Origin of the sequence: Lysobacter dokdonensis DS-58 (genome assembly GCF_000770795.1) — a bacterium.
Taxonomy (GTDB): domain Bacteria; phylum Pseudomonadota; class Gammaproteobacteria; order Xanthomonadales; family Xanthomonadaceae; genus Noviluteimonas; species Noviluteimonas dokdonensis.
Genome location: NZ_JRKJ01000002.1, coordinates 225570 through 450947, shown reverse-complemented (window position 1 = coordinate 450947; position 225378 = coordinate 225570). Strand labels below are relative to the sequence as shown.

General features: G+C 66.2%; 215 protein-coding genes and 3 pseudogenes (2 of these 218 running past the window's edge). 135 read left to right on the top strand and 83 right to left on the bottom strand.

All coding sequences use genetic code 11. The annotated features are described in order from the left end of the window. Positions 1-710, top strand: the 3' portion of a protein-coding gene (locus LF41_RS02510; protein ID WP_036165213.1) for a putative Na+/H+ antiporter. Its footprint begins 535 nt before the window's first position; 710 of the gene's 1245 nt are visible here — the last part of the coding sequence; its start codon lies off the left edge, out of view; it ends in the stop codon at positions 708-710. A 504-nt stretch (positions 711-1214) separates the two neighbouring features. Here LF41_RS02510 and LF41_RS02505 read toward each other — a convergent pair. Further along, positions 1215-2222 carry a LysR family transcriptional regulator gene (locus tag LF41_RS02505; RefSeq protein WP_338037840.1) on the bottom strand — a complete coding sequence of 336 codons (1008 nt, stop codon included), beginning with the start codon at positions 2220-2222 and terminating at the stop codon, positions 1215-1217. Here LF41_RS02505 and LF41_RS02500 point away from each other — a divergent pair. From LF41_RS02500 to LF41_RS17175, 16 genes are all read left to right on the top strand, one after another. After that, on the top strand, positions 2209-3192 hold the full coding sequence (locus LF41_RS02500; RefSeq protein ID WP_036165208.1) for an aldo/keto reductase: 984 nt from the start codon (positions 2209-2211) through the stop codon (positions 3190-3192). The two genes, LF41_RS02505 and LF41_RS02500, sit on opposite strands and share 14 nt — an antisense overlap. 23 nt (positions 3193-3215) lie before the next feature. Continuing rightward, positions 3216-4196, top strand: coding sequence for an aldo/keto reductase (locus LF41_RS02495; protein WP_036165206.1), 981 nt, complete (start codon positions 3216-3218; stop codon positions 4194-4196). Positions 4197-4205: 9 nt separating this feature from the next. Continuing rightward, entirely contained in the window at positions 4206-5033 is an 828-nt protein-coding gene (locus LF41_RS02490; protein WP_036165203.1) for an SDR family oxidoreductase, read from the top strand. A 17-nt stretch (positions 5034-5050) separates the two neighbouring features. Continuing rightward, a complete protein-coding gene (locus LF41_RS02485) occupies positions 5051-5461 on the top strand; it encodes a (R)-mandelonitrile lyase (RefSeq protein ID WP_036165200.1) in 411 nt (136 codons plus the stop codon). A 15-nt stretch (positions 5462-5476) separates the two neighbouring features. Then, positions 5477-5767 carry an alcohol dehydrogenase catalytic domain-containing protein gene (locus LF41_RS17180; protein ID WP_237577584.1) on the top strand — a complete coding sequence of 97 codons (291 nt, stop codon included), beginning with the start codon at positions 5477-5479 and terminating at the stop codon, positions 5765-5767. Further along, positions 5742-6509: a zinc-binding dehydrogenase gene (locus LF41_RS02480; protein WP_237577582.1), complete on the top strand. Its 768-nt coding sequence runs from the start codon at positions 5742-5744 to the stop codon at positions 6507-6509. The genes LF41_RS17180 and LF41_RS02480 overlap by 26 nt, the downstream gene beginning before the upstream one ends. A gap of 90 nt (positions 6510-6599) precedes the next feature. Then, positions 6600-7082 (top strand): hypothetical protein, encoded by a 483-nt coding sequence (locus LF41_RS02475; protein WP_036165197.1) that lies wholly within the window; start codon positions 6600-6602, stop codon positions 7080-7082. Further along, positions 7079-7828, top strand: coding sequence for a DUF1828 domain-containing protein (locus tag LF41_RS02470; RefSeq protein ID WP_036165194.1), 750 nt, complete (start codon positions 7079-7081; stop codon positions 7826-7828). The genes LF41_RS02475 and LF41_RS02470 overlap by 4 nt, the downstream gene beginning before the upstream one ends. Before the next feature lie 493 nt (positions 7829-8321). Then, positions 8322-9554 carry a tyrosine-type recombinase/integrase gene (locus tag LF41_RS02465; protein WP_036165192.1) on the top strand — a complete coding sequence of 411 codons (1233 nt, stop codon included), beginning with the start codon at positions 8322-8324 and terminating at the stop codon, positions 9552-9554. 65 nt (positions 9555-9619) lie between these two features. Beyond that, on the top strand, positions 9620-10000 hold the full coding sequence (locus LF41_RS16610) for a hypothetical protein (protein ID WP_152599850.1): 381 nt from the start codon (positions 9620-9622) through the stop codon (positions 9998-10000). Between the two features lie 106 nt (positions 10001-10106). Further along, a complete protein-coding gene (locus tag LF41_RS16605) occupies positions 10107-10613 on the top strand; it encodes a hypothetical protein (protein ID WP_152599849.1) in 507 nt (168 codons plus the stop codon). A gap of 90 nt (positions 10614-10703) precedes the next feature. Then, the gene (locus tag LF41_RS02455) at positions 10704-10946 is read left to right on the top strand and encodes a helix-turn-helix transcriptional regulator (RefSeq protein WP_036165187.1); all 243 of its coding nucleotides are present in this window, start codon (positions 10704-10706) and stop codon (positions 10944-10946) included. Between the two features lie 3 nt (positions 10947-10949). Continuing rightward, on the top strand, positions 10950-12197 hold the full coding sequence (locus LF41_RS02450) for a hypothetical protein (RefSeq protein ID WP_152599848.1): 1248 nt from the start codon (positions 10950-10952) through the stop codon (positions 12195-12197). A gap of 340 nt (positions 12198-12537) precedes the next feature. Beyond that, on the top strand, positions 12538-13245 hold the full coding sequence (locus LF41_RS15950) for a hypothetical protein (protein WP_152599847.1): 708 nt from the start codon (positions 12538-12540) through the stop codon (positions 13243-13245). Then, positions 13242-14549, top strand: a complete 1308-nt coding sequence (locus tag LF41_RS02440; RefSeq protein WP_052116051.1) for a replicative DNA helicase — start codon at positions 13242-13244, stop codon at positions 14547-14549. The genes LF41_RS15950 and LF41_RS02440 overlap by 4 nt, the downstream gene beginning before the upstream one ends. Positions 14550-14558: 9 nt before the next feature. Beyond that, on the top strand, positions 14559-15062 hold the full coding sequence (locus tag LF41_RS17175; RefSeq protein ID WP_237577580.1) for a hypothetical protein: 504 nt from the start codon (positions 14559-14561) through the stop codon (positions 15060-15062). A gap of 5 nt (positions 15063-15067) precedes the next feature. Here the strand turns inward: LF41_RS17175 and LF41_RS02430 are convergent, their stop codons facing one another. Beyond that, positions 15068-15274: a hypothetical protein gene (locus tag LF41_RS02430; RefSeq protein WP_036165178.1), complete on the bottom strand. Its 207-nt coding sequence runs from the start codon at positions 15272-15274 to the stop codon at positions 15068-15070. Positions 15275-15354: 80 nt separating this feature from the next. Here LF41_RS02430 and LF41_RS17325 point away from each other — a divergent pair, with 80 nt between their 5' ends. The 7 genes and pseudogenes from LF41_RS17325 to LF41_RS16370 form a co-directional block, all read left to right on the top strand. Next, positions 15355-15750 (top strand): HGGxSTG domain-containing protein, encoded by a 396-nt coding sequence (locus LF41_RS17325; RefSeq protein ID WP_425599459.1) that lies wholly within the window; start codon positions 15355-15357, stop codon positions 15748-15750. Between the two features lie 644 nt (positions 15751-16394). Further along, positions 16395-17003, top strand: coding sequence for a hypothetical protein (locus tag LF41_RS02420; RefSeq protein ID WP_152599845.1), 609 nt, complete (start codon positions 16395-16397; stop codon positions 17001-17003). A gap of 159 nt (positions 17004-17162) precedes the next feature. Beyond that, positions 17163-17585 (top strand): hypothetical protein, encoded by a 423-nt coding sequence (locus LF41_RS02415; protein ID WP_036165172.1) that lies wholly within the window; start codon positions 17163-17165, stop codon positions 17583-17585. Between the two features lie 70 nt (positions 17586-17655). Further along, on the top strand, positions 17656-18573 hold the full coding sequence (locus LF41_RS15945) for a hypothetical protein (RefSeq protein WP_052116050.1): 918 nt from the start codon (positions 17656-17658) through the stop codon (positions 18571-18573). A gap of 142 nt (positions 18574-18715) precedes the next feature. After that, positions 18716-19210 carry a hypothetical protein gene (locus LF41_RS02405; protein WP_036165170.1) on the top strand — a complete coding sequence of 165 codons (495 nt, stop codon included), beginning with the start codon at positions 18716-18718 and terminating at the stop codon, positions 19208-19210. Further along, complete coding sequence (locus LF41_RS02400; protein WP_152599844.1) at positions 19207-19689, top strand: hypothetical protein; 483 nt, start codon at positions 19207-19209, stop codon at positions 19687-19689. The genes LF41_RS02405 and LF41_RS02400 overlap by 4 nt, the downstream gene beginning before the upstream one ends. 977 nt (positions 19690-20666) lie before the next feature. Beyond that, positions 20667-20834, top strand: a pseudogene (locus tag LF41_RS16370) (HupB); the annotation flags it as partial. Positions 20835-20916: 82 nt separating this feature from the next. Here LF41_RS16370 and LF41_RS02390 read toward each other — a convergent pair. Next, entirely contained in the window at positions 20917-21330 is a 414-nt protein-coding gene (locus LF41_RS02390; protein ID WP_036165165.1) for a hypothetical protein, read from the bottom strand. A 435-nt stretch (positions 21331-21765) separates the two neighbouring features. Here LF41_RS02390 and LF41_RS02385 point away from each other — a divergent pair, with 435 nt between their 5' ends. Continuing rightward, positions 21766-22197: a hypothetical protein gene (locus tag LF41_RS02385; protein ID WP_152599843.1), complete on the top strand. Its 432-nt coding sequence runs from the start codon at positions 21766-21768 to the stop codon at positions 22195-22197. Between the two features lie 1427 nt (positions 22198-23624). Here the strand turns inward: LF41_RS02385 and LF41_RS16600 are convergent. After that, positions 23625-24026: a hypothetical protein gene (locus LF41_RS16600; RefSeq protein WP_152599842.1), complete on the bottom strand. Its 402-nt coding sequence runs from the start codon at positions 24024-24026 to the stop codon at positions 23625-23627. Positions 24027-24299: 273 nt separating this feature from the next. Here LF41_RS16600 and LF41_RS02370 point away from each other — a divergent pair, with 273 nt between their 5' ends. Continuing rightward, entirely contained in the window at positions 24300-24494 is a 195-nt protein-coding gene (locus tag LF41_RS02370; RefSeq protein ID WP_036165157.1) for a hypothetical protein, read from the top strand. 99 nt (positions 24495-24593) lie between these two features. Here LF41_RS02370 and LF41_RS02365 read toward each other — a convergent pair whose 3' ends face one another. The 4 genes from LF41_RS02365 to LF41_RS02350 all read right to left on the bottom strand — a co-directional run bounded on the left by LF41_RS02365 (position 24594) and on the right by LF41_RS02350 (position 28191). After that, a complete protein-coding gene (locus LF41_RS02365) occupies positions 24594-25208 on the bottom strand; it encodes a tyrosine-type recombinase/integrase (protein WP_036165155.1) in 615 nt (204 codons plus the stop codon). 113 nt (positions 25209-25321) lie between these two features. Then, entirely contained in the window at positions 25322-26851 is a 1530-nt protein-coding gene (locus LF41_RS02360; protein WP_052116049.1) for a sensor histidine kinase, read from the bottom strand. A gap of 213 nt (positions 26852-27064) precedes the next feature. Beyond that, entirely contained in the window at positions 27065-27319 is a 255-nt protein-coding gene (locus LF41_RS02355; protein WP_036165153.1) for a hypothetical protein, read from the bottom strand. Between the two features lie 683 nt (positions 27320-28002). Continuing rightward, positions 28003-28191: a hypothetical protein gene (locus LF41_RS02350; protein WP_036165152.1), complete on the bottom strand. Its 189-nt coding sequence runs from the start codon at positions 28189-28191 to the stop codon at positions 28003-28005. Positions 28192-29656: 1465 nt separating this feature from the next. Here LF41_RS02350 and LF41_RS16595 point away from each other — a divergent pair. Next, a complete protein-coding gene (locus tag LF41_RS16595; protein WP_152599840.1) occupies positions 29657-30049 on the top strand; it encodes a hypothetical protein in 393 nt (130 codons plus the stop codon). A gap of 170 nt (positions 30050-30219) precedes the next feature. On the opposite strand, the gene LF41_RS02340 is transcribed toward LF41_RS16595, so the two are convergent. Together LF41_RS02340 and LF41_RS02335 are read right to left on the bottom strand one after the other, a co-directional pair. Then, positions 30220-30957 (bottom strand): hypothetical protein, encoded by a 738-nt coding sequence (locus LF41_RS02340; RefSeq protein ID WP_152599839.1) that lies wholly within the window; start codon positions 30955-30957, stop codon positions 30220-30222. Between the two features lie 164 nt (positions 30958-31121). Next, positions 31122-32015: a hypothetical protein gene (locus LF41_RS02335; RefSeq protein WP_152599838.1), complete on the bottom strand. Its 894-nt coding sequence runs from the start codon at positions 32013-32015 to the stop codon at positions 31122-31124. 366 nt (positions 32016-32381) lie between these two features. Here LF41_RS02335 and LF41_RS02330 point away from each other — a divergent pair, with 366 nt between their 5' ends. The 4 genes from LF41_RS02330 (at position 32382) to LF41_RS02315 (ending at position 34551) form a co-directional block, all read left to right on the top strand. Then, positions 32382-32645 carry a hypothetical protein gene (locus LF41_RS02330; RefSeq protein ID WP_036165142.1) on the top strand — a complete coding sequence of 88 codons (264 nt, stop codon included), beginning with the start codon at positions 32382-32384 and terminating at the stop codon, positions 32643-32645. Between the two features lie 455 nt (positions 32646-33100). Further along, positions 33101-33472 (top strand): hypothetical protein, encoded by a 372-nt coding sequence (locus LF41_RS02325; protein ID WP_036165139.1) that lies wholly within the window; start codon positions 33101-33103, stop codon positions 33470-33472. A 116-nt stretch (positions 33473-33588) separates the two neighbouring features. After that, positions 33589-34083 (top strand): DUF2262 domain-containing protein, encoded by a 495-nt coding sequence (locus LF41_RS02320; protein ID WP_036165136.1) that lies wholly within the window; start codon positions 33589-33591, stop codon positions 34081-34083. Between the two features lie 192 nt (positions 34084-34275). Next, on the top strand, positions 34276-34551 hold the full coding sequence (locus LF41_RS02315; protein WP_036165133.1) for a hypothetical protein: 276 nt from the start codon (positions 34276-34278) through the stop codon (positions 34549-34551). 157 nt (positions 34552-34708) lie between these two features. Here the strand turns inward: LF41_RS02315 and LF41_RS02310 are convergent, their stop codons facing one another. Then, the gene (locus LF41_RS02310) at positions 34709-35356 is read right to left on the bottom strand and encodes a hypothetical protein (RefSeq protein WP_152599837.1); all 648 of its coding nucleotides are present in this window, start codon (positions 35354-35356) and stop codon (positions 34709-34711) included. 310 nt (positions 35357-35666) lie between these two features. On the opposite strand from LF41_RS02310, the gene LF41_RS02305 reads away from it, so the two are divergent. Continuing rightward, positions 35667-36782, top strand: coding sequence for a DUF1254 domain-containing protein (locus tag LF41_RS02305; RefSeq protein WP_084073237.1), 1116 nt, complete (start codon positions 35667-35669; stop codon positions 36780-36782). A 280-nt stretch (positions 36783-37062) separates the two neighbouring features. Next, positions 37063-37440 (top strand): hypothetical protein, encoded by a 378-nt coding sequence (locus LF41_RS02300; protein ID WP_036165126.1) that lies wholly within the window; start codon positions 37063-37065, stop codon positions 37438-37440. A 66-nt stretch (positions 37441-37506) separates the two neighbouring features. On the opposite strand, the gene LF41_RS02295 is transcribed toward LF41_RS02300, so the two are convergent. From LF41_RS02295 to LF41_RS02280, 4 genes are all read right to left on the bottom strand, one after another. Continuing rightward, positions 37507-37761 carry a hypothetical protein gene (locus LF41_RS02295; protein WP_036165123.1) on the bottom strand — a complete coding sequence of 85 codons (255 nt, stop codon included), beginning with the start codon at positions 37759-37761 and terminating at the stop codon, positions 37507-37509. Positions 37762-38903: 1142 nt separating this feature from the next. Then, on the bottom strand, positions 38904-40298 hold the full coding sequence (locus LF41_RS02290; RefSeq protein WP_036165120.1) for a choice-of-anchor Q domain-containing protein: 1395 nt from the start codon (positions 40296-40298) through the stop codon (positions 38904-38906). Between the two features lie 476 nt (positions 40299-40774). Beyond that, positions 40775-41713 carry an FG-GAP repeat domain-containing protein gene (locus LF41_RS02285; protein WP_036165118.1) on the bottom strand — a complete coding sequence of 313 codons (939 nt, stop codon included), beginning with the start codon at positions 41711-41713 and terminating at the stop codon, positions 40775-40777. Between the two features lie 15 nt (positions 41714-41728). Continuing rightward, entirely contained in the window at positions 41729-42208 is a 480-nt protein-coding gene (locus LF41_RS02280) for a hypothetical protein (protein WP_036165115.1), read from the bottom strand. Between the two features lie 110 nt (positions 42209-42318). Between LF41_RS02280 and LF41_RS02275 the strand changes: the two genes are divergently transcribed. Continuing rightward, positions 42319-44262 carry a winged helix-turn-helix domain-containing protein gene (locus LF41_RS02275; protein ID WP_036165112.1) on the top strand — a complete coding sequence of 648 codons (1944 nt, stop codon included), beginning with the start codon at positions 42319-42321 and terminating at the stop codon, positions 44260-44262. On the opposite strand, the gene LF41_RS02270 is transcribed toward LF41_RS02275, so the two are convergent. Together LF41_RS02270 and LF41_RS16590 are read right to left on the bottom strand one after the other, a co-directional pair. Next, the gene (locus tag LF41_RS02270; RefSeq protein WP_052116048.1) at positions 44214-46412 is read right to left on the bottom strand and encodes a TonB-dependent receptor; all 2199 of its coding nucleotides are present in this window, start codon (positions 46410-46412) and stop codon (positions 44214-44216) included. The two genes, LF41_RS02275 and LF41_RS02270, sit on opposite strands and share 49 nt — an antisense overlap. A 77-nt stretch (positions 46413-46489) precedes the next feature. Further along, positions 46490-46933 carry a hypothetical protein gene (locus tag LF41_RS16590; RefSeq protein WP_036165109.1) on the bottom strand — a complete coding sequence of 148 codons (444 nt, stop codon included), beginning with the start codon at positions 46931-46933 and terminating at the stop codon, positions 46490-46492. A gap of 168 nt (positions 46934-47101) precedes the next feature. Here LF41_RS16590 and LF41_RS02260 point away from each other — a divergent pair, with 168 nt between their 5' ends. Beyond that, the gene (locus LF41_RS02260; protein WP_161786907.1) at positions 47102-48559 is read left to right on the top strand and encodes a S41 family peptidase; all 1458 of its coding nucleotides are present in this window, start codon (positions 47102-47104) and stop codon (positions 48557-48559) included. A gap of 77 nt (positions 48560-48636) precedes the next feature. Beyond that, a complete protein-coding gene (locus LF41_RS02255; RefSeq protein ID WP_152599836.1) occupies positions 48637-48972 on the top strand; it encodes a hypothetical protein in 336 nt (111 codons plus the stop codon). Positions 48973-48985: 13 nt separating this feature from the next. Here the strand turns inward: LF41_RS02255 and LF41_RS02250 are convergent, their stop codons facing one another. The 8 genes from LF41_RS02250 to LF41_RS02215 form a co-directional block, all read right to left on the bottom strand. Beyond that, positions 48986-49432, bottom strand: a complete 447-nt coding sequence (locus LF41_RS02250) for a YbbD-related protein (RefSeq protein ID WP_161786906.1) — start codon at positions 49430-49432, stop codon at positions 48986-48988. Positions 49433-49501: 69 nt separating this feature from the next. Next, the gene (locus LF41_RS02245; RefSeq protein WP_036165101.1) at positions 49502-49831 is read right to left on the bottom strand and encodes a hypothetical protein; all 330 of its coding nucleotides are present in this window, start codon (positions 49829-49831) and stop codon (positions 49502-49504) included. Positions 49832-49975: 144 nt separating this feature from the next. After that, on the bottom strand, positions 49976-50569 hold the full coding sequence (locus LF41_RS02240) for a DUF938 domain-containing protein (RefSeq protein WP_036165740.1): 594 nt from the start codon (positions 50567-50569) through the stop codon (positions 49976-49978). 485 nt (positions 50570-51054) lie between these two features. After that, positions 51055-51615, bottom strand: a complete 561-nt coding sequence (locus LF41_RS02235; protein ID WP_036165098.1) for a DUF6985 domain-containing protein — start codon at positions 51613-51615, stop codon at positions 51055-51057. Between the two features lie 63 nt (positions 51616-51678). Then, positions 51679-52119 carry a hypothetical protein gene (locus LF41_RS16585; protein ID WP_152599835.1) on the bottom strand — a complete coding sequence of 147 codons (441 nt, stop codon included), beginning with the start codon at positions 52117-52119 and terminating at the stop codon, positions 51679-51681. After that, a complete protein-coding gene (locus LF41_RS02225) occupies positions 52116-52763 on the bottom strand; it encodes a DUF2306 domain-containing protein (protein WP_052116046.1) in 648 nt (215 codons plus the stop codon). The genes LF41_RS16585 and LF41_RS02225 overlap by 4 nt, the downstream gene beginning before the upstream one ends. A gap of 43 nt (positions 52764-52806) precedes the next feature. Further along, on the bottom strand, positions 52807-53187 hold the full coding sequence (locus tag LF41_RS02220) for a RidA family protein (RefSeq protein WP_036165092.1): 381 nt from the start codon (positions 53185-53187) through the stop codon (positions 52807-52809). A gap of 70 nt (positions 53188-53257) precedes the next feature. Then, positions 53258-54334 carry a hypothetical protein gene (locus tag LF41_RS02215; RefSeq protein ID WP_036165089.1) on the bottom strand — a complete coding sequence of 359 codons (1077 nt, stop codon included), beginning with the start codon at positions 54332-54334 and terminating at the stop codon, positions 53258-53260. 139 nt (positions 54335-54473) lie between these two features. Between LF41_RS02215 and LF41_RS02210 the strand changes: the two genes are divergently transcribed. From LF41_RS02210 to LF41_RS02200, 3 genes are all read left to right on the top strand, one after another. Then, on the top strand, positions 54474-55391 hold the full coding sequence (locus tag LF41_RS02210) for a transporter (protein WP_202594006.1): 918 nt from the start codon (positions 54474-54476) through the stop codon (positions 55389-55391). After that, positions 55388-56017 carry a carbonic anhydrase gene (locus tag LF41_RS02205; protein WP_052116044.1) on the top strand — a complete coding sequence of 210 codons (630 nt, stop codon included), beginning with the start codon at positions 55388-55390 and terminating at the stop codon, positions 56015-56017. Before LF41_RS02210 ends, LF41_RS02205 begins: the two co-directional genes overlap by 4 nt. 83 nt (positions 56018-56100) lie before the next feature. Beyond that, entirely contained in the window at positions 56101-56868 is a 768-nt protein-coding gene (locus LF41_RS02200; protein ID WP_052116043.1) for a DUF3667 domain-containing protein, read from the top strand. Between the two features lie 4 nt (positions 56869-56872). Here LF41_RS02200 and LF41_RS02195 read toward each other — a convergent pair whose 3' ends face one another. Continuing rightward, the gene (locus LF41_RS02195) at positions 56873-57376 is read right to left on the bottom strand and encodes a YybH family protein (RefSeq protein WP_084073230.1); all 504 of its coding nucleotides are present in this window, start codon (positions 57374-57376) and stop codon (positions 56873-56875) included. 75 nt (positions 57377-57451) lie between these two features. Here LF41_RS02195 and LF41_RS02190 point away from each other — a divergent pair, with 75 nt between their 5' ends. From LF41_RS02190 to LF41_RS02170, 5 genes are all read left to right on the top strand, one after another. Next, positions 57452-58390, top strand: a complete 939-nt coding sequence (locus tag LF41_RS02190) for a LysR family transcriptional regulator (protein WP_036165076.1) — start codon at positions 57452-57454, stop codon at positions 58388-58390. Continuing rightward, positions 58387-59538 (top strand): sensor histidine kinase, encoded by a 1152-nt coding sequence (locus LF41_RS02185; protein ID WP_084073229.1) that lies wholly within the window; start codon positions 58387-58389, stop codon positions 59536-59538. Before LF41_RS02190 ends, LF41_RS02185 begins: the two co-directional genes overlap by 4 nt. 66 nt (positions 59539-59604) lie before the next feature. After that, on the top strand, positions 59605-60372 hold the full coding sequence (locus tag LF41_RS02180; RefSeq protein ID WP_036165073.1) for a histidine phosphatase family protein: 768 nt from the start codon (positions 59605-59607) through the stop codon (positions 60370-60372). After that, on the top strand, positions 60369-61232 hold the full coding sequence (locus tag LF41_RS02175; RefSeq protein WP_036165070.1) for an NAD(P)H-hydrate dehydratase: 864 nt from the start codon (positions 60369-60371) through the stop codon (positions 61230-61232). Before LF41_RS02180 ends, LF41_RS02175 begins: the two co-directional genes overlap by 4 nt. After that, the gene (locus LF41_RS02170) at positions 61229-61954 is read left to right on the top strand and encodes a DUF72 domain-containing protein (RefSeq protein ID WP_036165067.1); all 726 of its coding nucleotides are present in this window, start codon (positions 61229-61231) and stop codon (positions 61952-61954) included. The genes LF41_RS02175 and LF41_RS02170 overlap by 4 nt, the downstream gene beginning before the upstream one ends. A gap of 9 nt (positions 61955-61963) precedes the next feature. Here the strand turns inward: LF41_RS02170 and LF41_RS02165 are convergent, their stop codons facing one another. Next, complete coding sequence (locus LF41_RS02165; RefSeq protein WP_036165064.1) at positions 61964-63991, bottom strand: peptide-N4-asparagine amidase; 2028 nt, start codon at positions 63989-63991, stop codon at positions 61964-61966. A gap of 236 nt (positions 63992-64227) precedes the next feature. Here LF41_RS02165 and LF41_RS02160 point away from each other — a divergent pair, with 236 nt between their 5' ends. Beyond that, positions 64228-64698 carry a GNAT family N-acetyltransferase gene (locus tag LF41_RS02160; protein ID WP_036165062.1) on the top strand — a complete coding sequence of 157 codons (471 nt, stop codon included), beginning with the start codon at positions 64228-64230 and terminating at the stop codon, positions 64696-64698. Here the strand turns inward: LF41_RS02160 and LF41_RS02155 are convergent. The 6 genes from LF41_RS02155 to LF41_RS02130 all read right to left on the bottom strand — a co-directional run bounded on the left by LF41_RS02155 (position 64693) and on the right by LF41_RS02130 (position 71828). Beyond that, on the bottom strand, positions 64693-65460 hold the full coding sequence (locus tag LF41_RS02155) for an anti-sigma factor (RefSeq protein ID WP_036165059.1): 768 nt from the start codon (positions 65458-65460) through the stop codon (positions 64693-64695). The genes LF41_RS02160 and LF41_RS02155 overlap by 6 nt on opposite strands. Beyond that, positions 65457-66029 carry a sigma-70 family RNA polymerase sigma factor gene (locus LF41_RS02150; RefSeq protein WP_036165056.1) on the bottom strand — a complete coding sequence of 191 codons (573 nt, stop codon included), beginning with the start codon at positions 66027-66029 and terminating at the stop codon, positions 65457-65459. Before LF41_RS02150 ends, LF41_RS02155 begins: the two co-directional genes overlap by 4 nt. 92 nt (positions 66030-66121) lie before the next feature. Further along, on the bottom strand, positions 66122-67231 hold the full coding sequence (locus LF41_RS02145; RefSeq protein ID WP_036165053.1) for a HupE/UreJ family protein: 1110 nt from the start codon (positions 67229-67231) through the stop codon (positions 66122-66124). Continuing rightward, positions 67228-68331 carry a hypothetical protein gene (locus tag LF41_RS02140; RefSeq protein ID WP_036165050.1) on the bottom strand — a complete coding sequence of 368 codons (1104 nt, stop codon included), beginning with the start codon at positions 68329-68331 and terminating at the stop codon, positions 67228-67230. The genes LF41_RS02145 and LF41_RS02140 overlap by 4 nt, the downstream gene beginning before the upstream one ends. Before the next feature lie 2 nt (positions 68332-68333). Beyond that, a complete protein-coding gene (locus LF41_RS02135; RefSeq protein WP_202594005.1) occupies positions 68334-70283 on the bottom strand; it encodes a TonB-dependent receptor in 1950 nt (649 codons plus the stop codon). A 177-nt stretch (positions 70284-70460) separates the two neighbouring features. Continuing rightward, the gene (locus LF41_RS02130; protein WP_052116089.1) at positions 70461-71828 is read right to left on the bottom strand and encodes a DUF4331 domain-containing protein; all 1368 of its coding nucleotides are present in this window, start codon (positions 71826-71828) and stop codon (positions 70461-70463) included. A 132-nt stretch (positions 71829-71960) separates the two neighbouring features. Here LF41_RS02130 and LF41_RS02125 point away from each other — a divergent pair, with 132 nt between their 5' ends. Beyond that, complete coding sequence (locus LF41_RS02125; protein ID WP_036165044.1) at positions 71961-72752, top strand: isocitrate lyase/PEP mutase family protein; 792 nt, start codon at positions 71961-71963, stop codon at positions 72750-72752. Between the two features lie 9 nt (positions 72753-72761). Here the strand turns inward: LF41_RS02125 and LF41_RS02120 are convergent, their stop codons facing one another. The 4 genes from LF41_RS02120 to LF41_RS02105 all read right to left on the bottom strand — a co-directional run bounded on the left by LF41_RS02120 (position 72762) and on the right by LF41_RS02105 (position 75665). Further along, a complete protein-coding gene (locus LF41_RS02120; RefSeq protein ID WP_036165040.1) occupies positions 72762-73298 on the bottom strand; it encodes an SRPBCC family protein in 537 nt (178 codons plus the stop codon). Beyond that, positions 73295-73633 carry an ArsR/SmtB family transcription factor gene (locus LF41_RS02115; RefSeq protein WP_036165037.1) on the bottom strand — a complete coding sequence of 113 codons (339 nt, stop codon included), beginning with the start codon at positions 73631-73633 and terminating at the stop codon, positions 73295-73297. The genes LF41_RS02120 and LF41_RS02115 overlap by 4 nt, the downstream gene beginning before the upstream one ends. Before the next feature lie 69 nt (positions 73634-73702). Further along, on the bottom strand, positions 73703-74503 hold the full coding sequence (locus tag LF41_RS02110) for a hypothetical protein (RefSeq protein ID WP_036165035.1): 801 nt from the start codon (positions 74501-74503) through the stop codon (positions 73703-73705). Between the two features lie 112 nt (positions 74504-74615). Then, a complete protein-coding gene (locus LF41_RS02105; RefSeq protein ID WP_036165033.1) occupies positions 74616-75665 on the bottom strand; it encodes an NAD(P)-dependent alcohol dehydrogenase in 1050 nt (349 codons plus the stop codon). Positions 75666-75810: 145 nt separating this feature from the next. Here LF41_RS02105 and LF41_RS02100 point away from each other — a divergent pair, with 145 nt between their 5' ends. Together LF41_RS02100 and LF41_RS02095 are read left to right on the top strand one after the other, a co-directional pair. Further along, a complete protein-coding gene (locus LF41_RS02100; RefSeq protein ID WP_036165031.1) occupies positions 75811-77394 on the top strand; it encodes an arylsulfatase in 1584 nt (527 codons plus the stop codon). After that, complete coding sequence (locus LF41_RS02095) at positions 77391-78179, top strand: transporter (RefSeq protein WP_036165029.1); 789 nt, start codon at positions 77391-77393, stop codon at positions 78177-78179. Before LF41_RS02100 ends, LF41_RS02095 begins: the two co-directional genes overlap by 4 nt. Here the strand turns inward: LF41_RS02095 and LF41_RS02090 are convergent. Next, positions 78176-79744: an arylsulfatase gene (locus LF41_RS02090; protein WP_036165027.1), complete on the bottom strand. Its 1569-nt coding sequence runs from the start codon at positions 79742-79744 to the stop codon at positions 78176-78178. The genes LF41_RS02095 and LF41_RS02090 overlap by 4 nt on opposite strands. Before the next feature lie 140 nt (positions 79745-79884). Here LF41_RS02090 and LF41_RS02085 point away from each other — a divergent pair, with 140 nt between their 5' ends. From LF41_RS02085 to LF41_RS02075, 3 genes are read left to right on the top strand one after another with little or no spacing between them, the layout of a single operon-like run. Next, on the top strand, positions 79885-80253 hold the full coding sequence (locus tag LF41_RS02085; protein WP_036165025.1) for a hypothetical protein: 369 nt from the start codon (positions 79885-79887) through the stop codon (positions 80251-80253). Next, positions 80253-80510: a DUF5985 family protein gene (locus LF41_RS02080; protein ID WP_036165022.1), complete on the top strand. Its 258-nt coding sequence runs from the start codon at positions 80253-80255 to the stop codon at positions 80508-80510. The genes LF41_RS02085 and LF41_RS02080 overlap by 1 nt, the downstream gene beginning before the upstream one ends. A 13-nt stretch (positions 80511-80523) precedes the next feature. Then, entirely contained in the window at positions 80524-80772 is a 249-nt protein-coding gene (locus LF41_RS02075; protein WP_202594004.1) for a DUF5985 family protein, read from the top strand. 21 nt (positions 80773-80793) lie between these two features. Here LF41_RS02075 and LF41_RS02070 read toward each other — a convergent pair whose 3' ends face one another. The 5 genes from LF41_RS02070 to LF41_RS02050 form a co-directional block, all read right to left on the bottom strand. Then, entirely contained in the window at positions 80794-82776 is a 1983-nt protein-coding gene (locus tag LF41_RS02070) for a S9 family peptidase (protein ID WP_052116041.1), read from the bottom strand. An 88-nt stretch (positions 82777-82864) separates the two neighbouring features. Then, positions 82865-83698, bottom strand: a complete 834-nt coding sequence (locus LF41_RS02065) for a MurR/RpiR family transcriptional regulator (RefSeq protein ID WP_036165015.1) — start codon at positions 83696-83698, stop codon at positions 82865-82867. After that, positions 83698-84795 carry a dipeptide epimerase gene (locus tag LF41_RS02060; protein ID WP_036165013.1) on the bottom strand — a complete coding sequence of 366 codons (1098 nt, stop codon included), beginning with the start codon at positions 84793-84795 and terminating at the stop codon, positions 83698-83700. The genes LF41_RS02065 and LF41_RS02060 overlap by 1 nt, the downstream gene beginning before the upstream one ends. A 19-nt stretch (positions 84796-84814) precedes the next feature. Then, complete coding sequence (locus LF41_RS02055) at positions 84815-86224, bottom strand: C40 family peptidase (RefSeq protein ID WP_036165010.1); 1410 nt, start codon at positions 86222-86224, stop codon at positions 84815-84817. A gap of 10 nt (positions 86225-86234) precedes the next feature. Then, positions 86235-87386: a DUF819 family protein gene (locus LF41_RS02050; protein WP_036165007.1), complete on the bottom strand. Its 1152-nt coding sequence runs from the start codon at positions 87384-87386 to the stop codon at positions 86235-86237. Between the two features lie 148 nt (positions 87387-87534). On the opposite strand from LF41_RS02050, the gene LF41_RS02045 reads away from it, so the two are divergent. The 4 genes from LF41_RS02045 (at position 87535) to LF41_RS02030 (ending at position 93999) form a co-directional block, all read left to right on the top strand. Next, a complete protein-coding gene (locus tag LF41_RS02045; RefSeq protein WP_084073225.1) occupies positions 87535-89010 on the top strand; it encodes a transglutaminase-like domain-containing protein in 1476 nt (491 codons plus the stop codon). Continuing rightward, positions 89007-91943, top strand: a complete 2937-nt coding sequence (locus LF41_RS02040; protein WP_338037839.1) for a TonB-dependent receptor — start codon at positions 89007-89009, stop codon at positions 91941-91943. Before LF41_RS02045 ends, LF41_RS02040 begins: the two co-directional genes overlap by 4 nt. Positions 91944-92014: 71 nt before the next feature. Further along, complete coding sequence (locus tag LF41_RS02035; protein ID WP_036164999.1) at positions 92015-93565, top strand: serine hydrolase domain-containing protein; 1551 nt, start codon at positions 92015-92017, stop codon at positions 93563-93565. Between the two features lie 44 nt (positions 93566-93609). After that, positions 93610-93999, top strand: coding sequence for a hypothetical protein (locus LF41_RS02030; RefSeq protein WP_036164996.1), 390 nt, complete (start codon positions 93610-93612; stop codon positions 93997-93999). A 21-nt stretch (positions 94000-94020) separates the two neighbouring features. On the opposite strand, the gene LF41_RS02025 is transcribed toward LF41_RS02030, so the two are convergent. Next, complete coding sequence (locus tag LF41_RS02025; protein ID WP_052116039.1) at positions 94021-94428, bottom strand: ExbD/TolR family protein; 408 nt, start codon at positions 94426-94428, stop codon at positions 94021-94023. Positions 94429-94814: 386 nt separating this feature from the next. On the opposite strand from LF41_RS02025, the gene LF41_RS02020 reads away from it, so the two are divergent. After that, a complete protein-coding gene (locus LF41_RS02020; protein WP_036164993.1) occupies positions 94815-95924 on the top strand; it encodes a right-handed parallel beta-helix repeat-containing protein in 1110 nt (369 codons plus the stop codon). 83 nt (positions 95925-96007) lie between these two features. On the opposite strand, the gene LF41_RS02015 is transcribed toward LF41_RS02020, so the two are convergent. Beyond that, positions 96008-97405: a hypothetical protein gene (locus tag LF41_RS02015; protein ID WP_052116038.1), complete on the bottom strand. Its 1398-nt coding sequence runs from the start codon at positions 97403-97405 to the stop codon at positions 96008-96010. Between the two features lie 137 nt (positions 97406-97542). On the opposite strand from LF41_RS02015, the gene zwf reads away from it, so the two are divergent. The 6 genes from zwf (at position 97543) to LF41_RS01985 (ending at position 103506) form a co-directional block, all read left to right on the top strand. Next, positions 97543-99003, top strand: a complete 1461-nt coding sequence (gene zwf / locus LF41_RS02010) for a glucose-6-phosphate dehydrogenase (RefSeq protein WP_036164990.1) — start codon at positions 97543-97545, stop codon at positions 99001-99003. Next, complete coding sequence (gene pgl, locus LF41_RS02005) at positions 99003-99704, top strand: 6-phosphogluconolactonase (RefSeq protein ID WP_036164987.1); 702 nt, start codon at positions 99003-99005, stop codon at positions 99702-99704. Before zwf ends, pgl begins: the two co-directional genes overlap by 1 nt. Next, the gene (gene edd / locus LF41_RS02000) at positions 99704-101536 is read left to right on the top strand and encodes a phosphogluconate dehydratase (protein WP_036164984.1); all 1833 of its coding nucleotides are present in this window, start codon (positions 99704-99706) and stop codon (positions 101534-101536) included. The genes pgl and edd overlap by 1 nt, the downstream gene beginning before the upstream one ends. After that, complete coding sequence (gene glk / locus LF41_RS01995; protein WP_036164981.1) at positions 101533-102516, top strand: glucokinase; 984 nt, start codon at positions 101533-101535, stop codon at positions 102514-102516. The genes edd and glk overlap by 4 nt, the downstream gene beginning before the upstream one ends. After that, the gene (gene eda, locus LF41_RS01990) at positions 102513-103166 is read left to right on the top strand and encodes a bifunctional 4-hydroxy-2-oxoglutarate aldolase/2-dehydro-3-deoxy-phosphogluconate aldolase (RefSeq protein ID WP_036164977.1); all 654 of its coding nucleotides are present in this window, start codon (positions 102513-102515) and stop codon (positions 103164-103166) included. The genes glk and eda overlap by 4 nt, the downstream gene beginning before the upstream one ends. A 94-nt stretch (positions 103167-103260) precedes the next feature. Then, entirely contained in the window at positions 103261-103506 is a 246-nt protein-coding gene (locus tag LF41_RS01985) for a hypothetical protein (protein WP_036164974.1), read from the top strand. Positions 103507-103581: 75 nt separating this feature from the next. Here LF41_RS01985 and LF41_RS01980 read toward each other — a convergent pair whose 3' ends face one another. Further along, positions 103582-106353, bottom strand: a complete 2772-nt coding sequence (locus LF41_RS01980) for a TonB-dependent receptor (RefSeq protein ID WP_036164973.1) — start codon at positions 106351-106353, stop codon at positions 103582-103584. Between the two features lie 162 nt (positions 106354-106515). Here LF41_RS01980 and LF41_RS01975 point away from each other — a divergent pair, with 162 nt between their 5' ends. After that, positions 106516-109143: an alpha-amylase family glycosyl hydrolase gene (locus LF41_RS01975; protein WP_161786905.1), complete on the top strand. Its 2628-nt coding sequence runs from the start codon at positions 106516-106518 to the stop codon at positions 109141-109143. A 25-nt stretch (positions 109144-109168) separates the two neighbouring features. Further along, a complete protein-coding gene (locus tag LF41_RS01970; protein ID WP_036164970.1) occupies positions 109169-110584 on the top strand; it encodes a sugar porter family MFS transporter in 1416 nt (471 codons plus the stop codon). On the opposite strand, the gene LF41_RS01965 is transcribed toward LF41_RS01970, so the two are convergent. Together LF41_RS01965 and LF41_RS01960 are read right to left on the bottom strand one after the other, a co-directional pair. Beyond that, entirely contained in the window at positions 110585-113449 is a 2865-nt protein-coding gene (locus LF41_RS01965; RefSeq protein ID WP_237577577.1) for an alpha-1,6-glucosidase domain-containing protein, read from the bottom strand. 119 nt (positions 113450-113568) lie between these two features. Beyond that, entirely contained in the window at positions 113569-115179 is a 1611-nt protein-coding gene (locus LF41_RS01960) for an alpha-glucosidase (protein WP_036164967.1), read from the bottom strand. A 158-nt stretch (positions 115180-115337) separates the two neighbouring features. Here LF41_RS01960 and LF41_RS01955 point away from each other — a divergent pair, with 158 nt between their 5' ends. The 3 genes from LF41_RS01955 to LF41_RS01945 are packed head-to-tail and all read left to right on the top strand — an operon-like array spanning position 115338 to position 120754. Further along, entirely contained in the window at positions 115338-117467 is a 2130-nt protein-coding gene (locus LF41_RS01955) for a glucosidase family protein (RefSeq protein WP_152599834.1), read from the top strand. Positions 117468-117488: 21 nt separating this feature from the next. Next, the gene (locus tag LF41_RS01950; protein WP_036164963.1) at positions 117489-119009 is read left to right on the top strand and encodes an MFS transporter; all 1521 of its coding nucleotides are present in this window, start codon (positions 117489-117491) and stop codon (positions 119007-119009) included. A gap of 56 nt (positions 119010-119065) precedes the next feature. Further along, positions 119066-120754 (top strand): alpha-amylase family glycosyl hydrolase, encoded by a 1689-nt coding sequence (locus LF41_RS01945; protein WP_052116088.1) that lies wholly within the window; start codon positions 119066-119068, stop codon positions 120752-120754. Here the strand turns inward: LF41_RS01945 and LF41_RS01940 are convergent, their stop codons facing one another. Then, the gene (locus LF41_RS01940) at positions 120755-121552 is read right to left on the bottom strand and encodes a hypothetical protein (RefSeq protein ID WP_036164960.1); all 798 of its coding nucleotides are present in this window, start codon (positions 121550-121552) and stop codon (positions 120755-120757) included. It lies immediately after the preceding gene. 17 nt (positions 121553-121569) lie between these two features. Continuing rightward, complete coding sequence (rnr, locus tag LF41_RS01935; RefSeq protein WP_152599833.1) at positions 121570-124017, bottom strand: ribonuclease R; 2448 nt, start codon at positions 124015-124017, stop codon at positions 121570-121572. Positions 124018-124097: 80 nt separating this feature from the next. On the opposite strand from rnr, the gene LF41_RS01930 reads away from it, so the two are divergent. The 9 genes from LF41_RS01930 to LF41_RS01890 all read left to right on the top strand — a co-directional run bounded on the left by LF41_RS01930 (position 124098) and on the right by LF41_RS01890 (position 131468). Beyond that, positions 124098-125147: a LacI family DNA-binding transcriptional regulator gene (locus tag LF41_RS01930; RefSeq protein WP_036164958.1), complete on the top strand. Its 1050-nt coding sequence runs from the start codon at positions 124098-124100 to the stop codon at positions 125145-125147. Between the two features lie 156 nt (positions 125148-125303). Then, positions 125304-127655 carry an autotransporter domain-containing protein gene (locus tag LF41_RS01925; protein WP_036164956.1) on the top strand — a complete coding sequence of 784 codons (2352 nt, stop codon included), beginning with the start codon at positions 125304-125306 and terminating at the stop codon, positions 127653-127655. 18 nt (positions 127656-127673) lie between these two features. Continuing rightward, positions 127674-128525, top strand: a complete 852-nt coding sequence (locus tag LF41_RS15940; RefSeq protein WP_052116034.1) for a helix-turn-helix transcriptional regulator — start codon at positions 127674-127676, stop codon at positions 128523-128525. A gap of 29 nt (positions 128526-128554) precedes the next feature. Beyond that, positions 128555-129601 carry a serine hydrolase domain-containing protein gene (locus LF41_RS01915; RefSeq protein WP_084073219.1) on the top strand — a complete coding sequence of 349 codons (1047 nt, stop codon included), beginning with the start codon at positions 128555-128557 and terminating at the stop codon, positions 129599-129601. Positions 129602-129665: 64 nt separating this feature from the next. Then, positions 129666-129884 (top strand): hypothetical protein, encoded by a 219-nt coding sequence (locus LF41_RS01910; protein WP_036164954.1) that lies wholly within the window; start codon positions 129666-129668, stop codon positions 129882-129884. 29 nt (positions 129885-129913) lie between these two features. Further along, positions 129914-130186, top strand: a complete 273-nt coding sequence (locus LF41_RS01905; RefSeq protein ID WP_036164952.1) for a hypothetical protein — start codon at positions 129914-129916, stop codon at positions 130184-130186. A gap of 135 nt (positions 130187-130321) precedes the next feature. Further along, positions 130322-130666, top strand: coding sequence for a hypothetical protein (locus tag LF41_RS01900; RefSeq protein ID WP_036164951.1), 345 nt, complete (start codon positions 130322-130324; stop codon positions 130664-130666). An 8-nt stretch (positions 130667-130674) separates the two neighbouring features. Then, a complete protein-coding gene (locus LF41_RS01895; RefSeq protein ID WP_152599832.1) occupies positions 130675-130944 on the top strand; it encodes a hypothetical protein in 270 nt (89 codons plus the stop codon). Positions 130945-131030: 86 nt separating this feature from the next. Further along, a complete protein-coding gene (locus LF41_RS01890) occupies positions 131031-131468 on the top strand; it encodes a DUF4124 domain-containing protein (protein WP_036164947.1) in 438 nt (145 codons plus the stop codon). Between the two features lie 11 nt (positions 131469-131479). On the opposite strand, the gene LF41_RS01885 is transcribed toward LF41_RS01890, so the two are convergent. Genes LF41_RS01885 through LF41_RS01875 form a run of 3 tightly spaced genes read right to left on the bottom strand, consistent with a single transcriptional unit; the run spans position 131480 to position 132732 of the window. Further along, positions 131480-132007, bottom strand: coding sequence for a hypothetical protein (locus tag LF41_RS01885; protein WP_036164945.1), 528 nt, complete (start codon positions 132005-132007; stop codon positions 131480-131482). Between the two features lie 52 nt (positions 132008-132059). Continuing rightward, on the bottom strand, positions 132060-132431 hold the full coding sequence (locus LF41_RS01880) for a VOC family protein (protein WP_036164943.1): 372 nt from the start codon (positions 132429-132431) through the stop codon (positions 132060-132062). A gap of 25 nt (positions 132432-132456) precedes the next feature. Next, complete coding sequence (locus LF41_RS01875; protein WP_036164941.1) at positions 132457-132732, bottom strand: TFIIB-type zinc ribbon-containing protein; 276 nt, start codon at positions 132730-132732, stop codon at positions 132457-132459. 117 nt (positions 132733-132849) lie between these two features. Here LF41_RS01875 and LF41_RS15935 point away from each other — a divergent pair, with 117 nt between their 5' ends. Further along, positions 132850-134430, top strand: a complete 1581-nt coding sequence (locus LF41_RS15935) for a CPBP family intramembrane glutamic endopeptidase (RefSeq protein ID WP_084073217.1) — start codon at positions 132850-132852, stop codon at positions 134428-134430. Positions 134431-134440: 10 nt separating this feature from the next. On the opposite strand, the gene LF41_RS01865 is transcribed toward LF41_RS15935, so the two are convergent. Beyond that, entirely contained in the window at positions 134441-134845 is a 405-nt protein-coding gene (locus LF41_RS01865; RefSeq protein ID WP_036164939.1) for a hypothetical protein, read from the bottom strand. A gap of 224 nt (positions 134846-135069) precedes the next feature. Here LF41_RS01865 and LF41_RS01860 point away from each other — a divergent pair, with 224 nt between their 5' ends. Next, a complete protein-coding gene (locus tag LF41_RS01860; protein ID WP_036164937.1) occupies positions 135070-135786 on the top strand; it encodes an SOS response-associated peptidase in 717 nt (238 codons plus the stop codon). 3 nt (positions 135787-135789) lie between these two features. On the opposite strand, the gene LF41_RS01855 is transcribed toward LF41_RS01860, so the two are convergent. Continuing rightward, complete coding sequence (locus LF41_RS01855) at positions 135790-136713, bottom strand: hypothetical protein (protein WP_036164935.1); 924 nt, start codon at positions 136711-136713, stop codon at positions 135790-135792. 149 nt (positions 136714-136862) lie between these two features. On the opposite strand from LF41_RS01855, the gene LF41_RS01850 reads away from it, so the two are divergent. From LF41_RS01850 to LF41_RS01835, 4 genes are all read left to right on the top strand, one after another. After that, positions 136863-138551: a cation:proton antiporter domain-containing protein gene (locus LF41_RS01850; protein ID WP_036164933.1), complete on the top strand. Its 1689-nt coding sequence runs from the start codon at positions 136863-136865 to the stop codon at positions 138549-138551. A gap of 7 nt (positions 138552-138558) precedes the next feature. After that, positions 138559-139644: a zinc metalloprotease gene (locus tag LF41_RS01845; RefSeq protein WP_152599831.1), complete on the top strand. Its 1086-nt coding sequence runs from the start codon at positions 138559-138561 to the stop codon at positions 139642-139644. Positions 139645-139698: 54 nt separating this feature from the next. Further along, positions 139699-141093, top strand: coding sequence for a pyridoxal phosphate-dependent decarboxylase family protein (locus tag LF41_RS01840; RefSeq protein WP_036164929.1), 1395 nt, complete (start codon positions 139699-139701; stop codon positions 141091-141093). 105 nt (positions 141094-141198) lie between these two features. Continuing rightward, complete coding sequence (locus LF41_RS01835) at positions 141199-141573, top strand: YciI family protein (protein ID WP_036164926.1); 375 nt, start codon at positions 141199-141201, stop codon at positions 141571-141573. Here the strand turns inward: LF41_RS01835 and LF41_RS01830 are convergent. Then, positions 141570-143651 (bottom strand): TonB-dependent receptor plug domain-containing protein, encoded by a 2082-nt coding sequence (locus LF41_RS01830; RefSeq protein WP_036164924.1) that lies wholly within the window; start codon positions 143649-143651, stop codon positions 141570-141572. The genes LF41_RS01835 and LF41_RS01830 overlap by 4 nt on opposite strands. Before the next feature lie 141 nt (positions 143652-143792). After that, on the bottom strand, positions 143793-144272 hold the full coding sequence (locus tag LF41_RS01825; protein WP_036164921.1) for a VOC family protein: 480 nt from the start codon (positions 144270-144272) through the stop codon (positions 143793-143795). A gap of 125 nt (positions 144273-144397) precedes the next feature. Here LF41_RS01825 and LF41_RS01820 point away from each other — a divergent pair, with 125 nt between their 5' ends. After that, complete coding sequence (locus LF41_RS01820) at positions 144398-144664, top strand: DksA/TraR family C4-type zinc finger protein (RefSeq protein WP_036164919.1); 267 nt, start codon at positions 144398-144400, stop codon at positions 144662-144664. A 12-nt stretch (positions 144665-144676) separates the two neighbouring features. Then, positions 144677-145687 (top strand): alpha/beta hydrolase, encoded by a 1011-nt coding sequence (locus LF41_RS01815; protein ID WP_052116032.1) that lies wholly within the window; start codon positions 144677-144679, stop codon positions 145685-145687. Here LF41_RS01815 and LF41_RS01810 read toward each other — a convergent pair. Beyond that, positions 145650-146138 carry an NUDIX hydrolase gene (locus LF41_RS01810; RefSeq protein ID WP_036164916.1) on the bottom strand — a complete coding sequence of 163 codons (489 nt, stop codon included), beginning with the start codon at positions 146136-146138 and terminating at the stop codon, positions 145650-145652. The genes LF41_RS01815 and LF41_RS01810 overlap by 38 nt on opposite strands. Positions 146139-146147: 9 nt before the next feature. Then, positions 146148-146585 (bottom strand): response regulator, encoded by a 438-nt coding sequence (locus tag LF41_RS01805; RefSeq protein ID WP_052116031.1) that lies wholly within the window; start codon positions 146583-146585, stop codon positions 146148-146150. Positions 146586-146706: 121 nt separating this feature from the next. Between LF41_RS01805 and LF41_RS01800 the strand changes: the two genes are divergently transcribed. Together LF41_RS01800 and LF41_RS01795 are read left to right on the top strand one after the other, a co-directional pair. Beyond that, the gene (locus tag LF41_RS01800; protein ID WP_036164913.1) at positions 146707-146910 is read left to right on the top strand and encodes a hypothetical protein; all 204 of its coding nucleotides are present in this window, start codon (positions 146707-146709) and stop codon (positions 146908-146910) included. Positions 146911-147005: 95 nt separating this feature from the next. Further along, complete coding sequence (locus tag LF41_RS01795) at positions 147006-147446, top strand: hypothetical protein (RefSeq protein WP_036164911.1); 441 nt, start codon at positions 147006-147008, stop codon at positions 147444-147446. A gap of 6 nt (positions 147447-147452) precedes the next feature. Here LF41_RS01795 and xth read toward each other — a convergent pair whose 3' ends face one another. Continuing rightward, positions 147453-148310, bottom strand: a complete 858-nt coding sequence (gene xth, locus LF41_RS01790) for an exodeoxyribonuclease III (protein WP_036164908.1) — start codon at positions 148308-148310, stop codon at positions 147453-147455. Next, positions 148310-149353: an MBL fold metallo-hydrolase gene (locus tag LF41_RS01785; RefSeq protein ID WP_084073213.1), complete on the bottom strand. Its 1044-nt coding sequence runs from the start codon at positions 149351-149353 to the stop codon at positions 148310-148312. The genes xth and LF41_RS01785 overlap by 1 nt, the downstream gene beginning before the upstream one ends. A gap of 507 nt (positions 149354-149860) precedes the next feature. Here LF41_RS01785 and LF41_RS01780 point away from each other — a divergent pair. Both LF41_RS01780 and LF41_RS01775 read left to right on the top strand, forming a co-directional pair. Further along, entirely contained in the window at positions 149861-150955 is a 1095-nt protein-coding gene (locus LF41_RS01780) for a right-handed parallel beta-helix repeat-containing protein (RefSeq protein WP_152599830.1), read from the top strand. A gap of 309 nt (positions 150956-151264) precedes the next feature. Then, positions 151265-152584, top strand: a complete 1320-nt coding sequence (locus tag LF41_RS01775; protein WP_036164901.1) for a DEAD/DEAH box helicase — start codon at positions 151265-151267, stop codon at positions 152582-152584. Between the two features lie 72 nt (positions 152585-152656). On the opposite strand, the gene LF41_RS15930 is transcribed toward LF41_RS01775, so the two are convergent. From LF41_RS15930 to LF41_RS01760, 3 genes are all read right to left on the bottom strand, one after another. Next, positions 152657-154603, bottom strand: a complete 1947-nt coding sequence (locus tag LF41_RS15930) for a M56 family metallopeptidase (protein WP_052116030.1) — start codon at positions 154601-154603, stop codon at positions 152657-152659. Then, positions 154596-154985, bottom strand: coding sequence for a BlaI/MecI/CopY family transcriptional regulator (locus LF41_RS01765; protein WP_036164899.1), 390 nt, complete (start codon positions 154983-154985; stop codon positions 154596-154598). Before LF41_RS01765 ends, LF41_RS15930 begins: the two co-directional genes overlap by 8 nt. Positions 154986-155087: 102 nt before the next feature. Next, positions 155088-155936 (bottom strand): NAD-dependent protein deacetylase, encoded by an 849-nt coding sequence (locus LF41_RS01760; RefSeq protein WP_036164896.1) that lies wholly within the window; start codon positions 155934-155936, stop codon positions 155088-155090. Positions 155937-156013: 77 nt separating this feature from the next. Between LF41_RS01760 and LF41_RS01755 the strand changes: the two genes are divergently transcribed. The 15 genes from LF41_RS01755 to LF41_RS01685 all read left to right on the top strand — a co-directional run bounded on the left by LF41_RS01755 (position 156014) and on the right by LF41_RS01685 (position 170987). Continuing rightward, positions 156014-157219 (top strand): low temperature requirement protein A, encoded by a 1206-nt coding sequence (locus LF41_RS01755; RefSeq protein WP_036164893.1) that lies wholly within the window; start codon positions 156014-156016, stop codon positions 157217-157219. Positions 157220-157280: 61 nt separating this feature from the next. Beyond that, on the top strand, positions 157281-158744 hold the full coding sequence (locus LF41_RS01750) for a M61 family metallopeptidase (protein ID WP_036164890.1): 1464 nt from the start codon (positions 157281-157283) through the stop codon (positions 158742-158744). 199 nt (positions 158745-158943) lie between these two features. Then, entirely contained in the window at positions 158944-159225 is a 282-nt protein-coding gene (locus LF41_RS01745; RefSeq protein WP_036164887.1) for a hypothetical protein, read from the top strand. 126 nt (positions 159226-159351) lie between these two features. After that, positions 159352-159714, top strand: coding sequence for a YciI family protein (locus LF41_RS01740; RefSeq protein WP_084073209.1), 363 nt, complete (start codon positions 159352-159354; stop codon positions 159712-159714). A 20-nt stretch (positions 159715-159734) separates the two neighbouring features. Continuing rightward, positions 159735-161177, top strand: a complete 1443-nt coding sequence (locus tag LF41_RS01735) for a DHA2 family efflux MFS transporter permease subunit (RefSeq protein ID WP_036164884.1) — start codon at positions 159735-159737, stop codon at positions 161175-161177. Positions 161178-161298: 121 nt separating this feature from the next. Next, complete coding sequence (locus tag LF41_RS15925) at positions 161299-161937, top strand: GspH/FimT family pseudopilin (protein ID WP_052116029.1); 639 nt, start codon at positions 161299-161301, stop codon at positions 161935-161937. Between the two features lie 8 nt (positions 161938-161945). Beyond that, positions 161946-162431 carry a type IV pilus modification protein PilV gene (gene pilV, locus LF41_RS01725; protein ID WP_036164881.1) on the top strand — a complete coding sequence of 162 codons (486 nt, stop codon included), beginning with the start codon at positions 161946-161948 and terminating at the stop codon, positions 162429-162431. Next, positions 162428-163456 carry a PilW family protein gene (locus LF41_RS01720; protein WP_036164879.1) on the top strand — a complete coding sequence of 343 codons (1029 nt, stop codon included), beginning with the start codon at positions 162428-162430 and terminating at the stop codon, positions 163454-163456. The genes pilV and LF41_RS01720 overlap by 4 nt, the downstream gene beginning before the upstream one ends. Then, positions 163453-163974, top strand: a complete 522-nt coding sequence (locus LF41_RS01715; protein WP_036164876.1) for a pilus assembly PilX family protein — start codon at positions 163453-163455, stop codon at positions 163972-163974. The genes LF41_RS01720 and LF41_RS01715 overlap by 4 nt, the downstream gene beginning before the upstream one ends. A 14-nt stretch (positions 163975-163988) precedes the next feature. Further along, the gene (locus LF41_RS15920) at positions 163989-167603 is read left to right on the top strand and encodes a PilC/PilY family type IV pilus protein (RefSeq protein WP_052116027.1); all 3615 of its coding nucleotides are present in this window, start codon (positions 163989-163991) and stop codon (positions 167601-167603) included. A gap of 6 nt (positions 167604-167609) precedes the next feature. Next, the gene (locus LF41_RS01705) at positions 167610-168011 is read left to right on the top strand and encodes a type IV pilin protein (RefSeq protein WP_052116026.1); all 402 of its coding nucleotides are present in this window, start codon (positions 167610-167612) and stop codon (positions 168009-168011) included. Between the two features lie 7 nt (positions 168012-168018). Further along, entirely contained in the window at positions 168019-168411 is a 393-nt protein-coding gene (locus LF41_RS01700) for a type IV pilin protein (RefSeq protein WP_036164874.1), read from the top strand. A gap of 46 nt (positions 168412-168457) precedes the next feature. After that, a complete protein-coding gene (locus LF41_RS01695) occupies positions 168458-169726 on the top strand; it encodes an RNA polymerase sigma factor (protein WP_036164870.1) in 1269 nt (422 codons plus the stop codon). Between the two features lie 35 nt (positions 169727-169761). Further along, positions 169762-170370 carry a GIY-YIG nuclease family protein gene (locus LF41_RS01690; RefSeq protein WP_036164866.1) on the top strand — a complete coding sequence of 203 codons (609 nt, stop codon included), beginning with the start codon at positions 169762-169764 and terminating at the stop codon, positions 170368-170370. Then, the gene (locus LF41_RS01685) at positions 170367-170987 is read left to right on the top strand and encodes an HD domain-containing protein (protein ID WP_036164861.1); all 621 of its coding nucleotides are present in this window, start codon (positions 170367-170369) and stop codon (positions 170985-170987) included. Before LF41_RS01690 ends, LF41_RS01685 begins: the two co-directional genes overlap by 4 nt. On the opposite strand, the gene LF41_RS01680 is transcribed toward LF41_RS01685, so the two are convergent. Further along, complete coding sequence (locus LF41_RS01680) at positions 170984-172147, bottom strand: hypothetical protein (RefSeq protein ID WP_152599828.1); 1164 nt, start codon at positions 172145-172147, stop codon at positions 170984-170986. The genes LF41_RS01685 and LF41_RS01680 overlap by 4 nt on opposite strands. An 81-nt stretch (positions 172148-172228) precedes the next feature. On the opposite strand from LF41_RS01680, the gene LF41_RS16850 reads away from it, so the two are divergent. The 8 genes and pseudogenes from LF41_RS16850 to LF41_RS17320 all read left to right on the top strand — a co-directional run. Next, positions 172229-172384 (top strand): hypothetical protein, encoded by a 156-nt coding sequence (locus LF41_RS16850; RefSeq protein ID WP_161786903.1) that lies wholly within the window; start codon positions 172229-172231, stop codon positions 172382-172384. Between the two features lie 84 nt (positions 172385-172468). Continuing rightward, positions 172469-174208 carry a M1 family metallopeptidase gene (locus LF41_RS01675; protein ID WP_036164855.1) on the top strand — a complete coding sequence of 580 codons (1740 nt, stop codon included), beginning with the start codon at positions 172469-172471 and terminating at the stop codon, positions 174206-174208. A gap of 67 nt (positions 174209-174275) precedes the next feature. Further along, positions 174276-174881 (top strand): alpha-ketoglutarate-dependent dioxygenase AlkB family protein, encoded by a 606-nt coding sequence (locus tag LF41_RS01670; protein ID WP_036164852.1) that lies wholly within the window; start codon positions 174276-174278, stop codon positions 174879-174881. After that, the gene (locus LF41_RS01665) at positions 174878-176176 is read left to right on the top strand and encodes a DUF763 domain-containing protein (protein ID WP_036164849.1); all 1299 of its coding nucleotides are present in this window, start codon (positions 174878-174880) and stop codon (positions 176174-176176) included. The genes LF41_RS01670 and LF41_RS01665 overlap by 4 nt, the downstream gene beginning before the upstream one ends. Beyond that, positions 176173-176325, top strand: a complete 153-nt coding sequence (locus LF41_RS16845) for a hypothetical protein (protein ID WP_161786902.1) — start codon at positions 176173-176175, stop codon at positions 176323-176325. The genes LF41_RS01665 and LF41_RS16845 overlap by 4 nt, the downstream gene beginning before the upstream one ends. 34 nt (positions 176326-176359) lie before the next feature. Then, a complete protein-coding gene (locus tag LF41_RS01660) occupies positions 176360-177940 on the top strand; it encodes a protein adenylyltransferase SelO (RefSeq protein ID WP_036164846.1) in 1581 nt (526 codons plus the stop codon). A gap of 20 nt (positions 177941-177960) precedes the next feature. Next, positions 177961-179539: pseudogene (locus LF41_RS01655) on the top strand (ATP-binding cassette domain-containing protein); the annotation flags it as partial. Positions 179540-179607: 68 nt separating this feature from the next. Continuing rightward, a pseudogene (locus LF41_RS17320) lies at positions 179608-179838 on the top strand (ABC transporter ATP-binding protein); the annotation flags it as partial. Positions 179839-179841: 3 nt separating this feature from the next. On the opposite strand, the gene LF41_RS01650 reads toward LF41_RS17320, so the two are convergent. After that, positions 179842-180288, bottom strand: a complete 447-nt coding sequence (locus LF41_RS01650; RefSeq protein WP_036164840.1) for a barstar family protein — start codon at positions 180286-180288, stop codon at positions 179842-179844. Next, positions 180285-180734 (bottom strand): guanyl-specific ribonuclease, encoded by a 450-nt coding sequence (locus tag LF41_RS01645; protein ID WP_036165672.1) that lies wholly within the window; start codon positions 180732-180734, stop codon positions 180285-180287. Before LF41_RS01645 ends, LF41_RS01650 begins: the two co-directional genes overlap by 4 nt. A gap of 64 nt (positions 180735-180798) precedes the next feature. Here LF41_RS01645 and LF41_RS01640 point away from each other — a divergent pair, with 64 nt between their 5' ends. Both LF41_RS01640 and LF41_RS01635 read left to right on the top strand, forming a co-directional pair. Further along, positions 180799-181326 carry a 2'-5' RNA ligase family protein gene (locus LF41_RS01640; protein ID WP_036164836.1) on the top strand — a complete coding sequence of 176 codons (528 nt, stop codon included), beginning with the start codon at positions 180799-180801 and terminating at the stop codon, positions 181324-181326. Between the two features lie 44 nt (positions 181327-181370). Beyond that, positions 181371-181967, top strand: a complete 597-nt coding sequence (locus LF41_RS01635) for a YdeI/OmpD-associated family protein (protein WP_036165671.1) — start codon at positions 181371-181373, stop codon at positions 181965-181967. A 4-nt stretch (positions 181968-181971) separates the two neighbouring features. Here LF41_RS01635 and LF41_RS15915 read toward each other — a convergent pair whose 3' ends face one another. Beyond that, positions 181972-183006 carry a YbaY family lipoprotein gene (locus LF41_RS15915; protein ID WP_052116025.1) on the bottom strand — a complete coding sequence of 345 codons (1035 nt, stop codon included), beginning with the start codon at positions 183004-183006 and terminating at the stop codon, positions 181972-181974. Between the two features lie 46 nt (positions 183007-183052). Further along, positions 183053-184816 carry a M14 family metallopeptidase gene (locus tag LF41_RS01625; protein WP_036164833.1) on the bottom strand — a complete coding sequence of 588 codons (1764 nt, stop codon included), beginning with the start codon at positions 184814-184816 and terminating at the stop codon, positions 183053-183055. An 85-nt stretch (positions 184817-184901) separates the two neighbouring features. Between LF41_RS01625 and LF41_RS01620 the strand changes: the two genes are divergently transcribed. The 14 genes from LF41_RS01620 (at position 184902) to LF41_RS01555 (ending at position 201651) form a co-directional block, all read left to right on the top strand. Beyond that, positions 184902-185558 (top strand): glutathione S-transferase family protein, encoded by a 657-nt coding sequence (locus tag LF41_RS01620; RefSeq protein WP_036164829.1) that lies wholly within the window; start codon positions 184902-184904, stop codon positions 185556-185558. Positions 185559-185561: 3 nt separating this feature from the next. Next, positions 185562-186179 (top strand): rhomboid family intramembrane serine protease, encoded by a 618-nt coding sequence (locus tag LF41_RS01615; RefSeq protein WP_036164827.1) that lies wholly within the window; start codon positions 185562-185564, stop codon positions 186177-186179. A 63-nt stretch (positions 186180-186242) separates the two neighbouring features. Next, entirely contained in the window at positions 186243-186881 is a 639-nt protein-coding gene (locus LF41_RS17080; protein ID WP_202594003.1) for a hypothetical protein, read from the top strand. Between the two features lie 16 nt (positions 186882-186897). Further along, positions 186898-187215: a GNAT family N-acetyltransferase gene (locus LF41_RS01605; RefSeq protein ID WP_036164823.1), complete on the top strand. Its 318-nt coding sequence runs from the start codon at positions 186898-186900 to the stop codon at positions 187213-187215. 11 nt (positions 187216-187226) lie between these two features. Continuing rightward, entirely contained in the window at positions 187227-187940 is a 714-nt protein-coding gene (locus LF41_RS01600) for a pseudouridine synthase (RefSeq protein WP_036164820.1), read from the top strand. Between the two features lie 256 nt (positions 187941-188196). Next, on the top strand, positions 188197-188406 hold the full coding sequence (locus LF41_RS01595; RefSeq protein ID WP_036164817.1) for a cold-shock protein: 210 nt from the start codon (positions 188197-188199) through the stop codon (positions 188404-188406). 178 nt (positions 188407-188584) lie between these two features. Next, on the top strand, positions 188585-189412 hold the full coding sequence (locus tag LF41_RS01590; RefSeq protein WP_052116085.1) for a DUF3298 and DUF4163 domain-containing protein: 828 nt from the start codon (positions 188585-188587) through the stop codon (positions 189410-189412). A 17-nt stretch (positions 189413-189429) separates the two neighbouring features. Beyond that, on the top strand, positions 189430-190575 hold the full coding sequence (gene cfa / locus LF41_RS01585; RefSeq protein WP_036164815.1) for a cyclopropane fatty acyl phospholipid synthase: 1146 nt from the start codon (positions 189430-189432) through the stop codon (positions 190573-190575). A 93-nt stretch (positions 190576-190668) separates the two neighbouring features. Next, complete coding sequence (locus LF41_RS01580; protein WP_036164813.1) at positions 190669-195021, top strand: DEAD/DEAH box helicase; 4353 nt, start codon at positions 190669-190671, stop codon at positions 195019-195021. A gap of 324 nt (positions 195022-195345) precedes the next feature. Continuing rightward, a complete protein-coding gene (locus LF41_RS16360) occupies positions 195346-197070 on the top strand; it encodes a DUF6531 domain-containing protein (RefSeq protein WP_338037842.1) in 1725 nt (574 codons plus the stop codon). Continuing rightward, the gene (locus LF41_RS01570) at positions 197067-197483 is read left to right on the top strand and encodes a hypothetical protein (RefSeq protein ID WP_036164810.1); all 417 of its coding nucleotides are present in this window, start codon (positions 197067-197069) and stop codon (positions 197481-197483) included. The genes LF41_RS16360 and LF41_RS01570 overlap by 4 nt, the downstream gene beginning before the upstream one ends. A 37-nt stretch (positions 197484-197520) precedes the next feature. Then, entirely contained in the window at positions 197521-199749 is a 2229-nt protein-coding gene (locus tag LF41_RS01565) for an RHS repeat protein (RefSeq protein WP_161786901.1), read from the top strand. Then, on the top strand, positions 199746-200315 hold the full coding sequence (locus LF41_RS01560) for a hypothetical protein (RefSeq protein WP_036164808.1): 570 nt from the start codon (positions 199746-199748) through the stop codon (positions 200313-200315). Before LF41_RS01565 ends, LF41_RS01560 begins: the two co-directional genes overlap by 4 nt. A 427-nt stretch (positions 200316-200742) precedes the next feature. Beyond that, positions 200743-201651, top strand: coding sequence for a hypothetical protein (locus LF41_RS01555; protein ID WP_036164806.1), 909 nt, complete (start codon positions 200743-200745; stop codon positions 201649-201651). Here the strand turns inward: LF41_RS01555 and LF41_RS01550 are convergent, their stop codons facing one another. Beyond that, positions 201652-203937, bottom strand: coding sequence for an FdhF/YdeP family oxidoreductase (locus LF41_RS01550; RefSeq protein ID WP_036164803.1), 2286 nt, complete (start codon positions 203935-203937; stop codon positions 201652-201654). 157 nt (positions 203938-204094) lie between these two features. Here LF41_RS01550 and LF41_RS01545 point away from each other — a divergent pair, with 157 nt between their 5' ends. Then, the gene (locus tag LF41_RS01545; RefSeq protein WP_036164799.1) at positions 204095-204373 is read left to right on the top strand and encodes a hypothetical protein; all 279 of its coding nucleotides are present in this window, start codon (positions 204095-204097) and stop codon (positions 204371-204373) included. A 53-nt stretch (positions 204374-204426) separates the two neighbouring features. Here LF41_RS01545 and LF41_RS01540 read toward each other — a convergent pair whose 3' ends face one another. Next, positions 204427-206664, bottom strand: coding sequence for a M3 family metallopeptidase (locus tag LF41_RS01540; protein WP_036164796.1), 2238 nt, complete (start codon positions 206662-206664; stop codon positions 204427-204429). A gap of 176 nt (positions 206665-206840) precedes the next feature. Between LF41_RS01540 and LF41_RS01535 the strand changes: the two genes are divergently transcribed. Both LF41_RS01535 and LF41_RS01530 read left to right on the top strand, forming a co-directional pair. Continuing rightward, the gene (locus LF41_RS01535) at positions 206841-207272 is read left to right on the top strand and encodes a CBS domain-containing protein (protein ID WP_036164793.1); all 432 of its coding nucleotides are present in this window, start codon (positions 206841-206843) and stop codon (positions 207270-207272) included. A gap of 43 nt (positions 207273-207315) precedes the next feature. Then, complete coding sequence (locus LF41_RS01530) at positions 207316-207798, top strand: glutathione peroxidase (RefSeq protein ID WP_036164790.1); 483 nt, start codon at positions 207316-207318, stop codon at positions 207796-207798. On the opposite strand, the gene LF41_RS01525 is transcribed toward LF41_RS01530, so the two are convergent. Beyond that, positions 207738-208928 (bottom strand): acyltransferase family protein, encoded by a 1191-nt coding sequence (locus LF41_RS01525; protein ID WP_036164787.1) that lies wholly within the window; start codon positions 208926-208928, stop codon positions 207738-207740. The genes LF41_RS01530 and LF41_RS01525 overlap by 61 nt on opposite strands. Positions 208929-209082: 154 nt before the next feature. Here LF41_RS01525 and LF41_RS01520 point away from each other — a divergent pair, with 154 nt between their 5' ends. Continuing rightward, positions 209083-209964, top strand: a complete 882-nt coding sequence (locus LF41_RS01520) for a LytTR family DNA-binding domain-containing protein (protein WP_237577574.1) — start codon at positions 209083-209085, stop codon at positions 209962-209964. Here the strand turns inward: LF41_RS01520 and LF41_RS01515 are convergent. Then, positions 209961-211064 carry a GGDEF domain-containing protein gene (locus tag LF41_RS01515; RefSeq protein ID WP_036164784.1) on the bottom strand — a complete coding sequence of 368 codons (1104 nt, stop codon included), beginning with the start codon at positions 211062-211064 and terminating at the stop codon, positions 209961-209963. The two genes, LF41_RS01520 and LF41_RS01515, sit on opposite strands and share 4 nt — an antisense overlap. A gap of 214 nt (positions 211065-211278) precedes the next feature. Here LF41_RS01515 and LF41_RS01510 point away from each other — a divergent pair, with 214 nt between their 5' ends. Beyond that, positions 211279-211914, top strand: coding sequence for a DUF6177 family protein (locus tag LF41_RS01510; protein WP_036164781.1), 636 nt, complete (start codon positions 211279-211281; stop codon positions 211912-211914). After that, positions 211911-212324, top strand: coding sequence for a hypothetical protein (locus tag LF41_RS01505; RefSeq protein WP_036164779.1), 414 nt, complete (start codon positions 211911-211913; stop codon positions 212322-212324). The genes LF41_RS01510 and LF41_RS01505 overlap by 4 nt, the downstream gene beginning before the upstream one ends. Positions 212325-212329: 5 nt before the next feature. Here LF41_RS01505 and LF41_RS01500 read toward each other — a convergent pair whose 3' ends face one another. Further along, positions 212330-213139 (bottom strand): ferredoxin--NADP reductase, encoded by an 810-nt coding sequence (locus tag LF41_RS01500; RefSeq protein WP_036164777.1) that lies wholly within the window; start codon positions 213137-213139, stop codon positions 212330-212332. A gap of 57 nt (positions 213140-213196) precedes the next feature. Next, entirely contained in the window at positions 213197-214879 is a 1683-nt protein-coding gene (locus tag LF41_RS01495) for an ABC1 kinase family protein (protein WP_036164775.1), read from the bottom strand. Positions 214880-214955: 76 nt separating this feature from the next. Between LF41_RS01495 and LF41_RS01490 the strand changes: the two genes are divergently transcribed. Further along, positions 214956-215492 carry a DUF488 domain-containing protein gene (locus LF41_RS01490; RefSeq protein ID WP_036164772.1) on the top strand — a complete coding sequence of 179 codons (537 nt, stop codon included), beginning with the start codon at positions 214956-214958 and terminating at the stop codon, positions 215490-215492. A gap of 18 nt (positions 215493-215510) precedes the next feature. Here the strand turns inward: LF41_RS01490 and LF41_RS01485 are convergent, their stop codons facing one another. From LF41_RS01485 to LF41_RS01465, 5 genes are all read right to left on the bottom strand, one after another. Then, complete coding sequence (locus LF41_RS01485; protein ID WP_036164768.1) at positions 215511-216974, bottom strand: efflux transporter outer membrane subunit; 1464 nt, start codon at positions 216972-216974, stop codon at positions 215511-215513. 22 nt (positions 216975-216996) lie between these two features. Further along, positions 216997-220155, bottom strand: a complete 3159-nt coding sequence (locus tag LF41_RS01480; protein ID WP_036164767.1) for an efflux RND transporter permease subunit — start codon at positions 220153-220155, stop codon at positions 216997-216999. A gap of 90 nt (positions 220156-220245) precedes the next feature. Beyond that, positions 220246-221436, bottom strand: a complete 1191-nt coding sequence (locus tag LF41_RS01475; protein WP_084073204.1) for an efflux RND transporter periplasmic adaptor subunit — start codon at positions 221434-221436, stop codon at positions 220246-220248. Next, entirely contained in the window at positions 221414-222310 is an 897-nt protein-coding gene (locus tag LF41_RS01470; protein WP_052116023.1) for an SDR family NAD(P)-dependent oxidoreductase, read from the bottom strand. Before LF41_RS01470 ends, LF41_RS01475 begins: the two co-directional genes overlap by 23 nt. Further along, positions 222307-222576, bottom strand: a complete 270-nt coding sequence (locus tag LF41_RS01465) for a hypothetical protein (protein WP_036164765.1) — start codon at positions 222574-222576, stop codon at positions 222307-222309. The genes LF41_RS01470 and LF41_RS01465 overlap by 4 nt, the downstream gene beginning before the upstream one ends. 142 nt (positions 222577-222718) lie before the next feature. On the opposite strand from LF41_RS01465, the gene LF41_RS01460 reads away from it, so the two are divergent. Beyond that, positions 222719-223771, top strand: coding sequence for a LysR family transcriptional regulator (locus LF41_RS01460; RefSeq protein ID WP_036164763.1), 1053 nt, complete (start codon positions 222719-222721; stop codon positions 223769-223771). On the opposite strand, the gene LF41_RS01455 is transcribed toward LF41_RS01460, so the two are convergent. The 3 genes in view from LF41_RS01455 to LF41_RS01445 are tightly spaced (at most 29 nt apart) and all read right to left on the bottom strand, a layout consistent with a single transcriptional unit that may run on beyond the window. Continuing rightward, complete coding sequence (locus tag LF41_RS01455; RefSeq protein WP_036164760.1) at positions 223768-224184, bottom strand: GFA family protein; 417 nt, start codon at positions 224182-224184, stop codon at positions 223768-223770. The two genes, LF41_RS01460 and LF41_RS01455, sit on opposite strands and share 4 nt — an antisense overlap. Further along, on the bottom strand, positions 224181-225341 hold the full coding sequence (locus LF41_RS01450; protein ID WP_202594002.1) for a PQQ-dependent sugar dehydrogenase: 1161 nt from the start codon (positions 225339-225341) through the stop codon (positions 224181-224183). The genes LF41_RS01455 and LF41_RS01450 overlap by 4 nt, the downstream gene beginning before the upstream one ends. A gap of 29 nt (positions 225342-225370) precedes the next feature. Then, a protein-coding gene (locus tag LF41_RS01445; protein ID WP_036164759.1) for an ABC transporter ATP-binding protein crosses the window boundary here: on the bottom strand, positions 225371-225378 show its final stretch. 1852 nt of this gene lie beyond the right edge of the window; the window shows 8 of its 1860 coding nt (coding positions 1853-1860); its start codon lies beyond the right edge, outside the window; it ends in the stop codon at positions 225371-225373.

The window sequence follows — 225378 nt, the reverse complement described above, 5'->3', positions numbered from 1 at the left end:
CCCTGAGCGCCTACGCGGCCCCACCGATCCTCATGGTTGCCAAGACGTGGGACTGGGACACCGGATTCATGCTGGCGAACTTCGGTTGGAAGGCCACGCTGGCCGTGATCGTCAACGCGACGCTCGCGACGCTGGCCCTGCGCAAGCACCTCCCGGACCAAACGATGCGCGACGACGAGACACTCCCTGTGTCAGTCGTCCTCGTGCACTTGTGCCTGCTCGCAGGCATCGTGGTGAGCGCGCACCACGCGGTTGTCTTCATTGGGCTGCTGTTGCTGTTCTTGGGCTTCGCGCAGGCCTACGACCGCTTCCAGAACCCCCTCATCCTCCGGGAGGCGCTGCTGGTCGGCTTTTTCCTTGCCGGCCTGGTCGTCCTGGGAGGCCTGCAACGCTGGTGGCTGCAGCCGACCATCGCCGGGCTGGATGACGTGTCCCTCTTCCTAGGGGCGATCGGGCTCACCGCGATCACCGACAACGCGGCCCTAACGTACCTGGGCTCGATCTCCGGAATCGTGGGCGACGCGCGGTATTGGTTGGTCGCGGGTGCGGTCGCGGGCGGTGGCCTGACCGTTATTGCAAACGCGCCCAACCCAGCCGGGGCGTCTCTCTTGAAGAAGGGGTTTTCCGACGAAACGATCAGTGCCACCGGATTGCTTGCAGGTGCCTTGCTACCAACAGGGTTGGCGGCGCTCGCATTCGTGCTGCTTTGAAGCCGCCGTGAAAACACAGCAACCGGATAATTGGCGCCCGATATTGGTCGAAAGCGGACATCTGGCCGGCGTCCAAATATCAGCAGAGCCGTCCGTGCGCCAAACGTACCTTCACCCCTAGCCGGCGGGCGTGGCGTTTTAGCGCTGCGGCAGCGCGCGACCAAGGGCAGCCCAACTAGCCTTCTGCGGCATCGCCGGTCACGCGATCGTGTGCCCTCTTGTCAAGTCTGACGCTTTTTGATCTCGAGGATGCGGCGGCGCCGCTTTGCCAAGCGCAGGTCCCGTGACCGGAAGACACCCCGGGTCTCATGCTTTGGGATGGCCGGTGGCCAGTATCCGCTCCCGACCTCGACCCGTAAGATGTCCTCATGAGCCGCCCCAAGGGGGAATGGGCCTAAGTACCGGGCCATCGAAAATTTCGTGGCAAGCATGGGCCCGACGCATCCTCCGCCATCAGCGCAGTTTCACTGCACGCCGTCCGCGGCACGCGCATCCGAACGTCCCCTAGCCCTGATGGCGAAGCGCATCGACCACAAGCGAGAACGCGAGCGACGGCTGGCGACGACTCGGGTAATACAGGTGGTAGCCCGCAAACGGTTCGCACCAGTCTTCCAGCACACGCACCAGTCGGCCGTCGGCGATCGCCGGCGCCGCCATCTCCTCCATGAGGAAGGCGAGCCCGATGCCACGCACGGCGGCGTCCAACGCGACGATCGAATCGTTGACCACCATCGGTCCCTCCACGCGCACGTTGACGTCGCGGCCGCCGCGCGAGAACTCCCAGGCGTACAGGCCACCGCGCGTGGGCAATCGCAGGTTGATGCAGCGGTGTGCGGTGAGGTCCTGCGGGGTCTGCGGGATGCCGTTGCGCTTGAAATATTCGGGCGAACCCACCAGCGCCTGGCGGAGGTCCGGACTAATCCGCACCGCGATCATCTCGTTCGCGAGCTGCTCGCCCAGGCGCACGCCAGCATCGAACCTGTCGGCGACGATGTCGACCAACGTCGCGTCGAGGTCCAGCTCGACGTGGATGTCTGGGTATTCGGCCATCAGGCCCACGAGCGCAGGCAACAGCACCGTCTGCGCGGCGTCCCGGCTGGTCGTGATGCGCACCAGTCCTGCTGGTTTCTCCCGCTGCTCGCCGATGGCCCCGATCTTGGCGTCGATGTCCTGCAACGCGGGCTTCAGCGTCGCGATCAGTTCTTCACCAGCGGCCGTGGGCGAAACGCTGCGCGTGCTGCGGGCGAGCAGGCGCACCCCTAGGCGGGCCTCCAATCGCCGCACGGTATGGCTGAGCGACGACTGCGACGTCCCCAGCTTGGCCGCTGCCTTCGTGAAGCTGCGCTCCTCGGCGACCGCAAGGAAAGCGACGAGATCGGAGAGGTTCTGCCGCTCCATTGATGAATCCTGAGCATAGGGCCAATCGGGTTTTACCACTTTATCAATATGGGTGGCGAGCGAATGATGGCAGCCCCCGAACGAACGGAAAGCCCGCCGCATGAAGACCCGCAAGCTTGGCGAATTGGAAGTGTCCGCCCTTGGCCTGGGATGCATGGGCCTGAGCTTCGGCTTCGGCCCTGCAACTGACAAGCGCGAAAGCATCGCCTTGATCCGCTCCGCGTTCGATCGCGGTGTGACGTTGTTCGACACGGCGGAAGGCTACGGCCCGTACACGAACGAAGAACTCGTCGGCGAGGCGCTTCAGCCGATCCGCGATCGCGTCATTGTTGCCACGAAGTTCGGGTTCGACATCAACGACAAGAACGAGATGGTCGGGTTGAACAGCAAGCCGGCGCACATCCGCGACGTCGTGGATGCGTCCTTGCGCCGCCTGCGCACCGACCACATCGACCTGCTGTACCAGCACCGCGTCGACCCCTCCGTGCCGATGGAGGACGTCGCAGGTGCCGTGCGCGACCTCATCGCGGCAGGCAAGGTGAAACACTTCGGCCTTTCGGAAGCGAGCGTCGAGAACATCCGCCGCGCGCATGCGGTCCAGCGAGTCTCGGCGCTGCAATACCACTACTCGCTCTGGATGCGCGAACCGGAGGCCGAGTTGCTGCCGCTGTGCGATGAGCTCGGCATCGGCTTCGTTCCGTGGGGCCCGTTGGGTCAAGGATTCCTGACTGGCAAGATCACGCGCGAGACGAAGTTCGACGCGACCGACCTGCGCTCCACGTTCCCCCGGTTCACGCCGGAGGCGTTGGAGGCCAACTTCGTCGTTGTCGACTTCCTGAAGGAGATGGCGTCCCGCAAGCACATCACGCCGGCGCAGATTGCCTTGGCGTGGCTGCTGGCGCAGCGTCCGTGCATCGTCCCGATCCCGGGCGCGCAGAAGATCGAGCACCTCGACGACAACCTGCCGGCCGCCGAGCTCGCACTTAGCCCCGCTGACATGCAGGAGATTGATAGCGCGTTTACCGGCATCGACCTGGTCGGCGCGCCGCTCTCGGCCGCACTGACTGCCGCCATCGATCGCTAATCCAACATTTCAGGAGAATTGAAATGCAGACCCGCAAACTCGGGGCCCGCGGTCCCGTCGTTTCCGCACTCGGATTTGGTTGCATGGGACTGAGCTATGGCTACGGCCCCGCCGTCGACAAACAGCAGGGCATTGCCCTGATCCGCGCGGCGTTCGAGCAAGGTGTCACCTTCTTCGACACCGCCGAAGCGTACGGCGCTGCCAACGAACAGTTGGTAGGCGAGGCCGTTGCGCCGTTCCGCGAAAACGTGGTGCTCGCGACGAAGTTCGGGTTCCGCGATGGCAACACAAAGCTGGGCCTCGACAGTCGACCGGAGCGCATTCGGGAGGTTGCCGAAGAGTCGCTAAAGCACCTGCGCACCGACTGCATCGACCTGTTCTACCAACATCGCGTCGATCCGGCAGTGCCGATGGAGGAGGTGGCCGGCACGATCAAGGACCTGATCGTCGAAGGCAAGGTCAAGCACTTCGGGTTGTCCGAAGCAGGTGCAGAATCGATTCGCCGCGCGCACGTCGTGCAGCCCGTGACGGCGCTGCAAAGCGAATACTCGCTGTGGTGGCGGCAGCCTGAGCAGGAAATCCTGCCGCTGTGCGAGTCGCTGGGCATCGGCTTCGTCCCGTTCAGCCCGCTCGGCAAGGGGTTTCTCACTGGGAAAATCGACGAGACCACCCCATTCGGCGAAGGCGATTTCCGCAACGTTGTCCCGCGCTTCTCGCCGGAGGCTCGCCAGGCCAACCAAGCGCTTGTTGATCGTCTCGGCACCATCGCCGCTGACCGACAGGCCACGCCCGCGCAGATCGCCTTGGCTTGGCTGCTGGTGCAGAAGCCCTGGATCGTGCCGATTCCCGGCACCACGAAAGCGCATCGTTTGACGGAAAACCTCGGCGGCGCCGACCTCACGTTGACGCCATCCGACCTGCGGGAGATTGACTCGTTGCTGTCGAACATGCAGGTGCAGGGCGAACGTTATCCCCCGCAACTCGCTGGCCTTGTCGGCAGGTAAGGAGCCCAAATGAAGAATGTCATCGTCGTTATCGGCGCAGGATCGATTGGGCAAGCGATCGCGCGGCGCGTCGGCGCCGGCAAGCATGTGCTGCTGGCGGACCTCCGCGAAGAAAATGCCAAGGCGGCTGCCAAGGTCCTCGGCGACGCTGGCTTCGAGTCCAGCACCGCGGTGGTCGATGTTTCATCCCGCGCGTCGGTGCAGGCCCTGGTGGACACGGCCACTGCGCTGGGCGAAGTCACCGGCGTCATCCATGCCGCCGGCGTTTCGCCATCGCAGGCCCCGCCCGCGACGATCCTGAAGGTCGACCTGTACGGCACGGCGCTGTTGCTCGAACTGTTCGGAAACGTCATCGCGCGTGGCGGTGCCGGCGTCGTCATTTCGTCGCAGTCGGGTCATCGGCTCGCAGCGTTGACGCCGGAGCAGGACAAAGCGCTTGCGACGACACCCGCCGACGCACTGCTCGACCTGCCGATGCTGGCGCCGGCGGAAGTCACCGATCCCTTGCATGCCTACCAGATATCCAAGCGCGGCAACTCGCTGCGCGTGATGGCAGAAGCCGTGCGGTGGGGCAAGCGCGGCGCGCGCATCAACACGATCAGCCCCGGCATCATCATCACGCCGTTGGCGCGCGACGAGCTCACCGGGCCGCGCGGGGCCGGCTATCGCCGCATGCTCGATCTCTCCCCCGTCGGTCGCGCCGGAACGCCTGACGAGGTTGGCAACGTCGGTGCGCTCTTGATGGGCGCGGACGGCGCGTTCATCACTGGCAGCGACTTCCTCATGGATGGCGGCGTGACCGCCAGCTACCGCTACGGCGAACTTGCGCCGCAGTAAGTCTTTCGGAGAAATACATGCACATCGATCGCAACGGCTCGCTGCCCTCCGTCAAAGGACCCGCCGAATACTTCACCGGCAACGTCCGCATCGACATGCAGTTCCAGCGCAGTGGCGAGTCCCGCGTCGCTGGTGCATTCGTCACGTTCGAGCCGGGTGCGCGCAGCGCCTGGCACACGCATCCGCTCGGGCAAACGCTGATCGTCACGTCCGGCATGGGCTGGACGCAATGCGAAGGTGGGCCGATCGTCGAGATCAACGCCGGCGACATCCTGTGGTGCCCGCCCAACCATCGTCATTGGCACGGCGCGACGCCGACCACGGCGATGACGCACATCGCCATCCAGGAAGCGTTCGATGGCAAGGTCGTCGACTGGATGGAGAAGGTGACCGACGCCGAATACAACGCCGGTCCTGCCACCCCCTGATTTGAGGAAAGCACCATGCGCGCAACCGTGATGTACAAGGCCGGCGACGTCCGGATCGAGAATGTTCCCGATGCGAGCATCGGCAGCCCCACTGACGCCGTCGTGCGCGTCACGCGCGCATGCATCTGCGGCAGCGACCTGTGGCCATACAAGGACCTGCAACCTGTCGAAGGCGGCCGTCGCATGGGCCATGAGGCGATCGGCATCGTGGAAGCGGTCGGCGCCGAAGTGCGTCGTATCAAGGTCGGCGACTTCGTGATCATGCCGTTCGCGTTTTCGGATGGCACCTGCGATTTCTGCCAATGAAGGCTTGCACACCTCGTGCGTGCACGGCGGCTTCTTCGGCGGCCAGGCAGACGGCGCGCAGGCTGAAGCACTTCGGGTGCCCCGGGCGGACGGCACGTTGTATGCGTTGCCCGGTGGCGGCGACGAGGCGCTGACCGCATCGCTGCTCAGCCTTTCCGACGTCATGGGCACCGGCCACCATGCCGCGCTCAGCGCGCGCGTCGGACCCGGTAAGCGCGTTGCCGTGATCGGTGATGGCGCGGTGGGTCTATGCGGCGTCATCGCCGCGAAGCGCTTGGGCGCGGAGCAGATCGTCATCATGGGCCGACACGCGGATCGCATCGCGCTGGCGAAGTTGTATGGCGCGACGGACGTCGTCAGTGAGCGTGGCGAAGCCGCGGTCGCCCGTGTGCGTGAACTGACTGGCGGATTCGGCGTGCACTCCGTGCTTGAGTGCGTCGGTAGCGCGCAGTCGATGCAGACGTCGTTGGACATCGTGCGCCCCGGCGGTGCCATCGGTCGCGTCGGCGTGCCGCATTACGACGCAATCCCGTCGGCGCAGCCCGCGTTCTTCGCCAACGTCACCGTGAGTGGCGGACCCGCGCCAGTGCGCGCCTACATCGAAGAGCTATTGCGGGACGTGTTGGAAGGTCGCATTGAGCCGGGCCGCGTCTTCGATCGCATCGTGGGACTTGATGGCGTACCTGATGGGTATCGAGCCATGGATGCTCGCCAGTCGATCAAGGTGATGGTCAAGCCGTAAATCAGGCGTCGGGGTCACGATGGCCCCCCTCGGGCGCCGCCTTACCCAGAGGTCCCACGCTAATATGGGTAGCCGCAGGGGAGGTGTCCCATGGGTTGGCTGGACGAATGCCGCGATAAATGTCGCCAGGTCAAGTTCCTCTCCGAGCACATGGAGTGGGACGAGAAGTCGAACCATCTCGGGTCGCTGAAGGCTACGAGCCAACTGCTTGACGAAAGTCGCACGTCGATTCCCGGTCTTTACTTCAAGGGGGTCTACAGCTCGAAGCCTGTGACGGGCGACGTTTATTCGTTTGCGCTCATGGCGCTGCAAGGTCGGGAACACCACCGAGTTTTCATGCTCGAAGTCTATCCACCGCATGTCGTCTCCCATCGAGGTAAGACCGAATGGTTGATGGGACCTCACCTGCATCTGGGCGATGAGCGGCTCGAACAGGTCACGCGCGCCGTGCACGGGAACATCAACAGTGTTTCGATCACGCGCTGGATCGAGCGCTTCCGACGTCATGCGCAGGTGCGCGACAATGGTGGAATCCGCCTGACTCACCCACTTAGCGACACGTTGTTCGGATGAGCGCCCTCGACTGCCAGTGGTTCGGTGCCAGCAACGGATGGCACTGCAAGAAGATCGAAGGGCGGGCAGAGGAAACTCTGTACGTCAGCACGCCGGTGCTGCTCGCAGACGGGAAGCCGCTGGATTTCTACCTCATCAAGCGCGGCGCCGCGTTTATGTTCACGGATGATGGGCTGACGCTTTTCGCGTTGCAGAACAACGGCATGGAGATCGATAGCCGTCGACACTTGAAGGGTTTGGAGTCTGTCACCACTCGAATGGGATTCGAGATCGGGTTGAATGGCGCTATCGAGGCCGTAATCCCGGAAGGTCAAGTCGCTTGGTGGATGGGCCGCGCCCTACGAATGTTCTGCGGCATCGCTGACTGGCAAGCGGAGCGATTCGAGCAGCACGATGAAGACTTCAGCCTCACCGACGAGGTGGAGCGGTTGCTCAAGATCAAGGCGCCGAATCGAAAGCTGACCATCAACCCGCGTGTGAAGCTCAAGGGCCTGGACTACAGCTTCGACTTCCTTTGGGGCGAAACCTATGTCGATGCGATCTCGCCAACGGCGCAATCGGTCAGCGCTCGACTGCGAAAGGCGATCCTAGCTACACAGGGGGACGACGACATCGGACTGCTGTTCATCCTCGATGACCGCTTCGACAGGGATCGAGCCGATAGGGAGTTGCCCGTCCTTGGCCAGGTCGCTCAGACCGTTCGGCTTTCCGACTTCGCGGAGCATTACGCCGTCGTCTCGGATTGAGGCCCCAAGGGCGAGGCGTCTTACAGGCCCCATCTTTTCCGACTGCTACCCCGGTGCTACCCGAGGCGTAGGCGAGCCGGAAAAAGAAACGCCCCGCCTAGGCTAAAACCCAAGCGGGGCGCGGTATTCGCATGGTGGCCGGGGAGGGAATCGAACCCCCGACACTTCAATCCCTTGGGGTAGGAACGTCATCGACGCACGCGTCCAATGGATTGCAGGGCGATTCTGGGGGAATCGCTGGGGGCATATAGTAGGAGGTTGGGCAGAATGCTCGCGTTTGCGGGTACGAAAGTGCAGGTTCGAGTCCTCTCCCGGGCACCAAACAATAGTCCGACGCCGTCCACCGCAGTCCGACGAATCCTCAAAAACCCCGCCGAAACGCGGGGTTTTTTGTTGCCTACCGTCCGTCGGCGTCCGTAGAAGTACTGTAGAAACCACGGGTAGAAGGGGGTAGAAGGTAGGGTACCCCGGTTGGAAGAACCATTTCTCCAACATGGCAACAAGGCTGTCCGATCTGCGCATTCGCAACGCCAAGCCGGGCCCGAAGCCCTACAAGATTTCGGGTGGCCGCGGCTTCTGCATCTGCGTGATGCCGGACGGCGCGAAGTACTTCCGGCTGCGCTACCGGTACGCCGGTAAGGAAAAAATGATCAGCCTCGGCGTCTACCCCGAGGTGTCGCTCAAGGAGGCGGAAGCCGGCGCCTCTCACGCCCGCTCCCTGCTGCGACAGGGGGTCAACCCGTCCGAGGATCGTCGGGAGAAGAAGCTTGCTCTTCGCCAGGCCGAGCGGCACACCTTCGCTTTCGCCTCATCCCTCTGGGTTGAGCACAACACCCCTCGCTGGAAACCGGCGACGGTGGAGAAGGTCCAGCAGTACCTAGACAAGGATCTGCTCCCCTCCCTTGGTCATCGCCCCCTGGGCAACATCTCGCCAATGGAGCTTGGTGCGGTGCTCGAGCGCATCGAGAAGCGCAAGGCATTGAACGTCGCCAAGAAGACCAGGCAGTGGCTGAGCGCGATCTATGGCTTTGCGATCGCCAAAGGGCTGACGTCTAGTAATCCTGCCATCCATCTCCGCTCGATCGCGCTGTACCAGCCTGAGCCCAAGAACCACGCACACGTGACGATTGAAGAACTGCCGAAGTTCCTCCGTGCGCTCGATGGCTACCGCGGGTCAGAATTCGTGAAAACCTGTGCGTGGCTTGGTCTTTGGACGGCGAACCGTCCTGGCGTCACGCGCTCGCTGAAGTGGAGCGAGCTCGATCTCGAGGAAGAGCTTTGGATCATCCCTAAAGGAAGGGAAGGCATGAAGCGTGGTTACCAGCACGTGACGCCCTTGCCGCGGCAAGCCATCGAAGCACTCCGACAGTTGCATCCGCTCACCGGGAAGTACGAGTACGTTTTCATCGGCCGCAACGACTGGCGCAAGCCATTGAGTGATGGGGCAGTCGCTGGCCTGATGAAGGCAATCGGCTACGGCGGAAAGCAGACCGCGCATGGATTCCGACATCTAGTGAGCACCGCTCTTAACGAGAAGGGCTACGACCCAGACTGGGTAGAGCGCCAACTCGCGCACGGAGACCCGGACGAAATCCGCGGCACGTATAACAAGGCGGTCTACTTGGATCAGCGGCGCAAGATGATGCAGGAATGGGCCGATTATCTGGACGAAGCGCTGCGCGGTTCGCCGCAGAAAGTGCAGAAGAAATCCGGCGGGGCCGGATAAGCGGTGCGGCGGGGTGGTAGGCACCCTGCCGCACCTGACCACAAACGTTCCACTGGAGAACGCTCATGGCTATTACGAAGCATAACGAAATCAACGAGCTGATGAATTTGGCATTCGGATACGACTGGATCGAGCTTGGGATGACGTCTGATACGACCGGGCTTGAGGCTGCTGCGAGTTACAGCCAGAGCGTAGCTGAGAATTGCTTCAGAGCTCGAGATACGCTGGATGCCTACAGACTCGGCATTGAAATTGATTCTGACGAATGGGATTACACGATTAATGTGGTGTCTAAGCTTTTGGGAGAAGCAGGATCGATCGCGTTGCACGTGGAAAGAACATCGAGCACTTTCCTGCGAGCCCCCGCTCTGCAAACTGAATTGCAAAGGTCCGCGGAGCGTCATGCAGCACGTTTATCTGGCGATAAAGAGGCTATCCAGGGTTGAAGTAAGAGCGCCCGCTGAGGTTGCGGGAGCGCCAACCTATTCGCCGAACCTAGCGACGCTCGTTTGCGATAGCGAGTGTCGCTAACAAAATAAGGATGCGACTCGAATGACCAAGTCAGTTCGGAATTTTAGCGACTGTACGGCTGATTCAATACTTGAATTGAATGAGGCGGTAAAGTTTGTCTGCGACCGGATCAGACGCGATGATGAAAGGGATCGCAATGCCGAATGGCGCGCGCGTGCGTGGTTGCGCGAGACATGGCCTGGAGCAAAATCCTTCCAACTTGGCGACCTCATTGATCGCGCATTGAAGAGGAATGATGAGTGGCGCGCGGCATTCGAAGCGTGTGACGGGAAATGGCGAGATCCAGCCAAGGCGACAGTCGCAGCCACGCTTGGCGAAATGACGCTCAGGGCCGAGGCGCACCAAGTGCTCCACACGTTTGAGCAATCGCAAGCTGCACTTGATGACGCCTTGGTACGGCTCGCGGCCGCGGAGGCCGAAAAGGTCGAATTGCGCAGTGCGGTCGCCACGTACAAGACAAAGGAGGCGGAACGAGCGTCGGAAAGCGAATCGCAGAGAAAAAAGGCAAAGCGGGAGAGAAAAGTGTAGAGCCCGAAATTAGCCATCGAGATTTGCGGCTCTACAAGTATCTCTGCTCCTGAATCAATCACGGCCGCCCATGGCCGCAGGAGCACGAACGTGGCTGCACTCCCTGAATGCGGATTCGTCCGCCTCAGCTCGATCATTGGTGACCGGAAGGCCGACCCACCGATCCCGGCAATGATCCCGATCAGCAAGTCCGCTTGGTATGCCGGCATCAAGGCGAAGAAGTACCCCCAACCATCGCATGCGCTCGGCCGCGTATCGGTTTGGAACATCGAAGACATCCGACGTCTGATCGCGGAAGCGTCGCCGGGCGCCGCCAATGAGCAGGAGGGCTGAACCATGGCCCTCAATCCCATGAAGCCGGACGAATCAACCATGGCCCAGCGCCTCGGTGCGACCACGCGCCGCATCACCGAAGCCGTGGGGCAGGTGCGCGACACCGCGCTCATGCGGCCGTTGCAGGCCCTCGACCAGGCGCACGCCTCCGCCCAGCAGGCCGCAGGCAACTTCGTGCGCGATTTCGGTGCCTCGTACACCGCAGGCAAGCCCGTCACTGCACCTCCTTCCTTCGGTTCCTCGCGACGTGCGGCCTCAGCCCTGAACGCCGGCGCATCAACGCCTACGGGAGCGGGCTCCACCCCGAGCGGCGGAGCCCCGACACCGCCCCGCCCGAACTTCGCCGGCGCGCAAGGCAACTTCCGCCTCTTGCCACTGCCCGCGCTGCGTCCCGGCGATGCGAACACCTTCACCGGCGCCAACGGCGTCACGCAGGTCGTGCAGTCCTCGGTCGCGGCTCCCGTGTCCCGTCCGGCCTTCACCGCGCCGAGCATCGCACCGGTGGACGTTCCCGGCGTCACGGGCCAGTCCGAGTCGACGGCTCAGCGTGCCGGGCGCGAGGCGAGCATCAGCGAGATCGGCAGCCAGTTGTTCCAGTTGCGCGGCAAGAACACCCGCTCCGCGCGCGACGTCTCCAGCGACCTGATCCGCACGCAAGCCGATCTGACGAACACGGCGGGCAACCAAGCTGTTGCGTTGAAGGCAGCCAATAGCGAAGCACAGACACGCGCGAGCCTAGCGGCGTTGGACCGGCAGGGCGTGAACGACCTCGGCGTGACCGCAGTGCGGGCGGACAACGAACGCGCATCACTGCTCGACGCCGGTGATACCGAGCGCGAGCGCATCAAGCACGAGCGTCCGTCCCTTCTCCGCGATCGCGACGGTGGGTACCTGCTAGTGAATCCCGCTCAAGGGGTAGCGCGGCCTGTTCTCTCCAACGGTCAGCAGGTACGCGGCCTCGTAGAGGGTGCAATCACGCCTGTTGATCGCCTCGCGAGCCTGCAGGAGGAACTCGCGGCCTCGCAGCAGTCGCTGGCTCCAGACGCCGTGCGCATCGAAGCGTTGCAGCGGCAAGTCGATCAAGTGCGCGCTGGAACTTCAGGCAACGCCACACCTAATCCGATTCGTCCCGGCTCGTATGAAGAGTTCTTGGCGAAGGCGAGGGCGGTGAACCCGAGGGCGTCCGACGCGGACATCAGGGCGTACTACGACAAGACCTACGGCGGTGGACGCAAGGAAGGTGCACCTTGAGCCGCAGAAAAAGCAAAACCGCGGGGGTAGGAGCCCGCGGTTTTGAGAGACAACAAATTGTCGCACTGCACGCGAAATTTACCACAGCCCGGCGGCGGCGCAAGCATCGCCCCCGCCCGTTGCCGACGGGCCTTCTTCGTGCGCGAGAAGCTGTCGACGGGCGGTTGCCGCCGGTCACCCAGCACGACATTCGCACGCACGCGCGCCTGGTGGCTCGTCGGCGCTTACAGGACGAACAGTGGCGCCGAGAGCGTGGCTACCCGTTCTGCTGACCCTCCTTGCCGGTCTGGCGGCGCATGAGTGCTGCCGGAGCGGCATCTACCGATTTCGAGGCATGTGCATGGCCCGCATTCGAACCATCAAACCAGAGTTCCCGCAGTCCGAAAGCATGGGCCGGGTGTCACGCGACGCCCGACTCCTCTTCGTGATGTTGTGGCCGATCTGCGACGACCACGGGAGGACTCGCGCAGGCTCGCGAATGCTCGCGAGGACTCTTTTCCCGTACGACGACGGAGAAGAAGGGCTGGTTCGCACGACGGGCTCCGATGTGAGCGCCTGGCTCGACGAACTGGAGGGCGAGAACTGCATTCGCCGCTACGAAGTGGACGGTTCGCAGTACCTGGAGATCTGCAACTGGTTGAAGCACCAGAAGATCGATAAGCCGAGCAAACCGCAATTCCCCGACCCCTCGGGTACGACTCGCGACACTTCCGCGACTCCTCGCGAGGATTCGTCGTTGGAAGGGAAGGGAAAGGAAGGGAAGGGAAGGGAGACATCGGAAAAGTCTCCATCGGGTGAATCGAGGAAGCGCAAAACGTCCGTCCCCGCCAACTTCGGAATTTCTGACCGGGTGCGGAAATGGGCGAGTGAGAGAGGATTCACTCGACTCGAAGAACGCCTCGAACACTTCGTTGGCCAGGCAAGGGCGAAGGGCTACGCGTACGTCGACTGGGACGAGGCGCTGATGAACGCCGTCAGGGACGACTGGGCGAAGCTCGGGAACGCTCCGCAGGCGTCACCTGCTTCGTTGCCGGAACTCCGCGCATGAGCCGCGCTGACGCTCTCCTGCTGGTCGAGCAGCAGTTGCTCCACACCGTCCTGGTCAAGCCGTCGTCGCTGGCGGAGATGTCGCTGCAGGCGAGGCACTTCACGACGGAAGCCTTCGCCGAGCTGTGGGAGTACATCACCCGCCACAACGTCGAGGGTAGTCCCGCGGACTTCATCGTTGTCGGCGAAGCCGCCGAACGCGATGGACGACTGGCGATTCGAGACCTGGCCTTTCGCCTGGCTTGCGACAAGGACCTCATCGCCTGCAGCAATCCTGCCTACCAGTCGAAGCTTGTAATCGAGGGCTGGCGGTCTCGCGAAGCCTGGCGGGTCGCGGACGAACTTCGTGCGTCAGCGGCTCGGCGCGAAGAGGGCGCTGTCGATCAAGCGATCTCTCAGCTCATGGGTCTCTTCGCGGACGAACGCGATTGCGAGCACACAGCCAAAAGCGCCATGTCCGCAGCATGGGGACAGGTCCTGGCAGCCCATGAAGCCGGTGGCGCGCTAATCGGAGTCCCAACCGGTCTCGCGGGGCTGGATGACTGCCTCGGGGGCTTGCACGACTCCGATCTCATCGTGGTTGGTGCGCGGCCTGCAATGGGCAAGACCGGCCTGTTGCTCAGCATGGTTCTGGCCGGCAGCGTCGATCACCAACGCAATGGCTGTCCCGTGGGGCTGATTTCCGCGGAGCAACCACATGAACAGGTGGGCTTGCGTTGGATGGCGACCGGATCGTCTGTGTCCGTCGGGCGGCTGCGCACCGCGCGTATCGAGGACCACCAGTGGAGCGGCCTGACAGAAGCGGTCAGGGCTTACAGCGATCGTCCGATCCGCATCTACGATCGGAGCTCGCCTGACATTGCCGACGTTGCGAGAGTGGCGCGCCGCTGGAAGCACCAGTTCGGTATCCGAGCGCTGTATGTCGACTACCTCCAGAAGCTCGAGAACACGTCTTTGTCGAAGGCGCCAAGGCATGAGCGCGTCGGTTCGATCGCGAAATCATTGAAGAACTTGGCGCGCGAGCTTCGGATCCCGGTTGTTGCCTTGGCACAGGTGAGTCGCGACGTCGAGAAGCGTGAGGACCAGCGTCCGCTCATGTCAGACCTGGCGGACAGCTCGGAAATCGAGAAGGAGGCCGACCAGATCATGACGCTCTGGCGCGACCTCTCGAACCCAACGGCCGACTGCGCGCCCGCGGAGATCAACGTGGTCAAGAACCGCCACGGAAACATCGGTCGGGTCGATTGCCTCTGGCGCGGCGCGCAGACGGCCTTCGTCGACGTCACCGACGCCCGCGAACCTTAGGAGCCCCTAATGGCCCGGAAACATCGAAAGTTGCACCCACTCCAACTCGCACGCCTCGCCCGCGAGGTCACCGCATCCGCCAGAGCCATCGTCGAAATGGAAGCGCAAATGCGGGCCGGCGCTGTTAACGGGAGAGAGTCGAAGACCGAGCAAGTTGTGGAGTCCCATCAGCTCATCTACGAGGCGAAGGAGCTCAATCTCGCCGTGTGTGCCCTGCAAGTCCTCACGGCTCAGGTGCGCGAAGAGCTCCACCTGGCTGCGAAGGAGACGAAGAGAACTAAACGCCAGATGCGAAAGGAGGCGCCGCGATGTGGGGCGTTCAAAGCCGCGGGCGGCCGCTGCAGGACGCGTCTCGAGCCTGGCCAGTTCCGTTGCCCCCTGCACGCCGCCGTGCAGCGTACGAACCGCTTGAAGCGGGCTAGGGCGGCAAAGAGGGCGCAGCCTCAGTCTCACAACGAGGAGGCCATAGCCGATCAAGAGAGCATCGCGAAGAGGTTCGGAGGTGGCACGTGATTGGCCTATTCGATCAGGGCGTCGAGCCTGCCAACGATCGCGTCCAGCATCCCCGCCTTGACGCCATCGGTCTCACCGCTGGCCATCGCAAGGGCGGCGACGTGCTTCCGAAAGGCCACAGCGACCTCCGGCGGCTGGGAAACAGCTGCGAGCATCGCGATCGCGGATGTCAAGGCGTCGGCCACACTGGCCAGGTCTTCGTCGATGGGCATGAGGGGTGGCCTCCTGAAGGGGTAGCGCGAGGCTACGACCGAGGGGGTCCCCTGCCTATTGTCCTAGGGCAGACCTTCGGATGAGGGGCACACCCTTAGGGGGTCGTCACTTCGACGAGGGTGTCTGCACGCGCGCACGAATGACTTTGGTGGGGAGACCGATGAAAAACGGGATGTCTGGAGGGTGGGGGTACACCCCCTTGAAGAAGCGGAAGGGTGGGGGCAGGTGCAGGGCAAGGACCGAGAGGGGTTCCCCCTGCCCGGAATACGCCGAGGAGGGATACACCCGCTGCCGGCGTCACCACGGGCTGTGCAAGGCGCTCACGAAGGCTGGCAAGCCCTGTCGCGGCGGGAAGCTCCGAGGGGGACGGTGTAAGTGGCACGGGGGTCTTTCGACGGGTCCGCGGACCGTCCAAGGCAAGTCGAAAGTAGCAATGAACTTTCCGCGAGTACGCGCCAAAACTGGAGCGGGGTGAGTAAAGCAGTTGACTCTTAATCAATAGGTCCAAGGTTCGAATCGTTGACGGCCCACCAAGATCAAGCACTTAGGGAAACCTAGGTGCTTTTTTTTGTCTCTCATTTTCCGGGCATTTTCCAGATCATTTTCCGGAATGCCTCTGAGAGGGTTGCTGTACTTGCTTAGAGCAATTGATTTGCAATCAACACGCTTAAGCACTTCGGAAAAGAAGAGGGCGCGGCTGCAGCCACGCCCTCGGTAACGTCATCCGATTAGCTTCAGTGCGATGTCCAGTAGCGCCCCAGCAAGCTGCGCCCCGAGGACAAACAAGTGCAGCACTTCCGCCTTTCGGCCTTCCCGCTTACGCATGGCAATTCCTTTTGCACAGAAGGACGGCGCTTCATGCGCCGGACACCGGGAGCCCGGTGACGACTTGCTCCAACGAGGGCATCTCAATGCCAAGCCGTTGCGAGCGCGTTCCGTGTAAAGACCACAGCACGTGGATCCGGCGCTCATTCGGTCCTCTGCGGTCGCGTGACGCCGGAGATTACCAACTGCCTTGCCTGGCTGGTCGTGGAACAAAATGCTCCACGGCGACTATCTCAGTGGCTGTTGAGACGATCCTGATGTAACTAATTGACGGGCGTTGGGGAGGGAAGCGTCGTGATCGAGCTGATTAAATTCCTTCAGGGGGAATGGGGCACGTTGATCACTGCTCCGTTCACATTCGCTCTCTTCTTTGTAATTGCCGTCGCCGTGGCATACGCGACTGCTCGTTGGGCATTTCGTTCGGTTATCGATCAACTGCGCGCCCAAATTGACACGCTGGAGAAGCAGCTAGATGACTTTCGCGAACGTCTCGGTTTACTGCCTGCGCACGGCAACGAATACGTCAAGCTTAGCCACGCCGATCTCAAAGACTCGACGTTGAAGTTGGTCGACTCAGTGCGCGCGCTCGTGACACAAGCTGACCAAGCTGGCCGGGAAGAGCTAGAGAGCTGGTTTGACCAAATCAAGGAACGTGACGAACAAAAGCAGCAAGAAATCTTCGAAAAAAGAGTGCGCGAAGTGACTGCTGCGCATGAAGCTGCGATCGCCGAATACACTCGGAAATTCAAAGTTAGAGCGATTCTCATGAAGGATGCATTGCGGGATCGCATCCCCTCACCGGGGGGGGGCATAGATTTCAAGTACGAGAATCCAAATAGCACGATGCTGCTCACGCACATCGCTGATGATTTGGAACGACTTGCTCGCCAGCTTCGACCCTGACGTGCACCCTCGTCGCCTAACTGGCCCTGTTCGCATAAACGGCGATCCGACCGGCCTGGCCAGTGTCCGCTTTCGACCCAAAGCGGACATTGCCCGTTCCAGTCATTGTGCTTGTAAGCTCGTCGCCATCTGGGGAGTTCATTGAGTCGAAGCATGCCCATGCGCATCGTGTTCGTTGCCACGCTGCTGGCGCTCGCCCTTCCCGCGTGTGGCGCGAATCCCACACCCGTCCCGATCTCTGCGCTGTTGAAGGACCCCGACGCCTACGACGGAAAGGAAGTGCGGATCTCGGGCGCTGCCGTCGTGCGCTTCGAAGCGGTATTCGTCTGCCAGTTCGTCGATGACATCGTCGGCGACAGCAAGCGGTGCCTATGGATGGTGCCGGGTGACATCAGCGACGGCGCGGTTCGCCTCGCGCCAATGCACAACCGAGTCGTCGAGATCACCGGGGTCTTCCGCGCGAAGCGACACGGGCACATGGGCGCTTACGGCGGAGAGCTCGTCGTGACCAAGTACGCCATCCTGGACAAGCACGAACGCGGTGACGTGCCGCCGGTGCCACCGTCACCGCCAGGGTCGTGAGTCCATGACCCGGTGTCACTCTCCCGCCGATTTCCTCTACATTGCGCCGAGTCATCAGGCAGGGGCCCTCATGGTCAGACGCATTCGTTCTTTCGCCGCTGCAGGGGCCGTTGCCTGTATCGCCACCGCTTGCGCCGGTTTATCGATCGATCTCAGCCGGGACGTGGACTACAACACTGCCACGGACACGGTGGCCGCATTGTTGTCGGCGGTCGCGGCAAATGACCAGGCCAGGGTCGACTCGCTGACGACCCATTTCGACACGCCGCCACCTTCTCCCGAAGCCCTCGCGAGCTTGGCCAGCTACTACGGCGGTCTTGCAACATCGTCGACCGTCGCCGGACCTTTTCTGGATGATCCGGAGATCGCGATGAACGACATTGCCGGTCTCCGACGTTACTTCGACACTGTCGGAGCGCTCCAACAGTACGAGTGGGACGCGGACGCCCACGCGCTCTCCCTCAAGTTCGCATGCATTGCGTCCGACGGGCCGCGCTGCGTCAATCGCCTCTACTTCGTGTTCCGAGACAAGGTGGGTGACCACCCGCGCGTCAACATGATGATTGGTGTTCGCAACAACCCAGCTTGGGCGAAGCTATGGGCGGACTTGCCGAACTCGCATGACCTGGCGCCTGCTGCCCCCGCGCCAGCGATCGAAAAGGCGCTCGCACAGTTCGCAGCACCACTGGGCGCGGACGTGCTGGAGACGAGCACCTATACGTTGAGCGTCATCGCCCACTGCCCTGAAGGCGAAGTGGGCTGTTCCAACCTGACCGCATCACTGTCGAACAAGCAATCGGGGAAGAAAACGTCACTGACGGGGAGTACATACATGGCGAAGTGCGCGGACCGCGTGACCCCGTGCCACCTGGGCTTCTACGACCTCAAAGCAAGCGGTGTTTCCGTTCGCGCGTATCCAGACGGCCAGCTTGAGATCCAGTCTCCCGGGCTTGGTGATTCCAGCGAGCGCGGCGCTTGGCGGAATTGACCACCGGGGCCGGCCCAATGTCCGCTTTTGGCCGATAGCGGACGCGGATCACCGGGTTGACCTCTAACGAGCGGGCATTCGGCCAACTCCTCGCGCTGAACTACGTGGTCCGGTAGCCTGCGTGAATCCAACGGGGAACTGCATGATCAGAAGACGAGGCACGCGCGTCGCCATGATTGGTGCTGCGATCGCTTTCGCGTTCGGCCTGGTGATCCTGTGGTTCGTGATCAAGATGGCCCACGGGCGCGCGGAGTATGCTGATGTCACCCATGCGCCCGAATACGTCGGCATCGTGGGCAAGGAATACGCCTTCGCGATTCCGATGCCTGCCTGCGGAATCACCATGGATCGGGACTACAAGCCGCCTGCCGACGAGGTCGTCGTCATGGCGCCACCCGGCTTCAGCGGTCCCGAAGTGCTTTGGTGCGATGACCTGCCCGAAGGCACCGCATTTCGTGTCGTCGGCGTCAGACGCTGTAGCAACTGCCTGGACAGTCGCGAGGACGAAGTCATGGTCGATATCCTGCCGGGACGGGGGTACAGGGGATTGCCGGTGGAGTTGTATTCGGATGATGTTGTGTCGAAGGACGAATCCGGCCGGCCTCGATTAAATTTCCAGTACTACGCGCCCCGTTGATCCTGCTGACGCTTGAATGCATTGGAAGGCGTCCCCTTCACCAGGTGACCGCTAACGACCCAAAGCGGACATTCGGCCGACGTAACATTAATCCGTCGGTTGCTGCGCTATTTGACCTGCAATTCGCGCCGTTCCGGAAGATGAACGAAGCTCTGCGGCAAGCCCCGCGGCGGGTGACTTTTCAGGTGGGTTGGGGCGGCGGTATTCTCCGCGCCGTGAAGCTCAACGTATTCGCCTGCAAGGACGGGTTTCTGCTGTCGTCCGATTGCATGCTGGCGCCCCGTAACGCGACCAGGGCGCACTGGCCCGTCTCTGCTTTGCTTGGGGTCGTGGACTGCGAGGAACTCCCGGCCGATCTCTGCTCGTTCATTGAACAGGACATCGACGACAAGCAATTCTCTTTCGTCAGTACCGCTGAGGCGTTTCGCGTCGGCATTCCCGGGCTTGCGAGCAAGAATCCGCCGCCTCAAATGGCATAACTCCGCCTGCATTTCGCGTTAGGTTCACGCGGGCGACTCGAGTACACCGCACAACCATTCACGTACGCCAACCTTTGCTTCAGCCTCGCTGTCGAAAGTTGCGCTTCGATGCTCGTCAAGTGGTCTGTGCAAATTGACCGTAGCGACCCACTCATCATGAACACCCGCCCGGACCACTCTGGCGTAGTCAATGCCGTCGGTTCCACATCGCAGATGCTCGCCTTTATGCGCTTCTGACGGGTACCACGAGAAATCTTCGATGACCATTTCGCAATCGGAACGGTCAGGGAATTCGACTCGAATCGATAAGCCTTCGCTTCTCGTCGGTCAGGACCTCCGTCTCTGCCTTCGTCAGGTTCTCTGGCCTCGGTCCAATCTTTCTCAGCGGTGCCAGTCCTTGTTCGCTTACCTGCCGATATAATTCTTTGGCTTCCTGCACGCAAATTCGGATGCTCTTGCATTCCTCTGCAGACCTTGAGAGCGATTCGTGCAAGGCGGCACGTACCCCTCGACTGGCTTCGATTGCCGCATCTAGGCGCGCGGTTGCGTGCGCCGACTCTGGGCTCATGGCAGCTCGTCCTGAATAGGAGCTGCACGGAGGCCCAAGTTCTGCGGCGCGGTGTTCTCGTCGCGGTGCACACTCCTTATACGCCTTCTGCATGCTTTGTCGAAAGAAGTGTCCGCCTAGCGCGACTGGTTGCGCTCCGGACGACCTGGCGATGACCGCTTCTGGCCGGATGCGGACTTTGGGCCGGGGTGACTGCTATCACCCAAACGGACACTAGGCGGACATCTTCCAGTTGCGCGGGCTGCCCCAGGAAGTCCCGCTTGTCGCGTAATAGTGTAGGCGCGCAGCATCAACGCGAATCGTTAATCAACCGCCACTCGCCGGGCACCTCCCGCGTCGCGCTGAGTTAACTGATTCCGGCCTACGCTTGCAGACGCCGCATCGTGGCGGCGAGCAGGACCAGCAGGTTATGGCACGCGGAAGCAAAGACGCTTACACCGACAAGCAGAAGCGACAGGCCGAGCACATCGAAGAAGGTTACAAAAAAGATGGCGCGTCGGACGAGAAGGCCGAACGGGTCGCTTGGGCGACTGTTAACAAGCAGGACGGTGGCGGCAAGAAGAGTGGTAGCGGACGTTCCCACCACACGTCGAGACGGTGACGCGTCTGATAGACCCGTTCGCGCGTCGGGGAAACCCCTCGGGCCCGCGAGCAAGGCGTCACTGTCTCACCCCAAACGCGAGGGGACGCGGCGGCGCCTCGGCAACCGCGCCGTGCTTTAACCACTCGATCGCCCTGCTGCGATCCCGGAACATCCCCGCGGAGAAGCCCAGGGCATCCGCGGCGGCGTGCAACTCCGAAATGCTGCCCTCGGGACAGTTGACGTATGCGATCCGCGCGCCGGCAAGCTCGTGCCGGCCGCTGAGAGCCTGGAAGAAGGCTTCCTTTTCGAGGGGGTCCCCCACCACGTGCCAGGCAAGGGTGAAGTCGACCAAGAACCGGGCGATGCCACGCGCGGCTGCGGTCTCGCAGACCTTTTCCATCGCGCGCCGGCGATCGGCGTACGTCACCGGCCCGGTCAGGACCGCAGACAACCGGGTTTCACGTGCGGAAAGATGCAGGGAGAGGTGCATGGGAGCGACACGGGGGTGTCGGTCGTCGGGGGAAGGCGCGGACGCTACTCTTTCCTCTGATGAGCCCGCATCCGTAATCCACCCTCGGCATGGTTGAATACGTATTCACCGCCGGGCGAGACGCAGAACTGTAAACCCGCATGTGGACGTTTACACCTTCCCGGATTAGGTCAGGGCGGCGACCTTCCAATCAGTACCGACGACACCGCGCTCGTCGTCAGGAGCTTTCATCCAGGGCCGCTGGCGTTGACAAGAGTCACGGCAGCGCGGGCAGGGCATCCCGCAAGTTGAATAATTCAGGCAACTGCGGCGAGCTTTGACACGTGCTTGTTCTTGCCGGTCATATATTCGGACTCTCGGCGCTTGTTCCGGCTTCGTTGGCAGCGGAATCTCCACGCCGAGAGGACCAAATTTGTGAGGGTCTTCGGCGCGTACATGGCCTACTGTCTTAAACCGCTAGATGAATCCACCATCCTGCTCACGTATGCGGGGTTGGTTGGATACTTGGAACGCGCAAAAGCTCTGCCCCGGGCTGTCGATCGCATGCGTCATACGGGCGCTAAAAACCTGCTGGTCGACTTCACCCACGCGGTGGTCGTGGAAGAGGGCGCGGCTGAGCGCGCCGACTTCATCGCTTGCGCGATTACCGCGTTTTCGGTGCCCAACGCAAAGGTTGCTTTCGTGGGGGTTTCCCGAAGCATTGCTTGGCCCGCCGAGTTGGCGTGCCAGGTTAGGCACGTGCCCGCCATCGTCTTCCCGGATCTCGAAAGCGCGGTCGATTGGTTGGAACACGGGGCTTTCAGCCCAGTAACACAAATGCCACGTCCGCAACCTGCATCCCAGCCTGCATATCCGTCGCGTAGCTGACGTCAGTCCGGACCTCAGTGTTCTCTCAGTCGAGTGCACCGGACGCGGGGCGCGGCAGTGTGGCGAACTGATCGATGTAGACGCTCTCCGACATACCCACCGGGGCGTATATGCGCGCCCCCCAATCGACCCCCATAGGCGCTTTTCGGAGCCTGTACACCGCTACGTGCCCCGTCGGTAATTCGTGCTCGTGAATCTCCGATACCTCGGCCACCCATCGACATTCGCCATGGAGGGGTCCGCCGACGAATTGGACCAAAACACATGCCACTTGGCTCACTGGCCGCCCCTGGTCTCGTTCAGCGCCCACGGGAGCGCTGTCCGGCGATTCTAGTGCGCCTGCGTTTACTCCGGTATCTAGTTTACGCGCGAGGCGGGGATGGGCTTTGAAGTATTCCAGTGGGGTCAGGAATGGCGCTGGCGGTTGGTCGGCCCGGACGGAATCGTGGCCCGAGGGGAGCCTTGCGCGTCTCTGGAGGAATGCCTAGAGGCGATTCGCCTCGCACGCGGCACCAACGAAATCACCCCCATCTACAACTACGATACGGGCGCGTTGCTCGCTATCTGAGGCAGTCCACTTTCATAGAAGACAAGCGTGCTAAGACTCTTGGTGGTTCCGCGGTTCGAATCCCGAGTTCCATCCTAACTCGCGAATCCGTGCGATCAGTTCGGCTATCGGCTGCACGCGAATCTCTGGCAAGTTCACGAGCGTGCAGACGCCAACGTGAGAGTTATCGTCGGGGTTCTGCCAGATCATCACAGTGTGATGGCCGTCGGTAACGCAGACGCATCGGCTGTCCTCAAGTGTCTTTCGCGTTAAGTCTTCGACACGCATGACGGACGGTCCAGAATGATGGCGGCTCTACCTCTGCGGTTAGCCTAGCCCCTCTTGCCGGACTTGCGAAAAATCCCGGCGGTGACGCCGGTTCTCGAAATCCCCTGCCATCGTAAAGCTGAGGCGTGCCACTTCACCCGTTCTTCGTGGATGGGAGGCGAAGCTCACCGCATGACGGAGTGCGATCTCGAGGTAAACGTCTATGGCTGCCGGCACGGGATACTGATGTCCCACGCCTGCATGGTCCCTCCTATAGAGGCTGAACGCTTCCGTTCGTGCTCCTCACGTCTTGGTCTGATCCGTTGTCGCGACTTGGGCCCCGTGTACTGCGAGCGGATTCGGAGTGACATTGAATCCAAAGCCTATTCCTTTCTTACGTCGGAAGAGGCCCATGGTGTCGATGTCTCGCGGCACATATTGCCGGCAGACTAACCGCGCCTTCGCCGATAGCGGACATAGGAACGAACCAGCTCGTATAAGGGGCGATCGCGGGGGCTGGCGAGTGGCCGCTTTCGACCCATAGCGGTCACTCAGCGTGGCTGCTCCTCGCCGACTCCAGCTGAGTAGCTGATGCCTAGCGGACTTCCTTTTTCTAATCAATTGCCGGGCGTAGATCGTTGAGCATGCCTTGGCCAACGTCCGTCAACTTCGGAGGTGTGCTCCCGTCAATCAAGCCTTGATCAAGCAAGCGTACGTACAGAACATCCTTCGTCGATGCCTTGCCGCACCGAATTCGTTCAAGCTTGTAGAAGAGGTCGAGTTGTTCCAAAGCCGATTCTTGTCGGCGATCGCTATGGCGACGGCCATGATGTTCGTTCCAGCCTTTCTCGACTTGGGCCTCGACGGCCTCCCATTCAATACCGGATCGATTGCCTTCAATCCATGTGAGCCGGGCAAGCGATTTGACGTCAGCCCAGCTGTGACCCCAAAACAAATTCGTGATAGCAGCGATAAAGCTCTCCACCTCTAGTGAGGTGGCTGCGTTCGTATTCATAACGGCCTCCGATGAGCTGCACGGAGGCCCAAGTCCGCGGCGTCAATTGGGTCGCCGCTGTGCGCTATTTTATACCTCTGTCCATGTGAGGCAGGCGCGTCTGGCTGTCCATGTGAGGCAAGCGCGTCTGGCTATCCATGCTGAATCGTTAAGCAGGCCACGTGCTCGGGGCGTCCGAATCGGCGCCTAGGGACCGCTCGTCGGACACAGCTGAGAGGCATCTTGTTATGCCCATCAGACACGTCCTAGATTTTCCTCCGCGGGAGGTCTCGCATGGACGAGAAGCACCTACTGGAGCAGGCCGAAGAGGTTTCCTTCTTCGTCCAAACGTTGCAGTCCGTGTGGCACAACGAACCATGGGAAGAAGTCGAGCCGTACGCCGAGCGGGCTTGGCGGCAAGTGACTCGATTGGGTAACAATTGGCCGTGGTCGACCGTCAGGGACTTCGTTCGCGAATCCTGGCGTTAACAACATTGTTGTTCGCCTCACTGCGCGCTCAACCTAGGAGTTTGGCCAATGTCCGCTTCTGGCCGAAAGCGGACACGTGATTTGCCGCTAGCAGGCGAGTCAGACCTCCGTTTGTTCGGCCATGCTCAAGGCGTCATCCACCTCAACGCCCAGATAGCGGACCGTGCTCTCAATCTTCGAATGACCAAGCAATAGCTGGACGGCGCGTAAGTTTTTGGTGCGTTGATAGATCAGGGATGCCTTGGTGCGACGCATCGAGTGGGTCCCGTAGCTAGGCTCACCCAGACCGATGCTTCGCACCCACCCTTTGACGATGCGTGCGTACTGCCGCGTCGAAAGGTGCGAGCCGTCGCATTGGCGACTTGGGAATAGATAGCCATCCGGCGGGAGATGGCGCGATTCGATCCACGAAGCCAGAACGTCGCGAGTCGGAGGGCTGATTTCAAATTGGACGGGGCGCCTAGTCTTGCGCTGAATTATGCGCGCGCGTGGCGCAATCTGCGCCCCGTGGGTTACGTCGCGCACATGGAGACGGACCAGGTCACAAGCCCTGAGCTTGCTGTCGATAGCCAAGTCGAAAAGGGCAAGCTTGCGAACATCGTCGGCGAGCTGGAGTCTGAACCGGATGCCCCAGATTTCCTTGAGCTTGAGCGGGGCCTTCTGTCCCACGAGCTTGCCGCTATTCCAAGCGGGTCGTTTGCACGGTTGGTTCATGACGTTCTCCGTTCCCGGACAGGAAGGAGAACTTGGACTCACGGCCGTTCAGCACCGGGTGTGTGGCAGCTTTCGGCCAAAAGCGGACATCCGTGCATCGTTTGGCGAGGGGATCAGGCTGGGGATAATCGTTCGTCTAACGGTAGGCGCACAACGAACTCAGCGCCCTCGCCCGATATCCCGGTGCTGTGTGCGCTCACGTCGCCGCCATGCAGCAAGACCATCTGCTGCACCAAACTCAGGCCGATGCCGAGGCCGCCATGCCCTTCGCCGACCACGTTTACGTCGGCCTGTGCGAACAGCTTGAATATGCGGGGCAGTTGCTCCGGCGGAATGCCTGGTCCGTTGTCGCGCACACGCAGCACCGCACGATCGGCCTCGCGCGAAAGGGACAGCGTTATGCTGCCGCCGGGCGGCGTGAACTTGGCGGCATTGTTCAAGAGGTTGGTGAGCACTTGAACCAACCGAGTGCGGTCTCCCAGCACCCACATCGCCTCGCTGCCGACGTCGACCGTTAAGCGGTGGCCGCGCTCCTCCATCAGAGGCCGCACCGCCTCAACACCTTCGTTAATCACCTGCTGCAACTCAAGCGGGCGCAAACTCAGTTGCACCTTTCCGCTGGTGATGCGGCCTAGGTCGAGCAGGTCATCCACCAGGCGCTTCAATTGCGGCACCTGCCGGGCGAGGATGTCGCGCGCCGCGATGATGCGCGGCTTCACCGGCTCGTCCATCTGCATGATGGAGACCGCGTTCGCGATGGGCGTGAGCGGGTTGCGCAGCTCGTGGCCCAACACCGCGAGGAACTGGGTAAGTCGGCGCTCTTGTTCCTCTAGCGCGTCGATGCGGCGGCGGTCGGTAAGGTTGCGAGTGACCTTGGCGAATCCGCGGTGGCGGCCCTCGGCGTCGTAGACTGCGGTTATTACGACGTTAGCCCAGAAGAGGCTGCCGTCCTTCCGTACGCGCCAACCCTCCTCTTCGTACTGGCCGTCGCGCAGGACCATTTCCAGCTCCTGCCTCGGCCAGTCGATGTCAACCTTCTCCTTCGGGTAGAAGATGGAGAAATGGCGACCGATGATCTCCTCGGCGGTGTAGCCCTTCGTGAGCTGGGCGCCGAGGTTCCAAGTTGCGACACAGCCTTTCGGGTCGAGCATAAAAATGGCGTAGTCGCGCACGGCGTCCACCATCAGCCGGAACATCTCCTCCGACTGGCGGAGCAACTCTTCTTGCTTACGCCGCTCGGTGAGGTCGCGGGTGATTTTGGCGAAGCCACGAGGGGCACCATGCTCGTCGTACAGGGCCGTGATGACCACGCTGGCCCAGAAGCGGCTCCCATCGCGGCGCAGACGCCAGCCCTCGTCCTCGAATCGGCCAGTACGCTTGGCCATGTCCAGCTCGTACCCAGGGTAGCCGGTAGCGATTTGTTCGTCAGAATAGAACAGCTCAAAGCTGCGACCGATGACTTCCTCTTCGGTGTAGCCCTTTAACCGGCGCGCGCCCTCGTTCCAGGAACGGATGCGGCCCTGCGCGTCGAGCAGGAAGATGGCGTAGTCGGCCACCGATTCGACGAGCCAGCGAAAGTCGGCGTCCGTGACGGGCGCGACGTCGTGACGCGAGGTACGATCGATTGGGGAGGATACGGACATCGGCGGCACGATACGCCGTTGCTGAACGGCGCGCCAATCCGGACGTATGAGACCCTTTTGCGCAGCAGGTGCCTTGGTGTCCCGTCCTGATCCCACCGGTCGTGGTCGTGGCGATTATGGCGGGATGCGCGCAGAAGGGCCGCTTGAGAGGCGTCCGCTTCGGCGAGATGCGGAATTAGCTAACGCTCGAAGTGTCGCTCTGCGTCGAATTTTTCAAGGAGGCACTTCTGCTTTCACGTTGTGCACCTGCTGAGACTCAATCAGCAATTGGGAAACGCGCTTGCGAACCGGCGCCACGAATTCCTCGCTAATTTCCTGCACGCTGATGAGCAACTCCACTGTGGACGACGAAGCCGGGTGCTCCCACAGCAGTCGGGAAATGTAACCATCGCAAGCCCGGACCGCTCTGACGGCAAGCATGCGCTCGATCGTGACGTCTTCCAGCTTTTCGAGCGTGGGGCGGCTCATGTGCGGCAGCGTCTCCTCCAGAACCGGAAAAGCCCAGCCGTAAAACCACTCAGCGATGCGCCGTAAAACTACGGGAATCGACGCCGCGCTCCCAGCGAGCTTTCAACAGTTTCAGGACGTCGCACGGGTTCCTCGCCTCCATTGTTCGAGGGTAACCAACGCATAGAGCTGATTTTCGACCTGACGCTGGATTTCCCCGCAGACGTCCTCAGGAAAGTCTTCGCAGCGCACAGTTCCTATCGGTATAAGGGGGCCGTGAGCGTGGCGCTCATGAAATGAGGGCTGCAAACACTCGGGGGCGATAAGCACGCCGCCGTCCCGACAACGATAGGCTTTAAACCGGTCGCTCATGTCTGCAATTTCCCTGCGTAAGAACAGCAGAGGCTGGCTGTGAATCGCTACTCCTCGAAAAGCGTTGGGACGCTACTACCTCATGCGTCAAGCACGGTTGAAGGTCCCCAGGGCGTCCGCTTTGGGTCGAAAGCGGTCACGGTCGAATGTCCGCTATCGGCCAGAAGCGGACATTCGCGAATGTCCACCAATCCCAGTTTGCAGGGTCCTGGAGCCCCGCCCGCGACGTTGACGCGCATAGCGATTGAGTTGAAATCCGCTATACGACGCAGGTTTTGCACAAAAAAAAGGGCGGAGCAATGCTCCGCCCTTTACTCGCCGAATCGTGTGGATTATCGGAGGGACTTGCCCCCCGCGTCATCCGTCGATTGCTTCGAATCCCCGGCGACCTGGCGGTCCGTGTCGGTGCCCGGATCTTCGGCCTTTACAGGCTGCGATTCGTTGGCGCCCTCGACCTTCTTGGCCGGGGGTGTCTGCTGGCCAGTGCTCTTGCCGGCGTCGGTGCTATTGGAGTTATTCATGCGTCTCACCTTTGTAGGATCCCGAATCGGGATCGTTGATTGGCCATCGCCAAAGATTGCCTGTTGAACAGGCCTTGGGGCTCAAAGGCGAGGATGCAATTCGGTGAGTGCCGTCGGACAGACATCCGTGTTGTCCGGTGCCCATCCAGACTGCGCGCCCCCTGGTTACAGAAGCGTGATGTGGAAGAAGACAACGCGTCGTATTGGGCCTGATGCTGCCGCGCTCATGGTTGCCGCTTCCACGAGTAGTGCGGACCTTCGGGATGCCAAGGCTCTGCATCAGTCGCACGTCTCCGCAAAAGAGGTGTGACTGATAGCGGCGGCCAACCTGTTCTCGGTATCGAGGGGGCCGTGCACAGATTCCAAAGAATTGCTCGCGCACGAGAGCGGCGTTGCGACGGCGACGGATGTTTCATGATTTTGCCTCGCGTCAAATCACTTCGGCATGGGAATGACACCGTAGTGTGCGCCTCCGGAAGTCGATGAAACTGTATGGGGTCATTCCGGCGGTAGCTCTCGTGACGCCAAGGAGATGAGGAGCAGTGCATAGTGCGTTCGCCACGCTTTACGTCGGCCCTTAGCACTCGCCTGGCCGTGCCGACTCTGAGGTTTTATCGCAGTTCCTCTGGTGACTCTCCATGAAATTCAATCGACGAATCCTTGCGCGCAGACTGGGCCGTCTGCTTAGCGGTCTCGTTCGAACGCCAACACGGGGCGAGACTTACGATGCGCCTATCGATCCGGCATTCGATCACCAGATCAAGAAGCACGTCCGGCGTGACGCTATTGCTGCCGTTCAGTACGCGGGGTGGTCTGATGCGCGCCGCGCCCTTCAGGACGACGTCAAAGCGGGTCGCGATAGTCTGAGCGAGTCGACGTCGCACTACGGATTGCACGGATGAGACCTGAATCCCACCACTGATGCCCTTGCGTCGTTCACGTCCGCGCCAGAGTCACGACTCGGTCACGGGCGAGGGCGCATTGTTTGTCCAAGGCCACCGTGCCATTCGTCCATTTTCGACGCCCGCCGACTTGCGAATTGGCTCCGCGCTTCATGCGCCGGCCCGTAAGAGGTGTGGAATGTTCTCCTTCGCTCAACTATTTGAATCTCGCCCTTGGCGATGGCGGCTAGTCGCGTCCGCGCAATCGTCGAAAAATCACAACCTCACATTGCGTGAGGTGCTTGAATCTCTCGAGGCGTACCGCAACTGCGCAACCGTTCGGTCGCCTTACCTCCAGCGTCTCATCTACCTAGTGAAAGACGACGTCGCGAGCTCGGAGCGTTTCCCGCTTCGTCGCGGCGGTCCGGATACACCCCGAACGCGGGGCGCCTGGAGATCTCGCTACAACCATCTGCATCGCTACCTTGGTTTGGGAGGTGCGTTCATCGCACGCCCTGATGTCGCTAGCGCGGAGGCGCTGTCGGCAGCCGAATACGAGGGCTGGCCCTTGCCCCGGACGTGACGTGAACCAACTACAAGCAGATGAGGAGTTAATTGACATGGGTAATGAATGGTCTAGCGGCATAGAGCGCGCGCGCGAGTCAGATGCTCACGTCGCAGCCTTGCTGACATCTTCCCTGATCGCGCGAGCTACGCACCCTTGTGGGACAAGCGCGGTGCTGGAGGCTGAGAACGCAGTGAACCTGTATCGGTGCGTTCTCGCGGCCTTGGCCAAGGGCGAGCGTGATCGATTTGACGAGTCCGTGAGTCCGACGATGGATTCGGCAGCCATGCAGAAGCTCGATGTATCAAGGGACGGAGTGAAATTTCGATATCGGAGCATTCTCTACGACAAGCTCGACGACGCTTTGTCCTATGCTCGGATCGATCGAGAGCGTCAGGCCGAAGGCTCATAGGTCAAGAGCGCATTGCCTCCACCTGGCTCACAGCCATTACACGCCGAAAGCCGAAGTGCGGACCGAGTGTCCGCTTTGGGTCGAAAGCAGTCACCCGGTAACCAATGGCAGCTTTCGGCCAAAAGCGGACATCCGTACTTTACTGAGCGCGGCTGATCAAATGTGTTGCTCTACGATGACGTCGGCGCGTCGGCATCCATGGCAATCAACGCGGCGCGCTCCCGGAACTCGTGCGCGGCGGCGACGATCACTTCGTGCGGCTCGTCGAGCGCGTCGAGCCACACTTGCAATTCGCCGAACGGAGTGGCTGCCGACGCAAGCGACGGCCGCACGAACCGCATTAGCCAAGGCAACTGGCGCGCGAACCGATGCGGCGAGGCGATGGCGATGAGGAGCCTTCGCACTTTGTAGCCCCCAGAAGCGGTTTCCACGTACTTCAGGCCCACGATGGACACCCAGGGGATTCGGCCAAACGCGGCGTGCCGCAGGCCGTGCGCATCGATCACGAGCGTCGGCCCGGATTTGAACAAATAGCCGAAGACCAGCATTCCGCACGGGATGGCGAACAGCACTGCGCCCCCGACGACCTGCTTGGCGCTGTTCGGATCTCGCGTTGGCACGAGGACGATCGCAACCATGAGCAATACGCTCACGACGGTCCCGATCACCCACGATTTGCGAATCGAGGCTTCGAATTTGGACGAACGCGAAAGTGCCTCGATCGCGCTGTCGACGGCCAACCCGATGTCAATGTCGAGGCGGCGCCATTTCCATAGGGCGGCGATCGCGATCACCGCACACATGGGCACCACCGCGGCCGGCACGGACGCCGGCCAGGCAAAGCGGTCACGATGGAACATCACGACAACGCTTACGCCGATGCACGCCCCCACGAGCATCGCCAACACCACACGCAATCCGCGCACGCCTTCGTTCCCCTTGCGAACCGCGACATCGTAACCGGTCGCCCCGCGTTGGAAAAATACACCTGCGTATCGGATGTCCGCTTTGGGTCGAAAGCGGACGCTGCCGTAGCGAAAACGATCGGCTCCCTGCAAAGCTCGACCACGTGTCAGCCCCCTGAAACAGCCCGACGTTCGACAGTCTCCGTCACCGTCCGGCTTTCGGTTTTGCCGGCCGCGCCCTGGATCTCCACCTGGGTCACACTGGTTCGACTCCGAACATTCCCGGCCGTATCGGTCTCGAAAGTGACCGTCCTGGTCCCGGTCACGCGCTCCTTCGCGCGCTCGCGCAGTGCCGCGTCCAGCGTCACCGGCTGCTGCATGATCTCCCCGGCAGCGACATCGGCCTCGGCGCGAGCGCGACGAAGTGCGCCAGGGTCGACCCCCATCTCGACCGCAAACGTCGCACCGTCTGGCCGCGTTGCTTTTTTCGTCAACGTTCCGGTGCCCTCGGCTTCGCTGTCCTGGTAAGTGACGCCCTCCCGGATGTCAGCGGATCGCAGGTCAAACGCCTCCAGCGTCTTGATGACCGACTGGGGATCGCATTCCATGCGGAATGCATTCCACGTAAAGATCCATCGCCCGCAATCGGCGCGCGTGAAATCGCCGGCCTTGAGCCAAGTGTCGACGCGCTCTTCGAGCTCGCTGCCATTGAGAAGCTGCATGGCGCCCTTGGTCGGCCTGAAAACACGCACCGGAAACTGCCAACTGCGCGCCCTGTCGTCGGCCGTGGCCTCTTTCGGAAGATCGTATTCCAGCTCCAGACCGCCCTCGCGCACGGCGATCACGCGCTCGAGAATGACATCGCGACCATTGGAGGATCCCGAGCCGCCATCACTGGTCCGCCCGGAGGTTTGGTAAGACTTGCTGATCTCGTATTCGTCGCCGGCCCTCGGCGCGGATTGCGGTGACGCGCTGCGTGCATTGCCGGCCAACAAGAACATCGCCGCAACTGCGCCGACGACCGGAATGATGTGCAACTGACGCTGGTTGGATCTGTCCATTCGGGCGGGCCACTTCGTGCGGATCGACGTTGAACGTACCCCACGCAGGCAATTGGCGCCATGCGTTACCGAAAGGCGACGACGTGACCAAGCTTCAATTGGGTCGAAAGTGGTCACTACTACTTGATGTCCGCTATCGGCCAAGAGGGGACATTCGCCGATGCCATCTGTCAGGTGTCGGCCAAGCGCGGTAGCGCGTGGCGCAGTTCTCGTTGCTCATAGCTGGCGACGCTATTTCCCCGGTGCGCAGGGACATCACAGCCTGAACCGAAGCAACTATTTGGGCACGCGTTCAGGCCGAAATCACAGACCAACTACGCGCCAGGGTACAGAAGGCGTTGTTGGGCTGCGATCCAGGGAGGGCAAATGAGCAAGGTCTATAGAGTCGCCGCGTATCCCAGATCCCAGGGGAATTTCCGCCCGGTCGTGCTCGTGAGCGATGACGGTGATCCTGGTTATGTGCGCGAGCGCGCGGTTCCCGGAATGGGATGCGCCACGATGGAAATCGCCGCCAAGGCCGCCGCGGAGTACGTCGAGGTTCTTCGAGAGGCCAATGTGTCCTTCATCTCCCCGCGCAGGAGATTGCTGCTCGAAGACCGACCACGCGTGGCGACGAACGGTTGCGAATGAGCGCAACGCGGAGCACAGAGGCATGGTAAAGCCAAATGATGCCTCCGCTTGGCACGGAAGTGGTCGATGAAAAACAAGGCCTCGCCGAACGGCGAGGCCTTGTGGATCAGCGCGACGGGGACTGGGGAGATTCGCGCGGGGCTGGCGTCCCCGACACTCGCAGGCTGTCGCTCAGAGCACGATCGGCCCGATGCCAGAAGAGATCCTTCGGACATTCTGCCCCGTCGACGCCTGCTCGGAAAGAGATGCCCACCGCATGTCCGCTGTGGGTCGAAAGCGGTCATCAGGGGTGACGGTCGGTCACGGGGCGGCGGTCCGGGGGGCGAAATGTCCGCTAACGACCCAAAGCGGACATTCGATACAACGCATGCGGACCTGCCTTGACGCTGTGGCGGGCCGACCTGAATATCCCGTGCGTGCGCCCGATCCGGGCGCTGACAAGCGTCAGAGCACCAATGAAGTTCTTCCGTCGCCATTTCATCTACGTCCAGGTGTTCCCGGATCACTTCACCGGCCGGGTGCTCGGTGATAAGCGCACGGTCAGGCGAGCGTGCCACTCGCTCGACAACCGTCGCGCAGAAATCAAGGATTTCTCGCGTATTCGGGACCCGCTGAGATCAATGTTCAAGGAGTTGTCGCCCGGCTTTTCGCTCCGGCGGCCCGTCGCGCTCATGCACTTTGTCCCATCGCACTACGTCCCGACTCAGGCGGAGCTGGAGGGCTTCAAGAAGACCGCAGAGCGCGCAGGTGTTTCATTTTGCTGGATGTCTAAGTGGGAGACACCGCATACAGATAGCGAACTTGAACTGGTATGGCAGGCGCTCTGACAAAGGATCTAATTAGGCGCCGCATGTCCGCTCTTGGCCGAAGCGGAGTCGCTGACTTGTCGGGCACGTGCCTGGCCGATAACGTGCGCCGTGGGCAGGGTGGTAGTGGGGGATGCATGGGGCTGTGGCGTTGGCTCACTGGGGGCGAGTATTCGGAGCCGTTTACGAAGGCCGAACACGTGCCGGAAATCGAATCCGACGAGCCCGAACGCGTTGACCCGTTGTTCGGTCCCTTGCTGCGACGAAGGACCGACCTGAGGGGCAAATGCAGCGTCGACGGCGTGACCTTCGAAGTGCAGTTCGACGCCTCCGATGACGATACCCTCTCGGCTAGTCTTGCACTCGGGCGCTCATTCTGGCCCGGCGCGTCCGAGTGGGTGCGTCTAGCGCGCGAGGTGCTAGCAGAGGAGTTCTACCGCAATGCGATGGATTGGGCGGAGATTGACGATGAGTTTACGGTCGAGGACTTTAAAGGCGTAGTGACGCCGACGACGTTCTGCTTCAGTACCGACGTTACCCTGTGGTTCGACGACGGCGAGCTCTTCCACGGCCACTTCCTGAGCGTGTCGGGAGGGCGCGAAGCGCCGGAATATGCGCAGATGATGGGGTGATGGTATCGATCACCGGTGACCGCTTCAAAGCGAGCTTTTCAGGGAGCCGATCGTTTTCGCTGCGGCAGCGTTCGCTTTCTAAACGGAGAGGACCACGCCCACGCACCAGCGCGATGGAGGCAAGCGCAACTTGCAGGAATGGGTGACGTATCATCCCTACACGATCAACCGTCCGCTTGGTACGTTGGTCCCATGAACAAACTTCGTTTGAGAGTTGCCGCAATTGACTTGGAGCGCCTTGCAAGCGAAGCGCTTGCCGCCGGCTATGTGGACGCATCTGGTTTGGTCAGGGGCCGCATCGCAGACCTGATCCAACTGGCAAAAGCAGATCAGATTGACAGTCCGGTCAAGGTTGGCAACGGATTTGACTATGCTTTCAGCGAAACGCGGCTTGGCGAATGCGTCGAGCTATGGAAAGCATGGCTGGAGTTCATCATGTACATAGAAGACTATGACTTGAGGCCATAGTCGAGAGCGCGTCCGCTCATGGCCGATAGCTGCCATTGCTCACTTGGTGACTACGTTCGACCCAAAGCGGACTCACTGACTTGTTCTGGGCGGGCGAGGACTCGTGCAGTTGCATGACCGAGCAGTCGACGCGCTATGTGCTCGTCCACCCGACCATTTATTTCCGCGGAATGAACGTCAGGCCGCCCAGTGCGTCACGGTACGCCGTCACGAAGCTTCCGACGAAATCCTCGCAGCTCACCGAAGGGTCTTGCCGCTTCTGTGATGCGCAAGCGCCAGATTCCTCGGTGAGGGTGGCCAACCCTTTGGAAAGGAGGAAGAGGGAGTTCCAGGAGTATCCGATTTCATAAACAGCATGCGCCGCGGCATCGACGCAAATGGCATGGAACGAGACCATCGTTCGGTCGAGTTCAATCGGGCTGTTCGGTGCAGTCGTCACGCAGGCAGGATTGACCGTACTCGCGGCGAAGGTCACGCCGGGGTGGATCTTCGTTGCGACATCGAGGGCGGACTGGCCGGCTTCGACGGCTCCCTTGTAGGTCACGCTCAATGCATAGGAATCCATGCCTTTCACGCCAGCCAACAGCGCGATCGTACGGGGCTCGTCCGCGTCGACCATGTAGTGCCATTCGGCCGAGGCGCTCAAGCCAGGCGGGGCGCCGTATTCGAAGACATAGCCTGGCGTTTCGATCCGGCCGCTCGCGGGCCGCCGTCCCTGCGCTTCGTAGTTCGGTGATCCAGCAATCGCGCAGGTCGATAGAAGACCGCCCAAGACAGCGGCTCCGCATTGCAGCGAATGACGCACGGTGATCCCCCCGGAACGGCGCGCAACAGAAGAGTCGCAATCCTCCCGAAGGCCGTTGTCGTAGTCAAGGCTATGCCCACTTCTGGCCATTGGCGGACAGAGTCTGAGTGTCCGGTTTCGACCCAAAGCGGACACTCCTTTTGCTGCTTCGCATCGGCGCACTCCGACGACCTCAATGTCCTTCGCAGCACGCTGGCACTGCCGTGATCGGCAGTAGTTTTACTGATCCCTCGTGTGTAATTCAGCGGTAGTCGGCGTCCCACGCTTTTGGCGAATCTACGAGGCCGTCTCCCCGGCACGAGGTCTCGCGATGAAACCCATCATTCGCAACGTCATAGGGCTTTGTGTCGCGTTGACCCTGACGGGTTGCCAGAAGCCCGACGAGCCGTCGGCGAGCGCGCCCGCCGCGACACCTTCCGCGGGCACCTCTCAGCCGGCGGATGCCGGGAAATCGACGTCGGCCGCTGCTTCACAGCCGACACTGGTGACCGAAGACAACTTCGTCCGCGCAGAGAGCGACAAGTATTTCAACACTCGGGTCGCGGGGAATGGCATCGGCAAGCTCGGTGTCCTCCGCGAGTTGATGCCGATCGACAAGCAGTCGGTGATCCGATCGAATCGTGACACGCTGTATTCGCCTGGCGTTTTTGACCTCGAAGCCGGTCCGGTAACGGTCACGCTGCCGGATCCAGGCAAGCGGTTCATGTCCGCGCTGGTGATCGACCAAGACGAGTACGCGCTAAAGACAGTGTATGCACCCGCGACATTCACCGTATCGAAGACCGATTCCGAAACGCGGTACGTGCTGATCGGCGTTCGGACGTTTGCTGATCCGAATAGCCCTGCGGACATGAAGGCAGCCCACGCGTTGCAGGATCAGGTTAAGGTGACGCAGGCCGGTATGGGTTCTTGGGAAGTCCCCGGTTGGGATTCGGCGAGCCAGGACAATGTCCGTGCGCAACTGATCCTGCGTGCTGCGAAGTTGGCCGACAGCCGCGGGATGTTTGGTCCGAGAGGGAAGGTGGACCCGGAGAAACACTTGATCGGCGCCGCCAGCGGATGGGGCGGAAACAACGAGAAGGACGCGCTCTACCTGACCGTCGTGCCACAGAAGAACGACGGGAAGACCGTGCACACGATGAAGATCGCGCCTGGTGTTCCGGTTGATGCCTTCTGGTCGGTCAGCGTGTACGGACCCGATGGCTACTTCCACAAGAACGATCTGGACGCCTATTCGGTCAACGATGTCACCGCGAAGAAGGCGGCCGACGGTTCGGTCACCATCCAGTTCGGTGGTTGCGACGGCAAGGTGCCGAACTGCCTGCCGATCGTGCAAGGCTGGAATTACTGGGTGCGGCTCTATCGCCCGAAGCAGGTCGCACTCGACGGAACCTGGAAGTTTCCGGAAGCCAAGCCTGCGTCCTGAGCATTCGACGCGTTGCCGCTCCATGCGGTTGCAGATGTCCGCTTCTGGCCGAAAGCGGACGTGCGCTTTGGGTGGCGGCTTTCTACCCAACGCGGGCACTTGGCCGATGAAGCCCCTTTTTCGTTGGCGCAGCAGGGAGCGGCGTCGTTCCGGTCACGGCCTACGGCACCATGCGCGGCCAGGGCAGCGGTCCTGAGCACTAGTGACACTTCGCCGTTGAATTGCTCGGACGACCGAGGTATTACTGCCGCCCTCCCTTTAGCGCTGCGGGGGGCGCATCGTGGCACACGAGATCTTTTTTGGAGACGGATTCGTCGAGGCCATCTACATGGGGAACGTCACCTATGCGGAGCGGCTTTCTGTCCTAAAAGCACTCGCGGAATCCAAGGACGCCGCGATCGAGGTACCGCTGTTGATCAACTTCCTCGATGCGGTGCTGGTAGATCCCGACGACCAACTGAATTTCATGGCGCATGTCATGTCGCAACCCGAAATTCAGGGGCGTTTTATCGCGATGGTGGGATTGTCTGGAGAGCATGCGCGCGCCGCGGTGCTGGCGGCTGCGGCGCTCGACGCGCACCTTCGGGTGTTCAATGACCGCGACCAGGCGCTATCGTGGCTGGGGCAAAGGACCCAAAGATTCGAAGTCGGGGCGTAGCCGCGTTCTGCATCAAAGAACGCGCCGTGTGAATCGAGTGCGACACAAGGCCATCCACGCTTCTCCTTAGAGTTTGGGGTGCTGCAGAGCGAGCATCGGAAGACGAATCTGCTTCGCTTCAGAGCAGCTGACAAAGGCGAATTGCTGGAGATCGATGTCTTTAGCGACGCGCTCGCATAGGGGCGGTGGTGGCTCATCGCACATGACCAGGCCGAAAATTTCGGCAACTGGACGGTAGGCCTCGGTGGCCTCACGAGGGGCGAACATGCATTCGGCGGACAACAGATACCCGCCAGAGCAAGCGAACACGTTGAGCTTCATGGCTGCGGTCCTGCGCCAGCCCCTAGGTGACGCACCAGCCCCTAGGAGCGCAAATGCTGGCGGATGCCTTGCGGGCCGAAAAGTAAGAACGTGGTCCTCAAAGCTGCGTGAAAAGGGCGATTGCGCCGGGTGCAGCAGCGCCCCCGCTCCGCGCGGGTCGCCTTTGGCCGATAGCGGACATCTGACTTGCCACTTGGAGCCCGGTCAGACCTCCGTCTGTTCGGCCATGCGCGACTTTTAGCTTGCTCAATTGCTGCGGCGCACCAGCCACTTATGGCTTGCTGCGTGTGCGAATTCGGGGGCTTCACACCTCTGCCGGGACCACCGGCGTAAAAGAATCGTGCATCGCGGCGAGTTCACTGCGCCGCTGACACTGGGCCTCCATGCAGCTCCATCGAGGATCGCTGCCATGAGCCCAAATCATCCAGATACCGAGCGCCTTACGGCTGCTATCGAAACGCGAAAGCGCTTGCGGGAGGAGACTCTGGAGATCCTGAAACAGGTGCGCCAGTCCGTAAGGAGCGGGCGCTCCGTCTACGAAACAATTAGAGATGTTCCGGATTGGCGACACGTACGGCCCGAGGACGATGAACTCGCCTAGGCGGAAGTAACTGCCCGCTCTGGCCGATAGCGGCCAGTTGCCGTCGACCCAAAGTGGACATCTCACCAAAGGTCGCTGGCGCCCCTTACACTCGACTGCAAGTGTCGATACATTGGGGTTGCCGCATTGCGACAAGGCTCAAATGGACCGCCGTCCTCCTATTAACGACGGCGGTGGTGCTCGGCTGGCGGTCCCTAGTGTTGTTCGAGAAATCCGCACACCTCGGGTCACCGATCGCCCAGAGCTGCAAGCGTCTGTCATCGACTGCACCGCACGACGGATCGTGGCATGCCCAAGTCCCCGAACATTGCGCGCGCCTGATGGCCCAAGTCCGGAGCATGTCGAACGCTTACGACCAGGCAATCATCCTGACTTCCGGCGCGGGCTTCGTATTGTTCGCTTGGGGCGGGGCCATGCTGGTCTGGACGTCGCGATTGAAACCGACCGCCTCAGGCTGAGCGTCATGCAATTTCCTGCAATGTCCGCTTCTGGCGGAAAGCGGACACCCGACGCTCAACCGACAACGACCGTGGCACGGCGCCTATCTCTCGAAAGCGCCAATATCCGCGCGTCCGTTGACCACTCGCGGGAATCCCTGGCCGCGCTGGTCGTAGAGAAACACCGGCAGGTTGTTGCCAGCGTCGACCGCGGGGCTGTCGGACAAAAGTGCATGCGTCTGCGTCGGCCCGCCATTGTTCGCGAGCGGGGCCAGTCGGGGACTGTTGGTCAGGATCGTGTCGGAAGGGATCGCAATGAACGACTTTCCGATGAGGTTGTCGGCGCCGACCACCCGGTTCTCGATGTCGATCTCCTGCGTCCTGCCGACATCCGCCGGCTTGCCCGCGCAGGTATTGCCGGAAATGATCGAACTGTTGACGCGGATGATGCCATTCATCGACAGCCCCGAGCCACGTAACCTACACGCGCCTTCGAAGCTTTCCGCGAGCGCGACATTGAACGCGATCGTGCTGTTGAGGATCTCCGTTGGCAAGCCGAAGCTCAGGAGCGCGATGCCGCCTTCGTCGAAGTCCGCGGAGTTGTGCGACAGCGTGCTCTCGACCACGCGCTGAGGATAGCCACCGTCGAACTCGCCGACGCCGCGGATCTGCGCATGGTTCCAGCTCACGGTCGATTTGTTGATCAGGACCGCGCCGCCGGCCGTGGCGATGCCGCCCGCGGGCCCATCGGTCGCGGTGTTGTGGTCGATGGTGGAGCGGTACATCCAAAATCCGAACAGCGCGATCACGCCCCCGCCGTTGGTATCCACGGTGTTGTACGCGATACGGCTACCGTCCAGGCGCATGCCATCCCAGTTGCTGTAGAGACCGCCGCCCGCACCGTTGGGGAAGGCGCGATTGCTGTGCACGAAGGAGTTCGTCGCGTTGATCGCGTTGTACCCCCACGCACCGCCGCCGCCCGATCCGTATTCCGGTGGCGTGCCCGACGAGCGTGCGGTGCAGTGGTGCACCTGCATCGACTGCAGATGCAGCCGGCTCTGCGCGAAGAGGCAGCCGCCCAACGCGTACTGACCCGAGGTGCGTCCCCACGAGACAGAGAAGCCCCGGAGGATCAAATCGCCATCGACGCGCGGCAGCGTGTTAGGCGGCGTCGGGATCTCCTGCTGCAACACACGCCCGCGTTCGCGCCCATTCACGGTCAGGCGGCTGTAACCGGGTCCGACGATCTGCAGGTTCGCAACGCGAATCGGAATCGCGCCGTTGAGGAATATGGTCCCGCACGACAGGCCGCGCATGTCGACCACGTCATTGTTCGCGGCGCCGACGACCGCGGTCCGCAGGCTGCCGGCACCGCTGTCGTTGCAGTTCGTGACGCTGCGTGTAGCGGCGTGCGCATCCGGCGCGAAGCCGAGACTCCCGAGCGATGCGAAGAGGAGCGTCGAACAGAACAAAGCGGTCGAACGGGCAGGCAGGCACATCGCGCGACTCCACGGACGTGGGAGCGCGCACCATGGAACCCGCGCCGTGCATGGCGCGTGCAATTCGCGTGAATGGAGGGTGGAGAATCAGGTGACTGGAACGACCGGTCCCAGGAGATCGCCGACATCAAGATTCTCTGCGGTTCCGCTACCGCGTTCGCGCCATGCACGGGTGCTGATCTCCGCTGTTGGCCGCAAGCGGACATCAGGCCCAGCGCCAAGTAGGCCTGACCACCCATTTCCAGTGCGCTGACGCTAGCCAGCGCCGTCAGGCGGATGCCTCCGTTCTCTCAACGAACCCTCCGTTTGGTCAGGGGTATGCGTGTGGGTATGACGCGAAGCGATCTGCTAGAAAATGTGTAAAAACAGCAATATCTAGGCGGCGTTCGAGTCCTCTCCCGGCACCAGATTCGCAAGGCCAGACCCCCGAGTGATCGGGGGTCTTGTCGTTTCGGGCCTCGCTTTTCCTGCGTTCCTCAGAACGACCAGGGATCGAGTTCGAAATCCCCGACGGCCGCAACGATCCACGCCTGATCGGGCACCGTTGCCAGCCAGATCCGCGACGCGCCGCTCGCCGACGGCCAGATCACGTTGCGTCCGCTGGCGCCATCGCGCCACAACACGTCCGCCGTGCCGTTGCCGTCGAAATCGGCGATACCGACGACGCGCCAGTGCTGGCTCGCCACCGTCGGCAGCGCCAGCGCCTGCGTCGCGAGCCCGCGATACCACACGACGTTCCGCCCGTTGGTCGCGTTTCGCCACAGGATGTCCGTGGACCGGTCGCCGTCGAAATCGCCGACGCCCGCGACCTGCCACGCGAGCGCGGCCGCGTTGGTCGCCCGCTGCGTGTGCGGGTTCGCGCGCAGCCAGATCGTGTTCGCGCCCGTCACCTGATTGCGCCACAGCACGTCGGAGTACATGTCGCCGTCGAAGTCGCCGACGCCCACGACCTTCCAATCCGGAGGGGCCGAGGCGAGGGCGTCGTCGTACTTGGCGATGCCGATGCGCCACACCACGTTGCGCCCGGTGGCGGTGTCGCGCCAGAGCAGATCGAACAGGTGCGTGCCGGTGTCGAAATACCCCATGCCCGCAAGCGACCACGATTGTTTGGGCACCGTCGGCAAGTCGAAGGCCGCGTCCAGTTGCGCCGACGGCCACGCGACATTGCGGCCGTCGACGCGATTGCGCCAGATCACGCTGTTCATTCCGTTGAAGCTGGACACCGATTTCCCGACGACCGACCAGGCGGGATTCACGCTCGCGACCGGCTTGAGCCTCCGGGAATCGCCATCGCGCCAGACGACGTTCGCGCCGGTCACGGTGTTGCGCCACAGGATGTCGGCTTGTCGCGCGGTCGCGCCGAAAGAGGCGCAGCCAAGTGCGGCTGCGATGCAGCAAGCGAGTTTCATGGTCATGGCGGCGCCTCCTTCCTACTGTCGAGTGGACACGGCGTGGCCGCACAATTCGGCGATCACGCTGCCATTTGCGGCATAACGGACGGAGCGCACCGGCCCGGCAATCCGCTTGCCGTCGTTGCTCATCAGCAACTTGCGGTCGACGGTGGAGTAACCGTCGTAGCTGCCGTCGGGCAACCACCAGTCGAACAGCAGGTGCAGGCGCCATTGCCTGGTGTCGGGGTTGTACTTCCAGGTGCCGAGACCTTCGACGCGCGGAATGCCGGGCGGCACGCTTTCGACCAAGGTGCCGCCGGCGTGGAACTGCAGGGTGTTGCGGATCTGGATCGGCGTCTGACCGCTGCCGCAGGGGCCGACGGCCGCCTGCGTGCGCCATAGCCCGACGATGTGGTTGGCCGGCGTGTTGAGGCCGCCGGTGGTCCAGGGGTCGACGGCGAGCGCCGTGCTGGCGGTGGCCATCGCGGCGAGGCCGAACAGGATGAGCTTGAGTGACATAGTCCGTCTCCGTGGGAGGTGAGGCGCCATCCGGCGCGGGGCGAACGTCCTCCGCGCTGGCCTCCCGCGCCATCGATTTCCGGTGAAAGAATCTGAAATCAGGTGAATCCATGCCCCCTGGGACCGCCCGGCGCTACCGCTTCGCGACGTACCGCCTCGACACCCGGTCCCGGGAACTGCGCGAGGGCGGCGGCGCGCCCGTCCCGCTGACGGCGAAGGCGTTCGATACGCTGGCGTACCTGATCGAGCACCGCGACCACGTCGTCTCGCGCGACGAACTGCTGGGCGCCGTGTGGGCCGGCCGCGTCGTCGAGGAAAACACGCTGACCCAGGCAATTGCCGCGTTGCGCCGTGCGTTCGGCACGCAAGGCGGAGAGCATCGTTTCATCGTCACCGTGCCGGGGCGCGGGTATCAGTTCGTCGCGGACGTGCAGGAGGACGACGGCGCGCCGACCACGCCGCACGTCCTGGCCGCCGTTCCGCCGGAAGCGAAGCGCATCCGCCGGCCGATGCTCGCCGCCGTCGCACTGGTCCTGCTGGTCGCCATCGGCGCCGTTGCCGCGTGGCGCATGCGGACCCCCGCCGTCGAACCCGCGCGCGCGGACGCGACGCTGGCGGTCTTGCCCTTCCGCTCGCTCTCGCCCGATGCGCAGGACGAAATGCTCTCGCTCGGTCTGGCCGATGCGTTGATCACGCGCATCGGCAGTTCGACGTCGCTGCAGGTGCGATCGCTGGCCTCCAGCCGGCGCTTCGGGGATGCGGATCCGCTCGATGCCGGCCGTCGCTTGAGCGCGCGCTACGTCGTCGAAGGCACGACGCAACGCGGCGGCGACCGCATCCGCGTCAGCGCCCGCCTGATCGACGTGCAGAAGGACCGCACGTTGTGGTCCGGCACGTTCGACGAGCGCTCCGGCAACGTGTTCATGTTGCAGGACACGCTCGCCGCCGCGATGACCGACGCACTCGCGCTGACGCGCACCGACGTCGCCGTGCGCAGCCCCTGCGATGGCGAAAACGCGGTGGCCTATCGCGAATACCTCTCCGGCCGCTACCAACTGGATCGCCCGAGCGGCCCGCGCATGCGACAAGCGTTGACGGCGTTCGCCCGTACCATCGATCTCGACCCCACCTGCGCGCGCGCCTACGCCGGCATGGCGTACGCGTATCGCGCGTCGGTGATGACGGGCGACGCGGACCCGCGCGTGGCGTTTCCACTGGCGCAAGCCGCCATCGCACGCGCGCTGGCCATCGATCCGCGGCTGGCCGAAGCCTATTCGTCGCAGGGCTTCGTGCAGTTCTGGTACGACTGGGATTGGCAGGCGGCGGAAGCCTCGCTGAAGCACGCGATCGAACTCAATCCGAGCCTGGCCGAAGCGCATCTGGCGTACGCGCACCTGCTGTCCAATATCGGTCGGCTGCCGGAAGCCGCGGTCCAGGCGCGGCAAGCCTACGCGTTGAATCCGCTGTCGCCGCTGGTGTGCATGCTCGCTTCGTCGTTCCTCGAAGAAGCCGGCCACGCGGAAGAAGCGCAACGCATCCGTGCGACCGCACTCGACATCGAACCGGACTACTGGGTCACGATGATCGCGCGCGGCAGGATGCGCATCGGGTCGGGCGACCGCGCGGGCGGGCTGGCGCAGATCCGCCGCGCGGCGCAGTTGTGCGGCGATTGCTCCTTCGCGCTCGCCGGGTTGGTGAACGGCGAACTGGACGCGGGCAACCGCGCCGCGGCCGAACGCATCCGCGACGCCCTCGACGCGCGCGCCCGCACCGGCTACGTCCCCGCCAGCAATCTCGCGCTCGTCCACAACGCGCTGGGCGACGCCGAGGGCGCGTTGGCACTGCTGGAACGCGGCTATCGCGAGCGTGACGCGCGCATGACGTTCATCCGCGTCGACCCGGCCTGGGACAACCTGCGCAAGGACCCGCGGTTCGCCGCATTGATGGCGCGCATGAACTTCGCGGGCACGCGCGCGCTGGATCCACCGCCGACGCCCGCGCCCGATCAGAAGGAATACGTGATCGACAACGCGAAGGTGCGCGGCGCGCCGTAGTAAGCAGTCGCCAGGCCTGCGAACGGCAGCCAGAAGCTGCCGGTGCGATACACCTTGTCGGAAAGGTTCTGTCCGATCAGCGCGACTTCCCAAGCGTCGCGCGGCGACCGCCATGTCAACGACGAATTCCAGAGCGTGTGCGCCGGTTGCCGGACGATCGGGTTGACGTCGGTCGTCGGATACAGCGTGCCCTGGTGGCTCATGTCGAGGCGCGCCTCGAACGTGCTGCCGCCGGGCAACGGCCAGGTGCCGATGGCGCTCGCGCCTCCGGTCCAGTCCGGTGCGTTTGGGAAACGCGCGTTGTCTGCGTCGGGGCCTGCGCTGCGGTATTCGTCGTAACGCGTGTCGAGGTAAGCGATGTGCCCGACAAACCGCATGTGCTCGCCCATGCGCGCCGCCCCCTGGAATTCGACGCCCTGCATCGTGCCCTGGCCCGCGTTGCGGAAATCCCCGTAGAGGTCGTCGAAGTCGCCGTCGCCATCGATATCGACAGGCACCAACACGCTCAGCTGGATGTCGCGGTAGTCGGTGCGGAACAGCGCGGCGTCCAGGGTGATGCGCCCCTCGCGCCATTGCGCCTTCGCGCCCAACTCGTACGACGTGGCGGTCTCGTCCTGCAAGGGCAGGGCGGAGGCGGGCACCGCCACGGTGTCCGCGCGGATGTTGTACGTGCCGCTCTTGAATCCGCGCGTAGCCTGCACGTAATACATCGCGACGTCGGTCGGCTTCCATGACAGCGCGATGCGCGGCGAGAACGCCTGGAACCCCGTCGCATCCGTGAAGTACGCGCGGAATTCCTGCGTCTGCTCGAAGGTGGGATCGGTGGCGCGCGTGATCACCGCGGCGCGCTTGTCCTCGTGCGTGTAACGCAGGCCCACCTCCGCGGTCGTGTGCGCCGTCATGTCCCACGACACATCGCCATACACCGCACCGCTGCGCGTCCAGATGGCGCCGCTGGTTTCGGTGAAGAACACGCCACCGTTGACGACACGCCCGTTGCCCGCGGCTTCCGCATCCGACCAATACAGGCCCGCCACCGCGTGCGTGCTGCCGTGGTCCCATTGCCACTGGAACTCCTGCGACGTCTGCTCGTCGTGGAAATCGCGGTTCAGCGTGGCGATGGTTCGGGGGAGCGTGTCGAAGTCGATGTAGCCGAACGAGTCGCCATCGCGGTGCGCGGTGACCGATTTGAATCGCCACTCGTCGTCGAACTGCCAGTCGACCGTCAGCGCGATGCCCTCGGAATCGGTGTCGTCCTGGTTGCGCGCATCGCTGCGCACGTCGAAGCGGCCGGGGTCGGGTGGCGTGAACGGCGGGAAGGGCGCCGCCAGCAGGCGATGCGCACCAATGACGTGCGAGCGGTCGCGATAGCGATCCCACGCCAGGCGCACGTCGACGCGCTCGACCGGCAACCAATCGAACGTTGCGCGCATGACGGTGGCATCGCGATCGGAGACGTCTTCGCCCGTGATCAGATTCTCGCCATACCCCGCGCGCGTGTAGCGGCCGAAGGCGAAGCGCGAGCGCAGCGTCTCGCCGAAGGGGATGTTGAGCAGCGCCTTGCCGTCGAGCCGGTCGTAACTGCCCGCGGTGACGACGACGTTGCCGGAAACGTACGGCTCCGGCGCCCGCGTGACGTACTTGATCGCGCCGCCGATGGTGTTCTTGCCGTAGAGCGTGCCCTGCGGCCCGCGCAGGACTTCGATGCGCTCGACGTCGAGGATGTCGAGCAACGCCGCCTGCGGCCGCGCGAGATAGACATCGTCGATGTAGATCCCGACGGCCGGCTCCACGCCCCACACCGGATCGTATTGCCCGACGCCGCGGATGGTGGCCGTCACCGCACTGTTGAACGCGCGCGCGTTGTACAGCACGAGGTTCGGCGTGGCCGCGGACAACGCACTCAGGTCTTCGGCCGCGCGCGACTTCAGTTCCTCGCCGTCCAACGACGTCACGGCGATGGGCACGTCCTGCAGCACTTCTTCGCGACGCCGCGCGGTGACGATCACGCGGTCGAGTTCGGCGGGCGTCGCCTTCGCATCGCTGGAGGCCGGCGCTGCGTCCTGTGCGAAAGCGAGGCGTGGAAGCGCCATCGCCAGGAGCGCCCACGCGCGGACCGCGGCGGCCAAGCGACTCGTGCGCGTTCGCATCGGACATCCCCTCCGACTGCAGCCCCCCGACCCATGGCGGAACGCGGGGGAGGGGCGGACGCGGCCAGCGTGTCCGGTCAGCGGGCCCGCATCCGCAGGCACTGCGTGGCCGCCCCAAGTCCGAGGCACGCCCATGACCACGCAAACAGCCAGACCGTGGTGATCGCCGAACCCGGCATCGGTCTGTCGGGCCATGCGAACACCGCGAGAGCGTAGAAGGCCGCGGACAACAGGAAGGCGAGCCCACCCGTGAAGACGGCTGCCACCGCAAGCGATGGTTTCGGTCGACGGCGTTGCAGCTCGCCCACCGCGACGAACGCCAACAGCGCCGCGAGCCACAGCACCACCGCTTCGGTCCCGATCGCCGGCAGGTTGTGGATCAGCGTGTTGTCGGGCATTCCGTCCGGCCCGTAGAAATCGTACGTCGCCCACGTCCACACGAACGTCGCGAACGGAATGACGGCCGACGCCGCAGTCGCGCTCCACGCGTATGTGCTCGCCTTCATTTCCGCCTCGCGCATCAGCGACTCGTGGACGAGGCTGGGGTTCGCCCGTGAAGGATTGATGGGGACTGCGTGAAGTGAAACGCGCTGGATTGGTTGCTGCAGCCGGCGTAGTCGGCCCTCCACGTGGTCGGCGCGACGCTTGCGGTAGAGTCCGGGCCCTCGTCCACGATGTCGGAGACGGCCATGCGGCGGTGGATGCTCGCGGTTGCGCTTGGACTCGCCGTGTTGCCGACGTGGGCTGCGAACGTCGGGACGTTGCCGACGTACGATCGTGACGCGCTGCAACAGGATGTCACCGTCCTCGTCGACGCGTACCAGCAACTCCATCCGGGGCTCTACCGTTACAACACGCCGGCCCAGTTCCAGGCGCATGTCGACACCCTGCGAAAGGCGCTGGATGGACGACGCGACCTGCGCGAAACCTTCCTGGCATTCTCCGAGTTCGCCGCATCGATCCGCTGCGGCCACACCTATCCCAATCCGACCAACCAACCCGAATCGATCCAGCACGCATTGCTGGAATCAGCAGGCCGCGTCCCGTTCGAGTTCCGATGGATCGACGGGAAGATGGTGGTCACCCGTGATCTCACGCAGGACAAGGTGTTGCCGCGCGGCACGCAGGTCGTTGCGATCGACGGCATCCGCACGCCCGAGATCCTCGCCAAGCTGATGACGATCGCACGCGCCGACGGCAGCAACGACGCCAAGCGCGTCGCCTTGCTGGAAGTGCAGGGCACCGAAACCTACGAAACCTTCGACGTCTACTTCCCGCTGTTCTTCCCGAAGGCGCGCATCGCCGCGCTGGACATTCGAACGCCCGACGGCGACGCGCGCACGGTGAAGGTCGGCCCGCTGTCCTACGCGCAACGCCTGGCCGCCCGCCATGAAAGCGTCGACGACGCGCAGGCCGGCTGGACGTTCGACCTGTCCGACCCGAACGTTGCCGTGCTGCGCATGCCCACGTGGGCGCTCTACGACAGCAAATGGGATTGGCGTGCGTTCCTCGATCGCACGTTCGCCGAGCTTGATCAGCGCAAGCCCCCGATGCTGGTGATCGATCTGCGCGCCAACGAAGGGGGGCAGGACGTCGGCGATGCAATCCTGCCGCATCTGGTTGCTTCACCGATCGAACTGCACGAGCCGCCGCGATTGGTGCGTTATCGCAATGTGCCCGACGCACTGGCGCCGATGCTCGACACGTGGGATCCGAGCTTCAAGGACTGGGGCGACGATGCGACACGCCGGGACGACCGGTACTTCGTCCTGCGCGATGAAGACAACACATCGGGCACCGTGCGGATCACGCCGAAGGCTCCGCGCTATGGCGGACGCGTGTACGTGCTCGTCGGGCCGACCAACAGTTCGGCGACCTTCCAATTCGCCGAACAAGTGCAGCGCAACCACCTGGCCACGCTCGTCGGGCAGCCCACCGGCGGCAACCAGCGTGGCATCAATGGCGGCGCCTTCTTCTTCCTGCGATTGCCCAACACGAAGATCGAGATGGACCTGCCCCTGATCGCGCGCATCGTCGACGACGCGCCGGATGCCGGCCTGACACCGGATATCACCGTCGTTCCGACGGTCCAGGACATCGCGGCCGGGCGCGACGTCGAACTCGCGCGCGTTCGCGCCGCACGCTGAGGGGTTTCCCGGATAACCCGGGGCACCGGCAATCCGTAAAGTCCCGGCAGGTGGATGAGTCGGGACACATGAACAACATGATTTCGCTCGTGACAGGGGTGACGGTGTTACTGGGGATCGGCTTCGCCGCGGGGTTCCTGTTTTCGCGCGCCGACCATGCGACGACAGCGCGCATCGCGGCGAAGGCGACGCCAAGCGCACCACGCGACGTCTGCGAATTCCAATTCGGAAAACCATGCTCGCGGATGCCGCGCGCGGTCGGTCCGGCCCAGGCCGACCGATTGGGGAGCCCCCGCGCGTGCAGCAACGGCGTGTTCGTGGACCGCCTGGAGGGCCGATGGGTCGTGGCGAAGCATTCGCAAGTCGACCCCGGAGTCGTGGTCGCGACGTTCTGCGCTGCAACGACGCCATAGCGTCACAACCCGGTCACTCGGGATCGTACGCGCGCCAATGCAGCCCGTGGCGTCCGTCTGCCCTGAGGCCGACGAAAGTGTGGTCCGGCGATGCTTCGGCCTTGCATTCGTGGAATGCGTACGACTTCGCCAGTGTTGCGTCTGACGGCCACCAGCGGCGCCTGGGGGAGGGCGGGACTGTGTCGCGAAAGTTGATTGGCCGGCAGTCGGCGGGAAGCTGCCAACGAGTGCCTTCCGGGAGATCGAACGCGAGCGCGCTTGAGCTCGTATCCAGGTTATGCACCTCGCGCAAGTCGGTGGCATCGCGCGGCACCCACGCCGGAATCCATCCCTTGCGCACCGCACCTTCGGCAATGGCGCCCGCCATCGAGTCGTAGGACGCGTCGAAGTTGTCGGTCAAGAGGCAGCCGCCCAGGGCGATGCAGAGCGCCAATGATTGGAGGGGAAGCCACTTGGACATTTTCGGCGCCTGATTCTCAGAGAGGTCGAAGACCACAACCATCGGTTCGGGCAACGCCACGTCCCCGTGTCACCCCGCAACAACCCGAAGCACGACCCCGATTGCCACAACGTGCAGCAGGACAACGCCGACGATCCAGCCCGACTTGTGGCGGAACGGAATCACGTTGCCGCCAATCAATTCTTCGGCGCTCGCAGCATTGACGATCCAACCGTGCGAACAGGTCGGGCAGATCAGGTGGTACTGCTTGTGAAACACCCAGCCGAACAGATGGTAGAAGTGGCCGTACCGATACTTGAGGCCCAGGGCGAAGTCCTGCTCGCACGCGCAGCGCTCGCACGCATGGCGCTCATGGATGTTGAAGCCGAGGGTGCGTTCCCCTCTCCCGAACAGAATCATGCCCCACCTTCTTCGCGACGTCCCCTGGATTCCGGCATCCCCAACCCCGGCCTGGCGATTGTATCGCCCGGCGAGTTGCACCGACTGCGCGGAATTGAAGTTCTGCCGGTCGTTATCGGTCACCTGGTGACATGAGGCCACGCATCAGTTTCGCCGCCAGATCAGACATCGGTTGTTCGCCGGCATCGCCACGTCGTCGACGGCGTGCAGGCCGGTCTGCGCGGCAAGGGTCTGCACTGCCTCGACGTCGCGGATGCCGGACCGCGGATCGCGCGCCTTCAGCCATGCGTCGAAGTCGCGGTTGCTCTCGCTCGTGTAGGTGCCGCCCGCGTTGAAGGGGCCGTACACGACGAGCATGCCTGCATCGCCCAGCGCCCTTCCTACCCCGGCAAAGAATGCCTCGACCCCGGGCCAGCCGACGATGTGCAGGATGTTTGCGCTGAACACCGCGTCGTACGGGCCGGTCGGCCACGGCCCGCACACGTCGAGCGCAAGGGGCGGAGGCGTGTTGGGCAGGCCAGCCTCGTCCAGCCACTGCCGGATGCCGGGCAATTGCGGCGCGAGATCGGCGCATTGCCAGGTCAGCCAAGGCATCGCGGCAGCGAAATGCACGGCGTGCTGTCCCGTGCCGCTGCCCACCTCGAGCACGTTGCGGCGGTCGGCGAACTGCGTACGCAACACCGCGAGGATCGGATCACGGTTGCGCTCGCACGCGGGCGCGAAGGGCTTGGCGTTCATGCCGGCCAGCATGCTCCAAATCCGGCCATGCGGCGATACGACGCGAATCGTGCGCCCGCGTTCCCACCGACGTCATCAGCCGCGGGCGCACTTCCACGGCACCGACGTGCGTGATATCGCTCCGTCTTCCCATGGAACTTGACGATGGTCGCCTCTCCGTACGCACCGCGCAGTTTCAGGAAGACCTCCACTCGCTCGAGGGCAGGCCCCCACGCCTTTGTACGCGCCCGATAGCCGCGACCACGCTGCGAATCTACAAACCCTGCGCGAGATCGAAGAGATCTCTCAACCACCTGAGGAATGACTTTGGCGCGGATTCCCTGTTTCGCAGGCGTACCGCAAACAGCCATGTGACGTAGGCCGCCAGGACCAGGAAGGCGACCAGGATTGCGATGCCAGCGAGTATGGAAACCGCGTTCTCCATTTCAACTTCCCTCGTCTACAGGCAGTGCGGCTTCATCGGTCAGGCGGCCTGCGAGTCGCCCTCAGTGGGCCAGGTAGATGACATTCTCGAATGCTGCGTCCGCGTACGCGTCCGAGTTGGTGAGATGCCCGTCATACGGTCCCACTTTGTTGACGACGTTGCCATCCTTCAAGACGATCTGGAGGCCGTGTTCCGGCTCCCAGGCGCAACTGCATTCCAGTGAGACGTAGATTCCCCGGTCGCCGTAGGCGCGCCGCGTGACCATCGGTTCTGCATCGAGACCGATGTGTTGCCAGACTTCGGACGGCGAGGCGATCGATACGTACTCGGCGTCGGACGGATCCCAGTTGTCGTTCACGTCCAGGTAGTACTGGAACACGTGTTGCTCCGCAGCTCGCAGCACCGAGAAAGGAGCCGTAAGCAAATTGGCGATGGTTTCGTGGAATTGATGCGGCGCTTCGTCTTCGTCGTAATCCTCAAGCCCAATGCGGCAAAGTTGGCCGTTGAGAAGCGCCAACGGCAGTGGATCGCTGTAATACCAACCGAAGCGCTCGTCCTTCACGACGGCGCCTAGCCCGGGGATCTGAAGGCGGCCGCCGCGCTTCTTGAAAATGCGGAACATGTCGTGGTCTCTCTACCTACGTAAGAGAAGGGCGCGCTGGCCGGGCTTCCGGAGCTTGCGCCGTCACGGGCCTTCGCCACCATAGAAATCCAGTTTCAAACCCATCCCATGCGAGGCCATCCGCGACAAACCGGTCGCACTGAAATCGCAGAGCAGATTGTTTTCGGAAAAGAGGCCAAGGAGGAAAAAGCACACGCCTCCGGAGTCGACGATTTCCTTGATCGCGATCAGCGGCAACGCATCGAGGGCGGTATCGATGAAATCGGCAACCATGACGTCGTCGTTCCGCACCACGCCGTCGCTGATGGCAAAACTGACGTCCGTCACCCTGTAGGTGCCACCAAGCGCTTCTCCGTGCTTCGTGACTCGCGCTTCTCCAACGGACCTGGCGTAGTTGACCGTTTGATTGGGAAGGGCCGCCACGATTTCCGCCGAGGCGCGGCTGGGGTGCGAGACGTGCAGAGTGACGCGATATCGATCACTAGTGGACAAGGCGTCAGTCACCTTCCGGTTCGCGTCGCTGCAGCTGCAGAGGGCCGCCCTGTCAGGAATGGCAGCGCCCGGTTGAAGAACAACTCCGCCACCAACAGATTGGGCACCCAGCAAAGCCATGCGATCGCGGGATACGCAAGCTCGAAGGGAATGCCGGCGATCCCCGAGATCGGGAGCAGGATGCGAAGCGTGACCGCCGCCAGGGTCAGCGAGAAGTTGCGGACCATCCACCTGCGATGCGCGATGAGATCCCTGCGCCGAATGGCCAGGAATGCACGCAGGCCGGTGTACAGCCAAAGCACGGCCAACAGCGAAAATCCGAGCTTCGACACGAGGCCGCCGAACGCGAAGGTGGCCATGTAGAGCCCGGCGCAACCGCCGACCAAAACCCCGATGCCCAAATAGGCGCGCCCCATCCAACGGTGCACCCGTACGAATCGCTGCCGCAGGCCGGCAATGAACTGGAACGGGCCAAGGGTGATCGCAACCACCGAAGCGAAGATGTGCGCGTAGATGCCGACCTTGTGGGCGGCGAAGGAAACTTTCATATCCGGGTGGACCAGACTCCCCAACGGCAGGAAGCCGTAGGCGAACACCGCATAGCCCGCAACGCCGAACGCGAGGAAGAACAGCGCGCAGATGCCGAATCGCTTCATGGGCGCATTCTACCCACGCCTCGAATCGAATCGGCCGAGTTGTCTACGCAGCGGCAATCGCCGCGATCGAGACCTTGAGCCCCGGCACGCGAACGGGCAGCTTGGCGCCCTGGCGTGCCGGAGGTGCCGTGGGAAACCATCGCAGCCATTCTTCGTTCATGCCGGCGAAGTCGTCTTCCTCGGCGAGGATGACGGTGACACTGACAAGCTTGTCCAGCGAACTGCCTGCTTCCTGCAGGATCGCCTCGATGTTGGTGAGGCATTGGCGGGTCTGCTCCTGGATCGTGGCGCCGACGATCGCGCCAGTGATCGGGTCGGACGGAGAGGTGCCCGAAACGAACACCAGGCCGGCCGCCTTGATGGCCTGGCTGTACGTCGCCGGTGGCTTGGCGGCTTTCGATGTGAACACGACTTGCCTGGTCATTTCCGTCTCGTTTACATGGACTACAAGCGCCATGAAACGCGACCGACGTCAGCGATCGGCCAGACGCACCTCACCGATACCGCCCCAACGCAGCCACCATCTGCATCCGCATCTCCAGCTCTTCGTCCTCCAGGTTCTGGAACCGATCGCCGAACTTGCGGAAGGCCTGCAGCTGGACCAGGTCGTCGAAGATCAGCGCATTGTTCGCGAACTGCACGTGCCCCAGGCGCTTGCGCATGAACGCGAAGGTCTCTTCGGCCACGTTGCCCACGGTTTCGTTGTGCGCCGCGATCCTGGCGATCTGCGCGCCCCGGAGCGTCATGTCGCTGCGGATGCGTTCGAGCACTGCGTCGCGTTCGGGGCGGTCGCCGATGATCGTGTCCACTTGCTTCAGCAGGTCCAGGCGCATCGCCTGTTCGTCTTCGGCCAGCTTCGCGTTGGCGGCGCGGTAGACGTCAAGCGTTGCGCGAAGCTCGCCCAAGCCCTTTGCGGTGACCATGCGCTGCGGGCGCACGACCTCCTTGATCTTGTCCATTTCGCGCTGCCAGGCGGTGTGCAGTTGCATCGTGCGGTCGGAGTTGGCGCGCAGCACGGCGGCGAGCAGGGCGTGCATGTCGTTGGCGGAGGTCGCGGCGCGCACTTCGGCGGGTTTGCCGGCGGCGAGGGATTCACCGGTTTCGTCGCGCATCAGGAACAGGCGGTGGCGTTCGCGCAGCTGGCGCAGCGCATCGTCGAATTCGGCGACGGCGGCTTGCGATGCGTGCAGTTCGTCGACGGCCTTCGACACGGTGTGGATGCGGTACCCGGCGACCACCGCCAGCGTGAGCGCGAATCCGACCCACGCCGCACGCGGCGTGTGGATCAACCCGAGGCGCGCGACCAGCATCGGCAGGAACGTGCCGGCGAACACGATGCCCACGAAGCTCGTATCGACCACCGTCACCTGGTCGCGCCAGAACACCATCGTGAAGCCCATCACCACCATCGCGATGATCCCCATCGTCGCGTAGTTGTGGGCGTAGAACTCCTGGTCGACCGGCTTGCGCCGCGGCGGCGCCTTCGGAAATACGCGACCACAATCCCCGCACGAGGCGGCATCGAACCCGACGACCGCATTGCAGTCGGCGCACACGGCAGTACTCGACATTCCCCGCTCCCCTGATTTCCCCCGGGGAAATGCTACCGCGAAATGCAGCGACCGGCCGCGGGCTGGCCGGCGAGCGCGCAACGGCCGGTTTCCCGCGCGTTGCCGTTGAATCCGATACCGGGGTGTCGCGAGACTGCGCGTGGCTTCGTTCGGCATTCCTGCAATCGCAGTGCTCGCGCTGGCCGGCCTGGCGTCGACGGCCCGCGCGCAGGACATCGAGCCACGCGCCTACTCCAATGCGCCGATCGGTGTGAACTTCGTGATCGCGGGCGGCATCGCGACGCGCGGGGGGTTGTCGACCGATCCAGCGATCCCGGTCACCGATGCGCACCTGGAGACGCGGACGTTGGTCGTCGCGTATGCGCGCGTGCTGGACTTCGGCGGGCGCTCGGGGAAGTTCGACGTGATCGTGCCTTACACGCACCTCGACGGTTCCGCGCTTTATCAGGGCGCTCCCATCGAGCGCGATGTCTCGGGATTCGGCAGGCCCGCGTTCCGCGTGTCGATCAATCTGCTCGGCGCACCGTCGTTGTCGTTGCCGCAATTCCGCGAATGGAAGCAGGACCTGATCGTCGGCGCGAGCCTGCAGGTTTCACCGCCGCTGGGCCAGTACGACGACACGCGCTTGGTGAACATTGGCACGAACCGCTGGACCATCGAGCCCGAGATCGGGATTTCGAAGGCGCTGGGCCAATGGACGCTGGAGGGCCAGGCCGGCGTCACGTTGTTCACCGACAACGATGACTTCTACGGCGGCCGCACGCGGTCGCAACAGCCGCTCTATTCGCTGCAGGGACACGCGATCTACGGCTTCCGCTCCGGCCAATGGTTGTCTGTGGACGCCACCTGGTTCACCGGCGGCCGTACCACCGTCGACGGCCGACTGGGCAACGACTTGCAGCAAAATTGGCGCATGGGCGTGACATTCGCGATTCCGGTCGGTCGGCTGAATTCGATCAAGCTGTCGGCGAGCAGCGGTGTGTCGGCGCGCACGGGCAACAACTTCGACGCCATCGGCGTGGCGTGGCAGTACCGTTGGGGCGGAGGTCTTCGATGAGTGGCGTGCCCCGCGATTCGCTGCCGTCCTCCGCCGAAGCGCTGCGGCGACTGAAGGCGGGTAACGCGCGCTTCCTCGCGGGGCAGGCGCGGTTCCCGACCGTGCAGAAGGAGATCCTCGCCAACCTGGCGAAGGGCCAGCATCCCTTCGCCACGATCCTCGGGTGCAGCGACAGTCGCGTGCCGCCGGAACTCGTCTTCGATGCCTCGTTCGGCGAGTTGTTCGTCATCCGCGTGGCGGGCAACGTCATCGATCCGGCCATCGCGGGCTCGCTGCAGTACGCGGGCGTGCATCTGCATACGCCGCTGCTCGTCGTGCTCGGACACGAGGGGTGCGGCGCAGTGGAGGCTGCGATCGCCGAGAAATTCCACGGGCACGCGCAACCCCAGCGGATCGCGTTGTTGCTGGCGAACATCACGCCGGCGCTCGAGGGCATCGATCCATCGCTTGCGCCGGAGGCGGTGATGCATGCCGGCGTCGAGGCCAACGTGCGCTGGACGCTCCGCCGCGTCATCGAATCGCCCGAATGGCAGGCGCGCATCGGCAAGGAAGATCGCCAGGCGGTGGGCGCGATCTACGAGATGTCGAGCGGCCGCGTGCGGTTCCTGGAATCACCGCCGGAATGAACGATCAGGCGCCGCAGTGGACTTGCCCAACGTGCGGGGCAACATGCACGACGCCATTCTGCCCCTGCTGCGGCGAGCGACGGTTGGAGTCCAGCGACCTCACGCTGCGTGGCCTCATCGCCCGCGTCGCCAAGGCGCTGACCAACGTCGACAAGCGCGTGGTGAACACCACACGGGATCTGCTGCGTCATCCGGGACTGCTCACCGTCGCGTACGTCACGGGCAAGCGGAAGCCCTACGTGGGGCCGCTGCAGATATTCCTGTTGGCGAACGTGCTGTTCTTCGCGGTGCAGTCGCTCTCCACGATCAACATCTTCGGCGCATCGCTCGCCTCGCACATGACCGTGCAGGACTGGCGAGGCTGGGCCACGCCGCTCGTGCAATCGCGGCTCGCGGCGGCGCACCTCACGCTCGCCGCGTACGAGCCACACTTCAACGCGGTGGCCGAGGCGAACGCGAAGTCGTTGATCATCCTGATGGTCGCGGCCTTCGCCTTCGCGACGTGGGCGCTGTTCCTGCGCAGGGATCGTCCATTCCTGCTGCACGTTGCGTTCGCCTTGCATGCATGGGCGTTCCTGCTCGTCGTCTTCTCCGGCGCGTTGCTGGTGTCCGAGTTCCACGTCCTGGTGGGCGGAAAGGGGCTCGCCTCATCGCGCGTCGACCTGATCCTCACGGCGGCGAACCTGGTCGCGTGCGCGCTGTTCCTGTACCGCGCGGTGCACGTCGTCTATGGCGCGACGGGGATCGGGCGGGTCGTTCGCGCGCTCGCGATGACCTTCACCGTCATGGGGATCATCCTGGGCTATCGCCTGTTGTTGTTCGTCGTGACCTTGTACGCGACCACGTACTAGGCCTTCACTCGCCGCGTCCCAATGCGGCTGCGGCGTCCAGCGAGATGCCCGACGCCAGCGGGTCCGCGTGGCGATGTGCGAGGCGCCAAGTTCCGCCGTCTCGGCGATAGACCAACGTCACGCGCAGCGCCCACGGCTGTGCGGGCAGACCGCCGACTTCGACCGTCGCGCGCTCGATCAACGCGAGCACCACCATGTCGTCGGTGCGCCAGGATTGCACGAGTTCCTGTTCGAAGCTGCCGTTGCGGAAGAACCGGCCGATCTTGGCCAGCTGCTCCGGCGTGTACGTGCCTTTCGACGGCGTGCCGCCAAACGGCGACATCAGCACGAAATCCTCGCTCAGCGGGCTCAACGCCTGCCAGCGGGCGCCGTTGCCGCGCATCAGCGCCGCGTTGGCGTCGTGCGAGCGCGCGATGAGTTCGGCGGTCGCGTCCTGCGCGATGGCGGGAAGGGCCATTGCGCCCACGACCAGGGTGGAAGCGATCAGCGTCTTGCGGTGCCGTGACATGCGCGTGTCCTGCGGGGTGGGGTCTGCAGGGTCCCTCCATGGCCGTGCTGAAGCCAGTGATACGTTTTCACCGATGTGCTGAATCAAATCGATCTCTCGCGCGTCGATCTCAACCTGCTGGTGGTGTTCGAAACGGTGCTGTCGACGCAGCACGTCGGGCGCGCGGCGGAGCGGTTGTTCGTTTCGCCGTCGGCGGTGAGTCACGGCCTCGGGCGTTTGCGCCGCTTGCTGGGCGATCCGCTGTTCCTCAAGACCCCACGCGGCGTGGTGCCCACCGTGCGTGCGCTCGAACTCGCCGTCCCCATCGCCGATGTGCTGACGGGCGTGCGTCGCGTGGTGTCGGCGGCATCGCCGTTCGATGCGGCGACGTCGACGCGGCGCTTCGCGATCGGCGCGCCCGATGCCGTGTCCGTCGTCCTGTTGCAGCCATTGCTCGCGTCGTTGCGCGAGACGGCGCCCGGCATCGACCTGACGATCCGGCAGTTGCTCCCCGTGCCGAAGGAATCCGCACCCGAGCGCGCGTGGCGCGGCGTGTTCGCCGATCTCGACGCGCATGCACTCGACATCGCCATCGCTCCCGTTGCGCAGGCGCCTGCGCGATTCGAAGCGCGGGTGTTGTACGAAGAGGACTTCGTCATCGCGGCGCGCGCACGGCATCCCTTCGTGCGCACGCCGACGCTCGACCGGTTCTGCGAGATGCAACACCTCGTCGTCTCGTCAGGCGGCGACCCGCATGGGTTCGTCGACGATCTGCTCGCTGAACAGGGCCGGGCGCGCCGCGTCGCCCTGACCGTGCCGAACTTCCTGTTCGCGCTGACGTTGGTGGCCGGGAGCGACCTGGTGTCCGCAGTGCCGCGCCGGCTCGTCGAAACGCAGGGCAGGGCGATGGGCGTGGTGGCGATCGAGCCCCCGTTGCCGCTGGGCCGTTTCCCGATCAACGCCATCGCCCCACGCGCCGCATTGGCCGACGCAGGCGTGGCCTGGCTCCTCGATCGGCTGTCGGAGGTAGGATGACCCCCTCGACTCCGGACCAGGCACTGCACATGCACAGCGGATTGGCGGACTTCATCGAGGCGAACTCCGAGGCGATCATCGATGCGGCCATGGTCTTCGCCAAGACGGTCGAGATCGGCAAACCGCTCGACGACGAGGCATTGCGCGATCACTTGCCGGACATCGTCGAAGCCGTCGTGAAGGATTTGCGCACGCCGCAATCGCGCGAAGAGCAACTAGCGAAGTCCGAAGGCCGCGCGCGCGCCGCGGAGGGCGCGCCGCGCACGGCCGCCGGCACGCACGCGTTGTTCCGTGCGCACAGCGGGTTCAGCATTTCGCAACTGGTGTCGGAATACCGCGCGCTGCGTGCATCCGTATTGCGGTTGTGGGCGGATTCGCCGGGCGCCGCGAATGCGTCTCCGGAAGAAGTCACGCGGTTCAACGAGGCCATCGACGAAGCCATCGCCGAGTCGGTCGGCCATTTCGCCGATGAAGTCGAGCGTTGGCGCAACATCTTCCTCGGCGTGCTGGGCCACGACCTGCGCAGTCCGTTGAACGCGATCGTCATGACATCGGAATTGCTCGGCAAGATGGCGGTCGACGCGCCGATCGCGACCGCCGCGCAGCGCCTGATCCGCAGCGGCCAGCGGATGGGCGAGTTGCTCGACAAGCTGCTGGTTTTCAACCGTGCGCAGATCGGCATCGGTTTCGAGATCGAGCGGAAGGACGTCGATCTCGCGCAGTCCTGCCGCGAGGAGATCGAGATGCTGGAGGCGACGTTGCCCGGGGCGCGGATCGACTTCGAAAGCGACGGCGAGGTGCGCGGCAATTTCGATGAAGCCCGCGTCCGCGAAGCACTGACCAACCTCGTGGTGAACGCGTCGAAGTACGGCACGCGGGGCGCGCAGATCCACGTCGCGCTGCGCGATTCGGGGGAAGGCGTGGAGCTCTCCGTCCGCAACGCCGGCGCACCCGTGTCGCGCGAGTCGTTCGACCTGATGTTCGAGCCCCTGCGCCGCGCGGGCATCGCCGATGGCGAGGCCGAGCGGGTGAGCCTGGGGCTGGGGTTGTTCATCGTCAGCCAGATCGCCGAAGCCCATGGCGGGCAGATTCGCGGTGAGTCGTCGGACGGGGTGACGACTTTCAGGATGCATCTGCCGCGCGGCTGAGGCGTGCCCACGGTGCTTTGACGCCGCCGATGACACCGTCGGGTTCCTGCCCTGCGGGATCCCGACGTGCCGAAGCTGCGACACACCGATTGGCCCGATCGCCTCTGGATCGTGCGGCATGGTCAGAGCGCCGGCAACGTCGCCCGTGATCTCGCCGAGCTCAACGGGTTGGCGTTGATCGACCTGGCCACCCGCGATGCGGACGTGCCCTTGTCCAAACTCGGCGAGGAACAGGCGGCGGCACTGGCGCAATGGTTCGCCGGCAAGCCCGCCAGCGAGCGGCCCAATATCTTCATGACGTCGCCCTTCGTGCGCGCGCGGCAGACTTGCATGGCAGTGGCGGAGGGCGTCGCGTTCGACGCCGACGACGTGCAGGTCGACGAACGCCTGCGCGAAAAGGAATTCGGCATCCTCGACCGCTATACCAGACACGGGATCATCGAGAAATTCCCCGAACTCGCCGAGCAGCGCAAGTTGGTCGGCAAGTTCTATTTCCGGCCGCCCGGTGGCGAAAGTTGGTGCGACGTCGTGCTGCGGTTGCGCAGCCTGCTCGAAGTGCTGCGGCGCGACCACGTCGGCGATCGTGTGCTGATCGTCGGGCACCAGGTGATCGTCAACTGTTTCCGCTACTTGCTCGAATGCATGGACGAGCGTGAAGTGCTGGCGCATGACGCGAAGGCCGATGTGCCCAACTGCGGCATCACCGAGTACGCCATCGACCGCAACGCACCGGACGCACGCTTCCATCTCGTGCAGGCGAATCTTGCGCTGCCGTTGCAGCAAGCCGGCGCGCCGGTGACCACGGAACCGGATCAGCCGGTGGGTCCGAAATGAAGCCGCAAGCAGTCACGGACGCGCTGCTGCGGAAGTGGCCGCTGCCCGATCCAGACTCGATGGAAGGCAAGGAAGAGCGCGGGTGCGTGCTGGTTGTCGGCGGCAGCACGCGCATTCCGGGCGCGGCGGTGCTTGCAGCGACGGCGGCGTTGCGCGCGGGCGCGGGCAAGTTGCAGGTCGCGACGAGCAGGCCGGTCGCGATGCAGGTGGCCATCGCGTTGCCCGAGGCGAAGGTCTCCGGCGTGCTCGCCGATTCCAAAGGCGAGATCACCACGTTGGGGCGCGATGTCGCGAGTGACGTCGAACGCGCCGAGGCGGTGCTTGTCGGCCCCGGCATGCTCGCGACACCCGCGACGCGACGCGTGGCCGTCGGCATCCTGCGCCGCGCGAAAGCGGTGGTGCTCGATGCGGGCGCCCTGGAAGCCGCGTTGCAACGCACCGGCGCGGCGGTGCGGGTGGTGACGCCGCATTTCGGCGAGATGGCCGGGCTGCTGGGCATCGACGCGTCCGACGTCGCCGCGGAGCCGGAGGCGATCGCCTACGACTTCGCGACGAAGCATGGTGCGACGGTCGTACTGAAAAGTGCGCGGACCGTCATCGCGAATCCGTCGGGCGAGGTGTGGGTGCATGCGCGGGGGAGCGCGGGCCTGGGCACCTCCGGGTCCGGCGACGTGCTCGCGGGATTGATCTGCGGGTTGATGGCGCAAGGCGTTCCGGCCGACCAGGCGTCGGTATGGGGCGTCGCGTTGCATGGGCGCGCGGGGGAGATCCTCAGCCGCGAAGTCGGCACAACGGGCTTCCTCGCGCGCGAGATCGCACAGCGCGTTCCCGGCATCCGGGATGCGCTGCACCGCGCATGATCCGCATCGGCTGCGCGGGCTGGTCCATCGCCTCGCGGCAAGCGGGCTTGTTCGGCGAAGGCGACTCGGTGCTCGCGCGCTACGCGACGCGCTTCGACGCAGTGGAAGTGAACTCGACGTTCTATCGGTCGCATCGGCCGGACACGTTCGTGCGGTGGGCGGCGGCGGTGCCGCGGACGTTCCGGTTCTCGGTGAAACTGCCGAAGACCATCACGCATGAAGCGCGCCTGGTGCGCACTGCGCCGTTGATTCGTGCGTTCGCGCAGGAAGTCGCCGGGCTGGGCGCGAAGCTCGGCGGCGTGCTGGTGCAGTTGCCGCCGTCGCTGGCGTTCGATGCGCGCGTGGCGGGTGCGTTCTTCCGAGCGATGCGTGCGGCATTCGATGCACCGCTATGTTGCGAGCCGCGCCATGGGAGTTGGTTCGAATCGCGCGTCGATGCCCTATGGGAGCGATTCGACATCGCCCGCGTCGCCGCCGATCCCCCGCAGCCGGAAGGCGCCGGCGCGCCCGGCGATGCAGGGCGCTGGCGCTACTTCCGCCTGCACGGTGCGCCGCGCATGTATTACAGCGCGTACGACGACGCGCGTTTGGTGTCGCTGGCGGCGCAGTTGCGTGCCTGCGACCGGCAGCGGCGCCCGGTGTGGTGTATTTTCGACAACACCGCGCATTCGCACGCGGTCGAGAACGCGGCGCGGTTGCAGGAGATGTTGGGGCTGCGCTGAAGCCGCGTCCTATGGCGCCGGCGCCCAGTTCATCGAATCGGGCGACCCGTCCGGGTGCGACCACCATCGCAGCGTGTTCGTCCCGCCGCAGGCGTCGCCACGGGTGCGGGTTTGCAGTTCCGCGTTCATCGTCGTCAGGCCCGCGCTGTAGCAACCGCCGCGGTTGTCGGTGAACAGGTAATCGCGGCTGCTCGCCCAGTTGGAGTTGCCCTCGAGCGGATCCAGCGGTGCGTAGCGGTAATCGCGCGTGGCGTCGAACAGATCGCTGAGCGACGTCGTGTAACGCGCGGTGCCGCGCCGGAACTGCGAGGTGCGCAGCACGCGGCCCTGGTGGACCAGCACGCTGAACACGTCGGTGCCCGCGCCGGCGAACTCGCCATCGCTCCGGTTGCCGCCGGCGTGTCGGTAGTCGAGCACGAAGGGGTACGACGAGTACAACTTGTCTTCGCTCAGCAACGTGCTGCCCAGCAGCCGACGGCTGGTGCTGTCGACCGAGCTGGTCAGGCGCACCTTCTGTCCGAAGTCGGCGTCGTAGTCATCGAACGGACCGATGTCCTCGAAGCTCGTGACGTCATAGATGTTGGTGTCGAGGAAGTAGTTGCGCTGGATCACGCTACTTGTGATGCGGCCGCGCGAGGTGTCGACGTAGCCGTCGATGCGGAACGAACGCACCGAGCGCGTCACGACTTGTCCCGTGAGGTGATGGTTGACGTTCGATCCGACCATGTCGGTCGTTTGCGACAGCGTGTCGGTGACGGTCGGCGTGGACTCGACGAGTGTGTTGCGCGTCACCGCGCCGGGCACGATCGCGCGGCCCCGGTCGAGGTACAACAACAGGTTCCCGCCGAGGATGCCGCTGCCGGCGCCCACGATGCGCGCTTCGATCACGTGCTCCACGCCGTTGTTGAGCAATCCGGCGAAGGGCGTGAGGTCCACGCGGTGCGGCATGCGGTTCAACGCCTGTACGCCCGGCGCGGGGATGTCGATTGTGTTGCGGAAGTTGTTGTTGATCGCGCTGCCCAGCCACGGATAGACGGGCGCGAGGCCAGCGAGCCGGCCGTCGATGCGGATTTCGACTTCGCGATAGTTCCCGCCACCGCAGCCCTGCAACAGGCTCGCGGTGAGCGCGCGCGCGTCGCCGATGGCGTAGCCGTTCAACAAATACGGGAAGCGCGTGATCACCGCGTCGGGCGCGCATGCCCACCAATAGCGTTCCTGGCCGGCGCGCGAACCGCCGCCTTCCACGTGCGCGATCACGTCCAGGTAGGCGCGTTCGATGTTGCGCGGGAACGTGCGGATGATCTGCGTGAACGGAACGTGGACGTTGCCGTCGTGGCGCATCACCGGCACCACCAAGTCGGCGATGCGTTGCGCCGGCGTGGAAGGCGTACCTTGATAGAACACCAACTGCACCGTCGCCGAGTCCTGGAGGAAGTCGTCGAAGGAATCGAAGTTGTCGTTGTCATAGGTGCCCGCGAAGAAGCCCATCTTCGGCGTGCGCAGGATGGAGGCGTACTCGGTGACGTCGCGTTCCATCACCCAGGTCGGGATGCCGTTGTGGATCTGCGGGGCGCCGACGAAGAAGGTGTACAGGTTGCCTTCGCCTTCGGACCAGGGCACGTCGACGAACGACAGGCCGATGCCGCTCGTGGGCAGGCCGTTCTGCCGTGGGCCGGACATCTGCATGATCAGCTTGACCTTGGACCACGGCCCCGGGCACGCGGCCGGCGGCGTGTAGTTGAAGTTGGGGTCGTACACCGACAGCGCGGGAATGGGCCGTTCGCGGAACAGGGTGACGACGCATGGCGAGCCCGCGGCGCGGGGCACGCGCGGCTCGACCTGGAAGGGATCGGCGCCGGCTTCGGCCGGCGTGAGCAGCGCGGCGACGGGCACGGCCGCGGCGAGGTTGGGCCGTGAGGCGTTCGATGCCGGCGCGATGCGGATGTCGTCTGCTCGCGTGGCGACGAATCCCCAGCTCGCCAATGCGACCAGCAAGGTGGAGCCCAACAGCGTCCGCAGCAAGTGTTTGCCGTTCATCGTGGTTCCCTCCCGTGGGCGCGGGTTACGCCGCGCGGGGGACGCTGTTCCTGCGAATGTGTGCGCGGCGTTGACGCAAGGCGACTGCGTGTACCGCAGAGCTGGCGCCACCCGGTGAATGGCCGCGGCGCCGGTCGCGTGACCTTCGGTCTCCTGCCCACCCTCCGCGGCGTGTTGCACTGCACGCAGGCCGATGCGCACCGCCGCCGCATTCAGGGTGTCGGTAGAATGCCCGCATGATCCGCATCGCCGACTACGACCCCCGCTGGCGCGCCGACTTCGCGCGCCTGAACATCGATTGGCTCGAACGGTTCTTCGTGGTCGAAGACATCGATCGCGTGGTGCTGGGCGACCCCGACACGCACATCCTTTCCAAGGGCGGGCGCGTCCTGTTCGCCGTCGACGAAAGCGACAACGCCATCGGCACCGTCGCGCTCAAGCACGAAGGGCAGGGCGTGTACGAACTCACGAAAATGGCCGTCGATCCCGCGTACCAGGGACGGGGCATCGGCCGCTTGCTGATGGATGCCGCGCTCGATGCGTATCGCGCCATCGACGGGCGCGAGTTGTTCCTGGAATCGAGCAGCAAACTCGCGCCCGCGTTGGCCCTGTACGAAAGCGTCGGCTTCCGCCATCGCCCCGCGCCGCGGCCCGGCACGCATTACGCGCGCGCGGACGTCTACATGGTGTACGAGCCCGCGCTATAGCTGCGCGATGCCGCCTTTCGCGACGATCGGCCCGGTCGGCGCGGCGTGCGGGATGCCCACCGGCGATTCGAGAGACACGGCCAGCGTCGCGCCGACGGCGAGTTCGCGGCGCAGGTTCGCGGGCACGTCGATGGTGAGCGCCTGCGCGTTCGACACCTGGCCCAGCGAAATCGGCGCGCGCCCTTCGGGAATGACCCAGAGTTCGTTCACGCGGCCGCGCCCGTCGGCCGGCACGGGGACGGGCACCATCGAGAGCTTGCCGTTCGCCGCGTCGATGGTCGCCAGCCAACCGGTGCTGCCGTCGTCGCGCGCGAGCACGGTGACGGGTTTCGGCGGCACTTCCACTGCAGGCGGGCGCACGACGACGGCCGGCGGTGCGGGTGCGGGGGCCGGTTCGCGCTGCAGCAGGAATGCGACTGCGGCGATGCCCGCGGCGGCCGCGAGCGTCGTCGCCGCGCGCCAGAAGCCGACGCTGTTCCAAACGCCCTTGCGCGCGGGCTCGGCTGCGGCCCAACCCAGTTGGGTGCGAATCCGCGGCCACACGTGCGCGCCGGGCGCGACGGCATCGACGCTCGCATTCCATGGCGCGAAATGCGTTTCCCACGCATCGACGAGGGACGCGAACGCGGGCTCCCGCGCGATTCGCGCCTGCACACGTTCGCGTTCCGCGCGTTCGAGCACGCCGAGCACGTATTCGCCCGCAAGGACGGCGTCGTCCGGCGGTTGCGAATCGCGCTCGAGGCGGTCGACGGGCGTGTTCATCGTTCCAGGCACGCCTTGAGTTGCTGCAACGCGCGGCGGATCCAGCTCTTGATCGAACCGAGCGGCGAGCCCGAGCGTTGCGCGAGTTCGCCATAGGTCGCGCCTTCGTAGAATGCGGTGCGGATCAGCGCCTGGCGACGCGGGTCGAGTTCGTCGATGCAATCGTCCAGGCGCACGCGGGTCGCCGCGGCATCGGCGCGCGTGGCGGGCGAGGGGCCGGGATCGGCCGTCTCGTCCGCCCATTCGATCGACGCGCGCAGCGCGGGCGCCGGCAGAGTGCGCAAGCGGTCGATCGCACGATGGCGCGCGATGCTGCACAACCAGCCGATCGCGCGCGAACGCGCGGGATCGAATTGCGCGGCCTTGCCCCACACGAGGACGAACACGTCCTGCAAGACATCCTCGGCCTCGCTGCGATCGGGCAACACGCGCAGGCAGATGCCCATCAGCGTGGGCGCGGTGTCGCGGTAGAGGATTTCAAATGCGGCTCGGTCACCGGCCGCCACGCGGGGCAGCAGGCGGTCGGCTTCCGCGAATCCGTCTTCGTTCGTGCGGAACTCTGCGTCCACTGTCCCGCCACTTCGCCATCCGCGCGTCGATGCGCCCGACCTTATGCCACGGCGGCCCGTCGACACCCGATGACGGGAACGGTCGGTTCCGTTCATGCCGCGAGCCGTTGCACCATCCATACCGTCGCGCATCCCGCGATGGCCAGCGACGCCGCCGGCATGGCGCGCCGGGCGTACCAGGCGCGATAGCGGATCGCCAGCAACACGGTCAGCGCGACCGCGACCACCAGCAACTGGCCGAGCTCCACGCCGAGGTTGAAACCGACGAGCGAGAGCAAGCGGGCGTTCTTCGACAATCCGAGCTCCGCCAATGCACCGGCGAATCCGAACCCGTGCACGAGCCCGAATGCGAATCCGATGATCCATGCGCGGCGCTCGACCACGGGGAAGACGTTGTTCAGTGCCGCGAGAACGACGCTGGCCGCGATCGCCGACTCGACGATGCGCGAGGCCGGCACCACCCACCCCAGCGCAGCGAGCGACAACGTCACCGAATGTGCGAGCGTGAATGCGGTGACGATGCCCAGGGCGCGCGTCGCGACGGCGCGCGGATTGGGCGCAGCCGACCACGTGCCTCCCGTGCGAATCAATGCCGAGGTCAGCAGTAGCGACACGAGGAAGGCGAGGTGGTCGTAACCGATGAGGATGTGGTGGATGCCTTCGCGCACGAACTGCAGGAGTGTCGCGCCGCCGTCATTGTCGCCATTGACGGCGAGCGCAACGTCGCGCGCGTCGGCGCGGGCGATGGCGGTCGTCGACTGCGCGCCCGCGCGCAATGTGACCAGTGCGCGGTGTTGCGGGTCGCGGTCGAACATCAGGCCGTAGCCGACGTCCACGCGGCCGCCATTCGCGCACGCGGCACGGAACCGCAGCGCGGCGTGCGTGCCTTCGTCGTAGGCGCGGGTGCCCATGCCGGTGGGCGTGAGCTCGCACGGCTGGCCGCCGCGCCTGATCGAAAGGCCCGATTCCACCATTGCGCGCAAGGGAGCTTCGACGGCCTGCAATTCACCCCATGTCACTTGCTCGTCGCGGTCGCGGTCCAGCGGCAGCGTCAGCGCGATATCGCGCAACGACAGATCGACTTCGACGTCCAGCGCGTTGTTTGGCGCCTCGACCAGGTCGACATGCGACACCGACAGGGTATGCGCCGACGCAGTCGCGCAGACCAGCAGGAGCGAAAGCAGGCAGGCGATGCGCGTCATCGGGACGCCAGCCGGTGTTCGTCGATGCCGGAGGTGCGCAGCCAGTCGGCGGTGCGCGCCACGATATCGTCGCGCGCGGCGGCGCGTGCGGCGCGCAGGAGGATGTCGACGTCTTCGTAGTCGCGCTGCTGGGTGAAGTTCTTCTGCGCGAGGGCCAGCGCGGCTTTGCTGTCGTTGCCGACGACCAGGGCGAATTCGGCTTCGTCGCGCAGCTCCGGCGTCGCGCCGACCGCATGCGCGAGTGCGTAGCGGCGGCGCATCGAGGCGGCCAGCGCCGGTGCGTTCGCCGCCTTGGCGACATGCGCCGCGAGCGCGGCCTGCACCGCGAGACCGTCGCTGTCGGGCGCATGCGCGAGGAGCCGCAACGCCTCGGCGTTGCGGCCCCGGGCGCGCAACGAACGTGCGTACGCCGCCAGGGTGCGCACGTCCTGGCGGTCGAGGGCGAGCGCACGTGCGAAGAAGGCATCGGCCTGCGGGTCGCCCATGCGCGATGCGAATTCGCCGCGCGACACGAGCACGCTGCGCAGCGCCCGCTTGTCGTGCGCCGATTGCACGAGCCAGCCGTCGAGCGCGGTGTTGGCTGCGGCGTAGTGCCCTTGTCGGCCCACGAGCGCCGCGATGCACAGCTGTCCGGCTTCGCTGTCGATGCCCAGGACCAGGGTCGTGCAATCCGAGCGTGCTTCGGACAATCGTCCCTGGACCAGCAGGATCTGCGCGCGCGACAGGCGCGCCCCGCCGTCGCGTGGCCGTTCCACCAACACCGAGGAGAGCAGGGCGCGCGCGTCGTCGAAGGCATGGCGATGCTGCGCTGCGAAAGCACGCGCCTTGCGCACGTCGGGTGTCTGGCGCGGAATGCCCGCGAGGATCGCTTCGGCCCGCGTGGCCAGGCGCGCATCGCCGGTGCGCGCCGCGGCGGCGAGCAGCGCGTTCGCCTGGTCGAGCGGCTTCGCGCGCGGGCCTGCTGCAGGTTCCAGCGATGCGTAACCGCGCGGCAATCGTTCGAGCACGGTGTCGGGCGTGGTCGGGACGACGTACGGCGGCTGTTGCGCGTGGGCCAGCGACGCGGCGAGTGTCAACAGCAGGAAGACCAGGGCGCGCATGGTCAGAAGCTGTAGGTCGCGCGCAGCCGGTAGCTGCGGGGCTCGAATGCGTGGATATGCAGACCCTCGACGCCTTCGTCCGCTTCTCCCGGCAAGCGCGAGGCGTAGAAATATTCGATGTCGTGGTCGTCGGAATCGAGCGCGTTCAGCACGTCGAGTTCCAGGTTCCACCGTTGCCAGCGCTTGCCGACCGCGAGACTCACCATCGTCGAGCTCGCGCTGCGCACGCCATCATCCTCGATCAACGGTGCGGCGCCGAGGTAGCGCACGCGCGCCGAGGAATGCCAGCCCTGCGCCCAATCCGACGACCACGCCGCGGACACGACCCACGGCACCGCGCCCGGTATGCGGTCGCCGGCCGGATCGTCGTCGCCGAATCGCGCCTGCGTGTACGCGACTTCCAGTTCGAGGCGCGCGCGCGGATCGGCGAACCAGTACGCGCCGAGTTCGACGCCGCGGCGCTCGCTCGGCCGGCTCGCTTCCGTCGTGCCGGCATCGCCGACGAACAACAGCTCGCTGGCGAGATCCAGCCGCCACAGCGCCAGCGTCGTTTGCCACCGGCCTTCGCGTGCGATGCGCAACCCGAGTTCCGCGCCGCGTGAGCGCACGAGTGGCGTGACGCGATTGGCGGGATCGCCGCTGACCGGATCGACCCGGATCGTCGTCCCCCGCGCGTCGTTGGAATGGAAGCCCTGGCCCCAATCGAGGTACAGCTCGGTCGGTTCGGCTACGCGCCAAGCGAGTTCGCCCTTGAACGAGGCGATGCCCGCGCTCGTGCGGCCGCCGTTCTCCGGTTGCAATGCGTCGACGTCGAAGGTGTAGCGGTCGTAGCGCCCGCCGAGCTGCAGGCGCAACGCTTGCGTCAGCGACCACTGTGCATCCATCCACGCATCGACGCTGCGCTCGTCGACGCGATCGTCGCGCACCGGTGCGACGAACGCGCGCGCCTGCGTGCGTTCGACGCCGACGCGTCCGATGTCGTCCCGGCGTCCATCCATGCCGGCGCGTACGCGCCACGTGTTGCCTTGCCAGGCTTGGCGCAGGGCGAAGCCGGTGACGGTGCGCGCGTCGAACTGGCGGAACTGATCGCCGCGCACGGGATCATCGAGGAAGTAGGTGAAGTTCGACCACAGCGAGAGGCGGTAGCGGATCGCGTAGGCGCTGGCGTCGAAGGTGCCGCCGAATGCATCGCCGCGCCATCCGCCCGAGAGCGAATGGCGCGACGAGTCCCCACCCAGCGTCGTGTCGATGGAGCCGAGGCGATCGATGAGGCCGCTGTCGACCGCGCGTTGCGGAATCTGGTCGGGGGAGTTCCAGCGATTGTCGTAGCCCATTGCCGTCAGCGTCAGTTGGCCAGGCCCCACAGGCGCGACGTAGCGCAGCAGCGCATTGCGCTTGCGCACGTCTTCGCCGATGTCGCGCCACGGCCCGTCGTAGTCTTGCGCTTCGATGCCCCAGGTCAGCGTGCCCTTGCCGATGGCGTGGCTGGCGGCGCCGACGACGCGCGCGTATCCGTTGCTGCCCGCTTCGAGCTGTGCGAAGTCCTTCGGCATCGCATCGACCAGCCGGTATTCCACCGAGCCTGCGGACGAGAAGTCGCCGACGTCCGCCGCGTACGGCCCTTTGCGATAGACGAGGCCATCGACTAGCTCGGGAATGAGGAAGTTGAGGTCGGCGTAGCCTTGCCCATGACCGTGCGAGCGCAGGTTGACGGGCATGCCATCGACGGACTGCGCGAAATCGGTGCCGTGGTCCAGGTTGAAGCCGCGCAGGAAATATTGGTTCGCCTTGCCCGATCCGGAGTGTTGCGTTGCTGCGACGCCGGGGACGTATTCGGCGAGATCGCCGGGGCGCAGGCGCGGCCGGCGTTCGAGTTCCGCATGCGAGAGCGCGCCTTCGGAGGCCGACGTCGCAGTGCCGACGAGCGTGCCTTCGCGGCCGACGACGGTCACGACGTCGAGTTCCGCCGGCGCCGGGCCCGCGGTTTGCGCGAAGCACGGCGCTGCCGAAACGCACGAAACCAGGCAAGCGAAGATCCGATGGCGATGAATGTGTTGCATGCATTCCACGTTAAAGGGTCCCCGGCGGCGCGTACGCCGCCGGGGTGTTGGGAAGGTGCGACGCCGGACTCAATCGGTCGCGCCGGGGAGCGGCGTGTTGAGGTACGGGAACGAATTGCGGAACTCGGTGGCGCGCACGTCGGCACCATCGGTGAAGGGCAACCGCCGTGACGGCGCCTGCTTGTCGGTCAACAACGCACCCATCACGACGCGCAGTTCGATATCCACCACGTCGTCGCCGGGGCGTCGCCCGTTGGGGAAGCCGGCCGTGTCGCCCGCGAGCACGCCGAGCGATTTCTGCTGGCTCGCGGCCTTCGCCGCGATCGAGGTGTTGAGCCGCATCATTTCCGCGGGCCGCACGTTCGCCGGTTGGTTGAGGCCCGGTACGCCCGTGAGGAACGCGGCCACGAGGTCGGTCCGCGGGAAGACCTGGGGCGCGCGCGTGCTCGGATACAACACCTGGATCAGCGCGGGCAGCGTCGGATTGGTCACGTACTTCGCGAACTGCGCGTCGTCGTAGGGCGCGGACGCGTTGAACTTGTCCTTGTCGGGCAAGCCGATGACCACTTCGTTCACCAGCGGCGACGACAGGCGCGAGACCTGCGTCTGCACGCCGGAGGCGTTCGGCAACGAGGCCGTGCTCCACGCCCCGACGATCGGGCTGCCCGCGGTCAGGCATCCGGTGGGCACTTCGAGCGCGATGGTGGTGACGTTCTTCTTCGCCAGCGCGTTGGTATCGCCATTGGTGGGGCCGACGGGGTTGGTGTGGATGAGGTCGAAGATCTCCCCGACGTTCACCGCGAAGCCTTCGCGCCGCTGCCCGACGAACACGCGCCCGGTGCCTGCGCAGCCGGCGAAGTTGATCTTCGAGATGTACTTGTCGGCGTAGGCGGCGTAGTTGGCGATCGACTTGGTGCCGATGTTGTCGAACGGCTTGATGAAGGTGTTGGCGTTCGTCGCGACGTTGGTCGCCAGTTGCGGCAACTGGCCTTCGCGGTACACGGTGACGGTGTAGCTCTCCAGCACGTTGAGCGTCGGATCCGAGCTGGAGGCGAACGGGCCCACGTTGCTCAGCGGTACCGCGACCGACGTGCCGCCGATGTCCAGCGCCGCGTTGCGGTAGGTGGTGTTGAACTTGAAGCGATAGATCAGGTCGGCGCGCGCGTCGCCGTCGTTGTCGATGTGGATGTCGTATTGCGCGTTCGGGTCCATCAGGTAGTAGTTCGGACCGTCGTAGGGGTTCTCGCCGGGCTGGAAGTTGGCGAGGATGGTGACGTAGCCGCTGCGTCCGCTTTCATAGCTGCGGAAGAGGTACACGTCGGTGTTGTCGACCTTCGGGGTCTTGGTGATGTTGGGGGCCTCGCGGTGGCTCGATGCGAGGGCCGTGCCGCCGACCAGCAACGCTGCGCACGCGCCGGCGAGTAGGGTGTGTTTCATCTGGGGGTTCCTGTTGTGTGTGCCGGGCGGCTTGCCCACTGGGCTCTACGACGGCGATGCGAATGCGGATGCAGCCACTTGCCGATAAACTCCATTGCTCAGTTGGTTCCCCCACCGCACGAGGACGCATCGATGCACGACCGTTTCCTTGCCTTGCACCACGCCGACACGCCGTTGTTGATCGCCAATGCCTGGGACGCGGCAAGCACCGCGTTGTGGCAACACGCCGGCGCACAGGCCATCGGCACCAGCAGCGCCGCGCTCGCATGGGCGTGCGGCTATGCGGATGGCGGGCCGCTCGATCACGACGCACTCATCGGCAAGGTGCGCGAAATCACGCGTGTCGCGCGCGTGCCGGTGAGCATCGATTTCGAGGACGGCTACAGCGACGATCCCGCGCAGGTCGCCGCTTATGTGCGCGAACTGAGCAGTCTCGGCGTCGTCGGCATCAACCTCGAAGACGCCGGTTGGTCGCCGGATCTGCTGGTCGCGAAGATCGAAGCGATCCGCGGCGCGATGGGCGGCACGCCGTTCTTCATCAACGCGCGCACCGACGTGTACCTGCGCGGCATGGCGAAAGGCGAAGCTGCGGTCGCGATGACCAACGAACGCTTGGCGCGTTACGCGACGGCGGGAGCGAGCGGCGTGTTCGTGCCGGGGCTCGCCGACCTGCAGGAGATCGCGGCCGTCGCATCGGCGACATCGTTGCCGCTGAACGTGATGATCGTGCCGGGGCTCGCGCCGCTCGACGAACTGCACCGCGCGGGCGTGCGTCGCGTCAGCGCGGGCATCAACTTGTTCCAGCACGCATTCGCGGCCGGGTTGCAGGCCGCGCGCGCGTTCCTCGGTGGCGATGTGACGCGGTCGTTCGACCGCCCGATGACCTACGACGAGCTCAACGCCCTGTTCGATTCGGTGCGCTGAGCCGCGCCGTCAGTGCGCCAGGCGTGCGACGTACTCGCGCTCCAGGCGCGTGTGCTCGCGCCAGAAGCCTTCGTGCGCGCGGTCTTCCAGGCGCGCGACGAGGATGTCGAGGTGCGTGTGCCAACCCGCGGCGACGCTGGTCATCTGGTCCGGCGACAGGCGGCGGTGGGTCAACACCAGGCGCACGCGATTGCCCTGCGGCGTGAGTTCGTAGCGGACTTCCGACGAGGCCGACGCATCTTCGCCCCACGTGTACGCGAGCGCGCGCGGTGGATCGAACTCGGTCACGCGCCCCTGCATGCGGGCTTCGTCCGCAATGTGCGCGTATTTCTGCGGTGCGGGCGCGTCGTTCTCCGTCAGCGCGTTGTTGCGCCAGACGTGTTCGACGCTGCCGCCGACGCGGGGTTCGATCACGCCGGAAGCGAGCCATCGCGCGCGCAGGTCGGAATCCACGAGGTAGGCCCACACACGGTCGATGGGGCCGGGCAGGGTGCGTTCGATGCGCACGGTATCGCTGGACAGCGGGACGGCATAGGCGGAATTCATTTCTTCGTCCTCTTTTTCGCGTCTTGCGTGAGCAGGCGTTCCAGCGTGTCGAGGCGCTGGTGCCAGAAGTGTTCGTAGTGGCGCAGCCATTCGGCGCCCGCGTGCATGGGCGCGGCCTGCAGGGAGCATTTGTGCGAGCGCCCTTCGATTTGCCGATGCACCAGGCCCGCGCGTTCGAGGACCTGGATGTGCTTGGACGCGGCGGCCAGCGACATCTCGAACGGTGCGGCGAGTTCCCCGACGCTGTGCGGGCCGAGTGCGAGTCGTTCGAGCATCGCGCGTCGCGTGCCGTCGGCGAGGGCATGGAAGACGGCGTCGAGTGAGTGTTCAACCATGCGGTTGAATATCCGCCTGCGCCACCAGACTGTCAACCATCCGGTTGAATGAACCGACGGGCGGTCGCCTCAGTGCGTGATCGCCGGCGGCGTGAGATACGCGCCGCGGAATTTCTGGAGGATGCGCTTGGTCGTCTTCTTCAAGGGGCCGATCGTCGCGCGGTGCACGGCGCCGAGCGCGCGGCGGCTTGGCGGGATGCGCCAGCCGAAGCCGTCGGACATCACGCCCTGGCAGGGGTTGCACATGCCGCACGGCTGCCCGCGCAAGGGTTTATGGCAGAACCACGTCATGCCGAGGATCGGGATCCATCCGCGGACATCGGCTTCCTTCTTCATCGCGGCCTTGTCGGTTTGCGCGAGCGGGAAGGCCAGGCGGCCGAACAGGGCGCCGATGTCGGAGTCGCGGGCATCGGGCGACAACCGGAAGCTGGCGTAGCCCTGTTTCGTCGTGATCGCCTCGGTGCGGCCGATCAGCATTTCGCTCGCGCCGTGGTGCGTGAACTCCGAGCCCATCTCGACATCGCGCAAGTCGTGCTGCGCCAGGAACCGTGCGATCCACGGATACTGCGAGCCGATCGGATGCGTGCGCAGGATGCGGCGATACGCGTGTTCGATCTCGGGATCGGGCGCGAGCGCGTCGACATCCGCGATGCGCGTGGACAGCAGCAGTTGACGCGTCTGCGGGTAGGCGGTGGCGAGCGCTTCGCGGATGCGCTCCATCGTGCGCAGCTCCACGTGCAGGGACCCGCGCGTGTGGTCCATGAGGTAGATCGGTTCGACCGACACGCCATGCACCAGCAGCAAGCGCATCAGCTGGAAGGTGGAATCCCACCCGCCGGTCCACAGCAGGTTGACGGGCGTGCGCTCCATGCCGGCACCTCGTTTCGACGATCACTGTCGAGAAGGAACGCTGCTCTGCAGCGCGAGCGGTCGCCCGCGCTGCGAAACTCACATGAACGCATTCACCAAGATGACAACTGCGTCAACGCAGCGTCTGAGAATCGATGACGAAGCGATATTTGACGTCGCTCTTCACCATGCGGTCGTAGGCCTTGTCGATGTCCTGCATGGGGATCATCTCGATGTCGCTGACGATGCCGTGCTCGGCGCAGAAATCGAGCATTTCCTGCGTCTCCGGAATGCCGCCGATCAACGAACCGGCGATCGAGCGGCGCCCGAAGATCAGCACGGCGACGCTCGGGCTGGGATGCGGATGTTCGGGAACGCCCACCACGCACAGCGTGCCGTCGCGCTTGAGCAGGGAGGTCAGTGCATCGATGTCGTGGCTGGCGGCCACCGTGTCGAGAATGAAATCGAAGCTCCGCGTGTGCGCCTTCATCTGCGCCGGATCGCGCGATATCACGACCTCGTCGGCGCCAAGGTCGTGCGCGTCCTGCCGCTTGCTTTCCGAGGTCGTGAACGCGACGACGTGCGCGCCCATCGCATGCGCGAGCTTGATGCCCATGTGGCCGAGCCCGCCGATGCCGACGATGCCGACCTTCTGGCCCGGACCGACCTTCCAGTGCCGCAGCGGCGAATACGTGGTGATGCCTGCGCAGAGCAAGGGCGCGACCGCCGCGAGCTGGTCCTCGGGATGGCGGATCTCCAGCACGAAATCCTGGTCGACCACGATGCGTTGCGTATAGCCGCCGAGCGTGTGGCCCGGCGGATCGTCGGTCGGCCCGTTGTAGGTGCCGACGAAACCGACCTCGCAATATTGCTCGAGGCCTTCCTTGCAGGAGGCGCACTTGCGGCAACTGCCGACCAGGCATCCCACGCCCACGGTTTGCCCGACCTTGAACTTCGTCACTTCGCCACCCACGGCCGACACGTGGCCGACGATCTCGTGGCCCGGCACGCACGGATACAAGGTCCCGCCCCATTCGGAGCGCACCGTGTGCAGGTCGGAGTGGCAGACGCCGCAATAACGGATCTCGACCTGCACGTCGCGTGGGCCCGGCGTGCGGCGCACGATGTCCATCGATTCCAGCGGAACGTCGGCGGCGCGCGCGCCATAGGCTTTGGTGTTCATCGCAGGCTCCCGGGCATGAAGGCGCATTGTGCATGCCATTCGTTACCGGGCAGTAGAAATACTGGCCCGCGCCCGGTAGTCATTCCGTAGCTGCGCGCATCGACCGTTCCCGATCATTGCCGTCCCACGATCGGAGTTGCGTGCGATGGCCAAGACGAAGAGCAAAGCGGCGCCGGCGAAGGCGAAGAAGGGCGGGGGCGGCGGCCGGAAGCCGAACATCCTGGTCATCTGGGGCGATGACATCGGGATCGCCAACCTCAGCTGTTACACGCACGGGCTCATGGGGTACCACACGCCCAACATCGACCGCATCGCGGCCGAAGGGATGTTGTTCACCGACTCCTATGGCGAGCAGAGCTGCACCGCGGGCCGCTCGTCATTCATCACGGGCCAGAGCGTGCATCGCACGGGGCTGTCGAAGGTCGGCATCCCGGGTGCCTTGCAAGGGATGATGCCGTCGATCGTGACGATGGCCTCGCTGCTCAAGGACCAGGGGTACACGACCGGCCAGTTCGGGAAGAACCACCTGGGCGATCGCAACGAGCATCTGCCGACGGTGCACGGCTTCGACGAGTTCTTCGGCAACCTCTATCACCTCAACGCGCAGGAAGAGCCGGAGATGGACGGGTATCCGTCGGATCCGCGCTATCTCGAACGCTTCGGTCCGCGCGGCGTGCTGCACACATGGGCGACCGACAAGGACGACAAGACCACGCATCCGCGCTGGGGACGCGTGGGCAAGCAGAAGATCGAGGATACCGGCCCGCTGAACATCAAGCGCATGGAAACCTGCGACGACGAGTTCGTCTCGGCTGCCACCGACTTCATCAAGCGCGCCGACAAGGCGGGCACGCCGTTCTTCGTGTGGCTCAACACCACGCACATGCACGCCTTCACGCATACCAAGAAGAAGAGCATCGGGCAGGCCGGACCGGACCAGTCGCAGTACCACGACACGATGATCGACCATGACAAGAACGTCGGGCAGATGCTCGACCTGCTCGACGACATGGGTCTTGCCGACGACACCATCGTGATCTATTCCACCGACAACGGCCCGCACATGAACACCTGGCCGGACGCCGGCATGACGCCGTTCCGCAGCGAGAAGAACACGAACTGGGAAGGCGCGTTCCGCATTCCCGAGATGATCCGCTGGCCGGGGCGCATTCCCGCGGGCGTGGTGTCCAACGAAATCATCCAGCACCACGATTGGTTGCCCACGCTGCTCGCCGCCGCTGGCGACACGACGTGCATGGATCGATTGAAGAAGGGCACCGCCGTCAATGGGCGCAAGTACAAGAACCACATCGACGGCTACAACTTCCTGCCGTACCTCACGGGCGACAGCGAGGAAGGGCCGCGCAAGTGGTTCTTCTACTTCAGCGACGACGGCGACATCCTCGGCATCCGCTGGCAACACTGGAAGATCGTCTTCATGGAACAGCGTTGCAAGGGCACCATGCAGGTGTGGGCCGAGCCGTTCACCTCGTTGCGCGTGCCGAAGATGTTCAACCTCCGCACCGATCCGTTCGAGCGCGCCGACATCACGTCGAACACGTATTGGGATTGGGTGTTCCACCATGTGTACTGGATCTACGGTGCACAGGCGGCGGCCGCGGAGTTCCTCGGGACGTTCCGCGAGTTCCCGCCGGCGCAGACGCCCGGCAGTTTCAACCTCGAGCAGGCGCAGCAGAAGATGGCCGAGCTTCCGCAAGGAGCCTCGTGAGTCGTCGGCATCTGCTTTGCCTCGCGCTCCTGGCCGCGCCGCTCGCGGCGCGCGCCCAGGACGCGGACGAACTTGCGAAGAAGCTGTCCAATCCGGTCTCCGACCTGATCAGCGTGCCGTTCCAGTTCAACCACGACGACGGCTACGCCGACCGCGGCAGCCGCACGTACGTCAACGTGCAGCCGGTCGTGCCGATGTCGATCTCCGAGCACTGGAACATGATCTCGCGCACGATCCTCCCGGTCGTGTACCAGGATCACGTGCCGCCGGGGTCGGGCAGCGCTTTCGGTCTCGGCGACACGACGCAAAGTTTGTTCTTCACGCCGAAGGAGCCGACCAGCAGCGGCTGGATCATCGGCGTCGGTCCCGCATTCCTGTTGCCGACTGCGACGGATGACGTGCTCGGCACGGAGAAATGGGGCATCGGGCCGACCGCCGTGTTGCTGAAGCAGGACCGTGGATGGTCGTACGGCGCGCTGGTCAACCACATATGGTCGGTCGCCGGCGCGGACGAGCGACAGGACATCAGTTCGACGTTCCTCCAACCGTTCCTCGCGAAAGGCATCGGAAAGGGACGGACGTTGTCGTTCAATTTCGAATCGACGTATGACTGGAAGCACGACCAGTGGACCGTGCCGTTCAATGCCGGCTACAGCCAGGTGATGAAGGCCGGCTCGCAGATGTTGAGCTGGCAGTTCGGCGTGCGTTACTTCTTCGAGACGCCCGAAGGCGGCCCGGACTGGGGCGTCCGGGCCACGCTGACGCTGATGTATCCCGCGCGCTAGTTGCTGCTCCCGTGCGGCGTCTGCATCTTGCGCTGGGCCTCTTCCAGCGCCTTCTTCAGGCTGAGCGTGTCGGCGCCCTGCGACGGCGGGAATTCCTGCAGGCTCTTCAGGTGCGCGGCGATGAAAGGCCCCGCGCCCGTCGGCGCCCACAGTTTTGACGCGAGGAACTTGCGGCCGATGTACCCCCACTCGTGCGAGTGCGGTGACATCTTTTCCATCGGATCCATGCGCAGGTTGAAGATGTAGGGCACGCTCGGATAGGTCTTCGGGTCGAACCAGCTGCCGTTGTTCTTCACGCCGATGTGCATCTTCCAATTGTCCACGCGGATCGCCATGAGGTCGGTCTCGTCGTAGTAGAAGATCTCGCGGCGCGCGCTCTTGTCCGACTTGCCCGTCCAGTGATCGAGGTTGTTGTAGCCGTCCAGGTGCACCTTGTACTTGGTGCCGTTCATTTCGTAGCCCTTGAGCAGCTTCTCCTTGAGGTCCGGCAGGCCTGCCGCCGCGGCAAGCGTGGCGTACACGTCCTCGTGGTTCTGCACGCCGTTGGACACGCTGCCGGGCTTGATGTGGCCCGGCCATTTCATGAGGCACGGCACGCGCACGCCGCCTTCCCACGTGGTGCCTTTCTCGCCCGCGAACGGCGCGTAGCCGCCATCGGGCCAGTACATCAACTCGTTGCCGTTGTCGGTGCTGTACATGACGATCGTGTTGTCTTCGACGCCCAGGTCCCTGAGCTTCTGCAGCAGCGTGCCGACCTGTTCGTCGTGCTCGATCATCTTGGCGCGGTAGATGTCCTCTTCGGCGCGTCCTTCGTCGACCGCCATCTGGATGTACTTCTTCGGCGAATGCGACCAGATGTGGCACGCGGTGGTGTTGTGCCAGCAGAAGAACGGCTTGCCGCCCTTGACCGCGCGGTCGAGCCAATCGAGCGTGTGGCCGAGGACTTCGCCATCGATGGTCAGCATGCGTTCGCGCGTCAGCGGGCCGGTGTCTTCGATCTTCTGTTTTCCGACCTTGCCGAACTTCTTGTCTTCGGTGGCATCGTCCTTGTCCGTCGCCCAGGCGTGCAACACGCCGCGCGGGCCGAACATTTCCTTGTACTTGGGGTTCTTCTGTCCCGGATAGTCGAGTTCCTCGGGTTCCTCCTCCGCGTTGAGGTGGTAGAGGTTGCCGAACCATTCGTCGAACCCGTGCATCGTCGGCAGGAATTCGTTGCGATCGCCCAGGTGGTTCTTGCCGAACTGCGCAGTCACGTAGCCTTGCGACTTCAGGACTTCCGCCAACGTCGGATCGCTGGCCTGGATCCCGCGCGTCGAACCGGGGATGCCGACGGTGGTCATGCCCGTGCGGATCGGCAATTGGCCCATGATGAAGGCCGCGCGGCCCGCGGTGCAGCTGGGTTGCCCGTAGTGGTCGGTGAACAGCATGCCGTCGTGCGCGATGCTGTCGATGTTCGGTGTGTGGCCCATCATGCCGTGGGTGTAGGCGCCGACATTCCACGTGCCGATGTCGTCGCCCCAGATCACCAGGATGTTGGGCTTCTTGGCGTTCTTCGCGCTGGCCATGGCGCGTCGCTCCGTGGGAGGGAGGGGGCGAGTGTCCTCCCGTGAATGGGCGCCTGCGTCCGCAAAAACATGCGGGATCGGGCAGTAGTTCTACTGACGCGCGGGTTGCGCCCCGCGGCCGCTTCGGGGAACATCGGGCCATGGGGATTTCACCTGATCTGCGGCGGTTCGTCGTCGCGAAAATCCCGAGCGTGTCGCACCTGGAAGCCCTGCTGCTGTTGCGCTCGACGAGCGCGCAGTGGCCGATCGCGCAGCTGGGCGCGCGGCTGTACGTGTCGGACCAGCAGGCCACCCGATTGGTCGACGACCTGCAGGCGCGAGGACTTGCCCTGCACGTTGGCGACAACGCCCTGTACGAGCCCAGGTCGGAAGGCCTGGCGCGGGCGGTCGACGAACTGGCGATGGCGTACGGCCGGAAGCTCGTGGAGATCACGCAGCTGATCCACTCGGCCAACGAGACGAAGGCCCGTCGGTTCGCCGACGCATTCCGCTACCGCAAGGACGATTGATGGCCTTCCTGGTGTATGCGTTGTGTGCGCTCACCGCGGCGGCGTGCGCGGTGCTGCTGTTCCTCGCCTGGCGACGCAGCCGCTCGCGGATGTTGTGGTGGAGCGGTGTGTGCTTCGCGTTCCTCACCCTCGCCAACATCGTGTTGGTCGTGGACTTCTTCGTGCTGGCGGACAGGGCGCTGTGGCCACTGCGCCACGGATTGAGCCTCGCCGCGGTCAGCGCATTGCTCTACGGCCTGATCTTCGAGGAGCCCTGAGATGCAGCTATTCATGCTGGGCATGATCTCGATGGGCTGCGCGGTGGCGGCGCTGCTGTTCCTGCGCTTCTGGCGGACCAGCCGCGACCGGTTCTTCGTGTTCTTCGCCGCTGCCTTCGCGATCGAGGCGGTGAATCGCGCGGTGTTCGCCTACATCGGGCCGGGGGCGAGCGAGTATCAGCTCGGGTACGTGCTGGCGCGGTTGGTGGCGTTCGCGTTGATCCTGGTGGCGATCCTGGACAAGAACACGCGGCGGGGGTAACGCCCCCGCCGCGCGCGACCGTCATTCGCCGATCAGGTTCTGCTGCCAGAACAGCATCGTCGCGGCGCCGAAGTAGTCGGCGTTCGCTTTCTTCTGGAAACCGTGGCCTTCATCGTTGAAGAGCAGGTACCAGACTTCCTTGCCGTTGTTGCGCACGGCTTTCACGATCTGCTCGGCTTCGGTGTACGGCACGCGCGGGTCGTTCTTGCCCTGGGCGACGAACAGGCGCGAGGCGATCCTGTCCGAATGGCGCGCCGGCGAGATGCGGGCGAACACTTCCTGCATTTCCGGCGTGCGTTCGTCGCCGTATTCGGCGCGGCGCAGGTCGCGGCGGTAGCTTTCGGTGTTGGTCAGGAAGGTCGTGAAGTCGGAGATGCCGACGATGTCGACGCCCGCGCGGATGCGGTCGCTGTAGTGCATCAGCGAGGCGAGCACCATGTAGCCGCCGTAGCTGCCGCCGTACACGCCGACGCGCGAAGCATCGAGTTCCGGTTGCTTGGCGATCCAATCCAGCAGCGCGCCGATGTCCTTGACCGAATCCTCGCGCTTGCCCGCGTTGTCGAGCGAGAGATACGTCTTGCCGTAGCCGGTGGAACCGCGCACGTTCGGCACGAGCATCGCTACGCCCAGTTCATTGGCGAGGAACTGCGCGGTCGGGCTGAACGTCGGTTGCGATTGGCCTTCCGGGCCGCCGTGGATGTTGATGATGACCGGCAGCTTCCTGCCCTTCGGCACGTTGGCGGGGCGGTAGTAGAACGCGGGGATCGTGCGCGGCTTGCCGTCCACCTGGTCGAAGGTTTCGTAACGCACCAGCGTGGGTGCGACGAACTTCGACGCATCCAGGCCGCCGACTTCGCTGCGCGTCCAGCGTTCCAGCTTGCGCGCGGCCAGGTCGATCACGTACGTATCGCTCGGCGAAGTCGCGCTGTTGAGCGTCACCGCCAGGCGCTTGCCGTCGGGAGAGAAGTCGAACCCGCCGATCACGCCGATCGGCAATTCGGGCAATGCGACCGCCTTGTGCGAGGGCAGCTCGATCACGTGCAGCTTGCTGATGCCGTCCTCGTTGGTGACGTACGCCAGGCGCTTGTCGTCCTCCGACAGGGTGAAGCCGTCGACGTCCCAGGGGATGTTCGCGGTCAACACTTCGAATTTTTTCGTCGCCGGGTCGTGGAAGCGCAGCGTCTGGAACTCCTGCGGCTTGCCGTCGATGGGCTCGTCGCTCACGAAGTAAACGCTGCGGCCGTCCGCCGCGAACGCGAACCCACCGAACGCGGCCTTGCCACCGTCGACGGGGAACATCTCCAGCTTGCCCGAGTCGAGATCGACGACGCCCGGATACGATTCGGCCGCCGAGACGTAACGCGACACCAGCAGGCGCTTGCCGTCCGGCGAGAAATCGCTCGCGCCCCAGCTGCCACCTTCGGTCACGACGGGTTTGGTGTCTCCCGTGGCCACGTTGCGCACGTAGATGTCGCGGTCGGTGCCGTTGCGGCCCGTGCCGGCGTAGGCCATCCACTTGCCGTCGGGCGAGAACAGCGCGCCGCCGTTCTGCGAACGCTTGCCATCGGTCAGCAGCGACACGCCGCGCGTGCGCAGGTCGAACCAGTACAGTTGCGAGAACTCGTCTCCGCCCTTGTCCTTGCCGAACACGAAGCCTTCGGCCTGCGCCTTCGACGGCGACGCGGCGATGCCGCCCACCGGCTCGGGATAGAACGTCAGCTGCTCGCGCATGCCCAACGGCTGGCAGACGCGGTGCACCTGCGCGGTCTCGGCGAAGCGCGTCGACACGAGCACGCAGCCTTCGCGCGTCCAACCGGCGAACCCGGCACCGCGCGTGTTCTGGTAGCGATTGAGCTTGTCGAGCAATTCGCCCGGGATCGCCGGGATGTTCTCGCTGACGCGATTGCCGACTTCCTCGCGCTTGACCGATGTGGGTTCGGCGGCGAAGGCCTGCAGGCACGAGAGCGCGAGCAGGGCGGCGGGCAGGGTGGAGCGCAAGGCCATGGTGGATCCTTCCGGTGGAGGCAAGGTCCGATTGGGCCTGATGGTGCGTTGCGAGTGCGTAGGTCGAAAGTCACGACCGAACGCGGGACTAGCCTTCCGGCAACAGCCGAATCCGCTCCTGGTTCGCCTGCAACGTCGCCAACCGATCCCCGCGCCCCTCGCACAACAGCACGAACAAGCGGTCCAGCAGGTGCTGCACGCCGCTCTGGTACAGCAGCGGCGCCACGTGCGGGCGATCGTCGTGGCCGCTCACCAGCAACGCGATGTCGGCGTGCGCGCGCAACGGGTTCGACGTGTGCCGCGTCATCGCGACGACCTTCCCCTGGCGCTCGCGCATCGCGCGGGCGAGTTGGCACAACGCCGTCTGCTTGCCGGTCTCGCTGATCGCGAGCAGCACGTCGCCCGCACGGCAACCCGCGATGCTCGCGCCGAGGTGCGCATAGTCGAAGTGGTGCACGCTTGCGATGCCCAGCAACGCGAGGCGATAGGCGAAGGCGCGGGCGGTGGTGCTGTCTTCGGTCGCGCCGATCAACAAGACGCGGTTCGCGCGGCCGAGGATCGAGGCCACGTACTCCAGCGCCGACGGCGGATTGATCGCGCGCGTTTCAGATTCGGCCTCGCTCTTGCGGCGCCACAGATCGCCCGACATCAGCTCGGGGACTTCCGCGGCCGCGGGCACGGCGGCGCCGGGCTCCGGCGTCATCGCCTCGGCGATCGAGTACTTCAGGTCCGGGTATCCGCGATACCCGAGCTTCTGGCTGAACTTCACCACGCTCGACTGGCTGATGCCCAGCGCGGCCGCCAATTGCTGGGAGGAGTAGTCGCGCAGCAGTTGCGCGTTCTCCAGGATGAAGTCGGCGATGCGGCGCTCGATCGCGGACATGCTGTCGCGCTCGGCGCGGATTTTCGTCAACGGCTTCATCAGGCGGCGATCGGTTCGAGGCCCCGGATCGACTTGATGCCCAGGCCCGGCGCGTCGGTGATCGAGATTTCCGATTCGTTGAAGATCACGCCGCCGTCGACGGGGTTGAACTGGCTCAGCGAGGGGCCGTCGAGGTCGACCTTGGTGATCGCGTCGGACTTGGCCACCGCCAGGTGCGCGGCCGCGGCGACGCTGATGGAGGATTCGAGCATGCAGCCGATCATGCACTCGATGCCGTGCAGCGCTGCGATGTCGGCGATGCGGATGGCGTTGGAGATGCCGCCGGTCTTCATCAGCTTGATGTTGACGATGTCGGCCGCGTGCATGCGGATCAGGTCGATCACCTGCGCCGGGCCGAACACGCTTTCGTCGGCCATGATCGGCGTGCGCACGCGCTCGGTGACGTAGCGCATGCCTTCGAGGTCCGCCGCTTTCACCGGCTGCTCGACGAGTTCGAGGATGATGCCCGCGTCTTCCATCGCGCTGATCGCATGCACGGCCTGCTTCGCCGACCAACCCTGGTTGGCGTCGAGGCGGAGCAGGGCGCGGTTCTCGACGGCGGCGTAAATCGCCTTCGCGCGCTCGATGTCAACGCCGATTTCCTTGCCGACCTTGATCTTCAGCGAATCGAAGCCCCGGTCCACCGCCGCCAGCGAGTCGGCGACCATCTTGTCGATCGTGTCCACGCTGATGGTGATGTCGGTGGTGATCACCGGGTCGCCGCCGCCGAGCACGCGGTAGAGCGGCGCATCGAAGGACTGCGCGAACAGGTCGTACAGCGCGATCTCCACCGCCGCCTTCGCGCTGGTGTTGCGCTCCATCGACGTCTGCACGAGCCGCGTGAGGCGATTGAGGTCGGCGATTTCCTGTCCGATCAGGCGCGGCGCGATGTAATGCGAAATGGCATCGATGATCGAGCCGTGCGTATCGCCGGTGATCACCGCCGTGGCCGGCGCTTCGCCATAGCCGACGTGGCCGGTGTCGGTGTGGAGCTTCACGATGACGTCTTCCACCTTGTCCACCGTGCGCAGCGCCGTCTTGAACGGCGTCTTCAGCGGCACGCGCAGCATGGCGAATTCGATGCGGGTGATCTTCATGTCGTTTCTTCCCTGAAGGTCAGTGCGAGGTGGCGACGCGGACGACGCTGGTCATGCGGTCCACGTAGCGGTGCGTTTCGTCGTACATCAGCGGCAGCAGCGGCGTCACCGAAACGCCGTTGAGGTGCAGCGAGCGCAACTGGCCGTCGGCGGCGCGCATCGCGCCGCCGTTGGTGTCGTGGATCACGTAGGGCTGGTCGCCGATCCAGCCGATCACCATCATCACGTGCCCGGGGATGTAGACGAGGTCGCCGGTCTGCAGCGACTTGACGGTGGCTTCGCGCTGCTCGTGCGTGCTCTTCTCGTCGAACAACGTCTTGTGCAGCGACGGGCTCTTCGACTGGTCGCGCGTGTTGCGCGGCAGCAGCACGCCCATGCTGGCGTAGACCTCGGAGACGAAGCCGCTGCAATCGCGCGCGTCGTAGTCGTGGCCCCAGCCGTAGCGTTCGCCAAGGAACTTGAAGGCCTGGCGAATGATGTTGGCGTGGGTGAGCGGCAGGTAGTCGCCCTGCGTATCGGTGTTCTTCTGCAGCAGCGCGGGCGCGATGCGCAGCCCGCCGTCGGCGTTGCGCACCGGCAGGTCGACCGTCCAGGACGAATACGGATGCTGGCCATTGATCAGCCGGTCGGGCGCGACGATCGCGAGCGGGAGGCGCGTGCTCATGTCGAGGACGCGCTGCGAGCCTTGCGGCAATTCCGGCGAGTACACGGTGCGCACGGTCGCGCCGGTCACCACGCGGAAGGGCGCGCGTTGCGGGAAGCCGAGCACCACGTCGCGCGCGCCGATGGCCAGGTGTTTCGTTTCGATCCATGCGCGATAACGTGGGCTGACAACGAACGCCCACTGCCCATCGCGGCTTTCGTGCACGATCGCCACCGGCGTGCCGGGGAAGAGCGCGCTTTCCTGGAAGCGGTCGATGTCGGTGTCCTCGTCGCTCGAAAACACGCGGAGCGCCGTGGGGAAGGTGCGCAACGCCGCACGGTCGACGACGAGCGCATAGCGCGTGGCGGCCGACGCCGGAAGCTTGTCCAACGCGAGCGCGTCGACCAGCCCGTCGAGCGTCGCGGCGGGCACGACCTGGTGCTTCTCGTCGTACAACGTGCGCGTCGGACGCTCGGACAGGTCTTCGATCCACTCGCGCGCCTGTTGCGAGGTGATCGACGCGGGCAGCGCAGCCAGATCGTGGATCGTCGGGTCCTGCGCGCGCATCGCGGCGTTGGCGGCGTCGATCGCGGCCTTGTCGAGCAGCACGCGATCAGCCTGCGCGCCGAGCTTGCCGACCCAGAAATCCGGATCGAGCTGCGCGTCTTCGACGCCGACGACGCCGTGCGCGGGACGCACCAGTTGCGCCGGTTCGCGCGCGAAGGCCGGTGCGAGCACCAGCAGCAACGCAGCGGCGATCAGGGAATGAGCGGGACGGATACGCATCTGCGAACTCCTACGGCGCCAGCGCCGTCAGCACTTGCGCCATGACCAGGCCGAACCCCGTGCCGAGGATGTAGCCGAGCAACGCAAGCAGGATGCCCACGGGAACGAGGGCAGGGGAATACGACGCTGCGAGTACGGGCGTGGCCGCCACGCCGCCGACATGGGCGAGCGACGAGATGCCGCACAGGTACAGGTCGAAACGGAAGAGCTTGGCCAGCAGCGCCAGCAGCACCGCGTGGATGATCAGGATCGACAGGCCGCACGCGAGGTACCACGGCGCCGCGCCGATGCCTTCGAAATTGCTCTGCGAAGCCAGGATCGCGACGATGAAGATGAGCAGGGCGCTGGCGATCTTCGACGAACCGGGGAAGCGCGCGAGCGGCGTATGCGCGACCACCAGGCCGAGCACGGTCGCGATCATGATCGTGTAAGAGGTCGGGCTGACGTACATCGACTCGGGCAACAGCGCGGCCAGCGCGCGCGAGACCACGCCCGCGCCGAGCGCCAGGCCCAGCCACAGCAGCACGGCGTCGAAGGTGATCGGGTCTTTCGATTCGGGGACGGACGCGGCGATGTCGGCGCTCGAGATCGCGCGCGTCCAGCGGTCGAAGGCCGGTGCAAGACGCCCCACCGAGAACAGCACGGCCACCCACACCGAATAGCAGAGCGCGTCGGTCAGCAGCGCCAGCGCCATCGATTGCTCGGAGAGCCCTGCGCCCTGCGCGACGGCGACGAGGTTGGCCGAGCCGCCGACCCAACTTCCGCTCAAGGCCGCCAATGGTTGCCAGGCCGTGTTCGCGGGCAGCGCGTAACGGAAGATCAGGTACGTCGTGACGAACGCGATGAACAAGCACACGGTGGTGCTGAAGAACACCGCCAGCACGCGCGGCCCGAGCCGGAAGATGTTGCGCAGGTCGCAGTGGATCATCAGCAGGAAGAGCATCGCCGGCAGGATCTGCGCGATCAGCGTCTTCTGCGCGGCCTGGATGTCGCCCTCGATCTTCCACAGGCCCGCGACCGACAGGCCCGTGACCAGCAGGTACACCATGACGATGGGGGGCATCACCGAGAACACGCGCCATTGCGTGCGGCGTTCGAGCATCGGGAACAGGCCCGCGATCAACAGCATGAGCGCGAGATAGGGCCATACCGCCTGGATCATCCGGTCCCCCGTCGCTCCCGGGTGGGGAGGCGGCTGGAATATATATTCATCGATTGTCGGAAAGGAAGAATAATTTATTGACCGACTGTCACAATGGTGCTACACAACGCCTCGCAAGTCCTCCTGCAGGGGTCGAGTGCGCTTGGACATGATCGGTCGTTCCCGGATGTCGATGCTGTCCCTGGCGTTGGCCGCGGCATTCACCGCGGGCACGGGCTTCGCGTTCGATCCGCCGCCGGCGCCGCAGGAAATCGTGGCAATGGTCGACCGTGGCGATTTCAAGTCCGCCAACGCCGCCATCGATTTCGCCCTCGCGCAACCGGGCATCCCCGAAGACACCGCCCGCGCGCTCGCCTTCGAGCGCGAACGCATGCGCCGCATCCGCCTGGACTTCCCGCACGACGAAGCCAAGGTCCGCGCGGACATCAAGAAGCAGATCCCCGACCTGCGCGACGATGAGTTCGCGCGGTGGGAAGCGGACAACACGCTCGAACACATGACCATCGACGGGCAGAAGCGCTACTTCCAGCGCAGCGTCGGCAACCTCTGGCGTTTGAGCCCCGAAGCGTTGGCGCGCCGAACCGAGCCGCCGAAGTTCACCGACAGCCCGCTCGAGTCCGCGCACCCGCACCACAAGGCCGCGCACGATGCGGCACTGGCGACCGGCAAGGCCGGCGTGCTGCCGCAACGCTTCCGCATCACGCAAACGCTGACGGTCAACGCCGATGCGGTGCCGGCCGGCGAAACGATCGATGCATGGATTCCGTTTCCGCGCGCCATCCCGGGCCAGCAGGACGACATCAAGCTGGTCGACAACGTGCCGGGGAAGGGCGACCTCGCACCCGAGTCCGCGCTGATGCGCACGATGCACCTGCAGGGCCAGGCCGTCGCGGGCAAGCCGACGAAATTCGACGTCACCTATGAGGTGACGATCTCCGCGCAATCGCACCCGATCGATCCGGCGAAGGTCGTAGCGCTGAGCGACAAGGAAAAGCAGGACCTGGCGCCGTACCTGTCGCAGGAACTGCCGCATGTGCAGTTCACCGATGCGATGCGCCAGCTCTCGCGGCAGACCGTCGGCGACGAAAAGAACCCCTACGCGATCACGCGCAAGCTCTTCGCCCTGGTCGACGACAAGTTCCCGTGGGCCGGCGCGCGCGAATACTCGACCATCCCGAACATCGGCGATTACGCATTGCACGCGCACCACGGCGATTGCGGCCAGCAGACGCTGCTGCTGATCACGCTGCTGCGCATGAACGGCATCCCCGCGCGCTGGCAGTCGGGAATGATGTTCTCGCCCACCGATTACTGGAACCTGCACGACTGGGGCCAGGTGTACATCGCACCGTATGGATGGGTGCCGATGGACGTGACCTTCGGCCGCCTGGAAGGCGACCCGGCCACCGAATGGTTCTACCTCGGCGGGCTCGACGGTTACCGCATCGCCTTCAACGACGCCTGGGGCGTCGACTTCGTACCGCGCAAGACGCACTTCCGCTCCGACACCGTCGATTCGCAACGCGGCGAGGTCGAGTGGAAGGGCGGCAACCTGTATTTCGACCAGTTCGATTACGACTTCGAATGGAACCTCGTTCCAACCACACCGCCGGAGGGGGCATGAGTGGCATGAAGAGCAGGAAGAACAACACGATGCATCGCACGTCGCTCTGGCTCGCCATGGGGCTCGCGCTCACCGCGCCGATCGCCCTGCCGGCCTTCGCGCAGAACACCGCCGGTGCGCTCGCGGGCCACGCGGCCGCGGGCTCCACGGTGACGGTGACAAACCCGGCGACGGGCTTCTCGCGCACGGTCACCGTCGATGCGGACGGCAATTACCGCATCGCCTCGTTGCCGGTCGGCAGCTACACCGTGCAGGTCGCGCAGAACGGCCAGCCCGTCGGCAGCCCGGTCACCGTGACGGTGAGCCTCGGCAACACGACCACGAAGGACCTCGCCGGCGCACCGTCGGAACTGCAGACGGTGGAAGTGCAGGGCACCTCGATCTCGCCGATCGACGTGACCTCCACCGAATCGGCCACCAACATCACCGCCGACCAGATCGAGCGCCTGCCGCTGCAGCGCGACGCGCTGTCGGTCGCGCAACTGGCGCCGGGCGTGGTGCGCGGTGAATTCGGCGGCGTGTCCTTCGGCGGTTCGTCGGTCGCGGAAAACGCGGTCTACATCAACGGCCTGAACGTCACCGACTTCTACAACCGCGTGGGCAACTCCGCGGTGCCTGATGCGTTCTACCAGGAGTTCCAGGTCAAGACCGGCGGTTACTCCGTCGAGTTCGGCCGTACGACCGGCGGCGTGATCAACGCCGTGACCAAATCGGGTACGAACGAGTTCAAGTACGGCGCCGAGCTGGTGTGGGAGCCCGACTGGCTTCAGTTCACGCAGAAGGACCGTCCGGGCTACGTCGCGCAGTTCGACGACCATGACTCGGCCAAGCTCAACCTCTACGCCTCCGGCCCGCTGATCAAGGACAAGTTGTTCTTCTTCGGCATGTACGAGGCGCGCGACGTCGAGCCGCGCAGCTCCGACAGCGAATACGCCACGTTCTTCGACGGCCGCTCAAACAGCGGTTTCTGGGGCACCAAGATCGACTGGCGCATCACCGACCACCACATCCTCGAACTGCTCGCCTTCTCCGACAGCGACAAGCAGACGCGCGACGAATACGGCATCGATCCGGCCGGCGACCTCAACGGCACGCGCACCTACCAGAACACGACCTTCACCGAAAACGGCGGCGACAACTGGGCCGCGGCATACAACGGCTATTTCACCGACACGTTCTCGATGCGCGCGATGTACGGCGAGAACCAGCGCTCGACCGACATCCACAGCCTGACCGACGACACCTGCACGCTCGTGCAGGACCGCCGCGTGGGGTCGAGCTTCATCGGGTGCACGAGCAACACCGCGGTGATCGCGCGCGAGGACGACCGCGAGCAGTACCGCGTCGACTTCGAATGGCAGCTCGGCGACCACCTGCTGCGCTTCGGCTACGACCACGAGAACAACACCAGCGAGTACAACCAGCGCTATCCGGGCGCGGGCGCGCGTTACGAAGTGTTCAACGTCGGTGGCAGCGGCGTCGTCAACGGCACGCCGGTACCCCCTGGCACGACGGCCTACGTGCGCACCCGTGAAGTGCGGAACGAAGGCACGTTCGAGACCGTCAACTCGGCGTACTACCTCGAGGACAACTGGCAGGTCACCGACAACGTCCTGTTGAACATCGGCGTGCGCAACGAGGAGTTCGACAACAAGAACGGGCAGGGCCAGAGCTACATCAAGATGGATTCGATGTGGGCGCCGCGCCTGGGCTTCTCGTGGGACCTCAAGGGCGATTCCAGCATGAAGGTCTACGGCAACGTGGGCCGTTACTTCCTGCCGGTGGCCAACGTCATCAACATCAAGCAGGCCGGTCCCTTCCTCGATCGCCGCACGTTCTACGTCTTCAACGGCTTCGATGCCAACAACATCCCGGTCCTGGGCCCGCAGATCGGCCCGGTCGACGTCTCGCAGGGCGACGGCACCGTGCCCGACGTGCGCGGCGAAGTGGATGCCGACATGGATCCGGTGTACCAGGACGAGGCGATCCTCGGCTTCCAGCAGCAGTTGAACCCGTCGTGGTCGTGGGGCGTGCGCGGCATCTACCGCAAGTTGAAGAACGCCATCGACGACATGGAAGTGACGTGGAACGGTTTCTGCGAAACCGACTTCTTCATGATGGCCAACCCCGGCGAGGTCGCCACGGTCTACGGCGACACCGACTGCGACGGCACCAACGACAACTGGATCAACATCGACACCGCGCGCACCGGCTGGGCGCTGTACGACGTGGACGGCAACTTCGTCGGCACCACCGGCTGGGTGAAGCCCAAGCGCGATTACAAGGCGCTGGAATTCGTCCTGGACCGCGCGTGGGACAACAAGTGGTCGCTCAACGCGTCCTACACGCTGGCCTTCAGCGAGGGTAACGCCGAAGGCCCGGTCAACTCGGATACGGACTTCGCCGATTCGGGCCGCACCGAAGCCTTCGACAACCCGTGGGTGAACTTCAACGGCGATGGCTACCTGCCGAACGACCGCCGCCACCAGCTCAAGCTGCACGGCGCCTACGCGATCAATGATGCGTGGGAAATCGGCGCGGCGTTCGATGCGCGGTCGGGCCGTCCGATCAGCGCGTTCGGCGCGGGCAACCCGTTCGACGAAACCGAGTTCCACAGCTTCTACGTCTGCACGGCCAACTGCGACCTGCCGAACGACCAGCGCACCTACACGCACATCGGCCGCGGGGATTGGGGCCGCCTGCCGTGGACGTACGACCTGGGGGCGAGCATCACCTATCGCCACTCGTTCGGCACCGCGGACCTGCGCGTGAAGTTCGCCTTGTTCAACGTGTTCAACATGCAGCGCGTGACCGAAGTCAACGAAGACCTGGAACTGGAAGACGGCATCGGAACGCCGAACGAGTTCTTCCTCCAGGGAACGAACTACCAGTCGCGTGCCATGGGCCAACTCACCGTTTCGCTGGACTTCTAAAAGTCGGCACCCCCGGCGGCCCGCCCTCCGGGCCGCCGTTTTTTTCCCGGGGCTGCTAACTTGGAAGCCGCATGAAACGAATCCTCGCCACCACCCTGTGCCTGCTCGCCTTCGGCGCGCAGGCACAGTCGTCTTCGACGGGCGCGTACGACGGCATCGTCGATGAGACCGTTGCGCGCTATCGCTTGCCGGGCATCGCCGTGGGCGTGGTCGAAGACGGGAAGATCGTCTACGCGGGCACACGCGGCGAAGTGCTGGCCGGCAGCGGCGACCGGCTGACATCGCGGTCGCTGTTCAAGATCGCATCGAATTCCAAGGCCATGACCGCGAGCGTGCTCGCGCGCCTGGTCGACCAGGGCAAGTTGCGCTGGGACGATCCCGTCACGAAGCACCTGCCGAACTTCGCGATGTTCGACCCGTGGGTCACGCGGAACATGCAGGTGCGCGACTTGCTGGTGCACAACAGCGGCCTGCCCGAGGGCGGCGGCGACCTGATGTTGTGGCCCGAACCGAACGACTTCACGCGCGGCGACATCATCGCCGGGCTGCGTTACATCAAGCCGGCCTACAGCTTCCGGTCGGGGTATGCGTACGACAACCTGCTGTACGTGGTCGCCGGCGAAGTCGCGGCGGCCGCGGGGGGCGCGCCGTACGAAACGCTTGTGCAACGCGAGATCTTCGATCCGCTGGGCATGACGCGCTGCAAGGTCGGGGCATTCGATTCCGATGCGGTCGGCGATGTCGCGCAGCCGCACGTGCGTGAACAAAGCGGACGCTACAAGCCCGGGGACAACGTCGACGGCGCACGCGTGCCCACGATCACGTCGGCCGCCGCGGGCGGCATCCGCTGCAGCCTGGACGACATGCTGCGCTGGATGCAGGCCTGGCTGGCGCCCGACGCACGGGCGAAGGCGTGGCTGTCGGATGCGCAGCGCAAGGAAATGTGGAAGGCGCGCACGCCCATGCCCATCTCCGCGCGCCGCGTGAAGTGGGACAAGACGCATTCGCTGGCCTACGCGTACGGCTTCCGCCTGGCGGACGTCGATGGGCAATGGACTGTGTCGCACACCGGTACGTTGTCCGGCATGTATTCGGCGATGGTGCTATTGCCCGATACGCGCAGCGGCTTCGTCTTCATGATCAACGGTGATGCGGACGACACGCGCACGGTGTTGTCGGAGGTGTTGCTCAAGCACTTCACGAAGCCGGGCACGGCCGCGTCGATCGAGCCCTACGCCGACGAAGTGGAAGCCGACTGGAAGCAGGCCGAGGCCGCCGCGAAGCCGAAGACGAAAGCCGACGGCAAGCGCGTGGTACTTGCGGGGCCGTTCGATCCGAAGCGCACCGGCACCTGGCGCGATCCGTGGTTCGGCACCGTGCGGCTGTGTCCGGTGGGCGGGCGGCTGCAGTGGGCGTCCGTGAAATCGCCGCTGATGACCGGCCACGTGGTGACCGTCGATGGCCACTGGCGCATCGATTGGGACGCCGACCGAATGGACATGGAAGCGTGGGTCGACTTCGTCGATGGCCACATGCGCATGCGCAAGGTCGATCCCGACGGGGACTTCAGTTCCGACTTCGAGGACCTCGATTTCACCCGCACGGGCGACTGCCCGGCCTGACGGCGCTACATTGGGGGCCCGGGCCCCGACAACGGAGCGTCCCCATGCGGTCGACGACCCTCCAGCGCATCCTTGCCTCGATCTTCCTCGTGCTCGGCACGTGGTGCATGTTGCTGCCGCGCATGGTCGAGCAACTGACGATCCGCCCGGAGCACCAGGTGCTCACGGCCGCCTCGTCGGTCTTCATCGCGTGCTTCGGCGCGCAGGCGGTGTTGTGCGGCGCGGTCATCTGGTTCGCGAAGTTCACGCCGAAGACGTTCCTGGCCTTCGGCCTGCTCGGGTCGATCCCGTTCTTCGCGTTCAATGTCTACTTCTACTTCGTGCAACCGATCTTCACGAAGTGGATGCTGCTGGACTTCGCCGGCAACGTGGCGATCCTGGTGTGCGGCCTGGTGGGCTATCGCATCTCGCACCGGGAACACCCGCTCGGCTGAGCGGGCGCCCGGTTCCCCGCGTCACTGCACGAAGGAAATGTTCTTCATCTGCGCCGAATGCGCATCGGCCAGCACGCGCGTGACCAGCCCGTAATCCGCATCGCCGCTGGCATCGATCACCAGCATCGGCGGATGCGCCGGATCACGCTGCGCCTCGACTTCCATCAGCGAACGCAGGCCCGAGAGCGGCACCGCCGCGCCATTCCAAGCCACCGAGCCGTCACCGCGGATGTCCAGCGTGATGCGCTGCGGCTTGATGGGCGAGGGCGGGGAAACCTGCGGCAGCGTGAAGTCCACGGCCTTGGTCACCGCGGGCGCCGCGACCATGAAGATGATCAACAGGACGAGCAGCACGTCGACGAGCGGGGTGATGTTGATGTCGGCGAAGTCGCGATCGTTCGACGACTGTGCGAAAGCGGAGACGGCCATGTGTCGCTTCCCCTGTACGGGCCGGATGGCCCGGTCGGAATCCACGCTACGCCTGACCTCACAACTCGCGCAAGAGGCGGCCTCTTGCCGCACGCACCTCATAAAAATCACGTGAAGCAAACAGGCAAACAGCCGCTTGATTCGCGCGTTTCACGCCCGATTTCTCGCTTTAACTTCTTCTTAATCTCAGCAATAACAGCGGTTAATCGCGCCTTTTTCGCATTCAGCATCGGTTAGCTGAACCGTACATGCGGCGCGATCCGCAGTTTTGCGAATTCGCGCTAGCCAAAATTCACGCGGTCTCTACATTTGCCCTCGCAGCGGGGAAACGCCCGCTTTCCCCCGAAACCGATTTCCCCCGAACAATTTCCAAAGGGCTTTTGAAAATGTCGCAGACCAACATCGCGCGCCGCACCTTCATCAAGAACTCCGCCATGGTTGCGGTCCCGCTGCTGATCGGCGGCGTCGCCATGCCGGCGTTCGCGCTGACCACCCCGCCGACCCGCGCCCGTGGCACCACGGTGCTCAACGTGAAGAACTACGGCGCCCTGGGCGACGGCATCAAGGACGACACGGCCGCCATCCAGGCCGCGATCAACGCGCTGCCGACCACCGGCGGCACGGTGCAGGTCCCGGCCGGCACGTACATGATCGACACGTCCAAGAAGATCAACCTGCGCAGCAAGATGCACTTCCAGATGATGCCGGGCGCGATCCTCAAGGCGAAGACCTCGTCGCTGTCGCGCCACTACATCATCTACATCAACGACAAGTCCGACGTCGAAGTCTCCGGCGGCCAGCTGATCGGCGACCGCGCCACGCACAAGTACACGACCTCCGGCACGCATGAGTGGGGCCACGGCATCCAGTGCCTCGGCGGCATCCGCGTCACCATCCGTGACGTGCGCATCGCCGACTGCACCGGCGACGGCGTCTGCATGGGCGGCGCGGCCAACGACGTGGTCGTCGCCAACATCGTGTCGACGAACAACCGTCGCCAGGGCATCTCGGTCACGAACTGCCGCAACATCAAGATCTACGACTCGGAGTTCAGCTTCACCAACGGCACGGCGCCGGAGTGCGGCATCGACATCGAGCCGGACGCGGGCTACACCTGCGACGGCGTGCTGGTCCAGAACTGCCGTTTCAACGACAACAAGAAGTACGGCGCCAACATCTGGAACCGTACGACCAACGTGACGTTCGACGGCTGCACCTTCGAGCGCAACGGCAGCCTCGGCATGGGCACGGTCGGCATCACCGGCCTGACGGTGAAGAACTGCACCTTCCGCCTGAACTCGGCGACGGGCGTGGTCTACAACACCAACACCAAGAGCTGCACGCACAGCAACAACCTGTCGTACCAGAACTACACGCGCCTGGGCGCCAAGGTCCGTACCCCGTTCTCGCAGACGGGCTGGACCAGCAAGATCGAGCGCGACGTGCTGGTGCGCGGCGGTGCGCTGGTCACCATCGGTACGAACAACTTCCAGTAATCCGGAAGACGCAGGACACGCTGTCGCACTCGTCGGCGACAGCGCGCGAAGGGCCCCCGAGCTATCGATCGGGGGCCTTTTTTTTACAGGGCGTCGCGCAACTTGCGCACCGACAGCGTCGGGCCGGGCGTCACGGGGTGCTTGGGCGTCGCCGCTTCGATGGCGGCGGCCGCGTCGAGTTTCTCGTTCGCTTCCTTCGGATGCCCGTTGGCCTGCGCGATCGCGCTTTCGAGTTCGAGCGCCAGCACGTGGATGTTGCGCGCGAACAACGCTTCGCCGGCTGCTTCCATCTTCGATTGCAACGCGCGGATGCGCGTGAGCGCCGTCAGTGCGTCTTGCTTCGCGCCGGTCTTCGCCGCGCCCAAGCCATGCGCGAACTGCCCGATCGCTTCGGGCCACGCGTACATGTCCCATTCCACCCACGCCGGGGTGCGCGGTTGCAGCTTCGCGGCGGCGGCCCAGTCGCCGGTTTCCAGCGGAACGCGCGCCTGCACCGAAGCCAGGTGGAACGCCGTCTTGAACGAGGGTTGCAGGTGCTGCGTGGACAGCAGGCGGTCGCGCTGTTTCTTCGCGTTCGCCACGTCGCCCTGTTGCAGGTAGGCGTAGACGAGGTAGTCGATCGCGTGCGGGAACTCGTCCCACACGTATTCGCCGTGTTCGCCCGCGGGGTAGCGCAAGGCGGCGTCCGCCGCGCGCAGGTTGCCGCGGATCGAACCCGCCCAATCGCCGCGGCGCGTGTAGACGTGCGTGGGCATGTGCAACGCGTGCGGGTTGTCGGGTGCGATGGCTTCGTAGTCGCGCACCACTTCGGGCGTTTCGCGCTCGCGGCCCGGCACATCGTCGGCGTGCACCATGTAATGCATCGCACCGGGGTGGTCGGGGACCTCGCGCAACAGGGGTTCCAGCAACGCCGCGGCCTGGTCGGCGTGCTCGCGCGTCGCGCGGTCCTGCGGCGTGGTCGCGAGCAAGGCGAGGGCGGCGAAGGCGGTGGCGTCGTGGTCCTTGGGGAAGGCCGCGTGCAACTTCGCCGAAGCATCGGCCCAGCGTCGGATGCGCGCCCAATAGTCGTCGGCCTCGGGCTGTTCGAAGAACGCCGCTGCGGTGTCGATGTACATCGTTTCGCGCGGGTCGGACGATCCGAGGGCGCGTGCCTTGCCGATCTCGTCCCACCCGAGCGTGCGTTCGGGCAGATCCGGGCGCGTGGGCCACAGCGGCTGGAAGAGTGTCATCGCGATGCCCCAGTGGGCCATCGCGCATTTGGGGTCCTTGTCGGCGACGGCGCGGAAGCCCGCGCGCGCCTGCGGATAGGTCATGTGGTGGAGCAGGGTGAGCGCGCGGTCGAAGTCCTCGCGCACCGCGGGCGCGCAGTGGACGCCGAAGCGGGCCATGCCACCGTGGCCGGCATGCGGCTCAGCCGCGCGGGCCGGATCGATGAAAACGCATGAAAACGCGAGCACCGCGACGCGCAAGGGCAGTTGCATGATCGCCTCCGGACCGCTGCCCGCATCCTAGCCCAGGCGCCGATGTCGCCGTTGAATACGTAATCACCGCCGCCGTCACCGCGCGGGAGGCCATTGCGGTTTACGCTTCGACCTCGTCCCGCCCCCATTCAGGCCGCATGCCCGGTACCTGCGCTTCGCTGCTCGTCATCTTCGGCGCCTCCGGCGACCTCGCCCAGCGCATGTTGCTGCCTTCGCTCTACGGCCTCCAGCACGCCGGCTTGCTCGGGCCGGAGCTGCGCATCCTCGGCAGCGCGCGCAGCGAGCTCGACGATGCGGCCTTCCGCGAGAGCGTCGCCGACGCCGTGCGCCGCAACGTGCCGGCCGCCGATCTCGACGAGGCCTCGCTCGCCGCGCTGCTGGAGCGCGTGGCCTACCACGCGGCCGACAGCGGCGATGCCGAATCCATGGCGCGCCTGGGGCAACGCATCGAAGCGATGCGCACCGGCGACATCCTCTACCACCTGAGCACCGCGCCGCGGTTCTACGTGCCGATCTGCGTGGCGCTCGGTGCACTGGGCCTGGCGGGGCCCGGCACGCGCGTGATGCTCGAAAAGCCCATCGGCACGGACCTGGGCAGCGCGACCACCATCAACGACGGCGTCGCGCGCGTGTTCGACGAAGACCGCGTGTTCCGCGTCGACCATTACCTCGGCAAGGAAGGCGTGCAGAACCTGATCGCGCTGCGATTCGGCAACGCGATGTTCGAGCCGCTGTGGAACGCGCGCCACATCCAGCACGTGCAGATCACGGTGGCGGAGACCGTCGGCGTGGAAGGCCGCGGCGATTACTACGACACCAGCGGCGCGATGCGCGACATGGTGCAGAACCACCTGCTGCAACTCGTGTGCCTGACCGCGATGGAGCCGCCGGCGCGGTTCGAACCGACGGCCGTGCGCAACGAGAAGATCAAGGTGCTGCGCTCGCTGCGCCACATCGGCCGCGAACAAGTGCAGTCGGAAACGGTGACGGGCCAATACACCTCCGGCGCGGTGGGCGGCAAGGTCGTGCCGGGCTACGGCGAGGAACTCGGCCGCGGCAGCCGAACCGAAACCTTCGTGGCGATGCGCGCGCACATCGACAACTGGCGCTGGTCCGGCGTGCCGTTCTACCTGCGCACGGGCAAGCGCATGCCGCGCCGCGCCACCGAGATCCACCTGCAGTTCCGCGCCGTGCCGCATTCGATCTTCGATCCGCGGGCCAAGATCGCGCCCAACGGCCTGACGATCCGCCTGCAGCCCGAGGAACGCATCGAACTGCGCCTGATGAGCAAGACGCCGGGGCTGGATCGCGCGGGCCTGCAGTTGTCGCAGGTGGCGCTGGACCTGGACATGCACGAGGAGTTCGCCGCGTCCTCGCGGCGGCCCGCGTACGAGCGCTTGTACCTCGACGCGCTGGAAGGCAACGGCACGCTGTTCGTGCGCCGCGACGAAACCGAAGCGGCGTGGGAGTGGGTGGATGCCGTCATCGATGGTTGGCGTGCGAACGACATCGCGCCCAAACCGTATCCCGCGGGCACCTGGGGCCCGGCGAGCGCGGTGGCGATGACCGAACGCCATGGACATTCCTGGCGCGAGTGATGGGCTGGATCGAACACGACCACGCCGACATCGAGGGGCTCTCGCGGCACCTCGCGCAGATGCTGCATGCCGCATGCCGGGCTGCGATCGACACACGCGGCCGTGCGGTGCTCGCGCTCGCGGGCGGACGCACGCCGTTCCCTGCGTACCGCGCCCTCGCCGCGATGCGGTTGGACTGGTCGTGCGTGGTCGTCGTGCCCAGCGACGAACGCTGCGTGCCGCACGACCATCCCGCGTCCAATCTCACCGAATTGCGCAAGGCCTTCAGCGATGCGCGCGGCATCACCATCGAATCGCTGACGACCGACGACGGCGACCCCGCACGGTCGGAGGCGCATGCGCGTTCCCGCCTGGCGACCCTCCCCGATACGTTCGATGCGATCGTGCTCGGCATGGGCCAGGATGCGCATACCGCATCGCTGTTCCCCGGTGCGCCGCAACTGCGCGCCGCGCTCGACCTCGACAACGCGCTCGACGCGACGCGCATCGATCCCGATCCGCTGCCGCCCGAAGCGCCATTCCCCCGGATCACCCTCACGCTGTCGCGCCTGCTGCGCACGCGCGCGCTGCACCTGGCCATCACCGGACAGGCCAAGCGCGACGTCCTGCAGGCCGCGCGCGCTTCCGGCAACATCCTGCGGCACCCCGTCGCCGCGATCGGCGAAGGGGAAGCGGCCGTGCACGTGCACTGGAGTCCCTGATGCATCCCGTCGTCGCCCGCGTCACCGAACGCATCGTCGAACGCAGCAAGCGCACGCGCGCCGATTACCTCGCGCGCATGGAGCAGCTCGGTTCCGAAAGCGGCCCCTCGCGCATGCGCCTGAGCTGCGGCAACCTCGCGCACGGCTTCGCCGCCGCGGGCGACGACAAGCCGCGCCTGCGCGGCGGACAGGCCGGCAACATCGGTATCGTCACCGCCTACAACGACGTCATCTCGGCGCACCAGCCGATGGAGCACTACCCGGTGCTGATCCGCGCCGCCGCGCGCAACGCAGGCGGCAGCGCGCAGGTCGCCGGCGGCGTGCCCGCGATGTGCGACGGCGTGACCCAGGGCCGCACCGGGATGGAGCTCTCGCTGTTCTCGCGCGACAACATCGCGATGGCCACGGCGGTTTCGCTCTCGCACGACATGTTCGACGCCGTGATGTGCCTGGGCGTGTGCGACAAGATCGTGCCTGGAATGCTGATCGGTGCGCTGAGTTTCGGTTACATGCCCGTGATCTTCGTGCCCGCCGGCCCGATGCCGCAGGGCCTGACCAACAAGGAGAAGGCGGCCGTCCGCCAGCGTTACGCCGAAGGCAAGGCCACGCGCGAGGAATTGCTCGACGCCGAAGCCGCCTCGTACCACGCGCCGGGCACGTGCACGTTCTACGGCACGGCCAATTCCAACCAGACGATGATGGAGGCGATGGGCCTGCACATGCCGGGCACCGCGTTCATCAACCCGGGCACGCCGCTGCGCGATGCGCTCACGGTGGCCGCGACCGAACAGGTGCTGCGCGTCACCAAGCTCGGCGACGACTACCGCCCGCTCTGCCGCACCGTCGACGAGCGCGCGATCGTCAACGCGATGGTCGCGCTCGCGGCGACGGGCGGTTCGACCAACCACGCGATCCACCTCGTCGCGATGGCGCGCGCCGCGGGCGTGCTGATCGATTGGGACGACCTCGACGAACTCTCGCGCGTGACGCCGCTGATCGTGCGTGCGTACCCCAACGGCGCTGCCGACGTGAACCACTACCACGCGGCCGGCGGCATCGGCTTCGTGCTGCGCGAGTTGATCGACGCGGGGCTGGTGCACGCGGACGTGCCGTGCGTGCATGGCGGCGATCTTCGCCAGCAGTCGATGGAACCGTATCTCGACGGAACAGCGTTGCGCTGGCGCGACGCACCGGCCAGGTCGCTCGATCTCAACGTCGTGCGCCCGGCGGCCGACCCGTTCGACCACGAAGGCGGCCTGCGCCGCGTGCAGGGCAACCTCGGGCGCGGGATCGTCAAGATCTCCGCCGTCGCGCCGGAACTGCGCAAGATCGAAGCGCCGGCGCGCGTCTTCGAATCGCAGGACGACCTGCTCGATGCCTTCAAGACCGGGACCTTGCAGGGCGATCTCGTCGCGGTGATCCGCGGCCAGGGCCCGCGCGCGAACGGCATGCCGGAATTGCACAAGCTCACGCCGACGCTGGCGGCGATGCAGGATCGCGGGCAGCGCGTCGCGCTGCTCACCGACGGGCGCATGTCGGGCGCATCGGGCAAGGTGCTGTCGGCGATCCACGTCACGCCCGAAGCGGCGGATGGCGGGCCGATTTCCAAGCTGCGCGACGGCGACCGCATCCGAATCGATTCGGATGCAGGGACGATCGACGTCGATGTTCCGGCCGCCGAATGGGAGGCGCGCACCGTGCAGCACGGCGACCTGCGCGCCAACCGGTTCGGTTTCGGGCGCGAGTTGTTCGCGATGATGCGGGCGCAGGTGGGCACCGCGGAGGCGGGCGGCAGCGCGTTGTTCATCGACGAAGACAGGAGCGTGCGATGAGTGTTGCCCTGGTCGCCGACATCGGCGGCACGAACGCGCGTTTCGCGCTGACCGACATGGACGCGCCGACGCCGGCGCTGCGCGAGATGCAGGCGTTGAAGGCCTCGGAGTTCGCGAGCCTCGAGCATGCGATCGAGCATTACCTCGCGTCGGTCGGTGGCGTTGCGCCAAAGCGCGGTGCACTCGCGGTCGCGAGCCCGGCGGACACCGACGAGATCCGCCTGACCAATCGCGCGTGGTCGTTTTCCCGCACGGCGCTGCAATCCACGCTCGGGTTCGACGAGCTGCGCGTGATCAACGATTTCGGCGCGATCGCGTGGGCGGTGCCCGCGTTGTCGCAGGCCGACCGCGAGACGTTGCACGGCCCGACCACGGGTGCGCTGCGCGGGCCGGTCACCGTGATGGGGCCGGGAACCGGCCTGGGCGTCGCGATGCTCGTCGGGAGCGAAGCGCAAGGCTGGCAGGTCGTCGAAACCGAAGGCGGGCATGTCACGTTTGCGCCCATCGGCGACGAAGAGCAGGCCATCGCGCGCTGGCTGACGGCGCTGCACGGCCGCTGTTCCAACGAGCGCGTGCTCTGCGGCGCGGGCCTGGCGCAGGTCGACGCGGTGCTGCGCGGCATGGCGCACGACATCGAGCAGAAGCCGGCGTTGCGCGATCCGGCGGACATCGTGGCGGCGGCGCTGGCCGGTCACGACGTGGCGGCGCGGCGCGCGCTTGCGCGGTTCTGCTCGGTACTCGGCAGCGTGTCCGGCGATGCGGCGCTGATCCACGGTTCGCGCACGCTGGTGATCGCCGGCGGCATGGTGCCGCGCTTCGTGCCGTTCCTGCGCAGCAGCAACTTCCGCGAACGCTTCCTCGCCAAGGGGCGCTTCGTCGCTTATCTCGAAGGCATCACCATCCACGTCATCACCCATCCGCAGCCGGGCCTGCTCGGCGCGGCGATGGCATTGCGGGCGTCGACGAGGGCAGGGGCATGAACTGGACAAGCGCTTCGCGCAACGCAGCCGTCGATGCGGTGTTCGATGCCGCGCCGATCGTTCCGGTGCTCAGCATCGAGCGCCTGGAGGATGCGGTGCCGCTCGCACGCGCGCTGGCCGACAACGGGTTGCCGGTGCTGGAAGTCACGCTGCGCACGGGCGTTGCACGCGCGGCCATCGAACGCATCGTGCGCGAGGTGCCCAATGCGATCGTCGGGGCGGGTACGGTGTTGCGGCCCGACGATCTGCGGTCGGTGATCGATGCCGGGGCGGTGTTCGCGATCGCGCCGGGGTCGACCGACGCGTTGTACGAAGCCGCGGCCGACGCCGCGATTCCCTTCATTCCCGCCATCGCCACCGCGAGTGAGCTGATGCGCGGCCTCGACCATGGGCACGCGCGCTTCAAGTTCTTTCCGGCGGAATCGTCGGGCGGGATCGCCGCGCTGAAATCCTTCGCCGGACCGTTCGCGCAGGTGCGGTTCTGCCCGACGGGCGGCATCGACGCTGCGAAGGCGCCGGCGTATCTCGCGCTGCCCAACGTGGCGACGGTCGGTGGCTCGTGGATGGTGCCGAAAGCCGCGCTCGACGCGGGCGACTGGACGACGATCGGCCGCCTGGCCGCCGAGTGCACGCGCCTGCGGGCGCGCTAGCCTTCCGGAATTCCTACAAACCGTCGCGGCATTCACCGATGCCGCGGCGCAGCCGTGTGCGCCAGTCTGTCTCCAACATTCAACGGAGCACGACATGCGCATCGAAGCAGTCCACATCGGCATGAAAGAGCCTGAACTCCGCGCCGCCCTCGGCGCCCCGTACCGCGTGCAACTGGCCGGCGCGTCGATGGTGTACCGCTGGCAGGACGCGCACGCCGACGCCGACGCAGCCGAATGGCTACGCGTGCGCTTGCGCCGCGTACGCGGGCAGGGTCTGGCGAATGCCGTCGTCGACCAGGTGGAAGGCCGGTGCAACGGGAAGGTGATCGCCATGCCTTAGGGGCAAAAAAAAACCCCTGCCGGGCGCGCCGGCAGGGGTGGAGGTCACACGGTCCGCGGATGCGTTGCGTGTCGCTTAGAACTTGTAGCTCACGCCCAGCAGGTAGGTGCGGCCCCACTCGATGTTCTCGAGCGGGCGGTCCTTCGTGGAGGCGTAGGTGCGGTAGCCGGAGTTGGTGAGGTTGTTGGCCTGCAGGAGCAGCGTCAGGCCCTTCAGCGCCGACGCTTCGCCGAACGAGTAGCTCAGCTGCGCGTCGGTGATGTCCTCGCCTTCCACGTAACGCAACGTGCGCTCGGCGGCGAAGTTGCTGATTTCGCCGATGTAGTCCGAACGCCAGCGCTGGTTGACGCGGGCTTCGAAGCCGGCACGCGAGTAATACGCCGTGAGGTTGTACACCTCGTCCGACAGGCCCGGCAGCGTGATGTCCTGCGAGCCCACGCTCGACACGCTCGACGGATCCGGCGGGATCGTGATGTTGCTGTCGTTGAACGAGGCGCTGGCGATGAAGCCGAAGCCCTGCGCGGCATCCCAGAAGATCTCGAGCGGCAGCGACGCGGTCAGTTCGAGGCCCTGCAGGTAACCGCCCTTGCCGTTGTACGGCGCGGTGAACTGGCCGATGTTGGTGTCGGGCTGCGGGATGACGTCGGGCGTGATGAACTGCGTGAAGTCGTACGCGCGGCTCTCGGTGAAGATGTAGGTGCGCAGGTCCTTGTAGTAGAACGCCGCGGACACGTAGCCCTTCGTGCCTTCGAAGTACTTCTCGTACGAGATGTCGAACGCGTTGGCCTTCCACGGATCCAGCAGCGGGTTGCCGCCGGAACCGGCCGGGTCGAGCGTGGCGGTGTTCACGCCGAACTCGAACGACGCGCGCATCTGGTCGAGGCGGGCGCGTGCGAGCTGGCGGGCGGCGGCCACGCGCAGCGTCTGGTCGTGCGGCAGCGAGAACGCGAGGTTCAGGCTCGGCAGCCAGTCGGTGTAGGACTTGCCTTCCTCGAACGGCACGCGGTTCTGGCCGACGGGGCGGAAGGGATCCCAGTAGAAGGACGACGACGACTGGTCGGTGTGCTGCGCCTGGATGCCGACATTGCCGCGCACCGGGATCGAACCCCAGGTCGTGTCGATGTTGGCGCGCAGCCAGCCGGTGGTGATGTCTTCGTTGATCGTCCAGGCCTTCGGGACCAGGTACGACGCGTCTTCACCCGGGATGAACGTCATGTAGCGCGCCACCGCGCCCGGCACGTCCCACGAGGGGATGTAGCCGACGCCGGCGAAGGTCAGGTCGACCAGGCCGTACTGCAGGTCCGGCGCGATCGTCGTCGGGCCCTGCGCGCCGAGGTTGATGTTGCCTTCGGGCTGGCGCTTGCTCTTCTCGCGCGTGCCGTAATGCGCGCCGACGTCGACGTCGGAGAAGAAGCTGGTCATGAAGGGCGCGGCGAAGTTCGCGTTGAGCTTGAAGCCCTTCAGCTCGTCGACCACCTTCGGGGTCTTGCCGTAGCCCGAACCGTAGATGGTGTTCGCGATGAACAGCGAGCCCGGGTTGGAGTAATCGCGGCCCGGCTGGATCGTCGCGAAGCCGTCGCCGAAGCTGAGGTTCAGCGTGTCGAACTGCGGGTTCGGCAGCAACTGCAGGTTGTTCTCGAGCTGCATCTCATCGCGGTGCGACTTCGACCAGCTGACGTCGGCGGTCAGGTTCACTTCGCCGAGCTTGATCTCGTTCGCCCAGCCGATGCCGTCGATGCTGTCTTCGCGCTTGTTGTACATGCCGCGCACCAGCGGGTACGCGTTGGTCAGCGTGCCGCCCACCAGCGTGCCGTTGCCGTTGATGTTCGGCGTCCAGGTCTGCGGGTCGGGGTTGCCGTTGTAGTTGAAGTTGGCTTCGAACTGGTTGGCGGTGTCTTCCTGCACGGCGGAGGTGTGGAAGATGTCGAGCGTCGAGGTCCACTCGGCGATCGGCGCGAACTGCACGGTCGCCATCGCCGCATTACGGCGCACGTAACCCGTGCGGCGCAGCGCCTTCGCGCCGTCGGTCACGTAGGTGGGGTTCGGGATGCCGTTGCGCGTGGCGAGCTGCCACGGTTCGTACAGGCCGGTCTGTTCTTCCTGGATCGGGATGTCCGAATGCGAGAAGCCGAGCGACAGGCCGATGTCGCCGCCGGCCATCTGCGTGATCACGCTGGCGTTGATGCGGTTGCCGTCGCCTTCGGCGTTGGCGGCCGAACCGAGCGAGTTGTCCTGGTAGCGCGCGCTGACCGCGTACACCGGCTTGTCGAAGTCGAGCGGGCGCACGGTGCGCATGTCGATCGTGCCCGACAGGCCCTGGCCCACGAGCGCGGAGTCCGGCGTCTTGTAGACGACGACGCCCGACATCAGTTCGGAGGGGTACTGGTCGAACTCGACCGAGCGGTTGTCGCCGGTGCTCACCATCTCGCGGCCGTTGAGCAGCGTGGTGGCGAAGTCGGGCGACAGGCCGCGGACGCTGATGACCTGCGCGCGGCCGCCGACGCGCTGCGCGGCGATGCCGGGCAGGCGCGAGATCGATTCGGCGATGGAGATGTCGGGCAGCTTGCCGATGTCTTCGGCGGAGATGGCTTCGACGATGGACGTCGATTCCTTCTTGATCGTGTTGGCCTGCTCGATACCGACGCGGATGCCCTGGACGGTGACCGTCTGGAGCTGCTTGGCTTGCTGCTTGGCGACCGATTCCTGGTCCTGCGGCGTGGCCTGCGGATCTTGCGCCGGCGTGGCCGGGTCGGTCGTGGTCGTCGACTGCGCCCAGGCGCCGGTCGCCACCATCATCGTGGCAGAAGCAAGCGCCACGCTGAGCAGATTGCGTTTCAAGTGCTGCATTGGGTCCCCTCCAAAGATTGTTTTCCCCGTGACGGATGGTAGGCGCAGGGCCGGGGCCGCCGACGTTTTCTGCATACGTATTCATTGCAGCCGCCCATCGGCCCGTTGGCGGCCCCACCGCGCGGCGTGGAATAGTCCGGCCACGCCCCGATGCCCGAACCCATGCATTCAGTTCCACGCCGCAATGCAACATCGCCACGCCGGCTCGCGGCGTGGCTGTCGTGCGTGCTCGCATGCACGGGCGCGGGCGGTGCGATCGCCGCGGACGGCCCGCAGCACGTGCCGTCGCCCGACTGGCGCGACCAGGTGCTGTACTTCCTGATGATCGACCGCTTCGCCAACGGCGACCCCGGCAACGACGACCAGCACGCGGGTGAATACGACCCCGCCGATGGCGCGAAGTGGAGCGGGGGCGACCTGCGCGGCGTGCGCGACCGCATCCCCTACATCAAGGCGCTCGGCGCCACGGGCGTGTGGATCACGCCGCCGGTGGCGAACCAATGGTGGAACCCGCGTTCGCACTACGGCGGTTACCACGGGTATTGGGCGACGGATTTCTCGAAGGTCGACGCGCACTTCGGCACGCTCGCCGACTACCAGGCGCTCGCGCGCACGCTGCACGGCGAGCACATGGTGCTCGTGCAGGACATCGTGGTGAACCACACGGCGGACTTCTTCAAGTACGACGCGCCGCCCGATGCGAACGACCCCGCGAAGGGCCTGGCGTTCGTCCGCGACACGCAGGGGCAGGGCGCGCCGACGCAAGCGCCGTTCGACCGTAACGACCCGCGCGATCCGGCCCAGCGCGCGCAGGGGATCTATCACTGGACGCCCGACATCCGCGATTTCGGGAACGACACGCAGCGGCTCGACTGCCAGCTCGCGGGCCTTGATGACATGAACACCGAATCGCCCGAAGTCCGCCGCGCGTTGCGCGCGAGCTACGGGCAGTGGATCCGCGACGTCGGCGTCGATGCCTTCCGCGTCGACACCGCCTTTTACGTGCCGCCGGCGTATTTCCTCGATTTCCTGCACGCCGATGACCCGCAGGCGCCCGGCATCGCACGCGTCGCCGCGGAAACCGGGCGCAAGGACTTCCACGTGTTCGGCGAAGGCTTCGCGCTCGACAAGCCCTTCGACGACACGCAGGCGCGGCGCATCGATGCGTACATGCGCACGCCGGACGGAACGCGCGTGCTGCCGGGGATGATCGACTTCCCGCTCTACGGCACCGCGCTCGACGTGTTCGCGCGCGGCGCGCCCACGGCGCAACTCGGCGACCGCATCCGCCGCCGCATGCAGGTGCACGCCGATCCGTGGCGCATGCCGACGTTCATCGACAACCACGACGTCGATCGCTTCCTTGCGCAAGGCGACGAAACGGGCCTGAAGCAGGCGTTGCTGATGCTGATGACGCTGCCGGGAATTCCCGTGATCTGGCAGGGCACGGAGCAGGGATTCACCGACATGCGCGGGTCGATGTTCGCCGGTGGCCATGGCTCCGGCGGCCGCGATCACTTCGACCAGACCGCGCCGATGTACCAATACCTGCAGCGCGTGATCGGCATGCGCCGCGGGGACACTCTTTTTTCGCGCGGCACGCCGACGGTATTGCGCGAGAACACGGTCGGCCCCGGCCCGATCGCATGGCGCATCCGGGGCGAAGACGGCGCCATCGCCGTCGTCGCGATCAATACCGCGGACCACTCGGTGCTGCTCGACAACATCGACACAGGCGCGCCACCGGACACGACGCTGTCCACCGTCTTCGCGATCGACCAGGAAATCCCCTCCATCGCCGTCGATGCGAATGGGCGCTCGACCACCGTGTTGCCGCCGCGTTCGGGCGTGGTGTGGAAGTCCCTGGGCGAAGTCGCGGCCGACGAATTCCGTGTGCGCCCGCCGACCATCGACGCGATGCCGCAACAGGTGTTCACGGGCGACTTCACCGTGGAGGGCACCGCCGTCGGCGCCGAGCCCGTGCGCCTGGTGATCGATGACGACGCGGTCCACGGCCGCACCGTCACGCCGAAGGACGGGCGATGGGAAGCGAAGATCGACACCGCGCGGATGGTCGACCCCAACGTCGAACACACGGTCGTCGCCTACGAGCGCGCGTCGAAGAATGCGAGCGAGCGCCGCACGTTCAAGGTCGCGCGCGCGTGGCAAGCCGCTGATTCGGTCGACGACCCGCAGGGCGACGACACCGGCCCGAGCGGGCGGTACACGTATCCGCTGGACGCCGGATACGCGACGCACCCCGGCGACATCGAACACGTCGACGTCTCGACATCCGGCGGCGCGCTGCGCATCGCGATCCGCATGCGCGCGATCTCCACCGCGTGGAATCCGCCGAACGGGTTCGACCACGTCGCCTTCTCGATCTTCATCGACCTGCCCAAGCCGAAGGGCGGCGCGCGTGCGATGCCGTTGCAGAACGCCGAGCTGCCTGATGGCATGTCATGGGACGTGCGCCTGCGCGCGAACGGCTGGACCAACGCGTTGTTCTCGTCCGAAGGCGCGTCCGCGACGGCCGAGGGCACGCCGGTCGTTCCCGCGGCGCGCATGCAGGTCGATGCGAAGACACGCACGGTCACCTTCACGCTGCCGGCAACCGCGTTGCTGCGCGCGACCGACCTGGAAGACGCGCGCGTCTACATCACGACGTGGGACTACGACGGTGGCTGGCGCGCGCTCGCGCCCGACGCCGGCCCGCATGCCTTCGGCGGTGGCGATGCCGCGCGCGACCCGCGCGTGCTCGATGCCGTCGGTCCGATCGACATTCCGTAATGCACACCTCGGGGAGAGGATCCACATGAGTACAGCCGCACCCGCGATCGAACAGCACGCCACCTTGCGCGTGTTGTTGATCTCCGCCTGCGCCGCGTTGGGCGGCTTCCTGTTCGGTTACGACACCGCCGTGATCAATGGTGCGGTCGACGCCATCCGCGGCGAATTCGGGCTCAGCGCCTCGGCCACGGGCTTCGCCGTGTCCTGCGCGTTGCTCGGTTCCGCGCTCGGCGCGTGGTACGCAGGACCGCTGGCCGACCGGTTCGGCCGCGTGCACACGATGCGCGTGGCGGCGGCCTTCCTTGCGGTGAGCGCGTTGGGCGCGGGGCTCGCGTTCGGCGTATGGGACCTCATCCTGTGGCGCGTCGTCGGCGGCATCGGCGTGGGCGTGGCGTCGGTCATCGCGCCGACGTACATCGCGGAGATCTCGCCGGCGCACGTTCGTGGGCGGTTGGGGTCGATGCAACAGCTCGCCATCGTGCTCGGCATCTTCGCGTCGCTGCTGGCCGATGCGTGGCTGGCCAACACCGCGGGCGGTGCGGCGCAACCGTTGTGGTTCGGGCTGGACGCGTGGCGCTGGATGTTCCTCGTGGCGGTGGTGCCGGCGCTGATCTACGGCGCGCTGGTGTTCGGCGTGCCGGAATCGCCGCGCCATCTCGTCGCGAAGGGCCGCCTGGACCAGGCCAAGCGCGTGCTGCGCGATGTCCTCGACATGCGCAGCGAGCCCGCGCTCGACGCCAAGATCGCCGATATCCGAGACAGCCTGAAACTGGAATACGTGCCGCGCCTGGCCGACCTGCGCGGCCCGCGCATGGGCCTGCTGCCGATCGTGTGGGTGGGCATCCTGCTGTCGGTGTTCCAGCAGTTCGTCGGCATCAACGTGATTTTCTATTACTCGTCCACGTTGTGGCATTCGGTGGGCTTCAGCGAGTCCGACGCGTTCTCCATCACCGTGGCGACCTCCATCGTCAACGTGCTGGTCACGCTGGTCGCCATCGCATTGGTCGACAAGGTGGGGCGCAAGCCGCTGCTGCTGGTCGGCTCGGCCGGCATGGCGGTGACGCTGGGCGCGATGGCGCTGTGCTTCTCGCATGCGGCGGCGACGGCCGACGGTTTGTCGTTGCCCGCGCCCTGGAACATGGTCGCGCTGGTGTCGGCCAACCTGTACGTCGTGTTCTTCGGCCTGAGCTGGGGGCCGATGGTGTGGGTGCTGCTCGGCGAAATGTTCCCGAACCGCATCCGCGCGATCGCCTTGGCCGTGGCGGCCTCGGCGCAGTGGCTCGCGAACTTCGTGATCACCGCGACGTTCCCGGACCTGGCCGAAATCGGCCTGCCGTTCGCCTATGGGTTGTATGCGACGTTCGCGGTCATCTCCTTCGTCTTCGTCCATCGCGCGGTGCGCGAAACGAAGGGGATGGAGCTGGAGCAGATGACGGGGTGATCAGCGCCGGGGGAATGCCCAGCGCAGGAACCCCGGCAACATCACCGCCCACGACGACTGCCGGTGAATCCCGCCCGGCAGTTCGACCACCACGACATCGTTGCCGCCACGTTCGCGCAACAACGTCGCCAGTTCGTTCGCGTCATCGATCACGTCGATGACGCCGTCCTTGTCGCGGTCGCCTTCCTCTTCCTTCGTGCCCAGGGCGAAGTACGCGCGCAACCCGGGCTTGGCCGGCGAGCTGCGCACGAGTTCCTGCGCGATGCGCCGGTCTTGCGCATCCGCGAGCCAGAACGACGGCGAGAACGCCCCGATTCGCCCGAACACCTCGGGATAGTTCCACCCGAGCGAGAACGCGTTGATCCCGCCCAGCGACCAACCGAGGATCGCCCGTCCGTTCGCATCGGCCCGCGTGGACCAGTGCGCATCGACGTAGGGCACCAGTGTGCGCACGACCCACTCGGAATACGCATGCGCATTCGCGCCCACGGGGCCGTACTTCGTCGGCGAGACCACGCTCCGGCCCGCGACGCGGTCGGCGAGCCCGTACCCCGCCATGCGGTCGCGCGGCATGTGGATCGCCACGACGATGAAGGGAGCCAATTCGCTGCGCACCTTCTCCAGCGTGTCGCGCACGTGCACGTCGGCCAGGTCCTGGCCGTCGTCCAGGTACAGCACCGGGTAATGGTGCCCGGCGTCGTAGCCTTCGGGCAGTTGCACGTCGACCGTGATGTCCTCGTCCGTCGACAAGCGCGCGGGCAGGCGGAACGTCAGCAGGTCGGGCAGCGTCGCGCTCTCGGATTGTACGAACACGACGGCCGTGCGCGGCGGAATCGTGAACGCGCCGGTCGTGCGGTCGAACTTCGCATCGCGCGCGCGCGCATCCGCAGCGGTGGGCGACAGATGCACCGGATGCAGGACCCACGGCTCGCCCGCCGATGCAGGCAGGGTCAAGGTGCGCACGGCCGTCGACGCATTGAGGAAGTACTGGACCGCCGGGAACCGCGCGCCCGCCAGCCCCTTGCCGTCGAGACGGCCGGCGATCACCTCCGGCGTGCCGGTCTGCGGCAACGTCAGGCGCTGCATGACGTCCTCGCGCGTGCGCAGGCGGAAGAGGGTCGAACTCGCGCGGATCCGGAGCAGATCGCGGAACGCATCGCGCATGAACGCGGTGTCCTGCGGGCGCGCGCCGCTACCGTTGTCGCGATACGTCCAGTCGAGCCGGTTGGCCGTGTCGCCCGAGTCGAAACTGTTGCCGTCCAGCGACTTCGAGCGCAGCACGTCGATGCCGGCGTGGAAGTAGGCGATGCCCTGGCTGAAGGCGGTGGTCGCCGTGCCGAGCAGTTGGACTCGTGCGCGTTCGCCGGGCGGCGTGTCCTTCGGCAGCTTCAGCAGGCCGATGTCGTAGAGCGTCCGGTTGTCGTGGTTCTCGACGTAATTGACGACCTCGCCCGGCTGCGATGCGTAGCCGGCGGGCTGGCCGTTGTAGTCGAGCGATGACAGCGTGCGGCCGTCGAGGACGTAATCGCGCAACGTGCCGGCCAGCCCGATGCGCACCAAGTCGGCGTTGCCTTGCGTGGCGCCGCCGCTGATCCAGCCTTTCCTGTCGACGAGCGCGGGCATCGCATCGCCCGGTCCGCCACCGCGCACGGCGTCGCGGGCGCGATCGCTGAACGTCGCGATGCCCGAGCCGGCGAGCGACAACTGGGAGGCCTGCACGAAACGATTGCCGTCGGCGACTTCACCGAAGTTCCATCCTTCGCCGATCAGCGGGATGTCGCGCCCCGTCGCGGCCTTCAACGCGCGCTGCAGATCTTCCATCGCCGCGCGGGGCTGGTGGCCCATCAAGTCGAAGCGGAAGGAGTCGATGCCGTACTGCGTGGCCCACAGCACCACCGAATCGCGCATGAGCTTGGCCATCATGCGGCGCTCGGTGGCGGTGTTCGCGCAACACGTCGACGTCGCAAGCGTGCCGTCGTCGTTGTAGCGGTGGTAATAGCCGGGGACGATGCGGTCGAGCACCGACCATTGCGCCTGGCCCGCGGCCATCGTGTGGTTGTAGACGACGTCCATGCCCACGCGCAGGTTCGCTGCGTGCAGCGCCTGCACCATCCGGCGGAATTCGACGATGCGCGCGTTGCCGTCCGCACTGCTCGCGTAGCTGCCCTCTGGCGCGTTGAAATGGACCGGGTCGTAGCCCCAGTTGAAGCAGTCGTGCGCTTTGTCGCCCGCGGGATCGCAACCGACCTCGGGCACGGTGGCGAAGTCGAACACCGGCAGCAGGTGGATGTCCGTCACACCCGCGTCGGCGAGCGCGCGCAGGTGGCGCATGCCGTTCGATTCGGAATCGGTGAAAGCCAGGTACTTGCCGCGATGCGCGGCAGGTACGGTGGCGTCGTCGCGCGAGAAGTCGCGGACGTGGAGTTCGTAGACGACCAGGTCGGTGGGCGCTTCGATGCGCTTGGGCGTGGATTTCGGATCCCAGCCTTCGGGTTTCGTCGCCGGGGAATCGAGGTCGACGAACAAGCTGCGCGTGCCGTTGGCGGCGAGGGCGACCGAGTACGGATCGGTCACGCGTTGGCGCACCAACCCCGTGCCCGGCACGCCGACATCGACGAGATAGACGTAATACGTGTTCTCACGGACCGGAATCGAGGCATGCCATGCACCGGTGCGTAAGTCGAACTGCAACGCGTGGAGGCCCGTGGCGGCCGAACGTGGGCCGTCGTACACGCAAACCGCGACGTTGTCCGCCGTCGGCGCCCACACGGCGAATCCTTTCGGCGAGGCGCCCAGCACCAGTGCGTCGGCGGCATCCGCGTAGCGCGCATCGAGTTCCACCGGAGACAGGAGCGCACGCTCCAATGCCTGCCAACGCGTCCCGAGTACCGTGAACGGCGTCGGATCATCGCAATCGGCACGCGTAGGCGATTCCGCGAACGCCGGCAACGCGAACCCCGCGACGCACAGCGCCGCGAGCGCACTCAGAACGTGGCGTACACCACGCCGCGCGGCGGCAGCACCAGGCGTCCGTCGCGGAGCGCGCCCGTCGTGGTGCCCGGGGCTTGCATCGGCGTGGCCGCGCGCTGGGGAAGTGTCCATTCGACTTGCGCATCCGACAGGTTGAAGGCGACCAGCATGGACTGCGCCGCGTCACGGCGCTCGAAGCACAGGATCGGCTCGGGCGCGTCCAGGAACGCGATGCTGCCATGCACGAGGGCCGGCTGCTGCTTGCGCCACTGCAGGAACGCACGCGCGCCGTTCAGCACGGACCCGGCGTCGGCGTCCTGCGCCGCCACGTTGATCGTGCGATGCGCGTCGGGAACGGGGAGCCACGGCTTGTCTTCCGTGAACCCGCCATGCGTCGCATCGGACCACGGCATCGGCGTGCGGCAGCCGTCGCGACCCTTGAAGTTCGGCCAGAAGGCGATGCCATAGGGGTCCTGCAGGTCTTCGAACGCGACTTCGGCTTCCGTCAGCCCGAGTTCTTCGCCCTGGTACAGACAGACCGACCCGCGCAGCGAACTCACCAGCGCGATCAGTTGCCGCGCATGTTCCGCGTCGTCGACGCCGTTGCCCCAGCGCGACACCGCGCGTACGACGTCGTGGTTGGAGATCGCCCAGCACGGCCAGCCATGCGGCATGCGCGTTTCGAGTGTTTCGACCGTCTTGCGGATGTAGCCCGCGCTCTTGTCATCGGTCAGCAGCTCGAAGCTGTAGCCCATGTGCAGGCGCTGCTCGCCGACATACTCGGCCATCGTCGCCAGCGAATCTTCCGAGGAGATCTCGCCGAGCGACGTCGCGCCCGGATAGCGATCGAGCAGCGCACGCAACCGTTCGAGGAACGGCAGGTTTTCCGGCTGCGTGTTGTTGAACCAGTGGTATTGGAATGCGTACGGGTTGTCCGCGCTGAACCCGCGGCCCGTGCGCAACGCCTCGGGTTTCGGCGGGTTGTCGCGCAGTTGCGTGTCGTGGAAGCAGAAGTTGATCGCGTCCAGGCGCAGGCCGTCGACGCCGCGATCCAGCCAGAACTTCACGTTGTCGAGCGTCGCGGCCTGGACGTCCGGGTTGTGGAAATTCAGGTCGGGCTGCGAGGCGAGGAAGTTGTGCAGGAAGTACTGGCCGCGCCGCGGTTCCCAGCGCCAGGCCACGCCGCCGAAGATCGACAGCCAGTTGTTGGGCGGCGTGCCGTCGGGGCGGGCATCGGCCCACACGTACCAATCGTGCTTGGAGTTGTCGCGCGATTGGCGGCTTTCGGTGAACCAGTCGTGCTCGATCGAGGTGTGGCTGAGCACCTGGTCGATCATCACGCGGATGCCGAGCGCATGCGCCTTCGCCAGCACGCGGTCGAAGTCCTCCAGCGTGCCGAACAGCGGATCGACCGCGCGATAGTCGGCGATGTCGTAACCGAAATCGGCCATCGGCGACTTGAAGAACGGGGAAATCCAGATCGCATCCACGCCCAGGCTGGCGACATAGTCCAGCCGGTCGAGGATGCCGGGGAGGTCGCCGACGCCGTCGCCATCCGTGTCCAGGAAGCTGCGCGGGTAGATCTGGTAGATCACCGCGCCACGCCACCAGCGATTGTTGTCCATGCGATCCCTCGAATTGCCTGCCGCGCGCATGCCGATCCTCACGCGGCGCGATGCGCTCATCTTCCACGGCGCAGCCGCGGCCGCGCATTGAATACGTTTGCAGGCGCGACGTCCATCCGAAGGCCGCTCGACTACCATGGGGCGAAGAAGGGGGGCGCATGACCGGTCGGTTACCGAAAGGCTTCAGGGCGATGGCGGCGTTCGCGGCGGCGCTGCTGCCGGCGTTCGCCCTGGCCGGCGAACCGGCGATGCGGACCCAAACGGGCAGCGCGGAGTTCGATCGCCTCTTCGCGCTGGCCCAGACGGAATTGGAACAGGACAAGGTCGACGCGATCACCGACTGGTCGTTCAACGACCAGAAGCCGTTTCCGTGCGTGTGCTTCGAGACGGGCGAGAAGTGGCACTACGTGTGGACGCGCGATCTGTCGTATGCGGCGGACCTGGCGCTGGCGCGGCTGGACCCGGAGCGGACGAAGACGTCCCTGCGGTTCAAGTTGGGCGCGGTGCGCACGCGCGGCGTCGCGCAGTACCGCGGCAAGCTCGTGGCGCAGGACACCGGCTCGGGCGGCAGTTGGCCCGTCAGTACCGATCGCGTCGTGTGGTTCCTCGCCGCGCGGCACCTGCTGGGAGATCGGGCGTTCCGCGAGGAGGTCGAACAGGCGCTGTTCCTGACGCTCTCGCAGGACGATCGGTTCGCCTTCGACCCGCACGTGGGCCTCTATCGCGGCGAAACCTCGTTCCTGGACTGGCGGGAACAGAACTATCCGGCGTGGACCGCGAAGGACACGACGTTCATCGCCGAATCCTTCGCGTTGTCGACCAACGTGCTGCATTACGAAGCGTTGCGCCTCGCCGAACGGCTCAACCGCGAGAACGGCGACACCGACAAGGACAACGCCGGCATGTACGCGGCGAAGGCCGACGCACTGCGCGAGGCCATCAACCGCCATTTCTGGAACGCAGACCGCGGCACGTACATGAGCTACATCGGCACCGCGTTCCATCCCGTGCCGGTGGACAGCTACGACCTGCTCGGCATTTCGCTGGCGATCACCTCGGGCGTCGCGCCGCCGGAGCGCGCCCGGCGTGCGTTGTCGCGTTATCCCGTCGCGGCGCTGGGCAGCCCGGTGATCTGGCCGCAGCAGCCGAACACGCCGATCTACCACAACCGCGCGATGTGGCCGTTCGTGAGCGCCTATGCGCTGCGCGCGGCGCGCACGACGAAGGATTCCGAGCGCATCGCATTCGAGATCCGCTCGCTGATGCGCGGCGCGGCGACGGCCGGTTCCAACATGGAGAACTTCGAACTCACCACGCAGGCGGTGCATTTCGAAGACGGGCCGTTGAGCGGGCCGGTAGTGAATTCGAAGCGGCAGCTGTGGTCGGTCGCCGGTTACCTCGACATGGTGATGCGCGGCGTGTTCGGCCTGGAGGACGACGGCTCGGTGAAACCGATGCTGCCGACGCAGTTGGTGCCGACATTGTTCGGCGACAGCGACACGATCGCCCTCGACCTGCCAGAACGCCGCATCGTGCTGCGCAAGCCGGAGAATTCCGGCACCGGTGGATTGCTGGTGGCGGGAACCTCGCGCACGGAAGGCCGCGAGACGGTCGTCGACCTCGTGCCGCAGGGCGCCTTCGTGCAGCGCTTGTTGCGCAACGGCGCGCAGTTCGCGCCCCCGCAGCCGGAAGCGCCGAAACCCGAGCGCGTCGGGGACGCCTGGCGCGTCGCGATGCCGGCCAACACCGTGCTGTACGCCGACGGCAAGCGCATCGGCCGCTACGAGAGCGCGCAGACTGTCGATGTCGCCGCGACCGGCGCTTCGCAATGCTTCAGCGCAACGAACATGGGCGACCGCGTCGAATCGCTGCCGTCGCGCACGACGTGCGTCGGCCCTTCGCAAACGGTGGAAGGCAAGAGCGTGCGCAGATGGACCGCGCCGAAGTCTGGCCAGTATCGCGCCACGTTCCGCTACCGCAACGCGAACGGGCCGATCAACACCGGGATCACCGCAGGGGTGTTCAACTTCGCGGTGGATTGCGACAAGCCGAAACGGGACTGGCCGCAGTTCAACGCCATCGTGATGCCGCACAACGAAACGGAAACCGATTCGACGTCCGCCATCTTCGAAGCCGGCGCCGGTGCGCAGTGCAAGCTGGTGCTGTTGCGCGGACCGAACATGAGCGACCTGGACCACTTCATTCATTACACCGGCGGCAAGGGCGGCGCTTCGGGCGCGCTCAACACCGCCGATATCGGCGCGCTCACCATCGTGCCGCTTCCCTGAGATTCGACAAGGATCCTCGCGATGACGCAGACACCCACCGCCAAGCCGACGCTTTCGTTCTGGCAGATCTGGAACATGTGCTTCGGCTTCCTGGGCATCCAGTTCGGGTTCGCGCTGCAGAACGCGAACGCCAGCCGCATCTTCCAGACGCTCGGCGCGCCGATGGACGACATCCCGATGCTGTGGATCGCCGCGCCCCTCACGGGGCTGATCGTGCAGCCGATCGTCGGGTATCTGTCGGATCGCACGTGGACGGGCTTGGGGCGGCGGCGGCCGTACTTCCTCGTCGGCGCGGTCCTCGCGTCGCTGGCGTTGTTCGTGATGCCGAACTCGCCCGTGTTGTGGATGGCGGCGGGGTTGCTGTGGGTCCTCGATGCGTCGATCAATATTTCGATGGAACCGTTCCGCGCGTTCGTCGGCGACCAGTTGCCGGTGAAGCAGCGCGCCTCCGGTTACGCGATGCAGAGTTTCTTCATCGGCGTGGGGTCGGTGATCGCGAGCCTGTTGCCGTGGTTGCTGGCGAAGTTCGGCGTGTCCAATACCGCAGGCCCCGGCGAGGTGCCGGCGACCGTGCATTGGGCGTTCTATTTCGGCGGCGCGGTGCTGCTTGGCGCGATCGTGTGGACGATTGCGACGACGCGCGAGTATCCGCCGGAGCGGTTGCATGCGTGGGATGAGGCGCCACCGATCGCGCCCCGCGCGCGCGATGCCACGCGCATGCGCGTTTTGGCGCTGGCATGGTTGATTGCCGGCCTGGCGTTCGTCGTCGCCGTGTGGACGCAGGGGTGGGCGCGCGAGTTGTACGTGCTCGGCGGCCTGGTCGCCGGCTACGGCCTGGCGTTGCTGATCCGTACGCTGGTCCAGGGAGCGGGCGGTTTTTCGAACATCATGGACGACCTGTACGACATGCCGCAGACGATGCGGCAGCTCGCGGTCGTGCAGTTCTTCTCCTGGTTCGCTTTGTTCGCGATGTGGATCTACACCACCGGGGCGGTGACGCAGGTGCATTTCGGCAGCACGGACACCACTTCGGCCGCCTACAACGAGGGCGCGAACTGGGTGGGCGTGTTGTTCGCCGCGTACAACGGCTTCGCGGCGCTGGCGGCCATCGTGATCCCGTGGATGGTGAAGCGCTGGGGGCTGCGCACGAGTCATCTCATCAATGCCGTGCTGGGCGGGCTGGGCCTGTTGTCGATGGCCGTCATCCGCGAGCCGCAATGGCTGCTGCTGTCGATGGTGGGCGTGGGCTTCGCGTGGGCGTCGATCCTGTCCCTGCCGTACGCGTTGCTCTCGGATTCACTGCCTGCGGGGAAGATGGGCGTCTACATGGGCATCTTCAATTTCTTCATCGTGATCCCGCAGCTGGTCGCGGCCAGCCTGCTGGGGCTGATGCTGAAGTATTTCTTCGGCAACCAGCCGATCTATGCGCTGGTCATCGGTGGTGCGAGCCTGATCGTGGCCGGGTTGTGCGTGCTGCGCGTGCGGGAGCCTGGCGCCGTCATCCCCGCGAAAGCAGGGATCCAGAGTGGAGTTGCGTCGTGAAGGCTCGCAGGATGTTGCAACGTGCGTCGTGGTTCTGGATGCCCGCCTGCGCGGGAATGACGGCGTTGGTGGGCTGCACGCAACCCGCGCCTCCGCCGGCGCCGGAAACCAAGGCCGAAGCGCCCAAGCCCGTCGAGTACTACGGCACCAACGAACCATTCGCGGCCGACGCGGTGTATTTCGTGCTCACCGATCGCTTCGTCAATGGTGACAAGACCAACGACCATCGCGACCAGGGCAAGGGCGCGGCGCTCCACACGTTCGATCGCCCCGTGCCCGGCGCACCGAAGGGCAAGTCCGACAACGTCGGTTACCTCGGCGGCGACTTCCGCGGCTTGCTCGACAACGCCGAATACATCAAGGACCTCGGCTTTGGCGCGGTGTGGCTGACCCCGATCATCGACCAGCCGGATGAAGCCTTCACCGGCGGCGACCCCGTGAAGTGGGGCGGCATGTGGACCGACCGGGGCAAGACCGGTTACCACGGCTACTGGGGCGTGAATTTCTACAAGCTCGACGAACATCTGCCGAGCAAGAACCTCGATTTCCGCGGCCTGACGAAAGGCCTGAAATCGCACGGCCTGAAGACGGTGCTCGACATCGTGCAGAACCACGGCTCGCCGGCATACACGATGCCGAAAGACCAGCCCAAGTACGGCGAGATCTACGACAAGGACGGCAAGCTGATCGCCGACCACATGAACCTCGCGCCCGGCAAGCTCGACCCGTCGAACCCGCTCAACGCGTTCTACAACACCAAGCCCGGCCTGGCGCAGTTGTCGGACATCAACGAGAACGATCCGCGCGTGCTGCCGTATTTCCTCGGCGCGTACGAACAGTGGATCGGGCAGGGCGCCGACGCATTCCGCATCGACACCATTCCGTGGATGCCGCATTCGTACTGGCACCAGTTCGTCACGAAGATCCGCGACAAGCATCCGGGCTTCTTCATGTTCGGCGAAGCGTTCGACTACGACGCCAACAAGATCGCCGAGCAGACCTGGCCCGAGAACGCCGGCGTGAGCGTGCTCGATTTCCCGCTGCAGAAGGCGTTCGGCGAAGCGTTCGGCAAACCGCGCGCCGGCTTCGAGGCCATCGACAAGGCGTTGTACCTGACGAACGGTCCGTACGCGAACCCGTACGACCTGATGACCTTCTACGACAACCACGACATGGCCCGCCTGGACGCCACGGACGCCGGCTTCATCGATGCGAACAACGCGCTGTTCACCCTGCGCGGCATTCCCGTCGTCTACTACGGCTCGGAAACCGGCTTCGAACGCGGCACCGCGGAACACACCGGCAACCGCAACTATTACGGGCAGGACCGCATCGACGCGGCGGCCGACAGCCCGATCTACCGCCAGTTGCGCCGGATCGCGAACCTGCGCGCGCAAACCCCGGCGTTGCAACGCGGCCTGCAGGTGAATGTCGAAATGCAGGGCGACCATGCGGCGTTCTATCGCGTGCTGCAGCAGGGCAAGTCCGCGCAGATCGCACTCGTGCTGCTGAACAAGGGCGACGCGCCCGCGCAGTTCAGCGTGCGCGCATCACTGCAGCCGGGCGCGTGGAAGTCGGTGTTCGCGGGGACGGCCGTGAATGTCGCAGCTGGCGGAACGCTCGACGCGACCGTGGCACCGCACGACGTCGCGGTGTACGTCCTCGATGCCCCGGTGACCGAGCCTGCATTGAAGACCGAACTGGACCGCGCGATGTCGCGCGCGCGGCGGCACGTGGCGGATTGATCAGGTTTCCGCCGCCGCCAACCGCCGCCGCAACACCAGCTTCCGCGCGGTCTTCCGCAAGGGCCACAACGTCTTCTGGTACACCGCCGACAACAGTCGGCGCGAGCGCGGGATGCGCCAGCCGAAGCCTTCCTGGATCGCGTTGATGCAGGGGTTGCAGAGGCCGCAGGGGCGGCGCTCGCCGGCGGGGCTGTGGCAGAACCACGTCAGGCCCATGAAGGCGCCCCAGCCGTTGCGTTTCGCCTCGTCGACCATCTGTTGCCGGGTGGTGTCGATCAACGAGAACGAGTACGCGCCGTAGATCAACCACGCGTCGTGGCTGGGTGCGTCGGAGAAGATGCGGCGCGTCATGTAGCCACGGGAGCAAGGGAACGGTTCGGACAGGTTGTCGAACAGCACGAGACCGGCGCCATGCACGTGGCGCGCGCGCTCGGCGCCGATTTCCACGTCGTCCTTCCCATGTTGCTTGCAGTAGCGCGCCATCCACGGATATTGATTGCCGACGCCATGTTGCGCGCTCATGCGGTCGCCCGCGGCCTGGATCTGCGCGTCGGGCGCGATGTCCGCGACCTCCGCCATGATCGTCGGCAGCAGCGACGTACGCGTGCCCGGATGCGCATGCGCGAGCGCATCGCGGATGCGATCCATCGTGTCGATCTCGGTCTGCGTGGACGCGCGCGTGCGGTCCAGCAGATAGAGCGGTTGCACGGTCAGGCCGTCGACGAGCAGCAGCCTGAGGAGGAGGAAAGTGGAATCCCATCCACCGGTCCAGAAGATCTCGACGGGTCCCCCGTGCATCGAATGCCTCCTGTGCATCAGTACCGCTGCTTCACCTTCTTCGCGGGAGCGCCCCGCGGCGGAGGCGGTTTCACGCCGCGCTCTTCCTTCAAACGGAAATCGATGCGGCGATCTTCCACGCTGGCCTTCAATACCACGATTTCCACACGATCCCCGAGCCTGAATTCGCGGCCGTTGCGTTCGCCCGTCAGCGTTTTGCGGACCGGATCGAAGTGGTAGTAGTCGTTCGGCAACTGCGTCACGTGGATCAGGCCGTTGACCTTGGATTCGTCGAGTTCGACGAACAACCCGAAGCTCGTGACGCCGCTGATCGTGCCGCTGAACTCGCCGCCGACGTGTTGCTCCATCCACGCGGCGCGGTAGCGCTCGTCGACTTCGCGTTCGGCCTCGTCCGCGCGGCGCTCGCGCTCGGAGCACTGCAGCGTCAGCGCGGCCATCTCGTGTTCGCTGTACTTGAAGTTCGCTTCCTTGCCACCGGCGAGCGCGTGCTTGATCGCGCGGTGCAGCAACAGGTCGGGATAACGACGGATCGGCGAGGTGAAGTGCCCGTAGGCCTCCAGCGCCAGGCCGAAGTGCCCGAGGTTCTCGTTCGAGTACACCGCGAGCGACTGGCTGCGCAGCAGCACCGATTCCAGCAGCGCGGCGTCGGGGCGGTCGCGGATCTTCTTCAGCAGCGCGGTGAAATCGCGCGGCTCGACCTTGCCCCACGCCGGCATCTTGAGGTTGAACTCCTTCAGGAACTCGATGAGGTCGACGTACTTCTGTTCCGGCGGCTTGTCGTGGATGCGGAAGGGCGCCGGGATCTTCTTCTTCAGGATGAACTTCGCGGCCTCCACGTTGGCCGCGATCATGCATTCCTCGATCAGCATGTGCGCGTCGTTGCGCTGTAGCATGCCGGCCTGCGTGACCTCGCCCTGCGGGCCGAGTACGAAGCGCACCTCGGAGGATTCGAACTCGATCGCGCCACGCTTCTGGCGCGCGCGCTTGAGGACATGGAACAGCTGGTACAGGCGGTCGATCTGCGGTTGCAACGAGCCGATCTTCTGGAAGGCCTCTTCGCGCAATTCCTCGGTCGCCTCGTCGCCGACCGCGTTCCAGACCTGCGTGTAGGTCAGGCGTGCATGCGAGTTCATCACCGCTTCGTAGAACTTCGAGCGCGTGACCACGCCCTCGCGGTCGATGTGCATGTCGCAGACGAAGCACAGGCGGTCGACCTTCGGGTTCAGCGAGCAGATGCCGTTCGACAAGGTCTCCGGGAGCATCGGCACGACGAAGCCGGGGAAGTAGACCGACGTGGCGCGCAATTGCGCTTCGTCATCCAGCGGCGTGCCCGGCCGCACATAGTGCGAGACGTCCGCGATGGCGACGATCAGGCGGAAGCCTTCCTTCGTCGGCTCGCACCACACGGCATCGTCGAAGTCCTTCGCGTCCTCGCCGTCGATGGTGACGAGCGGGACCTTGCGCAGGTCGACGCGCCCGGCCGCCATCGATTCATCGACGGTGAGCGGGACGGCGGTGGCTTCATCGAGCACCGCCTGCGGGAATTCGTGCGGCAGCTCGTGGCCGTGGATCGCCGCTTCCACCGCGAGCGACGCGGTGAGCTTGTCGCCCAGTACCGCGAGGACCTTGCCGATGGGCGGGCGCGATGTGTCGGGCGCCTGCACCAGTTCGGCGACGACGAGCTGCCCCGGCTTGGCATCGTGCGATTCGCCCGGGGGGATCAGCACGTTGCGCTGGATGCGACGGTCGTCGGGCACGACGTAGCCGATGCCGGCTTCCATCGTGTAGCGGCCGATCAGGCGGTTGAGGCGGCGTTCGAGCACTTCGACGATCGCACCTTCGCGACGGCCGCGGCGGTCCATGCCGGTGACGCAGCCGAGCACGCGGTCGCCGTGCATCACCTTGCGCATTTCGAAGGGCGGCAGGAACAGGTCGTCGCCGCGCTCGCCCGCATCGGGGCGCAGGAAGCCGAAGCCGTCGGGATTGGCGATCACCACGCCGGGCACCAGGTCCATGCGCTTGGCGGGGGCGTAGGAGCCGTTGCGGTTCTGCAGCAACTGGCCGTCGCGCACCATCGCGCCCAGGCGCTTGCTCAGTGCATCGAAGCGATCGGGTTCGGTCAGCGAGAGCTTCTGCGCCAGCGAATCGGCATCCATCGGGCCTTCGTTGGCCTCGAGGATGCGCAGCAGCATTTCGCGGCTGGCGATGGGTTGTTCGTAGCGCGCGGACTCGCGGGCGAAGTGCGGATCCTTGTGCGGCGCCGGGCGCGGCGCGGCGGGGCGCGCATGCTGCGGAGCGCCGCGCATCGGCGGCGGGGGCGGGGCGGGCATCCAGCCGGGACGCTGCGCGGCCTTGTGCTTCGGGCCGCCGGGTTTCGGGCCTGCGCCCTTCTTCGCCGGCGTGGAGGTGGAGGACTTGCCGCGGCTGCCGCCGCGCTTGCTGGGAAATTTGGCCATGGCCGCCATGGTCGCACGCCCGTTCATGTGCGAACCGTCAACGTCCGGGCCTTCACACGGCCGCCCCCGCGCTGTCATGCTCGGCCGTGATGCGCAAGAAGACCAAGGCCACCTCCGTCGACATCGCCTACCGCGCCGGCGTTTCGCAGGCGACGGTCTCGCGCGTGTTGCGCGGCAGCCCGCTGGTCAACATCGAAACGCGCAAGCGCGTGGAAGCCGTCGCGCGCGAACTCAACTACAAGGTCGACCGCCACGCCTCGAGCCTGCGCACGCAGCGCGCCGGTTGCATCGCGCTGCTGCTGTTCGAGGATCCGACGGCCGACGAGTCGCACATCAATCCCTTCTTCCTGTCGATGCTCGGTTCGATCACGCGCGCTTGCGCGAAGCATGGGCAGGACCTGCTGGTGTCCTTCCAGCAGCTGTCGGACGACTGGCACGCGGATTACGAGAACAGCATGAAGGCCGACGGCCTGATCCTGCTCGGCTACGGCGATTACCTGGCGTACCAGAGCACGCTCGACCGGCTGGTGGAGCAGGGCACGCACTTCGTGCGCTGGGGCGCGGTGCTGCCGGGGCAACCCGGCGTGTCGATCGGCTGCGACAACTTCCACGGCGGGCAGCTCGTCGGTGAGCATCTGTACGGGATGGGCCGGCGGAAGGTCGCCTTCCTGGGCGATGCGAGCAGCCACTATCCGGAGTTTTTCGCGCGGTATCGCGGGTGTGGCGTCGCGTTGCACGACCTCGGCGTCGTGATGGATCCGGCATTGCAGGTGGATGCCGAGAGTTCGGAAGACGCCGGCTACGCCGCCGCGCGCACGTTGCTGGAACGTGGACAACCGTTCGACGCGGTGTTCGCCGCGAGCGACCTGATCGCGATCGGCGCGATGCGCGCGCTCACCGAACAACGCCTGCGCGTGCCGGAGGACGTGTCGGTGGTCGGCTTCGATGATATCCCGACCGCGCGCTTCACCAACCCCGCGCTGACCACCGTCTACCAGAACACGCAACGTGCCGGCGAAATGCTGGTGGACGCGTTGCTGCGCCAGATCCGCGACGAGCCCGTCGAAAGCCAGATGATCCCGGCGAGCCTGATCGTACGGAAGTCGAGCGGCACGCCGATCGCCGACAGCGAAGACTGACGAGGCAAAATCCGCTCGATGCAAGTCGGGCGGGTGTCCCGCGCAGGACGATGCACCTTCGGGCAATGCATGGGGAAAGGGCTGGAATGCCCTTTGTGTCAATGTCGATTCGTCGCGCGAACCCGTAGCGTCCTCCCCATCCTTCGGGGAAGCCGCATGAACCGCATCTACCGCATCATCTGGTCCCGCGTGCTCGGCGCGTGGGTCGTCGTGTCAGAGCTCGCGCGGTCCCGCATCCCGTCACGCCGCACGCTGCGCCGCGCCGCGGTGCCATCGTTGCTCGCGCTGGCATGCGTACAAGCGCATGCGACCGACTTCTACTGGGATGGGGGCACGGTCAACGGCGGCAATCCGTCGGCCAACGCCAACGGCGGTGCGGGCACCTGGAACACCACGCTCACGAATTTCGACACGCTGCTCAACGGCGGCGCGGACACGACGTGGACCAACGGCGACCACCACGCGATCTTCCCGTCGAACGGCAATTACACGATCACCCTCGGGACCGCGATCACCGCGGGCGACCTCACCTCGAACACCGCCAACGTCACGCTCACCGGCAACACGCTCACGCTGACGGGCACGCCGGTGCTGGATGGCGGCGGCAACCTGACGATCCTGTCGACGCTGGACGGGACGGCCGGGCTGACCAAAACCGGCGGCGGCGAGCTGTCGATGGCGGGTTCCCATGCGTTCGACGACGTGCAGTTGATCGGCGGCACGATCGATGTGCTCGCCGGCGGCACGCTCACCAGCGCCGACACGTTCGTCGGCACCGGCACGACACTCGATGTCCACGGCGCCTACGCGGGCACGGCGGGCGATGATCGCTTGCTCGTCGCCGGTACGGTGCGCGGTGCGTTCGACTTCGGTGGCGGCGACGATACGGTCGAGTTCGCGCAGGGCGCGCTCGACAACGCGACCTTCGTGGGCGGCGCGGGCAGCGACCGGTTGGTGTTCCGCGGAATGACGCTCGACGCGCCCGTCGTCGCCATCGGTTTTGAACGGACCGAATTGCGCGATGGCAGCGCGATGACGCTGTCTTCGCCGCTGTCCACCGGCGTGCTCGCGATCGATGCGAGTTCGCGCCTGGCGGCGCGCGCGGGGTCGCGCATCGATGGCGCGCTCGAGAATGCGGGCATGGTCGACGTCGGCGCGCACCGCCTCGCGATCAGCGGCGGATACACCGGTGCCGCGGGTAGCTTGCTCGACGTCCTGGTGTCGCCCGGTTCCGGCACGGCAGGCGGCCTCGATCTCAACGGCAACGTCGTCGGTACCACCGGCATCCGTTTCACGAGTGATGGCACGCAGGCGGGGCCGGCGACCACGTCGCTGCGCATCATCGATCTGTCGAACGACACGCCGGGCGATGGCGGCTTCGCGGCCGTCGACGCAGACGCGGACGGCGCCGTGCGCCTGGACGGCACGCCGTGGTTGTGGTCGTTCGCGCAGGACGAGGCGGACCACGACTGGTACCTGCGCACGACACAGGAAGAAGTCGTGCCCGAGATTCCCGCCATCGCCGTGCTGCACACGATCGGCGGCCTGCCGGTGCGCGATGCGGCGCAGCGCGTGTTCAACCGCCTCGGGGATACGCGTGCGAATGATGATTGCCGCGTCGTGAATCACGACGATCGCGCGCGCGTCGACCAGGCCAGCGATTGCAGCGGGTTCTGGATGTCGGTCTCCGCGGACGAAACGCGCGTGTCGAAGGGCCACGGCTACGCGTTCGACGGCGACACCACCGGCATGTACGTCGGCGCAGACACGCACATGCACGAGACCGGCGAGCGCAGCTTGCGCGCCGGCTGGCTGCTCGGTTACGTCGACGGCAACCACTGGACGGACGGCTCGGTCGCGGTCGGCAACCCCGTGGGCGCCGGCGTCGCCAACATCCGCACGCAGACGCCGCTGGCCGGCCTCTACGCCGGCAATGCCTGGAAGAACGGCGCATGGCTGGACGTGATGCTCTCGGGTTACCTGCACGATGCGGATATCCGCGCGCAGGGCGCGGCGGAATCGTTGCGCGGCAATACGCTGTCGCTGAGCGCCTCGGTCGGCCGACGCTTCGCGGTCGGCGATGCGTGGACGGTCGCGCCGGAATTCGCCGCGGGCGCGAGCGCCGTGCATTGGCAGGATCGCTCCGACTTCAACGGCATGGACCTCAACATGGCCGACGGCGTCGTCGGCCAGGCCCGCACGGCGGTGCGGTTCGAACGCGAGATCGAGGGCAAGTCGGGGACGTGGCGGCCGTGGATGCTCGTCGGCGTGGAAGACACGCTGGGCGAACCCAAGGTCGCGGCCACGCTTTTGCGCGCGGGCACGCCGGAAGTCATGCAGGCGTACGCCAACCACGACCTGGGATTTCAGGCGACGGTGGATGTCGGCGTGTCGGCACAATTGCGCGGCGGCGCCACCGCCTTCCTGTCGCTGTCCTACGCGCAAGGCCTGGAAGGCACCGACATCGAACGCCGCGGCGCGGACCTCGGCGTGCGCTGGGCCTGGTGATGTGCGAGGCTGGCCGGCATGCGCGGCCGGCCCCTCGAACTCGGCGTCAAAGGCCATGCGATCCGACAGCAGGCGACTGCGCGGATCGCGTTGGCGCAGTTGCGTCCCACCATCCCCGAGCACGACATCCACCGCCACCAGCACGACGACATGCACTTCGTGCTGCTGCTCGCTGGCCAGTACGCGAGCGATGCGCGCGGGATGCCGGCGGTGTGCGCCGAACCGGCGCTGATCCTCAACCCGCCGGGGACCGAGCATCGCGACCGTTTCAAGTCGCGAGATGGGTTGTTCGTTTCGCTGACGATGCCGTTCGATGCGTGGGCGGAGCTGGCGTGCGATATCCAAGTGCCTGATGGGCCCTTGCGGATGGATCGGCGTGCGCTTTCGCGTGCGATGCGGCTGCTGCCCGAGCTGTGGCAATGGGACACGGCCTCTCCGCTGGCGGTCGAATCGATCGTCGCCGAGCTGCTGGCCGATCGCCGCATCGAGCAGGCGAGCGCGCGGCCCGATGCCATCCTCGACCGCGTGATCGAACGGCTCGAAGACGATCGCGCGCACGTGCCGTCGATTCGCGAACTCGCGGCGCTCGTCGGCCTGCATCCGGTGTATCTCGCGCGCATGTTCCGTCGCCGCTTCGGGCAATCGCCGAGCGAGTGGATCCGCCGGCGTCGCCTGCATCGCGCATTGTCGGCGGTCGCGCGCGGATGTGCCGTGGCGGACACCGCGGCGGCGTTGGGGTTCGTCGACCAGAGCCACCTGCATCGCTGCTTCGTCGCCGAGTTCGGCATGACGCCGGGCGCGTTCCGGCGCCTGGCCCTCGGCCGGTGCGAGGTTGCGCGGATACAAGAACACCCGTCGGGCCGGTGCTAGCCTGCGGCCTTCCTTCACGGAGGTGGGCGATGTCGCGTCGTTGGCTGGCGGTGCCGTGCGTGCTTTTTCCGATGATCGCCTTGGCACAGGACGCCTTCGCGCCGGCGACGGCCGCGGTGGAGCAGGGCGATTACAAGGCGATCACGAGCGTGCTCGTGTCGCAGGACGGCAAGGTCGTCTACGAACATTACTTCGACGAAGGCGGCGCGGAAGCGCGGCGCAACACCCGTTCGGCGACCAAGACCGTCGCGGGCATCCTCGCGGGCCTGGCGATCGCCGACGGGAAGATCGCGGGCAAGGACGCGCGCATCTTCGACCTGCTGCCGCCCGCGCGCCGCGCGCGGATGCAGAATCCCGATCCGCGCAAGGACGCGATCACCGTCGAGGACGTGCTGACCATGTCATCGCTGGTCGAATGCGACGACGAAAACCAATTCTCGCGCGGCAACGAAGAACGCATGTACCTGGTCGAGGATTGGGTGCAATTCTGGGCCGATCTTCCGGTGCAGGGGTTTCCGGCATGGATGCCCAAACCGAAGGATTCCCCGCACGGCCGCAGCTTCCGCTACTGCACCGCGGGCGTGACGACCCTGGGTGAAGCGGTGCAGACCGCGGTCGGCGAGCCGCTGCAGGACTACGCGCAGCGGCGCTTGTTCGCGCCGTTGGGGATCGAGAAGCCGGAGTGGCAGTTCACGCCGCTGGGGCTTGCGCAGGCGGGCGGCGGGCTCGGGTTGCGCACGCGCGATCTGTGGAAGATCGGGCAGGTGTATCTCGATGGCGGGCGCGCGGGCGGCAAGCAGGTCGTGCCGGCGGCGTGGGTGCAGGCGTCCCTGTCCGCGCAGGCCACCGCGCGCGAGGAAGCGGACTACGGTTACCTGTGGTGGCTGATGAAGGTGCCCGTCGGCGGCGAGGTGCGCACGTATCCCGCGATGGCCGGCTCCGGCGGCAACACGGTCTTCCTCCTGCCCGACAAGCGCGCCGTCGTCGTGATCACCACCACCAACTACAACGAGCGGCAGCCGCATCTGCTGACGTTCAAGTTGTTCACGGAGAAGCTGTTGCCGGCACTGAAATGAGCGCCGGTCACATCCGTCGCCCGGGGGCGTCCCTGTCTTCGAACCCCGACAGGAAACCGCACGCATGCCCTGGCTCCGCTGGCTCCTCACTGCTTTCGCCCTCATCTTCCCGGTGCTCCTGGCGACGTACCTGATGCGCGATCGTCCCTTGGCGCAGGCCGTCAGCGAGGCGCTCGCGTGGGGCGGCATCAGCGCCTGGGTCTACGTGGCCGCCCGCGTCAATGCGGTCCGCCGCGGGCGCCGATGCGCGCTGTGCGAGGACCCTTCGCGCGTCGGGGAGTAGGATCGCGGCGCCCACGAGGAGGGAGTGCCATGGCCACCCGCAAGTCGACCGTTCGCAGGACCGCGACGAAGAAGACGACGACCCGCAAGCACGAAGTGCGCGCCGAACTGACCAATGTCGAGCTCGTCAAGGCGAAGTCGGCGTTGAAACTCGAAGTGTTCGTCCGACACGAGAAACTCGGCGAACTCGAAGTCGGCCGCGGCTCGATTTACTGGCGCGGCGCGAACCGCCAACTCCGCAAGCGCGTCGATTGGACGCGCTTCGCGGAGATGATGGACAACCTGGCTTACGGCGCCCGCTGAGCGCGTACACGACGAACTAGGATTCGTCCTACCCAGTCAACTTTGTTCGACTTGCACTCGGTTGCCCCAAGGGACGACTGACGTGGGCGCCGCGACGGTGCACCTTCCAGTCTCCCCCGATGGAAGCGATGTGCCATGCAGCAGCTCGACGCCCGTACCGATTTCGTTTGCGCCAGCGACCATGCGCTCAAGAGCCTGCGCGCGGTGTTCCTGATGACCGGGCGCTCGCCCGACGAAGCGGTGCGGCATGCAGCGCACGTTGTCGCGACGCTGCTCGACCACGGCGGCGCCGGCTGGATCGAGCGCCTGATCGAATCGCAGGCCTCCGCGCAATTGCGGGAAATGGCGCGACTCGCGGCGGAGGATTGCGCGGCCGACGACAATTGCGCGAAGACGCGCGCGCAGACCTTGCTGGTGTGCCTGGCGCGGCAGGCGCTGGCTGCGGAAGTGTTCGACGCGGTCGCCGCGCGGACGCGCTGAGACGCGCCGTGTGCACGACTGTCGAAGTCGTCGATGTCGCGCAGGTGTGCTGGGCGCTACGCAGGGGGCATCCCGCGCGCGTGGGGCGCGTGGTGCTGCGGCCCGACCTCCTGCGCGACATCATCTGGCTGCGCGATCCCGCAGGCGAAGTGCAGATCGCGTCGGCGGCCATCGATGAGGCGGGATGCCTGGCGGCGTTGCAAGGGGCGATGCGCTATTGCGTCGATGGACCCTGCGGCGAAGGAGAGCCCCTCCGTCCTTCGGTGAGATTTCGGTAGCGCGGCGAGCAACATTCACCTGCGCGTACGTGCACCTGGCGCGCCGCCGCGCGTTAGGGTGCGCACATCCCCCCGAGGAACGCGCCATGACGATCCGCTCGCTCTCCGCATCCGCCGCCGTCGTCCTGCTGCTTGCATCGGGCGCCGCGTTTGCCGAGGAAGGGCGGGCGGCCTCCCGCGTCTACAAGTGCATCGACGCGTCCGGAAGCGTTTCGTACCAGGGCACGGCTTGCGCGAACGGCGCCACCCTCGTCGCCACGCATGCCTACGTGCTGCCCGTCGAAGTCGAGCGCCGCCGCGAGCTCGAACGCCAGACCGCCGCGCGCGAATACAACGCCACGTACGATCGCGCGTACGCGCAGTACTCCGGGCAACAGGCCTCGGCGCGCGACCTGCAGCGCACGCGCTGCGCCGATGCCAGGGCGCATCGCGAAGCGACGCTCGCCGAAGTCGGCCTGGGCCGCGACTTCGACCTGCTGCGCTCGCTCGACGACGCCGTGCACGCCGTCTGCAAGCGCCTCTGACGCAACGCGCCTCAGCGCTTGCGCCACGCCGTGCGCACGTAGTGCATGTTGCGGCGCTCCACCCATCCGTCCTTCGTCTTCTCGCGCGTGACCACGCGATACCCGTCCTTGCCGTCGGCGAGGTAGCTGCTTTCGAGTTCGATCACGCTGCCGTCGGGCGAGACATGGCGCTCCGGGATCGTCGCGCCGTCGGCCGTTTGCACGAAGTAGCCTTCGCTCACGGCGCCGGTGCTGGTGAAGTAGTGGTAACGCACGCGCTTGTTGGCATCGTCCCAGCTGAAGATCGACTGCCCTTCGTACACCGGGTCCGATCCTTCGACGACGTGCCAGTTGCCCACGAGTTTGCCCCCGTAGAGCGATTCGAAACACTGCACGTCGGCCTGCTTGCCGCCCGGGAACTCCGCGCGCCAGCAACTGCCGACGAGGAACGCGATGGGGGCGAAGCGCGGGTCGAGCGAGACGGCCGCCGCAACGGGTTCCGATGCGTGCGCGCAAGCGATGGCGGCGAACGTGGCGATCGACAGCAGGGCGGTGCGCATGGCGGTCGGCTCCCGGGCGTTGGACGCACGGGAGCTTACGCCGTCGACCGGCTCACTGCAGCGAGTGCAGCCCGATCATGTTGCCTTCGGTATCGAAGGCCAGGGCGATGAACCCGTAATCGCCGATGGAGAACTTGTCCTTGTGGATCGCGCCGCCGTGGTCGACGACACGCTGCGCTTCCACCGCGCAGTCCTCGCACATGAAGTACACCAGCGTGCCCATGCCGCCGGACGGAACGCCGGGCATGCGCACCAGGGCGCCGGCCGCGCCCTGCGCTTCGGGTTGCATGGGGAAGACCCACATTTCGCCTTCGTCGCCGACGTTCAACGGTTCGAGCGTGCGCTGGAACACGCCCTCGTAGAACGTCTTCGCGCGCGGGAGATCCTGCACGTAGATCTCGAACCAGCCGACGGGATTGGCCATGGTGTCGCCTTTGCCTGGGGGAAGGTCAGTCGAAGATGTCGCTCAGCCAGCTTTTCTTGTGCTTGTAGTACGGCTTGCCGTGGTGCTGCTGCGGATGTTGCTGCGCGTACGGCTGCGGCGGCGACGTGTAGGCGGGTTGCGCGGGCTGGGGTGCGGGGGCGTTGTTGCCGGCGCGTTCCAGGAGTTTGTCGAGCTCGCCGCGATCGAGCCACACGCCGCGGCATTGCGGGCAGTAGTCGATCTCGATCCCCTGGCGGTCGGTCATCAGGAGGGTGGCGTCGGGGCAATGGGGGCAGCGCATGCGGGGGAGTCTGCGTTCGGGGGAGGCTCGAAGGTAACGGGTCCGCGGCTCGAAAGTGTCAGGGTTTTGGAAAGGTTCGCGTAGGATGTTGACGGGGATCGACGTAGGAAATTGCGGATGCGGACGTTCGGAATGTGGGGCGCGGGCCTGTTGGCCCTGGTGATGTGTGCAGGCGTGGCGCGCGCTGAAACCGCGCCGGACATCAAGGCGGCCACCGCCCATGTCGAAGCCGGTGCGGCCGCCGCCTACCGCGAGCAGCTGGCGCGATTCGACGCCGCGCAAGCCGCCGCGCCGGACGACGCCGCGCTCGCGGTGGCGCGTTGCGAGTTCATCGCGCAATACACCGACGAGGAATACGGCATCTCCGTCGCATCGGCGCCCGAGGATTTCGACGCGTGCGAAGCGCACGTGCTGGACCGAATGCCGAACGCGCCCGAAGTGGCGCTGTTCAAGCTCGATCGCATCTGCGTCCTCGAGAAATCCCTCGCCGAAGGCGAGCGCCTGCTGAAGGTTTCGACGCAGTGGCCGCCCGCGATGCGCGCGCGCCTGCTCGCGAAGCTCGCCGAACTGGATGACGCGAAGGCGCAACGCTATGCGCTCGATGCGGTGCGACTGGATGCGAATGCGCCGGTCGATGACGCGACGCTTGCGCGGGCATGGCTCGATGCCGGCGACCCTGCGAAAGCCGAGCAGGCGCTCGAAGGCGTTGAAGCGACGTGGGGACCCTACGGCGAGCTGCGATTCGACCTGGCCATCGCCCGCAAGGATTGGACCGCCGCGGTGGCCATGATCGACGTGCGCGACGTGAGCGACATCTACCCGAGCCTGCAGCGCTTCGGCCGCCTTGCGGTCGCAGCGCCCTCGACGCTGGCACAGGGCCAGATGCCCGTCCTGCTCTTCATGGTGCTCGCCATGGGCGCCGGCCTGGCCGCGTTGCCCGTGCTGCTCCTGCTACCGGTGCACTACCGCGGGCTGGTGCGTCGTCTGCAACACCGCACCGCGCAGGCGCCACTTCCGCGCGTGACGCTGTGGCATGCGTGGTACGGCGCGGCGGTCGCGCTCGCGGTGCCGTCGATGCTGATGGTGTTCGTCGCGCCGCAGATGCTGGGCGACACCGAAGGCGCCACCCGCATGGGGCCGGGCGTGTTCGCGCTCATGCTGTGGTCGACCTGCGTGTCGCTGCTCGCGATGGTCCCGGTGCTCGGCGTATTCGGCAAGCGCGGCCTGCTCGGCGACGGTGCGCTGTGGCGCGCGTCGTGGCGGCGCATCGTCGTTTACTGGCTGGCGCTGATCGCCATCGTGTTCGCGCTCAATGCGCTGTTCACGCTGACCGGCATGGACACGACGACCGAACAGACGCGCATGGTCGCCGCGCTCGCCGAACAGGCGAAGGGCGCCTCCGGCGTCCTGCTCACGCTGGGCATCGTCGCGCTGCTCGGGCCGGTGTTCGAGGAACTGGTGTTCCGCGGCCTCCTGCTCAACGGCATGGCGCGACACCTGGACTTCCGCTGGGCGAACGGGATCCAGGCGTTGCTGTTCGCGTGCATGCACGCCGATCCGCCGCGTTTCGTCTTCTATTTTGCGATGGGCTTGTTCGGCGGCTGGCTGGTGCGGCGCACCGGTTCGCTCGCGCCGGCAATCGCGCTGCACGTGTTGAACAACGCGTGGGCGATGGGGCTGATGGTCGCCCTGACCTGAGGGGGCGTGATCAGCCCGCGTTCGCGCTGAAGATCATGCGCGTCGCGGCGGCGTCGCCGAGCACGGGTTGCAGGCGGATCTCGACGCGTTCGCCGTCGCGTTCCCAGTGCAGGTGCACGGCGTTGTCGCCCGACTGTTCGGACAGGATGCGGTAGCCGCGTTGCGGCATGGCGTCGCGATAGAAGGCGGCGGTGTCCTGCATCGAGTTCGGCACGTACCAGCTGCCGCCGAAACGATCGGTGGTGAGTTTGCGGCCCTGCAAGGGCACCGGGAAATCGGCGTGGGCGCGTTCCGCGGGGCGGGTGGGCAGGACGACGGCGCCGACCTGGAACGTGCCCGTGCCCGTCTCCGCCAACGCGGGCGCGCAGGCGGCGCTCGCGAACAGCAAACCGGCGATGACACTACGGACGAACATGCGACGCTCCATCAAGGCGTGCAGGATCGTGATTGGCGAGGGCGCGGTTTGCGGATGCAGTCACAGTCCGCCGAAAGTCATGCCCTCGTCGCGGATGAATGATTCAGCGCGTGTACGCGTTGCGTCCACGTGAATGCACGGCGCAGGGAGAATCGCACTTGCGTTTACTGCAGAGCTTCGGCGTGTTGGCCTGATCGCGACGCGCCGGGGGCGAGGATCGTGCCATGCGCCGATTCGTCCAGTCCTTTTCCGAAGAGAGCCTGCCGCGCGGCGTTCCGAAGGCGATCGCGGCGGCGCTGGCGCAATGCCCGGATCGTTACAACATCGCGGTGCGCAAGCCCGCGGCCGTCATCCTCGACCGCGGCGAGGGCCTGGCAGTCGAAGACTTCGACTGGGGGTTGATCCCGAGCTGGTCGAAGCTGCCCGAGACGAAGTACACGACGGTGACCGCACGCCTGGACCGCGCGCCACGCAGCCGCATCTTCAAACGCCCCTGGGAACAACGGCGCTGCGTCGTACCGTTGAACGGGTATTACAAGTGGGATCGCAGCGTGTCGCCGCCGCAGCCGTACTTCATCCAGTCGCAGGTGGGGCAGGTGTTGTTCGCGGCCGGCTTGTGGGATCACTGGCACCGCGAGGAACCGCACGTGTTCTCGTTCGCGGTGCTGACGGCGGAGAACGCGGCCATCCCGCCGCCGCTCGTGCCCGACGGGCCTGTGTTCGTCGATGCGCCGAAGATCGCGGACTGGATCGACGGGCCCTGGTTTCCGCAACGCTTCCTCGCGCGCATGCCGCAGCCCGCGCTCGAAGCCTATCCGGTGTCGCGCCGCATCCGCTCGCGCGAAGAAGACGACTACACCCTCCTGGATCCGGTGGACCCGCTGGAGGATGCAGTCGCCACCGTGGGCTTCGACGAGATCGGCGAAGACGAGGACGACTGAGCGTCAGTACTGCTGCAGGCCGAGGATCGACTGCAGCACGCTGGTCAGGATGACGGCGATGTTGTCGTTGTCGCCGTACCCGTTGCGCTCGCCGTAGTACGTGCCGTAGCGGTAGTCGTTGCCGTACGAGTCCTGGTAACCGCGGCGGAAGCCCTCGCGGAAGTAGTGGTTGTAATCCTCGCGGTCGACGTAGTACCCGTTGTAGCCGTAGCTCGCGTCCTGGTAGGCGTAATTGTTGCGCCAATCGCTGCGCCAATTGTCGCGGCGGTCGGCCACGCCGGCCCGCACGCCCATCTCGTAGCCGTAGCGCACGGCCTGTTGCAGCAGCTGCGCCTGGTAGCGGTTGGCGTCGCGGTAGCGGCCGTCGCGCACGTAGCGATAGGCGACCGGCGCGTCGTAGTAGGCGTAGTTCTGAGACATGCGACGCTGCTGGGCGAGCTGCTGCTGCCAGTACCAATTCTGGTAGGCGTACTGCTGCGCGCGGCGCTGCGCCCGCAACGCGGCGGTGCGCTGCGATTCGGCGGCGCGGCGGGCGTCGATGTAGTGGCGATAGTCGACCTCGCGCTGGCGCTGCAACTGGATCGCGCGCTGGCGGTTGGTTTCGGTCACGCGGCGATGGTGGTCGGCGGCGCGCAGTTGATCGTCGCGACGCTCGGCGTTGCGGCGCGCATCGGCCTGGCGACGCTCGGCATCGCGGCGGGCGTCGGATTGGCGATGCTGCGCATCGCGGCGCGCGTCGGACCGACGATGCTCGGCATCGCGGCGCGCGTCGTCCTGCTTGGCCTGCTGCTTCTTCGCATGGGCCTTGCCGTGGTCCCGATCGTTGTCCTGCTGGTGCTTTTCGTTCTGGCGCGCCGAAGCATCGGGCGCGACGAGGGCGCCTGCGAGGGCGAGGCCGATGGCGCCGACAAGGATCGCGTTGCGCATGACACACCTGTGGTGTTGGTTGACTGTGTGCAGTTGGCGGCCGTGGCACTGAATCGATTCTGAGAATCCGCGTGAAGGCCGCGGGTGCGTTCAGCCGTTGTAGAGTGCGGGATGCCCGCCATTCATCCGATCCGGAGCAACCCCGCACGATGCCACATGGTTTGACGCTCATCTCCACCCTCGCCACCGCGTTCGGCGCGGCGCTGATCCTGGGTTTCATCGCCGCGCGGCTGCGATTGCCGGCGCTCGTCGGTTATCTGTTGGCCGGCGTGTTGATCGGGCCCTTCACGCCGGGGTTCGTCGCCGACACCGGGCTCGCGGCAGAGCTCGCGGAAATCGGCGTGATGCTGTTGATGTTCGGCGTCGGGCTGCACTTCTCGCTGCAGGACCTGCTCGACGTGCGAAAAGTGGCGCTGCCCGGCGCGGTGTTGCAGATCGCCGCGGCGACGGGCCTCGGCGCGGTGGTTGCGCATCAATGGGGCTGGACATGGCCGGCGGCCATCGTGTTCGGCCTGGCCTTGTCGGTCGCCAGCACGGTCGTGCTGCTGCGCGCGCTGGAGGCGCGCGGCGTGCTCGATTCGATGAACGGGCGCATCGCCGTGGGCTGGCTGGTCGTCGAAGACCTCGCGATGGTGCTCGTCCTCGTGCTGCTGCCACCGATCGCAGGCGCGCTGGGCGGCACGACGGAAGGCGAGGGCGGCGGCAACCTGTGGCTCGCACTTGGCACGACCTTGCTGAAAGTCGGCGCCTTCCTTGCGGTGATGCTGATCGCCGGGCGTCGCGTGCTGCCGAAACTGTTGTGGTGGGTCGCGCAGACCGGTTCGCGCGAACTGTTCACGCTGGCGGTGGTGGCATGCGCGGTGGGGATCGCCTTCGGCGCGGCCGAATTGTTCGGCGTGTCCTTCGCGCTCGGTGCGTTCTTCGCGGGCATGGTGCTGCGCGAATCGGAGTTCTCGCACCGCGCGGCCAATGAATCGCTGCCGCTGCGCGACGCCTTCGCGGTGCTGTTCTTCGTGTCGGTGGGCATGTTGTTCGACCCGATGATCATCGTGCAGGAGCCGCTGCGCGTGCTGGCGGTGGTGGCGATCATCGTGTTCGGCAAGACGCTCGCGGCCGCGCTGCTCGTCCTCTTGCTGCGCTATCCGCTCAACACCGCGCTCACGGTGTCGGCGAGCCTGGCGCAGATCGGCGAGTTCTCCTTCATCCTGGCAGGCCTCGGCGTGGCGCTCGGCGTGCTGCCGAAGGAAGGCAACAGCCTCGTCCTCGCCGGCGCGATCATTTCCATCGCCGTCAATCCGTTGCTGTTCGCCGCGATCGAACCGCTGCAGAAGTGGATCCGCGAACGTTCGCAACTCGCACGCAAGCTCGAACAACCCGTCGACCCGATGGCCGCGCTCCCGACGACGACGGACGCGAAGTACCTCTCGGGCCACGCGGTTCTTGTCGGCTACGGCCGCGTGGGGAAGCGCATCGTGCAGCAGTTGACGGCGCACGACATCCCGGTCGTGGTCGTCGAGCAGAACCGCGAGCGCGTCGAACAATTGCGCGCGGAAGGCTACGCCGCGGTCTCGGGCGACGCCGCGGAAGCCACGACGCTCGTGCAGGCGCACATCACCGGCGCGCGCTGGCTCATCTCCGCGATCCCGGACACCTTCAGCATCCGGCAGATGGTGGAAGTCGCGCGCACGCTCAACGCGGACATCGACGTGGTCGTGCGCAGCCACAACGCCGAGGAAGCGGGCCTGCTGACCCAGGAACACGCCGGCACGGTGTTCCTCGGCGAGGTCGAACTCGCCGACGGCATGAGCGATCATGTGATCGGGCAGGCCAGGGGGTAGGGCAATCTTGAGCGCGACAGGGGAGCAGGCCGCGACGTTCGGAGAATGGACGCCGTCGCGCCGGTGGTTGAAGACCACGGAAATCGTGCAGGCGCTCCTGATGGGGACGCTGTTCGCGTTTGCCTTGCTCATGCTGGCCGAGTCCCCCGGGCCGGTGTTGTTGCCCGCGTTGGCGATCCTTTTCGCCTCGGTGCTGGTGCATGAGGGCGGCCACGCAGCCGGTGCACGCCTGGGGGGCGCGGACGTGGCGCGCATCGACCTGGTCTTCGTGCAAGTGCTCGTCGCGGATCGCGTGCGCTGGCGCTTGAAGCGTTGTGGCGCGCTCACCATGGCGACGCTGGACCCGGACCGTCCCGTCCGCTCCCAGATGCTGCCGCTCGTTTGGGGCGGCCCGCTCGGCAACGGGTGCGCCGCGGTGCTGTGCAGCGCGGTGGCATGGTTCTACACGTCCGAGCTCCTCGTGGCCGCAGCGCTGATCAACGCAGCCCTGGCCGTCGCCAACCTCGTGCCGACCCATCGCAAGTTGGCGAGCGACGGGTTGCAATTGTTGCGCCTGTACCGCGGCGTCGACGAACGGCAACCGGCGTATCTGTATCTGCGTGCGACCGGGTTGGCGCGCCGCGGTCGCGCGCTGGACGCGGATCTTCTGCCGCGCCTGGCGGCGGCCGGCGAACCGTGGTCGGCCATCGCCGCGTGGTGGGAACTGCAGCTCTGCGCGAGCCGCGAGGACTGGGCCGGTGCGCTCGCACGCGTGCCGGAGCTGGAGTCGCATCTCGCCACTTTGTCGCCTGGAAGCATGGACGATTTCACCGACCTGGCGATCGCCGCCATGCGCTTCGTGCGCGGCATGGCGAACGAACCGATGGGGCCGCCGCCGGATCGCAAACGCATGCGCGAAATGGAATGGTGGTCGCCGGGGATCAATGCCCGCATCGAGGCGCTCGAGACATGGCGCGCCACCGGCGACGCCGCGCGGGCGCGCGCCCTCCTGGCGGAATCCGGAGTCCTTGCCATGCGCAGCCATGACGACCACCACATCGCGCTGGAATCGCGCTTTCGTGACGCCATCCTGAAGCTGCTGCCGCCTGCGTGACCTGCGCACGGGCGATCGGTCGTTCGTCCTTTCGAACGATCCCCTGATGCGCCCATGACCCGACCCTACGATGCCCTCCTCGCGCGCGCCCACGCGCACGCCCTCGATTACCTGCATGCCTTGCCCGATCGCCACGTCGGCGCCACCGCCACGCGCGACGAACTGCTCGCTGCGTTGCGTACACCGTTGTCGCCGCAGGGCGAAGCGCCCGAAGCCGTGATCGATCTGCTCGCGGCGCAAGTGCCGCGCGGTGCGAGCGCGTGCAATTCGCCGCGGTATTTCGGATTCGTGATCGGCGGGGCGACGCCGGTGTCGCTCGCGGCCGATTGGCTCGTGTCGACGTGGGACCAGAACGCGGGCATCTACGTGATCTCGCCGCTGGTCGCCGTGGCCGAGGAAGTCGCGGGCGAGTGGCTGCTCGACCTGTTCGGGTTGCCGCAGGAATCGGGCGTGGGCTTCGTCACCGGGTGCCAGATGGCGAACGTGACGTGTCTGGCCGCGGCGCGGCATGGCGTGTTGCGACGCGTCGGGTGGGATGTGGAAGCCGACGGGTTGCAAGGCGCACCACGCATCAACGTCGTCGCGTCCGCCGAATCGCACATCACCATCGATGTCGCACTGCGCTATCTCGGCTTGGGCACGAAGTGCATCCAGCGCGTCGAATCCGATGCGCAAGGCCGCATGCGACCCGATGCATTGCGTGCCTTGCTCGCGACGCTCGACGGCCCCACGATCGTCTGCGCGCAAGCCGGCAACGTGAACACCGGCGCGTTCGACCCGCTGCGCGAAATCGGCGCGGCCTGCAACGCCCACGGCGCATGGCTGCACATCGACGGCGCGTTCGGCCTGTGGGCGCGTGCGAGCGCGGATCCCGCGACGCGTGCGTTGATCGACGGCGTTGAGCTCGCCGACTCGTGGGCGACCGACGCGCACAAGTGGCTCAACGTGCCCTACGACTGCGGCGTGGCGATGGTGAAGTCGCGCGACGACCACCGCGCGGCGATGACCAGTGCGGCCGCGTATCTGATCCAGACGCAGGGCGTCGAGCGGGACGCGGTCGACTGGGTCCCCGATTTCTCGCGCCGCGCGCGCGGCGTGCCGGTCTACGCGAACCTGCGCGCGCTCGGGCGCGACGGCACCGCGCGGCTCATCGACGACCTGTGCGCCCGTGCGCGCCGGATGGCCGATGGCCTCGCGAGCGAGCCCGGCGTGCGCATCCTTGCGGACGTCGTGCTCAACCAGGTGCTGGTGCGGTTCGGCGAGGACGACGACCTGACGCGCCGCGTGGTCGTCGGCGTCCAGGAGGAAGGCACCTGCTGGCTCGGCGGCACCAGCTGGCAGGGCAAGGCGGCCATGCGGATCTCGGTGTCCAACTGGGCGACGACCGAGGACGATGCGGCCCGCAGCGTGGCGGCCATCCTCAAGGTCTGGCGCCAGCTCCGGCCCTGAAAAAAAGTTTCGGGGCCGTGTCGACTCCGGCCCCCGTCGTTCGTCGATTGGAGTGAACCGGGCAGAACGCCCGTTCCATTCCCACCCCAACCAAGGAGTTCCACCATGCGTTTCTTTTCCGCCGTCCGCGTGCAGGAGAACAACGGCCAGGTCCCCAGCGAGCGGCTGATGGCCGAGATGGGCAAGCTGATCGAGGAGTTCATGGCCAAGGGCGTCCTGCTGGACACCGCGGGCCTGCGCCCGACCAGCGAAGGCGTCCGCCTGCGCAACAACCACGGCAAGCTCAGCCGCACCGATGGCCCGTTCACGGAAACCCGTGAAGTGATCGGCGGCTACGCCATCCTCAAGGCCGACTCGATGGCCGAAGCCCTCAAGCTGACCGAGCGCTTCCTCGAAGTGCACGGCGACGAATGGAACGTCGAGTGCGAGGTGCGCCAGATGGAGGACATGGACGCCGATTGCGGGAAGGCGGCCGCCTAGAACTTCCCGCTGAACGTGATGCTGTAGATCGGGCCGATCGTCCGGTTGCGCATCTCGTGGAAATCGATGGGGCCCGTGCGGCGGTCGACGTACACCGTGCGGTCCCACATCGACATCGCATCGCCGAGGTTGCTCGCTTGCAGGCGGATCGTCATGCCGAGGAGGTTCTTCCGCTCGACGAACAGGTTGCCCCAGATCGGACCTTCCCACTGGCGGCCGACTTCGGTCAGGCGGTAGTCGAGCTCGTAGTACGAGTAATCGATCGCGCCGCCCCACGCCCAGTCGGTGTTGGGGATGTCGTGGCGCAACGCGATCGACGCGAGCTCGGCGAGGTTGTTGCTGATCGGCCGGTCTTCGAACGTCAGCGGATCCTGCACGCTGCTGTGCTCCATCTGCCAGGTGGCGTCGATCTTCGCGCCCTTCCAGCCGATGGGATCGAGGTTGATCGTGCCTTTCCACTCGAAGCCGTACAGCGTCGCTTCTTCCAGGTTGCCGGGGCTTTCGCCATCCAGGCCGATCGGGATCGTGTCGACGATGTCGTCGATGCGCTGGCCGTACACGCGCAGCGTGGTCGTGCCCCACGCGCCGAGCTTGCGGTTGGCTTCGACCGACAACTCCCACGTCTGCGGCGGCACGAGATCCGGGTTGCCGGCGTTGGCCTGGTCGTTGGTGAGGTTCACCGACGCAATGAAGTCATAGAAATTCAGCTGGCCGACGCGCCGTTCGAGCTTGAAGTTCCAATCGGTGTTTTCCGACTGCTTCCAGGCGAAGGACACCAGGCCCTTCGGCCGGCGGAACGTGCGCGTCAGGCCGCCCGCGCCGACTTGTTCGAGCCGCGAGTACTCGCCGCCGAGGTTCACCTGCAACTGCAGGTCCTGCGTGAGCGCGCGGCCGTAACTCGTCATGAGCTCGTAGCGGTCTTCCTGCACGGTGGCGGTGCCGTTGGGCAGCGGTACGATGATGAAGTCGTCGATGCCGTCGAACAGCGACAGCGTCGAGGCGCTTTCGAGCTTGTTGAACGCGTACTCGCCCGACACCTGCAGGTCGCCGCCGAAGCCTTTCCAGCGGTATTCGCTGCGCGCAATGCGTTCGGTTTCGTTGCCGATGCGGCGGAAGCGTGCGCCATCGGTGGGCGTGGCCGCGTCGAGGTAGTCGTCGTACACGGTGTCGACCAGCGGATCGTGCGTGTAGCGATCCAGCCCGATCAATTTCAGGCGGCCCGGACCGAGCTTGAACTCGTAGTCGCCGCCGAGTTCCCAGTTGTAGCCGCCTTCGTCCTCGAGCACGGTGCGGAAGCGGTCGGGCACCGTCGGATCGCCGACGCGGATGCCTTCTTCCACGTAGTCGAAGATCACGCGCTGGTAGCGCCCGTTGAAGTTGCCCTTGCTGCCTTGTTCGGTGGTCCATGCGAGCTGCGTGCTGAGCGTGGGGTTGTCGCTCTCGCCGGTCCATTCGTCGTTGCGGTTTTCGCGCACGGTGCCGTCGGCGTTGTAGATGACGGTCGGGCCGCCCGCGCCACTGTGGTTGGCGTTGTTGGTGAAACCGACCGTCCAATCCATGCGGCCCGCGGCCCCGCTCACCGACACGTTGCCGCGCGTGAGCTGCGGGTTGGTGAAATCGCGGCGGATATCGGGGCGCCATTCCCACTGGCCGCTGATGCCCGCGGCCTTGGTGACGACGTTGGCGACCTGGCCGGACAGGCCGGGGATGTCGAGTGTCGCGCCGTCGACGATCTCGATGCGCACGACGTTGTTGGCGGGAATGCGGCCCAGCTGGCTGAGCACGTCGTTGGATTTCGCGGAGATGCGTTGCCCGTTGATCAGCACGTTGCCCGTGGCCTGGCCGAGGCCACGCTCGACCACCTGCGTGCGAATCACGAAGCCCGGCACCTGCTCCAGCATGTCCAGGGCGTTGTTCGGCGCGAAGCGCGTGAAATCGTCCGGCGTGTAGGTGCGCGCGGCGTTTTCGACGGCGGGCTTGTCGGGCGGGGCGGCGGCGTCCTGGGCCAGCGCTTGCGAGATGGACAGCGGCAACAAGGCCGCACACAACAGGGCACCACGCCAGCGCTTGAGATGCATCGGACCAACCCCCCGGAAAGTGCAAAAGGATGCAAGGCCGGCGGCACGTTGCAACGTGCCGTCGGTCCCGGGGATGGATGAGGAGGCGTGAGGTTTGGTTTAAGCCGAATCGCATGACCGTGCCGAAGGTCATGCCTTGCGTCATGCGTTCGTGCGTTGCTGCATGTCTTCCAACCAGGCCTTGCCGCGGCGTTCCATTTCTTCCGGCGTCACTTCTTCCTTGTGCGTGCCGAGCATCCATTTATGGCCGAACGGGTCGACCACGGTGCCCATGCGGTCGCCCCAGAACTGGTCTTCGGGCGGCTGCACGACGGTGGCACCGGCCTTGACGGCCTTGTCGATCGCAGCGTCCGCGTCCTTGACGTAGATCAGCATCCCGCCGGTCGCGCCGCCGCGGGACTTGGGCGACAGCGCGCCCCATTGCGGGAATTCGTCGGACAGCATGAAGCGCGATCCGTCGATGTCCATTTCCGCGTGCGCGATCTTCTCGCCCATCGGCAGGCGATAGGTTTCCTTCGCGCCGAAGGCGTCCTTGTAGAACTGCATCGCCTTCGTCGCGTCGTCGACGACGACCGAGGGCGTCAGCGTGTGGTAACCGGACGGCATGTACGGGACGGCCATGGACGGGCTCCGTTGCGTGGGGGAGGCGTGAAGATGCATGGACGGTCGTTACGCGGTGATCACGGGCGCGTTGCATTCATGCGTCCGCATTTAAGCTGTGCGTCTTGCGTTCGAAGGAGCGGTGCATGGCCACCGGATGGGCGGGCGACAACGCCGTCAACGACCAGATCGATGCCACCGTGAAGGACGGCATCCAGCGCGTGCGCGACCGCATGCCGAAAGGCCCGTCGCTCGAATACTGCGAGGAATGCGACGCGCCCATTCCCGAAGCGCGCCGCCTCGCGGTGCCCGGCGTGCACCTGTGCGTGCAGTGCCAGGAAGCGGCCGACGCCGAAGAGCAGGCCTTCAGCGGTTACAACCGCCGCGGGAGCAAGGACAGCCAGCTGCGCTGAATGGGGACGGGGATGGCCAGGGAAGCGCCGAAACGCAGGGTATGGAAGAGAACGCTGTTCGCGATCCTGCTCGCGGCCGGCGCCTTGTTCGCCTGGTCGCTGCTCTCGCCGGTGCCCGCCGCATGGGCGATCCGCACCGTGTTCGACATCGGCGGCGGCACGGTCGCCCGGAAGCTCGCAAAGCACGTGCCGCCCGCCGGTCGCAATGAACTGCTCGACGTGCAGTACGACGCGAACGACCCGGACGCGAAGCTCGACCTGTTCGTCCCCGCGGGAAAACCCGCGCGCACGACGATCGTGTGGATCCACGGCGGCGGTTTCGTCGGCGGGCGGAAGTCGGATGTCGCCAATTACGCGCGCATCCTCGCCTCCAGGGGTTACAGCGTCGCGAGCATCGAATACACGCGCGCACCGCAGGCGCACTACCCGGTGCCGCTGGAGCAGGCCAATCGCGCGCTGCAGTGGTTGTCGGTGAACGGGCCGCGGCATGGCGTCGCGCGCGACCGCTTCGTGCTCGCGGGCGATTCGGCGGGCGCGCAGATCGCGGCGCAACTGGCGAATGTCGCCACGTCGCCGGAGTACGCGCGGGCCCTGACGATCCAACCGGCGGTCGAGGCCAGGCGCATCGTCGGCGTGCTGCTGTTCTGCGGCCCGTACGACGCCGCGCTGACGCGCACCACCGACGACGGCAAGCCGTCGTGGTTCATGCGCACGGTGATGTGGGCGTATTTCGGGCGCAAGGATTTCTGGAAGGATCCGCGCGTCGCGTCGTTTTCGGTGGCGCGCTATGTCACGCCCGCGTTCCCGCCGGCGTTCGTGTCGGTGGGCAACGGCGATCCGCTGCAATCGCATTCGTTCCTGCTCGCCGATGCGCTGCGCGCGCAGGGCGTGCATGTCGATGCGCTGTTCTGGCCCGAGGACCACGCGCCGGCGTTGCCGCACGAGTACCAGTTCGACCTCGACACCATCGAAGGTCGCGAGGCGCTCAACCGCGCGGCGCAATTCCTGGCGGCGCTGCCCTGAGCGCGGCTTCGAGGCGGTCGAGCAGTTCGCATTGCGCGGGCAACAGTTTCACGCGTGCTTGTTCGAACGTGCACCACGCCGCGCGGTCGACCTCCGGGTACGACTGCATGCGCCCGCTGCGCGGCGGCCACTCGCATTCGAAGTGATTGCTACGCAGCGCCGCGACGTCGAAATCGCCTTCGGCCGCGAACGCATGCACCCGCTTGCCGCCGCGTTGCGTGATCTGCCCGAGCGGGGAGAGGGGCGCATCGAGCGGCATGCCGAGTTCTTCCGCGAACTCGCGCAACGCGGCGGCTTCATCGGTTTCGTGGTCTTCGCGCGCGCCCTTCGGGATCGTCCAGGCGCCGTCGTCGCGATTGCGCCAGAACGGCCCGCCGGGATGGGTGAGCAACACGCGCACGCCGTCGGCGTCGCGCCGCCACAGCAGGATCCCGCAACTGGTGGCGGGCATGCAGGCCGCTCAGGCGGCCGCGGAAATCATCGAGCCCAGGCGGCGTTCCTTGTACAGCAGGCGCACTTCCAGCAGGTTGCGCACGCGCAGCAGCAATTCTTCCGGGTCGAAGGGCTTGCGCAGGAAATCCTTGGCGCCGTAGCGCAAGGCTTGCGTGCGGTGGCCGGGTTCGGCGGTGAGCGCGAGCACCGGCAGGTAGCCGTCGCGTTCGCAGGGCTTCAGGGCCTCCATCACTTCGAAGCCGTCCATGTTCGGCATCAGCACGTCGAGCAGGATGGCGTCGAAATCCTGCTCGCAATGCAGGTCGACCACGGCACGCGAATCGGTGGTGCAGGTGATCGAGGTGAAGCCGGCGGTCGTCAGCACTTGCTCGAGGATGCGCAGCGCGTCGATGTCGTCGTCGACGACCAGGACCTTGGCGGAGAGGATGTCGGCGGCGCTGATCATGGACGGGTTCCGGGGGAGGGGTCGCGTGATCGCGAACATCGGCCGCTTGCGGTGAAATCGCGATGAATGGGCGGGACGTGAAGCGTTTTTCACGGGCGACTTCGCTACTCTTTTGCGCGATATGAAAGGTCACGATCTCGACTTCGACTATCTGTTCCTGCTGGAAGCGCTGGAGAGCGGGGCCGTCCCCGCCGACGAACACGTCGAAACGCTGTTGGGAATGGGCCTGGTCGAACGCACCCCCGAGGGGTTGTCGCTGAGCATGGAGGCGCGCGTGAAGCTCGCCAATCTCCGCTCGCTCCTGCGCCCGATGTCTTATGGATGAGTTCGCGCCGAAAGGCGCATGAATGCGGTGACCGCTACGGCCGGTTGCATGCGTTGACTGCGGCGTCAGGGGCAGCGCACCACTGGAGAGTTCACATGAAACGCCGGATCGCCTGGCTGTTCGCCGTGCTGTTGTCGTTGTTCGCCATCCCTGCCTTCGCGCAGGACCGCGCATGGACGGAAGGGGCCGTCACGAACGTCACCGCCGTCAAGATCGTGGACGGGCAGTTCGAAAACTACATGGATTGGCTCGGCAAGAACTGGAAGCTGGTGATGGAAGAGGCCAAGAAGGAAGGCTACGTCCTGGAGTACCACGTCTACGGCGCGACGCCGCACAACCCGCAGGAAGCGGACCTGTACCTGGTCGTGACCTATCCGAACATGGCCATGCTCGATGGCATGGACAAGAAGATGGAGCCGATCCAGATGAAGGTGACCAAGATGAACCCGCGACAGGCCGACGAGGCCTCGGGCAAGCGCGTGGTGATGCGCAACATCCTCGGTGAAGAGCTGCTGCGCGAGATCAACCTGAAATGAGTCGTGTCATCCCCGCGGAGGCGGGGATGACTTCTTCCTTGCGGCCTTCTTCGCAGCCTTCTTCTTTGCGCCGATCTCCACCCACGTCGGCGCGTGATCGCTCGCGCTCTGCAGATCGCGCACCCACGTATCCACGCCGGCGTCCTTCAAGCGCGGCGCGAGCTCGCTGCTCAGCAGCAGATGATCGATCCGCAACCCCGCGTTGCGCGGCCAGTGGTTCCGGAAGTAATCCCAGAACGTGAAGATCTTCTCGTCGGGATGGATCGTGCGCAGCGCGTCGGTCCATCCCTGCGCAAGCAAGGCTTCCCAACGTTCGCGGCTTTCCGGTTGCAGCAACGCATCCTTGCGCCAGGATTTCGGGTCGTAGATGTCCAGCGTATCGGTGGGCACCACGTTGTAATCGCCCGCCAGCACCACCGGGTGCTTGCTGTCGAACAAGGCCTGCGCGTGCTTCAGGAACTGGTCGAACCAGCGCAGCTTGTAGTCGAACTTGGGCCCCGGTCGCGGATTTCCGTTCGGCAGGTACAGGCAACCGACGATCACGCCGTGCGCGGCCGCTTCGAGATAACGGCTTTGTTCGTCGTCCTTCATGCCCGGCAAACCGCGGCGGCTTTCGATGGGCTCGGAATCGCGCGCCAGGATCGCCACGCCGTTCCACGAACGCTGCCCGTGCCACAGCGCGCCGTAGCCGGCCTCATGGATGTCGGCGATCGGGAAGCCTTCGTCGACCGCCTTCAGCTCCTGCAGACAGGCGATGTCCGGCCGCTCCTGCTCCAGCCAGCGCAACAGGTGCGGCAGGCGGGAGCGGATGCCGTTGACGTTGAACGTCGCGATGCGGAGGGGAGCGTCCTTGCGTGCCGCCATCAGGAACTCGGTTGCGGGGGCGCGGGGTTGCGCGTTCCCCGGAAGGGTTCCAGATCGAATGTCGCGGTGTCGTGGTCGACCACCTCCAGGCCCGTCGCGCCGCGCGTGGGCAGCAGTTCCAGCACGGTGGCCTCGGGGCGCGGCTTGCGCACGATCTTCTCGACGTAGGGATCGCGGGGCATCGGCGTGATCGGATCGGCGGGCAGGTGCGCGGCGCGTCCTGCGAGTCGCTCGAACTCACGCGGATCCTTCGCGCAATTCATGATCACGTCGGGATGCTTGTAGTGGAGCTGGCGCAACTTGTGCTGCGTATGCGCGAACAGTGCACGGTCGGTCGCCGTCAGCGATTCGTACGCCTGCATGCCCCAGCGGCCGTGGGGGTCGCTGTCGAGTTCGCGCGCATCGCCGTACGCATCGCCGCAATGCAGGTGCCAGCCGTTCTCGCCGCTGATCGCGACGCCCACATGGCCTGGCGTGTGGCCCGGCAGCGGCACCAGCACGATGAGATCCGGAGGCAGGCCGGCGAGATCGCGCACGCAGGGCATGCCTTTCCAGTCGACGTCGGACAGCGCGTCGTACTGGATCCACCGCGTGCGCGTGGACCATTGCGCGGGGCGGTAGCGTTGCTTGATTCCCCAGCGGTCCTGCGCGGCGGCGTGCGCCACTTCCTTCGCGAGCACGTGCACGCGGGCGTGCGGGAAGTCGTCGAGCCCCCCGGCTTGGTCGAAGTCCAGATGCGTGAGCACGATGTCGCGGACGTCGTCGCCGCGGAAGCCCATCCGTTCGACCTGGCGCACGGCGGTCATGTCGGCGCGCAGGTCCGGCGCGAGCAACTTGCGCGCGATGGGCGACAGGCGCCGCTCGGGATCCATGACATCGCCCGTGCCCAAGCCCGTATCGACGAGCAACAGGCCTTCACCGGTTTCCACCAACAGGCAATGGCTGACGCAGCGTCCTCGCGTGAACATGCCGCGCGTGAGACCGTCGATGAGGCGCCCGCCATGCGGTCGCGTGCCGATGCAATTGAGCCGATGGATGCGCATGGGGGAGGGCGCGCCAGTTGTAAACAGACGGTGGGAGGAACGCGAAGATCGCGTTGCTCCGGCCTTCGCATCGCGTGATGGAATCACGCGCTCTGCAGTACGAATCGCAATGTGTCACTGCAGAGATCGCGACGGCACGGATGTTGCGGTGCACGAAAAAACCACGGTAAATCAGCGTCGTTTCGTGCCGATAAGTTATTGCAGTGTTAAAACAAAGACGCTTAATGCGCTGTCGCTGTCATTCGTCTGAACATAGAACAACATGAATGCGTGCATCGTGTTTGGATGAGTGACGAATGGGTGAAACGACATCCATGACGTGTAGAGTCCCCTCCACGCCATCACGAGACGTCGACATACACAACGACGCTCCAGCGTGATCGGTAGTGACACCTCCATTGACTTGATCGACCTGCTTCGTCTTTGGGCGCATTTGTCGATCCGCCAACGAAAGGGGCCTCAGCCTTGAACGACTCGAATCTCGTGCACGCCGTGCGCGAGGCAGGAATGCCTCGTCGCGAATTCCTCCGCAACTCCCTGGTGCTTGCAGTGCCGCTCGTCATCGGCGGTGTGTCGATGCCTGCGTTCGCTCTCACCACGCCTCCGACGCGTGCCCGTGGCAGCACGGTGCGCAACGTCAAGAACTATGGTGCGCTGGGTAACGGCAGCCACGACGACACGGCCGGTATCCAGGCCGCGATCAACTCGCTTCCCTCCACGGGCGGCACGGTGGAAATCCCCGCCGGCACGTACATGATCGACACGTCGAAGAAGATCCGCCTGCGCAGCAAGATGCACCTGAAGCTCGCTTCGGGCGCCATCCTCAAGGCGAAGACCTCGTCGCTCTCGCGCCACTACCTGATCCAGGTCAGCGGTGGTTCGGACGTCGAAATCTCCGGCGGCCAGCTCGTCGGCGATCGCGACACGCACCGTTACGGCTCGGGCACCCATGAGTGGGGCCACGGCATCTCGGTCGGCGGCAGCGTCACCCGCGTCACGATCCGCGACCTGCGCGTGTCGAAGTGCACCGGCGATGGCGTCTGCATCGGCGGCGGCGCGAACGACATCGTCATCGCGAACATCGTCTCGACGAACAACCGTCGCCAGGGCCTGTCGATCACCAACTGCCGCAACATCAAGGTGTACGACTCGGAGTTCAGCTACACGAAGGGCACCTCGCCCGAGTGCGGCATCGACATCGAGCCGGATGAAGGCGGTTCGTGCTCCAGCGTGCTGATCCAGAATTGCCGTTTGAACAACAACAACAAGTACGGCATCAACATGTGGAAGCGCTCCTCGGGCATCACCGTCACGGGATGCACCATGGAACGCAACGGCAGCCTGGGCATGAGCACGACGGGCATCACCAACCTGAAGGTCACGAACAACACCATCCGCCTGAACTCGGCGACCGGCGTTGTCTACAACTCCGGCACCTCCGGCGTGACCCACAGCGGCAACCTGTCGTACCAGAACTACACCCGCCTGGGCGCGAAGTCGCGCACTCCGTTCTCGCTGACCGGCTGGTCCAGCAAGATCGAGCGCGACATCCTGTGGAAGAGCTCGTCCTCGCGGACCATCGGGCTCAACCGCTACCAGTAAGCAAGCGGGATCGTTTACCCGGCGAAAGAACCGGGTTTCTGAAGCGGCGCCCTCCGGGGCGCCGTTTTTTTATGGCCCCTCACCCGAATGGGGGCCGACCCGTGTTAAGGTGCGCCCCGTTCGCGCACGGCCGCAGCGTTTTCCCGGCCCCCGGATCCCCGTTTTGGAGGGATCCACCCCGTACCTCTTTCGCGCGCGACACGCCCCGGCTGCCTGCCAGGGCGCACAAACAGACTCGACAGCGCGGTTCCAGGGAAAGCTTCGAGTGCATGCCGCCATCGCGCGGCGTGCTTCACATCGGAGCTCCACATGACGTTCGAAACCCTCGGGCTTTCGCCCGCGCTGCTGCGCGCGCTGTCCGACAACAACTACACCACGCCCACGCCGATCCAGGCCGAAGCGATTCCGCTCGTCCTCGCCGGCCAGGATGTGCTCGGCGGCGCCCAGACCGGCACCGGCAAGACCGCCGCGTTCGGCCTGCCGCTGCTGCAGCGCCTGTCGGAAGGCAAGCCCGCCGGCACCACCGGCCCGCGCAAGCCGCGCGCGCTGATCCTCGTGCCGACGCGCGAACTCGCCGTCCAGGTCGGCGACAGCCTGAAGGCCTACGGCCGCCACCTGCGCCTCAACGTGACCACGCTGTACGGCGGCGCCGGCATGCAGCCGCAGATCGATGCCTTCCGCCGCGGCGTCGACATCCTCGTCGCGTGCCCGGGCCGTTTGCTCGACCACCTCGAGCGCGGCACCGCCAAGCTCGACGCCGTCGAACTGCTGGTCCTCGACGAAGCCGACCGCATGCTCGACATGGGCTTCCTGCCGGCCATCAAGCGCGTGCTCGCGCGCGTTCCGGCCACGCGCCAGACGTTGCTGTTCTCGGCGACGTTCGAGAGCAACATCAAGGCGCTGGCACTGGAATTCATGAAGTCGCCGCAGCAGGTGCAGGTCGCCGCGCAGAACACGATCGCCGAGACGATCGTGCACCGCGCCCATCCGGTCGACGGCGCGCGCAAGCGCGAACTGCTGATCGACATCCTCGCTGCGCGCCACACCGAGCAGGTGCTGGTGTTCGGCAAGACCAAGCACGGTTGCAATCGCCTGGCCGAACAGCTGGTGCAGGCCGGCCTGTCGGCGGTCGCGATCCACGGCAACAAGAGCCAGGCCGCGCGCCAGCGTGCGCTCAACGAGTTCAAGTCGGGCAAGGCACGCGTGCTGGTCGCCACCGACGTCGCCGCGCGCGGCCTCGACATCCCGAACCTGCCGCTGGTCATCAACCACGACCTGCCGATGGTCGCGGAAGACTACGTGCACCGCATCGGCCGCACGGGCCGCAACGGCGCGACGGGTGAAGCGCTCTCGCTGGTCTCGCCGGACGAAGGCGGCTTGCTGCGCCAGATCCAGCGCATGCTGAAGGCCGACATCCAGATGGACGTGGTGCGCGGTTTCGAGCCGAGCCGCGCGGTCCGCTCGGATGCCGCGCCGTTCAATGCGGAAAAGCGCACGCAGCGTCCGCAGCGTGGCCACCGTCCGCACGGCAAGCCGACGCAGAACGCGCAGCCGCGCCACGCGCATGCCGGCCCGAAGCAACATCGCGCGGGCGGCAAGCCCGGCGGGCGTCGCGACTCGCGCGCGTAAGCACGCGGTCGGTCGAAACGAAAACGCCAGCCTTTCGGCTGGCGTTTTTTTTTGCTCGCGGAAAGGCGATCGTTACTGACGCGCGAACGGCGCCGGCTTCGCCAGCCCCTTCTGCACGGCCTCGCCGATCAGGACGTCCAGTTCCTTCTGCGCGGTCTTCGCGGCTTTCTCCTGCTTCTTGCCGAGCTCGCCCATCTGCGCGCCGAGGGCTTCCATCGGCTTGGACGCTTCTTCCATCTGCGCGCCGATGCGGTTCATCGGCTCCTGGTTCTGTTCGAGCTTCTGCGACTCCCGCTCCATGATCTTGCCCTGGGCTTCCATCTGGTCGCCGAGGGCGTCCATTTCGCGCGAGAGCTGATCCATCTCGCGGTCGAGCGCGGCCTCTTCGGCGTCGGTGTCGGCCTTGCGCTGCTTCATCGCGAGCAACTGCTGGCGGCCGGCGAGTTCGCCCTGCTGCTGGCCGAGCGCGCCCATCTTTTCCTGCGCCTGCTGCATGGCGGGCGAGGGCATGTGCGTCCTGGACAACTTTTCCATCTGCGCGCCGAGCGCTTCCATCTTCTTGCCGTGCACCGACATCTGGTCGCCGAGCGCCGACATCTGCTTGCCGAGCGCATCGCTGTCCTTCCACGCGGCCTGCGCGCGGCCGACCAGCGCCGGATCGTCGATCACGTACGCCTTGCCGTCGCGGCGAAACCAGATGAAGTCGCGCTGCAGGCTGCGCTTGGCGAGGTCGATGTCGTCCATGTCGTCGGTCGAACCGGACATCGAGTAACCGTCCTTGCCCTTGCGCACGAGCGCCCAGGCGTCGCGGTCGGCGCCGTACTTGTTCTGCGCGAGCGGCTCGGGGGCTTCGGGCGGTTCCGCGGCTTCCGGCGCTTCGGGGGCTTCCGCCGCTTCAGCGGCGTCGGCGTCCGCCGGCTCGGCGGCTTCCGCGGGTTCCGCAGCTTCGGCCGGTTCCGCCGCGGTCGCAGGCGCGGCGTTGGCCACTGGCGCGGCGACCGGCGCGGCGGCCGGCGTCTGGCCGATCTGCGCCTGCGCATAGAACGCGATGCATGCCGCGGCGATGCCGATCAGGGGAAGCGCGATGCGTCCGGCGGGGAGGCGATGGCGCGGTTGCGGGGACAGCAATTGCTGGATGCGGGACATCAGGTGGCCTCCATGGGCGGCATGTGCGAGATGGGGAAGGGCGGGACGCGTGGCTTGCAGGTCGGACAGCGTGGCGAGCGCGACGGCCAGGCGCCGCGCATCGCCGATCGTTTCGGCAGCGATCGCATCGGCGACGAGTTCGCGTTCGACGCGAATGCGACGCGACAACCACCACGTGACCGGATGGAAGAACAACAGCGCTTCGGCCGCGCGCTGCAGCAGGTTCACGAGGTAATCGTGGCGGCGCACGTGCGCGAGTTCGTGTGCGAGCAAGGCTTCGACCAGTTCGGCCGGCATGCGCAGCGCGACCGACATCGGCAGCAGCACCATCGGGCGCCAGAAGCCGGCGACGACGGGCGACTCGAGCGATTCCACCAGGCGCAGCGCTGCACCGCGCACGTTCATCCGTTTGGCGAGCGCGTCGATCGTCGCCTGCCAGCGCGCCTGCGACGGCGGCTGCGGCGTCATGCGCATGCGGTGCACCCACGCCACGCCGAAGACCGTGCGCAGGCAGAACACGCTCGCGCCCGCGGCCCACAGGGCGACGATCAGCGGCTGCAGGGCGAGCAGCCGCGTCTGCCAATCCATCGGCGCGTCGTCGCCGCCGATCGCGACCATCGCGGCGTCTCCCGCGAACGGAGCCAGCGCGATCGCCGGCGTGGATTCCATCATCGCGCTGCATACGCCGAAGATCGGCAACACCGCACAAGCGAGCAGGGCGATGCACGCGATCGCGTATCGCACCTGCGGCATCGATCCGCGCGCACCGCGCAACGCGATGGCCGCGAGCGCACCGACCAACGCGCCTTGCCAGGTGAAATCGACCAATGCTTGCCCGATGGCGGGCACGAGGCGCTCGATGAACTCATGCATCGCGGGAACCCTCGTCGTGGGTGGCGTCAAGCAAGCGGCGGATCTCGTCGCGTTCGGCATCGGAGACGTGCGCGTTCAACGCCGCGAGCACGAGCCCCTTGCCGGAGCCGGCGAAGGCCTTGCGAATGAAATCGTCGAGCAGGTGCGTCTGCAGCGTGTCCTGCGCCTGTGCGGCGGCATAGACGTGCGAGCGCTGGGTTTCGTCGCGCACCAGCAGGCCCTTGCCGTGCATGACCTGCATCAGGCGCAGCACGTTGGCGTAGGTGACGGTCGGCTTGTCGGCCTGCATCGCCTGGTGCGCGTCCTTCACGGTCGAAGGACCGAGGCGCCACAGCGTGTTGAGCAGGTCGAGTTCGGCGGCGGTGGGCTTGCGGTCGGTCATCGGCGGGCTGCGTGCGGTGAGGCGATGGAGCGCACGTTACGCCGCCTAGACAGGCTTGTCTAGACCAATTTGTCTATGAAGGAAGTCATGGTCCGATCCGGACTACGCGGCGTTGGCGGCGTCCGGAATCCCCAGCAAGTTCAATGCGTTGGAGAGTGTTTCTCCACTCTCGGCATCGAGTTTGAGCGTCGCGATGTCGTCGGCCCGCGTGGCGCCGGATGTGAGGATCGCGAGCGGCAGGCCGGCGTCGCGGGCGCGCACGGCGAAGCGGAACCCCGAGTACACCATCAGCGACGAACCGACGACGAGCATCGCGTCGCTCGCCTGCAACGCCGCCTGCGCTTCGAACACGCGCTCGCGCGGCACGTTCTCGCCGAAGAACACGACGTCGGGTTTGAGCAGGCCCGCGCAGGCATCGCAATGCGGCGGGACGAAGCGCGTGGTGTCGATGGCGTCGAGGTCGGCGTCGCCGTCCGGCGCGATCGCCGCATCGACGGCGTGCATCCATTCGGGATTGCGCGCGGCCAATTGCGCCTGCACGTCGTCGCGAGAGGACAGCGCACCGCACGCCAGGCAACGCACCGCATCGATGCGGCCGTGCAGGTCGATCACTTCGCGGCTGCCCGCGCGCTGGTGCAATCCGTCGACGTTCTGCGTCACCAGGCGTTCGATGCGGCCTGCGTGGCCCAGTGACGCCAGCGCGCGATGCGCCGCGTTCGGCCGCGCGCGCGCCACCATCGGCCAGCCGGCGTGGCTGCGCGCCCAGTAGCGGGCGCGCGTGGCGGGTTCGTGCAGGAAAGCCTGGTACGTCACCGGCGGCTTGCGTTTCCAGTCGCCGTTGCGGTCGCGATAGTCGGGGATGCCGGACGCCGTGCTGCACCCCGCGCCCGTCAGCACGAAGACGCGCGGATGGGCGTGCAACCAGTCGGCGAGGGCGTGGGCGGTGGACATCGTTCCGGTTCCCGTGATCGTGAGTATCGCGCGCCTGCGGGCATGATCGGGGCAACGCCTTCCGCGAGCCCGTCCGCATGCCCCAGCGCCCGCAGTCCCTGTTGCGATCGCGCGACGCCGCCGACAGTGGCAAGGTGGGGATGGTCGAGTTGTTTTTCGACCTCGTCTTCGTTTTCGCGGTCACGCAGCTCTCGCACACGCTGGTGGCCGACCTCACGCCCAGTGGGCTCGCGCAGGTCGGGCTGCTGCTGGTCGGCGTGTGGTGGGTGTGGATCAACACCTCGTGGGTGACCAACTGGCTCGACCCCGAGCGCATCCCCGTGCGCGCCGGCCTGCTCGCGCTGATGCTCGCCTGGCTCGGCATTTCCGTGGCGATCCCCAAGGCGTTCGACTCGCGCGGCACGCTGTTCGCGGCGTCGTACGTGGCGATGCAACTGGGGCGCACGTTGTTCTTCCTGTGGGCCGTGCGCCGCGAACCGCTGCATCGCCGCCGCAACTTCCAGCGCATCCTGATCTGGTTGTCGCTGTCGTCGGCGTTATGGATCGCAGGCGCCTTCGCGACGCACGACGCGCGCTTCGCCTGGTGGGCCGTCGCTCTGGCGATCGAATCGATCGCGCCGATGGCGTTCTTCTGGGTGCCGGTGCTGGGCCGTTCGACCATCGAGGATTGGGATGTCGAAGGCGCGCACCTGGCCGAACGCTGCGCGTTGTTCGTGATCATCGCGCTGGGCGAATCATTGCTTGTGACCGGCATGACCTTCGCGGCGCGCGAATGGGACTGGGCGAACTCGATCGGGTTCGCCAACGCCGTGCTGGGGACGATCCTGCTGTGGTGGATCTATTTCGACACCGGCGCCAAGCGCGCGGTGAAACGCATCGAGACGTCCGACGACCCGGGGCGCGAGGCGCGGTCGGCGTACACCTACGTGCACGCGATCATCGTCGCGGGGATCATCGCGTGCGCGGTGTCGGACGAACTGGTCATCGCGCATCCGGACCACGCGCCCGCGCTGGGGCTGGCGATCGTGCTGGGCGGGCCGGTCCTGTACCTGGTCGGCAACGCGACGTTCAAATGGATCACCAACGATCGCCGCGCGCCGCCGCTGTCGCACCTGGTCGGCCTGGCGTCACTGTGCCTGCTGGCGTGGCCGACGTGGGCGCATTGGCTGACGCCGCTGGCCTTGTCGGTCTGCGCCAACGCCGTCCTGCTGGTCGTCGCGATCTGGGAGTCGCTGGCCGTGCGGAAGGTCGTCGGCACCGAGGCGGTCCTGGGCGACGAGTGAGGGCCTGCAACCGCGCTGCGCGGCCTCGTATCCGCTGGGGGAACCCTCACGGATCGCCCCGATGCGCCGACTCCTGCTCGCCCTGTGCCTCCTGTGTTGCGTCGCCATCGTCCACGCGGGCGACGGGCGGCCCAACACGTATCGCGTCTCCATCGACGACAAGGCCTGGCGCGCGCATGTCGTGGCGGACATCTGGCAGGAGAGCGACGTGCTCTCGATGTTCAACATCATGCCGGCCGACGGTTTGCCGAACGGGCAGGCGGACCTGGTCGCCGACCTGCGCGTCACCGATGGCAACGGTGCACCCGTGGCGCTGAAGAACCTGGGCAGCGGCGACTACGCGGTGCAGGGCAAACGGCGGCTGCACATGGATTACACGGTCACGCTCGAACACGACAAGCACGCGTGGCCTGCCGGTATGGAGGAAGTCGGCTATCGCACCGACGAGGGCGTGATGCTCACCGGCGCCGCGTTGTTCTTCGCCGACGGGGACGTGCCGTTCGCCGATCCGATCCGGGTGACGTTCGCGCTGCCCGCGGGCTGGCGCGCGCACACGCCATGGACGGCGGTCGACGCGACCTCGTTCGATGTCGCGTCCCGTCGCGAACTCACGAGCAATGCCTTGTTCTTCGGCACCGCGGACGCGAGCACGTTCGAGGCCGGCGGCGTGCAGCTCACGCTGGTCCTCGGCAAGCGGTACCTGCCGGCGAAGCCGCGCTTCGAGCACCTGCTGCGCACGCAGTTGCAAAGTTATTTCGAGTTGTTCGGCGGTCCGCCGCGCGCCTCGCGCTACCTGATCGTGATCAACGAGGACGCCAGCGGCGACGGCGGTGCGTTCGCCAGCAGCTTCAGCCAGTTCATCCAGGGCGACGCCGATGCGCGCAACGAGGTGATCTGGGGCTACGTCATGGCGCACGAACTGCTGCACTTCTGGAACGGGCTGACGATCGTGCCGACCGATTGGCACGAGGAGTGGTTCAAGGAAGGCGCGACCGACTACCTCACCATCGCCACGCTGGCGAAGAACGGGCTGATCGACCAGCCGCTGTTGTTCAAGCGCCTGGAGAACGTGCCGCGCCGCGCGCTGATCGCCCGCCACGCGCAGGGGCTGTCGATGACGGTGCGCGAGGCCGGCAAGGACAAGCAGCCCAATCGCCAGCTCGTATACGGCGGCGGCAGCCTGGCGGCGATGGCGCTGGACGTGGAGTTGCGCAAGCGCAGCGGCGACCGGGTCGGGCTGCCCGACCTTTTGCGCAAAATGCGCGCCGAGTCCTCCGAACCGGGCAAAACCTACGCCCTGGGCGACATCGTGCGCATCGCGAACGAAACCACCGGTTCGGACTTCGCACCCTTCCTCGCGCAGGCGGTCGAAAGCCAGGGCGATTTCGACATTCGCCCCACGTTTTCAGCCTTGGGGCTGCGAATGGACAGCTTCGTCGAGGAGATGTACGTGAGCCGCGAACCCACCGCCGGCCAGGCTGAACGCATGCGGTTCGATGCGATTTTCGTGCCCGGGGGCCGATGACGGGGGGGAGGGGGATTACAAATGCGCGCGGATTCCGGCAGGATGCGCGCCGGCCGCTTACCCGACTCGCTGATCGCCTTGCGAAGCGCGATGGTGGAAGCGGCCATAGACGGCGGGGGATAGACGTTGAAATCACGACAGATCCCGTATTCCTGCAAGATTGAACCCTCGGGCAACGTGCCCGGACGAGGAGGACTAGATGCGTAACGAAACCAAGACCAAGCTCGCCCTGGCCTGTGGCGCGCTGCTTGCCGTGGCCCTGGTTGGCTGCAAGAAGAACGAAGAAGCCGCTCCGGCCGTTTCGGCGACCGCCGCTGCTGCCGCCACCATGGGCGCCCCGGCTGCCGCGATGACCCCGGCGATGCCGTCCACGGCGATGCCGGCTGCTTCGATGACGGCCCCGGCCGCCTCGACCGCCGCCGCTCCGGCCGCCGCTTCGACGGCCGCCGCCGACGCCGCTGGCGCCCCGGCGCAGCAGTAATCGGTCAAGCGACAAGCGACACCGAAGACGGCGGCCGGAAGGCCGCCGTCTTTTTTTTGCCCGCCGTGTCGATCCGCCGCATGCTCGCTCGTCGTCCTTGTCGTCCACCCAACACAGGAATCCGTCATGCGCGTCATGGTCATCGTCAAAGCCACGCCCGGCTCCGAAGCCGGTACCCTTCCCAGTCCCGAGCTGCTGGCGGAGATGGGCGCGTTCAACGAGGAACTCGCCAAGGCCGGCATCCTGTTGATGGGTGACGGCCTCAAGGCGTCGAAGCACGGCGCCCGCGTCCGCTTTTCCGGCACGCGACGCAGCGTCACCGACGGCCCGTTCGCCGAAACCAAGGAACTCGTCGCCGGGTTCTGGTTGTGGCAGGTGCAGTCGATGGAAGAAGCGATCGAGTGGGTGAAGCGTTGCCCCAACCCGATGCCCGGCGAAGACTCCGACATCGAGGTCCGCCCGATGTTCGAAGCCGAAGATTTCGTCTGAACGTCCCAGGAGGACCACGCATGCAACTCGATGCCCGCCGCCGCTGGTACGCCCTGGCCGTGTTGTGCCTGGGCGTGCTGATGATCGTGCTCGATTCGACGATCGTGAATGTCGCGCTCCCGTCGATCAAACAGGATCTGCAGTTCAGCGACGCCTCCCTGGTGTGGGTCGTCAACGCCTACCTGCTCACCTTCGGCGGCTTCCTGCTGCTGGGCGGACGGCTCGGCGATCTGTACGGGCACCGGCGTTTGTTCCTCGCGGGCATCGTTGCCTTTACGCTCGCGTCGCTGTGGTGCGGGTTGTCGTCGTCGCAGACCGAACTGGTCATCGCGCGCGCGGTGCAGGGATTCGGCGGCGCGGTGGTCACGTCCGTCGCGTTGTCGCTGATCATGATGCTCTTCCACGCACCGGCCGATCGCGCGAAGGCGATGGGCGTCTACGGTTTCGTATGCGCGGGCGGCGGCAGCGTGGGCGTGCTGCTCGGCGGTCTGCTCACCAGTGCGCTCGACTGGCACTGGATCTTCCTGGTCAACATTCCGATCGGCGCGATCGTGTTCGCCTTGTGTCTGCGTCTGTTGCCGGGCGGCAGCGGACATGCGGCCGGCGGCAAGCTCGATGTCGCCGGTGCGGTGACGGTGACCGTCGGCATGATGCTCGCCGTGTACGCCATCGTCGGCGGCAACGAAGCGGGATGGACCTCGCCGATGACGCTCGGTCTGCTGGCCGTGGCGGTCGTGTTGCTCGGCGTGTTCCTCTTCATCGAATCGCGCGTGCGCGAACCGCTGATGCCGCTGTCGATGTTCAAGTTGCGCAACGTCGCGACTGCCAACGTCGTCGGCGTGCTGTGGGCCGCGGCGATGTTCGCGTGGTTCTTCCTTTCGGCGCTCTACATGCAGCTCGTGCTCGGCTACGGGCCGATGCAGGTGGGACTGGCGTTCCTGCCGGCCAACCTGATCATGGCGGCGTTCTCGCTCGGGCTGTCGGCGAAGATCGTCATGCGCTTCGGCATCCGCGGGCCGCTGGCGGTCGGGCTGCTGCTGGCCGCGGCGGGGCTGGCGTGTTTCGCGATGGCGCCGGTCGACGGCGACTTCACCTTGCACGTCCTGCCGGGGATGGTGCTGCTGGGCATCGGCGCGGGGCTCGCGTTCAATCCGGTGCTCCTTGCCGCGATGAGCGATGTCTCGCCGGCCGACTCGGGCCTGGCGTCGGGACTGGTCAACACGTCCTTCATGATGGGCGGCGCGCTGGGCCTGGCGGTGCTGGCCAGCCTGGCGGCGGCGCGCACGTCGGCGTTGCAGGCGGGCGGGGCGGATGCGGTCGCGGCGATCAATGGCGGGTACCACGTCGCCTTCGTGATCGGCGCCGCGTGCGCGGCGGCCGCGGCGCTCATTGGGTGGTCCGTGATCCGCGTGCGGAACGCCGTCACGGATTCACACGGGTCGGGCGTGCCCGCGGCTGACTAAGCGGCCGTTGGGTGACGAACGGTCGTCACAGGACTGATCAGTGGGGCCGCGATCTCTTCCATTCCGCCGTCCACCACAGGCTAAATAGCGTCCACTCGCTGGCCTACAGGGGAAGGCAGCCGTGGGGGATCTCCATATTGCACGTCGGCGCAAGTCGGGCGGGTCGCTGCGCGCGGTCGCCGGGTTCACGCTGCTGGAACTGATGGTCACCGTGGTCGCCGCGGCGATCATCGCGGCCTTCGCCGTTCCCAGCTTCCAGTCGACCATCAACAACTCGCGGCTGGCCTCGGCGTCGAACGAGCTGCTCGTTTCGATGCAGACCGCGCGCATCGAAGCCATGCGCTACAACCGCCGCACGGTGGTGTGCCTGAGCACCAACCCGACGGCGGGCACGCCCGGGTGCGCGGGCGCCAACGCCACGAACGCCACCGGGTTCATCGCGTTCGTCGACAACGACCGCAACGCGGCCTTCGGCGCGGGCGACCTGCTGCTGCGGCGCTCGACGCTGCCGGCCAACGTCAAGGTGATCGGCAGCAGCAACCTGCAGAGCGGGGTGGCGGTGACCTTCCGCTCCGACGGCTTCGCGCGCAACGCGACCAACCAGACCTACCGCGCCGCCATCGACCTCTGCATGCCGGTCAAGCGTCCCTCCGAAAACATCCGTCGCCTCTTCCTGGGCGCGGGCGGCCGCATCGTCATCGAACGTGCGTCGACCGCCGCGAACCTCCAGTGCGTCGCGCCGGGCAACCCGACTTCCTGAGGCCCCCGATGTCCAACCTTCGCCTACGCGTTCCCGCATCGCACCGCCACCAGCGCGGCGTCGGCCTCGTCGAGGTGCTCGTCGCGGTCGTCGTGCTCGCCTTCGGGCTGCTCGGTATCGCCGCGATGCAGCTGACCTCGCTGAAGAACAGCCAGGGCGCGCTCGCGCGCAGCCAGGCCATCGCGCAGACCTACGCGATGCTCGATGCCATGCGCGCCAACCGCAACATCGCGATCATCGGCGGCTACAACGTCAACAACGTCTGCCTCGCCGCCAACGGCACGTCGCTCGCGGCCAACGACCTGGCGCACTGGATCACAACCATGCAGTCCCCGACGATCCTCGGGCCCACCGCATGCGGGACGATCAACTGCGGTGCGGCCACGTGCACGATCTCGGTCAGCTGGGACGACGTGCGCTCGGTCAACGGCAACGCCAACGAAAAAACGCAAACGGCCGACCGCGTGACGGTCACAACGGTGACCCTCCTATGATCCGTCGCGCTCCCCGCACCGCGCCGCGTGGCCGGACCCTCGGCTTCACGCTCATCGAACTCATGGTCTCGCTGCTGCTCGGGCTCATCGTCACGGGCGCGGCGATCGCCATGTTCCTGGCGAACAAGCGCGTATACGCCACCACCGAGAACCTCTCCCGCACGCAGGAATCGGTGCGCACCGCGTACGAGCTGATGTCGCGCGACATGCGCGAGTCGGCCGCCACCGAGTGCGAAGCCGGCCTGCCGACGGTGAACCTGATCAACAACGCGGCGACGCTCTGGTACACGAACTTCGATTCGCCGGTGCGCGGCTACGACGGCAACCAGGGCTTCGTCCTGCCGGCCGAAGGCTTCGGCACCGCGGCGGGCAACCGCATCGCCAACACCGACGCGCTGGAAGTGAAGTCCGCGGTCAACGACGGCATCGCTGTCACCAGCCACGTGCAGGGCACGCAGAACATCACGCTCAACACCGCCGCCCACGGCTTCACCTCGGGCGACATCGCGGTGCTGTGCGACTTCGACCACGGCGCGATCGTGCAGCTGAAGACCGCCTCGAGCGCGAGCGCGGTCGTCAACCACGGCACCGGTACGGTCGCGCCGGGCAACTGCGCGACGGGCGTGGGGTTCGTCACGCCTGTCAACTGCGCGGCCGCCCCGGCCTATACATTCGCGGCCAACGCCTTCCTCGCCAAGCTCAAGGCCGGGCGCTGGTACATCGGCAACGGCCGCCGCGGGCCGGCGCTGTTCTACGCCCAGATGATCAACAACGGCGGCACCGGCGTCACCGTGAGCCGCGAGGAAATCGCGCCGGGCGTGACCAACATGCAGCTGCAGTACCTGCTGCAGGGCGCGACCAATTACGTCGACGCCTCCGCCGTCACCGCCGCGCAGTGGAACAGCCAGAACGTCCTGGCCGTGCGCGTGCAGCTCACGGTGCTGGGCAACGACACCACCAACGGCGGCGAGGCGGTCTCGCGCCTGCTCGAACACACCGTGACCCTCCGGAACCGCGTGCCATGACCAACTTCCATCCTCGCGGACAACGCGGCATCGCGCTGATCGTCGTCCTGATCCTCCTGGTGGTGATGTCGCTGCTGGCCATCGTCAGCCTGCGCAGCACGCTGCTGGAAGAGCGCATGAGCGCGAACATGATGGACCGCAGCCTCAGCTTCCAGGCCGCGGAAGCGGCGTTGCGCGAAGGGGAGGCCATCGCCGCGGGCAAGTCCGTGGGCGACGCCGCCTGCACCAACGGCATCTGCAACCAGCCGGCCGCGGCGAGCGCACCGCGCTGGCAGGGCACCGGTTGGACCAACGCGCGCACGACCAGCGTCAACCTCGGCAACAAGACCGCGGCGGCGCAGTACTTCATCGAGTACCTGGCCAACAACGTGCCTGCACGCGGCACGTGCACCACGACCGAAGACGTTTCGCCCGACGCCACGTGTACGCAGCTCGAATGGCGTTACCGCATCACCGCGCGCAGCACGGCTGCAGGTCGCGCGACCGTGATGCTCCAGACCACCTACGCAGTGCCCTGATCGGAGTCAGGACCATGCAAACCCAAACCTCCTCGCATGCTCGCCTCTGGGCCGTCGTCGCCGCATTCTGCGCGACGCTCATCTCGCTGCCCGGTGCCGCGGTCACCATCCCGGACAACCCGTTGCAGACGGGTACGGCCTATCCGCCGCCGAACATCCTCTTCATCCTCGACGACTCGGGGTCAATGGAACTGACGACGATGCCGGACGACCCGGCGGCGACGTCGGGCACCGACATCGCGGGCCTTGCGTACACGCGCAACGGCCTGTCGTACAACCCGAACATCGACTACAAGGCCTGGATCAAGTCGGACAACACGCGCCTCACCGGCGGCATGTCGTACACGGCCGCCTACAGCGACCTCAGCCTCGCGTCGGGCAGCACCATCAGCCTGGCCGACACCGACCAGATCTTCTACGCGCCGATCCCGCCGACGGGCACGCCCGCCGCCGACTATTACGACAAGGCGCAGAACTACAAGCTGTACAAGATCCCCGCCGGCGGCACGACGATGCTGGAAGGCACGTACGGCACGTCGAACTGGGCGAACGTCGACTTCTTCACCGCGAAGACCGGCCTCAACGCCGCGGCCACGTACACCGTGACCGTGACGCAGCCGGGCATGTTCTCGCTCAACGTCGCGACCTCCGGCGGCTCGCGCAGCACGCCCGGCCGTGGCGTCGACCTGCAGTTGCTCAACCCGAGCAACGCCGTGGTCTGTAACTCGACCGGCAACAACAATGGCGAGGCCTGCTCGGTCGCCAACCCGACCGCGGGCACGTGGACCATCAAGCTGATCCGCGACTCGAACTTCTCCAACGTCACGCTGACCGCCACCTGGGGCCGCGACAACCGTTGCGACACCTCGCGCAGCGACTGGACGAACAACACCGCCGCCTTCGTCAACTGCGTGGCCGGCCGCCCGATCGTCGACCGCAAGGACGGCACCACGCCGGCCGCGCGTTCGCTCGCCGACGAGCTGAAGAATTACGCGATCTGGTACTCGTACTACCGCACGCGCATGAAGACGGCCAAGGCCGGCGCGAGCGAGGCCTTCAGCCGCCTGAGCACCAACATGCGCGTGGGCTTCGACTCCATCTGGGGCGCTAGCCGCGGCTACACCAACATCCGCTTCCGCATCCCCGTCGGCACCAACGGCGGTCTGTTCCAGGGCGCAAACCGCGATACGTGGTTCACGCAGCTCCAGGCATCGGACGGCAGCGGCAATACGCCGTTGCACGGCGCGCTGCAACGCGCGGGCAAGTACTTCCAGGAAACCGGCACGACCGGTCCCTGGGGCCCGGAGTCCGGCGCCAACCAGATCAGCTGCCGCCAGAACTTCGCGCTGCTGACCACCGACGGTTACTGGAACAACCAGAGCGGCTACACCACCGCGGTCGGCGACAGCGACAGCGCGCAGGGCCCGCTGCATACGTCGGCCGACCTCAAGAACCAGCTGCGCTACGAGCCGGAGACGCCGTACATCGACAACAGCACCAGCGCGCGCGCCGACACGCTGGCCGACATCGCCAACTACTACTGGAAGAACGACCTGCGCACGCTGCCCAACAACGTGCCCAAGTCAACGGATGACCCGGCCTTCTGGCAGCACATGACGACCTTCGGTGTGTCGATCGGCCTGAAGGGCAACCTCGATCCGAAGACCGACCTCAACGGGCTCGTCACCGGCGGCAAGCGGTGGGGCAATCCGCTCGACCGCGAAGACGAGGACCGCATCGACGACCTGTGGCACGCCTCGCTCAACGGCCATGGCGACTTCGTCGTCGCGAAGGACCCGACCGAATTCGCGCGTGCGCTCGTCGATGCGTTGTCGACGGTCGAGGAACGCGACGGTTCGGCCTCGAACGTCACGGCCAACACCACCTCGTTCATCGCCGGCGCGCGCATCTACCAGGCGCGTTACGTCTCGGGCAAATGGACCGGTGAGTTGTCCGCGTTCGACGCCTCCGAAGGCGGCGCGGCGGCGACGGCTGCGTGGAACGGTTCGGAAGGGATCGCGACGTCGGGCCGCCGCGTCTACACGTGGACCGGCACCGCGGGCGCGAACTTCCCGACGGCCGCGCAGATCACCGCGCTCAACCGCACCACGGGCGTGGCGCCGATCAACGGCACCGACAACGCCGCCTACGTCAAGGGCGACCGCACCAAGGAAATCCAGAACGGCGGCGACCAGCGCAACCGCTCCGGCGTGCTGGGCGACATCGTCAATTCTTCGCCGATGTACGTCTCCGACACCAACACCATCTACGTCGGCGCCAACGACGGCATGCTGCATGCCTTCGACGCGGGCGACGTCGATACCAGCACGACCACCGACGGCAAGGAGCTGTGGGCGTACGTGCCGGGCGGCATCAGCTTCACGCAGCTGGCCAACTACAGCGATCCGCAGTACGCGCACCGTTACTTCGTCGACGGTTCGGTGATCGTTTCCACGCGCCGCCAGACGCCGGGCCAGAACATCCTGGTCGGCGCGCTGGGCCGCGGCGGCAAGGGCCTGTTCTCGCTCGACGTGACCAATCCGACCACCTTCGGCCCGACCAACGCCAAGTGGGAAATCGGCGGCAGTGACGCCGACATGGGCCAGGTGCTGGGCGACCCGCTCATCGTGACGCTCAACGACGCCGCGCAGACCAAGGCCGTCCTCGTCAGCAACGGCATCAACAGCACCAACGGCAACGCCGTGCTGTTCGTGCTCAACCTGCAGACGGGCGCGGTGATCAAGCGCCTGAGCACGGGCGTGGGCAGCGACAACGGCCTGTCCGAGCCGCGCGGCCGCGACATCGATGGCAACGGCACGGTCGACTACGTGTACGCCGGCGACCTCAAGGGCAACCTGTGGAAGTTCGACCTGACGTCGGCGGCCTCGGCGTCCTGGAACATCCCGGGCAACCGCCCGCTGTACCGCACGCGCACCGGACAGGCGATCAGCACGGGCGTCGCGATCGCCCGCAATCCGACCGATGGCAGCGCGTGGGTGTTCTTCGGCACCGGCCGCTACCTCGAGTACGCGGACAACAGCGACAACACCGTGCAGGCGATGTACGGCGTGAAGGATCTCGGCGACGCGCAGACCGTCGGCGAATCCGAGTTGCAGAGCCGTGGCATCGCGGTCTACCGCGACGTCGCCAACTCCGACCGCGACTTGCGTACGTTCGAGAAGAACGCACCGCTCCCGGCGGGCAAGAAGGGCTGGTTCATCCTGCTCAACAACCCGGACATCGGCGAGCGCATCATCGTGCGTCCGCAGATGCGCGGGTCGATCCTGGTGACCTCGAGCATGGTGCCGCCGACGGCCTCGACGTGCGACGCGGGTGGTTCGGGCTGGCTCAACGCGGTCGATGCCTTCACCGGCACGGCGACGTCCGAAGCCTACTTCGACGCCGACCGCAACGGCTCGTTCAACGACGGCGACAAGCTCACCGACGCACTCGGCAACCTGATCGGGGTGGGCTCGGTGTCCACCGGCGGCGGCGCGCCCACCAAGGGCGTGTTCATCGGCAACACGATGTTCTACAGCAAGACCGACGGCGACGATGGCTCCGAGCGCACCAATGGTGGCGGCGGTGCTCCCCGTCGTGTCCAATGGCGCGAAATCCTCCAGGACTGACGACCGATGCGCATGAATCGACACAACGCAGGCAAGCAGCGCGGCTTCACGCTCCTGGAGCTGATGATCGTGGTGGGGATCGTCGCGATCCTCGCCGGGCTCGCCATCGCCGGCTACGGCTTCGCCACGCAGAAGACGCGCCGCGCCGCGGCGCAGGGCTGCCTGACCGAAGCCGCGCAGCAGATGGAACGCTTCTACACGATCAACATGACGTACGTCGGCGCGCCGTTGCCGGCGTGCTCGGCCGACGTGACCAGCTTCTATACGATCGCGTTCAACGGCGCGAACACCGCGACCGGCTACGCCCTGAGCGCCACGCCCAGGGGCAAGCAGGCGAGCGACAAGTGCGGGACGATGGGCGTGAATTCGGCGAACGCCCGAACGCCGACGACCGCGGGTTGCTGGTAATCGCGCCATGAAATCGCAGCGTGGCGCATCGGTGCTGGAGCTGGTGGTCACCGTGGTCGTGCTCGCCGTGCTGGCGGGCGTGGCCTACGGCGGCTACGACTACGGCATGCGCAAGTATCGCCGCGGCGCCGCGGAAGGCTGCCTGCGCGAGGCCGCCGACGCACTGGCCCGCGCGCATCGCGTCACCAACACCTACCAGGGCGCGGCCATCCCGGCGTGCCCGGAAGCGGTGTCGGAGTTCTACACGGGCCTGAGCTACGCCGCCGGTCCCTCGGACGACGCGTACACACTGCAGATCTCGCCGAAACCCGGCACCGAACAGGTGAAGGACGCCTGCGGCACGCTCAAGATCGACGAGCGCGGCCGCGTGCATTCCGATTCGGGCGACAGCTGCTGGTAAACGCGCGGGTTGCGCCGGAGCGGGGGCGATGGTGTCATCCCCGTCCATGACCTCCGCCGACGCCGGGCACGTCCGCCGCACCATCGATGCGGTGTGGCGCATCGAATCCACCAAGCTGATCGCCGGCCTGGCGCGCATGGTGCGCGACGTGGGACTGGCGGAAGAACTCGCGCAGGATGCATTCCTCGCCGCGGTCGAACACTGGACCACCGGTGGCGTGCCCGACAAACCCGGCGCATGGTTGATGGCCACGGCCAAGCGGCGCGCGATCGACCGCATGCGCCAGCACCAGCTGCACGCGCGCAAGCAGACGCAGATCGACCACGACGACGACTGGCAACCCGCGCTCGCCGGCGCCGATCCCGAAGCCGCGGCCGACGATGTCATCGGCGACGACGTGCTGCGCCTGGTGTTCACCGCGTGCCACCCGGTATTGTCGATCGACGCGCAGGTCGCGTTGACGCTGCGCCTGCTCGGCGGCCTGACGACGGAAGAAATCGCGCGCGCGTGCCTCGTGCCGGAGCCGACGATCCAGCAACGCATCGTGCGCGCGAAGCGAACTTTGAGCGAAGCGCAGGTGCCGTTCGAAACCCCGGGTCGCGAGGAACTGCCCGAACGGCTCGCCACCGTGCTCGGCGTGGTCTACCTGATCTTCAACGAAGGCTACGCCGCGACCAGCGGCGCGGAATGGACGCGTCCCGCACTGTGCGACGAAGCGCTGCGCTTGGGCCGCATTCTCGTCGCGCTCGCGCCGCTGGAACCGGAAGTGCACGGCCTGCTCGCGCTGATGGAATTGCAGGCCTCGCGACTGAACGCGCGCACCGCGCCCGATGGCGCGCCGATCCTGCTGCTCGAACAGGACCGCGCGCGCTGGGACCACCTCTACATCCAGCGCGGCCTGGCCTCGCTGCGCAATGCCGAGCGACTGAGCGGCGCCGAAGGCCCATACGCCCTGCAAGCCGCCATCGCCGCATGCCATGCCCGTGCGCCGACCGCCGCCGATACCGACTGGAAGCGCATCGCCGCGTTGTACGACGTGCTCGCCGCGCGCATGGGCTCGCCCGTGGTCGAACTCAATCGCGCCGTGGCCTACGCGATGGCCGACGGCCCGCAGGCCGGCCTCGACCTGGTCGATGCGATCGTCGATGCGCGCGAACTGCGCGAATACCACCTGCTGCCCAGCGTGCGTGGCGATTTGCTGCGCAAGCTCGGCCGCCATGACGAAGCCCGCGCCGAATTCGAACGCGCCGCCGCACTCGCACGCAACGAACGCGAAGCCACGCTCCTGCGCGAGCGCGCCGCCGCCACGCACTGACGCGGCGTCCATCCGCTTCGCGCGAGCATCGCGCCATGCCCATCGACCGACGCGATCCCGCGGGCCGCACGCAGAGCCGCGGCCGCTGCCATCTGTACGTGCTGCCCGTCGTGGTCGAGGACCTGCTGAAGCTCGGGTTCTCGCGCGATCCGCTCGCGCGCCTGCAGCAACTGCATCCGCGCTGGTACGAACAATTCGACCTGGACCGCGCCTTCACCCTCGAGACCGAATCGGTGCCGGATGCACGGCGGCTCGAATTGCGCTTCCGGCGCGAATTCGCCGCGCACAACGCCCCGCGCCCGCTGACGATGCGCGAAGACGCGGGCGGGGCGCGCGAGTGGTATCGCGGCGCATACGACAGCCTGGCGGCGGCTTCGCACGCACTGGAAGGCGAGGGCTTCACGCGGCACGCGCCGTTGCGCACGTGGCTGCGCACGGCGCTGGAAGCGCGCGCGGACCTGTTGTTCGACTGGACCAGCCTGCTCGGCGTGGACGATCGCGAAACGCCGCGCCCCGGCGGATTGCGCGCCACGCCTGCGCAAACGGCGGTGCGCGATGCGCTCGGCGCCTTCGATGCGCTCGACATCGACCTGGCGCCCTGGTTGCCCGAAGCGGTGCTGCGCTGGCATCGTGCATCGCGATGACCGACGCCTTCGCCCATCTGCCGTTCGAACTGCCGCCCGCGCAGGCGGCGGCGATCGCGCAGGCGTACGCGACGCCGCCGCGTTCGTACCACGACCTGCACCACGTGGGCGAAGTGCTGCGCCACCATGCGCAGGTCGCGCAGGGCCCCGGTTGGACGCATCCGCGCGAAACCGCGTTCGCCGTGCTGTACCACGACGCGATCTACGTCGCGGGCGCGAAAGACAACGAAACGCGATCGGCGCAGCTCGCGCGCGAGCACCTCGCGCAATGGCCGGTGGACGGTCTCGATGTCGACCGCGTGGCGGCGCTGATCGAACTGACCGCGCGCCATGGCACGCTGTCGCCGGGCGACGTCCCGGACGACGACACGCGCTTGTTCCTCGACTGCGACATGGCGATCCTCGGCGCCGAGCCTGCGGTATTCGATGCCTACGATCGCGGCATCACCGCGGAATATCGCGGCGTCGTGCCGGGCTGGCTGTTCGCGATCAACCGCAAGCGGTTCCTGAAAGGCTTGCTCGGCCGCGAACGCATCTACCTCAGCGACTTCTTCCACGCGCGCCTGGATGCCGCGGCCCGCAACAACCTGCGCCGCGCGATCACGACCAAGCGTTAGGGCGGGGCAGTCGCCTCCGCCAGCCGCTTCAACGCCGCCAGCCGTTCCGCATCCCCGGCGAACATCGGCGGCAGATAGAACGCCGCCCCCGCATGCATCCACGCCAGTTGCCGCATTGCCGATTCCGCGATGCGCGCATCCGCATCCGTGGCCCGCTTGCGCAAGTTCGCGATCCGCAACTCGCGCATCGTGGTCGCGTGCGACGGCGGCGATTGCGGCCGTCCTTCGACGAATCGCGCGGAAAACCGTGCCCGCCATTCTTCGAATCGCCTGCGTTGCCGGGATTCCTCGTCGCGCAGGCGGTCTTCCTGCTTTCGCAGGCGCTGCACGTCTTCGGAAGCGGCGAGGGCGGTCGCATGCGCGCGAAGCGTCGAGATGTCGTGCAGGCCGTCGAGATCGCGGATGCAGGCATCGATCTCTCGCCAACGCGCGAGCGCGTCGGTCGTCGCTTCCTCCGTGCACGCCTGCCATCGCGCATCGATCAACGCGGCGTCGCGCGGCATCCGCTGGGCTCGCATGGCCTGCACATCCATCCACGCGATGGCCTCGACGAACGCTTCCGACGCCGGCCACCCATGCGGCCCATCGAACACCACGAGCCGATGCGGCGCGCCGCCCAGCGCATCGTCGAGCGCCACCATTTCCTGGTAGTTGAAGTCGGTCGTCCCCGCGAACCCGAAGAACGCCGGCGCGCCCTGCAACGCAGGCAGTTCCGGCGGCCGCGCGCCGCCGCTGCCGATCAGCCCCGCGATGCGATCGCGCAGCACCGGTTGCACGACCCACAGGGTCTTCGCGGTGCCCGACATGCCGGCGAGGTACACGCGCCTCGGATCGTGTGGCACGTGCGCGGAATCTTTCAGCAGCGCATCGAGCGCGCGCAGCGTGATGCCTTCCTGCGTATCGCTACGGCTCTGCCACGACGACATCACGCCCCAGCCGCGCGCACGCGCACCGTCCAGGACGAGGTCGCGCGCCATCGCGCCACGCCCGCGCGGATCGAGCACGATCAGCAACGGCGTCTTCGCCGACGCGCCGTCGGGGAGGTACAGCGCGTATTGCTGCGCAGGATCGGCCCGCGTCGCGACCTTGTCTTCGAGGCGCTCGGCCGCGGCCGCCATCGCGACCATTCCGAACAAGGCAAGGGCGAGCAACCAGCGCACGCAACCGAGCATACGCCCCCCAATTCACACCGCCCCCACGGCCGCTCCCCGAACCTGCACGCCAGCATCAGGGGCCCCACCATGACCAACCGACTCCGCCGCCGACTCCGCGTCATCGCCGCACGCGCCACGCTGTGCGTGGTCCTCGTCGCCGCAATGGGCGCCACCGGCTTCCGCACGGCCTCCGAAGTCCAGGATGCCGAGGCCACGCAGCAGGCGTCGGTGTTCTCCCGCTGAAGCGACAGGTGTGACCAGCGGCAGGTGCCGCACGGGGCGCGCTGTGGCATGGTCGCGCGATCCCGATTCGCAACGAGCCTGCGCATGTCCCTTCGCGTCGCCCTGCTGCCCTGCGCCCTGATCGCCGCCCTCGCATCGCCGGCCCATGCCGCCGATGCCAATGCGCCCAAACAGCCCGAACTCACGAACCTCACGCTGCAGACCGGCGTGCCGCGCGCACCGGAGCAGGAAGCGGTGGTGTTCGAATTGGCCGACCTGAAGTTCAAGGTCGACCCCGCGCGCAAGCACCTCGATGGCGACGCGACGCTGACGTTCAAGGCGCTCAAACCGATCGATGCGCTCGTCGTCGATCTCGATCGCAACTACAAGGTCGCGTCCGTCGAAGTCGACGGCGCCAAGGTCGCGGACTGGAAGAACCCCGAAGGCCGCATGACCATCCCGCTCGCGCAACCGCTCGCGGCGGGCGGCACCGCGGTGCTGCGCATCGTGTACGACGGCTTTCCGCACGTCGCCGAGCGCGCGCCGTGGGACGGCGGTTTCGTGTGGGCGAAGGCGCCGACCGGCGAGCCGTGGGTCGCCAGCGCGATCCAGGGCAACGGCTGCGACCTGTTCTGGCCGTGCATCGATCATCCGCAGGGCGAGCCGGTGCAGGTCGACCAGCACGTCACCCTGCCCGCGCCGCTCGTCTCCGCCGGCAACGGCGTGCTGCTCGGCATGGACGAGAAGGACGGCTGGCGCACGTACCACTGGCGCACGAAGAACCCCGACACCTACGCGATCTCGCTCAACATCGGTCCGTACGAATTGCTGTCGGCCGACTACAAGTCGCGTTACGGCAACACCGTCCCGCTGCGCTTCTGGCACCTGAAGGGCAACGAGGCGAAGGCGAAGGGGCTGTTTGCGGAATTCGCGCCAATGCTCGATTTCTTCGAGGAAGTCATCGGCCCGTATCCGTTCGCCGACGAGAAGATGGGCGTGGTCGAAACCCCGCACCTGGGCATGGAACACCAGACCATCAACGCCTACGGCAACGAGTACAAGAAGTCCGAGTACGGCTACGACTGGCTGCTCGAACACGAGTTCGCGCACGAGTGGTTCGGCAACCAGCTGACCAACAAGGACTGGGACGACATGTGGTTGCACGAAGGCTACGGCACGTACATGCAACCGCTGTACATGCAGTGGCTGCGCGGCGACATGGAGTACAAGGCCAACCTGATGAAGCAGCGCGCGACGCTGGCCAACAAGCATCCGATCGTCGCCGGCCGCCCGATGCTCGAAGCCGACGTCTACAGCGACGAGAAGGGCCCCGGGCACGACATCTACTACAAGGCCTCGCTGGTCCTCGACACGCTGCGCCACCTGCTCGGCGACAAGCAGTTCTTCGACGTCACGCGCCAGGCGGTCTACGGCCGCACCGATCCGAAGCCCGGCAACTTCAAGCCCCTCTATGCGAGCACGCCGGATTACATCGCCGCCGTGCAGAAGGTCACCGGCAAGGACTATCGCTGGTTCTTCGACGTGTACCTGTACCAGCCGGCGTTGCCGGACCTGGTCGCCACGCGCGAGGGCGACACGCTGAAGCTGGAATGGAAAACCGGCGGGAAGCCGTTCCCCATGCCGGTCGAGGTGCGCATCGGCGATGAAGTGAAGACCGTGGCCATGGCGAACGGGCAGGGCAGCCTGCCGATCCGCGCCGGCCAGAGCTTCACGCTCGATCCGCAGTCGAAGGTGCTGCGTCAGCTCGACCACGTCGACGCGTTCCAGCAGGACAAGTCGGACCGCGAGAAGGCCGAGGCGCGCAAGAAGGCCGCCGCAGGCTGAATTCGCTGAACGGGGCGGATGCCGGCGCGTCTCACGGCCTGAGACGCGTCCGGCGAAAATTCCCGTCATGCACGCTGCCTTTCCTGCGGACGACTTGTTCAGCCAAGGTCCGCGCATCCTCATCGACGACGCCGAAGGTGGGTGCTGGTACCACCCCAACTTCATCGATCCCGCGCGCGCGGCGGATTGGTTCGAACAATTGCGCGATGCCATCGAATGGCGGCAGCAAAGCCGGCCCATGTACGACCGCGTCGTCGATGTGCCGCGCCTCACTTCCGGTTACGCACTCGATGGCGCCGCGGACCTGCCTCCGGCATTGGCGCAAGCGCATGCCGCCGTGTGCGCGCTGACGGGCGTCCCCTTCACGCACGTCGGCTGCAACTACTACCGCGACGGCAACGACAGCGTCGCGCCGCACAACGACAAACTGGCGACGCTCATTCCCGGCCATCCCATCGTGCTGCTTTCGCTCGGCGATGCGCGCCGCATGGAGATCCGCGCCAAGCAACCGCCGCGCAACGTCGTGCGCATCGACCTGGAAGCCGGCAGTCTGCTGTCGATGAGCCACGCGATGCAGCACGGCTACGACCACGGCATCCCCAAATCGAAACACGCCGTCGGCCCGCGCATCAGCCTGGCCTTCCGCGTGCGCCCGCCGAAGGACAGCCGGTGACGCGGCGCGGCGGCAGCGCCGATCTGCCCTTGCACGGCGGCCGCGTGCCGCAATGGCTCGCCTCGCGCATGACCGCGTTGGGCACGGTAATGACGCAGGCCATCGTGCTCGAATACGGCCGCGACGAATTCCTGCGCCGCATGGCTCATCCCTTCTGGTTCCAGTCCTTCGGCGCGGTGATGGGCATGGACTGGCATTCCTCCGGCATCACGACGAGCGTCATCGGTGCGCTCAAGCGCGGGCTCACGCCGATCGCGGGCGAACTCGGCTTGCACGTGTGCGGTGGACGCGGCAAGCATTCACGGGCGACGCCGGCGGAATTGCACGCGATCGGCGAACGCGTCGGACTCGACGGCGGTGCGCTCGCGCAAGCGAGCCGTTTGGTGGCGAAAGTCGACAGCGCCGCGGTGCAGGATGGGTTCGACCTGTACCTGCATGGCTTCATCGTCGCCGACGACGGCAAGTGGACCGTCGTGCAGCAAGGCATGCACGGTGAGCGTGGACAGGCGCGCCGCTATCACTGGTTGTCGGAAGGGCTGACGAGTTTCGTCGACGCCCCGCACAGCGCCATCGACGGGCCGGGGCAGGGGCGCATCGTGAATCTCGCCGATCGACGCGCGTCCGCCTCGCGCGATGTGCAGGTCGCGATGTTGCAGGACATCGGGGCGGAAAAGATCGCAAGCGAGTTCGCGAAACTCGACGCACCGTCATCCCCGCGTCCCGCGGCGATCCAGGGCGAACTCCTTCCGCATCTGTCGATGCCCGACCATCACGACGTGCGCGCCGAAAACGTCGTCGTCCGCCGCCTCCACGGCGCACTCGCCGCCGCGCAGGAGAACGGGCCGCAGGATTTCGCCGAGCTGCTGCAGGTTCCCGGTGTCGGCGCGCGCACCGTGCGCGCGCTCGCGATGGTCGCCGAAGTCCTGCACGGCACGCCGTGCCGATTCACCGATCCGGCGCGGTTCTCGCTCGCGCATGGTGGAAAGGACCGGCATCCCTTTCCCGTGCCGACGAAGGTCTACGACCACACCATCGGTGTCCTCAAATCCGCCGTGCACGCCGCCAGGCTCGGGCGCGAGGAGCAACTGCAGGCCATCCGACGCCTCGATGCACAGGCGCGCGTGCTGGAACGCAGCGCGAGCGGCCCGTCCGTCGAGGCTTACATCGCGGACGAGCGCCGGCATTCGCACGACTACGGTGGCCGCAGCATCTTCGGCTGGGAACCGCCGGCCGCCGATGCCGCCGCGCCGCCTGCTAAGCTCGGCGGCAATCGCAAAGCGTGGAAGTCGGCATGACCTGGGTCGGTATCCTGATTCTCATCGTCTGCATCTGGCTGGCCTTCAAGGTCGTCGGCGTGCTGTTCAAGATCCTGTTGTGGGCCGCCGTGATCGTCGGCGTGTGGTACCTGGCTGCGCCGTTCCTCGGGTTGCCGCGGCCGTTCTGACGCGGTCTTTCGTTCCCGCGCGCACAATGGGCGGATGCGCGCCCTCGAATTCGACAACCGCTTCCTCGCAGAACTGCGCGGCGACCCCGACGACGGCCCCGGCATCCGCGAGGTCGAGGCCGCGTGGTCGCGCGTCAAGCCCACGCCCGTCGCCGCGCCGCGGCTGATCGCGCATTCGCGCGAAATGGCGCAAACGCTCGGCTTCAGTGAAGACGACGTGCGTTCGCCACGATTCGCGCAGGTCTTCGGCGGCAACGCGTTGCTGCCCGGCATGGATCCTTTCGCGGCGAACTACGGCGGCCATCAGTTCGGCCACTGGGCCGGGCAGCTCGGCGACGGGCGCGCGATCACGCTCGGCGAAACGCGCGATGCGCAAGGCCGGCGTTGGGAACTGCAGTTGAAGGGCGCGGGCCCGACGCCGTACTCGCGGAGCGCCGACGGCCGCGCGGTGTTGCGTTCGTCGATCCGCGAATTTTTGTGCAGCGAAGCGATGCACCACCTCGGCATCCCGACCACGCGCGCGCTGAGCCTGGTCGGCACGGGCGAGCCCGTCGTGCGCGACATGTTCTACGACGGCAATGCGAAGGAAGAGCCCGGCGCCATCGTGTGCCGCGTGTCGCCGTCGTTCATCCGCTTCGGCAATTTCGAACTGCCGTATTCGCGCGAGGATCTCGAGGGCCTGCAATCCCTCGTCGACTTCTGCATCCGCCGCGATTTCCCCGAGCTGCGCGGGCAGGGCGCCACGTTGTACGGCGATTGGTTCGCGACGGTCGCCGAACGCACCGCGTCGCTGATGGCGCACTGGATGCGCGTGGGCTTCGTGCACGGCGTGATGAATACCGACAATCTTTCGATCCTCGGGCTGACGATCGATTACGGACCGTATGGCTGGATCGACGCGTTCGATCCGGACTGGACACCGAACACGACCGATGCCGGCGGCCGTCGTTACCGTTTCAGCTGGCAGCCGAAGATCGCCTACTGGAACCTGACGATGCTGGCGCACGCGGTGTCGCCGCTGTTCGGCGAGAACGTCGATCCGCTCAACGCGGCGTTGCAGCGCTACATGGACGCGTACGTCGCAGCCGATCGCGCGAACACCGCCGGCAAACTGGGCCTGCGCGAAGCCAGCGATACCGACATCGAAGCGATCCAGTCGCTCAACTCGCTGTTGCACGTCGCCGAAGTCGACATGACGCTGTTCTATCGCGCGTTGTCGCGGTTCGACCCCGACGCCGACATCCCCGCGCAGCTCGACGGCCCGGGCGACTTGTTCGGCCATGCCTTCTACGACGCGGACAGGCGATACGACACGCTGCCGGTCTTCCACGATTGGTTGCAGGGCTACGCCGCGCGCCTGCAGGCCGATGCGTGGCCCGCGGACGCGCGTCGCGCGGCGATGGATGCGGTGAATCCCAAGTACGTCCTGCGCAACTATCTGGCGCAGGAGGCGATCGACCTGGCCGAGCAGGGCGATGAAACCCGCATCGCCGAGCTGCTGGACGTCATGCGCAAGCCGTACGACGAACAGCCCGGCCGCGAGCGCTTCGCACAGAAGCGGCCGGAGTGGGCGAAGACGAAGGCGGGATGCTCGATGCTCAGCTGCAGCTCTTAGCGACCCTTTACAATTCCCGGATGCCCCTGATCTCCCTCCAGAGCGTCGACTTCAGCGTCGGCGGCCCGCTGCTGCTCGACCACGTCGACCTCGCAATCGAACCCAACGAGCGCATCGCGCTGATCGGCCGCAATGGCGCCGGCAAGTCGACCTTGCTCAAGCTCCTCGCCGGGGACCTGAAGCCGGATGACGGCGAAATCCGCCTCGAAGGCGGCCGTCGCGTCGCGCGCCTCGAGCAGGAAGTGCCCGGTGACGCGGTCGGCACCGTGTTCGATGTCGTGGCCGCGGGGCTCGGCGATGCGGGTGCGCTGCTCGCGGAATTCCACCACATCAGCCACGCCGAGGTCGTCGACCAGCGTGCGCTCGCCGACATCCACGCGCGCGTCGAAGCCGCGCATGCCTGGTCGCTCGACCGGCGCGTCGAGGAAACGCTCACCCGCCTCGGGCTCGATGGCGACGCGCAATTCGCGCGCTTGTCGGGCGGCATGAAGCGCCGCGTTCTGCTCGCCCGCGCGCTCGTCTCCGCACCGGACCTGTTGTTGCTGGACGAGCCGACCAACCACCTGGACATCGAGTCGATCGACTGGCTCGAGCAATTCCTGAAATCCTGGAACGGAGCGCTGGTCTTCGTCACGCACGATCGCCGCTTCCTGCGCGCACTGGCCACGCGCATTGTCGAGATCGACCGCGGCCGCGTGACCAGCTGGCCCGGCGACTTCGACAACTACCTCCGCCGCCGCGAGGAACGCGCCAACGCCGAAGCGCAGGAAAGCGCGCGCTTCGACAAGCTGCTCGCGCAGGAAGAAACCTGGATCCGGCAGGGCATCAAGGCGCGCCGCACGCGCGACGAAGGCCGCGTCCGCCGCCTGGAATCGATGCGCACCGAACGCGCCGCGCGCCGGGAACAGATGGGCCGCGTGAAGATGGAAGTCGCGCAAGGCGAAGCCTCGGGCAAGAAGGTCATCGAGGCGAAGGACGTCGACTTCGAATACGGCGAGCGCGTGCTTGTGCGCGATTTCTCCACGACCATCCTGCGCGGCGACCGCGTCGGCCTGATCGGCCCCAACGGCAGCGGCAAGACCACCCTGCTCAAGTTGCTGCTCGGCCAGCTCGCGCCGCGCGCGGGCACGGTGAAGCAGGGCACGGGGCTGGAGGTCGCGTACTTCGACCAGCAACGCGCGTCGCTGCGCGAAGACTGGAACGCGATGGAGAACGTCTCGGGCGGCCAGGATTTCGTGGAAATCGGCGGCAAGCGCAAGCACGTGCTCGGCTACCTGCAGGATTTCCTGTTCACGCCGGAACGTGCGCGCGCGCCGATCACGCGCCTGTCGGGCGGCGAGCGCAACCGGTTGTTGCTGGCGCGCCTGTTCGCGCAGCCCTCCAACCTGCTGGTGATGGACGAACCGACGAACGACCTCGATGTCGAGACGCTCGAGTTGCTCGAAGAGCTGCTCGCGGAGTATCCGGGGACGTTGTTGCTGGTCAGCCACGATCGCGACTTCCTCGATCACGTGGTGACCTCGACGATCGTGATGGAGGGCGAGGGGAAGGTCGGGGAATACGTCGGTGGCTATACCGATTGGGTTCGGCAGCGGCCGGCGGTGAATTCGATGTTGCCGACGAAGAGCCTCCCGCCCCAGCCCGCCCCTGCAAAGACAGGGGAGGGGGCAACCGCCAAGCGGCGGATGTCCTACAAGGAGCAGAAGGAACTGGAGGCGTTGCCTGCACGCATCGAGAAACTCGAAGCGCAGATCGCGCAGCTCACCGACGCGATGCACGAGCCCGCGTTCTACCAGCGCGACAGCGCGGCCATCGTCGCGCACAACGCGCAACTGGCCGACGTGCAGGCGCAGCTCGATGCGGCGTACGGCAGGTGGATGGAACTCGACGCGGGGTGAGGGTTACTCGGAGGCCTGCGCGTCGATTTCGTCGAACACCGACTCGGGCAGGGCGATGAACGACCAGAAGGGGATCTCGCGCTCGCACCAGTCCTGCGCGGTTTCCTCCAGGATCTCCAGCAGCGTGTCGAACGCGTCTCCTTCGGACTGCTGCAAGGCGCCGCCGTTGTCGAACAGCAAGGCGATGCCCGCGTTGGGCAGCCACGACAGATCGCGCAGGCTGTCCGACAGGGCATCCCAGTTCTGGCCGAACGTGCGCGGGAAATCGAGCGCGGTGGCGATGCGCAGCAGGATCTGGTGTTTCTCGCCGCCGCCCAGGTCCACGCGGCGCACCTGCAATCCGGCATCGCGCGCGGCGACGCCGAGTGTGTCGAGGTCTTCGCTGGTGACGAAGTAAACGCCCGCGTTGTCTGCATCGGCCAGGCCGAGCTCCCAGCCCGATTCACTCATTGCATGCGACCCGCGACGTCGAAGGACCGGAACGAATCGTAGTGGTCGTCGGTGTAATACCACGTCGACGGCGGCTGCCCGCCGGTGACGATGCGGCGCGCACCACGATGATCGAGGCCGGGCGTGTCAACGGTGTATTCGCGATAGAAACCGCGCGGCATGTCGGGCAGATGGCGTTCGCGGTTCTGGAACACGCTGCCGTCCTGTGGGTGCGGGAACGGGCCGCCGCGCTGGATCAACGCGACGGTGTCGCGCGCTTCGACCGGAAGGAATGCGGGCAGGGCCGGCGCATCGTTGCGCACAAGCTCTGCAGTGACGCCACCGCGCGCCGGTGCGCTCGCCGACGGCGGCGCTTCGCCCGGTGCGGGGGAATTGACGGTGCGCGGCCAGAACAGCCACAGCGCCAGCAGGATCGCCGCCACCACCCAGACCCACGGATTGCGCAGATGCCGTCGCATGTCGTCTCCGTCGCGATGATCCCTTCGCGGTCGGTTGGAAGATACTCCTTCCATGCCTGCCACGCGCAACCTCTTCTTCGCGCTGTCGCCCGATCCGGCGCTGCGCACCGCGCTCGCGTCGCATGCGCGGCGTTTGCACGATGCGTGGGGCGGCCGCATGACCGCGCCGGCGAAGCTCCACATGACGCTGTTGTTCCTCGATACGTTGCCCGCGCCGATCGAGCAGTCGATCGTCTACGCCGCTCTCACCGCGGGCGCGTCCATCGCGCTGCCGGGGTTCGACCTGGTGGTCGACCGCGCGGATCGTTTCGGAAAACGCGTCGGCTGGCTCGGCTGTTCGCACGTGCCGCAAGGGCTGCAGACCCTGCACGACCGCCTCGTCGACGCCTGCTTCGCCGCCGGCGCGCCCGTGCGGCGCGAAAACCACTACACGCCGCACATCACGACATCGCGCGAGCCGCGCACGCCGTCGCCGCACGCGATCGACCCGCTGCATTGGCGCGTCGACCATTTCGAATTGATGGCCAGTGCGGAAGGTGCGTACGAGGTGCTGGGGACATGGCCGTTGCAGCCGGCGTGAAGCCGTGGCACAAGGGCGGCATTGTCCCCGCCGAAGCGCGCCCCATGTCCCGCGATCCCCGCATCGACGCCTACATCGACAAGCAGGCCGACTTCGCGCGGCCGATCCTCGAACACGTGCGTGCGCTGGTGCACGAGGCGTGTCCCGATGTCGAAGAAACGATGAAGTGGTCGATGCCCACCTTCATGTACGGCGGGGCGATCCTGTGCGGCATGGCGGCGTTCAAGCAACATGCGTCGTTCGGGTACTGGAAGCATGCGCTCGTCGTCGGCGAAGGCGAGCAGCGCGACGGCATGGGCAGCTACGGCAAGCTCGCGTCCACCAAGGACCTGCCGGCGAAGAAGACGCTGCTCGCGCACATCCGCAAGGCGATGCAACTCAACCTCGAAAAAACCGCGCCGGTGCGCAAGAACGCCGCGCCGAAGCCGCCGCCGGACGTGCCGGCCGATCTGTCCGCGGCCTTGAAGAAGAACGCGAAGGCGCGCAAGACCTACGAAGCATTCCCGCCGAGCGCGCAGCGCGACTACGTCGAGTGGATCGTGGAGGCCAAGCGCGCGGAAACCCGCGCGAACCGGCTCGCGCAGGCGGTGGAATGGATGGCCGAAGGCAAGCGGCGCAATTGGAAGTACGAGAACTGCTGAGGCCTCACTCGGCGAGGAAGCGTCCGCAACCTCGGTACGTCTTGTCGGCGACTTCGAGGATCGCGTCGACGGGGTAGGTCGCATCGCTCATCCCGTCGTTGCAGGGTTTGCGCTCGAGCACGACGCGTACTTTCGTGCCATCGGCCGCCGCGCCTGCGTATCCCATCAGGCCCGACAGCATCTGCGCCCTCGCGATGTCGACCTTGCGCTGGCCGTAATCGACCTCGGCATGCAGCGCAGGTGTTTCGCCAGCGCCGACTTCCAGCAGCCAGCCCGGCTCGTTGCCGATCGCGCGGAAGGCGACGCCGCGCTTCTTCGCCGCGTCCCACGGCGAGCCGGCCTGCGGCGGCGCGTCTTGCTGCACGCATTGCACTTTCGTGCCGCCCTGGCGGGTGAGCGTGCCTGCGGCGCCCTTCGTCCAGAACTCGTTGCCCAGGTGGTCGGCGTAGCGCGCGCCGGAGGCGGAGACGGCGAGCGGCAGCGACACCGCACCGCTCGGCAATGCGAGGTCGACGCGTTCGCCCGCGATGTCGAAGACCGCATCGAACGTCATGCCGTCGCACGTCCACGTCGAGCGCGTCGTTTGCGCGGGCGGCTGCGGCGCATCGCCCGTGCTCACGCGCGTCATGCGGAACTCGACGACCTTCTGGTCGCCGGGCACCACCGGGATCGACGACGGCGTGTTGAACAGCAAGCCTCCGTCGACGCCGCGCAGCGTGGCGCTGAGTGCGTAGCGGCCGTTCGCGCGGACCTTCGCCGGGTCGTATTGCAACGCGAACTCGTAGGGCGGGCCGGCGACGTCCTCGAGGGTCGTCGTCGCGATCACTGCCGCCGGCGTGTCCGCGAGTTGCGTGTCCACCAGGTTCACCGTGAAGTCCGCGCCGGGCGGGATCTTGATGCGTTCCAGGTAGGTCGCGCGGCCGTGGATGAAGTTCGATTCCGTGGGGATCGGCGCGTCATCGGCGACGGGGGTCTTCTCGGGACACCCGCTCAAAGCGACCAGCGCAGCCATCGCCAACACGCAACGCAACACGTTCATCGCAGGCTCCTCGCAGGCACTCGGTGCAGATCGTACGACGGGGCGGTCAAGGCGTCGTGTCGACGCGCATCACCGGATACAGGTTGAAGCGCTCGTCCCACGAGGAGTGGCGCTTGGCGAAGAACGCCAGGCGCGCCTCGGGGTCCTTCGCGAACGCCTCGTCCTTCAGCGCCGCGTCGAATTCCGCGCGTACCTTCGGGTCCTTCAGCATCTGCTCGGCGACTTCCTCGGCGACGTACGCTTCCATGTATTCCTTCTGCTCGAAGGCGTTGTTGAACTCGCCCCAGGCCGCCAGTGCGTCGGGGGCCTGCGGTTCGAGCAGCGCCATCACCAGGCGCGCCCTGGGCTGGTCGATCGGCACGAACAACGCGCCCTTGCCGACATCGCGCGTCTCTGGCTTCCACGTGCCTTCGACGGTCAGGCGCTGGTGGCCCTCCACCGAATTGCCCGCGAACTTCGTGCTCGTCGCGCGGAAGGTCTGCACGGCGAACTTGTCGTGCGCGTCGATGGCCTTGAACTGCACGCCATGCAGCTTCAGCTTCTCGCCGACCCACGCCGCATGGGCGGCCGGCACGATGTAGCCCGCGCGCGGTGCGTCGACGACGCGGCCGGGGATGATGTCATCGCGCAGCGGCACCTTCCACAGTTGCGGCTTGGTTTCGTCGTAGCGCGTCATCAGCGCGCCCGAGACCTCCGACGGCGTGCGCGTGTACGCATAGCCGCGGAAATCGACCGTGCGCACCTTCTCGCTCGCGGTGTAATCCAGCGGCACCGGCTTGCCGGACAGGTCGGCCGCGTCGGCGGCCTTCGCGATGCGCATCCACTCGCTGCCGTGATCGGCCACGTGCTGCATCACCGACACCACGATGTCGTGCGTGGTCTTGACGCGGTGCGGGTACGGGCGCCAGGAATGCGTTTCGACCAGCATGCCGAAGCGATTGCGCAGCAGGAAATAGCCGGTGGAGAACCGCGGCGGCGACACGCCGTCGATGAAGCCGGAGGTCGGATCATCGAACTGCACGAACGAGGGATAGAACGCGACCGGCAGCGACCCTTGCTTCGCAATATCGGCGATCACGCCGTCGCGGAATGCGCGGCCCGCGGCCTGCAGCGCGTCGTCGCCGGCATGCACCGGTTCCACCTGCACGGCGACGTCCTGCTCGAACTTCGCGCCGTCGGTGACGTGCAGGTCGATGTAGGCGATCGGGTCCCACGCATCGACCAGGCGCAGCATCGCCTGCATTTCCGGCGCGTCGGCCTTCACGTAATCGCGGTTGAGGTTGTAGTTCTGCGCGGTGGTGCGCCAGCCCATCTGCTCGGGGCCGCGCTGGTTCGGGCGGTTCCACGCGCCGAAGCGTTCGTGGCCGTCGATGTTGAACACCGGGACGAAAACGAGCACCTGCTTGTCGAGCGCGCCCTTGGCCAGCTCGCCATCGAGTACCTGGCGCAGCGCCTGGAAACCGGCGTCCTTGCCGTCGATCTCGCCGGCATGGATGCCGCCCTGCACGAGCAGCACGGGCAGGCCCTTGGCGTGCGCGGCCTCGGGGGTGAGGGCGCCGCTGCGCGTGGCGATCAGCGCGAGCATCGGGCGGCCTTCGGGCGTCGTGCCGAACTGCGTGCAGCGCACGGCGTCGGGATAGGCCTTCGCGAACGCGTGGCACAGCGCGATGGTCTCCTCGAAGCGCCCGGTGCGCACGAAGCCGGAGCGTTCGGATTCGGTGACCAGCTCGGCGCGCGGCGTGGCGGCGAAGGCGGGCGCCAGGCAGGCGAGGGCGACGGCGGAAGCGAGCAGCGTGCGGATCGGCGTCATGGGCGTCGGGTCGAGGTTCGGGGGGAGGAAGCGGCCGATGGTAGTCGACCGATATGATGTGCGCCTCTGCCAGACGGAACTTCCCATGGACGTCCTGTACTACGCCCCCGGCGCCGCCAGCCTGGTCGTGCATTGGCTGATGCTCGAACTCGACATGCCGCACGAATTGCACCTGATCGACACCGCGGCCGGCGCGCAACGCTCGCCCGAATACCTCAAGCTCAATCCGAACGGCGTGGTGCCCACGCTCGTGCTCGACGGCGTGCCGCGTTTCGAAGCCGCCGCCCTGCTGATGACGCTGGCCGACCGAGATCCGCAGCATCGCTTCGCGCCCGCGCACGACGATCCGCTGCGCGCCGACTACCACCAGTGGATGTTCCACCTCGCCAACGCGGTGCAGCCGCTGTTCCGCCAGTGGTGGTATCCGCACGAGCCGGCGGGCGAGGCCAACGGCGAAGTCGTGCGCGCCAACATCGCGCCGCGCATCGCGGCCGCGTGGGACCGCCTCGATGCCCGCATCGCAGAACACGGCCCGTACCTGTTGGGCGATCGCATCACCGCCGCGGATTTCTACCTGGCGATGTTGCTGCGCTGGTCGCGCAACATGCCGCGCCCGGCGACGGACTGGCCGCACCTGCGCGCCTTCGCCGACCGCATGCGTGCGCGTCCGTCCTTCGCGACGTTGTACGAACGCGAAGGCCTGACGGAGTGGGCGTTGCCGCCTGCGACGACGGCGGCCTGACGCATGGGAGGCGCGCCGCAGACCATCGTCCTCATCGTGCTGACCGTCGCGCTGTCGTGGGCGGCGTTCTCGCGCCCGCGGCTGCTCGATCGCCTGACGTTGTGGCCGCCGGCGATCGACCGGAAGCACGAGTACGACCGGCTGGTGACGCACGGCTTCGTGCACGCCGACTGGATGCACCTGTTCTTCAACATGTTCACGCTGTGGTTCTTCGGCCCGCTCTGCGAGCGCTTCTACGGCAACGCGGTCGGGCCACTGGCGTATCCGGTGTTCTACATGGCGGCGGTCGTGATCGCGATCCTGCCGACTTACCTGCGCCATCGCCGGGATGCCGGCTACCGGAGCCTGGGCGCGTCGGGCGCGGTGTCGGCGGTGTTGTTCACCTACATCCTGTTCAACCCGTGGGGAATGATCGGGATCATGTTCATTCCGTGTCCGGCGATCCTGTTCGGCGTGGTGTACCTGGCGTACTCGGCGTGGGCCGACCTAAAGGGCGCGCACGGCAACGTCAACCACAGCGCGCACTTCTGGGGCGCGGCGTTCGGCATCGCGGCCGCGGTGGTGGTCGAGCCGCAACTGATCCAGCACTTCTTCGCGCAATTGATGTCGCCGCTGGGCTGATCGATCACCCGCGCTGAATCTCCGTCGTGGTATCCGGGCGACTGGACCCGATGAGGAGGCGTCATGGCCACCCGGAAACCTGCGAAGAAGGCGGCGGCGAAGAAGGGCGCGAAGAAGGCGGCGCGGAAGGCCGCGAAGAAGGCCGCGCCCGCGAAGAAGACGGCGAAGAAAGCGGTGAAGAAGACCGCGCCTGCGAGGAAGGCGGTCAAGAAGGCCCGGCCCGCGAAGAAAGCCGCCCGCAAAGCCGCTCCGGCGAAGAAGGCCGTGAAGAAGTCCGCCCCCGCGAAGAAGGCGGCGAAGAAGGCGGCGCCGGCGAAGAAAGTCGCTTCGAAGAAGGCCGTTCCCGCGAAGAAGGTCGCCTCGAAGCGGGCCGCGCCCACGAAGCAGGTCGTTTCGAAGAAGACTATTTCGAAAAAGACCGCTTCGAAAAAGACGTCGATGAAGAAAATCACGCCGGAACAGGCGCTGGAGAACACCAAGCGCCTGCTCGCGCAGAAGAAGGAACACGACCGCCAGCAGCAGCCGTGGCAGGCCATCGGCGGCGAGGGCGGCCATGCGGTGAACGACAGCGGCTTCCAGTCCGACGAAGCGCGCGACCGCGCGGTCGGCCGCCAGCAGGAGGAGCTGCGCTCGGAGGGCACCGCCGGCTGGGATTCGTCGACCCATCGCCGCAACGAGGCGAAACACGATTCGCGCGACTGATGGCACCATCGCCGGCATGACCGACGCCAGCACGCACGACATCGCCGCCCGCATCCGCCACGACGCGGATGCGGGGCCCGGCACCCAGGGCCGCTTCTCCGTCACCGTGGACGACGTGGAGGCCGAGCTGGTCTACGGCCGCGACTCCGCAGGGCAGGTCACCATCCTCCACACCGGCGTGCCGCAGGCCATTGGCGGACGTGGCGTCGCAGGGGAACTGGTGCGCGCCGCGCTCGACTGGGTGCGCGCGCAGGGCCTGAAAGTCCACACCGCCTGCAGCTATTCGAGGGCGTGGGTGGCCCGGCATCCCGAGTATTCGTCGCTGACGGTCTAAACTGGCGCGCTATGCGCCTCAATAAATTCATCAGCGACACCGGCGCCTGCTCGCGCCGCGAAGCCGACCGCCTCATCGCCGAGGGCCGCGTCCAGGTCAACGGCGTGCGCGCCCGCGTCGGCGCGGAAGTGGGCGAGGAAGACACCGTCCTCGTCGACGGCGCGCCGCTCAAGGCGCGTTCGGCGGCCCCCGGCAAGCGCCGGCACGTCTACATCGCGCTCAACAAACCGGTCGGCATCACTTGCACCACGGAAACCGGGGTCAAGGACAACATCGTCGAGTTCATCGGCCACCAGGAGCGCATCTTCCCGATCGGGCGCCTGGACAAGGATTCCGAAGGACTGATCCTCCTGACCTCCAACGGCGACATCGTCAACGAGATCCTGCGCGCCGAGAACAAGCTGGAAAAGGAATACCTCGTCGCGATCAATCACCCGGTCACCGACGAATTCCTGCGCGGCATGGCGCGCGGCGTTCCGCTCCACGGCGAAACCACGCTGCCGTGCAAGACCGGCAAGCTCGGCCGTTTCGGGTTCCGCATCGTGCTGGTGCAGGGCCTCAACCGGCAGATCCGCCTGATGGCGGCGCACTTCGGGCACCGGGTGAAGCAGCTGATCCGTGTGAGGATCGGCAGCGTGAAACTCGGGCACCTGAAGGTCGGCCAGTGGCGCAACCTCACGGAAATCGAGCTGCGCGCGCTGCTGCCGCACCGCACGGAATGGTGAGGCGGGGCGGCTCGACGGTGGGACGTCCGTCGGAAGATGTGAACGCCGTGCACGCGCATTCACACTTCCGGGGAAAAGTAGGGTAAGGTGCGCCCACTGTTTCAAGCGGGATCACGGTACATCGTGGCCCGATGCGGTAGATCCAAGGCGTCAGCCAGCGGTCCGCTACATCGTTCGCTCATTACCCCTTGCTGGACAGTCTCGGTGCGTGTGTTGCGCATCGTGCACCAACCATCTGTTTTTCAAGGAGTAATTTATGTCCGATCGTCAGACCGGTACCGTCAAGTGGTTCAACGACGCCAAGGGCTTCGGCTTCATCACGCCGGAATCCGGCCCGGACCTCTTCGTGCACTTCCGTTCCATCCAGGGCACCGGCTTCAAGTCGCTGCAGGAAGGCCAGCGCGTGTCGTTCAAGGTCGTGCAGGGCCAGAAGGGCCTGCAGGCCGATGAAGTCCAGGCCGTCTAAGGTCCTCGACTCGCGGTAGGGCCGGCGCGGAGACGCACCGGTTCGCACCTTCGAAAACCCGGCTTCGGCCGGGTTTTCTTTTTGGCGCGGTGGATTTTCATCCCGGTGTATTCAGGCGTCACGGGGCTGGCGATAATTTGCTTCGCGATACCCCCGAGCCAATGGATTGCCTCAAATGATGCGCCGCCGTTTCGTTTTGCTCCTGATCGTCCTCGTCGTCGCGTTGCCGGCCTGCCGCCGGGAATCGGCGACACCCGAACCCGGCAAGCCCGGTGCCGCGTCGACGCACGCGCCCGCCAGCGCCGCAACCACCGCGCGCGCGCCGCTCGCCGACGTCGTGGAAACCACGCCGCGCTACGTCGTCGGCATCTCGTATCCGAAGGAAGCCGCGCCCTATCCGGGGCTGGTATCCGCGCTCACCGCGTACGCGGCCGATGCGCGCAAGGACCTCACCGGTGCGGTCGAAGCGCTCGGCAACGACGTGCCCACCGCGCCATACGAATTGAGCCTGTCGTACACGACGGTGGTGGATTCGCCCGACATCATGGCCATCGCCGCCGACGGCAGCCTGTACACCGGCGGCGCGCACGGTTCGCCGTTGATCGCGCGCTTCGTGTGGTTGCCCAAGCGCAACGCGATGCTCACCGCCGATACGCTCGTGCCCGATGCGAAAGGCTGGCAGGCGATTTCCGATTTCGTGCGCGAGCAACTGCACACCGCGTTGTCGCAACGCATCGACGCCGACGACGTGCCCGCCGAAGAACGCGCCGACATGCTCAAGAGCGCCGGCGACATGATCGACGACGGCACGCAGCCGAAGGCCGATGCGTTCTCGCAATTCGAACCGCGCGTGGCGAGGGACGGCAAGATCGACGCGCTGCGCTTCGTGTTCCCGCCCTACCAGGTGGGCCCGTACGTCGATGGCACGCAGACCGTCGATGTCCCCGCGCAAGTGCTGCTCCCGCACGTCGCGCCCGCGTACCGGACGTTGTTCCGCGGCGGCTGAGGCAACGCGAGGGCGCCATGTCGCCGCATCCGTTCCGCCGTCGCATCGAACACCTCTTCCGCGAGGCGGACGTGCGCATCGACGACGCGCGCACCGGCGGCCGCGCAGCGTGGGATCCACGGGTACACGATGCGCGCTTCTTCCGCCGCACATTGGCGCAGGGCTCGCTCGGCCTGGGCGAGTCCTACATGGACGGATGGTGGGACGTCGCCGATCTCGACGGCATGCTCTTCCGCCTGTTGTCCGCCGACATCGACCAGCGCGTGCGCGGCGCCGGCGAAGTGTGGGACGCCTTGCGCGCGCGGGTGATGAACCTCCAGAGCGAAACGCGCGCGTTCGAAGTCGGGCAGCGGCATTACGACCTCGGCAACGACCTGTATCGCGCGATGCTCGGCGAGCGGCTGGTCTACAGCTGCGCGTACTGGCGCGATGCGGACGACCTCGACGCCGCGCAGGAAGCCAAGCTCGACCTGGTGTGCCGCAAGTTGCTGCTGCGCCCGGGCATGCGCGTCCTCGACATCGGGTGCGGGTGGGGCGAAGCGTTGAAGTTCGCGGCGCAGCGGTATGGCATCAGCGGCGTCGGCGTCACCGTTTCGCGCGAACAGGCGGACTATGCGCGCGAACTCTGCGCCGGCCTGCCCATCGAAATCCGGCTGCAGGATTACCGCGAGATCGATGCAACCTTCGACCGCGTCTTCTCGCTGGGCATGTTCGAACACGTCGGCGTGCGCAACTACGCGGCGTATTTCGATGTCGCGCGGCGTTGCCTGTCGCCGGACGCGCCCGATGGCGGGCTGTTCCTGCTGCATACGATCGGCGGCGCGACGTCGGTCGACCATACCGATCCGTGGATCGCCCGTTACATCTTCCCGAATTCGATGCTGCCGTCGGCGAAACAGATCGCCACCGATTCGGAAGGGCGATTCGTCGTCGAAGACTGGCACAACTTCGGCGCCGACTACGACCGCACGCTGCAAGCCTGGCGCGCGAACGTGGAGGCGGCGTGGGATCGCTTGCCCGCGCGCTACGACGAACGCTTCCGCCGCATGTGGCGCTTCTATCTCGGCGCTTCGATGGCGAGCTTCCGCGCCCGCCACATCCACCTGTGGCAGATCGTCCTGTCGCCCGGGGGCGTCCCCGGCGGCTATGTCGCCCCCCGCTGAAGCCAGTCGCACCATCTGAGACGCCACCGAGCGACGTTTCTCCCCATGGCCGTTCATCCCGCCCCAGCCGCCCAGGCGGATAATCCCCCGGCCATGCCGGCGTGCTTCCCCGTCCTCGATCTGTTCCACCCCGCGGTCGCCGCGTGGTTCGCGCGCGCCTTCCCGGGGCCGACGGAAGCGCAGGTCCAGGCGTGGCCGTCGATCGAGGGCGGCCGCCACACGCTCGTCGCCGCGCCCACCGGGTCGGGCAAGACGCTCACCGCGTTCATGGCCGCCATCGATTCGCTCGTGCGGCAGGGCCTGTCGCCGGAGGGTCTGCCGGAGGCGACGCAGGTCGTCTACATCTCGCCGCTCAAGGCGTTGTCGAACGACATCCACCTCAACCTCGAAGCCCCGCTCGAAGGCATCCGCGCAGAGCTTGAACGCATGGGCCTGCCCGACGTCGCCATCCGCACCGCAGTGCGAACGGGCGACACGACGCAAAGCGAACGCGCGCGCATGCGCAAGTCCGCACCGCACATCCTGGTCACCACGCCCGAATCGCTGTTCGTGCTGCTCGGCTCGGATTCGGGCCGCGCGATGCTGGCCAGCGCGCGCACGGTGATCGTCGACGAAATCCACGCCGTCGCCGCGAGCAAGCGCGGCAGCCATCTGTCGCTGTCGCTGGAACGCCTCGACGCGCTCTGTGGCCGCCGCCTCACCCGCGTGGGCTTGTCCGCAACCCAGAAGCCCATCGAAGAGGTGGCGCGTTTCCTCGTCGGCACGAGCCACATCGTCGGCGGTGTGCCCGATTGCGACATCGTCGACATCGGTTACGCGCGCGAACGCGACCTCGCGCTGGAAGTCCCGCCGACGCCGCTGCAAGCCGTGATGTCGAACGAGCAGTGGGAGCAGGTCTACGCGCGCATCGCGCAACTGGTCGGGCAACACAAGACCACGCTGGTCTTCGTCAACACGCGCCGCATGGCCGAGCGCGCCGCGCGCCACCTGGGCGAATTGTTGGGCCGCGAACACGTCGCCGCGCACCACGGCTCGCTGGCGAAGGAACTGCGCCTGGACGCCGAGCAGCGCCTGAAGGCGGGCTCGCTGAAGGTGCTGGTCGCCACCGCGTCGCTCGAGCTCGGCATCGATATCGGCGATGTCGACCTGGTCGTGCAACTGGGTTCCCCGCGCGCGATCGCGGCATTCCTGCAACGCGTCGGCCGTTCGGGCCACTTTGTCGGCGGCGTACCGAAAGGCCGCCTGTTCCCGCAATCGCGCGACGACCTTGCCGAATGCGCCGCATTGCTCGACTGCGTGCGCCGCGGCGAACTCGACGCGCTGCGCATGCCGCGCGCGCCACTCGACGTGCTGGCGCAACAACTCGTCGCCGAGGTCTGTGCGCAGGAGTGGGAAGAGGACGCGCTGTTCGCGCTCGTGCGCAACGCGTGGCCGTATTCGGCGCTGCCGCGCAAGGACTTCGATGCCATCGTGTCGATGCTCGTCGAAGGCTTCACGACACGACGCGGCCACCGCGCGAGTTATCTCCATCGCGATGCCGTGCACCAGCGGTTGCGTGGCCGCGCAGGCGGTAAGCAAATCGCGGTGATGTCAGGCGGAACCATCCCCGACACCGGCGATTACTCGGTGCTGCTCGAGCCGCAATCGACCAACATCGGCACGGTCAACGAAGACTTCGCGATCGAGAGCCTGGCGGGCGATGTGTTCCAGCTCGGCAATGCGAGCTACCGCATCCTGCGGGTCGAACCGGGCCGCCTGCGCGTCGAGGATGCGAAGGGCATGCCGCCGAGCATCCCGTTCTGGCTGGGCGAAGCGCCGGGCCGCACGGACGAACTCTCGGCCGGCGTGTCGCGCCTGCGTGCGCTGCTCACGCAGCGTGTCGAAGCGGGCAACGATCCCGCGCCGTATCTGATCGACGACGTGGGCCTCGATGAATCCGCCGCGCGCCAACTCGCCGATTACTTCGCGCGACAGGTGACCGCGCTCGGCACGATGCCCACGCAGCAGCGCATCGTGCTCGAACGCTTCTTCGACGAATCCGGCGGCACGCAACTCATCGTGCATTCGCCGTTCGGCTCGCGCGTCAACCGCGCGTGGGGCCTGGCGCTGCGCAAGCGCTTCTGCCGCAAGTTCAATTTCGAGTTGCAGGCGGCGGCGACCGAGGACGCGATCGTCCTGTCGCTCTCGACGAGCCACAGTTTCCCGCTGATCGAAGTGGCGTCGTACCTCCATCCGAATTCCGCGCTCGATATCCTCGTGCAAGCGTTGCTCGATGCGCCGCTGTTCGGCGTGCGCTGGCGCTGGAACGCGACGACCGGCCTGGCGCTGCCGCGCTTCGTCGGCGGCAAGAAGGTCGCGCCGCAGTTGCAGCGCATGAAGTCGGAGGACCTGCTCGCGACCGTATTCCCCGACCAGGTGGCGTGCGCCGAGAACCTCGTCGGCGAGCGCGAGGTGCCCGATCATCCGCTCGTCGCACAAACGCTCGACGATTGCCTGCACGATGCGATGGACGCCGAAGGGTGGCTCGCGGTGTTGCGCGGCATGGTGTCGGGCGAAATCGAGGTTGTCGCGCGCGATCTGACGGCGCCGTCGCCGTTCGCGGCCGAAGCGCTCAACGCGCGGCCGTACGCGTTCCTCGACGATGCACCGCTGGAGGAACGCCGCACGCAGGCCGTCATCGCGCGTCGCTATGCCGAGGACGACGCACCGGGCGACCTCGCGCGTCTGGATCCCGAAGCCATCGACGAAGTCCGCGCGCAAGCGCGGCCCGACGCGCGCACCGCAGACGAAATGCACGAAGCGCTGATGGGCATCGGTCTGGTCACCGACGCCGATGCGCGCGACAACGGGTGGACGCAGCTGCTGCAGGCGCTGGCGAAGGACAAGCGCGCCACGCACGCGGCCGTGGGGGGAGGGCAGTGGTGGGCGGCCGAGTGCCTCCCGCGGATGTTCTCGTTGCATGCCGATGCGACGATCACACCCAAGATCGCCGCACCTGCGAGTTACATGCGCGCGTGGACGCGCGAGGACGCCGCGCTCGCGTTGGTGCGCGCTCGCCTCACCGGGGTCGGTCCGATCACCGCGGCCGCGCTGGTCGACACGCTCGCATTGCCGCGCACCGACATCGACCTCGCACTCGCCGCGCTGGAAACCGAAGGCTTCGTCATGCGCGGGCGCTTCAGCTCCGGCGAACGTGCGACCCAGGACGAAGAATGGTGCGAGCGCCACCTGCTCGCACGCATCCACCGTTACACGATCGGCCGCCTGCGCCGCGAAATCGAACCCGTCGAACCGCGCGACTACATGCGCTTCCTGTTCGACTGGCAACGCGTGTCGCCGGCCGCGCGCGTCAGCGGTCCCGAGGCGCTCGCCGGCGTGGTCGCGCAACTCGAAGGCTTCGAAGCCCCCGCCGCCGCGTGGGAGTCGGACCTGTTGCCCGCGCGCGTCAACGATTACTCGATCGCGTGGCTCGACGACCTGTGCACCGCCGGCCGCACGACGTGGGCCCGATTGCGCAATGCGCCCTCCGACGCGCAGGGCGGCCGCACCGCACCGGTGCGCGGCACGCCCATCGTGCTGCTGCCGCGCAAGCGCCTCGCGACGTGGTCCAACATCGCCGCGCAACGCAACGACGAAGAACCGGCGCTGTCCTCGCGCGCGGAGAAAGTGACCGATTACCTGCGCGAGAACGGCGCCTCGTTCTTCGACGAACTCGTGACCGGCGCACACCTGCTGCGCACCGAACTCGAGGACGCGCTAGCCGAACTCGTCGCACGCGGCCGCGTGCACTGCGACAGCTTCGCCGGCCTGCGCGCGCTGCTCGTGCCGCAATCGAAGCGGCCGCATGCCTTCGGCGGACGACGCGGACGTCGCGCGTCGTTGTTCGGCATCGAAGACGCGGGCCGTTGGACATTGACGCGCAAGCCCGCACAGGCGCAAGCGCTGGACCCCGACACGATCGAACACATCGCCCGCACGCTGCTGCGCCGCTACGGCGTGGTGTGCTGGCGCCTGCTCGAACGCGAAGCCGCGTGGCTGCCACCCTGGCGCGAAATGCTGCGCGTCTACCACCGCCTCGAAGCCCGCGGCGAAATCCGCGGCGGCCGCTTTATCGCCGGCCTTTCGGGCGAACAGTTCGCACTGCCCGAAGCCGTCGGCGCCATGCGCGCCGTGCGCAAACGTCCGCACGACGGCGCGCTCGTCAGCCTGTCCGCGCTCGATCCGCTGAACCTCGTCGGCACGGTCCTGGTCGGCGACAAGGTGCCGCGCCAACTTGGCGCACGCGTGCTGTATCGCGACGGCATCGCGGTGGCCTCGCACGTCGCGGGGAAGGTGGCGTTCCTGGTCGAGACGACGCTCGACGAGCAACGCACTTGGCGGCGTGCGCTGTTGCGGGAGCCGGAGCCTTCGTTGCATGCGGTGGGGGCAGGGATCTACGGCGAATAACACGCTAGCACGCGGCCCTGTTTCTTCGTGCGTTTCCCAATTCTTCTCGTTTCTGACCCGCACGCCCCGCGTCTAACCTGTGCGTCTGCATCGGATACGTGGGGTAGGGAGTGCATCAGGGAGGAGCTGCCGGGGCATACCGGACGATATCGGCTGTCGCACTGGCGTGCGTCTTGCCGTTCAACGTGATCGCGGACGACGAGGAGCCGCCGAGGGAGAAGCCCTTGCCTGTCTTTCAGAGCCACACGATCGAGGCCATCCACGAGTACCACTTGCCGCTCGCCAACGTAATGGCACTGGTCGGGCTCCAGTCCTACGCACGGGCTGCCCTTCCGCGGGCCGATCGAAGCGGTCTTCGAACAACAGGACGAAGGGAAGTGCGACGAGCTGCGCGGCAACCCCGTTCGACTTCCCTCCGGGTTGAAGGTCGAAGAGGAGACGGATTTCGCGAGCGATGGCGAAATGGGATTGTTTCTCACGCGTATGTATGGCCATCGCGACGGCATGTTCGGTGCGCGTTGGCGCAGCAATTTTGACTATTCGCTGGAATGGGAAGACCGCGCAGTGGGCATCCGGGCGGTTCGTCCAAATGGGAGCGTCATCTGGATGCCTACGCAAGCGGGAGGCTGGCGCCAAAGCCCTGCCAAGCCGCTGCCACGTATCGAGCAGTGGCCGCAAGGGTGGATCTACCTGTTCAATGAAGCCGGTGGGACGGAGATCTACGATCAACAGGGACGTGTCCATGTCGTTCGAAACGAGCGTGGAGTCGGTTGGCACTACGTGTACGCCGGTGCGCAGTTGCAGCGCATCGATCACACCTCGGGTCGTTCGGTACGGTTCGGCTATACCAACGGCGAGCTGACCCATGTCACCGATCCAGTTGGGAGTGTCTACCGGTATGCGTACCACCGCGTCGGGCACCACCGTCCACGGCTGGTCGAAACGACACTGCCCGGATCGCCGGCGACTAGGATCACCTACCACGCTCTCCCAAGTCGTTACATTGGCGCACCGCCAGGGAACATGAGTGGCAAGTCCTTCGATGGCTTGCGCTACTCAACCTTCATCTATGAGCGAAATGATGAAGAGGCTCGTGTTGTTTCCACCGAGCACCACGCGGGCGTCGAGCGACACTCGTTCGCGTATTCCGGCGATCTAGAAAGTACGACGGAAAACTACAGCGTCGTAGAAACCAACCCGCTGGGTCATCGCACCACGCGCCGATACCTCGATGGCCGTCTGGTATCAGTTGAAGGCGCGGCGTCCTCCAATTGCGGGAGCCGAGATAGATACTTGCAGTACGACGCGAACGGTCAGCCGAACCAAGTGACGAATTTCGCCGGAGCTGTGACGACCTTTGATCACGACTCTGCGGGCCGACTGATCCGCAAGACCGAAGCTGCGGGGACGAAATTGCAGCGAGCGCGCACCTTTACATGGGCGCCGGACAGAAATCGCGTGATGAGCGAGACACTGGAGGGGAGTGCATCGACCACCTACACCTACCTCGACAACGGGCGCCTCGCGTCGACCACCGTAACCGACTTCGCAACCGGCGCCATACGTGGCACGACCTATGCCTACACGACGCATTCCAACGGACTCCTATCATCGTTGACCGTCGATGGCCCGACACCCGGAGAGGACCTCACGCATCAATACAACGCGTCCGGCGACCTGATCGAAAGCCGCAACACCGCCGGACACGCCACCCGTTACGAAGGCCATAACGGCCGTGGGCAACCCGCGCGAATCGTCGAGCCGTCCGGTGCAGTCACCGAATACGAATATGACCAACGCGGGCGCGTCCTCGTCGAGCGCACATTTCCGAATGGAAGTCCTGTCGAAACGCGATACATATACGGCGCCAGCGGACTGCTCGATGCAATCCAGGCCGCCGATGGCAGCAGCGTTATCTACCACTACGACGCCGCGCGTCGTCTCGTCCAGGAAGACAGGACCGAGCCCGGCGGTAGTTTCGCGGTGCGTCGCATTACCTACAACGCGATGTCGCAGCCCCTCCGAATCGAGATCGGCCGCGACCCATGACAGACCTTTCGGAACTGAACTCAAGGAAGAAGATGATGCGCCACACGCATGTTTTGATGTTCGCCGCGGCACTGGCCATTAGTTCGCCGGCGCGGGGCCAGGAGCCGCCGATTCCGCAATCGCTGTTGGGGGGTGGCGTGCAGCCCTACGCTTCGACGGGGTCCGGTACCGTGCGCGACCAACTGGTCGGACAGGTCGGCGTCCATGCGGCCAACGAGTTGGCGTACTTCTCCGTCGAGGGCGGCTTGCCGAACTGCCTGTACCAGCTGATCTACGTCTCGTTGGCGCCGCAGGGCGGTCGAGCGGCCTTCGCGACGGTGCTGTCGTCCAAGCGTTCGGCAACACCATTGTCTACCGTGACTTACCTAGTGCAAGCCGATGGCGTGTGCACGCTGAACACCGTGACGGACTGACCCGGTGGACCTCCGGATACTGGTCCTTGCGCTGCAAGTGACGCACGTCAGCACGTTCGAGTACGACGAGCTCGGGCGTGTGATCGTCGAACGCAGCGGCGACGAGGGCAAGGTTGTGGCGCAGCGGAGCTACGACGCCGAGGGTCGCCTCATCCACGTCACCGACGGGAACGGTCACGTGACGCGCCTTGCCTACGATCCACTCGGTCGCGTCGCAGCCACGACGGACGCAACGGGCGGAATCGCCCGCTACTCCTACGACGCCGCGGACCGTGTCACCGCCGTCATCGATCCGCGCGGCTTGTCGACCACCTATCGGCACAACGCGTTCGGCGACCTGCTGGAACTTCGCAGCCCGGACAGCGGGACGACGACCCACACGTATGGCGGCAACGGGCTGCGCACGCGAACGGTGCGCAACGACGCCACCACCCTCGACTACACGCACGACGCGCTGGGCCGTGTCACGAGCATGACAAGCGGCATGGATCGCAGGACATACGCCTACGATAGCTGCGGTGCGGGGTTCCTTTGCCAAGCGACGACGTGGCATGCGGGCAGCGCGCAAGCATCAACGACGTTCGCCTACCGCGCCGACGGGGCTTTGCGATCGCGAATCGACACAGCCGACGGGGTCGCCGACACCACCACGTACCACCATGACGCGCTCGGCAGGCTGTCGAAGCTAAGCTATCCCAGCGGACTCGAAGTCGCATACACCTATGCGATGGGACGACTGCGAACGTTGAGCGCGACGCGTGATGGCGTCACGCACACGGTGCTGGACTCTATCCAATTCCGCGCTTTTGGCGGCCCGGAAACCTGGACATACGGCAACGGTCTGGAAAGACGCTACTCCGTGGACGACAACGGCCGCCTGTCCGGCGTCAGCGCGGTCGACGAACGCGCGGGCAGGGTAGTGCAAAGCCTGACCTACGGATTCGAAGCCGCCGATCGTATCGCGGCGATCACCAATGCCGCCGGCGAACCCGCCAGCCAGGCGTTCGCATACGACGCGCAAGGGCGCCTTACATCCGACGCGATCGTCGGGCAGGGCGGCCATGCGCGCATCGCGACGTTCGATTCCAACGGCAATCGCACCAGTCACAGATGGAACGGGCAGGTCGAGCAGCATGCGATCGACCCGCACAACAACCGCCTGCTCGCAATCAGCGGAACCTCAACCCCGAGCCGACACCACACCTACGCCTACGATGCACGCGGCAATCGGACCGGCGACACGACCTCCGGCATCACTACACATCTGCAATACGACGCGTTCGATCGACTGCGCGAAGTCTCGCGGCCTGACAGCGTGACACTCTGCGAACCCTACGGCACCTGCAGGACGCTTCCTTCCGGCGCCACGCAATACGTCGTCAATGCGCTGGGCCTGCGCGTCGCGAAATCGAACGCCGACGGCGCCACGCGCTATATCCACGGCGGCCCCGCGCAATTGCTGGCCGAGCATGGCCCGGCCGGATGGAAGGACTACATCTGGTTCGGCGGAGAACTCGTCGGCTTGCTGACACCGGGGACGGCGAGCATCGTCGCGCAGTACGACGACTACCCGATCGTGGTTAGCCACCCCGGCGTCAAGTACGTCCACAACGATCACTTGGGCCGCCCGGAAGCCGTGACAAGCGGGACACAGGTACAGCTATGGCGCGCAAAGAACCACGCCTACGACCGGGAAGTCACGCAGGACCTGATCGGCGGATTGAACATCGGCTTCCCCGGGCAGTACTACGACGCGGAGAGCGATCTGTGGCAGAACGGTTACCGGGAGTACGACGCGAAGGGCGGTCGGTATCTGCAATCGGATCCGTTGGGCTTGGCTGCGGGTGTCAATACGTACGGATACGCAGGAATGAATCCAATTTCCAACATCGATCCGGATGGCCTGCAGTTTCTCCCGTATTCGCGCAACCTCAATACTCGACCCGATTACGCAATTCCCGAGGAGGTTGCGCAGCGGTTGAATGTGGTTTGGGGCATAGCGGCCGCAGGCGCGGCGACAGCGGTATATACGCCCGCTGTTGTCGGGGGGGCGATCATGACGCCGGCGGCTGTAGCTGGAGTCGGAAACGCATGCAAGAGTCCGGCCGCTCAAAATGCAGCGTTGCGAATCTGCATCGGTCTCCACGTCTGCGCGCCAGGTAAGGACGGCGTGGCGGATGATCTTTTCCAGCATCAAAACCAGCTCCGGATGATCCGTGAGCAGTCTGAGCGCGGTTGGCACTCGCCGGCTGCAGGAGGTCGATGATGTTCGCCGAAGCTCGCAAGCGGCTGCAAGAACAGCGAAACGCCGCGTGTCTCGAAGCATACCGAAAAGAAGTGAAGGACAACCGACCTACCACAGCTCAGGGCTACTACCTGAAGGGGCTGGTCCTGGAATACGACGTCGAGCGGGAGGGCACGAGTCTGGTGGAGGCGGTGGAGTGTTATCGAATGGCATCCCATATGATTCACAACACAGACGAATATCTTTTCCTGAGCATTGCACGGGCGCTGTTAAAGCAGGGGCCCGAATGCCGACCGGCATCGCTGACTTACATCCGTCAAGCCAGCGCGACAAGACATACACCTGAGGTCGACTTGGCGTTCGCGCGGTATTTCGAGATTGGAGGCGACTTCGGCCAAGCTAGAAAGCACTGCATCAAGGCCGCGATCAAAGGCCGCGTAGCTGGATTTTTCGAGCTTGCTTCGTTGTTGAGACAGGAAAATCGAAAACTTCAAGCCTTTGCAGTCGATGTAGTTCGACTGTTGGCAGGGCCATTCCTGGCCCTGGTTCTTGGCGCGAAGTCTCGAAAGAGCTTCGATGGCTACTGAGGGTCTTTGTCTACGTGGCGCTGCGGACGGCCGCCTCCACTAGACGAGGTCTGATTCGCAAGACGAAGCGCTTGCGTGCTCCTTGGTAGTCGGTGATTGCGGGATCGTACGCAGCGGATGGAACGCTTGCGGAACTTGCTGGCAGGAACTGCGCGTGCCGGTGGAATTTCGGTCGAAGCGGCGCCCCTTCACTCCGGGCATCTGGGAACCCTATCTGCCTGGCCCACTACACGCGATCCCATGGGGTATCTCCAACGACCGCCTCACCGGCGTTGACGCGCTCCTTCCGGGCGAGATCTACACGATGGGAACGGGCCTCCACCTTGCAACGCCACTGGGTGACGGCTGAGACCAAACGGGACGTCCGCGGCAAAATCTTCACCTAATCCGCTGCACCATGCGCGCTTCCCGCCCCGGGAGCCGCGCCATGCCGCAGATGTCCTGGACCACCCGTTGGGAATCGTGGCGCGAGCTGATGGGGCGCCCGCGCACGCCGCAGCGGCGGCGTGTCGAGGCGTTCCTGCAGAAGCATCCGGCCTTGTTGTATTGGGGCGACTCGTGGTTCTCCACGCCGCTGTACCTCAATCTCGCGCGCCAGAGCCTGCTGCGCATCACGGGCATGGCGATGGTCGTCGGCAAGCCCGGGGCCACGGCGTCGGATCTGTTCGCGCCGCGCAACGTCGATTCGATGATCGATCGCATCAACGGATCGCCGTTCGACGTGCTGTGCCTGAGCGCCGGCGGGAACGATCAACTGTCGGAGCGCCTGGCGACGTCGTTCGCCGCGTGGCAGCCCCCGCACGCCAGGCCGAAGATCACCGCGCAGGCGGCGTTCGATCTGCTGATGCAGGCCGGCGGGTTCGCGCCGGTGCTGGCCAGCTACACGCGGGTGCTCGATGCGGTGCGCCGCAAGGTCGTGCCTGCGCGCCCCACGTTCCGCGTGGTGGGACACACGTATGCACCGCTGCAACGCATCGGCGCCGCCGCCGATCTCACCGTCGAGAACATCGGATTGATCGCCTGGATCAAGGACGACATCGGGCCGTGGTTGTGGAAGCCGATGCAGCACGTGCTGATCGACGTGGGGGAGGGCAAGGCGTTCGCGGACCTGTTGCTGTTCGACGGCTTCCGCGACCAGGTGCTGGAGCCCTTGTCGCACACGTTCGCAGGCCTGTTCTCTTACGCGGATTTCGAAAGCTTCCTGCCCGCGCGCAAGCCGTCGTTCTGGTACGACGAGATCCACCCGACCGAGGCCGGCTTCGCGCAGCTCGCCGCGCCGTTCAACAACGCGGTGCGTTCGGCGTTGCCGCCGGTGAAGTGGGGCGCGGTGGAGTGACTACGGCGACGGACAAGGGCTGATGCGAACGGGCATCTCCTTGTAAAGCGGCGTTCTCGTGCCGGCGGAGTAGACGCTCGCTGCGATGAGCCCGCTCGCTTCGGGGTAATACGCCGCGCAGCATCCCGCCGGGATGTCCCACGCGCGCGCGGTGAAGGCGTACACGCGGCGTTCGTGCCCGTCGTCCACCAGGCATTCGATATCCACGCGATCCCCGTCCTGCAACCCGCGTTTGGCAAGGTCCTCCGCGTTGAGGAACACCACGCGGCGGTCGCCTTCGACGCCGCGATAGCGGTCGTCGCCGCTGTAGACCGTGGTGTTGAATTGGTCGTGCGCGCGCATCGTCATCAGCGTGAGCGCATCGGTGCCATGCGTGCGCCGCGCCTGCTGCACGGGTGTGTCGTCGTGGAGCGCGTGCGCCATGAAGCGTGCCTTGTGGTTGCGCGTATTCCACTGCCGATGCGCGGCGGCGTTGGGCAGCATGAAGCGGCCGTCCTGCAGCAACCGGTCGTTGTAGCGGTCGAAGCCTTCGGTCACGCCCTGCTGGCAGCGTTCGATGCGGTCGCGGATCGCCGCGTAGTCTTCGGTGAAATCGCGCCACGGTACGTGCGCGATTCCGATGGCCTGCGCGAGTTCCGCGACGATCGCCGGCTCGCTGCGTTGCAGTTCGCTGATCGGCGCCTGCACGCCGCGCGAGGCGCGCACGGTGCTCGACGAATCCTCGGTCGAGATGCATTGCTCGCCGCCGGGGCGCAGGTCGCGGTCGGTGCGGCCCAGCGTCGGCAGCAACAGGCCGATTTCGCCCGGATGGCAGTGCGTGCGATTGAGTTTGGTCGCGATGTGCAGCGTGAAGCGGCAACGCTCCAGCGCCTCCAGCACGCGCGGCGAATCAGGCGCCGCGACGCCGAAGTTGCCGCCGAGCGACAACAGCGCACGCACGTTGCCGTCGAACAACCCGTCGATCACGCCGGCCGCGTCGCGCCCCGCATCGCGGCACAAGGCGACGCCGGGGAACGCCGCTTCGATGTTGTCGAGCCACGCGTCGGTGACCTGCGAGGTCGCGCCCATCGTGCGATCGCCTTGCACGTTCGAATGGCCGCGCACCGGCATCGCGCCCGTGCCCGGGCGGCCGATGTTGCCGCGCAACAGCAGCAGGTTCACGACTTGCTGGATGGTGGCGACCGCGTCGGGATGGTGCGTCAGGCCCATGCACCAGGTGATCATCGTGGCTTGCGCACGCGCGTAGTGCGTCGCGATCTCGCGCATCTGCGCTTCCGGCAGGCCCGAGCAGTCGACCAGCGTGTCCCACGCGCACGCGTCGAGATCGGCGATCAGCGCGTCGAAACCTTCGGTGTGCCGTGCGATGAACGCTTGGTCGAACACCGTGCCCGGCGCGGCGCGTTCCATTTCGAGCAGTGCCTTCATCACGCCCTTCAGCGCCGCGAAGTCGCCGCCAATGGTGACCTGGTAGATCGCATCGGCGACCGCGATGCCCTTGTCGCGCGCGAGTTCGGAAACGTTCTTCGGATCGGAGAAGTGCGTGAAGCCGCGCTCGCGCAGCGGATTGATCGCGAGGATCGTCGCGCCGCGTTTCTTCGCTTCGTACAGCGCGCCCATCATGCGCGGGTGGTTGCTCGCGGGGTTCTGGCCGATGACGATGAACAACTCCGCGTGCTCGAAGTCCTCCAGCGTGCAGGTGCCCTTGCCAGTGCCGATGCTCTGCTTCAGGGCGTAACCGGAGGGTTCGTGGCAGAAGTTCGACGAGTCGGGCAGGTGCGGGCTGCCGTAACCGCGCGCGGCGAGTTGCCAGAGGAACGCCGCTTCGTTGCTGCTGCGGCCCGAGGCGTAGAACGCGACCGATTGCGGTGGCAACGCGCGCAGCTCGCGCGCGGCGACTGCGTACGCCTCGTCCCAATCGATCGCACGGTAGGTACCGACGGCCGCGTCGTACAACACCGGGGTCGTCAGGCGTCCCTGGAATTCGAGGTCGAAATCGCCAAGGGCGCGCAGTTGTGCGGGCGTCTTGCCGTCGAAGAATTCCGCGCCGACCGACTTGCGCGTCATTTCCCAGGCGATGGCCTTCTGGCCCTGCTCGCAACTGTCGACCAGCGGGTGGCCCACCTTGTCGGGGAAGGCGCAGCCGGGGCAGTCGAAGCCGCCGACCTTGTTGGCGGTGAGGAAGGAGCCGACCAGCTTGAGCGGGATGCCCTGGCGGGACCAGGCGCGAAAGGTGCCACGTAGCGCGCCGCGGCCGCCGGCGGGGGATTGGGGACGATGCGAAGTCATGCGGCCGGTTTACCCCCTCCCAACCCTCCCCCGCAAGCAGGGGAGCGCTTTTCCGTCGCCGGACCGTAAGCGGCGGTATGCCGCTGTTTTCACTCAGCGGTTACACATCCGTGCGCACTCTGCGCGGCATCCCCCGTGTCAACCAGGTCCCCTGTCCATGGTCATCCACCTCCATGCCGCCCCCCGCGACATTGACGAAGTCACGTCCGCGCGCGCCCGCGCCCTCGGTGAACTCGCGACGGGCTTCTATCCCGACATGACGTGGCAGAAGGTCGAGCCGCAGATGGCGAGCGACTGGTCGCGCGTGCGCGGCGATTCGCAGCTGGGCTGGAACGAGGTGCGCGAGGAAGCGCACGCGGCGTGGCAGGTCGCGAAGCTGAGCAAGGATGTGTGCTGCTGCGACGACAAGCCGGTGCGGGTCACCGCCGCCGCGTAAAGAAAAAGGGCCGCATCGCGGCCCTTTCTCGTTTCGACGCATTTCCCGGAGGATCAACCGCCCGTGGCGGCCTTCTCCTGCGGCTTGGCTTCGGCCGGCTGCTTCGAATCGTCGGCCGCCGGTGCATCCAGGCCGCGACGCTTCAACAGCGGGCCGATTTCCGGCTTGCGCCCCGCGAAGTCCTGGAACAACTGCAGCGCGTCCTTCGAACCGCCGCGCGAGAGCAGCGTGTCGCGGAAGTGGTCGCCGTTGGCGCGCGTCAGGCCGCCGTTCTTCTTGATCCACTCCACCGTGTCGGCGTCGAGCACTTCCGACCAGATGTACGCGTAGTACCCCGCCGAGTAGCCGCCCATGATGTGGCTGAAGTACGGGGTCTTGTAACGCGGCGGCACGGCGGCGAAATCGACGCCGTCCTTCTTCAGCGCGGCGGCTTCGAACGCCATCACGCCTGATGCCGGCGGCACCTGGTCCGGCGTGATCTGGTGCCACTTCTGGTCGAGCAGCGCCGCACCGAGGTATTCGGTGGTGGTGAAGCCCTGGTTGAACTTGCCCGCGGCCAGCACCTTGTCGAGCAGTTCCTTCGGCATCGGCTTGCCGGTCTCGTGGTGCTTGGCGTAGTTGGCCAGCACCGACGGCCAGTCGGCCCACATCTCGTTGACCTGCGAGGGGTATTCGACGAAGTCGCGCGGGACGTTGGTGCCGGTGAAGTAGGGGTACTCGACGTTCGAGAACATGCCGTGCAGCGCATGGCCGAACTCATGGAACATCGTGGTCACTTCGTCCCACGTCAGCAGCGTCGGCTGGCCCGCCGGCGGCTTGGTGATGTTGAGGTGGTTGGCCACGACGGGGAGGAAGCCGGTGAGCGCGGACTGGTCGACGTAGGAATTCATCCACGCGCCGCCCTGCTTGGAATCGCGCGCGTACATGTCGGAGATGAAGATGGCGAGCTGCTTGCCGTCCTTGTCGAACACGTCGAACACGCGCACGTCCGGCTCGTACACCGGCAGGTCCTTGCGCTCCTTGAACGACAGGCCGTACAGCTCGTGCGCGGCGTAGAAGACGCCGTTCTGCTGCACGTTGTCGAGTTCGAGATACGGCTTGAGCTCGTTCTCGTCGAACGCGAACTTCGCCTTGCGCACCTTCTCCGAATAGAAGGACCAGTCCCACGGCTCCAGTTTGAAGGTCGGCTGGCCCTTGGCGGCCTGTTCCTTGTCGATCATCGCCTGCAGGTCGGCCGCTTCGCGGCGGGCGTTGGCGACCGCCGGCGGCGCGAGCTTGCCGAGCATGTCGTTGACGGCCTGCGGCGTCTTGGCGGTTTCGTCTTCCAGCACGAAGGCGGCCCAGTTCGCGTAGCCGAGCAGCTTGGCCTTCTGCGCGCGCAGCTTGACGACCTGCGAAATGATCGCGGTGGTGTCGAACTCGCCGCCGTCGCCGCGGGCCATCGACGCGCGGTACAGCTTCTCGCGCAGCGCGCGGTTGGTCAGCTGCGCGGCCGGGGGCTGGCCGGTGGTGTTGAGGATCGTCAGCACGAACTTGCCATCGAGGCCGCGCGTCTTGGCGACATCGGCCGCCGCGTCGATCTGCGCATCGGACAGGCCATCGAGTTCGGCGCGCGAGTCGACCACGACCGCCGCGGCGTTGCGGCCGTCGATCAGCTTCTTCTCGAACTGCGTGCCGAGCGTTGCCAGTTGCGCGTTGATGTCCTTGAGCGTGGTCTTGTCCGCGTCGTTGAGCTTGGCGCCGGCGCGGACGAAGTCGGTGTAGTAACGCTCGACCAGGCGCGTCTGCTGCGCGTCCAGGCCCAGCTTGGCGCGGCGGTCGTAGAGCGACTTGATGCGCGCGAAGAGCTTGGGGTTCAGGCGGATCGTGTCGCGGTGCGCGGCGAAGATGGGCGAGTACTTCTCGTCGATCTTCTCGCGCGCGTCGTTCTTGTCCGCGCCGAAGAGGTTGTAGAAGACGGTCGCGGCGCGCGTGAGCGTGCGGCCGTTCTTCTCCATCGCCAGGATCGTGTTGTCGAACGTCGGCTTGGCCTTGTTGTTGGCGATGCGCTCGATTTCGGCCAGTTCTTCCTTCATGCCCTGGTCGAAGGCCGGGCCGAAATCGGTGTCCTGGATCTTCGCGAAATCGGGGTAGTGCAGCGGAAGCGTGCTGTCGGCGAAGAACGGGTTGGCGGTCTGGTTCTGCACGGCGGATCCTTGGGGCGTCTGTGCGGCGGCGGTCTGCGCAAAGAGGGCCGGCGTCGTGCCTGCGGCCAGGGCGAGCGCCAGGGCGCAGGCGAGCGGGTGCTTCATGGGCGATGGTCTCGTCGGACGGAAACCGCCAGCCTACCGGAGGCCGGGGCACGCGACGCATGACGAAAGCCATGTCCGGTGAATGCGGCCGTTTTCCGCACCTGGCCGCTCCGGTTCACGGCCCACGAACCGCCGCGTCGCAACAATGCGGGCTTCCCCACATCCAGGAGGCTCCCATGGCCGACGTGACCTCGGTGATGACCGCCAATCCCGCGTGCGCAACCCCCGAAACGCCCCTGCGCGACGTCGCCCGCATGATGATCGAGAACGACTGCGGCGAGATCCCCGTCGTCGACACGCAGGGCATGCCCGTAGGCGTGGTGACCGACCGCGACATCACGGTGCGCATCGTGGCCGAAGGCCGCGACATCATGGGCGCGACCGCATCGGATGCGATGAGCGCGCCCGTGCAGACCGTGCGCGAAGACAGCAGCCTCAAGGACGCGACCGAGCTGATGGAAGCGGCGAAGATCCGCCGCGTGCCGGTGGTCGATGCGAAGGGCAAACTCACGGGCATCATCGCCGTCGCCGACATCGCGCGCGCCGGCAAGGACGCGCGCACCGCGCAGGTGGTCAAGGAAGTGTCCGAACCGGGCCGCGCGCACTGAGCTAGACTCCGGGCGACCCCACGTCGCCCCGGAACTCCACGCCATGGCCACCGCGTTCGATTTCACCGCCGCCGACATCGACGGCCAGCAACGTCCGCTCGCCGACTACGCGGGCAAGGTGCTGCTGATCGTCAACGTCGCCTCCAAGTGCGGGTTCACGCCGCAGTACACGGGCCTGGAAAAACTCTGGCAGGACTATCGCGACAAGGGCCTGGTGGTCCTCGGGTTCCCGTGCGACCAGTTCGGCCACCAGGAACCCGGTGACGAGGCCGAGATCAAGAACTTCTGCTCGCTCACCTACGACGTCGATTTCCCCTTGTTCGCGAAAATCGACGTCAACGGCGCCAATGCCCACCCGCTCTACAAGTGGTTGAAGGAAGAGAAGGGCGGGTTCCTGGGCATCGACGCCATCAAGTGGAACTTCTCGAAGTTCCTCGTCGGCCGCGACGGCAAGGTGCTGAAGCGCTACGCACCCACCGACACGCCCGAGTCCCTCGCCAAGGACATCGAAGCCGCGCTCGCCTGACGGCGCTTCACGCCGAACATCGGGCGCAGCAGCGGCACGCGGCGGATCAGTGCGTGCAACAACGCGCAACCGGCGACGGTGCCCGCCAGCACGAGGATCGGTTCGGCGACCGGGCCGACGTGCATCGGCACCAGTACGAATGCGATCGCCACGATCAGGCTCTGGTGCAGCACGTACCACGGATACACCGCTTCGTTTGCCCACGGCAGCCATGCGAACGGGCGATCCAGATAGGTGCGCCCGTAACCGAGGATCGCGCACAGCATCCACCAGATGTACAGGCTGCGCAGGATCCAGATGATCGCCTGCAGCGATTCGGACACCTGCTCGGGCAGCACGAACACGCAGGCGGCATAGAACGCGAACAACCCCACGGCGCTGACCAGTGCGCGACGGCGCAGGCGGGCGAGCTCGTTCCATACCGCGTCGTTCGTGCCCAGCCACCACCCGTAGAGGAACATCGTGAAGTACACGCTGTGGCGGAACCAGTCGTGCACGAGATCGCCGGTGTCTTCGAAATGCGGTTGCAGCAACAGCGTGAACACGGCCAGCGGAATCGCGGGAACGATCAGGAGCCACACGCCGCGCAACTTCGCGAGCGGATTGGGCAGGCGGCGCAGCAACGGCAACAGCAGCGCGAACACGACCGTGTACGTCCACAGGTACGCCAGGTACCACAAGTGGTTCCAGGTGAAGCCGTGTTCCCAACCGGCGAACGCGCCTTCGGGCCACGTCGAGCCCGCGTAGTAGCGCGCGAGGAAGGCGAGGAACCCCGGCTGCACCAGCCCGTTCGCCACGCCCTCGGCGTACGGCTGGATCGGCACGACGACCCACATGCCGAACACCAGCGGCAGCAGCAGGCGCCAGCTGCGCAGGGCGATGAACCGGCCGATGCGCGTGTCGCGCAGCAGGAAGTGCACCGACAACCCCGAGATGAGGAAGATCAGGTCCATGCGCCAGCGGTTCACCGCGAGCATCGGCAACTGGATGACTTCGGTCGTGTAGGCCGACTTCAGGTGCCAGCCCCAGTCTTCGCCGCCCACGTAGAGCATCGCCCAGTGGTAGAGGATGAGCAGGCCGAAGGCGATGGCGCGCAGGGCGTCGATGTCGTGGCGTCGCGAGCTGGGCATGGCGGCGTGTCCGGTAGATGGAGTGGCCACGCTCGGCCCCCACGCACGGCAATGACAGCGCCAAGTGATTGATTCGCAGGTTGCGGGGACGAATCGCGGGACCGAGGGACGAGCCGTTCGCGCAGGCCTGCGTCCCTCCGCCACAATGCGCGGCATGTCGACCGACGCCTTCCAGATGACCCCCACCGCGTGGGACCGCTTCCGCCCGTGGCGGCGCACCTTCGAAGTGGGCTTCTGGGTCGTGATGTATTGCGTGAACGCGACCGCCAACAGTGCGGTCACCTGGATCGACATCCAGCGCGCCGGGCTCGGGTTCGATGCCTGGGAACCGGCGGTGTGGGAATGGTCGAGCGCCATCGTCTGCCTGGCGCTCGTGCCTGTGGTCGCCTGGTACACCCGGTGGAACCCGGTGCGGTTCGATACCTGGCGGCGCGCACTGCCGCTGCACATCCTCGGCAGCGTGGCGTGGTCGCTCCTCCACGTCGCCGGGATGGTCGCCATCCGCAAGGCCGTCTATGCCGCGCAGGGCGATCACTACGACTTCGGTCCGGTGTTGCGCGAGTGGGGCTACGAATATCTGAAGGACGTGCGCAGCTATGCCTCGCTGGTCGCGACGATGGAGGCGTGGCGCTGGTTCCTGCGGCGCTGGCAGGGCGAGGCGAGCCTGCTGTCGCAGCCCGACGACGCGCCGGCGATCGCGCTGGCCGAACGCCCCGAGCGATTCCTCGTGCGCAAACTCGGCAAGGAGTTCCTGATCGCCGCCAATGATGTCGAATCGCTGCAGGCCTCCGGCAACTACGTGAACCTGCGCGTGCGCGGCCACGAATATCCGCTGCGCAGCACGATGGCCGCGATCGAACAGCAGCTGGATCCCGCGCGCTTCGTGCGCGTGCATCGCAGCCACATGGTCAACCTGGATTGCATCGCGCAGATCGAGCCGCTCGATACCGGTGATGCACGCGTGCTGTTGCGCGACGGCACCATCGTGCCGTGCAGCCGCCGCTATCGCGACGCGCTGCGGCCGGCGAACGCCTAGGCCTTCGATACCACCATGCGGTCGCGGCCGGCAGCCTTCGCTTCGTAGAGCGCCAGGTCCGCGCGGCGCATGTGCTGGCCCATGCTCTCGGCGGGAACGCGATGCGCGACGCCGGCGCTGACGGTGACGCCCGCGTCGCGCGCGGCTTCCTGGAATTCGCGCCGCACGCGCTGGACGAACCCTTCGACCGATTCGGGCGCCTGGTCGATCAGCATCACGACGAACTCCTCGCCGCCCAGCCGCGCGCACAGGCACCGCTCGCCCGCGCGTTCGCGCAGGATCTGTCCGAGGCGCTGGATCACTTGGTCGCCGGCGGCGTGGCCGAAGGTGTCGTTCACTTTCTTGAAGTAATCGATGTCGAGGAACACGACGCTCGCGCGGCGGCCGCGCTTGACGGCGTCGTCGTACGCATCGCCGGCTTCGCGGTTCCAGCCGGCGCGGTTGCGCAGGCCGGTGAGTTCGTCGGTGGTGGCCTGTTCGCGCAACTTCTGGCGCACGCGGTAGGTGCTGACGGCAAAGTCGGTGCGGTAGCCGCCGAGCATCGTGCCGAACCCGATCGCGACGACCAGCGTGAGCCAGTACAGCGCCGCGCCGTGCGGCGGATGGCCGTGCAATCCCACGCGCAGCGCGGCGACGGCGGTCATCGCGGCGGCGATGGCGACCATCGACACGCGCCGCGCCATCAGCGCGAGCAACGCGATCGGCATCAACTGGAACAGGCCCGCGCGCCCGGTGGTGGGCTGGTCGACGCCGGGGAGGGGAATCGAGAGGAACACGCCCACGAGCAACACGCTCAGTACCGTGAGCATCAGCCGCGGGCGCCAGTCGTTGAGGTGCCAGATCGCGAGGGCGCAGGCGCCGGCGGTCAGCGCGACGATCTCCGAGGCCCACCATGGCCAACCGATGCTCGGCGTGATCCCCGCCAGTTCGAACATCCCCGTGAGTGCGAGGATCATCGCGCCGCTGGCGACCACGCCGCTGACGATCGGCCGCGTGGCGTGCACCTGGGCCTCGACGACCTTCGCGCGTTCGGCGTCGGTGAGCGCGCGCAACGAGCGGCGCGTGAAGAAATTCGCGAGCGAAAGTGGCGGTTCTTGCAACGTCCCGCCGCGTGACGCGGGGAGCGGTTGGGGAGCGGGGGCCTTCGAAGTCGTCGCCATCCAAAAACGCTAACGCATCGGCGATCGGTTGCGGTCAAGAACAAGTGAATGCGGCGCTACCCGGGATCGTCGCGTTCCTGCGGCGTTTCGCCTTGTCGCGACGTGGCGCGAGCGCGCGAGATGGACGTTCCGAACGAATCGAGGAGCGAACTCCATGGACCGGCGCTGCTTCGCGTGGCTGATCGGTGTTGCGTTGTGCATCGCGGCGGGGCCCGCGGCTGCGCGGTTCCTCTCCGTCGATCCGGCGCCCGCGGCCGGTGCGCGCCATGCGTACGCGGATGCCAATCCGATGGCGCGCACGGATCCGGATGGCCGGCAGTCCATTGCGTGGGTGGCCGCACACGGGCAACCGCCGCCCGACGGGCGGCATGCAGCTGCGGCGCAAGCGCATGGCGATGGGCAGCTCGGTGGTGCGCGGGTGCTCGTCGCCTTGTTCCTGTCGCAATTCGCGGACGGGCCCGGCGGGCTGGCCGCCAGTCCCGCCAACCTGCTGCGCGGGATCCGGTCCGAAGCGCGCATTCTCGCGGCGCTGGGCGAGGTGAAGAACACGCGGCCCATCGATACGCCGCACGGGCGCACGATTCCCGATTTCGAGAACCCAACGCAAGTCGGCGAAATCAAGGACGCGCGGCGCGTGGCGATGTCCCCGCAGTTGCGCGCGCAACTCGAACACGCGCAACGCACGGGACGCACGCACGTGGTGGTTACCGGGACGCACACGCACGTGACCTCGACGGTGGAGCAAGCGACGACCATCGTCCGCCGCGACGACCTTGGGCCGCCGCCATGAGGGGCGCATGCGATGTGCTGCGCGACGAGTTGCTCGCCTTCGCGCGCACGATGCTCGACCGCTTCGGCGAGTTCCAGCCCTTCGGCGGCTACGTGGTCGCACCCGACCGCGTGGTGCAGGTCGGCTTCGCGCCCGCGCTGGTAGCGCCGCCGTTGTCCGAGTGCGTGGCGACGCTCGCCACGGAAGTGGCCGAGATCGACCCCGCCGCCATCGCCCATGCGCTGGTGCTCGACATCCACCTGCACGTCCCGCGCGACGGCATGGAAGACGCGATCCGCCTGCACTTGTCCGAAGTGGACGGGCGCTGCTTCGACGTGTTCATCCCGTATCGCGTGCGGGCGGCAACGCCGACGTTGTTCGGCACGTGCTTCGTCCTGGAAGGCACGTCGATCGGGTTCCCGAGGCGGTGATGCGCCTACTTCTCGACGAACGCCCGCTCGAACACGTACTGTCCCGGCACGCCGATGCGCGGCGCGGCGGTGAAGCCACGGGCGTCGAGCAGCGCGCGGAAGTCCGCCAGCATCTGCGGGCTGCCGCAAACCATCGCGCGGTCGTGCGCCGCGTCGAGCGGCGGCAGGCCAAGGTGTTCCATCATGCGGCCGCCGTCCATCAGGTCGGTCAGGCGCCCGCGCTGGTCGCGGCCGTCGACGAGGAAGCCTTCGCGCGACACCGCGGGGTAATACAGCAGCTGATTGCGGATCTGCTCGCCGAGGAACTCGTGGTGCGGCAGTTCGTTGACGATGTAATCGCGGTAGGCGAGGTCGCCGGCGTTGCGCACGCCATGGCACAGGATCACGCGCTCGAAGCGTTCGTACGTCGCGGGGTCCTTGATCACCGCCAGCCACGGCGCGAAGCCCGTGCCGGTGCCCAGCAGATAGAGGTTCCGCCCGGGGTGCAGGTCGTGGATCAACAGCGTGCCCGTCGGCTTGCGGCCGATCAGCACGGTGTCGCCCGCGCGGATGTGCTGCAGGCGCGAAGTCAGCGGGCCGTCGGCCACCTTGATGCTGAAGAACTCCAGTTGCTCTTCCCAGTTCGCGCTGGCGATCGAATACGCGCGCATCAGCGGGCGCGTCGTGCCGTCCGCTTGCTCGACGGGCAGGCCGATCATGACGAACTGGCCGTTCTCGAACCGGAAGCCGTCGTCGCGCGTGGTGGTGAAACTGAAGTAAGCGTCCGTCCAATGGCGGACATCCAGCACCGTTTCCGTGCCGAAGGGGGAGGACATTGCGGGGAGGGTGATGCCTGGGGGACGCGAATTCTAACCGACGCCCGTGGACGGCCCCTAGCGCATCCCGCGCTCTTCCTTCGGCCGTGCCTTGTGGTCCCGCCGCAGCGCGCTCCAGACCAGCATCACGCCCAGCACCGTTCCGAGCAGGAACAGCACCAGCGCCAGCGCCGGGTACCCGAACAGGCGTGCCCCGGCGGTATCCACGCGCATCAGCATCGCCGAGGCGAGGATCAGCGCGGCGGTGATCACGCCGGCGGTGATTCGGTTGGCGATCTTCTGCAGGTTCTCCATCAGCTGCGAGTCCTCCAGACCGCCGAGTTGCACGGTCAGCCGGTTCTCCGCCAGCAGCGAGAGGATGTCGGAGATCTTGCGCGGCGACTCACGTACCAGCGATTGCATCTCGAGCACTTCGCTGGCGATGTTGGCCGGCGAGAAGGACTGCCGCATGCGCTCGCGCATCACGTGCTGGATGTGGTTCTCGGTGATGCGCTTGACGTCCAGGTGGGGGTCGAGCGCAAAGGCCACCTGTTCCAGGTTCAGCAGCGTCTTGCCCAGCATGCTCAGCTCGGGCGGCGTGCGCAGGTTGCATGCGGTGGACAGGCGTACCAGTTCGATGACGAGGCGTCCTTCCGACATCGCCTGCGACGCCGAATGTGCGGCGTAGCGCGCGACCAGTTGCCCGATTTCGCGCTGGAAGCGCTCGTGCTCGAAATCCTCCAGCCGCGTGCCCATCGCGATGGCTTCGTTCGCCACCTCCTCGCCGCGGCCGTCGACCGCGCCGAACAACAACTTCAGCAAGCGCTCGCGTTGCTTCGGCGGTACGTGCGCGATCATGCCGAGGTCGAACAACCCCAGCCGCCCGTCCTCGGTGACCAGCATGTTGCCGGCGTGCGGGTCGGCGTGGATTTCGCCGTGCACGAACATCTGGTCCAGGTAACCACGCAGCAGCGCGCGGCCGAGCAGGCCCATGTCCTGTTCGGTGCGGCGCACGCCGGACAGCTCGGTGACCTTCGTGCCGCGCACCAGGTCCATCGTCAGCACGCGCGCGCTGCACAGGTCGCGCACGGGCTGCGGGACGAACAACTCCGGGTACGCCTCGAAATGTTCGGCGAAACGTTCGAGGTTCTCGGACTCCACGCGGTAGTCGAGCTCGGCGAACAGCGTCTTGCGGAACTCGTGCACCCAATCGGAAAACCGCAGGCGACGTCCGAGGTCGGTGATGCGGTCGGCCTTGTCGGCGAAGGAGGCGATGGTGTCGAGGTCCGTGCGCACCTGCTCGGCCACGAACGGGCGCTGCACCTTCACCGCCACCTCGCGCCCGTCGCGCAGCACCGCGCGATGTACCTGCGCGAGCGACGCGCTGCCGATCGGCGTTTCGTCGACATGCAGGAACACCTTGTTCATGCGCACGCCGATCTCGTTCTCGAACACCGCGCGGATGACCTCGAAGGGGACTTCCGCCACTTCGTCCTGCATGCGCTGCAGGGCCACGATGTAGGCGGGCGGCACCATGTCCGGCCGCGTCGAGAGCGCCTGGCCGATCTTGATGAAGGTGGGGCCCAGCGCCTCGAGGTCGTCGACGAACTGTTCGGGGTCGCCTTCGGGCGTGTCCTGGCCGGCGATGGTGGAGGCCTGGTCGATGTCGATGCCGGTGAAGACGCCCGCGCTGCGGTACTTCAGCAGGAAGGCGATGATCTGCGCGCTGCGCGCCAGGCTGACGGGCGATTGTCCATTCATGTGCGCCAGCCTAGTCGCCGTCGCGTCAAAGGCCTTTCACCGCTCGGAGGAGCGTCCTGCCGCTACGATCCAGCGCATGCGCACGCTATGGACCATCGGCCATTCCACCCGCGATTGGGGCACCTTCGTCGGGATGCTCGATGCGGCCGGCATCCGTGCGCTGGCGGACGTGCGGCGCTTCGCCGGCTCGCGGCGGCATCCGCAGTTCTCCGGCGAGGCGATGGCGACTGCATTGCCCGAAGCGGGCATCGCGTACGTACCGATCGTCGACCTGGGCGGGCGACGCACGCCGTCGAAGGCGTCACCCAACACGCGTTGGCGCAACGCGAGCTTCCGCGCTTACGCCGACTACATGGCCACGCCCGGCTACCAGCACGCGCGTGACGTACTCGCCGCGCTCGCGAGCGACACACCCACCGCCGTGATGTGCGCCGAAGCGATGTGGTGGCAATGCCACCGCGGGCTGATCTCGGACGACTTCAAGGCAGGTGGATGGGAGGTCATCCACCTGGTGTCGCCGGGGCGTGTGGAGGAACATCCGTACACCGGCGCTGCATTGCTCATCGATGGCAGGCTCACCTACGCCGAGCCATCGACCGGGACACTTTTCTGAAGAACGATCGAGATTGAGTCACTCCCGCGCAATCTTCTCCCGCATCGGCATCTGCCCCGGCCATCCGCCGGCCAGTGCGCGGTACAGCGCGACCACGCTGACCGCGCTGCGCGTCCTCGCATCGGCGAACGCATCCTGCGCCTGCAGCTGAGCGCGCTCGGCATCCAGCACTTCGAACAAGTCCACCGCGCCGGCTTCGTAACGCACGCGCGCCAATCGGGCCGCGTTCGCACTGTCGAGCGCCGCCTGCTCGCGATGCCGGTCTTCCACGCGCGCACGGTTCTGGCGGATCAGTGCGTTCTCGGTGTCTTCCAACGCGAGCAACACCGTCTGCCGATAACGCGCCAGTTCGCCTTCCGCATTGGCATCCGCTGCCGCGATGCGGGCGCGCACGCGGCCGACGTCGAGGAACGACCAGTCGATGCCCAGCGCCACCACGCGCGTCTCGCTGTCGCGTTCGAACAAGTTGCCCGCGTCGATGGACTGGCTTCCGATCAGCCCGCCGAGCGTGAAGCGCGGAAACAGATCCGCCGTCGCCACGCCGACGCGTGCGGTGGAGGCATGCAGGCGCTGCTCCGCCGCGGCGACGTCGGGGCGACGACGCACGAGATCACCCGGCGTGCCGGCGTCGATCTGTTCGGGCAACGCCGGCAGCGCGACGGGCTTGTCGAGCTGCGCGATCAGCGCTTCGGGCACATGCCCCGTCAACACCGCGATGCGATGTTCGGCGAAGGCGACCTGCGCCTCGAGCTGCGGCACGATGGCGCGGGTGCTTTCCAGTTGCGCCCGCGCCCGCGAGGTATCGAACTCGGTGCCGCGCCCCGCATCGAAGCGCGCCTGCACGATGCGCAGCGTGCCGTCCTGGTTGGCCGCGTTGTCGCGCGCGACGCGCAGGCGTTCCTGCAATCCGCGCAACTCGAAATAACTGCGCGCGACATCGCCGACGATCGCGACCTGCATCGCCGCCAGGTCGTTCGCGCTGGCTTCCACGCCCGCGCGATTGGCTTCGACGTTGCGCCGCACGCGGCCCCACAGGTCGAGCTCCCAGCCCGCCACGACACCGACGTCGTACGACTCCACGCCATCGCGTGCATCGCGCGACACGCCCGGCGCCTGGTCCGCGCTCAGGCGCGAACGGCTCGCGTTGCCCTGCGCGGTGATCGTCGGGACCTGGTCGAACCGCGCGTCGCGCAACAAGGCATTGGCCTGGTCGTAACGCGAGAGCGCGATGCGCAAGTCATGGTTGGCCGACAGGGCTTCCTCGACGAGCGCGGTCAATTGCGGATCGTTGAAGCGTTCCCAGAACGCATCGTCGGCGGGAGCGGCCACCGCGGTCGCGTCGGTGCGCGCAAACGTCGCCGGTTCGACCGCGGTGGGTTTGACGTAATCCGGGCCGACCGCGCATGCCGCGAGCAGCGCGGTCGACAGCACGGTCATCGCAAGGCGCGTGGCGCGCCGCGGGTGGAATTGGAGCGAGGTCATGCGAGGACTCCTTGTCTGCCGGTCAGGCGTGCGCCGTCGCGGTCGCGTCGGCGGTCGGGGCCTTGCGCGTCACGAGCTTGCGCAGGGCGACGTAGAAGACCGGGGTGAGGAACAGGCCGAACAGCGTCACGCCGAGCATCCCGGCGAACACCGTGATGCCGGTGACCGAGCGCACTTCGGCGCCGGCGCCGTGCGAGAGCACGAGCGGGATCGTGCCGGCAATGAAGGCGATCGAGGTCATTACGATCGGGCGCAGTCGCAGGCGGCAGGCTTCCAGCGCGGCTTCGACGATGCCCTTGCCCTGCAGTTCGAGCTCGCGGGCAAACTCGACGATCAGGATCGCGTTCTTGCACGCCAGGCCCATCAACACCACCAGGCCGACCTGCACGAACACGTTGTTGTCGCCGGTCATCCACACGCCGAGCAGCGCGGACAGCATCACGATCGGCACGATCAGGATGACGGCGAGCGGCAGCGTCCAGCTTTCATACAGCGCGGCCAGCACGAGGAAGACGAGCAGCACCGCGAGCGGGAACACGATCAGCGTCGCCTTGCCCTGCGTCGCCTGCTGGTAGCTCAGGTCCGTCCACTCGATGTCCATGCCGTTGGGCAGCACCTTGGCGGCGATGTCTTCGAGCGTTTCCATCGCCTGCGCCGAGGAGAGGATGCGCGGATCGGCTTCACCGAGGATGTCGGCGGCCGGATGGCCGTTGTAGCGGATCACCGGGTCGGGGCCGTAGGTCTGCGTGACCTTCACCATGCTGCCGATCGGCACCATCTCGCCGCGGTCGTTGCGCGTGCGCAGCTTGCCGATGTCCTCGACGTTGTCGCGGTACTGGCCATCGGCCTGCGCCACCACCTGCCACGTGCGGCCGAACAGGTTGAAGTCGTTGACGTAGGCCGAACCCAGATACGTCTGCAACGTGTCGAACAACTCCGTCAACGGCACGCCCTGCGCCTTGGCCTTGGTGCGATCGACTTCCGCGTCTAGCTGCGGCACGTTGGCCTGGTAGCTCGTGTTCGGGTAGCCGATGCCGGGCGTCTGTACGCCGGCGCCCTGGAAGGCCTGCACCGCACTCTGCAACGCGCCGTAGCCGAGGTTGTTGCGGTCTTCGATATAGAGCGAGTAACCCGATCCGTTGCCGAGCCCCTGGATCGGCGGCGGCAGCAGCGAGAACGCGAACCCTTCCTGGATACCGTGGATCTTCGCGCTCAGTTCGGCGTTGATTTCCGCGGCGCTGCGCGTGCGCTGACCGAAGGGCTTGAGGTTGATGAAGGTGACGCCGTAGTTCGGGGTGTTGGTGAACTGCAGCGGGTTCAGGCCAGGGAAGGCGACGTCGTTCTGCACGCCGTCGATGGACATGGCGATCTGGCCGATGCGCTTGAGCGCGGCGTCGGTGCGTTCGATGGACGCGCCTTCCGGCATCTTCACGCCGGCGATCAGATACCCCTTGTCCTGCACGGGGATGAAGCCGCGCGGCACGACCTGGAACATCAGGCCCGTGGCGAGCAGCAGCACCGCATACGCCGCGAACACCACGCCACGACGGCCCAACGCCTTGCGCACGCCCTTCTGGTAGCGGTCGGCGCTGGTGTGGAAGAAGCGGTTGAACGGACGGAACAGCCAGCCGAACAGGCGGTCGATCAGGCGCGCGCCGGCATCCTTCGGCGCACCGTGCGCACGCAACAAGCGGGCGGCGAGGGCGGGCGAGAGCGTCAGCGAGTTGATGGCCGAGATGACCGTGGAGATGGCGATGGTCACCGCGAACTGCTTGTAGAACTGCCCGGTCACGCCCGAGAGGAATGCCATCGGGACGAAGACCGCGCACAACACCAGCGCGATCGCGATGATCGGGCCGGAGACTTCCTTCATCGCCAGGTGCGCCGCTTCGAGCGGCGATGCGCCTTCCTCGATGTGGCGCTCGACGTTCTCCACCACGACGATGGCATCGTCCACCACGATGCCGATCGCCAGCACCAATCCGAACAAGGTCAGCGTGTTGATGGAGAACCCGAGCAGGTGCAACGCGGCGAACGTGCCGATCACCGACACCGGCACCGCGATCAGCGGAATGATCGAGGCGCGCCAGGTCTGCAGGAACAGGATGACGACGAGCACGACGAGCAGGGTGGCTTCGAGCAGCGTGGTGACGACCGACTTGATCGAATCGCGCACGAACACCGTGGTGTCGTAGATCGACTTGTATTCGATGCCCGGCGGGAAGCTCTTCGCCGCGATGTCCATGCGGCGGATCACTTCGTCGCGGATCTGCAGCGCGTTGGCGCCCGGCGCCTGGAAGATGCCGATCGCCGCGGCGTTCTGGCCGTCGAGGCGGGCACGCATGGTGTAGTCGCCGGCGGCGAGTTCGATGCGGGCGACGTCGCGCAGGCGCACGACTTCACCATCGCCGCCGCCCTTGAGCACGATGTTGCCGAATTCTTCCGGCGTGGAGAGGCGGCCGCGCGCGTTGATCAGCGTGAGGAAGTCGCTGCCGTTCGGCATCGGCTCCGCACCCAGCTGGCCCGCGGAGACCTGGATGTTCTGTTCGCGCACCGCGCGCAACACGTCGCCGGCGGTCATGCCGCGTGCGGCGACGCGGTCGGGATCGAGCCACAGGCGCATCGCGTAATCGCCGCCACCGAAGGGTTGCGCTTCGCCGACGCCGGGGATGCTCGCGAGCTGGTCCTTCACGTGCAGGCGCAGGTAGTTGCGCAGGTACAGCGTGTCGTACTTGCCGCTCGGCGAGGTGAGGTGCACCACCATCAGGAACACGGGCGACTGCTTCTGCGTCGTCACGCCCTGGCGGCGCACGTCCTCGGGCAAGCGGGCGAGCGCCTGTGAGACGCGGTTCTGCACGCGCACCGTCGCCTCGTCCGCGTCCACTTCAGGGCGGAAGGTCACGGTGATCTGCAGCACGCCGTCGGAACTGGCGACGGACTTGACGTACATCAGGCCTTCGACGCCGCGGATCGATTCCTCCAGCGGTGTCGCGACCGTCTCGGCGATCACCTTCGGGTTCGCGCCCGGATACACGGTGCGCACGACGACCGACGGCGGCACGACTTCGGGGTACTCGCTGATGGGGAGCAGCGGGATCGAGATCAGGCCCGCGGCGAAGATCACGATCGACAGCACGGCGGCGAAGATCGGCCGGTCGATGAAGAATTTGGAGAAGTCCATGAGGCGTTCCTCAGGCAAAAGAAACTCTGCTCCTCCCCCTGCGAAGGCAGGGGGAGGCCGGGAGGGGGTGCAGCCGTAGAGCGGTGCGGTTTACTTCATCGCGACTTTTTCGCCCGCAGGCGCCGCGCCCATCACGATCGCCTTCGGCGAGACCGGCATGCCAGGCATGAACACCTTCTGCACGCCGTGCACGATCACCTTGTCGGTGGGCGCCAGGCCCGAGCGCACCACGCGCAGGCCGTCGATCATCGGGCCGGGCACGATGTCCTTGCGCGCCGCCGTGTTGTTCGGGCCGAGCACGTAGACGTACTTGCGATCCTGGTCGGTGAGCACGGCCTTGTCGTCGACCAGCATCGCCTTGAACCTGCCGGTGCCCTTCAACTGCACGCGCGCGAACAGACCGGGCGTGAACACGCGGTCGGGATTGGCCACCACGGCGCGCGCGCGGATGGTGCCGGTCTGCGCATCGACCTGGTTGTCGATGAAGTCGACCGTGCCGTCGTGCGGATAGCCGTCTTCGTCGGCCAGGCCGATGCGGACGGGGTTGCGCACGCCGTCGCGCTCGCCCTTGCGCGCGAGCGCCGCGTAACGCAGGAACGCCTGCTCGTCGCTCTCGAAGTAGATGTACATCGGGTCTTGCGAGACGAGCGTGGTGAGCAGCGTGGCGTCGGTCTGCGCGAGGTTGCCCTCGGTGACCAGCGCACGGCCGGCGCGGCCATCGATCGGCGAACGCACCTCGGTGAACTGCAGATCGAGGCGCGCGGCGGCGACCGCGGCTTCGGCGGCGCGCACGCCGGCGTTGCCCTGCGACGACGCAGCCTTGCGGATCTCGAACTCTTCGCGCGAGATGGCCTTCGCGTCGATCAGCGTCTGCGCACGGCGGTCCTGCGTTTGCGCGAGCAATTGTTCGGCGCGGGCCTTTTCGAGATTGGCCAGTGCCTGGTCGAGCGCGGCGCGATACGGGCGCGGATCGATCACGAACAGCAGATCGCCTTTCCTGACGTCCTGGCCTTCGTGGTACGCCACGCGCTCCACGTAGCCGCTGACGCGCGGGCGCAGGTCGACGGTTTCCACGGCCTGCACGCGGCCGGTGAACTCATCCCACTGCGCGACGTCCTTGCTCAGCACCGTGGCCACGCTGACTTCCGGCGGCGGCGGGGCCGCGGGGGCGGCTTCGCTCGAACAGGCGGACAGGGCGATCGGAAGAATCGCGGCAAGCGCCAGCGTGCCGAGCACGACGCGGTTGACGATCGGAAGCTTATCGGCGGGTTGGCGGGTCATGGGCGTCTTCCTTGGAGAGGGGAGAAGGGGAGTGGGTGGCGTCGTTCTTGTTCTTGTGGGATGGCGAGAGCGCGCCGAGCAGCCGGCGCGCGTCCTCGAAGCAGCGTGAGGCGAGCGATGCATCGCCGCCATCCGATTCCTGCGATTCGTATTTGCACGGGCCCTTGCAATGCACGATCGGGTCCGTGGCCGCGTGGTCCACGCGATCGAGCAACGCGATCGCGCGACGGCCGACGCCGCGTGCATCGGGCCATTGGTCGCACGCGTGCTTCGCGTTGGCCTCTGTCTTCAGCGGGAAGTCGAGCGCGAGCAGCTGCACGCGCACGCCGCGCGGGCGGGCTTCTTCATGCAGCACGCGCGCGAGCATTCGCAGCGCCGCCGCACCGACCGAACGATGGCCATACCCGGCCCATGGATGGTCGCCGCCGGGGCCGTCGACGATCACCCAACCCCCGGCGCGGCCGCCCTGCGCGAGCAGCGGCAGCAAGTGGCGCGCGAGCGCGAGGTGGGCGACGACACCCTGGTCGATCGAATCGCGCAGTTCGCTCGCCGAGCCGTCGAGCAAGCGGCCGCGTTCGCGCTCGCTGCACAACGCGACGATGGCGCCGTGGATCGGGCGGTCGAGGTTGCGCAGCTTGCGTTCGAGCATGGCCGCGTCGTGCTCGTCGCGCATGAGCGCTTCGAGCGTGTAAAGGTCGGCGTGCGCATGCGTTCCCTGCAATGCGCGCAACCCGTCGGGGTCGGGGGAGACGGCGATGACGGGCCGGCCGGCGTCGAGCGCGGCGCGGACCACGCCGCGCCCGATGGCGCCGGTCGCGCCGAGAACCAGGAGGGCGGCCGTCGGGCCGCCCGAATGACGATTGTTGGATTTCATTGGCCCGCTCCCGGGATGGTTTCTCCCGGATGTGGGATGAAGGCGCGGATCAGGTCGTGCCGCTGCACGGCGCCGGCCACGGCCAGGCCGAGGATGAGCAGGGGCATGCCGACGAGGAAGGCCACCACCACGACCATCAGCCAGGCCGGACCGGCGCCATGCCCGGCCGCTTCTCCGATCGCGAAGAAACCCAGTACCACCAGCGCGGTCAGGCCGACCGGCAGGAGGGGCAGGAGTGCGAGGCGGGTACGTTGCTGGGTGGACATGGCCGTAGGGGGTCCGGCGGGAATGGCGTGCAAGTTACGCCCCGGATCGGCACTTGATTAGCTGGCAAATCGGGGAATAATTGTCCCGGCCCCGGTCCAATGTTCTTCCCCCCACGGTGACCCGGGTCCAGAGGAGCCACGCATGGCCCGCGATCTCAACGACACCCTGATCTTCGTCAAGGTGGTCGAGCACGGCAGTTTCATTTCCGCGGCGCGCGCGTTGCGCCTTCCGAAGACCACGGTCAGCCGCAAGGTGCAGGACCTCGAGACGCGCCTGGGCGCGCAGCTGCTCCATCGCACCACGCGCAAGCTCGGGCTGACCGAAGCGGGCAACGTGTATTACGAACATTGCCAGCGCATCGCGCGCGAGCTGGATGAAGCCGAGAGCGCGGTGGGCCAGTTGCAGGGCGGGCCGCGCGGTTGGTTGCGCATCACCACGCCGTATTCGATGGGCATCGAATGGATCGCGCCGCTGTTGAGCGAATTCCACCAGCGCAATCCCGAAGTGCGCGTGGAGATGGTGCTCAACAACGAACCGCTCGACATCATCGACAAGGAAATCGATGTGGCGCTGCGCGTCGGCAACCTGCCGGATTCCAACCTCGTCGCGCGTCGCCTGGCGACGCTGCGCACGCAGGTTTACGCGAGCCAGCGTTACCTCGAGCGCCACGGCGAACCGCTGCATCCCGACGATCTGCAGCATCACCGCACGTTGGCGATGACCAAGCAGCGCAAGAACGGCTTCGGCTTCAGCTGGCCGTTGCACGACGGCACCAAGAGCACCGAGTTCCGCATCGACCCGGTGTTCGTCGCCAACGATCCGGCCGGCCTGCGCGGCGCGCTGCTCACCGGCGAAGGCATGATGCTCGGCAACGACATCATGGTGAAACCGTACGTCGAAGCCGGTTACGTGCGGCGGGTCCTGCCTGCATGGAACGGCCCGGAGTACGAGTTGAACGCGGTGTTCCCGCGCGGCCGCGTGCAATCGCCGAAGGTGCGCGCGTTCGTCGACTTCCTCGTCGAGCGCCTCGATTTCGACGCCGGCGTGATGCAGGGCGTGTGCCCCGGATCGAGCTGCAGCGAAGTCGGCAAACAGCCGGCGACGGTGGCCAACGCGTATCGCCTGGCGTTGCGCAAGGTGGCCGACGAAGGCACCAAGCCGGCGCCGGAAGAGAAGGAACCGGCCGAGGCCTAGTCGAACCGCACGTCGGCGATCCAGCGCGATCGCCGGCGGGCGAGGCGGGCGTCGACGGTTTCGCCTTCGACATCACTGTCGCTGCGGTCGAAGCGCGCGGCGTCGACGCCCTCGAACGTGTTGATGTTCACCACCGCGTATGTGCGGCCGTCGATGTCGCATGTCGCGGCGACCACCACGCCGCAGCCTGCGCACACGAGGAAATCCGCCGTGCGCGTGCCGAAGGCATATCGCGCGACGCGCGCCGGATCCTCGATGCGGACGGCGAGCGCCGCCGCCGGGTGCGAAGTCCACACCGCACCGTGCTTGCGGCAGAACGTACATCCACATGCGCGGGCCGGAATGCGCGCCGCATCCGCCGGCCAGTCCAGCGCGATGCGGAGGTTGCCGCAGTGGCAGGCGCCGTCGATCATTTGCCGGGCGGCGTGAGGCGCAACAACTTCCCGTCGTCCGCGTCGGTCAGCACGTAGACGTTGCCGTCGTTGCCGACGCGCACATCGCGGATGCGGTCGCCGCCGTCGGCCAGCAGGCGTTCTTCGCCGACGATCGCGTTGCCTTTCAGCGACAGGCGGATCAGGTTCATTTCGACGAGCGAGCCGAGGAACAGGCTGTCGTTCCATGCGCTGCCGGGGCGGCCGGTGTAGAAGGCCATGCCGCTGAGGGCGGGGGACTTCGGCCAGTAATGGTGCGGTTGCTCCATGCCCGGCGCGGACGTGCCGACGGATTCGGAAATCTTGTAGCCGGGATAGTCGATGCCGTAGGTGATGATCGGCCAGCCGTAGTTCTTGCCGGCTTGCGGGAGGTTGATCTCGTCGCCGCCGCGCGGGCCGTGTTCGCTTTCCCACAGCGTGCCGGTGCGCGGGTCGAGTGCCAGGCCCTGCATGTTGCGGTGGCCGTAGCTCCAGATTTCCGGGCGTGCGTCCTTGCGGCCGACGAAGGGATTGTCGCGCGGCACGCTGCCGTCGAGGTTCAGGCGCACGAGCTTGCCTTGCAGCATGTCGAGCTTCTGCGCGGTCGGGCGATCCTGTCGTTCGCCCTGGCTGATGAAGACATGCCCGTGCCCGTCGAAGACGATGCGCGAACCGAAATGCCCGCCGCCCGTGAGCTTGGGCTGCTGGCGATAGATCACGCGCAGGTTGGTCAATGCGGTGTCGCCGAGTGTCGCGGTCGCCACCGCGGTGCCTGCGGTGTCGTTCTCGCCAGGCTCGGCGAAGCTCAGGTAGATTTTCTTGGACTTCGCGAAATCGGGTGCGAGCACGACGTCGAGCAACCCGCCCTGGCCTTGCGCGAACACGCCCGGCACGCCCGCGATCGGTTCGCCGACCTTGCCGTCGGCCGACACGTGGCGCAGCCGCCCCGGGCGTTCGGTGATCAGGAAACTCCCGTCGGGCATCAGTGCGACGGACCACGGATGATCCAGACCCTTGGCGATCGTTTCGACTTTCATGCCCGTGGACGTCGCCTTTGGCGCCGGCGTCGCGGCGCCGCCGCTCGCGGCGGCCGAAGACTGTTGCGAACTGCATCCGAAACTCGCCATCGCGAGCGCGAGGATGACCATCTGCCGTGCCATGCCGACCTCCCGGGGGAAAGAGCGCAGGTCTAACGGT

What these genes read in the sequence shown, in the direction of transcription:
- LF41_RS02235 (WP_036165098.1), bottom strand. Translation starts at nt 51,615, where the DNA reads ATGTTCCGCATTTTCAAGAAGCGCGGCGGCCGCCTTCAGATCCCCGGG.
- LF41_RS02250 (WP_161786906.1), bottom strand. Translation starts at nt 49,432, where the DNA reads ATGTCCAAGTGGCTTCCCCTCCAATCATTGGCGCTCTGCATCGCCCTG.
- LF41_RS01615 (WP_036164827.1), top strand. Translation starts at nt 185,562, where the DNA reads ATGGGAGGCGCGCCGCAGACCATCGTCCTCATCGTGCTGACCGTCGCG.
- LF41_RS01470 (WP_052116023.1), bottom strand. Translation starts at nt 222,310, where the DNA reads ATGAAATCCAACAATCGTCATTCGGGCGGCCCGACGGCCGCCCTCCTG.
- LF41_RS02205 (WP_052116044.1), top strand. Translation starts at nt 55,388, where the DNA reads ATGAGTGGCGTGCCCCGCGATTCGCTGCCGTCCTCCGCCGAAGCGCTG.
- LF41_RS01620 (WP_036164829.1), top strand. Translation starts at nt 184,902, where the DNA reads ATGGACGTCCTGTACTACGCCCCCGGCGCCGCCAGCCTGGTCGTGCAT.
- LF41_RS01915 (WP_084073219.1), top strand. Translation starts at nt 128,555, where the DNA reads ATGTCGCGTCGTTGGCTGGCGGTGCCGTGCGTGCTTTTTCCGATGATC.
- LF41_RS01745 (WP_036164887.1), top strand. Translation starts at nt 158,944, where the DNA reads ATGCGTAACGAAACCAAGACCAAGCTCGCCCTGGCCTGTGGCGCGCTG.
- LF41_RS17325 (WP_425599459.1), top strand. Translation starts at nt 15,355, where the DNA reads ATGAGGGGCACACCCTTAGGGGGTCGTCACTTCGACGAGGGTGTCTGC.
- LF41_RS01865 (WP_036164939.1), bottom strand. Translation starts at nt 134,845, where the DNA reads ATGTTCGTCCGTAGTGTCATCGCCGGTTTGCTGTTCGCGAGCGCCGCC.
- LF41_RS01785 (WP_084073213.1), bottom strand. Translation starts at nt 149,353, where the DNA reads ATGCGCATCCATCGGCTCAATTGCATCGGCACGCGACCGCATGGCGGG.
- LF41_RS02075 (WP_202594004.1), top strand. Translation starts at nt 80,524, where the DNA reads ATGCTGGGCATGATCTCGATGGGCTGCGCGGTGGCGGCGCTGCTGTTC.
- LF41_RS02080 (WP_036165022.1), top strand. Translation starts at nt 80,253, where the DNA reads ATGGCCTTCCTGGTGTATGCGTTGTGTGCGCTCACCGCGGCGGCGTGC.
- LF41_RS01910 (WP_036164954.1), top strand. Translation starts at nt 129,666, where the DNA reads ATGCCCTGGCTCCGCTGGCTCCTCACTGCTTTCGCCCTCATCTTCCCG.
- LF41_RS02315 (WP_036165133.1), top strand. Translation starts at nt 34,276, where the DNA reads ATGAACAAACTTCGTTTGAGAGTTGCCGCAATTGACTTGGAGCGCCTT.
- LF41_RS02015 (WP_052116038.1), bottom strand. Translation starts at nt 97,405, where the DNA reads ATGCAACTGCCCTTGCGCGTCGCGGTGCTCGCGTTTTCATGCGTTTTC.
- LF41_RS01755 (WP_036164893.1), top strand. Translation starts at nt 156,014, where the DNA reads ATGCCCCAGCGCCCGCAGTCCCTGTTGCGATCGCGCGACGCCGCCGAC.
- LF41_RS01490 (WP_036164772.1), top strand. Translation starts at nt 214,956, where the DNA reads ATGCGCACGCTATGGACCATCGGCCATTCCACCCGCGATTGGGGCACC.
- LF41_RS01735 (WP_036164884.1), top strand. Translation starts at nt 159,735, where the DNA reads ATGCAACTCGATGCCCGCCGCCGCTGGTACGCCCTGGCCGTGTTGTGC.
- LF41_RS01740 (WP_084073209.1), top strand. Translation starts at nt 159,352, where the DNA reads ATGCGCGTCATGGTCATCGTCAAAGCCACGCCCGGCTCCGAAGCCGGT.
- LF41_RS02240 (WP_036165740.1), bottom strand. Translation starts at nt 50,569, where the DNA reads ATGAACGCCAAGCCCTTCGCGCCCGCGTGCGAGCGCAACCGTGATCCG.
- LF41_RS02120 (WP_036165040.1), bottom strand. Translation starts at nt 73,298, where the DNA reads ATGAATTCCGCCTATGCCGTCCCGCTGTCCAGCGATACCGTGCGCATC.
- LF41_RS01805 (WP_052116031.1), bottom strand. Translation starts at nt 146,585, where the DNA reads ATGATCAGCGCCGCCGACATCCTCTCCGCCAAGGTCCTGGTCGTCGAC.
- LF41_RS02105 (WP_036165033.1), bottom strand. Translation starts at nt 75,665, where the DNA reads ATGAACACCAAAGCCTATGGCGCGCGCGCCGCCGACGTTCCGCTGGAA.
- LF41_RS16605 (WP_152599849.1), top strand. Translation starts at nt 10,107, where the DNA reads ATGACCAAGTCAGTTCGGAATTTTAGCGACTGTACGGCTGATTCAATA.
- LF41_RS01510 (WP_036164781.1), top strand. Translation starts at nt 211,279, where the DNA reads ATGGACCGGCGCTGCTTCGCGTGGCTGATCGGTGTTGCGTTGTGCATC.
- LF41_RS02050 (WP_036165007.1), bottom strand. Translation starts at nt 87,386, where the DNA reads ATGATCCAGGCGGTATGGCCCTATCTCGCGCTCATGCTGTTGATCGCG.
- LF41_RS02320 (WP_036165136.1), top strand. Translation starts at nt 33,589, where the DNA reads ATGGGGCTGTGGCGTTGGCTCACTGGGGGCGAGTATTCGGAGCCGTTT.
- LF41_RS02215 (WP_036165089.1), bottom strand. Translation starts at nt 54,334, where the DNA reads ATGTCGAGTACTGCCGTGTGCGCCGACTGCAATGCGGTCGTCGGGTTC.
- LF41_RS02260 (WP_161786907.1), top strand. Translation starts at nt 47,102, where the DNA reads ATGCGGCGGTGGATGCTCGCGGTTGCGCTTGGACTCGCCGTGTTGCCG.
- LF41_RS01465 (WP_036164765.1), bottom strand. Translation starts at nt 222,576, where the DNA reads ATGTCCACCCAGCAACGTACCCGCCTCGCACTCCTGCCCCTCCTGCCG.
- LF41_RS15940 (WP_052116034.1), top strand. Translation starts at nt 127,674, where the DNA reads ATGCGCGGCCGGCCCCTCGAACTCGGCGTCAAAGGCCATGCGATCCGA.
- LF41_RS01940 (WP_036164960.1), bottom strand. Translation starts at nt 121,552, where the DNA reads ATGCACGGGGGACCCGTCGAGATCTTCTGGACCGGTGGATGGGATTCC.
- LF41_RS01750 (WP_036164890.1), top strand. Translation starts at nt 157,281, where the DNA reads ATGCGCCGACTCCTGCTCGCCCTGTGCCTCCTGTGTTGCGTCGCCATC.
- LF41_RS01930 (WP_036164958.1), top strand. Translation starts at nt 124,098, where the DNA reads ATGCGCAAGAAGACCAAGGCCACCTCCGTCGACATCGCCTACCGCGCC.
- LF41_RS02480 (WP_237577582.1), top strand. Translation starts at nt 5,742, where the DNA reads ATGGCACCTGCGATTTCTGCCAATGAAGGCTTGCACACCTCGTGCGTG.
- glk (WP_036164981.1), top strand. Translation starts at nt 101,533, where the DNA reads ATGAGTGTTGCCCTGGTCGCCGACATCGGCGGCACGAACGCGCGTTTC.
- eda (WP_036164977.1), top strand. Translation starts at nt 102,513, where the DNA reads ATGAACTGGACAAGCGCTTCGCGCAACGCAGCCGTCGATGCGGTGTTC.
- LF41_RS02130 (WP_052116089.1), bottom strand. Translation starts at nt 71,828, where the DNA reads ATGAAACACACCCTACTCGCCGGCGCGTGCGCAGCGTTGCTGGTCGGC.
- LF41_RS02470 (WP_036165194.1), top strand. Translation starts at nt 7,079, where the DNA reads ATGAGCGCCCTCGACTGCCAGTGGTTCGGTGCCAGCAACGGATGGCAC.
- LF41_RS01925 (WP_036164956.1), top strand. Translation starts at nt 125,304, where the DNA reads ATGAACCGCATCTACCGCATCATCTGGTCCCGCGTGCTCGGCGCGTGG.
- LF41_RS02385 (WP_152599843.1), top strand. Translation starts at nt 21,766, where the DNA reads ATGGCCTACTGTCTTAAACCGCTAGATGAATCCACCATCCTGCTCACG.
- LF41_RS02245 (WP_036165101.1), bottom strand. Translation starts at nt 49,831, where the DNA reads ATGATTCTGTTCGGGAGAGGGGAACGCACCCTCGGCTTCAACATCCAT.
- LF41_RS01580 (WP_036164813.1), top strand. Translation starts at nt 190,669, where the DNA reads ATGCCGGCGTGCTTCCCCGTCCTCGATCTGTTCCACCCCGCGGTCGCC.
- LF41_RS02110 (WP_036165035.1), bottom strand. Translation starts at nt 74,503, where the DNA reads ATGGAGCGCACGCCCGTCAACCTGCTGTGGACCGGCGGGTGGGATTCC.
- LF41_RS01820 (WP_036164919.1), top strand. Translation starts at nt 144,398, where the DNA reads ATGGCCACCGGATGGGCGGGCGACAACGCCGTCAACGACCAGATCGAT.
- LF41_RS01550 (WP_036164803.1), bottom strand. Translation starts at nt 203,937, where the DNA reads ATGACTTCGCATCGTCCCCAATCCCCCGCCGGCGGCCGCGGCGCGCTA.
- LF41_RS02430 (WP_036165178.1), bottom strand. Translation starts at nt 15,274, where the DNA reads ATGCCCATCGACGAAGACCTGGCCAGTGTGGCCGACGCCTTGACATCC.
- LF41_RS01885 (WP_036164945.1), bottom strand. Translation starts at nt 132,007, where the DNA reads ATGCGCACCGCCCTGCTGTCGATCGCCACGTTCGCCGCCATCGCTTGC.
- LF41_RS01890 (WP_036164947.1), top strand. Translation starts at nt 131,031, where the DNA reads ATGACGATCCGCTCGCTCTCCGCATCCGCCGCCGTCGTCCTGCTGCTT.
- LF41_RS02495 (WP_036165206.1), top strand. Translation starts at nt 3,216, where the DNA reads ATGCAGACCCGCAAACTCGGGGCCCGCGGTCCCGTCGTTTCCGCACTC.
- LF41_RS02025 (WP_052116039.1), bottom strand. Translation starts at nt 94,428, where the DNA reads ATGGCCGTCTCCGCTTTCGCACAGTCGTCGAACGATCGCGACTTCGCC.
- LF41_RS01850 (WP_036164933.1), top strand. Translation starts at nt 136,863, where the DNA reads ATGCCACATGGTTTGACGCTCATCTCCACCCTCGCCACCGCGTTCGGC.
- LF41_RS01455 (WP_036164760.1), bottom strand. Translation starts at nt 224,184, where the DNA reads ATGATCGACGGCGCCTGCCACTGCGGCAACCTCCGCATCGCGCTGGAC.
- LF41_RS01825 (WP_036164921.1), bottom strand. Translation starts at nt 144,272, where the DNA reads ATGGCCGTCCCGTACATGCCGTCCGGTTACCACACGCTGACGCCCTCG.
- LF41_RS02280 (WP_036165115.1), bottom strand. Translation starts at nt 42,208, where the DNA reads ATGTCACTCAAGCTCATCCTGTTCGGCCTCGCCGCGATGGCCACCGCC.
- LF41_RS02065 (WP_036165015.1), bottom strand. Translation starts at nt 83,698, where the DNA reads ATGAAGCCGTTGACGAAAATCCGCGCCGAGCGCGACAGCATGTCCGCG.
- LF41_RS02440 (WP_052116051.1), top strand. Translation starts at nt 13,242, where the DNA reads ATGAGCCGCGCTGACGCTCTCCTGCTGGTCGAGCAGCAGTTGCTCCAC.
- edd (WP_036164984.1), top strand. Translation starts at nt 99,704, where the DNA reads ATGCATCCCGTCGTCGCCCGCGTCACCGAACGCATCGTCGAACGCAGC.
- LF41_RS01650 (WP_036164840.1), bottom strand. Translation starts at nt 180,288, where the DNA reads ATGAGTGAATCGGGCTGGGAGCTCGGCCTGGCCGATGCAGACAACGCG.
- LF41_RS01555 (WP_036164806.1), top strand. Translation starts at nt 200,743, where the DNA reads ATGCCGCAGATGTCCTGGACCACCCGTTGGGAATCGTGGCGCGAGCTG.
- LF41_RS01495 (WP_036164775.1), bottom strand. Translation starts at nt 214,879, where the DNA reads ATGAATGGACAATCGCCCGTCAGCCTGGCGCGCAGCGCGCAGATCATC.
- LF41_RS01660 (WP_036164846.1), top strand. Translation starts at nt 176,360, where the DNA reads ATGCGCGCCCTCGAATTCGACAACCGCTTCCTCGCAGAACTGCGCGGC.
- LF41_RS02490 (WP_036165203.1), top strand. Translation starts at nt 4,206, where the DNA reads ATGAAGAATGTCATCGTCGTTATCGGCGCAGGATCGATTGGGCAAGCG.
- LF41_RS16590 (WP_036165109.1), bottom strand. Translation starts at nt 46,933, where the DNA reads ATGCGCGAGGCGGAAATGAAGGCGAGCACATACGCGTGGAGCGCGACT.
- LF41_RS01880 (WP_036164943.1), bottom strand. Translation starts at nt 132,431, where the DNA reads ATGGCCAATCCCGTCGGCTGGTTCGAGATCTACGTGCAGGATCTCCCG.
- LF41_RS01720 (WP_036164879.1), top strand. Translation starts at nt 162,428, where the DNA reads ATGATCCGTCGCGCTCCCCGCACCGCGCCGCGTGGCCGGACCCTCGGC.
- LF41_RS16845 (WP_161786902.1), top strand. Translation starts at nt 176,173, where the DNA reads ATGACCTGGGTCGGTATCCTGATTCTCATCGTCTGCATCTGGCTGGCC.
- LF41_RS02125 (WP_036165044.1), top strand. Translation starts at nt 71,961, where the DNA reads ATGCACGACCGTTTCCTTGCCTTGCACCACGCCGACACGCCGTTGTTG.
- LF41_RS01475 (WP_084073204.1), bottom strand. Translation starts at nt 221,436, where the DNA reads ATGACCCGCCAACCCGCCGATAAGCTTCCGATCGTCAACCGCGTCGTG.
- LF41_RS01840 (WP_036164929.1), top strand. Translation starts at nt 139,699, where the DNA reads ATGACCCGACCCTACGATGCCCTCCTCGCGCGCGCCCACGCGCACGCC.
- LF41_RS02485 (WP_036165200.1), top strand. Translation starts at nt 5,051, where the DNA reads ATGCACATCGATCGCAACGGCTCGCTGCCCTCCGTCAAAGGACCCGCC.
- LF41_RS02185 (WP_084073229.1), top strand. Translation starts at nt 58,387, where the DNA reads ATGACCCCCTCGACTCCGGACCAGGCACTGCACATGCACAGCGGATTG.
- pgl (WP_036164987.1), top strand. Translation starts at nt 99,003, where the DNA reads ATGGGCTGGATCGAACACGACCACGCCGACATCGAGGGGCTCTCGCGG.
- LF41_RS02175 (WP_036165070.1), top strand. Translation starts at nt 60,369, where the DNA reads ATGAAGCCGCAAGCAGTCACGGACGCGCTGCTGCGGAAGTGGCCGCTG.
- LF41_RS02165 (WP_036165064.1), bottom strand. Translation starts at nt 63,991, where the DNA reads ATGAACGGCAAACACTTGCTGCGGACGCTGTTGGGCTCCACCTTGCTG.
- LF41_RS02290 (WP_036165120.1), bottom strand. Translation starts at nt 40,298, where the DNA reads ATGTGCCTGCCTGCCCGTTCGACCGCTTTGTTCTGTTCGACGCTCCTC.
- LF41_RS02040 (WP_338037839.1), top strand. Translation starts at nt 89,007, where the DNA reads ATGAGTGGCATGAAGAGCAGGAAGAACAACACGATGCATCGCACGTCG.
- zwf (WP_036164990.1), top strand. Translation starts at nt 97,543, where the DNA reads ATGCCCGGTACCTGCGCTTCGCTGCTCGTCATCTTCGGCGCCTCCGGC.
- rnr (WP_152599833.1), bottom strand. Translation starts at nt 124,017, where the DNA reads ATGGCGGCCATGGCCAAATTTCCCAGCAAGCGCGGCGGCAGCCGCGGC.
- LF41_RS02365 (WP_036165155.1), bottom strand. Translation starts at nt 25,208, where the DNA reads ATGAACCAACCGTGCAAACGACCCGCTTGGAATAGCGGCAAGCTCGTG.
- LF41_RS02305 (WP_084073237.1), top strand. Translation starts at nt 35,667, where the DNA reads ATGAAACCCATCATTCGCAACGTCATAGGGCTTTGTGTCGCGTTGACC.
- LF41_RS02405 (WP_036165170.1), top strand. Translation starts at nt 18,716, where the DNA reads ATGATCAGAAGACGAGGCACGCGCGTCGCCATGATTGGTGCTGCGATC.
- LF41_RS01480 (WP_036164767.1), bottom strand. Translation starts at nt 220,155, where the DNA reads ATGGACTTCTCCAAATTCTTCATCGACCGGCCGATCTTCGCCGCCGTG.
- LF41_RS01640 (WP_036164836.1), top strand. Translation starts at nt 180,799, where the DNA reads ATGCCTGCCACGCGCAACCTCTTCTTCGCGCTGTCGCCCGATCCGGCG.
- LF41_RS02145 (WP_036165053.1), bottom strand. Translation starts at nt 67,231, where the DNA reads ATGACGCGCATCGCCTGCCTGCTTTCGCTCCTGCTGGTCTGCGCGACT.
- LF41_RS01545 (WP_036164799.1), top strand. Translation starts at nt 204,095, where the DNA reads ATGGTCATCCACCTCCATGCCGCCCCCCGCGACATTGACGAAGTCACG.
- LF41_RS01780 (WP_152599830.1), top strand. Translation starts at nt 149,861, where the DNA reads ATGCCTCGTCGCGAATTCCTCCGCAACTCCCTGGTGCTTGCAGTGCCG.
- LF41_RS01525 (WP_036164787.1), bottom strand. Translation starts at nt 208,928, where the DNA reads ATGCCCAGCTCGCGACGCCACGACATCGACGCCCTGCGCGCCATCGCC.
- LF41_RS02275 (WP_036165112.1), top strand. Translation starts at nt 42,319, where the DNA reads ATGCCCCCTGGGACCGCCCGGCGCTACCGCTTCGCGACGTACCGCCTC.
- LF41_RS01970 (WP_036164970.1), top strand. Translation starts at nt 109,169, where the DNA reads ATGAGTACAGCCGCACCCGCGATCGAACAGCACGCCACCTTGCGCGTG.
- LF41_RS01765 (WP_036164899.1), bottom strand. Translation starts at nt 154,985, where the DNA reads ATGACCGACCGCAAGCCCACCGCCGCCGAACTCGACCTGCTCAACACG.
- LF41_RS02195 (WP_084073230.1), bottom strand. Translation starts at nt 57,376, where the DNA reads ATGTCACGGCACCGCAAGACGCTGATCGCTTCCACCCTGGTCGTGGGC.
- xth (WP_036164908.1), bottom strand. Translation starts at nt 148,310, where the DNA reads ATGGCGGCACGCAAGGACGCTCCCCTCCGCATCGCGACGTTCAACGTC.
- LF41_RS01605 (WP_036164823.1), top strand. Translation starts at nt 186,898, where the DNA reads ATGACCGACGCCAGCACGCACGACATCGCCGCCCGCATCCGCCACGAC.
- LF41_RS01950 (WP_036164963.1), top strand. Translation starts at nt 117,489, where the DNA reads ATGACGCAGACACCCACCGCCAAGCCGACGCTTTCGTTCTGGCAGATC.
- LF41_RS15935 (WP_084073217.1), top strand. Translation starts at nt 132,850, where the DNA reads ATGCGGACGTTCGGAATGTGGGGCGCGGGCCTGTTGGCCCTGGTGATG.
- LF41_RS02100 (WP_036165031.1), top strand. Translation starts at nt 75,811, where the DNA reads ATGGCCAAGACGAAGAGCAAAGCGGCGCCGGCGAAGGCGAAGAAGGGC.
- LF41_RS01875 (WP_036164941.1), bottom strand. Translation starts at nt 132,732, where the DNA reads ATGCGCTGCCCCCATTGCCCCGACGCCACCCTCCTGATGACCGACCGC.
- LF41_RS01830 (WP_036164924.1), bottom strand. Translation starts at nt 143,651, where the DNA reads ATGCATCTCAAGCGCTGGCGTGGTGCCCTGTTGTGTGCGGCCTTGTTG.
- LF41_RS01460 (WP_036164763.1), top strand. Translation starts at nt 222,719, where the DNA reads ATGGCCCGCGATCTCAACGACACCCTGATCTTCGTCAAGGTGGTCGAG.
- LF41_RS02060 (WP_036165013.1), bottom strand. Translation starts at nt 84,795, where the DNA reads ATGAAGATCACCCGCATCGAATTCGCCATGCTGCGCGTGCCGCTGAAG.
- LF41_RS15930 (WP_052116030.1), bottom strand. Translation starts at nt 154,603, where the DNA reads ATGCATGAGTTCATCGAGCGCCTCGTGCCCGCCATCGGGCAAGCATTG.
- LF41_RS01905 (WP_036164952.1), top strand. Translation starts at nt 129,914, where the DNA reads ATGGCCACCCGCAAGTCGACCGTTCGCAGGACCGCGACGAAGAAGACG.
- LF41_RS01690 (WP_036164866.1), top strand. Translation starts at nt 169,762, where the DNA reads ATGCCCATCGACCGACGCGATCCCGCGGGCCGCACGCAGAGCCGCGGC.
- LF41_RS16610 (WP_152599850.1), top strand. Translation starts at nt 9,620, where the DNA reads ATGGCTATTACGAAGCATAACGAAATCAACGAGCTGATGAATTTGGCA.
- LF41_RS01600 (WP_036164820.1), top strand. Translation starts at nt 187,227, where the DNA reads ATGCGCCTCAATAAATTCATCAGCGACACCGGCGCCTGCTCGCGCCGC.
- LF41_RS01815 (WP_052116032.1), top strand. Translation starts at nt 144,677, where the DNA reads ATGGCCAGGGAAGCGCCGAAACGCAGGGTATGGAAGAGAACGCTGTTC.
- LF41_RS02450 (WP_152599848.1), top strand. Translation starts at nt 10,950, where the DNA reads ATGGCCCTCAATCCCATGAAGCCGGACGAATCAACCATGGCCCAGCGC.
- cfa (WP_036164815.1), top strand. Translation starts at nt 189,430, where the DNA reads ATGTCGCCGCATCCGTTCCGCCGTCGCATCGAACACCTCTTCCGCGAG.
- LF41_RS01855 (WP_036164935.1), bottom strand. Translation starts at nt 136,713, where the DNA reads ATGCGCAACGCGATCCTTGTCGGCGCCATCGGCCTCGCCCTCGCAGGC.
- LF41_RS01800 (WP_036164913.1), top strand. Translation starts at nt 146,707, where the DNA reads ATGAAAGGTCACGATCTCGACTTCGACTATCTGTTCCTGCTGGAAGCG.
- LF41_RS02220 (WP_036165092.1), bottom strand. Translation starts at nt 53,187, where the DNA reads ATGACCAGGCAAGTCGTGTTCACATCGAAAGCCGCCAAGCCACCGGCG.
- LF41_RS15945 (WP_052116050.1), top strand. Translation starts at nt 17,656, where the DNA reads ATGGTCAGACGCATTCGTTCTTTCGCCGCTGCAGGGGCCGTTGCCTGT.
- LF41_RS01775 (WP_036164901.1), top strand. Translation starts at nt 151,265, where the DNA reads ATGACGTTCGAAACCCTCGGGCTTTCGCCCGCGCTGCTGCGCGCGCTG.
- LF41_RS01835 (WP_036164926.1), top strand. Translation starts at nt 141,199, where the DNA reads ATGCGTTTCTTTTCCGCCGTCCGCGTGCAGGAGAACAACGGCCAGGTC.
- LF41_RS01530 (WP_036164790.1), top strand. Translation starts at nt 207,316, where the DNA reads ATGGCCACCGCGTTCGATTTCACCGCCGCCGACATCGACGGCCAGCAA.
- LF41_RS01560 (WP_036164808.1), top strand. Translation starts at nt 199,746, where the DNA reads ATGATGTTCGCCGAAGCTCGCAAGCGGCTGCAAGAACAGCGAAACGCC.
- LF41_RS01500 (WP_036164777.1), bottom strand. Translation starts at nt 213,139, where the DNA reads ATGTCCTCCCCCTTCGGCACGGAAACGGTGCTGGATGTCCGCCATTGG.
- LF41_RS01760 (WP_036164896.1), bottom strand. Translation starts at nt 155,936, where the DNA reads ATGTCCACCGCCCACGCCCTCGCCGACTGGTTGCACGCCCATCCGCGC.
- LF41_RS15915 (WP_052116025.1), bottom strand. Translation starts at nt 183,006, where the DNA reads ATGAACGTGTTGCGTTGCGTGTTGGCGATGGCTGCGCTGGTCGCTTTG.
- LF41_RS02090 (WP_036165027.1), bottom strand. Translation starts at nt 79,744, where the DNA reads ATGGCCAGCGCGAAGAACGCCAAGAAGCCCAACATCCTGGTGATCTGG.
- LF41_RS02140 (WP_036165050.1), bottom strand. Translation starts at nt 68,331, where the DNA reads ATGCGCGCCCTGGTCTTCCTGCTGTTGACACTCGCCGCGTCGCTGGCC.
- LF41_RS01540 (WP_036164796.1), bottom strand. Translation starts at nt 206,664, where the DNA reads ATGAAGCACCCGCTCGCCTGCGCCCTGGCGCTCGCCCTGGCCGCAGGC.
- LF41_RS02335 (WP_152599838.1), bottom strand. Translation starts at nt 32,015, where the DNA reads ATGGACAGATCCAACCAGCGTCAGTTGCACATCATTCCGGTCGTCGGC.
- LF41_RS02360 (WP_052116049.1), bottom strand. Translation starts at nt 26,851, where the DNA reads ATGTCCGTATCCTCCCCAATCGATCGTACCTCGCGTCACGACGTCGCG.
- LF41_RS02415 (WP_036165172.1), top strand. Translation starts at nt 17,163, where the DNA reads ATGCGCATCGTGTTCGTTGCCACGCTGCTGGCGCTCGCCCTTCCCGCG.
- LF41_RS02020 (WP_036164993.1), top strand. Translation starts at nt 94,815, where the DNA reads ATGTCGCAGACCAACATCGCGCGCCGCACCTTCATCAAGAACTCCGCC.
- LF41_RS01535 (WP_036164793.1), top strand. Translation starts at nt 206,841, where the DNA reads ATGGCCGACGTGACCTCGGTGATGACCGCCAATCCCGCGTGCGCAACC.
- LF41_RS15950 (WP_152599847.1), top strand. Translation starts at nt 12,538, where the DNA reads ATGGCCCGCATTCGAACCATCAAACCAGAGTTCCCGCAGTCCGAAAGC.
- LF41_RS02325 (WP_036165139.1), top strand. Translation starts at nt 33,101, where the DNA reads ATGAAGTTCTTCCGTCGCCATTTCATCTACGTCCAGGTGTTCCCGGAT.
- LF41_RS01700 (WP_036164874.1), top strand. Translation starts at nt 168,019, where the DNA reads ATGAAATCGCAGCGTGGCGCATCGGTGCTGGAGCTGGTGGTCACCGTG.
- LF41_RS02035 (WP_036164999.1), top strand. Translation starts at nt 92,015, where the DNA reads ATGAAACGAATCCTCGCCACCACCCTGTGCCTGCTCGCCTTCGGCGCG.
- LF41_RS02295 (WP_036165123.1), bottom strand. Translation starts at nt 37,761, where the DNA reads ATGAAGCTCAACGTGTTCGCTTGCTCTGGCGGGTATCTGTTGTCCGCC.
- LF41_RS02115 (WP_036165037.1), bottom strand. Translation starts at nt 73,633, where the DNA reads ATGGTTGAACACTCACTCGACGCCGTCTTCCATGCCCTCGCCGACGGC.
- LF41_RS01795 (WP_036164911.1), top strand. Translation starts at nt 147,006, where the DNA reads ATGAAACGCCGGATCGCCTGGCTGTTCGCCGTGCTGTTGTCGTTGTTC.
- LF41_RS01595 (WP_036164817.1), top strand. Translation starts at nt 188,197, where the DNA reads ATGTCCGATCGTCAGACCGGTACCGTCAAGTGGTTCAACGACGCCAAG.
- LF41_RS01945 (WP_052116088.1), top strand. Translation starts at nt 119,066, where the DNA reads ATGACGGCGTTGGTGGGCTGCACGCAACCCGCGCCTCCGCCGGCGCCG.
- LF41_RS02225 (WP_052116046.1), bottom strand. Translation starts at nt 52,763, where the DNA reads ATGAAGCGATTCGGCATCTGCGCGCTGTTCTTCCTCGCGTTCGGCGTT.
- LF41_RS17175 (WP_237577580.1), top strand. Translation starts at nt 14,559, where the DNA reads ATGGCCCGGAAACATCGAAAGTTGCACCCACTCCAACTCGCACGCCTC.
- LF41_RS01900 (WP_036164951.1), top strand. Translation starts at nt 130,322, where the DNA reads ATGCAGCAGCTCGACGCCCGTACCGATTTCGTTTGCGCCAGCGACCAT.
- LF41_RS01955 (WP_152599834.1), top strand. Translation starts at nt 115,338, where the DNA reads ATGACCGGTCGGTTACCGAAAGGCTTCAGGGCGATGGCGGCGTTCGCG.
- pilV (WP_036164881.1), top strand. Translation starts at nt 161,946, where the DNA reads ATGTCCAACCTTCGCCTACGCGTTCCCGCATCGCACCGCCACCAGCGC.
- LF41_RS02355 (WP_036165153.1), bottom strand. Translation starts at nt 27,319, where the DNA reads ATGAGCCGCCCCACGCTCGAAAAGCTGGAAGACGTCACGATCGAGCGC.
- LF41_RS01985 (WP_036164974.1), top strand. Translation starts at nt 103,261, where the DNA reads ATGCGCATCGAAGCAGTCCACATCGGCATGAAAGAGCCTGAACTCCGC.
- LF41_RS16850 (WP_161786903.1), top strand. Translation starts at nt 172,229, where the DNA reads ATGACCAACCGACTCCGCCGCCGACTCCGCGTCATCGCCGCACGCGCC.
- LF41_RS02475 (WP_036165197.1), top strand. Translation starts at nt 6,600, where the DNA reads ATGGGTTGGCTGGACGAATGCCGCGATAAATGTCGCCAGGTCAAGTTC.
- LF41_RS01485 (WP_036164768.1), bottom strand. Translation starts at nt 216,974, where the DNA reads ATGACCTCGCTCCAATTCCACCCGCGGCGCGCCACGCGCCTTGCGATG.
- LF41_RS02070 (WP_052116041.1), bottom strand. Translation starts at nt 82,776, where the DNA reads ATGGCCTTGCGCTCCACCCTGCCCGCCGCCCTGCTCGCGCTCTCGTGC.
- LF41_RS01670 (WP_036164852.1), top strand. Translation starts at nt 174,276, where the DNA reads ATGCACGCTGCCTTTCCTGCGGACGACTTGTTCAGCCAAGGTCCGCGC.
- LF41_RS02055 (WP_036165010.1), bottom strand. Translation starts at nt 86,224, where the DNA reads ATGCGTATCCGTCCCGCTCATTCCCTGATCGCCGCTGCGTTGCTGCTG.
- LF41_RS01685 (WP_036164861.1), top strand. Translation starts at nt 170,367, where the DNA reads ATGACCGACGCCTTCGCCCATCTGCCGTTCGAACTGCCGCCCGCGCAG.
- LF41_RS17180 (WP_237577584.1), top strand. Translation starts at nt 5,477, where the DNA reads ATGCGCGCAACCGTGATGTACAAGGCCGGCGACGTCCGGATCGAGAAT.
- LF41_RS02285 (WP_036165118.1), bottom strand. Translation starts at nt 41,713, where the DNA reads ATGACCATGAAACTCGCTTGCTGCATCGCAGCCGCACTTGGCTGCGCC.
- LF41_RS01635 (WP_036165671.1), top strand. Translation starts at nt 181,371, where the DNA reads ATGTCCCGCGATCCCCGCATCGACGCCTACATCGACAAGCAGGCCGAC.
- LF41_RS02155 (WP_036165059.1), bottom strand. Translation starts at nt 65,460, where the DNA reads ATGAACACGCCCGTCGACCGCCTCGAGCGCGATTCGCAACCGCCGGAC.
- LF41_RS01705 (WP_052116026.1), top strand. Translation starts at nt 167,610, where the DNA reads ATGCGCATGAATCGACACAACGCAGGCAAGCAGCGCGGCTTCACGCTC.
- LF41_RS02350 (WP_036165152.1), bottom strand. Translation starts at nt 28,191, where the DNA reads ATGAATAACTCCAATAGCACCGACGCCGGCAAGAGCACTGGCCAGCAG.
- LF41_RS16600 (WP_152599842.1), bottom strand. Translation starts at nt 24,026, where the DNA reads ATGAATACGAACGCAGCCACCTCACTAGAGGTGGAGAGCTTTATCGCT.
- LF41_RS01960 (WP_036164967.1), bottom strand. Translation starts at nt 115,179, where the DNA reads ATGGACAACAATCGCTGGTGGCGTGGCGCGGTGATCTACCAGATCTAC.
- LF41_RS02255 (WP_152599836.1), top strand. Translation starts at nt 48,637, where the DNA reads ATGATTTCGCTCGTGACAGGGGTGACGGTGTTACTGGGGATCGGCTTC.
- LF41_RS02045 (WP_084073225.1), top strand. Translation starts at nt 87,535, where the DNA reads ATGATCGGTCGTTCCCGGATGTCGATGCTGTCCCTGGCGTTGGCCGCG.
- LF41_RS01625 (WP_036164833.1), bottom strand. Translation starts at nt 184,816, where the DNA reads ATGACGCCGATCCGCACGCTGCTCGCTTCCGCCGTCGCCCTCGCCTGC.
- LF41_RS02030 (WP_036164996.1), top strand. Translation starts at nt 93,610, where the DNA reads ATGCGGTCGACGACCCTCCAGCGCATCCTTGCCTCGATCTTCCTCGTG.
- LF41_RS01695 (WP_036164870.1), top strand. Translation starts at nt 168,458, where the DNA reads ATGACCTCCGCCGACGCCGGGCACGTCCGCCGCACCATCGATGCGGTG.
- LF41_RS01675 (WP_036164855.1), top strand. Translation starts at nt 172,469, where the DNA reads ATGTCCCTTCGCGTCGCCCTGCTGCCCTGCGCCCTGATCGCCGCCCTC.
- LF41_RS01860 (WP_036164937.1), top strand. Translation starts at nt 135,070, where the DNA reads ATGCGCCGATTCGTCCAGTCCTTTTCCGAAGAGAGCCTGCCGCGCGGC.
- LF41_RS02465 (WP_036165192.1), top strand. Translation starts at nt 8,322, where the DNA reads ATGGCAACAAGGCTGTCCGATCTGCGCATTCGCAACGCCAAGCCGGGC.
- LF41_RS01520 (WP_237577574.1), top strand. Translation starts at nt 209,083, where the DNA reads ATGTCGACCGACGCCTTCCAGATGACCCCCACCGCGTGGGACCGCTTC.
- LF41_RS02390 (WP_036165165.1), bottom strand. Translation starts at nt 21,330, where the DNA reads ATGCACCTCTCCCTGCATCTTTCCGCACGTGAAACCCGGTTGTCTGCG.
- LF41_RS15920 (WP_052116027.1), top strand. Translation starts at nt 163,989, where the DNA reads ATGCAAACCCAAACCTCCTCGCATGCTCGCCTCTGGGCCGTCGTCGCC.
- LF41_RS01975 (WP_161786905.1), top strand. Translation starts at nt 106,516, where the DNA reads ATGCATTCAGTTCCACGCCGCAATGCAACATCGCCACGCCGGCTCGCG.
- LF41_RS02170 (WP_036165067.1), top strand. Translation starts at nt 61,229, where the DNA reads ATGATCCGCATCGGCTGCGCGGGCTGGTCCATCGCCTCGCGGCAAGCG.
- LF41_RS02085 (WP_036165025.1), top strand. Translation starts at nt 79,885, where the DNA reads ATGGGGATTTCACCTGATCTGCGGCGGTTCGTCGTCGCGAAAATCCCG.
- LF41_RS02160 (WP_036165062.1), top strand. Translation starts at nt 64,228, where the DNA reads ATGATCCGCATCGCCGACTACGACCCCCGCTGGCGCGCCGACTTCGCG.
- LF41_RS02270 (WP_052116048.1), bottom strand. Translation starts at nt 46,412, where the DNA reads ATGCGAACGCGCACGAGTCGCTTGGCCGCCGCGGTCCGCGCGTGGGCG.
- LF41_RS01505 (WP_036164779.1), top strand. Translation starts at nt 211,911, where the DNA reads ATGAGGGGCGCATGCGATGTGCTGCGCGACGAGTTGCTCGCCTTCGCG.
- LF41_RS01570 (WP_036164810.1), top strand. Translation starts at nt 197,067, where the DNA reads ATGACAGACCTTTCGGAACTGAACTCAAGGAAGAAGATGATGCGCCAC.
- LF41_RS17080 (WP_202594003.1), top strand. Translation starts at nt 186,243, where the DNA reads ATGGCCACCCGGAAACCTGCGAAGAAGGCGGCGGCGAAGAAGGGCGCG.
- LF41_RS01980 (WP_036164973.1), bottom strand. Translation starts at nt 106,353, where the DNA reads ATGCAGCACTTGAAACGCAATCTGCTCAGCGTGGCGCTTGCTTCTGCC.
- LF41_RS02330 (WP_036165142.1), top strand. Translation starts at nt 32,382, where the DNA reads ATGAGCAAGGTCTATAGAGTCGCCGCGTATCCCAGATCCCAGGGGAAT.
- LF41_RS01715 (WP_036164876.1), top strand. Translation starts at nt 163,453, where the DNA reads ATGACCAACTTCCATCCTCGCGGACAACGCGGCATCGCGCTGATCGTC.
- LF41_RS02500 (WP_036165208.1), top strand. Translation starts at nt 2,209, where the DNA reads ATGAAGACCCGCAAGCTTGGCGAATTGGAAGTGTCCGCCCTTGGCCTG.
- LF41_RS01810 (WP_036164916.1), bottom strand. Translation starts at nt 146,138, where the DNA reads ATGCCCGCCACCAGTTGCGGGATCCTGCTGTGGCGGCGCGACGCCGAC.
- LF41_RS01590 (WP_052116085.1), top strand. Translation starts at nt 188,585, where the DNA reads ATGCGCCGCCGTTTCGTTTTGCTCCTGATCGTCCTCGTCGTCGCGTTG.
- LF41_RS02370 (WP_036165157.1), top strand. Translation starts at nt 24,300, where the DNA reads ATGGACGAGAAGCACCTACTGGAGCAGGCCGAAGAGGTTTCCTTCTTC.
- LF41_RS01450 (WP_202594002.1), bottom strand. Translation starts at nt 225,341, where the DNA reads ATGGCACGGCAGATGGTCATCCTCGCGCTCGCGATGGCGAGTTTCGGA.